The organism is Streptomyces sp. NPDC002793, from assembly GCF_040295485.1.
Taxonomy (GTDB): Bacteria; Actinomycetota; Actinomycetes; order Streptomycetales; family Streptomycetaceae; genus Streptomyces.
Genome location: NZ_JBEOVL010000004.1, coordinates 56577 through 276073, shown reverse-complemented (window position 1 = coordinate 276073; position 219497 = coordinate 56577). Strand labels below are relative to the sequence as shown.

General features: G+C 71.3%; 218 protein-coding genes, 1 tRNA gene, 3 pseudogenes and 1 riboswitch (1 of these 223 only partly in view). Of the genes and pseudogenes, 114 read left to right on the top strand and 108 right to left on the bottom strand.

The window, feature by feature from the left end; translation table 11 throughout:
* Positions 1-160 precede the first annotated feature (160 nt).
* A complete protein-coding gene (locus ABT001_RS06195; RefSeq protein ID WP_351273046.1) occupies positions 161-1000 on the bottom strand; it encodes an SDR family oxidoreductase in 840 nt (279 codons plus the stop codon).
* A gap of 93 nt (positions 1001-1093) precedes the next feature.
* Here ABT001_RS06195 and ABT001_RS06190 point away from each other — a divergent pair, with 93 nt between their 5' ends.
* Complete coding sequence (locus tag ABT001_RS06190; protein ID WP_351273043.1) at positions 1094-1465, top strand: winged helix-turn-helix transcriptional regulator; 372 nt, start codon at positions 1094-1096, stop codon at positions 1463-1465.
* A gap of 33 nt (positions 1466-1498) precedes the next feature.
* Here ABT001_RS06190 and ABT001_RS06185 read toward each other — a convergent pair whose 3' ends face one another.
* From ABT001_RS06185 to ABT001_RS06160, 6 genes are all read right to left on the bottom strand, one after another.
* The gene (locus tag ABT001_RS06185; protein WP_351273041.1) at positions 1499-2374 is read right to left on the bottom strand and encodes an alpha/beta fold hydrolase; all 876 of its coding nucleotides are present in this window, start codon (positions 2372-2374) and stop codon (positions 1499-1501) included.
* A gap of 70 nt (positions 2375-2444) precedes the next feature.
* Positions 2445-3857: a sensor histidine kinase gene (locus tag ABT001_RS06180; RefSeq protein ID WP_351273038.1), complete on the bottom strand. Its 1413-nt coding sequence runs from the start codon at positions 3855-3857 to the stop codon at positions 2445-2447.
* Entirely contained in the window at positions 3854-4585 is a 732-nt protein-coding gene (locus ABT001_RS06175; protein ID WP_351273036.1) for a response regulator transcription factor, read from the bottom strand. Before ABT001_RS06175 ends, ABT001_RS06180 begins: the two co-directional genes overlap by 4 nt.
* A gap of 135 nt (positions 4586-4720) precedes the next feature.
* Positions 4721-5836 (bottom strand): S1C family serine protease, encoded by a 1116-nt coding sequence (locus ABT001_RS06170; protein ID WP_351273033.1) that lies wholly within the window; start codon positions 5834-5836, stop codon positions 4721-4723.
* Positions 5837-5931: 95 nt separating this feature from the next.
* Positions 5932-6975 (bottom strand): LacI family DNA-binding transcriptional regulator, encoded by a 1044-nt coding sequence (locus ABT001_RS06165; protein WP_351273030.1) that lies wholly within the window; start codon positions 6973-6975, stop codon positions 5932-5934.
* Between the two features lie 24 nt (positions 6976-6999).
* The gene (locus ABT001_RS06160) at positions 7000-7803 is read right to left on the bottom strand and encodes a response regulator transcription factor (protein ID WP_351273027.1); all 804 of its coding nucleotides are present in this window, start codon (positions 7801-7803) and stop codon (positions 7000-7002) included.
* Between the two features lie 298 nt (positions 7804-8101).
* Here ABT001_RS06160 and ABT001_RS06155 point away from each other — a divergent pair, with 298 nt between their 5' ends.
* The 8 genes from ABT001_RS06155 to ABT001_RS06120 all read left to right on the top strand — a co-directional run bounded on the left by ABT001_RS06155 (position 8102) and on the right by ABT001_RS06120 (position 13550).
* Positions 8102-9076: an alpha/beta hydrolase gene (locus ABT001_RS06155; RefSeq protein WP_351273025.1), complete on the top strand. Its 975-nt coding sequence runs from the start codon at positions 8102-8104 to the stop codon at positions 9074-9076.
* A 23-nt stretch (positions 9077-9099) separates the two neighbouring features.
* Positions 9100-9354, top strand: coding sequence for a MoaD/ThiS family protein (locus tag ABT001_RS06150; RefSeq protein ID WP_099174183.1), 255 nt, complete (start codon positions 9100-9102; stop codon positions 9352-9354).
* Positions 9355-9364: 10 nt separating this feature from the next.
* On the top strand, positions 9365-10588 hold the full coding sequence (locus tag ABT001_RS06145) for a hypothetical protein (RefSeq protein ID WP_351273023.1): 1224 nt from the start codon (positions 9365-9367) through the stop codon (positions 10586-10588).
* Between the two features lie 151 nt (positions 10589-10739).
* On the top strand, positions 10740-11435 hold the full coding sequence (locus tag ABT001_RS06140) for an LmeA family phospholipid-binding protein (RefSeq protein WP_351273021.1): 696 nt from the start codon (positions 10740-10742) through the stop codon (positions 11433-11435).
* A gap of 251 nt (positions 11436-11686) precedes the next feature.
* Positions 11687-11767 (top strand): putative leader peptide, encoded by an 81-nt coding sequence (locus ABT001_RS06135; RefSeq protein ID WP_350310325.1) that lies wholly within the window; start codon positions 11687-11689, stop codon positions 11765-11767.
* Between the two features lie 151 nt (positions 11768-11918).
* Positions 11919-12764: a sulfurtransferase gene (locus ABT001_RS06130; RefSeq protein WP_351273018.1), complete on the top strand. Its 846-nt coding sequence runs from the start codon at positions 11919-11921 to the stop codon at positions 12762-12764.
* Positions 12765-12811: 47 nt separating this feature from the next.
* Entirely contained in the window at positions 12812-13099 is a 288-nt protein-coding gene (locus ABT001_RS06125) for a DUF1416 domain-containing protein (RefSeq protein ID WP_014154938.1), read from the top strand.
* Between the two features lie 133 nt (positions 13100-13232).
* Positions 13233-13550, top strand: coding sequence for a DUF3099 domain-containing protein (locus ABT001_RS06120; protein ID WP_351273014.1), 318 nt, complete (start codon positions 13233-13235; stop codon positions 13548-13550).
* Positions 13551-13566: 16 nt separating this feature from the next.
* Here ABT001_RS06120 and ABT001_RS06115 read toward each other — a convergent pair whose 3' ends face one another.
* Entirely contained in the window at positions 13567-13929 is a 363-nt protein-coding gene (locus ABT001_RS06115; protein ID WP_351273011.1) for a DsrE family protein, read from the bottom strand.
* Positions 13930-14236: 307 nt separating this feature from the next.
* Between ABT001_RS06115 and ABT001_RS06110 the strand changes: the two genes are divergently transcribed.
* The 3 genes from ABT001_RS06110 to ygfZ are packed head-to-tail and all read left to right on the top strand — an operon-like array spanning position 14237 to position 16318.
* Entirely contained in the window at positions 14237-14809 is a 573-nt protein-coding gene (locus ABT001_RS06110; protein ID WP_150488558.1) for a heme-binding beta-barrel domain-containing protein, read from the top strand.
* A gap of 50 nt (positions 14810-14859) precedes the next feature.
* The gene (locus ABT001_RS06105) at positions 14860-15303 is read left to right on the top strand and encodes a Fur family transcriptional regulator (RefSeq protein WP_351273008.1); all 444 of its coding nucleotides are present in this window, start codon (positions 14860-14862) and stop codon (positions 15301-15303) included.
* 49 nt (positions 15304-15352) lie between these two features.
* Entirely contained in the window at positions 15353-16318 is a 966-nt protein-coding gene (ygfZ, locus tag ABT001_RS06100) for a CAF17-like 4Fe-4S cluster assembly/insertion protein YgfZ (protein ID WP_351273007.1), read from the top strand.
* 31 nt (positions 16319-16349) lie between these two features.
* On the opposite strand, the gene dtd is transcribed toward ygfZ, so the two are convergent.
* Positions 16350-16799, bottom strand: a complete 450-nt coding sequence (gene dtd, locus ABT001_RS06095; RefSeq protein ID WP_351273004.1) for a D-aminoacyl-tRNA deacylase — start codon at positions 16797-16799, stop codon at positions 16350-16352.
* A gap of 115 nt (positions 16800-16914) precedes the next feature.
* Here dtd and ABT001_RS06090 point away from each other — a divergent pair, with 115 nt between their 5' ends.
* From ABT001_RS06090 to ABT001_RS06080, 3 genes are read left to right on the top strand one after another with little or no spacing between them, the layout of a single operon-like run.
* Positions 16915-17592 carry an RsiG family protein gene (locus ABT001_RS06090; protein ID WP_351273001.1) on the top strand — a complete coding sequence of 226 codons (678 nt, stop codon included), beginning with the start codon at positions 16915-16917 and terminating at the stop codon, positions 17590-17592.
* 47 nt (positions 17593-17639) lie between these two features.
* Positions 17640-18608: an asparaginase gene (locus tag ABT001_RS06085; protein ID WP_351272998.1), complete on the top strand. Its 969-nt coding sequence runs from the start codon at positions 17640-17642 to the stop codon at positions 18606-18608.
* A gap of 60 nt (positions 18609-18668) precedes the next feature.
* On the top strand, positions 18669-19925 hold the full coding sequence (locus ABT001_RS06080) for a GNAT family N-acetyltransferase (protein ID WP_351272995.1): 1257 nt from the start codon (positions 18669-18671) through the stop codon (positions 19923-19925).
* Positions 19926-19960: 35 nt separating this feature from the next.
* Here ABT001_RS06080 and ABT001_RS06075 read toward each other — a convergent pair whose 3' ends face one another.
* Together ABT001_RS06075 and ABT001_RS06070 are read right to left on the bottom strand one after the other, a co-directional pair.
* Positions 19961-20734, bottom strand: a complete 774-nt coding sequence (locus ABT001_RS06075) for an ABC transporter permease (protein ID WP_351272992.1) — start codon at positions 20732-20734, stop codon at positions 19961-19963.
* Positions 20727-21719 (bottom strand): ATP-binding cassette domain-containing protein, encoded by a 993-nt coding sequence (locus tag ABT001_RS06070; protein ID WP_351272989.1) that lies wholly within the window; start codon positions 21717-21719, stop codon positions 20727-20729. The genes ABT001_RS06075 and ABT001_RS06070 overlap by 8 nt, the downstream gene beginning before the upstream one ends.
* A 96-nt stretch (positions 21720-21815) precedes the next feature.
* On the opposite strand from ABT001_RS06070, the gene ABT001_RS06065 reads away from it, so the two are divergent.
* Complete coding sequence (locus ABT001_RS06065; RefSeq protein ID WP_351272986.1) at positions 21816-22592, top strand: TetR/AcrR family transcriptional regulator; 777 nt, start codon at positions 21816-21818, stop codon at positions 22590-22592.
* Positions 22589-23236 (top strand): TetR/AcrR family transcriptional regulator, encoded by a 648-nt coding sequence (locus ABT001_RS06060; protein WP_351272983.1) that lies wholly within the window; start codon positions 22589-22591, stop codon positions 23234-23236. The genes ABT001_RS06065 and ABT001_RS06060 overlap by 4 nt, the downstream gene beginning before the upstream one ends.
* Before the next feature lie 30 nt (positions 23237-23266).
* Here the strand turns inward: ABT001_RS06060 and ABT001_RS06055 are convergent, their stop codons facing one another.
* The 3 genes from ABT001_RS06055 to ABT001_RS06045 form a co-directional block, all read right to left on the bottom strand.
* Positions 23267-23611 carry a deoxyxylulose-5-phosphate synthase gene (locus ABT001_RS06055; protein ID WP_351272980.1) on the bottom strand — a complete coding sequence of 115 codons (345 nt, stop codon included), beginning with the start codon at positions 23609-23611 and terminating at the stop codon, positions 23267-23269.
* Between the two features lie 84 nt (positions 23612-23695).
* A complete protein-coding gene (locus tag ABT001_RS06050; protein WP_351272977.1) occupies positions 23696-24289 on the bottom strand; it encodes a DinB family protein in 594 nt (197 codons plus the stop codon).
* Positions 24290-24397: 108 nt separating this feature from the next.
* Positions 24398-24919: a DEAD/DEAH box helicase family protein gene (locus ABT001_RS06045; protein WP_351272974.1), complete on the bottom strand. Its 522-nt coding sequence runs from the start codon at positions 24917-24919 to the stop codon at positions 24398-24400.
* A gap of 141 nt (positions 24920-25060) precedes the next feature.
* Here ABT001_RS06045 and ABT001_RS06040 point away from each other — a divergent pair.
* The 4 genes and pseudogenes from ABT001_RS06040 to ABT001_RS06025 all read left to right on the top strand — a co-directional run.
* A pseudogene (locus ABT001_RS06040) lies at positions 25061-25449 on the top strand (MFS transporter); the annotation flags it as partial.
* A gap of 269 nt (positions 25450-25718) precedes the next feature.
* Positions 25719-26222: a helix-turn-helix domain-containing protein gene (locus tag ABT001_RS06035; protein ID WP_351272972.1), complete on the top strand. Its 504-nt coding sequence runs from the start codon at positions 25719-25721 to the stop codon at positions 26220-26222.
* Between the two features lie 28 nt (positions 26223-26250).
* Complete coding sequence (locus ABT001_RS06030) at positions 26251-26907, top strand: hypothetical protein (protein ID WP_351272969.1); 657 nt, start codon at positions 26251-26253, stop codon at positions 26905-26907.
* Positions 26908-27022: 115 nt separating this feature from the next.
* A complete protein-coding gene (locus ABT001_RS06025; protein WP_351272966.1) occupies positions 27023-27355 on the top strand; it encodes a DUF2516 family protein in 333 nt (110 codons plus the stop codon).
* Here ABT001_RS06025 and ABT001_RS06020 read toward each other — a convergent pair.
* From ABT001_RS06020 to ABT001_RS06010, 3 genes are all read right to left on the bottom strand, one after another.
* Entirely contained in the window at positions 27337-28686 is a 1350-nt protein-coding gene (locus ABT001_RS06020) for a PP2C family protein-serine/threonine phosphatase (protein ID WP_351272963.1), read from the bottom strand. The two genes, ABT001_RS06025 and ABT001_RS06020, sit on opposite strands and share 19 nt — an antisense overlap.
* A 278-nt stretch (positions 28687-28964) precedes the next feature.
* On the bottom strand, positions 28965-30026 hold the full coding sequence (locus ABT001_RS06015; RefSeq protein WP_351272961.1) for a C40 family peptidase: 1062 nt from the start codon (positions 30024-30026) through the stop codon (positions 28965-28967).
* 217 nt (positions 30027-30243) lie between these two features.
* Entirely contained in the window at positions 30244-31029 is a 786-nt protein-coding gene (locus ABT001_RS06010) for a class I SAM-dependent methyltransferase (protein WP_351272958.1), read from the bottom strand.
* Between the two features lie 191 nt (positions 31030-31220).
* Here ABT001_RS06010 and mshA point away from each other — a divergent pair, with 191 nt between their 5' ends.
* Together mshA and ABT001_RS06000 are read left to right on the top strand one after the other, a co-directional pair.
* Positions 31221-32570, top strand: a complete 1350-nt coding sequence (gene mshA / locus ABT001_RS06005) for a D-inositol-3-phosphate glycosyltransferase (RefSeq protein ID WP_351272956.1) — start codon at positions 31221-31223, stop codon at positions 32568-32570.
* Positions 32571-32675: 105 nt separating this feature from the next.
* Positions 32676-33182: a type III secretion system chaperone family protein gene (locus tag ABT001_RS06000; RefSeq protein ID WP_351272953.1), complete on the top strand. Its 507-nt coding sequence runs from the start codon at positions 32676-32678 to the stop codon at positions 33180-33182.
* Positions 33183-33185: 3 nt separating this feature from the next.
* Here the strand turns inward: ABT001_RS06000 and ABT001_RS05995 are convergent, their stop codons facing one another.
* Positions 33186-34172, bottom strand: a complete 987-nt coding sequence (locus ABT001_RS05995) for a phosphotransferase family protein (RefSeq protein ID WP_351272950.1) — start codon at positions 34170-34172, stop codon at positions 33186-33188.
* A gap of 244 nt (positions 34173-34416) precedes the next feature.
* Between ABT001_RS05995 and ABT001_RS05990 the strand changes: the two genes are divergently transcribed.
* Positions 34417-35196 (top strand): hypothetical protein, encoded by a 780-nt coding sequence (locus tag ABT001_RS05990; RefSeq protein ID WP_351272948.1) that lies wholly within the window; start codon positions 34417-34419, stop codon positions 35194-35196.
* Between the two features lie 21 nt (positions 35197-35217).
* Here ABT001_RS05990 and ABT001_RS05985 read toward each other — a convergent pair whose 3' ends face one another.
* Both ABT001_RS05985 and ABT001_RS05980 read right to left on the bottom strand, forming a co-directional pair.
* Positions 35218-35460, bottom strand: coding sequence for a hypothetical protein (locus ABT001_RS05985; RefSeq protein ID WP_351272946.1), 243 nt, complete (start codon positions 35458-35460; stop codon positions 35218-35220).
* The gene (locus tag ABT001_RS05980) at positions 35457-35705 is read right to left on the bottom strand and encodes a hypothetical protein (RefSeq protein ID WP_031093484.1); all 249 of its coding nucleotides are present in this window, start codon (positions 35703-35705) and stop codon (positions 35457-35459) included. Before ABT001_RS05980 ends, ABT001_RS05985 begins: the two co-directional genes overlap by 4 nt.
* A 247-nt stretch (positions 35706-35952) precedes the next feature.
* Between ABT001_RS05980 and ABT001_RS05975 the strand changes: the two genes are divergently transcribed.
* Positions 35953-36360 (top strand): hypothetical protein, encoded by a 408-nt coding sequence (locus ABT001_RS05975; protein ID WP_351272944.1) that lies wholly within the window; start codon positions 35953-35955, stop codon positions 36358-36360.
* A gap of 225 nt (positions 36361-36585) precedes the next feature.
* Here the strand turns inward: ABT001_RS05975 and ABT001_RS05970 are convergent, their stop codons facing one another.
* The 3 genes from ABT001_RS05970 to ABT001_RS05960 all read right to left on the bottom strand — a co-directional run bounded on the left by ABT001_RS05970 (position 36586) and on the right by ABT001_RS05960 (position 39384).
* On the bottom strand, positions 36586-37350 hold the full coding sequence (locus tag ABT001_RS05970; protein WP_351272941.1) for a hypothetical protein: 765 nt from the start codon (positions 37348-37350) through the stop codon (positions 36586-36588).
* A 309-nt stretch (positions 37351-37659) separates the two neighbouring features.
* A complete protein-coding gene (locus ABT001_RS05965; protein WP_351272939.1) occupies positions 37660-38058 on the bottom strand; it encodes a PPOX class F420-dependent oxidoreductase in 399 nt (132 codons plus the stop codon).
* A 171-nt stretch (positions 38059-38229) separates the two neighbouring features.
* Positions 38230-39384, bottom strand: coding sequence for an epoxide hydrolase family protein (locus ABT001_RS05960; RefSeq protein ID WP_351272937.1), 1155 nt, complete (start codon positions 39382-39384; stop codon positions 38230-38232).
* A gap of 99 nt (positions 39385-39483) precedes the next feature.
* On the opposite strand from ABT001_RS05960, the gene ABT001_RS05955 reads away from it, so the two are divergent.
* Positions 39484-40083 carry a TetR/AcrR family transcriptional regulator gene (locus tag ABT001_RS05955; RefSeq protein WP_351272935.1) on the top strand — a complete coding sequence of 200 codons (600 nt, stop codon included), beginning with the start codon at positions 39484-39486 and terminating at the stop codon, positions 40081-40083.
* Positions 40084-40663: 580 nt separating this feature from the next.
* On the opposite strand, the gene ABT001_RS05950 is transcribed toward ABT001_RS05955, so the two are convergent.
* Together ABT001_RS05950 and ABT001_RS05945 are read right to left on the bottom strand one after the other, a co-directional pair.
* On the bottom strand, positions 40664-41992 hold the full coding sequence (locus ABT001_RS05950) for an HNH endonuclease (protein WP_351272933.1): 1329 nt from the start codon (positions 41990-41992) through the stop codon (positions 40664-40666).
* Positions 41993-42439: 447 nt separating this feature from the next.
* Entirely contained in the window at positions 42440-43195 is a 756-nt protein-coding gene (locus ABT001_RS05945; RefSeq protein ID WP_351272931.1) for a GntR family transcriptional regulator, read from the bottom strand.
* Positions 43196-43273: 78 nt separating this feature from the next.
* Between ABT001_RS05945 and ABT001_RS05940 the strand changes: the two genes are divergently transcribed.
* The 5 genes from ABT001_RS05940 to ABT001_RS05925 all read left to right on the top strand — a co-directional run bounded on the left by ABT001_RS05940 (position 43274) and on the right by ABT001_RS05925 (position 45342).
* Entirely contained in the window at positions 43274-43552 is a 279-nt protein-coding gene (locus tag ABT001_RS05940; RefSeq protein ID WP_351272929.1) for a hypothetical protein, read from the top strand.
* A gap of 12 nt (positions 43553-43564) precedes the next feature.
* Positions 43565-43876, top strand: coding sequence for a hypothetical protein (locus ABT001_RS36045; RefSeq protein ID WP_386254770.1), 312 nt, complete (start codon positions 43565-43567; stop codon positions 43874-43876).
* A 199-nt stretch (positions 43877-44075) separates the two neighbouring features.
* Positions 44076-44300 (top strand): hypothetical protein, encoded by a 225-nt coding sequence (locus ABT001_RS05935; RefSeq protein ID WP_328866047.1) that lies wholly within the window; start codon positions 44076-44078, stop codon positions 44298-44300.
* Positions 44297-45037: a GntR family transcriptional regulator gene (locus ABT001_RS05930; RefSeq protein ID WP_351272927.1), complete on the top strand. Its 741-nt coding sequence runs from the start codon at positions 44297-44299 to the stop codon at positions 45035-45037. Before ABT001_RS05935 ends, ABT001_RS05930 begins: the two co-directional genes overlap by 4 nt.
* The gene (locus tag ABT001_RS05925; RefSeq protein WP_351272925.1) at positions 45034-45342 is read left to right on the top strand and encodes a hypothetical protein; all 309 of its coding nucleotides are present in this window, start codon (positions 45034-45036) and stop codon (positions 45340-45342) included. The genes ABT001_RS05930 and ABT001_RS05925 overlap by 4 nt, the downstream gene beginning before the upstream one ends.
* 208 nt (positions 45343-45550) lie before the next feature.
* Here the strand turns inward: ABT001_RS05925 and ABT001_RS05920 are convergent, their stop codons facing one another.
* The 3 genes from ABT001_RS05920 to ABT001_RS05910 all read right to left on the bottom strand — a co-directional run bounded on the left by ABT001_RS05920 (position 45551) and on the right by ABT001_RS05910 (position 50586).
* Positions 45551-48886: a DEAD/DEAH box helicase gene (locus ABT001_RS05920; RefSeq protein WP_351272924.1), complete on the bottom strand. Its 3336-nt coding sequence runs from the start codon at positions 48884-48886 to the stop codon at positions 45551-45553.
* A complete protein-coding gene (locus ABT001_RS05915) occupies positions 48887-49774 on the bottom strand; it encodes a hypothetical protein (RefSeq protein ID WP_328866043.1) in 888 nt (295 codons plus the stop codon).
* Positions 49775-50175: 401 nt separating this feature from the next.
* Positions 50176-50586 carry an NUDIX hydrolase gene (locus ABT001_RS05910; protein ID WP_351272922.1) on the bottom strand — a complete coding sequence of 137 codons (411 nt, stop codon included), beginning with the start codon at positions 50584-50586 and terminating at the stop codon, positions 50176-50178.
* A 40-nt stretch (positions 50587-50626) separates the two neighbouring features.
* On the opposite strand from ABT001_RS05910, the pseudogene ABT001_RS05905 reads away from it, so the two are divergent.
* A pseudogene (locus ABT001_RS05905) lies at positions 50627-50806 on the top strand (site-specific integrase); the annotation flags it as partial.
* A gap of 592 nt (positions 50807-51398) precedes the next feature.
* Here ABT001_RS05905 and ABT001_RS05900 read toward each other — a convergent pair.
* Positions 51399-52160: a phosphoglyceromutase gene (locus ABT001_RS05900; RefSeq protein WP_014154899.1), complete on the bottom strand. Its 762-nt coding sequence runs from the start codon at positions 52158-52160 to the stop codon at positions 51399-51401.
* Positions 52161-52375: 215 nt separating this feature from the next.
* Between ABT001_RS05900 and ABT001_RS05895 the strand changes: the two genes are divergently transcribed.
* Positions 52376-53695 (top strand): MDR family MFS transporter, encoded by a 1320-nt coding sequence (locus tag ABT001_RS05895; RefSeq protein WP_351272920.1) that lies wholly within the window; start codon positions 52376-52378, stop codon positions 53693-53695.
* A gap of 105 nt (positions 53696-53800) precedes the next feature.
* Here ABT001_RS05895 and ABT001_RS05890 read toward each other — a convergent pair whose 3' ends face one another.
* Both ABT001_RS05890 and phoU read right to left on the bottom strand, forming a co-directional pair.
* On the bottom strand, positions 53801-53941 hold the full coding sequence (locus ABT001_RS05890) for a hypothetical protein (RefSeq protein WP_351272918.1): 141 nt from the start codon (positions 53939-53941) through the stop codon (positions 53801-53803).
* A 117-nt stretch (positions 53942-54058) separates the two neighbouring features.
* A complete protein-coding gene (gene phoU, locus ABT001_RS05885) occupies positions 54059-54736 on the bottom strand; it encodes a phosphate signaling complex protein PhoU (RefSeq protein WP_033297130.1) in 678 nt (225 codons plus the stop codon).
* A 199-nt stretch (positions 54737-54935) separates the two neighbouring features.
* Here phoU and phoR point away from each other — a divergent pair, with 199 nt between their 5' ends.
* Both phoR and phoP read left to right on the top strand, forming a co-directional pair.
* Positions 54936-56204, top strand: a complete 1269-nt coding sequence (gene phoR, locus ABT001_RS05880; RefSeq protein ID WP_351272914.1) for a two-component system sensor histidine kinase PhoR — start codon at positions 54936-54938, stop codon at positions 56202-56204.
* A gap of 5 nt (positions 56205-56209) precedes the next feature.
* Complete coding sequence (gene phoP / locus ABT001_RS05875; protein ID WP_465269737.1) at positions 56210-56881, top strand: two-component system response regulator PhoP; 672 nt, start codon at positions 56210-56212, stop codon at positions 56879-56881.
* 88 nt (positions 56882-56969) lie between these two features.
* On the opposite strand, the gene ABT001_RS05870 is transcribed toward phoP, so the two are convergent.
* Positions 56970-57638, bottom strand: coding sequence for a DUF461 domain-containing protein (locus tag ABT001_RS05870; protein ID WP_351272912.1), 669 nt, complete (start codon positions 57636-57638; stop codon positions 56970-56972).
* Positions 57639-58299: 661 nt separating this feature from the next.
* On the opposite strand from ABT001_RS05870, the gene ABT001_RS05865 reads away from it, so the two are divergent.
* From ABT001_RS05865 to ABT001_RS05820, 10 genes are all read left to right on the top strand, one after another.
* Positions 58300-58782, top strand: coding sequence for a CarD family transcriptional regulator (locus ABT001_RS05865; protein WP_006380568.1), 483 nt, complete (start codon positions 58300-58302; stop codon positions 58780-58782).
* A gap of 440 nt (positions 58783-59222) precedes the next feature.
* Entirely contained in the window at positions 59223-59984 is a 762-nt protein-coding gene (gene ispD / locus ABT001_RS05860) for a 2-C-methyl-D-erythritol 4-phosphate cytidylyltransferase (RefSeq protein WP_502967426.1), read from the top strand.
* The gene (ispF, locus tag ABT001_RS05855; protein ID WP_351272908.1) at positions 59974-60501 is read left to right on the top strand and encodes a 2-C-methyl-D-erythritol 2,4-cyclodiphosphate synthase; all 528 of its coding nucleotides are present in this window, start codon (positions 59974-59976) and stop codon (positions 60499-60501) included. The genes ispD and ispF overlap by 11 nt, the downstream gene beginning before the upstream one ends.
* Before the next feature lie 122 nt (positions 60502-60623).
* Complete coding sequence (locus ABT001_RS05850) at positions 60624-61202, top strand: GNAT family N-acetyltransferase (protein WP_351272906.1); 579 nt, start codon at positions 60624-60626, stop codon at positions 61200-61202.
* A gap of 36 nt (positions 61203-61238) precedes the next feature.
* The gene (locus ABT001_RS05845; protein WP_351273095.1) at positions 61239-62750 is read left to right on the top strand and encodes an ABC transporter substrate-binding protein; all 1512 of its coding nucleotides are present in this window, start codon (positions 61239-61241) and stop codon (positions 62748-62750) included.
* A 4-nt stretch (positions 62751-62754) separates the two neighbouring features.
* Entirely contained in the window at positions 62755-64464 is a 1710-nt protein-coding gene (locus ABT001_RS05840) for an ABC transporter permease subunit (protein ID WP_351272903.1), read from the top strand.
* Entirely contained in the window at positions 64461-65720 is a 1260-nt protein-coding gene (locus ABT001_RS05835) for an MFS transporter (RefSeq protein ID WP_351272900.1), read from the top strand. The genes ABT001_RS05840 and ABT001_RS05835 overlap by 4 nt, the downstream gene beginning before the upstream one ends.
* A gap of 54 nt (positions 65721-65774) precedes the next feature.
* On the top strand, positions 65775-67175 hold the full coding sequence (cysS, locus tag ABT001_RS05830) for a cysteine--tRNA ligase (RefSeq protein WP_351272898.1): 1401 nt from the start codon (positions 65775-65777) through the stop codon (positions 67173-67175).
* Positions 67176-67281: 106 nt separating this feature from the next.
* Entirely contained in the window at positions 67282-68238 is a 957-nt protein-coding gene (gene rlmB / locus ABT001_RS05825; protein ID WP_351272895.1) for a 23S rRNA (guanosine(2251)-2'-O)-methyltransferase RlmB, read from the top strand.
* A gap of 223 nt (positions 68239-68461) precedes the next feature.
* Positions 68462-70099 (top strand): DoxX family membrane protein, encoded by a 1638-nt coding sequence (locus ABT001_RS05820; RefSeq protein WP_351272892.1) that lies wholly within the window; start codon positions 68462-68464, stop codon positions 70097-70099.
* Between the two features lie 70 nt (positions 70100-70169).
* Here ABT001_RS05820 and ABT001_RS05815 read toward each other — a convergent pair whose 3' ends face one another.
* The 3 genes from ABT001_RS05815 to ABT001_RS05805 all read right to left on the bottom strand — a co-directional run bounded on the left by ABT001_RS05815 (position 70170) and on the right by ABT001_RS05805 (position 72711).
* Positions 70170-70889 carry a nucleotidyltransferase family protein gene (locus ABT001_RS05815; RefSeq protein ID WP_351272890.1) on the bottom strand — a complete coding sequence of 240 codons (720 nt, stop codon included), beginning with the start codon at positions 70887-70889 and terminating at the stop codon, positions 70170-70172.
* 36 nt (positions 70890-70925) lie between these two features.
* Complete coding sequence (locus tag ABT001_RS05810) at positions 70926-71339, bottom strand: hypothetical protein (RefSeq protein WP_351272887.1); 414 nt, start codon at positions 71337-71339, stop codon at positions 70926-70928.
* A 235-nt stretch (positions 71340-71574) separates the two neighbouring features.
* Positions 71575-72711 (bottom strand): ABC transporter ATP-binding protein, encoded by a 1137-nt coding sequence (locus ABT001_RS05805; RefSeq protein WP_351272885.1) that lies wholly within the window; start codon positions 72709-72711, stop codon positions 71575-71577.
* Between the two features lie 176 nt (positions 72712-72887).
* Here ABT001_RS05805 and ABT001_RS05800 point away from each other — a divergent pair.
* Positions 72888-72965 (top strand) — tRNA-Thr (locus ABT001_RS05800).
* Between the two features lie 36 nt (positions 72966-73001).
* Here ABT001_RS05800 and ABT001_RS05795 read toward each other — a convergent pair.
* Positions 73002-73586 (bottom strand): TetR/AcrR family transcriptional regulator, encoded by a 585-nt coding sequence (locus tag ABT001_RS05795; RefSeq protein ID WP_351272882.1) that lies wholly within the window; start codon positions 73584-73586, stop codon positions 73002-73004.
* 242 nt (positions 73587-73828) lie between these two features.
* On the opposite strand from ABT001_RS05795, the gene ABT001_RS05790 reads away from it, so the two are divergent.
* From ABT001_RS05790 to ABT001_RS05775, 4 genes are read left to right on the top strand one after another with little or no spacing between them, the layout of a single operon-like run.
* Positions 73829-74428, top strand: coding sequence for a (2Fe-2S)-binding protein (locus ABT001_RS05790; protein WP_351272879.1), 600 nt, complete (start codon positions 73829-73831; stop codon positions 74426-74428).
* Positions 74425-75417, top strand: coding sequence for an FAD binding domain-containing protein (locus ABT001_RS05785; RefSeq protein ID WP_351272876.1), 993 nt, complete (start codon positions 74425-74427; stop codon positions 75415-75417). The genes ABT001_RS05790 and ABT001_RS05785 overlap by 4 nt, the downstream gene beginning before the upstream one ends.
* Positions 75414-77543 carry a xanthine dehydrogenase family protein molybdopterin-binding subunit gene (locus ABT001_RS05780; RefSeq protein WP_351272873.1) on the top strand — a complete coding sequence of 710 codons (2130 nt, stop codon included), beginning with the start codon at positions 75414-75416 and terminating at the stop codon, positions 77541-77543. Before ABT001_RS05785 ends, ABT001_RS05780 begins: the two co-directional genes overlap by 4 nt.
* A complete protein-coding gene (locus tag ABT001_RS05775; protein WP_351272871.1) occupies positions 77536-78675 on the top strand; it encodes an XdhC family protein in 1140 nt (379 codons plus the stop codon). The genes ABT001_RS05780 and ABT001_RS05775 overlap by 8 nt, the downstream gene beginning before the upstream one ends.
* Positions 78676-78709: 34 nt before the next feature.
* Here the strand turns inward: ABT001_RS05775 and ABT001_RS05770 are convergent, their stop codons facing one another.
* Positions 78710-80110, bottom strand: a complete 1401-nt coding sequence (locus tag ABT001_RS05770; RefSeq protein ID WP_351272869.1) for an NAD(P)/FAD-dependent oxidoreductase — start codon at positions 80108-80110, stop codon at positions 78710-78712.
* An 87-nt stretch (positions 80111-80197) separates the two neighbouring features.
* Between ABT001_RS05770 and ABT001_RS05765 the strand changes: the two genes are divergently transcribed.
* The 3 genes from ABT001_RS05765 to ABT001_RS05755 all read left to right on the top strand — a co-directional run bounded on the left by ABT001_RS05765 (position 80198) and on the right by ABT001_RS05755 (position 82365).
* Positions 80198-81085: an aminoglycoside phosphotransferase family protein gene (locus tag ABT001_RS05765; protein ID WP_502967428.1), complete on the top strand. Its 888-nt coding sequence runs from the start codon at positions 80198-80200 to the stop codon at positions 81083-81085.
* A gap of 30 nt (positions 81086-81115) precedes the next feature.
* A complete protein-coding gene (locus ABT001_RS05760; RefSeq protein ID WP_351272864.1) occupies positions 81116-81592 on the top strand; it encodes a GNAT family N-acetyltransferase in 477 nt (158 codons plus the stop codon).
* Positions 81593-81666: 74 nt separating this feature from the next.
* Entirely contained in the window at positions 81667-82365 is a 699-nt protein-coding gene (locus ABT001_RS05755) for a pentapeptide repeat-containing protein (RefSeq protein WP_351272861.1), read from the top strand.
* Between the two features lie 19 nt (positions 82366-82384).
* On the opposite strand, the gene ABT001_RS05750 is transcribed toward ABT001_RS05755, so the two are convergent.
* From ABT001_RS05750 to ABT001_RS05740, 3 genes are read right to left on the bottom strand one after another with little or no spacing between them, the layout of a single operon-like run.
* Positions 82385-82882 (bottom strand): hypothetical protein, encoded by a 498-nt coding sequence (locus ABT001_RS05750; RefSeq protein ID WP_307125666.1) that lies wholly within the window; start codon positions 82880-82882, stop codon positions 82385-82387.
* 53 nt (positions 82883-82935) lie between these two features.
* Complete coding sequence (locus ABT001_RS05745; protein WP_351272857.1) at positions 82936-83568, bottom strand: response regulator; 633 nt, start codon at positions 83566-83568, stop codon at positions 82936-82938.
* Complete coding sequence (locus ABT001_RS05740) at positions 83565-84854, bottom strand: sensor histidine kinase (RefSeq protein WP_351272854.1); 1290 nt, start codon at positions 84852-84854, stop codon at positions 83565-83567. Before ABT001_RS05740 ends, ABT001_RS05745 begins: the two co-directional genes overlap by 4 nt.
* A 253-nt stretch (positions 84855-85107) precedes the next feature.
* On the opposite strand from ABT001_RS05740, the gene ABT001_RS05735 reads away from it, so the two are divergent.
* Positions 85108-85665, top strand: coding sequence for a GlcG/HbpS family heme-binding protein (locus ABT001_RS05735; protein WP_351272852.1), 558 nt, complete (start codon positions 85108-85110; stop codon positions 85663-85665).
* A 66-nt stretch (positions 85666-85731) separates the two neighbouring features.
* Here the strand turns inward: ABT001_RS05735 and ABT001_RS05730 are convergent, their stop codons facing one another.
* The 4 genes from ABT001_RS05730 to ABT001_RS05715 all read right to left on the bottom strand — a co-directional run bounded on the left by ABT001_RS05730 (position 85732) and on the right by ABT001_RS05715 (position 90286).
* A complete protein-coding gene (locus ABT001_RS05730; RefSeq protein WP_351272850.1) occupies positions 85732-86745 on the bottom strand; it encodes a hypothetical protein in 1014 nt (337 codons plus the stop codon).
* Between the two features lie 6 nt (positions 86746-86751).
* On the bottom strand, positions 86752-88944 hold the full coding sequence (locus ABT001_RS05725; protein WP_351272847.1) for a hypothetical protein: 2193 nt from the start codon (positions 88942-88944) through the stop codon (positions 86752-86754).
* Between the two features lie 37 nt (positions 88945-88981).
* The gene (locus tag ABT001_RS05720) at positions 88982-89188 is read right to left on the bottom strand and encodes a hypothetical protein (protein ID WP_351272844.1); all 207 of its coding nucleotides are present in this window, start codon (positions 89186-89188) and stop codon (positions 88982-88984) included.
* 522 nt (positions 89189-89710) lie between these two features.
* Entirely contained in the window at positions 89711-90286 is a 576-nt protein-coding gene (locus ABT001_RS05715) for a TerD family protein (protein ID WP_351272842.1), read from the bottom strand.
* 172 nt (positions 90287-90458) lie between these two features.
* On the opposite strand from ABT001_RS05715, the gene arfB reads away from it, so the two are divergent.
* Positions 90459-90893 carry an alternative ribosome rescue aminoacyl-tRNA hydrolase ArfB gene (gene arfB / locus ABT001_RS05710; RefSeq protein WP_351272840.1) on the top strand — a complete coding sequence of 145 codons (435 nt, stop codon included), beginning with the start codon at positions 90459-90461 and terminating at the stop codon, positions 90891-90893.
* A gap of 44 nt (positions 90894-90937) precedes the next feature.
* Here arfB and ABT001_RS05705 read toward each other — a convergent pair whose 3' ends face one another.
* Positions 90938-91444: a flavin reductase family protein gene (locus ABT001_RS05705; protein WP_351272838.1), complete on the bottom strand. Its 507-nt coding sequence runs from the start codon at positions 91442-91444 to the stop codon at positions 90938-90940.
* Positions 91445-91803: 359 nt separating this feature from the next.
* On the opposite strand from ABT001_RS05705, the gene cdgB reads away from it, so the two are divergent.
* Both cdgB and ABT001_RS05695 read left to right on the top strand, forming a co-directional pair.
* Positions 91804-93459: a diguanylate cyclase CdgB gene (cdgB, locus tag ABT001_RS05700; protein WP_351272835.1), complete on the top strand. Its 1656-nt coding sequence runs from the start codon at positions 91804-91806 to the stop codon at positions 93457-93459.
* Between the two features lie 132 nt (positions 93460-93591).
* The gene (locus tag ABT001_RS05695; protein WP_351272832.1) at positions 93592-94563 is read left to right on the top strand and encodes a carbohydrate-binding protein; all 972 of its coding nucleotides are present in this window, start codon (positions 93592-93594) and stop codon (positions 94561-94563) included.
* Positions 94564-94650: 87 nt separating this feature from the next.
* Here ABT001_RS05695 and ABT001_RS05690 read toward each other — a convergent pair whose 3' ends face one another.
* From ABT001_RS05690 to ABT001_RS05680, 3 genes are all read right to left on the bottom strand, one after another.
* Positions 94651-95583, bottom strand: a complete 933-nt coding sequence (locus ABT001_RS05690) for a 1-phosphofructokinase family hexose kinase (RefSeq protein ID WP_351273092.1) — start codon at positions 95581-95583, stop codon at positions 94651-94653.
* A gap of 133 nt (positions 95584-95716) precedes the next feature.
* Positions 95717-96889: an N-acetylglucosamine-6-phosphate deacetylase gene (nagA, locus tag ABT001_RS05685; RefSeq protein ID WP_351272830.1), complete on the bottom strand. Its 1173-nt coding sequence runs from the start codon at positions 96887-96889 to the stop codon at positions 95717-95719.
* On the bottom strand, positions 96889-97782 hold the full coding sequence (locus ABT001_RS05680; RefSeq protein ID WP_502967427.1) for an ROK family protein: 894 nt from the start codon (positions 97780-97782) through the stop codon (positions 96889-96891). The genes nagA and ABT001_RS05680 overlap by 1 nt, the downstream gene beginning before the upstream one ends.
* A 182-nt stretch (positions 97783-97964) precedes the next feature.
* Between ABT001_RS05680 and ABT001_RS05675 the strand changes: the two genes are divergently transcribed.
* The 3 genes from ABT001_RS05675 to otsB all read left to right on the top strand — a co-directional run bounded on the left by ABT001_RS05675 (position 97965) and on the right by otsB (position 100457).
* Positions 97965-99242: an ABC transporter substrate-binding protein gene (locus ABT001_RS05675; protein ID WP_351272824.1), complete on the top strand. Its 1278-nt coding sequence runs from the start codon at positions 97965-97967 to the stop codon at positions 99240-99242.
* Between the two features lie 14 nt (positions 99243-99256).
* Positions 99257-99538 carry a DUF3263 domain-containing protein gene (locus ABT001_RS05670; RefSeq protein WP_351272821.1) on the top strand — a complete coding sequence of 94 codons (282 nt, stop codon included), beginning with the start codon at positions 99257-99259 and terminating at the stop codon, positions 99536-99538.
* A gap of 73 nt (positions 99539-99611) precedes the next feature.
* Positions 99612-100457: a trehalose-phosphatase gene (gene otsB / locus ABT001_RS05665; protein ID WP_351272819.1), complete on the top strand. Its 846-nt coding sequence runs from the start codon at positions 99612-99614 to the stop codon at positions 100455-100457.
* Here otsB and ABT001_RS05660 read toward each other — a convergent pair.
* Entirely contained in the window at positions 100444-101838 is a 1395-nt protein-coding gene (locus ABT001_RS05660) for an alpha,alpha-trehalose-phosphate synthase (UDP-forming) (RefSeq protein WP_351272816.1), read from the bottom strand. The genes otsB and ABT001_RS05660 overlap by 14 nt on opposite strands.
* Before the next feature lie 70 nt (positions 101839-101908).
* On the bottom strand, positions 101909-102859 hold the full coding sequence (locus ABT001_RS05655) for a glucosyl-3-phosphoglycerate synthase (protein ID WP_351273089.1): 951 nt from the start codon (positions 102857-102859) through the stop codon (positions 101909-101911).
* A gap of 153 nt (positions 102860-103012) precedes the next feature.
* Positions 103013-103140, top strand: a riboswitch (SAM riboswitch).
* 18 nt (positions 103141-103158) lie between these two features.
* On the opposite strand from ABT001_RS05655, the gene thrC reads away from it, so the two are divergent.
* The 4 genes from thrC to groL all read left to right on the top strand — a co-directional run bounded on the left by thrC (position 103159) and on the right by groL (position 107359).
* Positions 103159-104460, top strand: coding sequence for a threonine synthase (thrC, locus tag ABT001_RS05650; protein WP_351272813.1), 1302 nt, complete (start codon positions 103159-103161; stop codon positions 104458-104460).
* A 29-nt stretch (positions 104461-104489) separates the two neighbouring features.
* Positions 104490-104765 carry a MoaD/ThiS family protein gene (locus tag ABT001_RS05645; protein WP_099174090.1) on the top strand — a complete coding sequence of 92 codons (276 nt, stop codon included), beginning with the start codon at positions 104490-104492 and terminating at the stop codon, positions 104763-104765.
* Positions 104766-105197: 432 nt separating this feature from the next.
* Positions 105198-105404 carry a cold-shock protein gene (locus ABT001_RS05640; RefSeq protein ID WP_003967346.1) on the top strand — a complete coding sequence of 69 codons (207 nt, stop codon included), beginning with the start codon at positions 105198-105200 and terminating at the stop codon, positions 105402-105404.
* 332 nt (positions 105405-105736) lie between these two features.
* The gene (gene groL, locus ABT001_RS05635) at positions 105737-107359 is read left to right on the top strand and encodes a chaperonin GroEL (RefSeq protein WP_351272810.1); all 1623 of its coding nucleotides are present in this window, start codon (positions 105737-105739) and stop codon (positions 107357-107359) included.
* 109 nt (positions 107360-107468) lie between these two features.
* On the opposite strand, the gene ABT001_RS05630 is transcribed toward groL, so the two are convergent.
* The 8 genes from ABT001_RS05630 to ABT001_RS05595 form a co-directional block, all read right to left on the bottom strand.
* A complete protein-coding gene (locus ABT001_RS05630; RefSeq protein ID WP_351272807.1) occupies positions 107469-108887 on the bottom strand; it encodes an NADase-type glycan-binding domain-containing protein in 1419 nt (472 codons plus the stop codon).
* Positions 108884-109441 carry a phage tail protein gene (locus ABT001_RS05625; protein WP_351272805.1) on the bottom strand — a complete coding sequence of 186 codons (558 nt, stop codon included), beginning with the start codon at positions 109439-109441 and terminating at the stop codon, positions 108884-108886. Before ABT001_RS05625 ends, ABT001_RS05630 begins: the two co-directional genes overlap by 4 nt.
* A gap of 36 nt (positions 109442-109477) precedes the next feature.
* Positions 109478-111436, bottom strand: coding sequence for a putative baseplate assembly protein (locus ABT001_RS05620; RefSeq protein ID WP_351272802.1), 1959 nt, complete (start codon positions 111434-111436; stop codon positions 109478-109480).
* The gene (locus ABT001_RS05615; protein WP_351272800.1) at positions 111436-111888 is read right to left on the bottom strand and encodes a GPW/gp25 family protein; all 453 of its coding nucleotides are present in this window, start codon (positions 111886-111888) and stop codon (positions 111436-111438) included. The genes ABT001_RS05620 and ABT001_RS05615 overlap by 1 nt, the downstream gene beginning before the upstream one ends.
* A 58-nt stretch (positions 111889-111946) precedes the next feature.
* On the bottom strand, positions 111947-113857 hold the full coding sequence (locus tag ABT001_RS05610) for a VgrG-related protein (protein WP_351272797.1): 1911 nt from the start codon (positions 113855-113857) through the stop codon (positions 111947-111949).
* On the bottom strand, positions 113857-114579 hold the full coding sequence (locus ABT001_RS05605) for a CIS tube protein (protein WP_351272795.1): 723 nt from the start codon (positions 114577-114579) through the stop codon (positions 113857-113859). Before ABT001_RS05605 ends, ABT001_RS05610 begins: the two co-directional genes overlap by 1 nt.
* A 37-nt stretch (positions 114580-114616) precedes the next feature.
* The gene (locus ABT001_RS05600; protein ID WP_351272792.1) at positions 114617-115039 is read right to left on the bottom strand and encodes a phage tail protein; all 423 of its coding nucleotides are present in this window, start codon (positions 115037-115039) and stop codon (positions 114617-114619) included.
* 69 nt (positions 115040-115108) lie between these two features.
* A complete protein-coding gene (locus tag ABT001_RS05595) occupies positions 115109-115936 on the bottom strand; it encodes a hypothetical protein (protein WP_351272789.1) in 828 nt (275 codons plus the stop codon).
* 217 nt (positions 115937-116153) lie between these two features.
* On the opposite strand from ABT001_RS05595, the gene ABT001_RS05590 reads away from it, so the two are divergent.
* On the top strand, positions 116154-117095 hold the full coding sequence (locus ABT001_RS05590) for a hypothetical protein (protein WP_351272786.1): 942 nt from the start codon (positions 116154-116156) through the stop codon (positions 117093-117095).
* 1211 nt (positions 117096-118306) lie between these two features.
* Here the strand turns inward: ABT001_RS05590 and ABT001_RS05585 are convergent.
* From ABT001_RS05585 to ABT001_RS05565, 5 genes are all read right to left on the bottom strand, one after another.
* A complete protein-coding gene (locus ABT001_RS05585; protein WP_351272783.1) occupies positions 118307-118465 on the bottom strand; it encodes a DUF6760 family protein in 159 nt (52 codons plus the stop codon).
* On the bottom strand, positions 118462-118953 hold the full coding sequence (locus tag ABT001_RS05580) for a hypothetical protein (RefSeq protein ID WP_351272780.1): 492 nt from the start codon (positions 118951-118953) through the stop codon (positions 118462-118464). The genes ABT001_RS05585 and ABT001_RS05580 overlap by 4 nt, the downstream gene beginning before the upstream one ends.
* Positions 118953-119396 (bottom strand): phage tail protein, encoded by a 444-nt coding sequence (locus ABT001_RS05575; RefSeq protein ID WP_351272778.1) that lies wholly within the window; start codon positions 119394-119396, stop codon positions 118953-118955. Before ABT001_RS05575 ends, ABT001_RS05580 begins: the two co-directional genes overlap by 1 nt.
* Positions 119397-119462: 66 nt before the next feature.
* A complete protein-coding gene (locus ABT001_RS05570; protein WP_351272775.1) occupies positions 119463-121046 on the bottom strand; it encodes a phage tail sheath subtilisin-like domain-containing protein in 1584 nt (527 codons plus the stop codon).
* Positions 121047-121200: 154 nt separating this feature from the next.
* Positions 121201-121578: a hypothetical protein gene (locus tag ABT001_RS05565; protein ID WP_351272772.1), complete on the bottom strand. Its 378-nt coding sequence runs from the start codon at positions 121576-121578 to the stop codon at positions 121201-121203.
* 160 nt (positions 121579-121738) lie between these two features.
* On the opposite strand from ABT001_RS05565, the gene ABT001_RS05560 reads away from it, so the two are divergent.
* Positions 121739-123151: a hydrolase gene (locus ABT001_RS05560; RefSeq protein ID WP_351272769.1), complete on the top strand. Its 1413-nt coding sequence runs from the start codon at positions 121739-121741 to the stop codon at positions 123149-123151.
* Positions 123152-123190: 39 nt separating this feature from the next.
* Here ABT001_RS05560 and ABT001_RS05555 read toward each other — a convergent pair whose 3' ends face one another.
* From ABT001_RS05555 to ABT001_RS05545, 3 genes are all read right to left on the bottom strand, one after another.
* Positions 123191-125350, bottom strand: coding sequence for an ATP-binding protein (locus ABT001_RS05555; protein WP_351272766.1), 2160 nt, complete (start codon positions 125348-125350; stop codon positions 123191-123193).
* Positions 125347-126027 carry a Pvc16 family protein gene (locus tag ABT001_RS05550; protein WP_351272763.1) on the bottom strand — a complete coding sequence of 227 codons (681 nt, stop codon included), beginning with the start codon at positions 126025-126027 and terminating at the stop codon, positions 125347-125349. Before ABT001_RS05550 ends, ABT001_RS05555 begins: the two co-directional genes overlap by 4 nt.
* 162 nt (positions 126028-126189) lie before the next feature.
* The gene (locus tag ABT001_RS05545) at positions 126190-126849 is read right to left on the bottom strand and encodes a helix-turn-helix transcriptional regulator (protein ID WP_351272760.1); all 660 of its coding nucleotides are present in this window, start codon (positions 126847-126849) and stop codon (positions 126190-126192) included.
* 349 nt (positions 126850-127198) lie between these two features.
* On the opposite strand from ABT001_RS05545, the gene ABT001_RS05540 reads away from it, so the two are divergent.
* The 5 genes from ABT001_RS05540 (at position 127199) to ABT001_RS05520 (ending at position 137437) form a co-directional block, all read left to right on the top strand.
* Complete coding sequence (locus ABT001_RS05540) at positions 127199-129940, top strand: LuxR C-terminal-related transcriptional regulator (protein WP_351272758.1); 2742 nt, start codon at positions 127199-127201, stop codon at positions 129938-129940.
* Positions 129941-130655: 715 nt separating this feature from the next.
* On the top strand, positions 130656-131084 hold the full coding sequence (locus ABT001_RS05535; protein ID WP_351272755.1) for a hypothetical protein: 429 nt from the start codon (positions 130656-130658) through the stop codon (positions 131082-131084).
* A gap of 126 nt (positions 131085-131210) precedes the next feature.
* A complete protein-coding gene (locus tag ABT001_RS05530) occupies positions 131211-131597 on the top strand; it encodes a hypothetical protein (RefSeq protein WP_351272752.1) in 387 nt (128 codons plus the stop codon).
* A gap of 236 nt (positions 131598-131833) precedes the next feature.
* Positions 131834-134614 carry a glycosyl hydrolase gene (locus ABT001_RS05525; RefSeq protein WP_351272749.1) on the top strand — a complete coding sequence of 927 codons (2781 nt, stop codon included), beginning with the start codon at positions 131834-131836 and terminating at the stop codon, positions 134612-134614.
* A gap of 225 nt (positions 134615-134839) precedes the next feature.
* The gene (locus ABT001_RS05520; protein WP_351273086.1) at positions 134840-137437 is read left to right on the top strand and encodes a glycoside hydrolase family 9 protein; all 2598 of its coding nucleotides are present in this window, start codon (positions 134840-134842) and stop codon (positions 137435-137437) included.
* A gap of 36 nt (positions 137438-137473) precedes the next feature.
* On the opposite strand, the gene ABT001_RS05515 is transcribed toward ABT001_RS05520, so the two are convergent.
* Both ABT001_RS05515 and ABT001_RS05510 read right to left on the bottom strand, forming a co-directional pair.
* Positions 137474-138313, bottom strand: coding sequence for a hypothetical protein (locus tag ABT001_RS05515; protein ID WP_351272747.1), 840 nt, complete (start codon positions 138311-138313; stop codon positions 137474-137476).
* A gap of 297 nt (positions 138314-138610) precedes the next feature.
* On the bottom strand, positions 138611-139282 hold the full coding sequence (locus ABT001_RS05510) for a TetR/AcrR family transcriptional regulator (RefSeq protein ID WP_351272744.1): 672 nt from the start codon (positions 139280-139282) through the stop codon (positions 138611-138613).
* A 59-nt stretch (positions 139283-139341) separates the two neighbouring features.
* Here ABT001_RS05510 and ABT001_RS05505 point away from each other — a divergent pair, with 59 nt between their 5' ends.
* Positions 139342-140295 (top strand): NAD(P)-dependent alcohol dehydrogenase, encoded by a 954-nt coding sequence (locus ABT001_RS05505; RefSeq protein ID WP_351272741.1) that lies wholly within the window; start codon positions 139342-139344, stop codon positions 140293-140295.
* A 12-nt stretch (positions 140296-140307) separates the two neighbouring features.
* Here ABT001_RS05505 and ABT001_RS05500 read toward each other — a convergent pair whose 3' ends face one another.
* Positions 140308-140967, bottom strand: coding sequence for a response regulator (locus ABT001_RS05500; RefSeq protein ID WP_351272738.1), 660 nt, complete (start codon positions 140965-140967; stop codon positions 140308-140310).
* Positions 140968-141058: 91 nt separating this feature from the next.
* Positions 141059-142723, bottom strand: a complete 1665-nt coding sequence (locus ABT001_RS05495) for a sensor histidine kinase (protein WP_351273083.1) — start codon at positions 142721-142723, stop codon at positions 141059-141061.
* A gap of 321 nt (positions 142724-143044) precedes the next feature.
* On the opposite strand from ABT001_RS05495, the gene ABT001_RS05490 reads away from it, so the two are divergent.
* Both ABT001_RS05490 and ABT001_RS05485 read left to right on the top strand, forming a co-directional pair.
* Complete coding sequence (locus ABT001_RS05490) at positions 143045-143299, top strand: hypothetical protein (RefSeq protein WP_351272735.1); 255 nt, start codon at positions 143045-143047, stop codon at positions 143297-143299.
* Positions 143289-143522 carry a hypothetical protein gene (locus tag ABT001_RS05485; RefSeq protein ID WP_351272732.1) on the top strand — a complete coding sequence of 78 codons (234 nt, stop codon included), beginning with the start codon at positions 143289-143291 and terminating at the stop codon, positions 143520-143522. Before ABT001_RS05490 ends, ABT001_RS05485 begins: the two co-directional genes overlap by 11 nt.
* On the opposite strand, the gene ABT001_RS05480 is transcribed toward ABT001_RS05485, so the two are convergent.
* The gene (locus ABT001_RS05480; RefSeq protein ID WP_351272729.1) at positions 143497-144492 is read right to left on the bottom strand and encodes a hypothetical protein; all 996 of its coding nucleotides are present in this window, start codon (positions 144490-144492) and stop codon (positions 143497-143499) included. The two genes, ABT001_RS05485 and ABT001_RS05480, sit on opposite strands and share 26 nt — an antisense overlap.
* A gap of 188 nt (positions 144493-144680) precedes the next feature.
* Between ABT001_RS05480 and ABT001_RS05475 the strand changes: the two are divergent.
* Positions 144681-144983 (top strand): annotated as a pseudogene (locus ABT001_RS05475) (PDDEXK family nuclease); the annotation flags it as partial.
* Positions 144984-145039: 56 nt separating this feature from the next.
* On the opposite strand, the gene ABT001_RS05470 reads toward ABT001_RS05475, so the two are convergent.
* The 5 genes from ABT001_RS05470 to ABT001_RS05450 all read right to left on the bottom strand — a co-directional run bounded on the left by ABT001_RS05470 (position 145040) and on the right by ABT001_RS05450 (position 149758).
* Positions 145040-145735 carry a hypothetical protein gene (locus ABT001_RS05470; RefSeq protein WP_351272726.1) on the bottom strand — a complete coding sequence of 232 codons (696 nt, stop codon included), beginning with the start codon at positions 145733-145735 and terminating at the stop codon, positions 145040-145042.
* 234 nt (positions 145736-145969) lie between these two features.
* Positions 145970-146140 (bottom strand): DUF5670 family protein, encoded by a 171-nt coding sequence (locus tag ABT001_RS05465; protein WP_147964004.1) that lies wholly within the window; start codon positions 146138-146140, stop codon positions 145970-145972.
* Positions 146141-146254: 114 nt separating this feature from the next.
* On the bottom strand, positions 146255-147778 hold the full coding sequence (locus ABT001_RS05460) for a PTS transporter subunit EIIC (protein ID WP_351272722.1): 1524 nt from the start codon (positions 147776-147778) through the stop codon (positions 146255-146257).
* A gap of 35 nt (positions 147779-147813) precedes the next feature.
* A complete protein-coding gene (gene murQ, locus ABT001_RS05455; protein WP_351272720.1) occupies positions 147814-148782 on the bottom strand; it encodes an N-acetylmuramic acid 6-phosphate etherase in 969 nt (322 codons plus the stop codon).
* A gap of 58 nt (positions 148783-148840) precedes the next feature.
* Positions 148841-149758, bottom strand: a complete 918-nt coding sequence (locus tag ABT001_RS05450; protein WP_351272717.1) for a MurR/RpiR family transcriptional regulator — start codon at positions 149756-149758, stop codon at positions 148841-148843.
* A 134-nt stretch (positions 149759-149892) separates the two neighbouring features.
* Between ABT001_RS05450 and ABT001_RS05445 the strand changes: the two genes are divergently transcribed.
* A complete protein-coding gene (locus ABT001_RS05445; RefSeq protein ID WP_351272714.1) occupies positions 149893-150261 on the top strand; it encodes a DUF8819 family protein in 369 nt (122 codons plus the stop codon).
* Positions 150258-150530 (top strand): DUF4031 domain-containing protein, encoded by a 273-nt coding sequence (locus ABT001_RS05440; protein WP_351272711.1) that lies wholly within the window; start codon positions 150258-150260, stop codon positions 150528-150530. The genes ABT001_RS05445 and ABT001_RS05440 overlap by 4 nt, the downstream gene beginning before the upstream one ends.
* Here the strand turns inward: ABT001_RS05440 and ABT001_RS05435 are convergent.
* Positions 150481-151722 carry a Cmx/CmrA family chloramphenicol efflux MFS transporter gene (locus ABT001_RS05435; protein WP_351273080.1) on the bottom strand — a complete coding sequence of 414 codons (1242 nt, stop codon included), beginning with the start codon at positions 151720-151722 and terminating at the stop codon, positions 150481-150483. The two genes, ABT001_RS05440 and ABT001_RS05435, sit on opposite strands and share 50 nt — an antisense overlap.
* A gap of 83 nt (positions 151723-151805) precedes the next feature.
* A complete protein-coding gene (locus ABT001_RS05430) occupies positions 151806-152471 on the bottom strand; it encodes an HD domain-containing protein (RefSeq protein WP_351272709.1) in 666 nt (221 codons plus the stop codon).
* A gap of 91 nt (positions 152472-152562) precedes the next feature.
* Between ABT001_RS05430 and ABT001_RS05425 the strand changes: the two genes are divergently transcribed.
* From ABT001_RS05425 to ABT001_RS05405, 5 genes are all read left to right on the top strand, one after another.
* Positions 152563-153312 (top strand): LamB/YcsF family protein, encoded by a 750-nt coding sequence (locus ABT001_RS05425; protein ID WP_351273078.1) that lies wholly within the window; start codon positions 152563-152565, stop codon positions 153310-153312.
* Entirely contained in the window at positions 153309-153956 is a 648-nt protein-coding gene (locus ABT001_RS05420; protein ID WP_351273076.1) for a 5-oxoprolinase subunit B family protein, read from the top strand. The genes ABT001_RS05425 and ABT001_RS05420 overlap by 4 nt, the downstream gene beginning before the upstream one ends.
* Complete coding sequence (locus ABT001_RS05415; protein ID WP_351272706.1) at positions 153953-154816, top strand: 5-oxoprolinase subunit C family protein; 864 nt, start codon at positions 153953-153955, stop codon at positions 154814-154816. The genes ABT001_RS05420 and ABT001_RS05415 overlap by 4 nt, the downstream gene beginning before the upstream one ends.
* A gap of 109 nt (positions 154817-154925) precedes the next feature.
* A complete protein-coding gene (locus ABT001_RS05410; protein WP_351272703.1) occupies positions 154926-156332 on the top strand; it encodes a lipase family protein in 1407 nt (468 codons plus the stop codon).
* Positions 156333-156516: 184 nt separating this feature from the next.
* A complete protein-coding gene (locus tag ABT001_RS05405; protein WP_351272700.1) occupies positions 156517-157206 on the top strand; it encodes a copper homeostasis protein CutC in 690 nt (229 codons plus the stop codon).
* 10 nt (positions 157207-157216) lie between these two features.
* On the opposite strand, the gene ABT001_RS05400 is transcribed toward ABT001_RS05405, so the two are convergent.
* Positions 157217-158203, bottom strand: a complete 987-nt coding sequence (locus tag ABT001_RS05400; protein ID WP_502967425.1) for a lytic polysaccharide monooxygenase auxiliary activity family 9 protein — start codon at positions 158201-158203, stop codon at positions 157217-157219.
* A 262-nt stretch (positions 158204-158465) separates the two neighbouring features.
* Here ABT001_RS05400 and ABT001_RS05395 point away from each other — a divergent pair, with 262 nt between their 5' ends.
* Positions 158466-158669 carry a GPP34 family phosphoprotein gene (locus ABT001_RS05395; protein ID WP_351273070.1) on the top strand — a complete coding sequence of 68 codons (204 nt, stop codon included), beginning with the start codon at positions 158466-158468 and terminating at the stop codon, positions 158667-158669.
* Between the two features lie 61 nt (positions 158670-158730).
* On the opposite strand, the gene ABT001_RS05390 is transcribed toward ABT001_RS05395, so the two are convergent.
* Both ABT001_RS05390 and ABT001_RS05385 read right to left on the bottom strand, forming a co-directional pair.
* Complete coding sequence (locus tag ABT001_RS05390) at positions 158731-159636, bottom strand: MerR family transcriptional regulator (protein WP_351273067.1); 906 nt, start codon at positions 159634-159636, stop codon at positions 158731-158733.
* A 77-nt stretch (positions 159637-159713) separates the two neighbouring features.
* On the bottom strand, positions 159714-161789 hold the full coding sequence (locus ABT001_RS05385) for a HelD family protein (RefSeq protein ID WP_351272698.1): 2076 nt from the start codon (positions 161787-161789) through the stop codon (positions 159714-159716).
* 475 nt (positions 161790-162264) lie between these two features.
* On the opposite strand from ABT001_RS05385, the gene ABT001_RS05380 reads away from it, so the two are divergent.
* Complete coding sequence (locus ABT001_RS05380; protein ID WP_351272695.1) at positions 162265-162456, top strand: hypothetical protein; 192 nt, start codon at positions 162265-162267, stop codon at positions 162454-162456.
* Between the two features lie 15 nt (positions 162457-162471).
* On the opposite strand, the gene ABT001_RS05375 is transcribed toward ABT001_RS05380, so the two are convergent.
* Complete coding sequence (locus ABT001_RS05375) at positions 162472-164115, bottom strand: DNA repair helicase XPB (RefSeq protein WP_351272693.1); 1644 nt, start codon at positions 164113-164115, stop codon at positions 162472-162474.
* A gap of 201 nt (positions 164116-164316) precedes the next feature.
* On the opposite strand from ABT001_RS05375, the gene ABT001_RS05370 reads away from it, so the two are divergent.
* From ABT001_RS05370 to ABT001_RS05345, 6 genes are all read left to right on the top strand, one after another.
* A complete protein-coding gene (locus ABT001_RS05370) occupies positions 164317-164664 on the top strand; it encodes a small hydrophilic protein (RefSeq protein ID WP_351272691.1) in 348 nt (115 codons plus the stop codon).
* The gene (locus ABT001_RS05365) at positions 164615-166135 is read left to right on the top strand and encodes a sensor histidine kinase (protein WP_502967424.1); all 1521 of its coding nucleotides are present in this window, start codon (positions 164615-164617) and stop codon (positions 166133-166135) included. The genes ABT001_RS05370 and ABT001_RS05365 overlap by 50 nt, the downstream gene beginning before the upstream one ends.
* A complete protein-coding gene (locus tag ABT001_RS05360) occupies positions 166132-166791 on the top strand; it encodes a response regulator transcription factor (protein ID WP_351272689.1) in 660 nt (219 codons plus the stop codon). Before ABT001_RS05365 ends, ABT001_RS05360 begins: the two co-directional genes overlap by 4 nt.
* Positions 166792-166912: 121 nt before the next feature.
* Entirely contained in the window at positions 166913-168328 is a 1416-nt protein-coding gene (locus ABT001_RS05355) for an SLC13 family permease (RefSeq protein WP_351272686.1), read from the top strand.
* 54 nt (positions 168329-168382) lie between these two features.
* Positions 168383-169657 carry a glycerate kinase family protein gene (locus ABT001_RS05350; RefSeq protein WP_351272684.1) on the top strand — a complete coding sequence of 425 codons (1275 nt, stop codon included), beginning with the start codon at positions 168383-168385 and terminating at the stop codon, positions 169655-169657.
* 9 nt (positions 169658-169666) lie between these two features.
* Positions 169667-170452 (top strand): uracil-DNA glycosylase, encoded by a 786-nt coding sequence (locus ABT001_RS05345; protein WP_351272681.1) that lies wholly within the window; start codon positions 169667-169669, stop codon positions 170450-170452.
* A 12-nt stretch (positions 170453-170464) separates the two neighbouring features.
* On the opposite strand, the gene ABT001_RS05340 is transcribed toward ABT001_RS05345, so the two are convergent.
* Positions 170465-172927, bottom strand: coding sequence for a helicase-associated domain-containing protein (locus ABT001_RS05340; RefSeq protein WP_351272679.1), 2463 nt, complete (start codon positions 172925-172927; stop codon positions 170465-170467).
* A 63-nt stretch (positions 172928-172990) separates the two neighbouring features.
* On the opposite strand from ABT001_RS05340, the gene ABT001_RS05335 reads away from it, so the two are divergent.
* The 3 genes from ABT001_RS05335 (at position 172991) to ABT001_RS05325 (ending at position 175465) form a co-directional block, all read left to right on the top strand.
* Complete coding sequence (locus ABT001_RS05335) at positions 172991-174196, top strand: hypothetical protein (RefSeq protein WP_351272676.1); 1206 nt, start codon at positions 172991-172993, stop codon at positions 174194-174196.
* A 127-nt stretch (positions 174197-174323) separates the two neighbouring features.
* A complete protein-coding gene (locus tag ABT001_RS05330) occupies positions 174324-174905 on the top strand; it encodes a sugar O-acetyltransferase (RefSeq protein WP_351272673.1) in 582 nt (193 codons plus the stop codon).
* A gap of 14 nt (positions 174906-174919) precedes the next feature.
* Positions 174920-175465: a TetR/AcrR family transcriptional regulator gene (locus ABT001_RS05325; RefSeq protein WP_351272670.1), complete on the top strand. Its 546-nt coding sequence runs from the start codon at positions 174920-174922 to the stop codon at positions 175463-175465.
* Positions 175466-175536: 71 nt separating this feature from the next.
* On the opposite strand, the gene ABT001_RS05320 is transcribed toward ABT001_RS05325, so the two are convergent.
* Positions 175537-175764 (bottom strand): hypothetical protein, encoded by a 228-nt coding sequence (locus ABT001_RS05320; protein ID WP_351273098.1) that lies wholly within the window; start codon positions 175762-175764, stop codon positions 175537-175539.
* Between the two features lie 171 nt (positions 175765-175935).
* On the opposite strand from ABT001_RS05320, the gene ABT001_RS05315 reads away from it, so the two are divergent.
* Positions 175936-176562, top strand: coding sequence for an HAD family hydrolase (locus ABT001_RS05315; protein WP_502967423.1), 627 nt, complete (start codon positions 175936-175938; stop codon positions 176560-176562).
* A gap of 7 nt (positions 176563-176569) precedes the next feature.
* Here the strand turns inward: ABT001_RS05315 and ABT001_RS05310 are convergent, their stop codons facing one another.
* Positions 176570-176806, bottom strand: a complete 237-nt coding sequence (locus tag ABT001_RS05310; RefSeq protein WP_351272665.1) for a hypothetical protein — start codon at positions 176804-176806, stop codon at positions 176570-176572.
* Between the two features lie 166 nt (positions 176807-176972).
* Between ABT001_RS05310 and ABT001_RS05305 the strand changes: the two genes are divergently transcribed.
* Positions 176973-177356, top strand: a complete 384-nt coding sequence (locus tag ABT001_RS05305) for a cold-shock protein (RefSeq protein ID WP_351272662.1) — start codon at positions 176973-176975, stop codon at positions 177354-177356.
* Positions 177357-177428: 72 nt separating this feature from the next.
* On the opposite strand, the gene ABT001_RS05300 is transcribed toward ABT001_RS05305, so the two are convergent.
* The 4 genes from ABT001_RS05300 to ABT001_RS05285 are packed head-to-tail and all read right to left on the bottom strand — an operon-like array spanning position 177429 to position 181026.
* Complete coding sequence (locus tag ABT001_RS05300) at positions 177429-178346, bottom strand: 1,4-dihydroxy-6-naphtoate synthase (protein WP_351272659.1); 918 nt, start codon at positions 178344-178346, stop codon at positions 177429-177431.
* Positions 178318-179037 carry a futalosine hydrolase gene (locus tag ABT001_RS05295; RefSeq protein ID WP_351272657.1) on the bottom strand — a complete coding sequence of 240 codons (720 nt, stop codon included), beginning with the start codon at positions 179035-179037 and terminating at the stop codon, positions 178318-178320. Before ABT001_RS05295 ends, ABT001_RS05300 begins: the two co-directional genes overlap by 29 nt.
* A gap of 45 nt (positions 179038-179082) precedes the next feature.
* Complete coding sequence (locus ABT001_RS05290; protein ID WP_351272654.1) at positions 179083-179565, bottom strand: DUF2771 domain-containing protein; 483 nt, start codon at positions 179563-179565, stop codon at positions 179083-179085.
* Between the two features lie 27 nt (positions 179566-179592).
* Positions 179593-181026: an MFS transporter gene (locus tag ABT001_RS05285; protein WP_351272652.1), complete on the bottom strand. Its 1434-nt coding sequence runs from the start codon at positions 181024-181026 to the stop codon at positions 179593-179595.
* 428 nt (positions 181027-181454) lie between these two features.
* On the opposite strand from ABT001_RS05285, the gene ABT001_RS05280 reads away from it, so the two are divergent.
* The 3 genes from ABT001_RS05280 (at position 181455) to ABT001_RS05270 (ending at position 186777) form a co-directional block, all read left to right on the top strand.
* A complete protein-coding gene (locus ABT001_RS05280; RefSeq protein ID WP_351272649.1) occupies positions 181455-182384 on the top strand; it encodes a DUF3027 domain-containing protein in 930 nt (309 codons plus the stop codon).
* Positions 182385-182491: 107 nt separating this feature from the next.
* Complete coding sequence (locus ABT001_RS05275) at positions 182492-185668, top strand: sacsin N-terminal ATP-binding-like domain-containing protein (RefSeq protein WP_351272646.1); 3177 nt, start codon at positions 182492-182494, stop codon at positions 185666-185668.
* A gap of 257 nt (positions 185669-185925) precedes the next feature.
* Positions 185926-186777: a DUF5707 domain-containing protein gene (locus ABT001_RS05270; RefSeq protein WP_351272643.1), complete on the top strand. Its 852-nt coding sequence runs from the start codon at positions 185926-185928 to the stop codon at positions 186775-186777.
* A 33-nt stretch (positions 186778-186810) separates the two neighbouring features.
* Here the strand turns inward: ABT001_RS05270 and ABT001_RS05265 are convergent, their stop codons facing one another.
* Both ABT001_RS05265 and ABT001_RS05260 read right to left on the bottom strand, forming a co-directional pair.
* Positions 186811-189219 carry an HAD-IC family P-type ATPase gene (locus ABT001_RS05265; RefSeq protein ID WP_351272640.1) on the bottom strand — a complete coding sequence of 803 codons (2409 nt, stop codon included), beginning with the start codon at positions 189217-189219 and terminating at the stop codon, positions 186811-186813.
* 92 nt (positions 189220-189311) lie between these two features.
* Positions 189312-189617 carry a DUF2530 domain-containing protein gene (locus ABT001_RS05260; RefSeq protein ID WP_351272637.1) on the bottom strand — a complete coding sequence of 102 codons (306 nt, stop codon included), beginning with the start codon at positions 189615-189617 and terminating at the stop codon, positions 189312-189314.
* A gap of 186 nt (positions 189618-189803) precedes the next feature.
* Between ABT001_RS05260 and ABT001_RS05255 the strand changes: the two genes are divergently transcribed.
* Positions 189804-191255 carry an NCS2 family permease gene (locus ABT001_RS05255; RefSeq protein ID WP_351272635.1) on the top strand — a complete coding sequence of 484 codons (1452 nt, stop codon included), beginning with the start codon at positions 189804-189806 and terminating at the stop codon, positions 191253-191255.
* A gap of 45 nt (positions 191256-191300) precedes the next feature.
* Here ABT001_RS05255 and ABT001_RS05250 read toward each other — a convergent pair whose 3' ends face one another.
* Positions 191301-191516 (bottom strand): hypothetical protein, encoded by a 216-nt coding sequence (locus ABT001_RS05250; protein ID WP_351272632.1) that lies wholly within the window; start codon positions 191514-191516, stop codon positions 191301-191303.
* A gap of 134 nt (positions 191517-191650) precedes the next feature.
* Here ABT001_RS05250 and ABT001_RS05245 point away from each other — a divergent pair, with 134 nt between their 5' ends.
* On the top strand, positions 191651-192091 hold the full coding sequence (locus tag ABT001_RS05245; RefSeq protein ID WP_351272629.1) for a MarR family winged helix-turn-helix transcriptional regulator: 441 nt from the start codon (positions 191651-191653) through the stop codon (positions 192089-192091).
* Between the two features lie 96 nt (positions 192092-192187).
* Positions 192188-193522, top strand: coding sequence for an MFS transporter (locus ABT001_RS05240; RefSeq protein WP_351272626.1), 1335 nt, complete (start codon positions 192188-192190; stop codon positions 193520-193522).
* Positions 193523-193833: 311 nt separating this feature from the next.
* Here ABT001_RS05240 and ABT001_RS05235 read toward each other — a convergent pair whose 3' ends face one another.
* The 3 genes from ABT001_RS05235 to ABT001_RS05225 all read right to left on the bottom strand — a co-directional run bounded on the left by ABT001_RS05235 (position 193834) and on the right by ABT001_RS05225 (position 196392).
* On the bottom strand, positions 193834-194829 hold the full coding sequence (locus ABT001_RS05235; RefSeq protein WP_351272623.1) for an aldo/keto reductase: 996 nt from the start codon (positions 194827-194829) through the stop codon (positions 193834-193836).
* A gap of 82 nt (positions 194830-194911) precedes the next feature.
* Entirely contained in the window at positions 194912-195742 is an 831-nt protein-coding gene (gene nadE, locus ABT001_RS05230) for an NAD(+) synthase (RefSeq protein ID WP_351272621.1), read from the bottom strand.
* Positions 195743-195819: 77 nt separating this feature from the next.
* On the bottom strand, positions 195820-196392 hold the full coding sequence (locus ABT001_RS05225) for a hypothetical protein (RefSeq protein ID WP_351272618.1): 573 nt from the start codon (positions 196390-196392) through the stop codon (positions 195820-195822).
* Positions 196393-196726: 334 nt separating this feature from the next.
* Here ABT001_RS05225 and ABT001_RS05220 point away from each other — a divergent pair, with 334 nt between their 5' ends.
* The gene (locus ABT001_RS05220; RefSeq protein ID WP_351272615.1) at positions 196727-196849 is read left to right on the top strand and encodes a hypothetical protein; all 123 of its coding nucleotides are present in this window, start codon (positions 196727-196729) and stop codon (positions 196847-196849) included.
* Positions 196846-197340, top strand: coding sequence for a hypothetical protein (locus ABT001_RS05215; protein WP_351272612.1), 495 nt, complete (start codon positions 196846-196848; stop codon positions 197338-197340). Before ABT001_RS05220 ends, ABT001_RS05215 begins: the two co-directional genes overlap by 4 nt.
* Positions 197341-197400: 60 nt before the next feature.
* Here the strand turns inward: ABT001_RS05215 and ABT001_RS05210 are convergent, their stop codons facing one another.
* A complete protein-coding gene (locus ABT001_RS05210; protein ID WP_351272609.1) occupies positions 197401-197679 on the bottom strand; it encodes a metal-sensitive transcriptional regulator in 279 nt (92 codons plus the stop codon).
* A gap of 208 nt (positions 197680-197887) precedes the next feature.
* On the opposite strand from ABT001_RS05210, the gene ABT001_RS05205 reads away from it, so the two are divergent.
* Both ABT001_RS05205 and ABT001_RS05200 read left to right on the top strand, forming a co-directional pair.
* Positions 197888-198682 (top strand): ABC transporter ATP-binding protein, encoded by a 795-nt coding sequence (locus ABT001_RS05205; RefSeq protein ID WP_351273062.1) that lies wholly within the window; start codon positions 197888-197890, stop codon positions 198680-198682.
* A gap of 5 nt (positions 198683-198687) precedes the next feature.
* Entirely contained in the window at positions 198688-200028 is a 1341-nt protein-coding gene (locus ABT001_RS05200) for an FtsX-like permease family protein (RefSeq protein ID WP_351273060.1), read from the top strand.
* A 17-nt stretch (positions 200029-200045) separates the two neighbouring features.
* Here ABT001_RS05200 and ABT001_RS05195 read toward each other — a convergent pair whose 3' ends face one another.
* Entirely contained in the window at positions 200046-200693 is a 648-nt protein-coding gene (locus ABT001_RS05195; protein ID WP_351272607.1) for a class I SAM-dependent methyltransferase, read from the bottom strand.
* Positions 200694-200774: 81 nt separating this feature from the next.
* On the opposite strand from ABT001_RS05195, the gene ABT001_RS05190 reads away from it, so the two are divergent.
* The 3 genes from ABT001_RS05190 to ABT001_RS05180 all read left to right on the top strand — a co-directional run bounded on the left by ABT001_RS05190 (position 200775) and on the right by ABT001_RS05180 (position 203402).
* Positions 200775-201392 carry a DUF1707 SHOCT-like domain-containing protein gene (locus ABT001_RS05190; protein WP_351272604.1) on the top strand — a complete coding sequence of 206 codons (618 nt, stop codon included), beginning with the start codon at positions 200775-200777 and terminating at the stop codon, positions 201390-201392.
* 165 nt (positions 201393-201557) lie between these two features.
* Positions 201558-202457, top strand: coding sequence for a DUF4429 domain-containing protein (locus ABT001_RS05185; RefSeq protein ID WP_351272601.1), 900 nt, complete (start codon positions 201558-201560; stop codon positions 202455-202457).
* Between the two features lie 348 nt (positions 202458-202805).
* On the top strand, positions 202806-203402 hold the full coding sequence (locus ABT001_RS05180; RefSeq protein WP_351273058.1) for a TetR/AcrR family transcriptional regulator: 597 nt from the start codon (positions 202806-202808) through the stop codon (positions 203400-203402).
* 21 nt (positions 203403-203423) lie between these two features.
* Here ABT001_RS05180 and ABT001_RS05175 read toward each other — a convergent pair whose 3' ends face one another.
* Both ABT001_RS05175 and ABT001_RS05170 read right to left on the bottom strand, forming a co-directional pair.
* The gene (locus ABT001_RS05175) at positions 203424-204365 is read right to left on the bottom strand and encodes an endonuclease/exonuclease/phosphatase family protein (protein WP_351272598.1); all 942 of its coding nucleotides are present in this window, start codon (positions 204363-204365) and stop codon (positions 203424-203426) included.
* Complete coding sequence (locus ABT001_RS05170; RefSeq protein WP_351272595.1) at positions 204362-205126, bottom strand: GDSL-type esterase/lipase family protein; 765 nt, start codon at positions 205124-205126, stop codon at positions 204362-204364. Before ABT001_RS05170 ends, ABT001_RS05175 begins: the two co-directional genes overlap by 4 nt.
* Between ABT001_RS05170 and ABT001_RS05165 the strand changes: the two genes are divergently transcribed.
* Positions 205125-206105: a WD40 repeat domain-containing protein gene (locus tag ABT001_RS05165; protein ID WP_351272593.1), complete on the top strand. Its 981-nt coding sequence runs from the start codon at positions 205125-205127 to the stop codon at positions 206103-206105. The genes ABT001_RS05170 and ABT001_RS05165 overlap by 2 nt on opposite strands.
* A 22-nt stretch (positions 206106-206127) precedes the next feature.
* Here the strand turns inward: ABT001_RS05165 and ABT001_RS05160 are convergent, their stop codons facing one another.
* Together ABT001_RS05160 and ABT001_RS05155 are read right to left on the bottom strand one after the other, a co-directional pair.
* Positions 206128-206529, bottom strand: coding sequence for a PPOX class F420-dependent oxidoreductase (locus ABT001_RS05160; RefSeq protein WP_351272590.1), 402 nt, complete (start codon positions 206527-206529; stop codon positions 206128-206130).
* A gap of 44 nt (positions 206530-206573) precedes the next feature.
* Complete coding sequence (locus ABT001_RS05155; RefSeq protein ID WP_351272587.1) at positions 206574-207347, bottom strand: TetR/AcrR family transcriptional regulator; 774 nt, start codon at positions 207345-207347, stop codon at positions 206574-206576.
* Positions 207348-207449: 102 nt separating this feature from the next.
* Between ABT001_RS05155 and ABT001_RS05150 the strand changes: the two genes are divergently transcribed.
* From ABT001_RS05150 to ABT001_RS05140, 3 genes are read left to right on the top strand one after another with little or no spacing between them, the layout of a single operon-like run.
* Positions 207450-208445, top strand: coding sequence for an ATP-binding cassette domain-containing protein (locus ABT001_RS05150; protein ID WP_351272584.1), 996 nt, complete (start codon positions 207450-207452; stop codon positions 208443-208445).
* Positions 208442-209272, top strand: coding sequence for an ABC transporter permease (locus ABT001_RS05145; protein ID WP_351272581.1), 831 nt, complete (start codon positions 208442-208444; stop codon positions 209270-209272). Before ABT001_RS05150 ends, ABT001_RS05145 begins: the two co-directional genes overlap by 4 nt.
* A gap of 20 nt (positions 209273-209292) precedes the next feature.
* Positions 209293-209880, top strand: a complete 588-nt coding sequence (locus ABT001_RS05140) for a GNAT family N-acetyltransferase (protein WP_351272579.1) — start codon at positions 209293-209295, stop codon at positions 209878-209880.
* A 55-nt stretch (positions 209881-209935) separates the two neighbouring features.
* Here ABT001_RS05140 and serC read toward each other — a convergent pair whose 3' ends face one another.
* From serC to ABT001_RS05105, 7 genes are all read right to left on the bottom strand, one after another.
* Positions 209936-211054: a phosphoserine transaminase gene (gene serC, locus ABT001_RS05135; protein ID WP_351272577.1), complete on the bottom strand. Its 1119-nt coding sequence runs from the start codon at positions 211052-211054 to the stop codon at positions 209936-209938.
* 94 nt (positions 211055-211148) lie between these two features.
* Complete coding sequence (locus ABT001_RS05130) at positions 211149-212357, bottom strand: cytochrome P450 family protein (protein ID WP_351272575.1); 1209 nt, start codon at positions 212355-212357, stop codon at positions 211149-211151.
* Entirely contained in the window at positions 212354-213574 is a 1221-nt protein-coding gene (locus ABT001_RS05125) for a cytochrome P450 (RefSeq protein ID WP_351272572.1), read from the bottom strand. Before ABT001_RS05125 ends, ABT001_RS05130 begins: the two co-directional genes overlap by 4 nt.
* Before the next feature lie 11 nt (positions 213575-213585).
* The gene (locus tag ABT001_RS05120) at positions 213586-214242 is read right to left on the bottom strand and encodes a GTP-binding protein (protein WP_351272569.1); all 657 of its coding nucleotides are present in this window, start codon (positions 214240-214242) and stop codon (positions 213586-213588) included.
* Positions 214223-214594, bottom strand: a complete 372-nt coding sequence (locus ABT001_RS05115) for a DUF742 domain-containing protein (protein ID WP_351272566.1) — start codon at positions 214592-214594, stop codon at positions 214223-214225. Before ABT001_RS05115 ends, ABT001_RS05120 begins: the two co-directional genes overlap by 20 nt.
* Positions 214591-215040, bottom strand: a complete 450-nt coding sequence (locus ABT001_RS05110; RefSeq protein WP_351272564.1) for a roadblock/LC7 domain-containing protein — start codon at positions 215038-215040, stop codon at positions 214591-214593. The genes ABT001_RS05115 and ABT001_RS05110 overlap by 4 nt, the downstream gene beginning before the upstream one ends.
* Positions 215037-216563 carry an ATP-binding protein gene (locus ABT001_RS05105; RefSeq protein ID WP_351272561.1) on the bottom strand — a complete coding sequence of 509 codons (1527 nt, stop codon included), beginning with the start codon at positions 216561-216563 and terminating at the stop codon, positions 215037-215039. The genes ABT001_RS05110 and ABT001_RS05105 overlap by 4 nt, the downstream gene beginning before the upstream one ends.
* A 448-nt stretch (positions 216564-217011) precedes the next feature.
* Here ABT001_RS05105 and ABT001_RS05100 point away from each other — a divergent pair, with 448 nt between their 5' ends.
* Both ABT001_RS05100 and ABT001_RS05095 read left to right on the top strand, forming a co-directional pair.
* On the top strand, positions 217012-218778 hold the full coding sequence (locus ABT001_RS05100) for an LCP family protein (RefSeq protein ID WP_351272559.1): 1767 nt from the start codon (positions 217012-217014) through the stop codon (positions 218776-218778).
* Positions 218779-218935: 157 nt separating this feature from the next.
* Positions 218936-219497 carry the 5' portion of an FAD-binding and (Fe-S)-binding domain-containing protein gene (locus ABT001_RS05095; protein ID WP_351272557.1) on the top strand. 2252 nt of this gene lie beyond the right edge of the window, so 562 of the gene's 2814 nt are visible here — the first part of the coding sequence; it begins with the start codon at positions 218936-218938; its stop codon lies off the right edge, out of view.

Genomic DNA, 219497 nt, shown 5'->3' with positions numbered 1-219497 from the left:
GGCGGCTGGCTGGTCTCTCTGCGGTGCGGGCGCTGGGCGTGGTCCGCCCCCCCGCCCCCCCCCCCCCCCACGACGGTGTCCTCGTGGCTGCGGTGTCGGGATCGGCCCGTTGGTGGGTCAGGTCGGCGTCGACTTCAGGCCGGGTTCCGGTCGGCCGGCCTCAGCGGAACGCGTCGACATTGCGGGCGGCCCAGTCGGCGAAGGGGCGCGGGGCGCGGCCGAGGACCTGCTGGACGTCCGGGCTGACGCGCAGCTCGGCCGGGCTCGGGGAACCGAGGATGTCCAGGGTGTCGTCGGCGAGTTCCGCCGGCATGCTCCGGGACATGCCTGCCTTTGCCTCGGCGCGGGTGAGCTCGTCGAACTTCACCGGCGTCCCCAGCGCGGCGGCGATGGCATCCGCCTGCTGGCGCGGAGTGATCACCTCAGGGCCGGTCAGCTCGTACACGCCGCCGGTGTGACGGTCGTCCAGCAGGCAGGCCGCCGCGACCGCGGCGATGTCCGCCGGGTCGATGATCGGCACCCCGGTGTCGCCGAAGGGCGCGGCGACGACCTGTTGCGTGCGTACGGACTCGGCCCACCACAGGGCGTTGGAGTCGAAGCCGCCCGGCCGCAGGATGGTCCACTCCAGGCCCGACTCCCGCAGCGTGTCCTCCAGCTCGCGCATGGCGATCCGTGTGCGGCCGAAGGGCCTGGTGGCCACGCCCAGTGTGGAGAGCAGGACGACCCGGCGGACTCCGGCGGCCACGGCCTCGCCGATGATGTCGGCCGGGCTGGCTCCGGTGGCGTGCAGGTCGCCGGAGAGCAGCAGGAACAGTGCCTCCGCCCCGGCGAGCGCGGGCTTGAGGCTGCCAGGCTCGGTCAGGTCGGCCGCCACGTGGCGGACACCGTCCGGTACTTCCGTCGTGTGCCGTGACACGGCGATCACCTGTCGGCCCGCCTCGGCGAGCGTCTGCGTCAACGGCCGGCCGATGTTTCCGGTGGCTCCGGTTACTACGATCATGAATAGCTCCTGGTCAGAAGTCCTTGTGTGGACGTGACGCTAGGGGCGCGGGCTAACTTTTGGTAAGGGCATACCTTGAGGTAAGTTCATGACGTGATAGAAGGCGTGCAGCGTAGGCAGGTCGAGGCGGGGCGGCGGTATGACGTGTTTCACACGGACTGCCCCGCGCGTGAGATGGTCGACCATGTGACCAGCAGGTGGGGCATCTGGGTGCTGATCTCCTTGCGGAGTGACAACCTCCGGTTCTACGAACTGCGCGAGAGCATCCAGGGCATCAGCGAGAAGATGCTCTCCCAGACCCTGCGTGCGCTGGTCCAGGACGGCCTGATCTGGCGGGAGGTCGAGCCGACGACGCCGCCCCAGGTCACCTACGGGCTGACCGAGTTCGGCCAGGACGTCGGCGAGCCGCTGACGGAGCTGTTCGACCGGATCACGCGGCGGATGTCCCAGCGCAGCACGGCGTAGCGAACGGACCGGAGCCGTTCGATCCCACCGTCGTCACCGGTCGTGGGCCAGCAAGGTGCGCAGGACGGCCTCGGCGTGTGTCCAGAGCAAGGATCCCCCGGCGGCGGGGAGCAGGTGCCGGGTCGACGTCGGGATCATCCGGGCGAGCGATTCACCTAGATCCGGGGAGTGGACCGGGCTGGTGTCCTGCTGTCCGTACCAGAGGTCGACCGGGACGGCCACGTCGGTGAGGTCGAACGGCCAACGGCCCATCGCCAGAACGGTGTCGCGGGCGTAGCCCGCCGGGCCCTGGCTGAAGGCCTCGTTCATCGCGCGCCGGAAGGCGTGCTGGAAGGCCGGGTCGGTGTAGACCGCGCGATCTGCCTCGGGGCTCGTCGTGATGATCAGATCCCACAGTGTGCCGGCGCTGCCGAAGCCGGCGAAGGAGGCCTCAGCGGCGTCGGAGTCGGCCGCGACGGCGTCCACCATGCCCCTCACCTGCGGGTTCAGCGAGTGAGCGAAGCGCGGATGCGCGAGTTCGTCGCTGCCGGACACCACGGCCACCGCGTTCACCGAACCGTTTGCCGCCAGGGCGAGGGCGAACGGTGCCCCCTGCGAGAACCCCACCGCCGACGGCGCGCCCAGGGCCCGTTCTTGGACGAGGTGCCGTATGTCGATGGCCCAGTCGGTCAGGGTCCGGCCGGGGGCCGGGTCGGAGGCCCCGAGGCCGGGCCTGTCCACGCTGACGAGCCGGACACCTGCTGCGTCGATGACGCCGCCGCCGAAAGCGAGCCACCTGCTGGTGGCCGCCCCCGGGCACAGCAGCACCGGGGTGCCATCGGCCGGTCCCCACTCCGCCCAGCCCAGGAGCCGACCGTCCGGCAGCTGGATCTGCCCGAGCCGCGCCGGCTCCCACACGCCGTAGTCCATGATCCGCATTCTCCCGTGCCCCGCAGCTCGCCGCGCGGAATTCCGCCGCCGGCTCCGAGCTGCCCCGCCCTCACACCCCCGGCGGCGGCGTAGGCGCCCCCGGCAGCCTGATCGACGCCAGGGTGCCGGTTCCCTCGGCCGCCGGGCGCAGGGCGATCTCTCCGCCCGCGTGCTGGACCGTGCGGGCCACGATGGACAGGCCGAGGCCCGAGCCGGGGAGCTGGCGGGCCGAGGGGGAGCGCCAGAAGCGGTCGAAGACGTGCGGGAGGTCCTCGGCCGGGATGCCGGGGCCGTGGTCCCGTACGGTCAGCTCGCCGCGGTGGAGCACGACGTCGATCGTCCCGCCCGCCGGGCTGAACTTCACCGCGTTGTCCAGCACGTTGACGACCGCCCGTTCCAGGGAGGCGGGCTCGGCCCGTACGTACCAGGGGGCCAGCTCGGCGGTGATGGTCAGCTCGGGGCCGCGCAGCCGGGCGCGTTGCAGGGCGTTACGGGTGATCTCGTGCAGCGCGACCACCTGGAGGGGGCCCGGCTGGGCGGCGTCGGGGCGGGAGAGCTCCTGGAGGTCGCCGATGAGCGCGGCCAGCTCGGTCATCTGGGCCTTGACCGACACCATCAGGGCCTTGCGGTCGTCGGGCGGGATGGCCCGGCCCGTCTCGTCGCTGCGGGCGAGCAGCTCGATGTTCGTACGGAGCGAGGTGAGCGGGGTGCGCAGCTCGTGCCCGGCGTCCGCGATGAGCTGCGCCTGACGGTCGCGGGAGGTGGCCAGGGAGCTGGTCATGGCGTTGAAGGAACGGGAGAGACGCGCGATCTCGTCCTCTCCCTCGGCCGGGATCCGGATGGTCAGGTCCTCGGTCTCGGCCACGTGCTCGACGGCGTGGGCGAGGTCGTCGACCGGGCGCAGGCCCGTGCGGGCGATCCACAGGCCGGCCGCGCCGGCTCCGACGACGCCGATGCCGGCGACGAGGACCAGCACCCAGGCGAGGGTGGAGAGCGGGTCGGTGACCTCCTTCTCCGGGCGCGCCACCGACACGGCGTAGATCTCACCGGAAGGGCGTAGTTCCAGACCGTAGGTGTAGACCCGCATCTTCTGGTCGTCGGCGCCGGTCGCCGAGTACAGCACGTCCCCGCGTTTGCCGCCGGCGACGGCCAGGTCCTCGTCCGTCGGGGTGATGCGGGTCGAGCCGGGGCTCTCGCAGACCGTGCCCGCCGCGTCGATGATCTGCAGGGAGTAGGAGCCCGGGGAACGCAGGGGGCCACGCCCCGCCCCCCGGCAGCTGGCCAGGAGCTCCTCCACGTAGGACTTGTCGACGGTCGGGGAGTTGCGCAGGGAGTTGTCCAGCTGCTGCTCCAACTGCTCCCGCGTCACGAACCAGCAGGCGGCGGCCACCGCCGCCACCGCCACCGCCACCGCCATGGCGACCAGCAGGGCGAGCCGGGAGCGGAGGGGCAGGGCGCGGAGCCGTCGGGGCAGGCCGGTCACCCGTCACCGCCGCCGGAGCGCAGGGCGTACCCGACGCCCCGCACGGTGTGGACGAGGCGCGGTTCACCGCCCGCCTCCGTCTTGCGGCGCAGATACATCACGTACACGTCCAGGGAGTTGGAGCTGGGCTCGAAGTCGAAGCCCCAGACCGCCTTGAGGATCTGCTCGCGGGTGAGCACCTGCCGGGGGTGGGCCAGGAACATCTCCAGAAGGGTGAACTCGGTGCGGGTCAGCTCCACCCGGCGCGTGCCCCGGGTGACCTCGCGGGTGTTCAGGTCCATGCGGAGGTCCGCGAAGGACAGCACGTCGTCGTCGGGGAGCGGCCCGCCCGCCGCGACGGCGTAGGAGCTGCGGCGGAGCAGGGCGCGGATGCGGGCGAAGAGCTCGTCCAGCTCGAAGGGCTTGACGAGGTAGTCGTCGGCTCCCGCGTCGAGGCCGGTGACCCGGTCGCCGACGGTGTCGCGGGCGGTGAGCATCAGGATGGGCGTGGTCGACCCGGTGGACCGGATGCGCCGGGCGGCGGTGAGGCCGTCCATGCGGGGCATCTGGATGTCCAGGACGATCAGGTCGGGGGCGTACGCCTCGGCCTTGGCCAGGGCGTCGTAGCCGTCCACGGCCACCTCGGTTCCGTACCCCTCGAACGCGAGGCTGCGCTGCAGCGCCTCCCGCACGGCGGGCTCGTCGTCGACGATCAGGACACGCTGCGGATCGTCTTCGGCGGGGCTCATCGCTTCTTCGTCCTCTTCCGTGATGCCGGGGGCGGGTGCTGGGTGCTGGGTTCTCAGCCTCGCACGGCAGCCCTGCGGCGTCGCGCGCCGCTCGCGGGCTGCGGGGCGGTGTCGGGGTCCACGGGGACGGCCTCGTCAGGAGCCGGCGCCGGCGCGCAGGGAGTCCAGATCGGCCTTGACGGTGTCGATCGGGATGGCGAATCCGAGCCCCACGCTGCCCGCTGCCGAGCTGCCGGATGCGCCGGCCGAACTGGGCGAGTACATGGCGGAGTTGATACCGATGATCTCGCCGTTCATGTTGATCAGCGCGCCGCCGGAGTTACCGGGGTTGAGTGAGGCGTCGGTCTGCAGGGCCTTGTACGTCGTCTTGGACGAGCCGGTGTCGCCGTTGAACTGCTGCCCGCCGAATTCGAACGGCCAGTTCTGCCCGCCCTGTTGTTGCTGCTCCTGCCCCTGCTCCTCGTCCTTGGCGACCGTGACATCGCGGTCGAGTGCCGAGACGATGCCGCTGGTGACCGTGCCGGTGAGGCCCTCGGGCGAGCCGATCGCCACGACCTGGTCGCCGACCTTCACCGAGGAGGAGTCACCGAGCGAGGCGGTCTTCAGCCCGCTCGCGCCCTGGAGCTTGATCAGCGCCAGGTCCTTGTCGGCGTCCGTGCCGACGACATCGGCGGTGTACGTCCTGCCGGTGCTGAGCGTCACCTCGATCTCGGAGGCGCCGGAGATGACGTGGTTGTTGGTGACGATCTCGCCGTCCGCCGTGATGACGACACCGGAACCGGTGGCGTCGCCCGCCGAGGACGTCGCGCCGATCTCGACGATGGCCGGGGACACGGCCGCCGCCACACCGGAGACCGTGCCGGCGCTGCTCTGCGAGACGGTGGTGCCGTTGACGACGCCGGATCCGGAGCCGTTGGTGCCGCCGTCCGCGAGCTCTCCTATGAGGGTGGCGGTGCCGCCACCGATCGCCGCCGCGGCGATCGCCACGGCGGCGAGCAGGGCGAACGGCCGCTTGACCCGGCGCACCGGCTCGGCGGCGTCAGCGGCCGGGAAGGGCTGGGGTGCCGGGGCGGGCCAGGCGTGGGCGGGGACCTCGGGCTGATGGGCGGGCGGCGGCGGATAGCCCGCCTCGCCACCGACGTACGGAGCGGTCCCGTACGAGCCGTCGTCGTGCGAACCGTGGTCGTACGAGCCGTCGTCGTGGGAGGGGGCCATCGGGTACGCGCCGCTCGGGCGGTGGCTGTCGGTCATGTCTACGAGAGTGGTCAGCGAACATGAGAGCAGCCTGAGTACGTCCTGAGAAGCCCGGCAGAACCTCGTATGCCCGATGTAAAGAGAGCGCCCCGCTACCGAGCGGTGACCGGCGGTTCGCCGCAGCCGCACGACCGGCGTACCACCAGCGCGGACGGGAACTGCTTCAGCCGCTCACGCCGCGAGCCCGAGACCCTCAGCGAGTCGTCGAGGACCAGGTCCACGGCCGCCCGTGCCATCGCCGGACGGTCCGAGAAGACCGTCGTGAGCGGCGGGTCGGTCAGCCCGGCTTCCTTCACGTCGTCGAAGCCCGCTACGGCGAGCTCGCCCGGTACGTCGATCCGCAGCTCACGCGCGGCCCGCAGCACCCCGATGGCCTGGTCGTCCGTCGAGCAGAAGATCGCCGGGGGTCTGTCAGGACCGGCGAGGAGCTCCAGGGCGACCTGGTAGGCGTCGTAGCGGTTGTACGGGGCGTGGAAGAGCCGGCCCTCCGTCGACCGGCCGGCCTCCTGCATCGCCCGGCGCCAGCCCTCGATGTGGTCGGCGACCGGGTCGCCGACCACCGGGGTCGACTCCATGCCGCCGAGGCACGCCACATAGGCGTTGCCGTGCTCCAGGAGGTGGCGGGTGGCGAGCTGGGCGCCGCCCACGTCGTCGGTGACGACCGCGACGTCGTCGATCGCCTCGGGGCGCTCGTGCAGCAGGACGACGCGGGCGTCCCAGGCCTCTATCTCCGCAGCCGCGCGCTCGCTGGGTCCCTGGCTGACCAGGATCAGCCCGGAGACCCGCATGCCGAGGAAGGCCCGCAGATAGTGGACCTCGCGTTCGTCGCGGTAGTCGGAATTGCCGACGAGCACCATCTTGCCGCGCTCGGCCGCCGCCTGTTCGACCGCGTGTGCCATCTCCGCGAAGAACGGCTGCCGGGCGTCCGGCACGATCATCCCTATGAGGTCGGTCCGCCGTGAGGCCATGGCCTGGGCGACCCGGTCGGGCCGGTAGCCCAGCTCCTTGATCGCTGCGAGCACCCGCTCGCGCGTGGCCGGGGCGACCGGCCTCGGTCCGTTGTTGATGACGTAGCTGACGACCGCTGTCGAGGTCCCCGCCAGTCTCGCCACATCGTCCCGCGTCACCTTGGCCACGCGCGGCAGTCTACGCGGATCGACCTACCCCTTGGCAGGCCGGACCGGGGCTTCTTCCGCGATCTCGGCCTCCGAGGACTGCTCCGAACGGGTGAGGCCCTCGGTCGCGGGCTTCGCCGCCGCCCTGGCCTTGGCCTCCTCGGCGGCCCGGTCCACCTTCTCGGGGGTGACGAAGCGGTAGCCGACGTTGCGGACGGTGCCGATCAGGGACTCGTGCTCGGGGCCGAGCTTGGCCCGCAGGCGCCGTACGTGGACGTCTACCGTGCGGGTGCCGCCGAAGTAGTCGTAGCCCCAGACCTCCTGGAGCAGCTGGGCGCGGGTGAAGACCCGGCCAGGGTGCTGGGCGAGGTACTTGAGCAGTTCGAACTCCTTGAACGTCAGGTCGAGGACCCGGCCCTTCAGCTTGGCGCTGTAGGTGGCCTCGTCGACGGAGAGATCGCCGTTGCGGATCTCCATGGGGGAGTCGTCGGTGGTGATCTGCTGGCGGCCGGTGGCGAGCCGCAGCCGGGCCTCGACCTCGGCGGGGCCCGCGGTGTCCAGCAGGACGTCGTCGATGCCCCAGTCGGCGGTGACGGCCGCGAGGCCGCCCTCCGTCACGACGAGGATCAGCGGACAGCCGGGCCCGGTGGACCGCAGCAGCTGGCAGAGCGACCGCACCTGGGGGAGGTCGCGGCGGCCGTCGATGAGAATGACGTCGGCACCCGGGGTGTCGACGAGCGCGGGCCCCTCGGCGGGGGCGACCCGCACGCTGTGCAGCAGAAGGCCGAGGGCGGGGAGCACCTCCGTCGACGGTTGAAGGGCATTCGTCAGAAGCAGCAGTGAACTCATCGCCGCCCACCTGCCTGGGTCGTCGGTCGATCGTGCACGTTCAGCTCGCCCATTACGTCGGTCCTCCTCGTTCCCTGCGAGAGGGGCACTCCCGGGTCGGACCCGGGGGAGTAGTGCGGCACTGCTTCGTACTCCCGTACGGCCATCACCCGCGACGACCGTCATACGGTTTTTACTGTGCGGTCCCGCGCCCGGGGACCGCTGAGCTTGTGGAAACGTTGCCGTAACAACACTCGGAAAGCACAAAAGGATCCGGGGGCTGCTTTGCCCGGATCCTCTTCGCAGCAGAATAGCCCACATGAGTTCAGCGTCCGAGGGTTGTTTCCCGAGTTCTTCTGTTCCCTCGATCACGCGCGTGCCCCGGCGCACCACGTTGCTGACCGGTGACGGCGTCCGTATCGAGGCGGTGTACACCCCGTGTACGGCGGGTTCCGAAGGCCCCGGGAGCCGTGCGCCCGAAGGGGTGGCCGTGGTCCTCGCACACGGCTTCACCGGCGCGGTCGACCGGCCGGCGCTGCTGCGGGCCGCCGCGGTGTTCGCCCAGCGTGCGGCGGTGGTCACGTTCTCCTTCCGGGGGCACGGACGGTCCGGCGGACGGTCCACGGTGGGTGATCGCGAGGTGCTGGACCTGGCGGCGGCGGTCGCCTGGGCGCGGTCACTGGGACACCGCCGCGTCGTTACGGTCGGCTTCTCGATGGGCGGTTCCGTGGTGCTCAGGCACGCCGCGCTGTATACGGCGGGGAAAGCCGCTGAATCGGTGAATGAGGATTCGGCAACAGTGAGGTCCGAACGGGTGGCGCGGCGCGCCGAGGCGCAGAGGGCGCACGAGGGGCGCGCGGCGGCGCATTCATCCGGGCATTCGGGCACCACCGCGCACACGGACGCCGTCGTCGCCGTGAGCGCCCCCGCCCGCTGGTACTACCGGGGCACGGCCCCCATGCGCCGCCTGCACTGGGTCGTCACGCGCCCCACGGGCCGCCTCGTCGGCCGCTACGGCTTCCGCACCCGCATCCACCGCGAGGACTGGGACCCGGTGCCGCTCTCGCCGGTGGAGGCGGTCCCGCTGATCACCGCGCCCCTGCTGATCGTCCACGGCGACAGGGACCCGTACTTCCCCGTCGACCATCCGCGGATGCTGGCCGGAGCGGCGGCGGACGGGGCGGAACTCTGGCTGGAACACGGCATGGGCCACGCGGAGAACGCGGCGGACGCGGAGCTGCTGGCCCGAATCGCGGACTGGGCGGGGTCGGCGTGCTCCATGATGGACAGCTGACGTACGAGGAAAGGGGTGCAGCCATGGCAGCGGGGACGATCCGCTACTGGGCCGCGGCCAAGGCCGCAGCGGGGACCGCGGAGGAGCCGTACACGGCGGAGACACTCGCCGAGGCGCTCGACGGGGTGCGCGAGCGGCACCCCGGTGAGCTGACGCGCGTACTGCTCAGATGCTCGTTCCTGATCGACGGGAATCCTGTGGGGACCCGCGGTCATGAGACCGTACGGCTTGCCGAGGGCGGCACGGTCGAGGTGCTCCCGCCGTTCGCAGGAGGGTGAACCGCAGACCATGAGCAACAGCGATCAGCAGTATCCGTACGACCCGGGACACGGTCAGCAGCAGTACGACCCGGGACACGCGCAGCGGTACCAGGACCCGGGTCAGCAGTACGACGCGGTGTACGGGCAGCAGCAACAGCCGTACGCGCACCAGCAGCACGCCTTCCCTCCCGGGCAGGGCGATCCCCAGGGTGCCGTCGACCAGGGCTTGGCGCAGACGTGGCAGGGCCAGACCTGGGACACCCAGTACCAGCCGGCGATCCAGCCCCAGCAGCCGCAGCAGCCCCAGCAGCAGCCGCAGCCGCAGCAGCCCCAGCAGCAGGCCGCTCCCCTGTACGGCACGTCGGGCGCGTACCCGCTTCCGCCCGAGGTCCCGGTGGCCCCGGCATCACCCGCGGCCCCACCCGCCCCGGCAGCCGTGCCCGACGACACGGGCTACAGCGCGCCCACCACCCTGGGCAACAGCCGGATCACCGACGCGCAGCGGGCCCGCGCCGAGGGGCGTTCGCCGATCATCGCGCCGGGGATGCAGCCCGCCGCGATCACCGCGGGCCTCGGCCTGCTGCTCGCGCTCGGCGCCGCGATCGGGGCGTACGCCCTGCTCGTGCCCCTCGTGCTGCTCCAGGCCGTGACGGCCGCGGGATGGTTCAGGCTCAACGGGATGTGGCCGGCCAGGCAGGGCATCGTGCTGGCCTTCGCCGGTGGTGTCGTGGCCGATGCCGTGCTGCTCGCTGCGGGCCGGGGCAACGCCCCCGCGGCCCTCCTCGGCACGCTCGGGGTCTGGGTGCTGCTCACCCTCGTGCTCCAGCTGCGCAGCCGAGCCGGTGCCGATGAACGGATGTACAGCCTGACGGCCACCGTCGTGTCGGCGGCGCTCGCCGTGCTGGCCGCCGGACATCTCGCGGCCGTCCCGGACGCGGTGACGGTGGGCTGCGTCGCGGTCGCCGTGGCCGTGCTCGTCAGGGCCCTGCCGCTGCCCGGACCGGTCTCCGTCGTCGTGGCGCTGCTCGCCTCGGCGGGTGCGGGCTGGGCCGTCGGAGGGTTCATGGACTTCGGCAACCTCGAGATCCAGGGCCCGTTCCTCGGATTCGCGGCCGGCGGCTGTGCGCTGATCGGCCTGCGGGTCGCGAGTTACGACTACCCGTCCCGCTTCGTGCACATGACCGCAGGGGTGGCGCTGCCGCTCACCGCCGCGGCTCCCGCGGTCTATCTGATCGGGCGCGTGATCGCCTGACGCGCGGAGTTTCCTGACGTTCCCTCACTCCTCTCCCCGCTCCGGGGAACCGGCGGGGCCTGCCGCTCGTCGATCACTCCGGGCGCACCGCAGAAGCGGCAGTAGGCTCACGTACCAGGGTCAGGCCGGTCCGAGTGGGGGAACAACAGGCATGCGAGCACTGCGAATACTGCTGATCATCGCCGTGGTGCTGGGCGGCGTCTTCGTCGCCCTGGACCGCGCCGCCGTGTATTTCGCGGAGTCGGAGGCCGAGGGGCGGATCGCCTTCGGCGGCGCCGAGACGGGCTCGACGGACGTCTCGATCAAGGGCTTCCCGTTCCTGACCCAGGTGGCCGGGTCGGAGTTCGACCGTGTCGACGTCACGGTCAAGGACATCCGGGCCAGCGCGGCCGGGCGGGAGATACGGATCAGCGAGATACAGGCCCAGCTGCGGCAGGTGACGCTGGGTGCCGGTTACACCAGCGCGACGGCAGCCCGGGCCACCGGGTCGGCCGTCATCCCGTACGCCGCCCTCACCGAGGCGGCCGACGAGGACGTCACGGTCGCCTACGGCGGTGACGGCAAGGTCAAGGTCACCGGCACGGTCCGGATCCCGGTGCTGGAGCAGACGGTCACGCGCAGCGTGCTGTCCACGGTCACCCTCGTCGACGGCGACACGGTCAGGGTGCGCGCCGACGAGGTCCCGGGCGAGGGCGTTCCCGGCCTGGAGGGCATGGTCAGGAAGAAGACCGACTTCGAGCGTGCGATCGGCGGACTGCCCGACGGTCTGAAGCTGGAGAAGATCGAGGCGACCCCGGGCGGGCTGGAGATTTCGATGACCGGCGCCGACATCCGGCTGGCGGGCTGACGGGCGCCTCGGAGCACCTGCGGATAAGCCGCGGCCGGGCGGGGTAGGGGCACCGCCGAGGCGGACGCGTGGTCGTGGATCCGGATAGTGAGACGGGTCCGTCCGCTCCGCAGATGCCTGTGGGACCCAGGCACCCGACGGGCGCCGACCCGGGCTTCGCGGGATGATCGCGTCTCGCATGGCGGACGATCGAGTCTCATCATGCGACACGACGGTGACATTCCCGCCCGTACCTCCCTACGATCGGACGCATGAAGCGACAGGCGGACCTCACGAAGCGGCGGGCAGTGGACCTGTGCCGTGTCGCCGCCATGCTCTGTCGCACCTTCTGAGCGGGACCCTCTCCCGTTTCCCCCCGGCCCTTCGACGATGTCAGGGCCGGACCCGTGCCTCCCGTACGCGCTCCGTCCCCAGCGCCTGCGCGTACGTCTCGCACTCCAGCACCGCACCACCCCGCCGCAGACTGCCCCGGAGGAGAAACACATGAGCCGCGCAGACGTACTGGTCGACGCCGACTGGGTCGAGGCCCGCATCGACGACCCGCAGGTCGCCATCGTCGAGGTCGACGAGGACACCTCGGCCTACGAGAAGAACCACATCAAGAACGCGATCCGGATCGACTGGACCAAGGACCTCCAGGACCCGGTCCGCCGCGACTTCATCGACCAGGCCGGCTTCGAGAAGCTCCTGTCCGAGAAGGGCATCGGGAACGACACCACGGTCGTCCTCTACGGCGGCAACAACAACTGGTTCGCGTCCTACGCCTTCTGGTACTTCAAGCTCTACGGTCACCAGGACGTCCGCCTGCTCGACGGCGGCCGCAAGAAGTGGGAGCTCGACTCCCGCGACCTGGTGGACGGCGACCAGATCCCGTCCCGCCCGGCCACCCAGTACAAGGCGAAGGCCCAGGACGAGTCGATCCGCGCCTACCGCGACGACGTCGTCGCCGCCATCGGCAGCCAGAACATCGTCGACGTGCGGTCGCCCGACGAGTTCAGCGGCAAGCTGCTCGCCCCGGCCCACCTCCCGCAGGAGCAGTCGCAGCGCCCCGGCCACGTGCCGAGCTCGCGCAACATCCCGTGGTCGAAGAACGCCAACGACGACGGCACCTTCAAGTCGGACGACGAGCTCAAGGCCCTCTACGAGGACGAGCAGGTCGACCTGTCGAAGGACACCATCGCGCTCTGCCGCATCGGTGAGCGTTCGGCCCTGACCTGGTTCGTGCTGCACGAGCTGCTCGGCGTCGACAACGTCAAGAACTACGACGGTTCGTGGACCGAGTACGGCTCGCTCGTGGGCGTGCCGATCGAGCTCGGCGCCAACAAGTAATTCCGCAGACCCGCTCAGCAGGACCCCGACCAGAAGGACAGAACACCATGTGTGGAGCACAGGCCGGCGGCCCCGACGCTTCGACGATCAAGCCGGGCGAGACGACCATCCAGGGCAGCGTGACCCGTGACGGCGAGCCCGTCACCGGCTACGTCCGTCTGCTGGACTCGACCGGTGAGTTCACCGCCGAGGTCCCGACCTCGGCGACCGGACAGTTCCGCTTCTACGCGGCCGAGGGCACCTGGACGCTCCGCGCCCTGGTCCCGGGCGGCACCGCCGACCGCACGGTCGTGGCGCAGACCGGTGGCCTCGCCGAGGTCGCCATCGCCGTGTAGTTCACGCACCGCATACGGCCGGAGGGCCGCACCCCAGGGGGTTGGACGCCACCTGCACAGGGGTGCGGCCCTCCGTGCCGTCCGTGCGCGTTTCCGCGTGCACGTCCGCGCCGGAGAGCTCTACGCTGGAGACATGTACGCCCGGCGCAGGCGCGCCTACTTCCTTCTGATGGGCGGATGCCTCCTCCTCTTCGTCTCCGCCTGGGCCTTCGTGCGCCTGTGGTCCGTACCGGCGGCCGTGGCGATGTGCGTGCTCGCCATGGTCATCCCGCCCGTCGCGGCGATCGTCGCCAACCGACGTGGTCCCGAGGACCGTTGGTGGGACGACTCCCCGCCCGACAGCCGGCGGCCCCGGGACTCCCGGCCCCGCCCGCCCGGGGAGGAGCCGACGGGCGATCCGACGTCGGATGCCTGGTGGGACGAGCTGGACGGCAGGAACCGCCGCCGGTGACCTGCAGGTCTCCCGGTCAGTAGACGAGGGCCTGGGCGCCGTCCGCCATGGCCTCCTGCACGAATACCTGGGCACCGGCGATCCGCACGCCCTCCAGAACGTCCTTCTCGGAGATGTCGCGCCGCGCCGCACACTGGGTGCAGAGCGTGATCCCGCCGCCGGCGAGGATCGAGTCGACCAGATCGGGCAACGGCGCGGAGTGCGGCAGTTCGAACTCGGCGGCGCGCCCCGGCAGGGCGAACCAGGCGGACTCACCGGTCAGCCACAGCGAGACCTCGACCCCGCTGGCGACGGCCACGGCCGCCACGGTGAAGGCCTGCGAGCAGCGCTCGGGGGCGTCGGCTCCGGCGGTCACCTTGATCACGAGCTTCTTCGGCATGTACCGAACTGTAACGACCTCCCCCGCGACGGCCCGGGTCCCGGGCCGAGCCGACCGCGCCCGGGAAACCCCGGGCCGCCGTGCCGGGCCCCCACCCATTAGGCTGGGGGCCCGGCCGTCCGCTGCCGTCATGTCGTTCGTTCCGAGGAGCTCCCGTGCTTGAGGCTTTCTTCTCCGCCCTGCTGGTCCTGGTCTGCGTCGGCGTGCTCGCCTTCGCGGCCGTGACCGTGAAGAAGCTGTACCAGGGCCAGCGCTGACCCTCGCCTGATCACCTTCCGTACACCCTCACAGATCGTCTGAGCCGCTCATGATCGAGATTCCGTCCGACCTCCACCCGGACCTCGTGCCGCTGGCCTTCCTCCTCGGCAACTGGGCGGGTGCGGGCGTCTCCGACTTCCCCGGCGCCGAGAAGTGCAACTTCGGCCAGGAAGTCACCTTCAGCCACGACGGCCGCGACTTCCTCGAGTACGTCTCGCACTCCTGGGTGCTGGACGCCGAGGGCAACCAGGTCAAGCCGCTGGAGTCCGAGTCCGGATACTGGCGGATCGACAAGGACCGCAAGGTCGAGATCGTCATGGTCCGTGACCAGGGCATCGTCGAGGTCTGGTACGGCGAGCTGGCCAAGCAGAAGCCGCAGATCGACGTCGTCACCGACGCCGTGGCCCGCACGGCGGCCTCCGGCCCGTACAGCGGCGGCAAGCGCCTCTACGGCTATGTGAACAGCGACCTGATGTGGGTCGGCGAGAAGGCCACCCCCGACGTGGAGCTGCGGCCGTACATGTCGGCGCACCTGAAGAAGGTCGTCACCCCCGAGGAGGTCGCCGCGATGGCGAAGAGCCTCGGGGACATGCCGGACGACGGAATCGCGTTCTTCAAGTAGGCCCGCGCAGCCCCGGCGGGCCGGTGCTCGCCCCGCCCTACACTGGGCGTGTGGTGAGCACCGACTGGAAGACCGATCTTCGGCAGCGTGGCTACCGGCTGACGCCTCAGCGTCAGCTCGTCCTGGAGGCCGTCGACACCCTGGAGCACGCGACACCCGACGACATCCTCTGCGAGGTGCGCAGGACGGCGTCGGGGGTGAACATCTCCACCGTCTACCGGACCCTGGAGCTCCTGGAGGAGCTCGGGCTGGTCAGCCATGCCCACCTCGGGCACGGCGCGCCGACGTATCACCTGGCCGACCGCCACCACCACATCCACCTCGTCTGCCGGGACTGCACGAGCGTCATCGAGGCAGATGTCGACGTGGTCGCCGACTTCACGGCGAAGCTGCGGAGCACCTTCGGCTTCGAGACCGACATGAAGCACTTCGCGATTTTCGGGCGCTGCGCCGACTGCTCGGCGAAGGCGGCACAGGGCGGTCCGGCGGACTGACACGGAAGCGCGCGGTGGAGCGGGCCGCCCGGGTCGTACGCTTGGTCGCATGAAGAGCCCCTTGCTGTCCCTGCCCGGCGCCGTCCCCGCCGAGGGGCGCGACGAAGGCGTCGCCGCGCACTACGGCGACCTGTTCCGTGAGCAACGCGCACTCGCCGACGGCGGCGGCCTCGTCGACCTCTCGCACCGTGGGGTCGTCACGGTCACCGGCGACGACCGGCTGGCCTGGCTGCACCTGCTGCTCACCCAGCACGTCAGTGATCTCGCGCCGCACCAGGCGACCGAGGCGCTGATCCTCTCCGCCAACGGCCACATCGAGCACGCCCTCTACCTTGTCGACGACGGCACGACGGTGTGGATGCACACCGAGCCGGAGACCCAGGGCGAGCTGATCGCCTACCTGGAGTCGATGAAGTTCTTCTACCGGGTCGAGGTCGCCGACCGCACCGCCGACATCGCCGTCGTGCATCTGCCCGCCGGTTCCATCGCCGAGGTCCCGGACGGCGTCGCCGTACGGGAGACGGCGCACGGCCGCGACCTCTTCCTGCCCCGGGCCGACCTGGAGACGTACGCCGCCGCGCACGGCCCCGCGGTGGGGATCCTGGCGTACGAGGCGCTCCGCGTCGAGACGCACCGCCCGCGCCTGGGCTTCGAGACCGACCACCGCACCATCCCGCACGAGCTGGGCTGGATCGGCAGCGCCGTGCACCTCCAGAAGGGGTGCTACCGGGGTCAGGAGACGGTCGCCCGCGTCCACAACCTGGGGAAGCCGCCGCGCCGCCTCGTCTTCCTGCACCTCGACGGCAGCGAGGTCCATCTGCCCGGCCACGGGACGCCGGTCCGGCTCGCCGCCGACGGTGCGGAGGGCAGGCAGCTCGGCTTCATCACCACCTCGGCCCGCCACCACGAGCTGGGACCGATCGCCCTGGCGCTGGTGAAGCGGAACGTCGCGGTGGACGCGGAACTGATCGCGGGTGACACCGCGGCGGCCCAGGAAACGGTCGTCGAGCCGTAGAGGGGCTACGCGCGGCCGTCCAGCCGCACTGCTACACCTCGACCAGCACGGTGAACGGGCCGTGGTTCGTGAGCGAGACCCGCATGTCCGCCCCGAACCGGCCCGTCTCCACCCGCGCCCCGAGCGACCGCAGTTGGGCGACCACCTCGTCGACCAGCGGCTCCGCGACCTCGCCCGGTGCGGCGGCGTTCCAGGTGGGCCTGCGGCCCTTCCTGGCGTCCCCGTAGAGAGTGAACTGCGAAATAACCAAAAGCGGTGCATTCACGTCCGAGCAGGACTTCTCACCTTCCAGGATCCGTAGGGTCCACAGCTTGCGGGCGAGCTGCGCCGCCTTCTCCGCGGTGTCCCCGTGAGTGACCCCCACCAGCACACACAGGCCCTCGCCGATGATCTCGCCGACCGTCCCGGTCCCCGACGCGTCGTCCGCGGCGCCGGCCACGGTGACGGTCGCGCCGTCCACTCTCTGTATCACTGCACGCATACAGACCAACCTATCTTGGGCCGAACGGGTACAGAGCACCTGCGTGAACACCGTGCGTAGTGGCACCATGCACGATGTCGGTGTGCCGACGCACCGGTCGAGGGGACGGAACATCATGACGACACGTGGAACCAGGCCATCACCCGGCGCCGTACCAGTGACACGTACAGCGGCCGGCCTGCGGCCGCCGGTGCAGCGGACCGGTGACACGCCGGGCCAGCCGCCCGTGCGGGTGCCCGCGGTGGTGAACGGAGCGGTGTCCGTGCCCGGCCAGACGGGCGGCGCCGCGTTCGAAGGGCTGGCCGCCGTGCGTCCGCAGCCCGAATTCGGCGGGCTGCGACTGCCGGAGCTGCGCACCCGGCGCCGTGACGCCCAGCGTGACGAGGCGGACCTCAGCTACGTGCGCCGCCTCGTCCAGGGCCGGATCGACATCCTGCGCGCCGAGCTCGCCCGCCGGGTGGACCCCGAGTCGCCCGTGGTGGACCGGCTCTCGGAGATCCTCGCCGACGCCCCGTCCGTCCACCGTTCCTCGGTGCGGCACGTCACCCTGACCACGCCGCGCAGCGACGAGTACCGGCAGCTGGCGGCGGACACGCTCGCGGAGGTCGAGCTCTCCGACCTCGACGCCCGGACGGACGACGAGCTCCTCACGGCCATGGGGCGGCTCGTCCGCTACGAGCGACAGGTGTCCCGGCGCCGGCACCGGCTCCAGCGGACCGTCGACGATTGCAGCGCGGAGATCGCCCGCAGGTACCGTGACGGGGAAGCACAAGTAGAGGACCTGCTCGCCTGAAGCGACCCTTCCGGGGGCGGGTCACGCCCGTCCCCGGAAGGCCCCCCATGACCCCCATATTCCCCTCCGCGTCGCCCGTGCCCCCGGTCCTGGCCGAGGTCGTGCGGTCCGGTTTCACCGAGGGCCACCACCGGGGGTCGCTGGTCGTCCTGGCGGCCGACGGCAGCGTGGAGTTCGCGCTCGGCGACCCGGCAGCGCCGGTCTTCCCCCGCTCGTCCAACAAGCCGATGCAGGCAGCGGCGATCCTGCGGGCCGGTCTGGACCTCTCCGGGGAGCGGCTGGCCCTGGCCGCGGCGAGCCACTCAGGGGAGGCCTTCCACCTGGACCTGGTGCGCACGATGCTCGCCGAACACGGTCTGGCGCCGGACGATCTGCAGACCCCGCCCGATCTGCCGCTGGACCCGGTCGAGGCGGAGGCGTACCTCGCCGCCGGGGGTGTCCGGGAGCCGCTCACCATGAACTGCTCCGGCAAGCACGCGGCGATGCTCGCCGTCTGCGTGCGCAACGGATGGGACACGGCGACGTATCTCGACCCGGCCCACCCGTTGCAGCGGCTGGTCGGCGAGGTGGTCGCGGAGGCGGCGGGCGAGCCCGTCGCGGCGGTCGGCACGGACGGTTGCGGTGCCCCGCTGATGGCGATCGGGCTGGTGGGCCTGGCCCGGGCGTTCCGTACGTTCGTGCTGGCGGAACCGGGCACGGCGGAGCGGCGGGTCGCGGACGCGATGCGGGCGCACCCGGAGTACGTCGCAGGCACGCGGCGGCCGGACACCTGGCTGATGCGCGAGGTTCCGGGCGCACTCTCCAAGATGGGCGCGGAGGCGGTGCAGGCGCTGGCGCTCCCGGACGGCAGGGCCCTGGCCTTCAAGATCGACGACGGTTCCACCCGTGCCCTGGGCCCGGTGCTGGCCCGGTCCCTCGAACTGCTGGGTGTCGACGCCCCGGTGGTGTCCCGCATCGGGCGGGCGCCGCTGCTCGGCGGTGCCGCGGAGGTGGGCGGCGTCCGGGCCGCGTTCTGAGCAGCGCCCCGGCCGGAAAACCATGCGACATCCCCCGCGCCCCGTGACTAGCGTGGTCGGATGAGCCTTGACCGACGCACCGTCTCCGAAGCCGATTACCCCGAGTGGCTGCGTGCCGCGGAGACCGGGTTCCTCCGGGTGTCGGCCTCGGGACCGACGGAGGAGGAGGTCGCGGTGCGCCTGGCCCATACGGATCTCGCCCGCGTCCAGGGGGTCTTCGACGACGGTCGCTGTGTGGCTACCTTCCGGTCGTTCGCGCAGGAGGTGACCGTCGTCGGCGGCGCCAGGGTGCAGGCCGACGCGATCACCGCCGTGTCGGTGACGCCCACGCACCGCCGCCGCGGGCTGCTCAGCCGGATGATGGCCACCGACCTGGCGGCGGCGAAGGAGCGCGGCGACGTGGTCGCCTCGCTGATCGCCGCGGAGTACCCGATCTACGGGCGGTACGGCTTCGGCCCGGCCGCCTGGGCCACCGACTGGGAGATCGACGTCACCCGGTCGGGCCTGGACCCGCGCAGCCGGGTGCCCTCCGAGGCGGACGGCGGCCGGATCGACCTGGTGGACGGAGCGGACGTACGGAAGCTGGGCCCGGAGCTCCACAGCCGTCTCGCCGCACGGCAGCACGGCATGGTCTCCCGGGGCGAGCGCTGGTGGACGCGCAACACCGGCGTGGACGTCCCGGCGGCCGAGACGTGGACGGAGCCGTTCCACGCCGTGTACCGGTCGGCCGACGGGGAGACGGACGGGCTGATCACCTACCGTGCCGACGACCACTGGGGTGACCGGAAGCAGCCGCTCCAGACGGCGACGGTGAGCGGCTTGATCGCGACGACCCCGGTGGCGGAGCGCGCCCTGTGGCACTTCGTCTGCTCCATCGACTGGATCACGACGGTCCGCTCGGGCCGCCGCGCGCCCGACGACCTGCTCCCGCTCCTCCTCCCGGACCCGCGCGCCGCCCGCGTCGTGTCCCAGACGGACTGGCTGTGGCTGCGTGTCCTGGACGTCTCCCGGGCCCTGGAGGCACGCACGTACGCGACCGGGGGCACCCTCGTCCTGGACGTCCGGGATACCACGGGCCTGTCGGGCGGCCGTTTCCTGCTGGAGGCGTCGCCGTCCGGAGCCTCCTGCGCCCCGACGACGCGGACGGCCGATCTGACGCTGGACGTGGCGGAGTTGGGTGCACTCTGCCTGGGTGACGAGTCACCGGTACGGCTGGCCGCGCTGGGACGCGTCGACGAACACCGGGCGGGCGCGGCGGCGACGGCGGACGTGTTGTTCCGGGCGCCGCGCCGGGCGTGGTGCCCGGACGTGTTCTGACGCCTTGCCGCGACGTCCCGGCCAGGCCTCCCGCGTCACCGCGTCCGGGCTCTGAAGAGCACCCCGGACAGGGCCACGGACACCAGCAGGATCCCGGTGGCCCAGCCGAGCGCGGTCCAGGGGGCGTTGCCCACCGGCTGGTCCAGGAGGAGGCCGCGGAGGGACTCGATGGCCGGGGTGACCGGCTGGTGGTCGGCGAAGCCGCGTAGCCAGCCCGGCATGCTGTCGACGGGGACGAACGCGCTGCTCGGGTAGGGCAGGAACGACATGAAGAAGGTGAATCCGCCGGCGGCCTCCGGGGTGCGGGCGAGCAGGCCCATCGCCGCCGAGATCCAGGACAGGGCCACGATGTAGGCGAGCAGTACGGCGGCGACGGCGAGCCAGCCGGCGGGGGTGGCGGCGGGGCGGAAGCCGATGAGCAGGGCGACGGCGAACACCAGTGTGGTGGAGACCAGGTTGCGCACCGTGCTTGCCACGACATGACCGGCGAGGATCGGCATCGCACCGATGTCCAGGGAGCGGAAGCGGTCGATGATGCCGCCCTTCATGTCCTCGCTCACCGCCACCGCCGTGGTGGCCGAGCCGAAGCCGGCGCACAGGAACAGGACGCCGGGGACGACGTACATGACGTACGAGTCGTAGGCGGTGCCCGTGTCGATCGCGCCGCCGAAGAAGTAGACGAAGATCAGCATCAGCATGATCGGCAGCATCAGCGAGACGATGACGGCGTCGACGTTGCGGCGGCTGAGGAGCAGGCTGCGGCCGGTCATGACTGTGGCGTGGGTCAGGGCTCCGGGTGCGTCAGACATGGGACGGTGCCTCCGTCGTTCCGGTCTCGGTCGCGGTGCCGGTTCCGGTCTCGGCGGTGAGGGCGAGGAACACGTCGTCGAGGGTCGCGCTGTGCACGGAGAAGCGGTCGACGTCGGTCCGGTGCGGGTCGGTCTCGTCGAGCAGGGCCCGGACGTGGGCGGCGGTGCCGTCCGTGGGGATGCCGAGGGTCAGGGTCTCGGGGGAGTGGTGGACCGCGCGGGTGGCGAGCCGGAGGTAGGCCTCGCGGTTGCTGAGGACGAGGTCCAGACGGTGACCCGAGACGCGTGACTTCAGGGTCTCCGGGGTGCCCTCGGCGACGATCCGGCCCTGGTTCAGGACGGCGATGCGGTCGGCGAGCTGGTCGGCCTCCTCCAGGTACTGCGTGGTGAGCAGGACCGCGGCGCCCCGTTCCGCCAGGTCGCGGACCACCTGCCAGAGTTCGCGGCGGCTGCGCGGGTCGAGGCCGGTGGTGGGCTCGTCGAGGAAGAAGACGCCGGGCTCGGGCGAGCCGACCAGCCCCGCCGCCAGGTCCAGGCGGCGCCGCATCCCCCCGGAGTACGTACGGGCCTGGCGGCGGGCCGCGTCGGTGAGGCCGAAGCGCTCGAGGAGTTCCCCGGCGCGGGCCCGGGCCTGGGCGAGGGGCAGGCCGGACAGCCGCGCCATCATCCGCAGGTTCTCCTCGCCGGTCAACGTCTCGTCGAGGGCGGCGAACTGCCCGGTCAGGCTGATGGCGCGGCGTACTTGGCGCCGGTCGGTGACGACGTCGTACCCGGCGACACGCGCCGTGCCGGAGTCGGCGGTGGTGAGGGTGGCGAGGATCCGCACGGTCGTGGTCTTGCCGGCGCCGTTGGGGCCGAGCAGTGCGTGGATCCCGGCACGGGCGACTTGGAGGCCGACGCCTTCCAGGACCCGGACGCCCGGTTTTCCGTAGGACTTGGTCAGGCCGTGCGCCTCGATCATGACGTCTCTCATGGCGGTACTCATGACGGTCCCCCTTCTGCGTATGCCATACGCGTTACTGCGTAAGCATTACGCAAACCTAGGATGGGGGCAAGCCAGTACCGGGAAAGGCGGCTTCGGATGACGAAGAACAGCAATGCGTCTTCGGGCGGTACGGGCCTGCCGGCCAGCATCGAGGCCGCGTGGGGACTGCGCGAGCGTCCGGTCAAGGGCCCCAAGCCCGGCCTGACGCTGGACCGCATCGTCGCCGCGGCCGTGACGGTCGCCGCGTCGGAGGGCCTCCCGGCCGTCTCGATGGGCCGGGTCGCCAAGGAACTGGGCGCCTCCACGATGTCCCTCTACCGCTACGTCTCCGCCAAGGAGGAGCTGTACGTCCTCATGCAGGAGGCGGCGATGGGCGCGCCCGAGCCCCTGCCGGCGCTGGAGGAAGGGGCGGGCTGGCGCGAGGCGATGCGCCAGTGGGCGTGGGCCCAGCGGCGGATGTTCCAGCGCAACCTGTGGTCCCTGCGCATCCCGATCGCGGGGCCACCGGCCAGCCCGCATTCGGTCGCCTGGTGGGAACAGGGCCTCCAGGCGCTGGAGGGCAGCGGCCTGGACGAGGGCGACAAGCTCTCCGTCATCCTCCTCGTCTCGGGCTTCGTGCGGAACGAGGCCCTGCTGATGAGCGACATCGCCGCCGCCGTCGAGGCGAAGGGCGCCTCGGCCGAGGAGGTCATGGCGCAGTGGGAGCGGACCGTGCAACGGCTCGTCGACCCCGTCCGCCATCCGGCACTGTCCAGGCTGCTCTCCTCCGACGCCATGAGCGGACCGGACGACATCGACTACGACTTCGTGTTCGGACTCGACCGGACCCTCGACGGGATCGAGGCGCTCATCCGGAAGGGCGCGCCGTCATGAGCACCGGCAGGACCGGCCTGCGCGAACGCAAGAAGCAGCAGACCTACCAGGCCGTCTCCGAAGCCGCGATCTCGATGTTCCTCGAACGGGGCTTCGACAAGGTCTCGGTGGCGGAAGTGGCGGCGGCGGCCGACATCTCGAAGCCGACACTGTTCCGGTACTTCCCCGCCAAGGAGGACCTGGTCCTGCACCGGTTCGCCGACCACGAGGACGAGGCGGCCCGCGTCGTATCCGGCCGGCCGGACGGCACCACCCCCCTGCAGGCGCTGCGCCGGCACTTCCTGGACGGCCTGGACCGCCACGACCCGGTGACCGGACTCTGCGACGACCCTCAGGTGCTGGCCTTCCACCGGCTGCTCTACGGCACCCCGTCGCTCGTCGCCCGCCTGTACGCCTACCAGCGCCGCTCCGAAGCGGCCCTCGCCCACGCCCTGGACCCCGGCGCCCCGGTGGCGGCACGGCTCGCGGCGGGCCAGATCATCGCCGTACTCCGGATCCTGGCGGAGGAGAACTGGCGCCGGGTGGACGCGGGGGAGAGCGCCGGCCGGCTACGGGCGGACGCGGTCGCGGCGGCCGGACTCGCCTTCGTGCAACTGTCGGAGGGGCTGGTCATGCCCCTTCCGGTCATGCCCCTCCCGGAATGAGGCCGGCCCAGGATGAACGGGAGGCCGATCTCACGGTGTCGTCCACGGCAGTTCGGGGCGGAGCAGGGACTTCGCGAAGGGCTCGCCGGTCCTCTCGGCGTACGCCAGGCGTTCCTTCACCTCGCGCAGCGTGCGCGGACGGTAGCCCGGCCCGTCGCAGCAGCTCTTGTGGAAGCGGACGCCCGCGTTGAGCAGCACCGAGAGCGCGCGCCACGCCGCGGTGTCCCGCCGCCGCGGCGCCGCGAAGGCGGAGCCGACGTGGATCAGCGCCTCCGCGCAGCGGGGGCAGGCACGGTCCGCCCGCTCCCTGTCGTAGGGCTGCTTGTACGAGGCGCGGCACGGCAGGCAGACGTACGAGGTCCTGGAGGCAGACATACGGCCAGCGTAGGGGCGCGTGCCCCCGTCGTACGACCGGTTTACGCGCTCCCGCACCGGACGCCGCGCTCGGTTCCGCCGGTGTCACGCACCTTCGTGGGCCGCGCGGGCCGCGCCTTCCAGCCGGCCCCGGTGCATCTCCCACCAGGCCGTGTCGCCCGGCGGGATGCTGTCGTTGCCCCTGCTCATGCCCACGGCGCCGTCGATGAGTTCACGGAGGATGTCGGCGTGCCCGGCGTGCCGGTGGGTGTCGGCGATCACGCGTACCACCGCATGGTTCAGCGTCACCTCGGCCCGATGGGCGGGCCACCACGGCACCGTGCCGACGGTGTCCAGCGGCAGCGCGTCGAGCGTCGCGTCCGCGTGCGCCCAGGCCCGGTGGTACAGCCCCACGATCTGCTCGCGTGACTCGTCGGCGGTCGCCCACATGTCCGCGTTGGGATCGGCCCCTTCCTCGACCCACGGCAGCGGCTCGCCGGACGGCCGTCCGAAGGTGTCGCCGAGGTAGCCCAGCTCCACACCGGCCACGTGTTTGACCAGACCCAGGAGATTGGTGCCGGTCGGTGTCAGGGGGCGCCGGGCGTCGTACTCGGAGAGCCCTTCGAGCTTCCACAGCAGGGCCTCGCGGGCCGACTGCAGGTAGAAGCGGAGGTCGGCCTTGGTGTCAGGTGCGGTCATGGCGCCAAGCCTGCCCCACCGGAGCCTTCGCGTGGCCGGCGGAGAAGCCGTGGCGGGGTCACGGACAGGGCGGTGACCTCGCTGACGAGGATGCTCCGTAGAGCTGGGTCAGGGGGTGGCGGCCTTCGCGATGTGGCGCGCGGCCTGAGCGGGGGTGAGGTGCGTGGTGTCGACGACCTCGGCCTCGTCGTGCAGCCAGGTGCGGGCGGCCTCGGCGTAGGGCTCGAGGTGGTCGAGGCGGAACCTGGAGGGGCCGAGGACGGTGTCGCCCTCGATGCGCCCGCGAAGGGTGTCCTGGTCGGCGTGGAGTACGAAGTGCCGTACCGGGATCGCATGTCGGGCAAGACCAGCGCTGATCTCGCGCCAGTACCGCTCGACCAGCACGGTCATCGGCATCACCAGGATGCCGCCGGTGTAGTCGAGCACGTGACGGGCGGTCTCGACCACGAGAGGCCGCCACGGCGGCCAGTCCTGGAAGTTGCCTGTCCACGGCAGCCCCGGCGTGATGTCCATCAACGTCTCGCCGACCTTCTCGGCATCGAACACCCGTGATTCCGGAAGGAGTTGTTGTACGAGTGCGCTGGTCGTCGTCTTGCCCGCACCGTGGGTGCCGTTGAGCCATACGATCATGGCTCGACGCTAGCGCGCGCTCCTCCGGCTTGTCCGGGACTCCGGAAGGCGGTGCCGATCTGCCACAAGCGCGTCCGTACGACCTTTCGCGTGTCGCCGGAACAGTACACACGGCCACGGAACGCTCGGAGGCTACGGATCATGCGCAGCTACAGATCCCTGTTCCCCACGGCTGAGTTCACCCCGTTCCTTCTTTCCTTCGCAGCTTTCGCCGCAGCTCAGACGATCGGAGGACAGGCCCTCGCCACCCTGGTCTTCCGGGCCACCGGCTCCCCCGTTCCTGCTCTCGGCCGCCGACCCTGGCACTCTCCTTCGCGGCCACCTCGGCGGTCCTCGCGCTCCCCGGCCTGCCGGTCGGGGCGGTCTTCGGCATCGTGCTCCTGCAGGGCCTGATCGCCTCGCTGGGCGGTGGAGTGCGCGGGGGCATGCTGAACGAGATCCTGACCAAGGACGGCTATGTCCTTGGCCGTTCGGTGTGCAACATGCTCTGGGGCCTGACGCAGATGGCCGATGCGGGTCGACCTGGCAGCCATGAATGGAGGACGTACGCGACGCGCCCGACAGGCCGGGTGACGAGTTCGTCTTCGTGGCGCAACGTTCGTAGCTCAGCCCACGAGGGACCTCGCCGGGCAGATTGATCGGGACTCGATCACTTCGCCGAGCAGATCCAACGGGAAACCGCACAAGCACTGGGAACGGACACCGGCGTGCCCAGTCACATCCGTGCCGCGGCATGACACGGAACACTTTTGCAAGCATCCGCTTGCAATAGTTAGCGCGGTGGGTGCAGTATCGAGGCATGGCATCACTCAACGTCGGCAACCTCGGCGAGTACCTGCGTGAGCAGCGGCGTACCGCGCAGCTCTCCCTGCGGCAGCTCGCCGACGCCGCCGGGGTGTCCAATCCGTATCTCAGCCAGATCGAACGCGGTCTGCGCAAGCCGAGCGCCGAGGTGCTGCAGCAGGTCGCCAAGGCCCTGCGGATCTCGGCCGAGACGCTCTATGTGCGGGCCGGGATCCTCGATGAGCGGGAGCGGGAGGAGCTCGAGACGCGGGCGGTCGTACTGGCCGATCCGTCGATCAACGAGCGGCAGAAGAACGTGCTGCTGCAGATCTACGACTCCTTCCGCCGGGAGAACGGTTTCGATGTCGCGCCCGACACCGGCTCCGGGTTCCACGGTGCTGGTGAGGCGGAGAGCAGAATCGATGCGGAGAGCGGTGCCGGTGACGCGGACGGTGCCGGTCCGGATGCCCGCGGCCCCCGCACGGCCGGCGGCAGTGATGCAGACCCACCAGTGAACTGACTTCTGATGATCCGGGAGGACCACAGTCATGGCCATCACCGATGACCTGCGTAAGACCCTCACCGACCCCACCCCCCTCTACTTCGCCGCCGGTACGGCCGACCTCGCCGTGGAGAAGGCGCGCAAGGTCCCGGCTCTGATCGAGCAGCTGCGTGCCGAGGCGCCCGAGCGGATCGAGGCGGTGCGCAACACCGACCCGAAGGCCGTGCAGGAGCGGGTCGCCACGCAGGCCAAGGAGGCTCAGGCCACCGTGCAGGCGAAGGTGACCGAGGTCTTCGGGGCGCTGGACACCGACCTCAAGAAGTGGGGCGAGACCGCCCAGGACCTGGCCCTGCGCAGCGTGGGCGTGGCCGCCGAGTACGCGGTCCGCGCCCGGGAGACGTACGAGAAGGTCGCCGAGCGCGGAGAGCACAGCGTGCGGACCTGGCGCGGCGAGACGGCCGAGGAGATCGTCGAGATCGCCGCGGTGGTCGAGGCGGAGCCGAAGTCCGTGCCGAAGCAGAAGTCCGAGGCGGCGGCCGAGCCGGTGTCTCCCAAGGTGTCTCCCGCGAAGCCGGCGGCCCCCGCCGCGAAGAAGCCCGCGCCGCAGGCCGCCGAGTCCAAGGCCGCGCCCGCGACGGCGAAGAAGCCGGCGTCGGTGCGCAAGCCCGCGGCGAAGAAGACGACCCCGCCCTCCGCGAAGTAGGCGGAGCGGTCCGAGAGGTACAGGCAGAACGGGCCGGGCACCTTTGGGGTGCCCGGGTCGTTGTCCCGGTACCTTGGCCGCGAGGCGCTCATCCACTGACTAGGCGGTGCTCACCGTGTTGCTCGAAGCATTCGGCTCCTTCATGCAGCTGCTGTACCTGGCCATGCTCGTCCTGGCCGTGGTCGCGCTGGTCTTCGCCGTGACGGCGCGCGAGGACGCCTACCGGGCCGCGGACAAGCAGAAGAAGTCCTTCTGGCTGATCATCCTCGGGGTCACCGTGTTCGTGAACCTCGTCATTCCGATCCTGTTCCTGCAGATCGCGGGCGTGATCGCGTCCATCGTCTTCATGGTGGACGTGCGGCCGGCGATCAAGGCCGTGTCCGGCGGTGGCCGTCGCGGGGGCTCCAGCAGCGACGGACCGTACGGCCCCTACAACGGCGGGCGCTGAACACCCGCCGAAGAGACGGCACCGGGGTGGGGGCGCGACGCGCTTCCACCCCTCCGGTGTATCCGGGCCTCGTCACGTTCCAGCAGCAGGACCGCGACGTCGTCGGTCAGCTCGCCGCCGTTCAGCTCCTGCACCTGTGTGACGGCGGCCTCCAGCAGGGCTTCTCCACCGAGCCCCTGGTCCAGCCGGCCGTTGATCATCGCGACCATGCCGTCCTGGCCCAGCCGCTGGGTCCCCTCCGGCCCGACGCGGCCCTCGATCAGCCCGTCGGTGTACATCATCAGGCTCCAGGAGCCTCCCAGCTCGACCTGCCGGCGCGGCCACCGGGCCCTCGGCAGCAGGCCGAGGGCCGGGCCGCCGTCCTCGTACGGGAGCAGGTGGGCCGCCCGGCCGCGGCGGGCGATCAGCGGTGCGGGATGGCCCGCGATGCACAGGCCTGCGCGGCGGCCGTCGGGGGCGATGTCGAGGGTGCAGAGCGTTGCGAAGATCTCCTCGCTCTGCCGTTCGTGCTCCAGGACCTGCTGCAGCGTGGACAGCAGGGCGTCGCCGCAGAGTCCGGCCAGGGTGAGCGCCCGCCAGGCGATACGCAGCTCGACGCCGAGCGCGGCCTCGTCCGGGCCGTGTCCGCAGACGTCGCCGATCATCGCGTGGACCGTGCCGTCGGGCGTGCGGACCGTGTCGTAGAAGTCCCCGCCGAGCAGAGCGCGGCTGCGGCCCGGCCGGTAGTGGGCGGCGAAGGCCAGGTCGGAGCCGTCGAGCAGCGGGGTGGGCAGGAGCCCCCGCTCCAGCCGGGCGTTCTCCTGGGCTCGCAACCGGGACTCGGTCAGCTGGTGCTGCGCGATGTCCGCGCGCTTGCGCTCCACCGCGTACCGGATGGCGCGGCTGAGGAGGCGCCCGTCGAGCTCGCCGCGGAAGAGGTAGTCCTGGGCCCCCACCCGCACGGCCTCGGCGGCCCGGTCGGCGTCGTCCTCCGCGGTGAGGGCGAGGACGGCGTGGCGCGGCGCGATGCGCAGGATGTGCTTGAGGGCGGCGAGCTCGTCCGGGTGGCCGGTCTCGACGTCGGGGCCGTCCGCGCGTGCGCCGGAAGGCAGGGCCGCGGCCTCCAGGTCGAGGTCGAGCAGGATGCAGTCGACGTCGTCGGTGAGCAGCCGGCCGGCCTCGGTGAGGTTGCGGGCGGTGCGCACGCGGACCCGTGCCCCGGTGGTGGACGACGGCTCAGGGACTGCGAAGGTGCCCGCAGGGTCGTCCTCGATCACCAGAAGTGTGAGGTCGGCGCCGTGAGTGGTCTCCGCAGCGGGTACGGCGCGTTGCTGCGGTACGGGTACGGGCATCGGTTCGGGTTTCCTTCCCTCCCCCCGAGGGCGCGGCGGGACGACGATCGACGACCCGCCGACGGGGACGATAGCGGTCCGCGGCAGGGGAACGGAATGGTGCCCGGTGATCAAGGCCTCTCGCATGCGCGGCCATAAGCCGCGTCCCACCACGGATCCGGCGTGATGGGCGTGCGGGAAGCGGACATGAGGTCATGACGAACATCACGCGCCCGGCACGCTCGCACACGTGCGCCGAGCCGTCCGTCGGCGCGCGGTGCGGCGCGGGCGCGCGGTGCCTACTTGTCCGGCCGGACGACGCCCAGGATCCGCATCGAGCCGACGCCCGCCGGCGTGACGTGCCGGCCGGGTCGGGGGGCGTGCACGATCGAGCCGCCGCCGACGTACATCCCGACGTGGCTGGCGTCGCTGTGGTAGATGATCAGGTCGCCGGGGCGCATGTCCTCGACGGCTATGCGGGGCAGCTGCCGCCACTGCTCCTGGGAGGTCCGGGGGATCGGCCGCTTCGCCGCCGCCCAGGCCTGCGAGGTGAGCCCCGAGCAGTCGTACGAACCGGGGCCCTCGGCTCCCCATACGTACGGCTTGCCGATCTGGGCGGTCGCGAAGGCCACCGCCTGCTTGCCGGCGGGGCTCGCCGCGCGGTCGATGTCCCGGAGCGCGCCGGAGGAGAGCCAGCTGGCCTGTGCCGTGGACGCGGCGTCCTTCTCCATCTGGAGGAGCCTGGCCTGCTCCTCCGTCGCCAGCTGCGATTCGAGCTTCTCGGCCGCCGCGATCCGCGCGTCGATGCTCTTCTTCGCCTTGGCCTGCTTGACGCGGCCGGCCTCGATCTTCTCCCAGTTGAGACCGGCGTCCTTCGTGTAGGTCTCCAAGTCCTCCTGGGCCTGCTCCAGTTCGGTCAGCACTCCCTTGGCGGCCTGCTGGCCCTGCCTGGCCTGGTTGATGCCGTCCATGAAGAGGTCCGGGTCGCCGCTCAGCATCAGCTGGGCGCCCGGAGGGAGTCCGCCGCTGCGGTACTGCTCGCGGGCCTGGGCGCCCACCCTGTCCTTCAGTTCGGCGATCTTCGCCTGGCCGTCGGCGATCGCCTCGGTGAGCCGGACGATCTCGCCGGACTGCTTCTTGGACTGCTCCTCCGCGAGGTTGTACGCGTCCGTCGCGGCCCCGGCCTGGCGGTACAGGGTGTCGATCTCCTCGCGCACCTCTTCGAGGCTCTTCTTCGGGGCGGCGGGAGCGGAGGGGGCGGGCTCGGGCACCGGGGCGGCCATGGCCTGGACCGGCGCGGTGAGCAGGGCCAGTGCGCAGACCAGAGTGATCGCGGCAGTGGCGCAGTGGCGTCGGTTCACGAGCTCCCCCTCCGGGCGAAAGGCAACGAAAGCCATATCGCGCACATGTGACTTACCGTCAGTAACGTTCAGGTGACGACGCGATCGTGCCATGGCGTCCCGAAAAGTAACAGAGGTCCGCCACCATCCGCCCCGTCTCACAGGGGACGAACGGTGACCCGTGGGCGTTCCCGGATCCGACCACGTCCCCGACCGACATGTTTCCGTCGGCCCTCGTTCATCCCGCGGTGGGCCGCAGTGCGGACCAGCGCACCGTGATCTCGCCCTGCCGCCATCGCCGTACGCCGTCCGTCAGTGGCCAGTCGGCGGAGACCGCGCGCGCGGCCGCGATCCAGCGCTGACGCGCCCCCAGTGACGCGTACGGAGAGGCCGTGGCCCAGGCCCTGTCGAAGTCCCGCAGGAAGGCGTGCACCGGTTCCCCCGGCACGTTGCGGTGGATCAGGGCCTTCGGGAGGCGTTCGGCGAGGTCCGAGGGGCGCTCCAGCGAGCCGAGCCGGGTCGCGAAGGTGACCGTGCGCGGCCCCTCCGGGCCGAGGGCGACCCAGACGTGCCTGCGGCCGATCTCGTCGCAGGTGCCCTCGACGAGCAGCCCGCCGGGTGCCAGGCGGGCGCACAGCCGCTGCCAGACCGCGGCGACCTCGCCCTCGTCGTACTGGCGCAGCACGTTCGCGGCCCGGATGAGGGTGGGCCTGTCGGCCGTGGGGATCTCGAAGCCGCCGTGCGCGAAGGTGAGGCCCTCGCGCTCGTACGGCCGCGCCGCCGCGACCCGCTCCGGGTCGATCTCGACGCCCACGACGGCGGTGCGCGGCTCCGTGGTGCGCAGCCGGTCCAGGAGTTCGACGGCGGTCCAGGGCGCGGCGCCGTAACCGAGGTCGACCGCCAGGGGCGAGTCGCTGCGGCGCAGGGTGGGGCCGTGGGTGGCGGCGATCCAGCGGTCCATGCGGCGCAGTCGGTTGGGGTTGGTGGTCCCGCGGGTCGCGGTGCCGATGGGGCGCTGGTGCATGGGGAGGAGCGTATGCGAAGCGCCGGGAGGGCCCGTGGAACAGCGGGGGACCGCGGGTTTCCGCGGGCGCGCCGGGAGGAGCGTAATGATTTGGCAAAGCGGAAATGAATGGCTCGGTTCCGCTGTTCAGCACCTTCGAGGGCGCGCTGTGCCCGGTACGTGTCATGCCCTGAGCGAGGAGGAGCGGACCCGTGAGCCAGTACGTCTCCCGGCTCGGCAGCAGCCGTGCGGCACCCCGTATCCGCTTTCCGGGCGGTTTCGCCGGAAACCGTAAGCCGCGCCGTGTCGCGATGCTCTCCGTGCACACCTCTCCGCTGCACCAGCCCGGCACCGGCGACGCGGGCGGCATGAACGTCTACATCGTGGAGCTGGCCGAGCGCCTCGCCGCGATCGGCATCGAGGTCGAGATCTTCACCCGGGCCAGCACCGGCGGACTGCCCCCGATGGTCGAACTCGCGCCGGGCGTCCTGGTCCGCCACGTCGACGCCGGGCCGTACGAAGGCCTCGCGAAGGAGGAGCTGCCCGCTCAGCTCTGCGCCTTCACCCACGGTGTGATGCAGGCCTGGGCAGGACAGCGCCCCGGCTACTACGACCTGGTCCACTCCCACTACTGGCTCTCCGGCCAGGTCGGCTGGCTCGCAGCCCAGCGCTGGGGCGTCCCGCTCGTCCACGCCATGCACACCATGGCGAAGGTCAAGAACGCCGCGCTCGCCGAGGGCGACACCCCCGAGCCCGCCGCCCGTGTCATCGGCGAGACCCAGATCGTGCACGCCTCCGACCGGCTCATCGCCAACACCGCCGGGGAGGCCGACGAGCTCATCCACTTCTACGACGCGGACCCGGCATCGGTCGCCGTCGTGCACCCCGGGGTCAATCTGGAGCGCTTCCGCCCCGGCGACGGCCGTGCCGCGGCCCGCGCCCGCCTCGGACTCCCGCAGGACGCCCTGATCCCGCTCTTCGCCGGCCGCATCCAGCCGCTGAAGGCCCCGGACGTGCTGCTGCGCGCCGTCGCCGTGCTCCTGGACCGGGACCCCGCACTGCGCTCACGCATCGTCGTACCCGTCGTCGGAGGCCCCAGCGGCAGTGGGCTCGCCAAACCGGAGGGCCTGCAGAAGCTGGCCGCGCGCCTGGGCATATCCGACGTCGTGCGCTTCCACCCGCCGGTCGGCCAGGAACAGCTCGCCGACTGGTTCCGGGCGGCGTCCGTGCTGGTCATGCCCTCGTACAACGAGTCCTTCGGGCTGGTCGCCATAGAGGCCCAGGCGGCCGGCACCCCCGTCGTGGCGGCAGCGGTGGGCGGTCTCCCGGTCGCCGTGCGGGACGGGGTCAGCGGCTTCCTGATCCCGGGCCACGACCCGGAGGCGTACGCACAGGCGCTGGCCCGGTTCGCGGACAGCGCCGACCTCGGTGCCCGGATGGGCGAGGCCGCGGCCGCGCACGCGCAGTCGTTCGGCTGGGACACGGCGGCGTCGGCCACCGCCGATGTGTACACGGCGGCGATGCAGGACCACCGGCGTCGCGCCCGCTCGCACCACGGCTGAGGGACGGCGACCCGGCCGGAGGACGGCGCCCGGCCGACGGCCCGCGGCGCTCGCGACCGCCGGGGAGGCCGTGAGCGTCCGGGCACCCTGTCGTACGCTCGCACCATGGCTGACGTATCCGACGAAGCAGCAGCGGCGCAGGTCATCGAGACGACGCTGAACGAAGCGGAGCTCGAATGGGAGAGCCCCGAGCCCGGCACCTACGTCGTCAAGCTGCCCGGTACACGCAAGCTGTCCACGACCTGTTCCCTGCGCGTCGGGCAGCACTCCCTGTCCCTCAACGCCTTCGTCATCCGCCACCCGGACGAGAACGACGCGGCCGTGCACCGCTGGCTCCTGGAGCACAACCTCCGCCTCTTCGGGGTCAGTTACGCCATCGACTCGCTCGGCGACATCTACCTCGTGGGCAGGCTCCCGCTCTCCGTGATCACGCCCGAGGAGCTCGACCGGCTGCTCGGCGCGGTGCTGGAGGCGGCGGACAGCGCGTTCAACCCGCTGCTCGAACTGGGCTTCGCGAGCGCGATCCGCAAGGAGTACGCCTGGCGGGTGGAGCGCGGCGAACCGACCCGCAACCTCGACGCCTTCACGCACCTGACGCGGCGCCCGTCCTGAGGGCTACGAAGACCCCTGGGCGAGCTGCTCCAGCGCCGTGACCAGCCGCGGTGCCACCTCCTGCCAGGTCCGGGCCACCGCCTCGGGCCCCGCACCCCGGGGCACGGTCTCGGTGAGCATGATCAGGTAGAGGTAGCCGCGGTAGAGATCGACACGGCGTCGCACGGACGGGGTGAACACGAGCGGTGCGCCCGTGGCGGCCGCGTACCCGGCGAGGAAGTCCAGGTCCGTCTCCGGGTCGCCGAAGAGTGACGTGGAGACAAGGTCGGCCAGCGGATCGCCCCAGAACATCCGCTCGCCGTCGATGACCCCGCCGATGCGCCGGGCGCCCGGCTCCCCGGTGACCAGGAGATTGCCCTGCCACAGATCGAAGTGGACCAGGGCGGGCCGGGTCACCTCGTCCAGCACCTCCGACGCGCCGGCCAGCACCGCACGGATCCGCTCGACGGGGAAGGGCAGTCGCGCCCCGTACCTCTCGGCGTCCGTCAGTACGGCGTCGGTCATCGCGGTGAACGCCTCGCGCCAGGTGGGGGAGAGCGGCCCCAGGCACCCGGCCGGATACCCGAAGCCGGAGGGGCCCGTGACCGCGTGCAGCCGGCCGACGATGCTCCCGAACTCCCGACGCAGGGCCGCGGTCTCACCGACCGTCAGTTCGTCGGCTACGGCGTTCCACGGCTGCCCCTGGCACGTGGTCATGACGACGTACGCCCCGGCCGGGGCCCCGGGGTCGAGCTCGCTGTGTACGACCCGGGGGATCGTGGAACCGACCTCGGCGGCTGCGCCGTAGAAGGTGACCTCGTTGACGAGCAGGCCCTGTTCGTAGCTCATCCCGGTGGGGTGCGGCGGAGGTATCTTCACCACCCAGTCCCGGCCGTCCTCGAAGGTCACCCGGCTGACGGTGTTGTACGTGCCCCCGGTGAGCGGCTCGACCGACGCGGGCTCGTGGGCCCCCACGGCTTCCAGTACGGCTGCTGTCGCGTCGACGGACACGGGCGGGACCTCCCACGGGTCTGCTCTGCTGCGGAGTCGACCGCCCCGGGCCACCCGGGCACACACAGGGGCTTCACAGGGTGATCACAACGGAGTCACGATCACATCCCGTGACCGCTCGGGACGATCATCGGACAGGTGTCCGATCGTAAAGTGTGTCGCATCGCGACAGCCCCCTGCGGCAGCCCTTGATTCGACTGCGGGGAAGGCATGTTGCTCCTTCATACGGAGAGATGAACGAACCATGCGCGCCACCGCCGTACGCCGTAACGTCCTCGCCACCGCCGTGGCATCCCTGACCCTGTTCGCCACCGCCTGCGGCGGCTCGGACTCCGACGCCAAGGGCGACGGCGGCGCGTCGGGCAGCAAGGACGAGGCGTCCGCCAAGCCCGCCGCTGTCAAGGCGCTGACCTCGGCAGAGCTGGAGAAGGCGTCGCTGGAGCAGGGCGACGTCGCCGGTCACAAGGTCACGAAGACCGGACCCGAGGACATCGCCAAGCCCGGGGAAGTCACCGTCGACAAGAAGGAGTGCGAGCCCATCGGCTTCGCCTTCTACGGCGTGAAGCGGGGCACCCCGGTCGGGAACGCCGGGCGCAAGGTCGTCGAGGAGCCGAAGAAGGACGAGTCCGCCGACCCCGAGGACGCGCTCGCCGGCATGCTCGACATCACGTCGTCCCTGGTCACCCTGGCCTCGTACGACGACGACGGCGCCACGAAGAGCCTCGCCGAGCTCCGCGACTCCGCCGCGAAGTGCGCGACCGGCGGCTTCACCCTGACGATGAAGGGCTCGAAGCAGAAGGTCACCAAGCTGACCGAGGAGAAGGTGACGGGCGGCGAGGAGGCGCTCGCCTGGCGCGTGCAGATGGGCGAGGGCGACGAAGCGGTCCCCTTCAAGCTGGTGAGCCTGCGTCAGGGCGGGACGGTGGCCACGGTCTTCTCGTTCAACCTCGGCAAGATGGGCACGGACGCCGACTTCGAGACGCCCACCGCGGTGATCGACGCGCAGGTCAAGAAGCTCGGCTGACCGGCAGGCCATCTCTCCGGGTCACGGCAGCGGTACGAGCCTGACCACGGTGACCGTCAGCACGGACCCGGAGACGTAGTAGAGGACGATGGCGCCGGACACCGTCGCCTCGCGGCGGTCACGCTCACGCTTCACGGCGGACGAGGCGTGACCGTACGGATCCAGACCCAGAGTGCGCGCCATCTCGTCACGGAACGAGTCGCCGTCGCGCATCTTGGCCAGGGTGTCGTCGGCGGGCGGTGCGTAGGAGATGCGGAAACTCAAGCGACGTTCCGCCTCTCGGCCTCGTCCTGCGCCAGCCGGTCGAGGATCTGTTCGGCCTCGGGATCGGGCACGGACTCGAGCATCCAGTGCCGCATCACGGCCTGGATCTCGTGCACCCCGGCCTCGTTGATCGCGTGGTCGAACTCCTCGCGTCTCTCCTCGGGCAGGGCGGCACGGATCGCCGGAATGCTGTTGGGCACCTCGACCTCGGTGCCGCCGACGAAGGTCTTCAGAGACTCGCCCATGATCGCTCTCCCCGATCTCCTTGCTCTCCGCACCCCGCCCACCCGCACCGCCGGGGTGTGTACCTGGGCAACGGGCAGGTGTGGAGCACACGTTAGCGGGTGCCCGACGGGCGAGCCATGACGCCCGGCTCCCCGATGCCCGACGGGTGTCCCTCGCCGTCAGGGAAGAGATCGGCGCGTTCGGGGCCGGGCATCCGGTGGGAGCGCCCGCAGTGGTTGGATACCGGTCCGACACGGAGGTGTACCCATGCACGACGCGCCGTACATTCGCTTCCAGGGAACGGTGCGCCACCCGCGCGGCCACTTCCCTGGGGTCTTCGTACTGACCAACGAGCTGGCCCGTCAGGGCAGACTGACCGAGGAGCAGTACAGGTTCTGGCGAGCCAACAACGACTGGTACGACGCCCATTACGTCAATCCCACCCACGTCGACCCCCGGATCTACGACCGTGAGATCCACCCCGGCGCCGTGGCCTGGTTCAAGTCCACGGCGCACGACCTCATCGAGCGGGTGGACGGCTACCTGAAGATCCTCGCCGCCCACGGCGTCGACTGCCGTCGCCTGGAGTCGACGAGTCCCGGCAGGATCATCTACGAGGACGCGTGCCAGGTGGTCGTCATGCCGCACGAGGAGACGAACGGCCCGACACCCTGAGAGCGGTCGGCCGACGGGCCGCGCGGATGGCGGGCCGGACGGATGACGGGCCAGGCGGATGGCGGGCCGGGCGGATGGCGGAGAGCGCCGAACTCCCGCTCACCGAAGAGGAGCCGAAGGGGTCAGGGACGGCGCCGGATCGGTGAACGGGAGGGAGTTCATGGAAGGTGGCGTCGCGGGGCGTCGTGCAGGGCGCGTCGTCCCGTTGCCCGTTCGGGTCCGCGATCAGTTGTGCTCTTCGTCGATGGTGACGGCGACACCGTCCTCGACCTTGACGACGACAGCGATGCCGCCCTTCTTGGCCGCGGCTTCGAGCTCCTCCTCGGTGCAGGGCGTGATGGTCTCCGCGTCACCGCAGATCCAGCCGGCGCCGTTGATGACGGTGTCGGTGGCGGTGAAGAACGCGCGCTCGTTACCGTCGCGGCTGAGGGAGTACTTGCCCGGCGCCATGTAACCGAGCGTGCCGGAGAAGAGCCCCGACTTCTCGCCCTCACCCATGCCGTCGCCGGTACCGGCGCCGCTGTCGGCGTGGTCCTCGATGATGCTGACAGCGACTCCGTTCTTGAGGTCGACCGTCGCTCCGAACCCCTTCTTGGCCGCGGCCTCGAGCTCCTCCTCGGTGCACGGCGTGGCGGCCTGGCCGTCCGCGTCACCGCAGATCTTGCCCGCGCCCTCGATGTCGGTGTCCTCGGAGGTGAAGAACGCCTGCTCCGCGCCGTTCGCGTCCGTGACGGTGTACTTGCCGGGGGCGAGGTAGGAAACGGTGCCGACCCACTTGCCCGTCACCGTGCCGCTCTTCGACTCGATGCCGGCACCGGTGGCGCTCCCGCCTTCGGCGGACGCCCCCTTGGCGGCCATGTGCGAGGTCGTGGCCCCGGTCGACTTGCCGCTGTCCTCCGTGTTCGCCCCCTGACAGGCGGTCAGCAGCATGGTCGTGGCCACCAGGGCCGCTGCGGCGAGGACGGACTTGCGGCGGTGCGTGCGAAGCATGATGGGACTCCCCCTGCTGATGGTGATGTGGCCGGGCCGGTTGGTCATTCCGGCTGGCCTCTGCCTTGTCGGTCACCATCCTGTACGGCGCGGCGACCCCATGGGAAGCGCGGTTACGGTGTCATGACACTCCTGTCGTGTGCACGGGACGCGGCAACTGCCGTGGCCCACGCCCGCGCTGCACGAGGGCGTCCCCGTACTCGCTGATCTCGCCCGGCGGATCTGCCGCAGGTCCCGATTGCGGCCCCGACCGGATGACGTCAAACCACCGAAGCCGCACTCACCCAGGAGAGGCAACGCTTGAGACGCTCACCGAGGAGGGACGGTGTGCAACGTGTCAACGGTGATGGTCAGAACGATGCGCTGCTGCGTGCCGCCGTCGAACCCCGGATAGGGGCGGCCCAGGTATTTGTGGGCGAGCTTGTCGATGTGCTCCCGAGCCCCCTCCGTCTCGGCTGCCGTGACACGGCCGCGGGCCGCCCAGTAACGCGACGGATCGGTTCGGTCGGCCACGGCCACGGCGACCCGGGGATCTCGCTCGATGTTGCGCGTCTTCTGATGGGTGGTCACCGTGTTGATCACTATGTGGGTCCCGTCCGTGTCCACCCAGGTCTGCGTGATCTGGGGAGAACCGTCCGGCATGAGAGTGGTCAGGAAACACGGGGCCGGAGACTGCAGCACTTCGATCAGGTGATTCGGCAGGAGCATGGTGGAGACGCCTCTTCGGTAAAGGGTGCTTGGTTACGGGTGCTCGGGGAAGTGCGTAGCCGACCGTGTTCGGCTGATCGGCAGGTCGGCAGGTCGGTAAGACGTGTCGAACTCGGCGGACCGACCGGGCGGGGCTGTCGGTCCTGCGGTGAATGACAGGTCAGGCAGGGTTCATCCGCGGCGCAGTGAGCGGAAGGTGGTGCGGATCTCCTCGGTCAGGACGACGGGCTGTTCGAGAGCCGCGAAGTGTCCTCCGCGATCGAGCCGGCGGTAGTGCAGGACATGGGAGTACCGCTTCTCGATCCAGCGGCGCGATGCCTGCACGGCCTCACCGGGGAAGATGCTGAACCCGGCCGGCACGGGGTTCTGCTCGGGGGCACCTGTCTGTTCATGGCGTGCCTCCCAGTACAACCGCGCGGAGGAGGGGCCCGCGTTGGGCAGCCAATACATCATGACGTCGTCCAGGATCTCGTCGCGCGGGACGACGGCCTCGGGGTCGCCGTCGCTGTCGGTGACGTCCTGGAAGAGGGTATAGATCCAGGCGGCCAGTCCGACGGGCGAGTCCGCCAGGGAATAGCCGATGGACTGCGGCCGGGTGGCCTGCTCCCGGGAGTAGCCGTCGAGCACGCTCCGGTAGTGCTGGGCCTTGGACAGCATGCGCTGCTCGTCGGGGGTCGCCTCCTCGATCTCCTGGGCGGTGGGGAACACGAGCGGCAGGTTGACGTGCATGCCGAGGAGTCGCTCGGGCGCCTTTCGGCTGATCGCCTCGACGACGGCCGATCCCCAGTCGCCGCCCTGCGCGCCCCACTCGCGGTAGCCGAGGCGGTCCATCAGCTCGATCCACGCGTCGGCGATACGGGAGACCCCCCACCCGGTGGAGGTCGGCTTGTCGGAAAAACCGAAGCCGGGCATGGAGGGGATCACGACGTGGAAGGCGTCCTCGGCCCGGCCCCCGTGCGCGACGGGATCGGTCAGCGGCCCGACCAGGTGCCGGAACTCCAGGACGGACCCGGGCCAGCCGTGGCACAGCAGGAGTGGCATCGCCCCCGGCTCGGGCGAGCGGGCGTGCAGGAAGTGCACGCCGACGCCGTCCAGGACGGTGCGGAACGACCCGATGTCGTTGATCTCCTTCTCGCAGCGTCGCCAGTCGTAGGCGGTGGCCCAGTGCTCGCACAGCGCGCGGATGCGCTCCAGTTCCGGGCCTTGGTCGGGGTCGGTCTCCGGGTCCGGCCAGCGGGTGACGGCCAGTCGGTGGGCGAGCCGCTCGAGTTCCTGCTCGTCGACCGCGATCGGGAACGCCTCGACGTCTGAGGGCAGTGAGGGCATGGCAGCCTCCTCGTAGGGGTGCGGGCGGTGCAACCAAACCATGAAGTGGAATAACTATTCAACTTAGAAGGATTGCCTCCACTTGATAAGGTCGACCACATGACCGAACGCCCCCTGCGCCGCGATGCCGAGCGCAACCGGCAGCGCCTGCTGGAGACGGCACGGGAACTCATGGCCCGCGACGGGCTGCGGGTGCCGTACGAGGAGATCGCCCGCACGGCTGGAAGCGGCATGGGCACCCTGTACCGCCGCTTCCCCGACCGCCAGGACCTCGTGGACGCCCTGTTCGCCGAACACGTCGACGCCGTGGTCGATCTCGCCCGGGAGGCGTGCCGGGCCGACGACCCCTGGGCGGGCCTCACCTGGTTCATGGAGCGCCAGTTCGAACTCGAAGCCGACAGCCGAGCTCTGGGCGAACTGCTGCGCGGTGGACAGCAGGAAAGCTCACGCCTGGCGCAGGGCTGCGCCCGCATCGCGGAGCTGGCCGCACAACTCATCGAACGCGCTGTCCAGGGCCGTCAGTTGTCAGCCGGTGTGACCCCGGGTGACCTCGAAGCGGTCCACCTCATGGTAGGCGCGGTGATGGACGCCTCACGGCAGCACGACCCCGACCGATGGCGCCGCGCCCTGACCGTGGCACTCGCCGGCCTTCGTCACGCGGATCTGCCACCGGACGGGGAATCCGTGCGCCGGGCGTGACGTCTTTCTCGCTCGTCCACGGGGCGGGCATGGCTGCATGCGTGTCCTCGTCAACGGCTTCCACGTGGGGATTGCATCAGGACGACGCCTGGCGGGGCGGGTTCGCCCGACCTGCCCCACCGAAGGAGCCCACAGCTGGACCTGGCGCGTTGAGGTCCCACAGCGTGCCCAGGACGTGAAAACGCCCCCGATCTGCGCCGTATGCGCAGGTCGGGGGCACGATCGCTGTTGCTACTTCTTCTTGCCCTGGGTCTTTCGGTAGATCGCGGCGACCAGGGTTTTCGCAGGTGGAGACGCTGATCGGCTGCGGGTGAGTAGTCGTCATTAGTCGTCATCGGGTGCCGTTGAGCAACCTCGGACGGCCCAGAGACGGCCCAGACAGCCCCCTCAGCCTAGAGGCACGGGCGGGATGGGCACGGGTCTAAGGGCTTGCCGGGAAGCAACACCTTGATTCCCGGCAAGCCCTTAGTCGCCGTCCGGGCCCCGGCGATTCAGGCCGCGTTACTCGAACGACTTCAGGTCGCTTCCTTCCGATCATCTTGCAGACCAGATGAAGATGCGCACCAGCGGATTCGCAGCATCAGCCATTACTCCAAACTGGTAGCGCAGCGGCCTCGAACACGGACAGGTGCTGCGTGAGGCAAGGAATCAGATCCGGATCCTGGTAGCAGCCGGCGGCGGATGCCGCCTGGTAGATGTCGGCCCGATAGAACTCGCCGAGCGACACAATGCGGTGGAGACCTTTGAAGAAGCTGGCGGTTTCCTCCTCCGTCGGCTCGACCATGCCCGACGCTGTATACGCGACGCGCCAGAGCTCACCAGCCTTCGACTGCCATTCACTGACCCCCGTCACCTCCAGTTCGGTGTCGGACAGCCCGTGGTATATCCGAGCCGACTTGTGCAATCCGGCGTGACTGGCAGCGCGCACGAGGCGACGCACATGGATCTTGGCGTCGAGAAGTTTGTCGACCTGCTCTCCGACCCACTTACTCTGGTGGTCCGTGGGGCCGCCGACGAGTTTCCCGCCCCAGGGTTCATCGCCCGGAACCCAAGTAGTTGGCCATGCTGAGTTCCATGCGCTGACGACCGCGTCGTAGTCCATGTGCCGCCGCGCTTCGGCAAAGCTCGTCAGACCGAAGTAGGTGGCGTGCTGAGCGGCCTGGACGACCAGTTCGGGCTCCGTCAGGTCCTCTTCGGCAAGGGCTGCCAGGCTTTCGCGGAACTCATCGGCCTGCTGAGGTGTCGGTGCGTCCTCGTTGGTGGTCAAGCCGCAGTGCCAGACCGCAAACGCTGCCTCAAGCACCGCTTGACGCATGTCGAGATTGGCGGGCGGTCGGCTGGCGTCAACTGTCCGCCTGGCGGCCTCCTGAAGGCCGCCGACCTTGTTCCACGCAATGCCGCAGCAGTACTTGAACTTGTTGGCGTCGAGTACCTTGTCGTTGCCCATCGCTACGTCGACGATCTCGCGCCAGACCCAGGCGGGCAGTCCCGCGATTCGGAAGCGTTCGACGCTGGCCTTCCAGTCGTCAGGCAGACCGATGGCCTTACGATCCTCGCCCTTTCCGTACCCCCAACGGTTCCACTCCTTGAGGAATCCGGCACGGTATTCAAGCTTGGGCTTCTCCTGCTCAAGCAGGTCGTCAGCGGCCTGCTGCATGGCGGCGGCCCAACGGAGCGCGTCATCAGCGATGTTCTCGACCAAGGCGTTGTCGACGGTGGCGGAGCTCTTCCCGCTGTTGCAGGGCTCGCAGCTCGTGACGAGGTTGTTAGGGGTGTCGGTGCCGCCGAGCGCGACGGGGGTGACATGGTCGACACGCAGCGGGACATCGGGCGCGGTGGCGCCACAGTAGCGGCAAGTGTGGTTGTCCCGGCGTAGGACTTCGTAGCGGAGGCGCTTGGAGACGGCCATGACGCATTCTCTCTGGCTGCGGCGGGCGAGGTCTAGGAAGTGTCAGATCGCCGGAGGGCAACACCATGACCGGCAACAACAAGCCCGAGTGGCGGCGCGATCTGGCTCCCGTCGCGACAGATCGCTGTCAGTGGGTGGGGTCTTGCGCCAACGTCTCCCGTGAACACGGTGGGCCATGTGTGGGCCACTGCGAGTCGTTCAGCCGCCGGATGGCGCTGTAGCGCAGGCCAGCGGGCTACGTTGCCCTGAAGCGATCCGGTCTTGAAGACCGTCTTGGCGCGAGTCACCGTGGGTTCAAATCCCACACCCACTGCACTACGCGAAGGCCCCTGACCAGGTATTACGGTCGGGTGCCTTCGCCGTGTCAGCTCCCCGCCAGGCACCGCTGTTCCTCCTGGTCTCTCTCTGTCGGGCACGGACTACCTTGTAGCTGCCAGGGACCGTCCGTCAGCGGCTGATCGGGATCTCGTAGACGATCTCGCAGTGCGCTGCGGGCACCACGATGTCCGCCGTCTCCACGGGTTGGCCCTCGTCGCTGTAGTACGTCCGCCGGATGTGCGTCACGAGTGCGGCCTTCTGGATGCCGAGTAGCGACGCCTCCTCGGCGGTCGCGTGCCGCGGTTCGGGCTGCTCCACTGCATGGCTGACGGTGACTCCGATCGCGGCCATACGGTTCACGACTCCCGCCCCGGCGTGCGGCCCTCCCTCGGGGAGGACGACGAGTGTGCCGGCAGTGAGGTCGTACGGCTCCCAGCTCGTCGAAAGCTGGACCGGCCTGCCGTCCGCCAAAAACTCGTACGTCGTCCGCACGCACAGCGCGCCCTCGGCCACCCCGAGCCGCGTCGCGATCTCCGCCGGGGCCGGCACCTTCGCGTCGGTCCGGCTCTCCCAGTCGCCCTGTCTGCCGAGCGCCTTCATGTCCTGGCGGAACGGAGCTCCGCCGGGCTGCTCACGCGCCGTTGACCGGACGACCCTTACTCGCTGCCGGGTCTCGGCGACGTACGTACCCGATCCGGCACGGCCTTCCAGCACTCCCTGGGAGATCAGCAGCTCCTGTGCCCGGCGCACCACGTTCTCGCCCACGCCGCACTCCTGGCCGATCTGGGCGCGGGAGGGGAGGCGGTCGCCCGGTTCCCAGACGTGCTCCGCGATGCGCCGCCGGAGTTCGTCGGCGATGCGGAGATACGGCGGTTGCTCAGACATATGGAAAATCTAGTCCACTAGCTCTAATCTGGTTAACTAGCTTCACTGAAAGTGATCGCTGGTGACGGAGGCTGCCCTGTGCCCGCTTCGGGAGTAACCGCGGCGGCCATCGCCGCCCGACTGTCCGCCATCGGGCTCCCCACCCGCGTGGAGGAGCACACGCGGTTCACGACGGTCGAGGCGGAAGTACCGGAAACGCTCTCCGCTGAGTCATGGCGGGAGGTCCTGGACGTGGTGGCCGAGGCCGATCGATTCGGACTCCTGGCCACCAGTTTGAACGGCCGCACCTTATGGGCGGCTGTACGCAAAACGGTCCCCACGACGGGCGATGTCGGGGGACCGGGCTATCAGCGATAGGAGCTGAACAGCATGCTCAATCGTATCCGCCGTGCCGCCTCGCTCACCAGAGAGCGGTACTTCTCGAAGGGCCGGCACCGTCGCCCCTTAACGCCCTCCCGGCCGCTGGCCGCTCGCACCGTCATCGCACCCACTGACGCTTCGACCGTCGCCCTGGGTCGGGCTTCGGCGGCCGCGGTCCACCGTTACCCGCTGAGGGGAGAGGACGTCGCGCTCGTCCGTCCGTACCTGCTGGCGTGGGAAGAGCGAGTTCGGACGCGCACGGTACTCGTCGCCCCCCAACTCCCCGCCGATGCCTGGTCGGCCCTCGCAGGGGCCCACTAATGCCTCATCGCCGACAACCGCACCCCACGGGCACAGCTCCCGTCCCGTACCGCTCGATCGCGTGCTCGATCGGCACGCACCACTCCTGCATCGAGCCTTCCCCGACTCCGGCGACGGACGACGTGCCGGTGATCTACGAGGTGTGCATCTGCCCGTGCCACTCGACTCCAGACCCGTCTGCGCCCGTGAAGGTGACGGCGTGAGGGACCGAGCCCCCGTCGGTGTCCTGGTTTCCCCCGTCGAGGTCACCGCGGCAACCGTGCAGCGCGGCGACATCATCCAACTCGGTGGTCAAGCCTGCCGAGTGAGAGACCTCTTCCAGCTCCCCCACGGAGCCAAGCAACTGGTCTTCGAGTCGGGCGAACTGCTGGCAATACACACGCGTACCCGGCTCATCGCACTGCGACTGCTGAGAAGGCGGTGACCGGCTCCGTGCCCCGTCGCCACCACGACATCGCCGACGACCTACGCCACCAGATCACGACGGGCAGTATCAAGCCTGGCGAACGCCTCCCGTCCGAAGCCGGCCTGGCCGCCCGGTACAGAGTCAGCACGGTGACCCTGCGACGCGCTCTCGCCGTGCTCCAGGGCGAAGGACTTGTCGAGAAGATTCACGGCAAGGGCAATTACGTTCGTCACCCCCGCCGCAAGATCATGTACGTCGGAGGCTGGGGGACGCTAGACCCCTGGACCGCGGCTGAGCCAACGTTGCGCATCACGGTTCGCAGCACCACGGTTCCGGCCTCCGTGCACCTGACGATGTTGCTGAAGGTGCCAACGGGCAGCCCTCTCGCGGAGTACTCCTGTCTCAGCCTTGAACAAGGGGCGCCGCACGGCCTGGCCCGCATCTACATCCCACGCGACCTGGCCCCGGCCGGCGTGCTCGACGACTCTCTGCGCCAGGAAGCGATCACGAGATTCGCCGTCCTCGGCCCGTCGCCGGCCACCGTCCGAGAGACGGTCTGCGCCCGAATTCCCACCCCTGATGAAGCCTCGGCCCTCCGGATCGGATCTACCGCGCCAGTCCTCGCGATCACCCGTATCGCTACTGATTCCACCGGCCGCGCTATTGAAGCCGCACTCCTGACTTTCCCAGGAGACCGTGTCGATGCCGTCTTCACCGCTCACCACGTACTCGACGAGAGGCAGACCCCAGGATGACAACGTCGAACGAATTGCGGCTTCTCCCTTGGTCGGGCCCGGAGGGCAAGCCCTGCTACCTCAGCACCGACGATCCCAGCGGCTACATGTCTCGCCTGGCTGACAACATCGAAGCGGTTCAACTCGACGAGGCGGCCGAACTGATGGCGGCGGCCTTGGAAGCCCTCGACGAGCAGGAAGCGGACCCGAATGACCTGCGCCGCCTGGGCCACGACCTTGCCTGCGCCCTGAGGGACGTGCTCCGTGTCGCGTCCAGCCGCGGTCATCTTCTGACGGCGAGTGGGTTTCACGTAATCGAACTCTGACGGCGCGGCGGTCCAACGAGGCGCCAGCCGAACACAGTGCCCTACTACGCGGGGAGGAGAGCCCGAGAGAAGCCCGGGTTGTCCTCCCCGTTGTGCTGTGCCGGCCCGGATACGCGCTCCGAACTGGTGCAGGGCGCGAACCTCTTGCGACCGTGCAAGGTGGTGGGTGAGCTGATCGACCATTCTTCGGAAGCGGCAGTGCGTCGCGTTAGAGAAGTCGTGTTTGAACTAGTGCCCGCAGGAGGTCATGTTCGTTCGGTGTTCTTGCGGATCCGAGAACAAACTCAGGGTGTCGATTGAGCTGTCGACTGCAGTACCGTCGCATTTCTTCGTCGTCTGAACTGGGCGGAGGAGGAAGAATCTCAGCTAGAAGATGCCCTACTCGACGTGGACGCGCTCCTGCTCTGACCCAGGCTGTCACTTCGGGGCTGTTCGTTCCCAATCGGACTGCGAGGGGAAGCAAGTTTAGCTGACGCAGACTGGTATCCGAAATACCCTCCCATGGGCCATCGGAATCATTTTCACGTCCGGCAGCAACAACAGCACCCAAGGCACCGGCAACCACAGAGAGCTGGAAAGAGAATCCGTTTTCTACTACCCGAAGCACCTTTGGGATGGAGTCTGACTGTCCTCTCCCCTCAGGCTTTGCTGGTGGATTAGCCAGTAGCCGTACTGCCAGCTGAGTCATCGCTTCCCCGGCCATCCAAGCATGAAGACCATCTCGGAAGTCATCCCAGGCGACAGTTCGCTCAGCTTCATCTTCTGACCATACGTTAAGGAGTTTGGTTGCTCCGAACGGATTCTTTGAGAGAATCCCGGAAAGGTCTTCGAGGGAAAGTGACTCCAGCACGTTGACGAGTAGGTCAGTCCAATCGGCCAGCGATTCAGGCGCTCCCCCTGTCAGCAAGTACCATCTGAGAAACAACTCCACTTCCGCCGTCTGGGGAAGAGGGAGTCCGGCTTTATGTGACGCCAAGGAAATCCAGTTTGGTGCAGACTTCTCAAGTAGAAATCTTGCCCCCAAACTACCGATGGCATGAGTCACTTGATCGACATCATTGGCGGCGTTCGCACGATGCACAGCCCAAGTGTTTCTGATGACTCCCTCAGCTTCACTGCCATCAGCAGAGAAAGATAGGAACGAGAAAGCAACTTCCTCGAATCTGCTCATCGATTGAATATTCAGCGAACCGTCACGTGCGCGCTGAATCAGTCCATCGAGCTGACTTGCCACCTCACTCGAAGCATCTTCGTGCTGAAGAAATTCAGCACGTTTAAGGGCTGGCTGGAGTTTGAACTTGGATTGAAAATAGAGAGCCTTGTTAGGAATCACTATAGCCATTGATCGTGCCGCTACAGTTGCCCGCCCGGCTCTTCCGATCGCGTTTAGTAGCTGAGATCTTGCTCTTCGTTCAGCCTCTGCGAAGTCTTGATTTGGATCATACCCAATACTGGTGCCGCCTATTATGACTGCGGTAGCGGGAAGATTGAGTCCTTGTGCGAGAGCGCCAGTTGCGAAGAAAATTCGCGCGCGGCCACTATCAAACGCAATTTCGCTGGCCCTTTGCTCCTCACGAAGCATGGCGCTGGTGTGCACCGCCACACCCTTGAGGATTGCCTCCCCCAATAGTGAGGTGGCACCCAACTCCTCATTTGCTAGTCGTATTAGACCAGACACTCCGTCGGGAAGATCTGTTGCCGCGAGATCCTCAAATCCTTCCGCTTCCAGTGCGTACTTGAAACTGTCATGCTTGCTGCGAGGCAGGAAAACAAGAACTCGGTGGCCTTCCGTGCCTAGATTTTGGGCGAACGCCGAGGCGGCGCGACCGTAATAGCCTTCTGTATTGAGTCCGTCATCCCGATGAAAATTGAGATCAATTGTTACGTTGGTGCGCGTAAGAGCGTAATCTTCAAGGTCAGATCCCTTCCAGGCTCCCTGCAGACTTGCTAGGAGTGAGATCGGGATTGACGTTGGGTGATTCTTTCTCCGTGCCGGCTTATTCTGCAGCGCCTCTCGCGCCTCTGTAGCGACCGTTCGGTGGTCGTTAGCGAAGAAACCTGCCATTGCGCGAAGCGTTCGCGTAGGCCTCCACGGGTTATCAATTACGATTGACGTCTTTTCTGAGACTGTACCGATCCAGGATGCTAGATCCTCGGGGTTGGCCAGCAAGGCTGACAGCATCAAGAACCTTACGTCCGGCGCTCGATAAATGATCTCTGAGACTACAAGTTCGGACAGCACAGCGCGGGTGCCGCCGTCTCCGATCAAATGAGCCTCATCGAACACGCAGAGAGAGAGGTTACCGAATTCCTCTGGGTTCTGACGCAGGGCGAGTGAACATTTTTCTGGTGTCATTACAAGAACTTGCGTGCCACCAGTTACTTGGCCCAGGGTTTCACCCGCGAGCTCGGTGTACTCAAGGCCTCCCAAAAAGTCTCTGACTTTTACACCTTCCAACCTCCCCACAGTTTCAGCCAAGTGTCTCCTTACCTGACCGGACAAGGCATTTGTAGGAGTCAGATAGAGAACCCAGCCACTTTTCAAGGCCTGGCACACGGCGAGCTCAGCCACGGACGACTTGCCAGCACCAGTAGGAACAGAAACTACTGCGTGAGCACTAGGGCCAGGCAGAGCCTTCTCTGCGTACTCTGCCGCAGCCGGCCACAGCAATGGACGACTTGCCGCCTTGTTGCGTTGATAGGTTGCGAACCGACCACCGTCATCGCTTGGCGGTGAAACTGAGCGAAGCGCTCGCCCAGTAGTTTCTTGAATTGCTGCGGCGATGAGCAGAGCCAAGTGGTGCAAGTCTGCGTACCTTGCCTGCACCGGTCGATCAGAAGCGTCGTGTTCCAAGCTATAAATGATGAAATTAATAGCTTCCAGGGCTTGCTGATCTCCGCCAGGCGAGAAGGTTAGCCACAGGAGATGATTTTGAATCGCGTCGCCGATACCGCTGATTACGGCGTGTCTAGCTACCGTTGAGATATCCGCGTTTTCATCCGGAATATTTGGAGGTGGTACACCCAGATCGGCAACCCTTAGGTTGAGAAAATTCTGCAGATTCTTTAGGAGCCAAAACTCTGCGGAGTTGCTTATCCGATCTTGCAGTTCGTTTGAGTCTAGTGAGCGGGCCGCGACTGCGGCATTGGCATCGTAGCCGGCAATCAGATACAGAAGTCCAGCTTCAATGTGCTCGAAAGTGGTCGGAGAGCCAAACGTCCACCGCTTGAATTCAGTAGATGCGGAAAATTCTTCCGACTGCGGTCGCGAACTGATCTCCAGCGCTTCAGCGGCAACGAAGGCACAAGCGCGTTGCACGGAGGGATCAAGTGTGGTTGGCAGAATCGCGTAGACCTCTAGCGCGTTCGCAAGACGGCGAATGTCATCTCTACGATCACGCGTGGGGCTAATATTTGTGTCGAACTGCTCAAAATCTTCAGCGGTTATCCACGATTGTGTGAGCATTCGTTTTATGGCAGCGGCATCAAGGTCGCCAATCCGTGGGAGTTGCTGCAGGAGTTCATCAATTCCACGGTTGTACACCTAGATCACCACTTGGTATACGGCAGATCTCATTGAATCCGCCACTGCATTGAAGAATTCATGAAAGTTTTCGATACGCAGCGCGATCAATCTTTTCCGTTCCACGGGTGGGGAGAGACGATCGAGGACCGTTCTCTTCGCGTGCAGGTCAAATTCTGTCTCATGCGTTATGAATGGCAGGTAGCACCTATGGTTCCGCCACAGCGCTTCCGACACCTGCGGCTTTAGATCTGCCGATATTACAGCCCTAAAGGTCATGAGCTCAGACCTAAGTTGCACTCCATACTCGTCCTGATCAATGTCTGCAAATATCTCAGCTGCCTTTGTAAGCTCAGAGGTTCCGTGGTCTTTAGTGGCTTTGCTTTCGCCTATTGCTACAACAAGCTGCTCGCCGTCGAGATATAGAGCGACGGAGTCGAGCCCTTGCTGTGTGGGTATGGGGTGAATGCTCGCCACTGCGTGTACATCACCAGCCACGCAGTCTGAGGGGTAAGTGGCACGGAGCACCATAATTCCGTGTACCATTCCCTCTGCTATCCAGGCGTTTCTCTTAGTATCCCTGAAGAGAATTCCCTTTTCGCTTGTAAAGTTGTTCGTTGCGCCGACAAGTGAGACGACTTTCTTCTTCAGTTCGTTCTGCGCATCGACACCTTGAGCCAAGAGGTCTGCCGATATCTGTGCATCATGTCCGACAGCGCCAGCCAAGACGCCTACAAGGTATCTTCCGAACGCGACTGCCACCGGGCGAGCGTCCAGTCCTTTCACGACCACGACTGTGTGAGTTGTGGCTCCCACCTCTTCCTCGATGTCTAGGCACGATCCAAGGTGGTTCAGCGAGCCCTGGATGAGTTCGAGAGGCGTTCTGGCAGCGGAGTGTATGTCCTGCACGTTGGGACCATAACTCAGCAAGTAGGTCCCTGTAGTTGAATCTGGACACCAGGGCATGAGGCGAAGGTCGGTGGAGCGGCTTTGGCCGGTGTCCTGCCTGGTTTGGGGTCGAGCATGATCAGGGGGCCGTACGCTGGCTGGCAACTCGGGCAGGCTGTGATCCTGCCCGGAATTTGAACGAGTGGCCCCCTGGTCTTGCTCGACGCGGGACCCGAACCAGGGAGGTGGCTAAAGCCGCGGAGCCGACCGCCCCAGCTACAGAGGGTGTCTCCTACCTCATACCCGCAGCCGCCTAGCGTGCCGCCTGGCGCGGCCAGCCGGGGCGAAGACAGAGTCAGGCCGCGCCGCAGAGGCGGCGCGCGCCCGCGCCGTGCGCGGGCCTTGATGAAGTAGGGAAAGTTCTATCGCGCTGGCGTCAGGCGCTTGCCGTCATGGCTTCGCACATGGGGCCCGTTCCCGTCGAGGGCATCCAGTAGCCGGACCGCGTAGACCTCGGACATCCACTCGGTGACCTCGTCCGGCGTGAGCCAGCCGACCGCGGTCGATTCGCTGGACGTGCGCTCGCTTCCGCCGGCGGGCTTGCATCGGAAGACCAGGGCAACGATGCCCCGGGTGGTGTTCTTGTAGACCCTTGTGAGCTCGTCCACCTCGACGTGGATGCCCGTCTCCTCCAGGACCTCGCGCCGGACGCCCGCCTCCGGGGTCTCGTTGAGTTCCAGTACACCGCCGGGGAGCTCCCAAGTGCCGTTGTCGGCACGGCGGATCGCCAGGAGTCGCCCGTCCTCGCGCACGACCACTCCGGCCACGGACACGGAGTGGAGCGGCGTTGACGTGCCTTCCTGCGCACTGAAACTATGGCCGCCGACCGTGGACACGAAGCGGGTAACGCCCTGGACGACCGAACGGCTCTTCGCTGTGCGCGCGGGTACGCTGGAGCGATATCAGGCAATGGTCGACCTCGGCGGCGGCTGCGGCCTGTGGCAAGGCGAGATCCTGGGTGTCGTGGTGGACGCGATCGATTTCCGGTCGGAGCGGACCGTTGGTGACCAAGCGGCTCATCTTCAGGTACCGCGTGAGGACGCTGGTCCGCACTCTCCCTCCTTTGCATCATGACTCGCCTGGTCGGTCACGCCTGACCGCAACAGTTGGACCACGAACTCGGCAAGGATGTTGGGTGCGACCACAGGATCGAGGGGCAAGGGTCGGGCGGCGTCCCGCTCGGCGTCTCCTCGTGCATTCAGAGGTGCGCAGTGCCAGCCGTCAGTCATTCGCCAGAACATGACTGTCCCGTGTGTCCACGGTCCGCCGGCGAGGGCAGATTCGCCTTCAACCCAGTAAAGGGCGCAGGCTCGTGCCTCATCCCACCGCTCACTCGGGGGAGCCCCGGCGCTCCGGAGAGCGTCGACAACGGTTGTGACGTACCGACGCATCTCGGCGTGCTTCAGAAGCTCTTCGCCATCTGTAGCCATAGGTGGTTGCCATCCTCTGCGTGTCGGTTCTCAGGGGCGGACCACTGTGCGCCCGGGAGCCGATCCAGCATCTGACGGCCCACACACGGCCCAGCGCACCGGAAAGCCCCCCACCACGCGGAGAACCCGCAGGTGGGGGGCCAGTTCAGCTCTGCTTACTTCTTCTTGCCCTGGTTCTTCACGGCCTCGATCGCAGCCTTGGCCGCGTCCGGGTCCAGGTAGGTGCCGCCCGGCTTCAGCGGGCGGAAGTCGGCGTCCAGCTCGTAGGCGAGCGGGATGCCGGTCGGGATGTTGAGGCCCGAGATGGCGTCGTCGGAGATGCCGTCCAGGTGCTTCACCAGGCCGCGCAGGCTGTTGCCGTGGGCGGCGACCAGGACGGTCTTGCCGTCGAGGAGGTCCGGGACGATGCCGTCGTACCAGTACGGCAGCATGCGGATGACGACGTCCTTGAGGCACTCCGTACGCGGACGCAGCTCCGGCGGGATCGTCGCGTAGCGCGGGTCGGCGCTCTGCGAGAACTCGGTGCCGTCCTCGAGCGCGGGCGGCGGGGTGTCGTACGAGCGGCGCCAGAGCATGAACTGCTCCTCGCCGAACTCGGCGAGGGTCTGGGCCTTGTCCTTGCCCTGGAGGGCGCCGTAGTGGCGCTCGTTCAGACGCCAGGAGCGGTGCACGGGGATCCAGTGGCGGTCCGCGGCCTCCAGCCCGAGCTGGGCGGTGCGGATCGCGCGCTTCTGGAGGGAGGTGTGTACGACGTCGGGGAGCAGGCCGGCGTCCTTGAGCAGCTCACCGCCGCGGACCGCCTCCTTCTCGCCCTTGTCGGTGAGGTCTACGTCCACCCAACCGGTGAACAGGTTCTTCGCGTTCCATTCGCTCTCGCCGTGGCGGAGGAGGATCAGCTTGTACGGTGCGTCGGCCATGGGTCCGAGCGTAATCGAAGCCCTGTGCCCTCCGCGCGCCCGGCCGAGGGGCGGACTGGGGCGTGAGGGCGCGGGCGTCGGGGGACGACGATTGACGGGCGGCGTCAATTGAGTGGCGGCCGGGGAATCCCCCTTCGTAATGTTCGGACAGCTGTCGGGCCACTTACACAGGTCCGCGCCCCATCCATACGCGCACGTCCCCGGGGGGAAGCCCTATGTCTGTCGCCGGTCTCAGAAAGGCGGCACACGAGACGGTCGCCGGTCTGCCCAGAGAGTTCTGGTGGCTGTGGACCAGCACGCTGGTCAACCGCCTCGGGGCGTTCGTCGCCACGTTCATGGCGCTCTACCTGACCCTGGACCGGGGCTACTCGGCCACGTACGCCGGTCTCGTGGCGGCTCTCCACGGGCTCGGCGGTGTCGTGTCGTCGCTGGGGGCCGGGGTCATGACGGACCGGCTGGGGCGCCGGCCGACGATGCTGATCGCGCAGCTCTCGACTGCCGTGTCCGTGGCCGTGCTCGGCTTCATGGTGCATCCGGTGGCGATCGCGGGCGTGGCCTTCGTCGTGGGTATGGCCAGCAACGCGTCCCGCCCGGCCGTGCAGGCGATGATGGCCGACATCGTGCGGCCCGAGGACCGGGTGCGGGCCTTCTCGCTCAACTACTGGGCGATCAACCTGGGGTTCGCCGTGTCGTCGGCCGGCGCGGGGTTCATCGCCGAGTACAGCTATCTGGCCGGTTTCCTGGGCGAGGCCGCCCTGACCCTGGCCTGCGCCGTCGTCGTCTTCCTCAAGGTGCCGGAGTCCCGTCCGAAGGAGGAGCCCCGGGCCGCCGGAGCCACGGCGCCGGACGACGTGCGGCTGAGCACCGTCCTGCGCGACGGGCGCTACATGGGCGTCGTCGGGCTGTCGTTCCTGGTCGCGCTGATCTTCCAGCAGGGTTACGTGGGCCTGCCGGTGGCCATGGGCACGGACGGGCTGTCCAGCTCCGACTTCGGCACGGCCATCGCGGTCAACGGTGTGCTGATCGTCGCCCTGCAGATCCCCGTCACCCGGTTCATCCAGCACCGTGACCCGCGCCGGCTGCTGATCCTCTCGTCCCTGCTCGCGGGCTACGGCTTCGGGCTGACCGCCTTCGCCGGATCGGTCGGGGTGTACGCGCTGACGGTGTGCGTGTGGACGCTGGCCGAGATCGTCAACGCGCCGACGCAGACGGGCATCGTCGTGCAGCTGTCCCCGGCTCACGGCCGCGGCCGCTACCAGGGCATGTACACGATGTCCTGGTCGGTGGCGGCGCTCGTCGCCCCACTGATGTCCGGCTTCGTGATCGACCGCTACGGCGCGGTCTGGCTGTGGGGCACCTGCGCGGTGCTGGGCACGGTGGCCGCGTTCGGGTACTGGCTGCTGATGCGCGGCCTGGACCTCCCGGACCCGACCGTCACCGCGTCGGCCACCCCCGCGGCGTCCCCCGCCCCTGCTTCCGTTCCCGCTCCCGTCCCCGTCCCCGCAGAGCGGGCCGGGGCCGAGCCGGTGGTCTGACGCGGCGCGGCGGTGGCGTCCCGCGACGGACACGCGTACGCCGCGGGACGCAACCCGGTGGGCATCCGGCCTTACGCCGCCCTAATCAGCCACACTCGGCCACGCTCAGCCACCACACTGGCACGGTGCGCCGGACTGGCAGCCGCACCCGCAGCCCGAGCCGCAGCCGCAGGCCCCCAGCAGGGGCAGATGCACCACTTCGGTCGGGGTCTCCTGCTGGGGTTCGGTCACGGGGGAGTCGGCCATGGTCCCTCCTCAGGGCATAGGACAGGGTCACCCCCATTGCATGCCCGGCCCCGAGGGCGCATCAACGGCGCATGAGTGCGGGAACGGAAGTGCGTCCGCCGCGACCGCCGCGCCCCTCTACGCCCCCTCCACCGGGGCCGCCGCCTGGATCTCGTCCGCGTGCTCGCCCGTGACCAGGTAGACGACACGCTTGGCGACCGACACGGCGTGGTCGGCGAAGCGCTCGTAGTAACGGCCGAGCAGCGTCACGTCCACGGCCGTCTCGATGCCGTGCTTCCAGCGGTCGTCCATCAGGTGCTGGAACAGCGTGCGGTGCAGCAGGTCCATCTCGTCGTCGTCCTGCTCCAGCTGGAGCGCGAGGTCGACGTCCTTCGTGATGATCACCTCGGCGGCCTTCGCCATCAGCCGCTGGGCGAGCTGCCCCATCTCCAGGATGGTGGCGTGCAGGTCGTGCGGCACCGCCGACTGCGGGAAGCGCAGCCGCGCGAGCTTGGCGACGTGCTGGGCGAGGTCGCCCGAGCGCTCCAGGTCGGCGCTCATCCGCAGCGAGGTGACCACGATCCGAAGATCGGTGGCCACGGGCTGCTGGCGGGCCAGCAGTGCGATGGCACGGGCCTCCAGGTCGTGCTGCAGGTCGTCGACCTTCTGGTCCCCGGCGATCACGCTCTCGGCGAGCTTGAGATCGGCGTCGAGCATGGAGGTCGTCGCCCGACCGATCGCCGAGCCGACGAGCCGGGCCATCTCGACCAGGCCCTCGCCGATCGAATCGAGTTCCTCGTGGTAAGCGTCGCGCATGGAAGTCCCTCTCCAGATCCTTGCTGAGGCCGGGGTCTTGGGGCCGACCCCCACGTTGCCACGGTGCGGGGCCAACGCGTCGGGTTCCGGCCGCCTAAGTGAACCGTCACTATCCCCTCAGTGAACTCTGGGCGACGAGTGTTCGAGATGGCACCCGGATGGCTGTGAGAGTGTCGGCGCACCCGCATAACCTTGAGGCATGGACGTGAACGCGGCAGTCGCCGCAGCTGCTGCGATCGCCGGGCTGTGTACCGGTGTGATCGCCATGCTGGCGTTCCGCTGGAGCGAACGCGAGCAGAGGCGGCCCACACGTACGTCCCTGCGCCCCGACAGCAACGCGGCGCTGCCTCCGGGAGTGGACACGGTCCTCTCCGTGCTCAGCTCCTCCGCCGTCGTGCTCGACGAGAGCGACGGTGTCGTCAAGGCCAGCTCCGCCGCCTATGCGCTGGGCCTGGTCAGGGGCGGGCGCCTGTCGGTCGAGCCGATGCTCCACATGGCCAGGGACACCCGGCGGGACGGTGAGATACGGCAGGTGGAGCTGGACCTTCCGCGTCGCGGTACGGGCCGGGGCGACGCGCTCGCCGTCTCTGCCAGGGTCGCCCCGCTGGGCTCACGTTTGGTGCTGCTGCTGGTCGAGGACCTCACGGAGGCCCGCCGCATAGAAGCGGTACGACGCGACTTCGTCGCCAACGTCAGCCATGAGCTCAAGACGCCCACGGGCGCACTGTCCCTGCTCTCCGAGGCCGTCATGGACGCCGCCGACGACCCGGAGGCGGTGCAGCGGTTCGCCGGACGCATGGAGATCGAGGCGACCCGGCTGACCAACCTCGTGCAGGAGCTCATCGATCTCTCCCGGGTACAGAACGACGACCCGCTCGAGGACGCCGAGCCCGTGCGGGTGGAGGACCTGGTCGCCGAGGCCATCGACCGCTGCCGCCAGCAGGCGGGCACGAAGCAGATCACCATGGCCTCGGGCGGCGCCGAGGGCCTCTTCGTCTGGGGGAACCGGAGCCAGCTCGCGGCAGCTCTCGGCAATCTCGTGGAGAATGCCGTCAACTACAGCCCCGCCCGCACCCGCGTCGGTATCGCCGCACGGAAGATGGCCGCGCCCGGCGGGGATCTGATCGAGATAGCCGTGACCGACCAGGGCATCGGCATCTCCGAGAAGGACCGCGAGCGTGTCTTCGAGCGGTTCTACCGCGTCGATCCGGCCCGCTCACGGGCCACCGGTGGCACCGGTCTCGGCCTCGCCATCGTCAAGCATGTGGCCGCCTCGCACGGCGGGGAGGTCACCGTATGGAGCTCGGAGGGACAGGGCTCCACGTTCACCCTGCGACTGCCCGAGTCGGGCGTCGTACGGGGTCGTACCACCGGCGGACCCCTCCTCGTCAACGGAGCTGTTGACGACGACGGACCGTACGAGACCGATTCCTATGAACCATTTCCTGCCCCGGAGGCTCTTCCGTGACCCGAGTGCTTGTCGTCGAGGATGAGGAATCCTTCAGCGACGCCCTGTCCTACATGCTCCGCAAGGAAGGCTTCGAGGTGGCCATCGCGGCCACCGGCCCGGACGGCCTTGACGAGTTCGAGCGCAACGGCGCCGACCTCGTGCTGCTCGACCTGATGCTGCCGGGTCTGCCCGGCACCGAGGTCTGCCGGCAGCTGCGTGTCCGGTCCAACGTCCCGGTGATCATGGTCACCGCCAAGGACAGCGAGATCGACAAGGTCGTCGGCCTGGAAATAGGAGCCGACGACTATGTGACCAAGCCCTTCTCCTCGCGGGAGCTGGTGGCCCGCATCCGCGCGGTCCTGCGCCGCCGCGGGGAGCCGGAGGAGGTCACCCCGGCCGCGCTGGAGGCGGGCCCGGTCCGGATGGACGTGGACCGTCACGTCGTCACGGTCTCCGGTGGCAAGGTCGACCTGCCGCTGAAGGAGTTCGACCTGCTCGAGATGCTCCTGCGCAACGCGGGACGCGTGCTGACGCGCATGCAGCTGATCGACCGGGTCTGGGGTGCGGACTACGTCGGCGACACCAAGACCCTGGACGTCCACGTCAAGCGGCTCCGCGCCAAGATCGAGCCCGATCCGGGGGCGCCGCGTTACCTCGTGACGGTGCGGGGCCTCGGCTACAAGTTCGAGCCGTAAACCGGACCGTAGGGACGGTAGGGACCGCTGAGCGAGGGCTGCGGGCTACGTGGGGGTGTCTCCGTCGGAGACACCCCCACGCGCGCCGTCAGTGGGCTGCGCCGTCGCCTTCCGGGGCGGCCGCGTCCTCGGTCGTACCCGAGGGGCTTTCGGACTGCTCGCCGGGCGCCTCGGACTGTTCACCGGCACCGGGCGTCTCGGACGCGGAGTCCGAGGGGGTGTCCGTGGGCTCGGCCGAGGGCAGCACGCTCGGGCCGAAGTCCTTGAAGTAGCCCTTCGCCGGGACGACGGCCGCGCCGAGCTCGACGTCGCCCGTCTCGCTGAACGCGAAGGCGACGGTCTGTACGTCGCCGCCGGCCCCGGCCGCGCGGCCGTTCTCGATCACGGCAGAGGCGTTGTTCTTCCCGCCGATGACGACGCTTCCGCCGGCCGGGACCACGAGCGGTCCCTTGCCCTTGGCGGGCTGCAGCTCCACCGTGGCGTCGGTGCCCGGCAGGGTGATCCGTTCCACGACCTCGCGCTTGGTGCCGTCGTTGAACAGGGTGGCGGCGATGACCGCCGGCCCCTCGGCGTCCGGCTCGGGCTGGGTGATGATGTTCAGGTTCTGGATCTTGATGGAATCGACAGCGGTGGCCGCGTTGTCCGGCCTGACCTGAAGCGTCTGCGCGTTGTTGCCGGCGCCGCACGCGGACAGCGCGCCGATCGAGAACACGAGGGCAGTGGCGGCGAAGGCGCCGTGTCGAAGGCTGCGGCTCACGGCGGCGGCAACTCCTTGAACGTTCGGACTGCGGACTTCGGACTCTGCGGACAGGAAGGCCCGAGCGGCCGTAAAGCCGCCCTAAGTGTGTGTCAGCGGGCCCAGGTTACCGAGCCGCCGTCCCGGGCCCGCACCCGACCCGCCTCATGAGCCGCCCGACCTGGGAACCGGTACCGCCGGCCTTGCCGAGGACATCTTCCGGCCGGGGTGCGGCAGTCTCCCCGGCCATGACGATTCGCGCGGTGTTCACAAAACGCGATGACCGGTGCGCCGGCCGGCCGATGATCGATTTCCGGGCGGTGGCGCATTTCCCCCGCATAATGCGCCCGGCTCGACGCCGTTGATCAATTTCAATGGCCACCGACGCTAAGAGCCGTACGGGTGATCGAGGCCCGAACGGAGTACGGGAAGTTCACCACGCGGAACCCGGCAAAACGGGACGTTCGGCCCCTTCTGGAGGCCTTCCGGCATCTGTGGCGCGTGTGTTTCGGTGCGCCCGCACGCCTGCTCCGACCTGCGAATATCGCCCTCCGGAAGCCTCTCGCAGCACGTTCCTGTTGCAGTTGTCAAGCCCCGAGATATGCCCTGACCTGCGAAAACGCCATTCAGGAGAAGCCGTTCTCGTGTTACTCTGGATAGCCACGGAAGGGGTACCTGTCACATGACGTTCAAGGTTGGCGACACCGTGGTCTATCCCCATCACGGGGCCGCGCTGATCGAGGCTATCGAAACTCGCCAGATCAAAGGCGTGGACAAGACCTACTTGGTGCTCAAGGTCGCCCAGGGCGACTTGACGGTTCGTGTACCGGCGGACAATGCGGAGTTCGTCGGTGTGCGTGACGTAGTCGGGCAGGAAGGGCTGGACCGGGTCTTCGAGGTGCTGCGCGCGCCGTACGCCGAAGAGCCGACGAACTGGTCCCGACGCTACAAGGCAAATCTCGAGAAGCTCGCCTCCGGCGATGTCATCAAGGTCGCCGAAGTGGTGCGTGACCTGTGGCGTCGCGAGCGCGAGCGCGGACTCTCCGCAGGTGAGAAGCGCATGCTCGCCAAGGCCCGCCAGATCCTGGTGAGCGAGCTCGCTCTCGCGGAGAACACGAACGAGGACAAGGCCGAGGCCCTGCTCGACGAGGTCCTCGCGTCCTGAACGGGACGACACCGGTGACCGGCAGCGATGCCGGTGCCCGGACGGCGCCGGTGATCACACGGCGACGTGATCGCACGGCGCCGGTGAACTGAATCCGGTGTCGGGTATATATGCCGCGGTGCCCGCTGACCAGCCGTCTTCACGGTGGGTCGTCGGGCGCTGCGGCATGTTCGGATCCGAAGGGATCCGTCCGGAAGCCGACCGGAAAGCCGGAGAGCGGCCGGAAAGCGGAAAGCCGACCGGTGCGGTCTCCGGTGCCGTTCCCTCAGCAACCTCCACCGAGCCGTGCCGCGGCTTGGCCGACCAGGGGTCACGGAAGGGGTCCCGGTCAGGTCAAGGCGTAGAGCCCGGCTCGCCCCCCACCTACGGTCGGGGGCACGTCCAGGCCATACCCACGTCCGCCGTGGAAACAAACCTGCCGAAGCTTCGGAGTGCAACCGATGTCACCGATGTCACCGATGCCTGATGGACCGAGCCCCCGCACCGCGGCGGTGATCCCCGCGGCGGGCCGCGGCGTCCGGCTCGGCCCCGGTACCCCGAAGGCGCTGCGCGCGCTCGGTGGTACGCCCATGCTCATCCACGCCGTGCGCGCCATGGCGGCCTCCCGCGCCGTCACCCTCGTCGTCGTGGTCGCGCCCCCGGACGGCGCGCCCGAGGTCAAGAACCTCATCGACGGGCACGCGCTGCCCGAGCACACCGACTACGTCGTCGTCCCCGGTGGCGCGACACGTCAGGAGTCCGTGAAGCTCGGCCTCGACGCCCTGCCCGACGACGTCTCCGTCGTGCTCGTCCACGACGCGGCCCGGCCCCTCGTGCCGGTCGACACCGTGGACGCCGTCATCGAAGCGGTACGCGCCGGGGCTCCCGCCGTCGTTCCCGCGGTTCCCCTCGCCGACACCGTCAAGGAGGTCGAGCCGGGCGAGCCGGGCATACCGGAGCCGGTCCTCTCGACCCCCGCACGAGCACGGCTGAGGGCCGTGCAGACGCCCCAGGGCTTCGACCGGGGCACGCTCGCCCGGGCGCACGGGAGCGTGGCCGTCGAAGGTGAGGGCGCGACCGACGACGCGGGCATGGTCGAACGGCTGGGCTCGCCGGTCGTCGTCGTACCCGGCCACGAAGAAGCGTTCAAGGTGACCCGGCCCCTGGACCTGGTCCTCGCGGAGGCCGTTCTCGCACGCCGGAGGGCGAACGATGGATTCTGAAGCAGCGAAGCGGCAGCGGCCGGCTCCCGTGATCCCGCTCGTCGGCATCGGGACCGACATCCACGCCTTCGAGGAGGGCCGCGAGCTCTGGTGCGCCGGGCTGCTGTGGGAGGGCGAGGGCCCCGGTCTCGCCGGGCACTCCGACGCCGATGTCGTGGCACACGCCGCCTGCAACGCCCTGTTCTCGGCCGCCGGACTCGGTGACCTGGGGCAGCACTTCGGTACCGGCCGCCCGGAGTGGTCGGGCGCGTCGGGTGTCACGCTCCTCACCGAAGCGGCCCGCATCGTGCGCGCCGAAGGCTTCGGGATCGGCAACGTCGCCGTGCAGGTCGTCGGTCTCCGGCCGAAGATCGGCAAGCGGCGCGACGAGGCCCAGAAGGTGCTGTCCGACGCCGTCGGCGCCCCCGTCTCGCTCTCCGCCGCCACCTCCGACGGCCTTGGGTTCACCGGCCGGGGCGAAGGCATCGCGGGCATCGCGACCGCTCTGGTCTACCGCGCCGAGGACGCCGAGGGCTGAGGCCCGACCCGCCCGCCTTATTGCACATCGCTTGCACGTACGCTGGTACGGCAAGTGATGTGCCGTACGGCCGAGAGCGAGGGTGAGCGTCAGTGGTGAGTGCGACGGCCGGGGCGACGAGGATGCCGGACGCGCCGGCCCGTACGGACGGGTACGTCCTGCGGACCGCCACCGTGCGGGACGTCGGCGGCGCCAGGGCCGTGATGCTGGACACCGTCTATCACGACCTGCGCTCGGGCTACGTACCCCGCTGGCACGCCGACATCATCGACCTCGAGGGCTCCTACCTGCGCCCCGAGCGCTGCACCCTCCTGGTCGTCGTGCGCGGGGACGAGGTCGTGGCGACGGGCGCCGTACGGGACCGGGGCCCCCAGGCGCCGCCCAATCCGCAGTGGGTCGCGGACCGCTTCCCCTCCGGTTCGACGGCCCAGCTGTGCCGGATCTACGTACGGCCCGAGCACCGCAGGCACGGCCTGGCCCGCGCGCTCGTGCGGGAGCTCGGGAACTTCGCGGCGCGGGCGGGCGGCTACACCTCGCTCTACCTGCACACCGATCCGGCCGTGCCGGGCGCCGAACCGTTCTGGCGGTCGCTCGCCCATGAGGTGTGCGACGAGCGCGCGTTGCCGGGCGGCGGCCAGAGCGTCATCCACTTCGAGCTGCCCATGCCGGCCCCCGACGGCCTGACCGTCCCGCACATCTGATGATAATCGTTTCCATATAGGGTCTCCGTCATGCCTATGCCCCGAAGCCGCCGCACCCCGCTGCCGGTCATCGCCGCCACCGCGGCCCTGCTGCTCCCGCTCGCAGCCTGCTCCTCGTCGAGCGGCTCCGGGACATCCGGTGACGCGCAACGGCTCCGGGTCGTCATGGCCTTCCCGCCCGCCCAGGCCATGTCCCCCTACGGGGACGACGCGGTCACCCTCAGCCGGCTCGCCGTCATCGAGGGCCTCACCACCCTGGACAGGAACGGCGCCGCCCAGCCGGCCCTCGCCGCGTCCTGGAAGCAGGACAACCCCACCACCTGGACGTTCACCCTCCGCGACGCCGTCTTCCAGGACGGCGCGAAGGTCGACGCCGACGCCGTCGTCCGGTCCCTCACCGCCGCGAGCAAGGCGTCCCCGCTGCCCAGGGTCCTGTCCGACACCACCCTGAAGGCGACCGCCACGGACGCCGGCACCGTACGGATCGTCACCGAGGAGGCCGACCCGCTGCTTCCGCAACGGCTCGCCAACCCGTCCCTCACGATCCTCTCCGCCGCCGCCTACGAGAACGGCAAGGCGAACCCCGCCGGGCACGCCACCGGCCCCTTCACCCTGACCGACGTCAAGGGCGCGGTCGCCGCCACCCTGGAGCGCAACGCCGACTACTGGGGCGACAAGGCGAAGGCCCCGGGCGTCGACGTCACCTTCGCCGCGGACGGCACGGCCCGCGCCAACGCGCTGCGCACCAAGGCCGTCGACGTCGCCGAATACGTACCGATCTCCCAGGCGTCCCTGCTCGGCGACTCGTACGTCCACGAGTTCCCGTCCGCCCGTACCAACGGCCTCTCGCTCAACACCGGAAGCGGAGTCTTCGCCGACCCTGCCATGCGCGCCGCCGCCCGCGAGGCCATCGACTCCGAGGCCCTGGTCGACGGCGTGTACGAGGGCCGCGCCGACACCGCGCAGGGGCTCCTCGGCCCCGGCATCCCCTGGGCGGCAGACGAGCGCACCGCGCCCACCGGCCGCACCCCGGCGGCGAGCCGCGGCGAGGTGGCGAAGACGAAGAAGATCGTCCTCGCCACCTACACCAACCGGCCCGAACTCCCCGAGGTCGCGACACTCGTGCAGCAGCAGCTGGAGAAGCGCGGCTTCACCGTCGAACAGGTCGTCCGCGACTACGCGCAGATGGAGGCCGACGCGCTCGCCGGGAAGTACGACGCGTTCATCCAGGCGCGTAACACCCTGCTCGACACAGCCGACCCCGTCTCCTACCTCGCCTCCGACTTCACCTGCGACGGCAGTTTCAACATCTCCCAGCTCTGCGACAGGAGCGTCGACGCCGCAGTGGACAAGGCCGCCTCACTGACCGCCACCGACGCCCGCCACAGCGCCGAGATGACCGCCGAGGCCGCCGTCCTCGGCGCCGACGCGCTCGTACCGCTCGTCCACGAACGCTTCGTCCAGGGCTACGACGACACCCGCGTCGAAGGCGTCGCCCTCGACCCGATGGAACGCACCCTCATCACCGCCGACACCCGCCTCGGGTGACCGCGTGAAGTACCTGGCCGGGCGGCTCGGCACGCTGCTGGCCGTCGTCGCCGTCATCGGACTGCTGCCCTGGCTGACCCGCACCGACCCGGCGCTGACCATCCTCCACGCCCGCTACGCCGACCGCCCGCCCACACCGGACGTGCTCGCCGCGATCCGCGCCGAGACCGGACTGGACGGCGGCCCGCTGCACGTCCTCGGCGGCTGGGCGTCCGGCCTGCTCCGCGGCGACCTGGGCGAGTCCTGGGTCTCCGGACAGCCGGCCGGCCCCGACGTGACCTCCGCACTCGGGGTCTCCCTCACCCTCATGGGCGCCTCGCTCGCCGTCGCCGCCCTCCTGGCGCTCGCCCTCGCCGCCGGAACGCTCCGCAAGGGCGCCCGCCGCCGGCTCGTCACCACCCGGGCGGGCGTCGGCGCCGCCGTGCTCGCCGCACTGCCGGAATTCCTCCTCGCCGCCGTGCTGTGCACCGTCCTCGCCGTACAGCTGGGCTGGTTCCCCGCCCTCGGCTGGGGCGGCGCCGACCAGCTCGTCCTGCCCGCCCTCGCCATGGGGGTCCCCGCCGGTGCGCTGCTCGGGCGACTGCTCGACGACGCGCTGCCCGCCGCGTTCGCCGAACCCTGGGCGCGCGCCGCCACCGCCCACGGCATGCCCGCCCGCCGCATCGCCGCCCACGCCCTGCGCCGCATCCTGCCCGCGCTGCTGCCCCAGCTCGGCCTCGTCGTCGTAGGCCTCACCGGTGGCGCCGTCGCCGTCGAGACGCTGTACGCCATACCCGGGCTCGGCGGCACGGCCCTGTCCGCCGCCCTCGCCCAGGACCTGCCCGTCCTCCAGGCCTGCGTGCTGCTCCTGCTCCTCCTGGGCGTCGCCGCCGGACTCGCGGCCCGGCTCGCCTCCAGGACCCTGCTCGGCCCCGCCCGCACCGACGGCGCCCTCCCTCCGCTCGTCACGCCCACCCTCCCCACCCGACGGGCCGTGACCCTCGGCGCGGCGTTCCTCGGGGCCCTCCTCGTCGCCGTCGTCCTCACCGGCCTGCTGCGCGACCCCCTGTACGCCGACACCGCGGCCCGCCTCGCGTCCCCCTCGGCGGCCCACCCCCTCGGCACCGACCCCCTGGGCCGCGACGTCCTGGCCCGCCTCGGCCACGGCGCCGCCACGACCGTGCTCACCGCCATCGCCGTCGGCGCCGTCACCCTGCTCCTGGGCCTGCTCGCCGGGGCGGCCCGCGCCGGTGCCCTCACCGAGACGGCCAACGCGCTCCCCGCGGTCCTGGCCGGCCTCGTCGTCGCGGGGATCGCCGGTCCCGGCGCCCTGGGCGCGGCCGCCGCCGTCACCGCCGTCGCCTGGGCGCCGCTCGCCGCCCACACCTCCGCCCTGTACGCCCAGGAACGCGCCGCCCCGCACGTCACCGTCGCCCGCGCCCTCGGCGCCGGACCCTGGCACCGGATGCGCCGCCACATCCTGCCGGGCGTCCTGCCACCCGTCGTACGCCACGCCGTCCTGCGCGTCCCGGCCATCGCCCTGGCACTCGCCTCCCTCGGCTTCCTCGGCCTCGGCACCCCGGCCCCAGCACCCGAATGGGGCCGCATGCTCTCCGAGAACATGGCCTACGCCGAACGCGCCCCCTGGGCCGTCCTCGCCCCCGCCGCCGCCCTCGCCGCCCTCGGCGCGCTCGCGGTGCTGACCTCGGCGGCCGTACGGGGCAGGGGACGGTGACGACTCCGGCCGCGGTGAGCGCCCCGCCGGACCGGACGCCGGAACCCAAGCCGTACCTCCGGCTCCTGACCGCCACCCAGTTCGCCTTCAACACCGGCTTCTACGCGGTCCTGCCCTACCTCGCCACCCACCTCGGCGACGGGCTCGGCATGGCGGGCTGGCTCGTCGGACTCGTGCTCGGCCTGCGCACCTTCAGCCAGCAGGGCCTCTTCGTCGTCGGCGGGGCCCTCACCGACCGTTACGGCCCCAGGCCGGTCGTCCTCACCGGCTGCGTCCTGCGCATCGCCGGATTCTGCTGGCTCGCCCAGGCGGGCTCCACCCCCACCGTCATCGGCGCCGTCCTCCTCATCGGATTCGCCGCCGCCCTCTTCTCACCCGCCGTCGAATCGGAGACCGCCAGGGCCGCCGTCGCCCACGAGGCCGAGACCGGGAGGCCGCGCGCGCAGGTGCTGGCCGTGTTCTCCGCCGCCGGTCAGGCCGGAGCCTTCCTCGGCCCGCTGCTCGGCAGCCTGCTGCTGCTCCTGGGCGGCGGATTCCGGACGGCGTGCCTCGCCGGGGCCGTGGTCTTCGTCGGCGTACTCGCCGGACACGCCCGCCTCATGCCCCGCAGGCCGCGCCGCGTCCGTACCACGCGGGTGGGCGCCGTCCTGCCCCGCGAGGTCTTCGCCAACCGGCCCTTCCTGGTGCTCTGCCTCGTGTACAGCAGCTATCTCGTCTCCTACAACCAGCTCTACCTCGCCCTGCCCGCCGAGGTGGAGCGGGCCACCGGCTCCCAGAGCGCGCTCGGCGGACTCTTCGCGCTCTCCTCCCTGCTCGTCGTCGCCGCCCAGCTCCCGCTGACCCGCTGGTCCGCCCGCCGGGTCGCGCCACGGACCGCCCTCGTCGCGGGGCTCGCCGTCGTCGCCGCCGGATTCGCCGCGGTGCCCCTCACCCCGGACGGGCCCGCCGGGCTGCTCCCCGGGGCGGTACTCGTCGGCCTGCTCACGCTCGGCCAGATGCTGCTGGTCCCGGCCGCCCGGGGGCTCGTACCCGACCTGGTCGACGACGACCGGCTCGGGCTCGCCACCGGAGCCCTGTCCTCCGTGTCGGGCCTGGCCGTCCTCGTGGGCAGCGCCGCCACCGGAACGCTGCTCGGCACAGCGGGCCCCGTCCTGTGGACGGTGCTCGCCGCTGTCCCGCTGGCCGGCGCCCTGCTCGCCCTGACCCTGACCGCCGGGCGGCGGGAGCCCGACACCGCTGTCACCGATCGGTTGTGACACGTTTTCCACAGGGGGCGCGGGGCACTGGTGCGGGCCCACTACCCTTGAGGGGTGACTATTCGCCTGCATGACACCAACGCCCGGCAGATTCGTGACTTCGTCCCGCTCACAGCGGGCTGTGTCTCGATCTACCTCTGTGGCGCCACGGTGCAGGCCGCCCCGCACATCGGGCACATCAGGTCCGGGCTGAACTTCGACATCATGCGCCGCTGGTTCGAATACCGCGGCTACGACGTCACGTTCATCCGGAACGTCACCGACATCGACGACAAGATCATCAAGAAGTCCGCCGAGCAAGGCCGCCCCTGGTGGGCCATCGGCTACGAGAACGAGCGCGCGTTCAACGCCGGCTACGACGCCCTGGGCTGCCTCCCGCCCACGTACGAACCGCGGGCCACCGGCCACATCACCGAGATGGTCGAGATGATGCGCGGCCTCATCGAGCGCGGACACGCCTACGAGGCCGACGGCAACGTCTACTTCGACGTCCGCTCGTACGAGGGATATCTCGAGCTCTCCAACCAGGACCTCGACGACCTGCGCCAGCCGTCCGGCGACGGTGAGACCGGCAAGCGGGACCAGCGCGACTTCGCCATGTGGAAGGCCGCCAAGCCCGGCGAGCCCAGCTGGGAGACCCCGTGGGGCCGCGGCCGTCCCGGCTGGCACCTGGAGTGCTCCGCGATGGCGCACAAGTACCTCGGTACCGCCTTCGACATCCACGGCGGCGGCCTCGACCTGGTCTTCCCGCACCACGAGAACGAGATCGCCCAGGCCAAGGCCTTCGGCGACGCCTTCGCGGCGTACTGGGTGCACAACGGCTGGGTCACCATGGCCGGCGAGAAGATGTCGAAGTCCCTCGGCAACTCCGTGCTGGTCAGCGAGATGGTGAAGGCCTGGCGCCCGATCGTCCTCCGCTACTACCTCGGCACCCCGCACTACCGCTCCATGATCGAGTACAGCGAGGACGCGCTGCGCGAGGCCGAGTCCGCTTTCGCGCGCATCGAGGGCTTCGTCCAGCGCGTCATGGAGAAGACCGGGGGACCGGTCGAGCCGGCGGCGGAGGTGCCGCCCGCCTTCGCCGAGGCCATGGACGACGACCTCGGTGTCCCGCAGGCGCTCGCGATCGTCCACACCGCCGTCCGGCAGGGCAATTCCGCCCTCGCCGCCGACGACAAGGAAGCCGCAGTCGCCCGCCTTGCCGAGGTGCGTGCGATGCTCGGCGTCCTCGGCCTGGACCCGCTCGACCCCCACTGGGCGGGCGAGAGCGACCGCGGCGAGGATCTGCACGGCGTCGTCGACACCCTCGTACGGCTCGTCCTCGACCAGCGCCAGTCCGCACGCGAGCGCAAGGACTGGCCCGCGGCCGACGCGATCCGCGACCAGCTCAACCAGTCCGGCCTCGTCATCGAGGACAGCCCCAGCGGACCCCGGTGGTCTCTCGGACCGCGCTGAGCGGACCTTCGCACCATGCGTGAGCAGCGCAAATGTGCCGCCCGGCCGTCCGGGCGGCACACTTTCACTTGACGACGTCTTTCTGAAGCAACGAAACAGGTAGGTCATGGCCGGGAACAGCCAGCGCAGGAACCGCCGCACGTCCAACAAGAAGGGCATGCAGGTCGGCAGCGGCGGTAACCGACGCCGTGCTCTCGAAGGCAAGGGACCGACGCCGCCCGCGTCCGCCCGTAAGGGACACAAGAAGAACCGGGTGGCGAACGCCCAGGCCAAGCAGGCCGCCGCCCGCCGCCCCGCACCGCGCCGTGGCGGCGCCAAGGGCACGTCGGAGATGGTCGTCGGCCGTAACCCGGTCTTCGAGGCGCTGCGTGACGGCGTCCCCGCGACCACCCTCTACGTCCAGCAGTACATCGACAACGACGAGCGGGTCCGCGAGGCACTCCAGCTCGCCGGTGAGCGCGGCAACATCCACCTCATGGAGGCCCCGCGTCCCGAGCTCGACCGGATGACGAACGGCCTGAACCACCAGGGCCTCGTCCTCCAGGTCCCGCCGTACGAGTACGCACACCCGGAGGACCTCACCGCCGCCGCGTACGACAACAACGAGGACCCGCTGATCGTCGCGCTCGACGGCGTCACCGACCCCCGTAACCTCGGCGCGATCGTCCGGTCCGTCTCCGCCTTCGGCGGCCACGGCGTCGTCGTTCCCGAGCGCCGGGCGGCCGGTATGACCGCCGGAGCCTGGAAGTCCTCGGCCGGCACCGCGGCCCGGACCCCCGTCTCCCGAGTCACCAACCTGACGCGCGCCCTGGAGGGCTACCAGAAGGCGGGCCTCACCGTCGTCGGCCTCGCCGCCGACGGCGAGCACACCGTCGAGGACCTGGAAGCCCTCGCGGGCCCCGTCGTCATCGTCATCGGCAGCGAGGGCAAGGGCCTCGGCCGGCTCGTCGGCGAGACCTGCGACTACCGGGTCAGGATCTCCATGCCGGGTGGCGCCGAGTCGCTGAACGCCGGCGTCGCCGCGGGCATCGTGCTCTACGAGGTGGCACGCCGCAGGGCGTGACGCCGCCGAAGGACGGCCCGGGTAGCGCTCCCGAGGCCGTCCACGCTCGGTCCGTCGGGCCGGTCGGCCGTTCTCATGGCGGCGCCGGGTCCGTGGGCCTACGCGGGTGGACGAGCGGATATCGAACAGGAGCTCCCGTTCGGTAGGAGTTGGCTGGAATTGACGGGTCGCGGACACTCCCGACGCGTCAAGGCAGTGTCCTAATCACACATCACTCGGTTAGATGAGTGTGGACACCAGAACGCCTCGGTTCGACGATCAACCCGCCCTGAGCATGACAAAGGTGGACAGCGACCCCGCGCAGGTCATCGTCAGCCACGCCAGCTTCAGGGTGCAGCTCGCCCCGGGTCAGCGCACCCGTCTGCGCCCCGTGGGCTCCGCCGGACCGGTCAGGATCCCCGCCATGGGGGGCGCGGGCGGACGCAGGCGGGCCCCCGTCGTCTGGAGCGGCAGGTCCGAACCGGGCGACCCCGGAGCGACCGGACTCCTGCAGGCCGTACGGAACTCCACCGCCGGCCACCTCGACACCCGCCCCGGCGGAGACTTCGCCCCGGGACACGACGACGCGGCCATCGGCACCCAGGTCATCCCGCGCCTCGACGAGACCCAACCCAACCCCGTACTCGGGCCCCACCAGCCCGGAGGCGCCCGCACCGGGCCGCTGCTCCCCCCGATGCGGCAGGCCGTCGGCGCCTACGACACTGTCGGCACGCCGTCCCACGACGCGTACGACCTCACCTACGACGCCGGGCCCGACGCCGAGGACCAGGACAACACCTCGGCCACGGAGCGGCGTCACGCCACCGACGACGTCCGGCACGCCTACTACCCCGGCCGAAGGATGAACCTCGGGGTCGTTCTCCTGCCCCTGCGCGTCATCCTCGGCTTCCTCGCCATCTACACCGGCATGGGCAAGCTCTGCGATCCCGCCTACTTCGACGGCGGCGACCGCGGCTCCATGGTCAAGTGGCTGACCTCGCTGCACCCCTGGAGCGCCGCCGAACCCCTGCGCGACTTCGCGCTCTCCCACCCCGTCGCCGCCGGGCTCTCCGTCGCCTTCCTCCAGGTCGTCGTCGGAGTCCTCACCGTCCTCGGGCTCTGGCAGCGCGTCGCAGCGGCCTTCGGCGTCCTGCTCTCCGCCGCCATCCTGGTGACGGTCAGCTGGCGCAGCGCCGCCGCCTACGACACCCCCGACATCATCCTGCTGGCCGCCTGGAGCCCGCTCGTCATCGCCGGCGCCCCCGTCTACTCACTCGACGGACGCCTCGCGGGGGAGGCCTGGCGCACGCTCGGCCCGCGCTCCGCGATCTGGGACCTCCGCCGCCGCGTGCTGCGCCGCGGCACCGTGGTCGCCACCGTCGTCGTCGGTCTGACCCTGCTGGTCGGCTCCATGCTCGGCGGGGCCGTCCGCTCCACCGAGGTCGTCACCGTGCCGGGTCCCGACAGCTATCCGACCAACCAGCTGCCGGGCTCCCCCCTCCCCGACACGTCTGAGGACAAGCAAGGCAAGCCCTCACGGACCCCGGACGGCGGGACCCCCGAGGCGACCCCCTCCAGCGCACCCGGCGGCACCCCGTCGGCCGAGGAGCCCACCCAGGGCTCCGACTCCACCGGTGACTCCACCCCGACGGCCGGGGCGAGCACGGGTCAGCCCAGCCAGACCCAGGGCACCGGCCAGGCACCCCCGCAGGAACCGGCCCCGCAGGAACCCCCCGTCGGCGACGCGGGCCCCACCTCGTCCGGCTCCGCCGACTCCGGTGGCACGACCGGCGGCGCGGACGAGGGCGGCTCCACCGGCGGATCCGACGACGGCTCGACCGGCGGCGCCGGCCGGAACCCCATCGGCGGTCTGCTCGGCTGACACCGACACCGCACGCCCCGAGGGCGGTCACCGGCTTCCGGTGACCGCCCTCGCATACGTACGGCGGGTCTCAGGCGCCCGTGTGGGAGCCCAGCTCCTTCGCCGCCTCCGTGAGGTCCTTCGCGGTGTCGATGGCCCGCCAGTACGCCCCGTGCGGCAGCGGAAAACCTGCCAGCCGACGCTCACGGGCCAGCCGGGGGAACGTCGTCCGCTCGTGGTCGCCCCGGTCCGGCAGCATCGCGGTGAACGCCGGCGAGAAGACATACACGCCGGCGTTGATCAGATATGGCGACGGGGGCGACTCGATGAAGTCGGTGATGTGCCCGAACGCGTCGGTCTCCACGGCGCCCCACGGGATGCGCGGACGGGCGAGCGCGAGCGTCGCCGTGGCGTCCCGCTCCGCGTGGAACGCGGCCATCTCCCGCAGCGAGAAGCGGGTCCAGATGTCGCCGTTCGTCGCGTACCAGGGCTCCGACGGATCAGGGAGCCGGGTCGCGGCATGCTTCAGACCGCCGCCCCGGCCCAGCGGCTCGGTCTCGACGACGGTGGCGACGCGCAACGGAAGGTCGGCCGAGTCCAGCCATTCCTGCAGGACATCGGCGAGATGGCCGCACGAGATCACGGCGTCGGTGACGCCCTCGGCAGCCAGCCAGGACAGCTGATGGCCGATGATCGGGGTCCCGGTCCCCGGGATCTCGACCATCGGCTTGGGGCGGTCATCGGTGTAGGGGCGCAGCCGTGAGCCCTGACCACCCGCCAGGATCACGGCCTGCGACGGAAACGTATGCATGCCAGGCACGATATGCCGTGCCCGGACATGCCCGGCTCAGCTGAACTGCGCGACGCCCGAGGCGAACGAGGTGTCGCAGACCGGACGGGAGAAGCGGTGGGCACGCGTCGGACCGTACTGGTCGACGGCGGCCTTGCCGAGCGCCTTGGCGATCGACATGCAGTGCTTCGCGAGGGAGGGCCGTCCCTCGACGGTCCGCTGGAGGCTCGTCAGAGCGGCCCCAGGGTCCTTCTCACGGAGCTCCAGCAGGAGCTTGTCCCGCAGAACGTCCTGAGGGGCCCGGGCCTTCGCCCGCTTGGACACGGTCTCCGAGGCGGCGGTCAGCAACTGGGTTTCGGTGTCCTGCCCCGACCACTGCACACGGGTGACCGCGAGGGTCCCGGACAGAACCATGACGACGGGCAGTACGAGAGCTAGGGTTCGGCCGATTCGGCGCGCGGTGTGGGTCACGCAGGCGAGCGTAGCGGTCAGTGATGACCTGGCGACATTTCGTCACCCCTGAGAGGGATGGTTCGAGTGGCCTTTTCGAATTCGGCGTTGACGGGCTGGGGTGAATCGGCCGGTGCGCCGGGGAATTCCGCGTATGCCGGATCCGAAACCCGATTCCGCCCCAGGACACGCGAACGGCCCCGCCCACCCTCGGAGCGAGGGCGGACGGGGCCGTAGCGGCTCGGAGCAGGAGGGCTCAGGCGGTCAGGCGCTCACCGGTCGACGTGGCGAAGACGTGCAGCTCCTCCGGGCGCGGCACGACGTGCAGCTCCGTGCCCTTCTCCGGAACGGCACGGCCGCCGACGCGGACGACCAGGTCCTTGTGCTCGCCACCGACCTGCGCGCCACCGTAGACGAATCCGTCGGCGCCGAGCTCCTCGACGACGTTGACGGAGACGGCGAGGCCGGCCGGCGCGTCGGACGAGGCCTTGGAGAGGCCGGTCGCGGCGGCGCCGCCGTGCTCGACGATGTCGAAGTGCTCGGGGCGGATGCCGACCGTGACGGTGCGGTCACCGCGGTCCGCGGCGGCGGAGAGCGCCGCACGGGAGACCGGGACGACGCTGTTGCCGAACTTCACGCCACCGTCGGTGATCGGGACCTCGACGAGGTTCATCGCCGGGGAGCCGATGAAGCCGGCCACGAAGAGGTTCGCCGGGCGGTCGTACATGTTGCGCGGCGAGTCGACCTGCTGGAGCAGACCGTCCTTGAGGACCGCGACGCGGTCACCCATGGTGAGGGCCTCGACCTGGTCGTGGGTGACGTACACGGTGGTGATGCCGAGGCGGCGCTGCAGCGAGGCGATCTGCGTACGCGTCGACACGCGAAGCTTGGCGTCGAGGTTCGACAGCGGCTCGTCCATGAGGAAGACCTGCGGCTCACGCACGATGGCACGGCCCATCGCCACACGCTGACGCTGACCACCCGAGAGCGCCTTCGGCTTCCGGTCCAGGTAGTCGGTGAGGTCCAGCATCTTGGCGGCCTCTTCGACCTTCGCCCGGATCTCCGTCTTGTTGATCCCGGCGATCTTCAGCGCGAAGCCCATGTTGTCCGCGACGGACATGTGCGGGTAGAGCGCGTAGTTCTGGAACACCATGGCGATGTCCCGGTCCTTCGGCGGCAGGTGCGTGACGTCGCGGTCACCGATGCGGATCGCACCGCCGTTGACGTCCTCGAGACCCGCGAGCATGCGCAGGGAGGTCGACTTGCCGCAACCGGAAGGACCGACGAGGACGAGGAACTCGCCGTCCTCGATGTCGATCTCGAGCTGGTCCACAGCCGGCTTGGTGGAGCCGGGGTAGACGCGGGACGCCTTGTCGAACGTGACACTGGCCATGACGATGCTTCTCCTCAACCGGCAGGAACGTGCCGGACGGTCCGAGTAGGGAGTGGTGTGGTCCACTGGAGTGAACCTGAGGTGAACCTACCTGGCGTTTTCGGATCTGTCAGCAGTCCGAGGTCCCGAATATCGAGCAGGTTCCGGTCCTGAGGTTGGTTACACTGCTTCCGCGCGCCTCCTTAGCTCAGTCCGGCCAGAGCAACGCACTTGTAATGCGTAGGTCGTCGGTTCGAATCCGACAGGGGGCTCCACGAAGGCCCAGGTCAGGCACCCCTGACCTGGGCCTTTCAGTTGTTGCCGCCCGAAGCCCCCGCCCGCAGCCCGCCCATGACCAGGTCCAGGAGGCGGGTGGCACGGGGTTGCCAGTCGCCGTGGGGGTCGAGTTGCCAGAGGCCGGCGATGGCGAGGACGAAGTCGTCCGCGGTCACTCCCGGGCGGATGGTGCCCGCCTCTTCGGCGGTGCGGAGAAGGAGTTCCGCCGCTGACGTGATGGGGGTGGGGTCCGGCTTGGCGGGGCTGCCCGGGGCGCTGGTGGCCTGGCGTATCGCGACTGCGAGGCCGGCCTTGGTCATGGCGAAACGGGCGAGGTGGTCCATCCACTCGCGTAGGGCGTGGTCGGGCTCGTGGGTCCTGAGGAGCTCGGTCGCGGCGTCGGCGACCTGCCGCATCTCGTGGCGGTAGATCTCCAGGACGAGGGCCTCGCGGCTGGGGAAGTTGCGGTAGAGGGTGCCCTGGCCGACGCCCGCCTTCTTGGCGATCACGCTGAGCGGGGCGTCCGCGCAGAGTGTCAGCTCCGTCAGGGCCACTTCCAGGATGCGTTCGCGATTTCGCTGCGCGTCCGAGCGCAGGGGGGCGTCCTTCTTCTGCCGCACTCGTCCTCCTCGCGGATCCGTGGCCGAATCCCGTCCTTGCGTAAGCGGACAACTGTCCATTACGTTTTCCGGTGAGCGGACAGCTGTCCGGTTAGGTTCACCTTAGCGGTGCGCGGCCGGGACGGACAGCTGGCGGTCGACACCGGCTCTCATTCTCCTTCCCTGCGACTTCGCGTCTTCCGTTTCCTTTTCTGCCGGACCCTCCTCGCGATGTGGTCCGGACATGCGAAAGAAGGCTGATCATGGCCCCCACGCCCCCGACGACGCACAGTGCCATCACCCTGAACATCAACGGCGAGAAGCGCGCGCTGACCGTCGACCACCGCACCACCCTGCTCGACGCCCTGCGTGAGCGCCTCGATCTGACCGGTACCAAGAAGGGCTGTGACCAGGGGCAGTGCGGTGCGTGCACCGTCCTGGTCGACCAGCGCCGGACCGTCGCCTGCCTGCAGCTGGCCGTGGCGGCCGAGGGCCGGGAGATCTCCACCGTCGAAGGACTCGCCGAAGGCGAGCAACTGCACCCCGTGCAGCAGGCGTTCCTCGATCTCGACGGCTATCAGTGCGGCTACTGCACGCCGGGACAGATCTGTTCGGCCATCGCGATGATCGAGGAGCACGCCGCCGGCTGGCCGAGCGCCGTCACCGACGACGTACGCCCCGAAGCCGGGCCACCACCACTGACGCCGGAGGAGATCCGGGAGCGGATGAGCGGCAATCTGTGCCGCTGCGGCGCCTATGTGGCGATCGTGCAGGCGGTCGAACGCGCGGCTGGAATTCGTGCGGAGGCTGTCCGCGCCGAAGAGGGTACGCAGGACCAGGAGCGCGAGGGGGCTGCGGCATGAAGGAGTTCGGATACGAACGCGCGGTCGACGTCTCCGGTGCGCTCGCGCTGCTCGACGCCGACCCGGACGCCAGGATCCTCGGGGGCGGCACCAATCTCGTCGACCTGATGAAGACCGGCGTCGAGCGGCCCGGCAGGCTCGTCGACGTACGCGAACTCCCGTTGGACCGGATCGAGGTGGCCGAGGACGGCGGTCTGCGCATCGGTGCGACCGTCACCAACAGCGATCTCGCGGCGCATCCCGACGTGCGCCGTGACTACCCCGCGCTGTCCCAGGCGGTGCTGGCGGGCGCCTCCGGGCAGTTGCGCAACATGGCCACCGTCGGCGGGAATCTGCTGCAACGGACCCGCTGCGGCTACTTCGGCGACGTGACCAAGCCGTGCAACAAGCGTGTTCCGGGCAGTGGCTGCCCCGCGATCGAGGGCGAGCACCACAACCACGCGGTGCTGGGCGCCTCCGACCACTGCGTGGCCACCCACCCGTCCGACATGGGGGTGGCGCTGGCGGCCTTCGGGGCGCTCGTCTCCTACGAGACGGCCGACGGGCCGGGCCGGTTGCCCCTCGCCGAGTTCTACCTGCCGGTGGGCGACACCCCGCACCGTGAGACGGCCCTCCCGCCGGGGGCGCTGATCACCGGCGTCGTCCTGCCGCCCGCCCCGGTGGCCGCCAACTCCCGTTACCGCAAGGTGCGCGAGCGCGCCTCGTACGCCTTCGCGATCGGTTCGATCGCCGCCGCGCTCGACGTCCGTGACGGCGTCGTGCACGAGGTGCGCCTGGCCTTCGGAGCGGTCGCGTCCCGGCCGTGGCGGGCGCACACGGCCGAACAGGCACTGACCGGTGGACCGGCGGACGCCGCGGCCTTCGCCGCAGCGGCCGACGCCGAACTGGCGGCCGCCCGGCCGCTGCCGCACAACGCGTACAAGGTGACACTGATGCGCAACCTCGTCGTCGCCGTGCTGAGCGAACTCGCCGAGGAGGCCGCCCGATGACCACCACCACGACCGGTACCAGGACGACGAAGGCCGTCGGCACCGCCCACACCCGTGTGGAGGGCCGCGACAAGGTCACCGGGGCGGCCCGTTACGCGGGCGAGATCCCGTTCGCCGGTCTCGCGCACGGATGGCTGGTGTTGTCGACGATCACCCGCGGCCGTATCCGCTCGGTGGAGACCGGACCGGTCCTGGAGATGCCGGGCGTCCTCACCGTCCTGCACCACGGGAACGCTCCCCAGGTCGACACCGACTACATCGGCATGCTCGGCATGCCGCCGGACCCGACCGTCGCCGTGTTCCAGCACGACCGGGTGCCGCACGCGGGCTGGCCGGTGGCGCTGGTCGTCGCCGAGACGTCCGAGCAGGCCAGGGAAGCCGCCGAAGCGCTGGTGGTGCAGTACGAGGAGGAGCCGCACGACGTCACCTTCTCCGGCGCACTCCCCGACGCGGAGACGACGCCCGGCATCAGCGGGCCGGGGGTGACGGAGAAGGGGGACCTGGAGGCCGAGCTGGCCGGGTCCGCCGTCGTCCTGGACGCCGAGTACTCCACGCCCGAGGAGCACCACAACTCGATGGAGCCGCATGCGGTGACCGCGCTGTGGGACGGTGGCCGGCTCGAGGTCGTGGACTCCAACCAGGGCACTGTGTGGGTCGCGAACGAACTCGCGAGTCTCTTCTCGCTCGATCCGGCGTCGGTGCGCGTGCGGTCCGAGCACGTCGGCGGGGGCTTCGGGAGCAAGGGTGTCCGTGCGCACCAGGTGGCCGCGGTGATGGCGGCCACCTCCCTGTCCCGCCCGGTCCGCGTCGTCATGACGCGCCGTCAGCTGTTCTCGCTCGCCGGCTACCGGAGCCCGACGATCCAGCGGGTCCGGCTCGGTGCCGACGCCGAGGGCCGGCTGCGGGCGCTGGATCACAGCTGCGTGAGCGCCACCTCGACCGTGTACGAGTTCACCGAGCCGGGCGCCGGAGTGGCCCGGGTGATGTACGACGCGCCCGCCCACCGCACGGCGAACAGCGTCGTGCGGCTCGATGTGCCGAGTCCGACCTTCATGCGTGCTCCCGGTGAGGCGCCCGGATCGTTCGCGCTGGAGTCGGCGTTCGACGAGCTCGCGGAGAAGTGCGGCATCGACCCGGTCGAGCTGCGTCTGCGCAACGAGCCGGAGGTGGGTCCGGTCTCCGGGCTGCCGTTCAGTACCCGCAGGCTGCCCGAGTGTTTCCGCGTGGGGGCCCGGAGGTTCGGCTGGGCCGGCCGGGACCCGCGTCCCGGGCTGCGCCGGGACGGGCGCTGGCTGCTCGGTACCGGGACGGCGGGCGCCTCCTTCGGCGCCGGAGCGATGCCGTCCACGGCGGCCGCGACCGCGGAGGCCGACGGCACCTTCACCGTGCGGATCAACGCCGCGGACATCGGTACCGGGGCGCGTACGGCGCTCACGCTGGTGGCCGCCGACGCCCTCGACGTCCCGACCGAACGTGTACGCGTACGGATCGGCGACAGCGACTTCGGGCCGGCGATGATCGCCGGCGGGTCGATGGGCACCCGGTCGTGGGCCTGGGCGGTCACGGCGGCGGCCGAGGAGCTGCGGGGGCGTCTCGCCATGGGCGACGCCGTCCCGCCGGAGGGCATCACGGTGCGGTCGGACACGACCGAGGCCATCGGGGCCCTCGCGCAGAAGGAGCGGCACTCCTACGGGGCGCAGTTCGCCGAGGTCGCCGTGGACGTGACCACGGGAGAGGTGCGGGTGCGCCGCATGCTCGGCATCTTCGCGGCCGGGCGGATCGTCAACCCGCTCACGGCGCGCAACCAGCTCACCGGCGGGATGATCTGGGGCATTTCCATGGCCCTGCACGAGGAGGCGGTCAGGGACCGGAACACCGGCGCTCTGTACGGTGCCGACCTGGCGGGCTATCACATCTCCACGAACGCGGATGTGCCGGTCGTCGAGGCGGACTGGGTGGACGACCCGGACCCGGACGACCCGGTGGGGATCAAGGGCATCGGCGAGATCGGCATCGTGGGGGCGGCGGCGGCGATCGCCAACGCCGTCTGGCATGCGACCGGGGTGCGCCACCGCACCCTGCCCATCAGGCCCGATCGTGTCCTCACGGCGGGTTCTCGTGCTTGACATAGCCGACGAGCTGGCCCGTTGGGCTGAGGAGGGCCGGGAGTTCGCCGTGGCCACTGTCGTGGCTGTCGGCGGCAGCGCGCCGCGCGGTCCGGGCGCGGCGCTTGCCGTCGACAGTGGGGGCACGGTCATCGGTTCGGTCTCCGGCGGCTGTGTGGAGGGGGCGGTGTACGACCTGTGCGTCCAGGCGCTGGAGGACGGCGGGACCGTCGTCGAGCGGTTCGGCTACAGCGACGAGGACGCCTTCGCGGTCGGGCTTACCTGCGGCGGGGTCCTCGACGTCATGGTCACCCCGGTCGACGCGCGGTCGCCTGCCCGGGAGGCGGTCCGGTCGGCGTTGTCGGGCGCCGCCTCGGGCGGGCCGACGGCCCTGGCCCGGGTGGTCCGGGGCCCTGCCGGGCTCCTGGGCAGGGCGTTGTCGGTGCGTGTCGACGGGTCGTACGAGGGGTCGTGCGGCACCGGTTCCCCGGAGCTGGACAGGGCGGTGGCGGCCGAGGCGAGGGCGATGCTGGACGCGGGTCGTACCGGCACGTTCGACCTCGCGGAGGACGGGACCCACTGTCCGGGTGGCCTCACCTTCCTGGTGGAGTCGAGCCTGCCGCCGCCTCGGATGATCGTGTTCGGTGCGATCGACTTCGCGGCGGCGCTCGTCCGGGCGGGAAAGTTCCTCGGCTACCACGTCACGGTGTGCGACGCCCGTCCTGTGTTCGCCACCCGGGCCCGTTTCCCGGAGGCCGACGACGTGGTCGTGGACTGGCCGCACCGCTATCTGCGGCGCACCGAGACCGACGGGCGCACGGTCCTGTGCGTGCTCACCCACGATGCCAAGTTCGACGTTCCGCTGCTGACACAGGCCTTGAGGTTGCCGGTGGCGTTCGTCGGGGCGATGGGTTCGCGCCGTACCCATGCGGACCGTGACCGGAAGCTGCGGGAAGCGGGGTTGCGTGAAGCCGAGTTGGCCCGGCTCCGCTCGCCGATCGGCCTCGACCTGGGAGCTCGTACGCCGGAGGAGACCGCCCTGTCCATCGCGGCGGAGATCGTCGCGGCCCGGCGCGGTGGGACGGGCGTCCCCCTCACGGGTTCGGCGACGCCCATTCACCGCGACGGCGGACGGCGGGCGGAGGCCGCCTGAGGGGTGGTTCGGGGAGCCGGGACGCCGTCTGGTCTCAGCGTCGGCCCGCGATGCGGTCCGCCGCTTTCGCCAGGCGGTCCGTGCCGAGGTTCGGTGAGGCCGTCTCGCGGCGGTCTGCCGCGCGGTAGGCGGCGTAGAGGCTGTGGACGCCGAGCCAGCGGAAGGGTTCGGGCTCCCAGCGGCGGACCCTGTGGTTGACCCAGGGGAGGGCGGTCAGGTCGGTGGGGCCGGCCTGGCCGGAGTCCTGCTGGATCAGGTCGCGCAGGGTGCGGGCCGCGAGGTTGGCGGTGGCCACGCCGGAGCCGACGTAGCCGCCGGCCCAGCCGAGGCCGGTGGAGCGGTCCAGGGTGACGGTGGCGCACCAGTCGCGGGGGACGCCGAGTACGCCGGACCAGGCGTGGTCGATGCGGGTGCCGGCGGTGGTGGGGAAGAAGCGGACGAGCAGGTCGCGCAGGGCCTCGATGGTGGCCGGCTGGGTGCGCCCGTCGTGGTCGGTGGCCGAGGCGTAGCGGTAGGGGACGCCTCGGCCGCCGAGTGCGATGCGGTCGTCGGCGGTGCGCTGGGCGTACATGTAGGCGTGGGCCATGTCGCCGAGGGTCTCGCGGCCGTCCCAGCCGATGGTGTCCCAGAGGGACCTGGGGAGGGGCTCGGTGACGATCATGGAGGAGTTCATGGGGAGCCAGGTGCGCTTCTGGCCCTTGAGGCCCGCGGTGAAGCCCTCGGTGCAGCGCAGTACGTAGGGTGCGCGGACCGTGCCGTACGGGGTGACGGCGTGCTTGGGCTTGATCTCGGTGACGGGTGTCGACTCGTGGATCGTGACACCGAGGGCTTCGACGGCGTCGGCGAGGCCCTTGACGAGCTTGGCGGGGTGGAGGCGTGCGCCGTGCGGGGTCCAGCTGGAGCCGACGGCTCCGGACACGCGGATGCGCTCGGCGGTCTCGCGGGCGCCGCGCAGTACGCGGTCGGTCTCGCCGAAGGCGATCTCGACGGAGTAAAAGTCCTTGAGCCGGGCGAGCTGGGAGGGGGTGTGGGCGACTTCGAGGACGCCGCCGTGGTGGATGTCGGCGTCGATGTTCTCTTCGCCGGCGATGCGGATGACTTCGCCGACGGTGTTGTTCATGGCCTGCTGGAGGCGGACCGCGGCGTCGTGGCCGTGCAGTCTGGCGTAGCGGTCGCGGCCGGCGATGCCGTTGTAGAGCCAGCCGCCGTTGCGGCCGGAGGCGCCGTATCCGCAGAACTTGGCTTCCAGGACGGTGATGTTGAGGAAGGGGACGGCCTTCTTCAGGTAGTACGCCGTCCAGAGTCCGGTGTATCCGCCGCCGACGATGCAGACGTCGGCGGAGGTGTCGCCGGGCAGGGGTTCGCGTGGGGCGGGGGTTCCCTCGCCCGCGTACCAGAAGGATATGCCGCCGTTGACGGTACTGACGGTGCTCATGTGTCCCCTGCTTGTCCGTGTGCAGCCCAGTCGCTGGAGGGACGTTACCTCTACGCTCACGGTGTGATCGACGTACCGGATGACCTGATGGCGAATCTGAGTGAGCACAAGGGTGCGGCGGGACGGGCGTTCGCCGGTGCGCTGCCCCGGCTGGCGGGGAGGTTCCTGGAGGAGTGGGGGCTGCGGCCGGACGGCGCCGTGATGTGCGGGATGTGCGCGCTGGTGGTTCCGGTGGTGCGCGAGGCGGACGGGCGCGGGGCGGCGCTGAAGTTGCAGATGGTGGACGAGGAGACGGTGGGGGAGCCGGTCGCGCTGCGGGTGTGGGGCGAGGCGGGCGCTGGGGTGGTGGGTCTGCTGGAGCATGACGCGGCGACGGGCACGATGTTGCTGGAACGGCTGGACGAGCGGCGTTCGTTGACCGATGTGGCGGATGCCCGGGAGGCGGTGCGGGTGCTCGCGGAGTCGTTGGCCCGGCTGGTGCTCGTCCCGGCCCCGCCGGGGATGCGGCGGCTGGAGGACGCGGCCGCGCGGATGCTGGAGGAGACGCCGGGGGCGGTGGCCGGTCTGACGGACGAGGGCGAGCGGCGGCTGCTGCTGGACTGCGCCGCGGCGGTGCGGGAGGTGGCGGGGGAGCCGGGGGACCGGCTGCTGCACTGGGACCTGCACTACGCCAACGTCCTGGCCGGGCGTGCGGAGGAGGACCGGGCGGGGGAGTGGGTCGCCCTGGACCCGAAGCCCCTCGCCGGCGATCCCGGGTTCGAGCTGTTCCCGGCGCTGGACCAGAGGTTCGAGGCGTCCGAGGTGCTGTGGCGGTTCGATCTGCTGTCCGGGGTGCTGGGGCTGGACCGGGAGCGTGCGCGGGCGTGGACGCTGGGGCGGGTGCTGCAGAACGCGCTGTGGGGGATCCGGCGCGGGAAGCCGCGGTTGTATCCGGACCATGCGGAGATCGCCCGGCGGCTGCTGGGACGGGACTGAGGGGTGCGGGGCGGTCGTTAGGCTGCGCCCATGATCCGTACCGCCACGTCCGAGGACGTCCCCGAGATCCATGCCATGGTCCGTGAGCTCGCCGACTACGAGAAGGCGCTCCACGAGGCGAACGCCACGGAGGAGCAGCTGCGCGAGGCCCTGTTCGGTGAGCGGCCCGCCGCGTACGCGCATGTCGCGGTGTCGGACGACGACGGGGCCGTGGTCGGGTTCGCGCTGTGGTTCCTCAACTTCTCGACGTGGCGCGGGGTGCACGGTGTGTACCTGGAGGACCTGTACGTCCGCCCCGAGCGGCGCGGTGGGGGTTACGGGAAGGCGCTGCTGAGGGAGTTGGCGCGGATCTGCGTGGAGCGCGGGTACGGGCGCCTGGAGTGGTCGGTGCTGGACTGGAACGCCCCGTCCATCGCCTTCTACGAGTCGCTGGGTGCGCGGCCCCAGGACGAGTGGACGGTGTACCGGCTGACGGACGGGGCGCTGGCGGAGCTCGGGGCGGCCTGAGCCGCGGATGGCTGTCGCCCCCGCTGCGACACCCACTCCGGGGCGGTGTCGGTGGTGTGCGTCACGATGGGGGCATGGCACGCACAGGCAACAGGAGCAGCAGGGGCGCGGGCGCGAAGGACGGGGTGGCGGTGGTTCGGCGGCCGGAGGTCCGGCTGCCGTCCCTCGTGGAGTTCGACGGGGAGGGTCTGGAGCCGGACGGGGATTACGACGGTGTGCGGTTCGGGGAGACGGACCTGGCCGACGCGTCGGGTCCCGGGGCGCGGTTCATGGACTGTGAGCTGCGCGGCTGCGCCCTGGACCGGGCGGAGCTGGTGCGGGCCCGGTTCGTCGACTCGGTGCTGACGGGGGTGCGGGGTGTGGGCACCGATCTCGCGGGGGCGTCGCTGCGGGATGTGGAGATCCTGGACGCGCGGCTGGGCGGGGTGCAGCTGCACGGTGCGGTGCTGGAGCGGGTCCTCGTGCGGGGCGGGAAGATCGATTACCTGAATCTGCGCAAGGCACGGCTGAAGGACGTCGTGTTCGAGGGGTGTGTGCTGTCGGAGCCGGATTTCGGTGACGCGCAGCTGGTGCGGGTCGAGTTCCGGGACTGTGTGCTGAAGCGGGCGGATTTCAGTGCGGTGCGTATGGAGTCCGTCGATCTGCGGACGGTCGCCGAGCTCGACATCGCGCGGGGTGTGGAGCGGCTGGCGGGAGCGGTGATCAGCCCGTCCCAGCTGATGGAGCTGGCTCCGGCGTTCGCGGCGCAGATCGGGGTGCGGGTGGAGGCGTAGGCGTCGGCTCCGGGTGCTGTCAGAGGCGGGGGAAGCGGGCCTGGAGGTCCCAGATGACGGGGTTGTCGGCGAGGCCTTCGTGCATGTCGGCGAGGTCGGCGATCAGGTCGTGCAGGAAATCGCGGGCCTCGCGGCGCAGCAGGGAGTGGCTGAAGGTGAGCGGCGGCTCGTCGCCGGGCATCCAGTCGGCTTCGACGTCCACCCAGCCGAAGCGGCGCTCGAAGAGCATGCGGTCGGAGGATTCGGTGAAGTCGAGTTCGGCGTACTGCTGGCGGTGCGAGCGGTTGCCGCGGGGGTCGCGGTCGATCTGCTCGACGATGTCGCAGAGGGCCCAGGCGAAGTCGAGTACGGGGACCCATCCCCAGGCTGTGGACACCTCGCGGTCGGCCTTGGTGTCGGCGAGGTAGACGTCCCCGGAGAACAGGTCGTGCCGCAGGGCGTGGACGTCCGCGCGGCGGTAGTCGGTCTGCGGGGGGTCCGGGAAGCGCCGGGAGAGGGAGTAGCCGATGTCGAGCACGGTTCGATGGTGTCATGCCGTGCGGGCGCCTCGCGCCGCCCGGCGCCGGGGACCTACGGGAGCAGCCGTTGTTCCTTCGCGACGGCGACCGCCCCCGACCGGGTGTCCACGCCGAGCTTCTCGTAGATCCGGCCCAGGTGGGTCTTGACGGTGGCTTCGCTGATGAAGAGGGCGCGTGCGATGTCACGGTTCCCGAGGCCCTGGGACAGCTGGCCGAGGATGTCGCGTTCGCGGTCGGTGAGGGTGGGCCGGGGGCTGCGCATCCGGGCCATGACCCGGCTGGCGACCGGCGGGGAGAGCGTGGTGCGGCCCTGGGCGGCGGCGCGGATCGCGGCGAAGAGTTCCTCGGGGCGTTCGGCCTTCAGCAGGTAGCCGGTGGCGCCCGCCTCGATGGCGCGGGTGATGTCGGCGTCGGTGTCGTACGTGGTGAGGACGAGCACGTTGACGGTGCCTGCTCCGGCGGCCGAGATGCGGCGGGTGGCTTCGACCCCGTCGATCCCGGGGCCCAGCTGGAGGTCCATCAGGACGACGTCGGGTCCGAGCCGGGTGGCGAGGGCGACGGCCTCCTCGCCGCTGCCCGCCTCGCCCACGACCTCGATGTCGGGTTCGCCGCCGAGGAGGGCGAGCAGCCCGGCCCGTACGACGGCGTGGTCGTCGCAGAGCAGGATCCGTACGGGCGGGGTCATGCGCGTTCCTCCGGGGTGGGTGGGGCGGCCGGGTCGGGCAGGGGCACGGCGGCGGACAGGACGGTGCCCTCGCCGGGGGCGGATTCGACGGTCAGTGTGCCGCCGAGCTGCTGGACCCGGGCACGCATCGCCGGCAGCCCGTGGCCGCGTACGCCGTCGGGCGGGCGGGGCACCGGCAGGTCGGGGTCGAAGCCCCGGCCGTTGTCGGCGATGTCGAGGACGACCCGGTCGTCGAGGTGGGTCAGGGTCAGTGCGGCGGCGGTGGCCTCCGCGTGCTCGGTGGTGTTCGCGAGGGCGCCCTGCGCGATCCGCAGCAGCGCCGACTGCACCCGGTCGGGGAGCGCGGCGGCCGGGGCGCCTTCCACGTGGCAGCGGACGGTGAGGCCGCCGCGCGCCTGGGCGGTCTCCCGGGCGGCGAGCGTCCGCAGCACCGCGTCGAGCCCGCCGCCCTCCGCCAGGTCGGCCGGTGCGAGGTCGTGCACGAAGCGGCGCGCCTCGGCGAGGTTGTGTTCCGCGATGCCGGTCGCCGTCAGGACGTGCCGGCGGGCGGTGGCCGGGTCGGTGTCCCAGGAGCGGTCGGCGGCCTGGAGCAGCATCTGCTGGCTGGAGAGTCCTTGGGCCAGGGTGTCGTGGATCTCCATCGACAGTCGCTGGCGTTCCGCGAGGGTCCCCTCCCGGCGTTCGGTGGCGGCCAGTTCCCGCCGGGTGTGCAGCAGATCGTCGATCAGCTCGCGCTGACGCGCGGCCAGTTCCCGCTGGCGTACGGCCTGGCGCTGCATGTGGACGAAGACGGCGGTGGCGACGGCGGCGACGGCGGGCGGGGCGAGGACGAGATTCGGGTCGAAGCCCGTGGCGAGCCTCAGCTGTGCGGCGACGACGAACACGGTGAGCAGGGCGACGAGCGCCAGGGCGGCGCGCGGCGGAAGGATCCGCAGGCCCGTGTAGAAGAGCGGTACGGCGCACCACGCGAAGCTCGGCGCGAGGACGACCAGGACCATCCACACCGCGACGAGGACGCCGAGCCAGGCCAGCCGGCGCGGGGTGGGGCGGGAGCCGAGCACCGGGCCGAGGAGGTACAGCACGGCGAGCGACGCGGACAGCGCGATGATCCAGGGGGTGCGGGTCTCACCGGGGTGACGCATCAGGAAGCGTGCGAGGGAGGCGCCGAGCAGCAGGAAGAACGCGGCGTGCATGAGCAGGGCCATCCACCGGGCGTCCGGGTCGTTCGCCGAGCCCGGCAGGTCAGTCGGGCCCTCCGCGCCCCGCTCGGTTCCGTTCCGCCGCACCTCGTACCCCGCGCTCCGTCGACCGTGCCCTGTGCTGCCGTGCGTCCCGCGCGGCTGCTGACCTGCGCGGACACCCCATGGTCGCCCGCCCGGGCCACCTCCGCATCAACCGATCGGCCGACGGGGCGGTCAGCCGACCAGGGCGCGGCTCGCAGCCGGTACGCCGACGGTACGGGCCCGGATCCGGCCGGAGGATCGATGGCAGGAAGCAGGACGGTCCGAGGCCGGGCCGCAATTCACTGAGGAGACCATCATGAAGAAGATGTCGCTGCGCACCCGTGTCCTGACCGGTGCCGTCGCCGCCGCGGCCCTGGGCGCCGGAACCTTCGGCGCGATGTCCGCGAACGCGTCCACCCCGGCCGCCGCACCCGCCGCCGCCGTGAAGGCCGATGCGGCCGACCGGAATCTCCAGCAGTCCACCCACCTGACCGTGGCCGCCGCGACCAAGGCAGCGCAGGCCGCGCTGGACGCCGCGAAGAAGGAGAACCAGCGCATCTCGGTGGCGGTCGTCGACCGTAACGGCAACACCCTCGTCACCCTGCGCGGCGACGGTGCGGGCCCGCAGTCCCCCGAGTCGGCCGAGCGGAAGGCGTACACCGCCGTCTCCTGGAACGCGCCCACGTCCGAGCTGGTCAAGCGCCTGGAGCAGGCCCCGAATCTGAAGGACATCCCCGGCACGCTGTTCCTGGCGGGCGGCGCGCCCGTGCAGGTCAAGGGCGCCCCGGTCGCGGGGATCGGTGTCGCGGGGGCCCCCAGCGGGGACCTCGACGAGAAGTTCGCGGCGGCGGGCGTCGCTGCCCTGGGCCGGTAGGGGCGGGAGCCGCCCGGTAGGAACCGGGCGAGGCCGCCTCCGGATCACCTCCGAGCCGGTTCCGGATCAGCCGCAGCCGAGTGAGGCGCGCGCGGCCGCGGTGAAGCGGTTCTCCACGTCGGACTCACGGAAGAACGAGGACGCGGCCTTCTCCTCCGGGGTGCGCGGAGACCGCACGGAGAGGAGTTCGGCCGCGAAGTAGGTCTCCTTGCCGTCACAGACGGCGTGCTGGAAGCCTCGCTCCTCGGCTGCGGGCAGCAGCGTGGCGTTCCGGATGATCGCGAGACGGGCCGAGGCTCCCTCCTCCTCGTCCCGGGGCAGACCGGTGGTCGGCGGTTCGAAGGAGAGGTCGCAGAACCAGGCGTCGTCGCGGGAGCCCGAGGTCTGCTCCCGCAAGGGGCTGCCGGCGGGAACCTCGGCGTCGACAGTGAAGCCGGTCAGGCCGCACAGCTCGGCCGGGTCGCTCCTGGCCGGGGCGGACGCTTCAATGAGGTCCGTTCCGGCCTTCTTCGGTGGTGAGGTGGGAGGCGCGCAGTCGTGGTCGGCGGCGAGCTCGCGGGCGGCTGCCCGGGTCAGTCGGGCGAGTTCTGCCGGGTCGGCGCTGCCCTGCTCGACGACGGCGCTCAGGACCGTGTGGTCGCCCTCGGCCCCTGCGGCGCCCAGCGGGCCGCAGTCGGACGGCAGGGCCACCCAGCCGTTGCCGTACTCGTCGAAGGCGCCGGGCAGTTCGCCCGGCAGGATGTTCTGCGCGCCCGAGGCCTTCCACTCGGACTGGCCGAAGGGGTGCTCGGGGGTGACAGCCCTGGCTCCCAGGCGCACCTTCGCGTCCTCGGTGCCCGGCAGCCAGCCCGACTGCTCCACCACGCAGTCGCCGAGGTTGTCGATTCTGCCGGTCACCCGGCCGGCGCCGTCGAGGCTGTTCCCGGCGTCCTCGCTGCTCACCCTGCCGTCACACAGGTCGTCCGGCGCCAGGGCGTCGGTGTTGGTCGCCACCGTCCCACCCGCCAACACGGCCGACGCGCAGACGGCAGCCGCGATCAGCCATGCCCTGCGGCGTTTGCGGGGTGTTTCCGTGCTCACTCGTGCTCAGTCCCGTCCGAGGTAGACAGCGGCGTCGCCGCGCGATCCCGAGTAGGACTGCTTGGCTTCGTCGCGCATGGCTTGCCAAGCGTCCCAGTTCGGGTCGTTCTTGCTGTTGGTGCGGTCGTCGACGTCCACGCCTCGCTCCACGGCCCAGGCGTCGATGAGACTGTACGTACCGCCCACGCCCGAGCTGTAGTGCTCGGAATTCTTCTCCTGGGCCGCTGAGTTCGCCGAGTCGATGACGTCCTTGGACCACTCGTACGTCGCCGCGTCGACGAGACGCTGGGCCGTGTCGCCGAAGACCGGCAGACCTGTGATCGGGGCGCCGATGCTGTGGTAGGCGTACCGGGCCTGGTCGTTGGTCTCGGCGATCTTGCCGTCGCGCTGGTCGAGGATCACGTCGGACCCGATGGAGTTCATCGCTCCCATGACCTGGCCGAGGTCGCTGGCGGGGTTGATCCAGCGCAGTTGGCCCTCGCCGCCCTGAGTGGGCGCGGCCCCCAACTGTTCCATCGCGTAGTCGCGCTGGGTGGAGTAGAGGAGGTCGGCGGTGTCGGCCTCCTCGGTGACACCGCGCATGACCCGCATGAGCGAGTCCTTGCCCACGGTGATGCCCGCATCGGAACCGTCCCGCCAGATGCCGTCCAGCCCCTCCGGGCTGCCGTACCGCCGGCTGTCGTTCTCGGCGAGGATGTTGTGGTTGTCGGCTGCGTAGTCCGCGAGAGCGTTCGCCAGGTTCTGGTGCATGTTCTTCGGGACGTCGGTGCCCGCGGCCCCGGAGTCGAGGAACTCGATTGTGTTCTGCATGATTCGGGCCTGAGCGGGGCTGTGCGGGCCGGGCCGGCCGTTGGACTCGCCCTCGGCCAACGGAGGGTGGCCAGTGGTGGCGGCTTCCAGGGCGGCGCCGATTCCGACGTGTCCGTACGGGTCGTCGACCTCGACCTCGGGATACATGGAGAGCAGAAGCTTGGGCCATTCGCGGGCGCCGTCTCCGTGACGGGTGAGGTATTCCAGCCTGCCGTTGCCGTTCTCCGGGTCCTGGCCGGGATCGAGGAAGGCGGTCGCCGTGTCGGGGTCGCGGCTCATGATGCCGAGGAGGTTGTCGATGGCATCGGCCCGAATGCCGTCGTGGCCAGCGCCGATCTGGACGAAGAGACCCTTGTCCTTCTTCTCGGCGGCGATCATGTCGTCGCCGAGCGAGGTCATGAAGTCCGGGTCGAACTTCGCGTCTGCCATGTTCATCACGGCGACGAACCCCGAGTAGCCCTTGATCGGGTTGTTCGACTCACCGAAGTTCTTGGTGCCGTTCTCCTTGAGATCCTGGGTGAATTCCTCGTAGAAGGCACGCTCCTTGTCATTCGCCGGGTTCGTGGTGGCGTTCGCGATGGAGTTGGCGAGCTCGCGCTGCATTCCGAGCAGTTGGCTGCGGCTCTGCTTGTCGTTCTCAGCCATGTCGAACAGCTTGTTGCCGAGCTTGATGGTGCCGTCCGCGCCGATCTTCGAGAGGAAGGGCTGGCTGAACTCCTTGTTTCCGCTGTTGTCGCGCAGCGAGCGTTCGAGTTCCGCCAGTTCCCCGGCGGACACCTTCTCGCCCGCGTTGATCTTCATCGAGGTCTCGGCGGCTGCCGCCGCCTCGTAGCCCTCGATGTCGCCGGTGGCCTTGTGGTTGAAGCCGCCCTCGGTGCCGTCCCGGCCGTCGCTGTCCTTGGTCACTGCCTTCATGGCCAGGGCGAACCCGGCATCGGCGTCGGTGACCGCCTGCACGGCCCTGGCTATGTGGTCGGTCCAGGACTGCTCGGTGGAGCGCAGATCGGGGTCGTGGTGGGCGGTGAAGCGCTCGCTCTCCGTGAGCTTGCTGAAGTCCAGGCGGCACTGGCCCTGGTCGGAGACGATCATCTTGGCGGCGACGGCCTCAGCGACTGCAGCTTTCACCTTGCCCCGCAGCTCGACGAACTGGGTGTGGGCGTCCTTGATCAGTGAAGCGATGGCCTTCGCCTCGGTCTGGGCCCCCGCGTACTCCTTGAGGGTGATGTCGAATCTGCGGTTGGCGGCCTCGGCACTCTGACCGACCCAGGCCGGGCCGAGACTGACTCCGTGCACATCACGCTTGTAAGCGCTTTCGACCTTGGCCAGTTCTGCCGCCATCGACTCCCATTTACCGGCGGTGGTGCTCAGCGCGGAAAGGTCCGTCGTCATGACTTCGTGGTAACTCGGCATGCGTCTCCCCATCCCCTCAGTACCCGGCGAGGCTCGACGTGCTGCTGAGCTGGGTGCCGATGCCGAGGTCGTTGGACCGGAACAGTGTGCTGGTGTCGCGCAGAGCGGCGCTCTCGGAGGAGAGCCGTTTGCAGAGCACCTGGACCGAGTCGTCCCAGGCCTTGTCGGCCTTCTTCAGGGCCTCCGCCGTGTCCCAGCCGTCGCCGTCCCTGGGACCGAACACCTTGGCCGCCGCGCTGTTGGCCTCGTCCGCCCACTTACCGCTTTACGCGTGTCGGTGAGCAGGTGCTCGTCGATCGCCTCGGCCGCGGCCTTCTTCTCGGCGGGAGATGACGCGAAGGAGGGAGCGAAGGGCCCGTACACAGGGGGGGCCGCCTTGGTCGGCCGGCAGCTGATTCAACCGCATACCCGTCGAAGAGTCCTCACGCTGAGTGGATTTGATCTGTTCCCACTCGTCCCATGCCATCGAATCCCAGCCCCCGCCCACGTGGGCATCCCCGATGCCCTTTGCTGTTCGTGATCACATACCAACATACAAGTGTGACCGGCACGGTGTGGCCCCTCCCGGTCCGTCGGCGGCGGTGCGGGTGCCGAGGTCGCCGCCGAGGGCTGGTTCCCGGTACGGGGACCAGCCGTTGCCGTACCCGTCCGGAGGCCGCCGGCTGTGTCCGTCCGGTGGAGCAGACGCGCGGGAGCCCCCGGCCGACCTGAGTCGGGCGGGGGCTCCTGCGGGAAGGCGTCCGCGTCAGAGGTTGACGCCGAAGTCCTGGGCGATGCCGCGGAGGCCCGCGGCGTAACCCTGGCCGACCGCGCGGAACTTCCACTCGGCGCCGTTGCGGTAGAGCTCGCCGAAGACCATGGCGGTCTCGGTGGCGGCGTCCTCGCTGAGGTCGTAGCGGGCGATCTCGGTGCCGCCGGCCTGGTTGATGATGCGGATGAAGGCGTTCCGCACCTGGCCGAAGTTCTGGCTGCGGGCCTCGGCGTCGTAGATGGAGACCGGGAAGACGATCTTGTCGATGTCCGCCGGGAGGCCCGCGAGGTTGACGTTGATCTGCTCGTCGTCGCCCTCGCCCTGGCCCGTGACGTTGTCACCGGTGTGGACGATGGTCTGGTCCGGCGTCGCCTTGTTGTTGAAGAAGACGAAGTGGCCGTCCGAGTAGACCTTGCCGGCCGTGTTGACCGCGATCGCCGAGGCGTCGAGGTCGAAGTCGGTGCCGGTGGTGGTGCGGACGTCCCAGCCGAGGCCGACCGTGACGGCGGTCAGGCCCGGGGCCTCCTTGGTGAGCGAGACGTTGCCGCCCTTGGACAGGCTTACAGCCATGGGAAGTGCCTTTCCTCGTCATGTGCGGGCTTCGTGCCATCACGAAAGCTACCGTCACCCGTCCTAACGCAGACAAGAGACCACGAGGTTCCTGCTCGCTTTACTTTCTTTGCCGAACTTCTGGCCGAACGCCCGCAAAACAAGGTGACGCGGGGGTGGTGAGCCGGGGAACATGGGTGTCATGTCCGGGCCCTATGTCATCCGCGGTGCGGTCTCCCTGCCGGAGGCCGAGCTCATGTGGCGTTTCTCGCGGTCCTCCGGACCCGGCGGGCAGCACGTCAACACGAGCGACTCCCAGGTGGAGCTCCGCTTCGACCTCGCGGCGACCGAATCGCTTCCCGAGGTGTGGAAGGCGCGGGCACTGGAACGGCTGGCGGGGCGGCTGGTCGGTGGTGTCGTGTCCGTGCGCGCCTCGGAGCACCGCTCCCAGTGGCGCAACCGTGAGACGGCCGCCGTGCGGCTCGCCGCGCTCCTGGCGGAGGCCACCGCGCCGCCGCCCAAGCCGCGCCTCAAGAAGAAGATCCCGCGTGGCATCAACGAGCGCCGGCTGAGGGAGAAGAAGCAGCGGGGCGACACGAAGCGCGGACGCTCCGGCCGCGACTGGTAGGGACCGCCGGGCCGGGGCCCGGCGGCAGGGTGCGAACGGACCGGTCAGCGCAGCTGCCGGTAGCGGCCCTTGAAGTACGTGAGGGGTTCCCCGTCCCCGCTCGGCAGCGACGCCGTCAGCACCCGCCCGATGACCAGCGTGTGATCGCCGGCCGGGACGCGCTGCTCCGTGCGGCACTCCAGGGTGGCCAGGGCGCCGTCGATCAGTTGCGCGCCCGTGACGTCGCCCCGTGTGCAGGGGAGGTCCTCGAACAGCAGGCGGTCGCTGATCCGGCCCTTCATGGCGAACCGCCCGGCGATCTGCCGCTGGCCCTCGGTCAGCACCGACACCGCCCACAGGGGCTGCTCGGCGAGCAGGTCGTCCATCCGGGAGTCGTTGCGCAGGCTCACCATGACGAGCGGCGGGTCGAGGGAGACCGACATGAAGGCGGTCGCCGTCATCCCGACGTCCTCACCCCGGCCGTCCTCGTCGAGCGGCGGTTCCTGGGCCGTGATCAGCACCACGCCCGCGGCCAGGCGGGACAGGGCGGCACGGAATTCGTCGTTGCTCACCCCTTCAGCATGCGGGACGGCATCGGCGGCGGTTTCCGGGCGCGGGGTGGGAGGCGTCGTCTGCAGCACACCGGGCACGCTAGTGCCGCGGGATGTGGCTTCGCATCGGGCCGGAGGACCAGCCAGGTCCTAGGACTCCGGAACCAGGAGCGTCGGTTTGCGTTCGTTAAACAACAGCGGCCCCTTGAAAGTCCATGAACAACTCTCACCTTCTGTTGTGACTTGAGTCACAGAGAGCAATATTTGTTGACCCTGTGTACCGAGTGCGCAGCGCACTGTGATTCAGTGACCGTGACACTGCAACAAGTACGTCGATATGAAACCTGGAGTTGCTGTCGAGGTCTCAGGGAGTGCGAGCAATGGAGGCCGAGTCGGAGCCGTACGTCCGTCTTGCGACCATGCGGCAGTTGCACCAGGCCGTCGCTGATCTCAACACGGCGCGGAGCCTGGCGGACACACTGCAGTCCGTGGCCGACGGCATCGTCAGTGGCCTCGGTTACGAGCTGGGCTGCGTCAACCTCGTGCGACCTGACGGCGATCTCGTGGTCGCCGCCTTCGCCGGCAACAGCGCGGCGGAAGCCCTGATCACCGGCCGCGTCGGCTCCCGGGAGGCCTGGGAGCGCAGGCTGTCCATGGGTGAGGCCTGGGACGGGCTCCGGTTCATACCGCACACCGAGGGCTGGGTGCTCCTCGACGACGACGTGCCGCAGTGGCACACCGAGGGGCCGGAGCCCCGCTTCGAGGACGAGTGGCACCCCCTGGACCGTCTCTACGCCCCGATGTACGCCTCCGGCGGAGGCCGCCTGGACCTCCTGGGAGTCCTCTCGGTCGACGGGCCGCGCAACGGCCGCCGACCCGGCGCCTGGGGCCGTGAGGCCCTCCAGATGTACGCCTCCCAGGCCGCGATTGCGATCAGTAACGCCCGCCTCCGAGCAAACATGCAGCGCGCCCTGGTCAGGCTGGAGCGCGAACAGCAGGCGCTGCGGGCCAGTGAGGAATCCTTCCGCCAGGCCTTCGAGTACGCCCCCAGCGGCATGGCCATCGCCGAGATGGGCGGTGACCAGCACGGCAGGCTGCTGCGCACCAATGACGCGCTCTGCCGGCTCCTTGCACGTCCCGCCTCCGTCCTGCGCCGCTACTCCTTCGCCGACCTGGTCCACCCCGAGGACATAGGGACCCTGTTCCGCACGTCCGCCGAGGGCGGGCGGGCCGAGCTGAGGCTCGGGCGCAGGGACGGCACGTACCTCTGGGTCTCGCTGCGCAACTCCGTGGTCGCCGACACCACCGACGGCCCGCGTTTCCTGCTCACCCATGTCGAGGACATCGAGGAGCGCAAGCGCAACGAGCTGCATCTCGCGCACCGCGCCTCGCACGACGCGCTCACCGGTCTCCCCAACAGTGCCGAACTGCGCTCCCGGCTCGGCGCCCGGCTGTGTGAGAGGCCTCACTCGGTCGCCTCCACCCCCGTCGAGGCGCTGGACGCGGCGTACGGCGACGTCGAGAGCCCGGCGCACGCCTACCGGGCGGACGGGTACGAGGGGGAGGTCGCGCCGGGCGTCGGCCCCTACGACCACCACGTGCACGTCGTGGCGCCCGACCCCGAGCGCGACGACGGGGCCAAGGGGCTCGCGGTGCTCTTCTGCGACCTGGACGGCTTCAAGTCCATCAACGACCGCTTCGGGCACCACGCGGGTGACGCGGTTCTCATCGAGGTCGCCCGCCGGCTCACCACCTGCGTACGGGACGGTGACACGGTCGCGCGGCTCGGAGGTGACGAATTCGTCGTCCTCGCGGACGGTCTCGGGGCGGCAGATGCCGCAGATCTGGCCGTACGCTTGCGTAACGCCATCATTCCGCCCATCCGGGTGGACGGCCGGGCAGTCAGGGTCGGGGCGAGTTTCGGTATCGGCTGGGCCGAGTGCGGCATGACCGAGGAAGAGGTCCTGCACTCCGCCGACCAGCGGATGTACGTGGAGAAGCGGTCCCGATCGAAGGTTCACCGTAGAGCCGGCTGACGTTCACGCCCTGGCTGTTCCCGTACACCGCCCGGTTTTCCGGGGGACCGAGGGCAATTCGACGCGTGCTCCGTTCGGGGTAGGCTCGGCCGGTCGGCGACGGCTGGCGACATGGTGAGGAGTGACCCAGGGATGACGGCCGGAAACAACGGCGCGAGCAAGCCCGAGGACGACGATCCGTTCGGCTATCTGTACGAGGACGGCCGGGCGGCAGGCGCACAGCCGCCCGGACAGAGTGGTTACGGCTACCCCGGCCCGGCCGCACAGCCCGGTGTGCCCAGAACGTCGTACAACCAGGTGCGCACGGTCGGCGAGCGCCAGTACGGGCAGGTCCCGCAGCAGCAGGCCTACGGCCAGCAGCCCCCGCCGCAGTACGGCCAGCCCAACCCGCAGTACGCGGCGCCGGAGACCTACCCGGGCGGTGCGCCCACGGCGCAGAGCCAGTCCGGTGGATACGGCGGCAGGAACGGCGGCTCCGGCCGTGGCGGCCCCAACACCAAGGCGCTGCTGATCGCGGCCGTCGCCGTGGTCGCGGTGGTGCTCATCGGCATCGGTGTCGCGCTGATGTCGGGCGACGACGAGGGCAAGACGGCGGAGGCCGGTTCCTCGGCGGGCCCGGCCGAAGAGGTCGAGGAGTCCCCGGAGCCGGAGAAGTCCTCGACGAAGTCCCAGGAGCCCGTGGACCTGCCCGAGCAGGACGCGGCGACGCTGACGCTCGGCGGTACGGCCTCCCTGGACAACACCGTGAAGGGCGCCAAGAGCGCCAACGGCCAGTACATCAGCCTGAACGAGGTCGGCCGTTCGGCGACCTGGACGGTCGACGTGCCGGAGAGCGGCGCGTACACGCTGTTCGTGACGTACGGCGTGCCGGGCAAGGACGCCAAGACGTCCCTCACGGTCAACGACGAGGACCCCCGTTCGATCAACATGACGAACTTCGCGAACGCCGCGGAGGGCGACCTGGAGAAGGGCTGGACGACGACGTACGCCTTCGTCCAGCTCGAGAAGGGGTCGAACAAGCTCATGCTGTCGTGCAACGAGGGCGACTCCTGTGACGCCAACCTCGATCAGCTGTCGCTGAAGTCCGGACACGTCAAGGACTGACGCCGTCAGTGATCCAGCACCACCGTCGTCCCGGCATCGCCCAGCGAGCCGGGACGCGGTGTTTTCCGTGCGCCCCGGCGGGCCCGCTCAGTCGGCGGGTGGGTGCGGTTCGACGGTGACGCGGGCCGACAGGTCCTCGTAGGCCGCGCGGTCGAACTCGCCGGCCGCAGGGGCCAGTACGGTCGCCGTCGACAGGGCCACCGCGCGGCGCAGCCGGTCCTCCCAGCCCAGCCCTTCGGCGAGGGCGGACAGCAGCCCGGCCACCACGGAGTCGCCCGCGCCCGTGGGGTTGCCCCGCACTGCGGCGGGCGGCGCCGCCCGCCAGGCGCCGTCGGGGGTGACCGCGATGAGCCCTTCCGCGCCGAGCGACGCGACGACGCTGTGCGCGCCCCGGCGGCGGGCGTCGTGTGCGGCGCGCAGGGGTTCGAGGGCGCCGGTGAGCTGGGCGAGCTCGTCGGTGTTCGGCTTGACGAGGTCGGGGCGGGCGGCGATGCCGCGGCGCAGCGGTTCCCCCGCCGTGTCCAGGAGGACGGGTACGCCGGCGGCGCGGGCGAGCCGGATCAGCTCCGTGTACGCGCCGACGTGGATGCCTGGCGGCAGGCTGCCGCACAGGGCGACGGCCTCGGCTCCCGGGAGGAGTTCCCGGTACGTCAGCAGGAGGTCCGCCCATTCGCCGGCGGTTATGTGCGGGCCGGGTTCGTTGAGCTGGGTGGTGTCGCCGGTGCCGCGGTCGACGACGGCGACGGTGCGGCGGGTGTTCCCCGCGACCGTGACCAGCGCGTCGGTGGGACGGTGGGGGAGCGTGCCGAGCAGCTCGCGCAGGACGGTCCCGGTGGGGCCGCCGGCGAAGCCGGTGACCACCGTGTCGTGGCCCAGCGCGGTCAGCACCCGGGCCACGTTGACGCCCTTGCCGCCGGGGCGTTCGGTCACTTCGCCGACGCGGTGGCTGGTGTGCGGGACCAGGGCGGGGACGGCGTACGACAGGTCGAGCGCGGTGTTCAGCGTGACGGTCAGTATCACCCGCACCGGCCCCCGGTTCCCTGGTAGTCCGTTCCTGAGCGCCGTCTCCCTGCGGCGCCGCCCGGACGATCATGCCAAAACGGCGGCGGTCGCCCCAGGTTTCCGGGACAACCGCCGTCTCTTCGTTACGTGTTCAACGGGCCGTGGCCCGCCGGCCGAGGTGGGGCCCTACGATCCACTCGCCGCGGCGCATGACGCCCTTGAGTGCGAAGTCCGCGTCCAGGACCACCAGATCGGCGTCCTTGCCCGGTTCCAGCGAGCCGACCCGGTCGTAGAGGCCGAGGAGCCTGGCGGGGTTGGCGGAGATGGACCGTACGACGTCCCCGACGGGGATCCGGTCGACCGTCACGGCCCGCCGGAACGCGGTGTCCAGGGTGAGGGTGGAGCCGGCGATGGAGCCGCCCTCGACGAGGCGTGCGACACCGTCCTTGACCTCGACGGCGAGCGGGCCGAGTTCGTAGAAGCCGTCGTCCGAGCCGGCCGCGTCCATGGCGTCGGTGATCAGTGCGACCCGGTCGGCGCCCGCGTGGTGATAGGCGAGTTCCAGGGCGGCGGGGTGCAGGTGCGTACCGTCGTTGATCAGCTCGACGGTGACCCGCTCGTCCTCCAGGAGGGCCGCGATCGGTCCCGGTGCGCGGTGGCCGAGGGCGGGCATCGCGTTGAAGAGGTGCGTGGCGACGGTGGCGCCCGCGTCGATCGCCTCGACGGTCTGCTCGTACGTCGCGTCCGTGTGGCCGACGGCGGCGATCACCCCGTGCTCGACGAGCAGCCGTACCGAGTCGATGCCGCCGGGGAGTTCGGTGGCGAGGGTGACCATCTTCGCGGTGCCGCGCGCCGCGTCGATCAGCTTGCGGACCTCGGCCGGTTCGGGGTCGCGGAGCAGTGCCTCGCTGTGGGCGCCCTTGCGGCAGGGGGAGATGAAGGGGCCCTCGAAGTGGATCCCGGCGAGCTCGCCCTGCTCGACCAGCTCGGAGAGCAGGCCGGCCTGGCGGGCCAGGAAGTCGGTCTCGCCGGTGACGGTGGAGGCGACGAGGGTCGTCGTGCCGTGCTCGCGGTGCGTCCGTGCTCCGGTCAGGACGTCTTCGGCGGTGCCGGTGGCGAAGGAGGCGCCGCCGCCGCCGTGGTTGTGGATGTCCACGAACCCGGGGACCAGCCAGTGGCCCGAGAGGTCGACGGTCCGGGCGCCGTCCGGCGTGCTGCCGGCGATCCGGGTGCCCTCGACGATCACCCGGCCGTCCTCGACGGTCCCGGTGGGAAGCACCACCCGGGCACCTGTGAGAACCGTGCTGTCTGCGCGTCCGGCCATCAGGCGGATACCTCCGTGGAGAGTAGATCCCAGGCGAGCAGCCCTGCGCCCAGGCATCCGGCGGTGTCCCCGAGGGCCGCCGGGACGATGTGAGGCAGCTTCTGGAACGTGACCCGTTCCTCGACAGCCGCACGCAGTGGTGTGAACAAGGTTTCCCCCGCCTCGGCGAGACCGCCACCGATGATGAGCGTGCGGGGGTCCAGCAGAGTGAGCGCGGTGACCAGTCCGGCGGCGAGGGCGTCGACGGCGTCCTGCCACACGAGCAGGGCCGCCGGGTCGCCCGAGGCGACGGCCTTCGCGCAGTCGGCGGCGTCCGCGTCGGGGTCGCCGGACGCGGCGGCCCAGGCCCTGGACACCGCGGCGGCCGAGGCGAGGGTCTCCAGGCAGCCGCGCTGCCCGCAGCCGCAGACCGGGCCGTCCGGCCGGACCACGACGTGGCCGATCTCGCCCGCGTACCCGTGGGCTCCTGCCTCGATGGAGCCCGCGATGCCGATGGCGCCCGCGATCCCGGTACCGAGCGGCACGAACAGGAACCGGTCCGCGCCCCTGCCCGCGCCGATCCGGCCCTCGGCGAGGCCGCCGGTGCGGACGTCGTGGCCGAGCGCGACCGGTATGCCGCCGAGGCGTTCGCCGAGCAGCTTCCGCAGGGGGACGTCGCGCCAGCCCAGATTGGCGGCGTAGACGGCGATCCCGCGGTCCGCGTCCACGATGCCGGGAACGGCGACCCCCGCGGCGACGGCCCCCTCGCCGAGGTGTTCCTCACCGTGCGCGTACAGATCGGCCGCGAAGCCCAGGATGGTCTCCACGACGGCGTCGGCACCACGGTCCCTGCCGGTGGCCCGGCGCGCCTCGTGGAGCAGGGTGCCGTCGGCCCCGACCAGAGCGGCCTTCATTCCTGTGCCGCCCACATCGAGGGCGATGACGTGTCTCACGGGAGACAGTTTCGCCCGACGAACCCTAAAAGGTCTAGTCCACTATCGCGGTTTGTTGCGCACCCATACAAAAAGGCCCTGCTAGATTGCCTGGTCGGTACAGGTGGTTTAGACCTCCTTGTGAGGTGAAGCAGGATCTAGGGATGGACAGGGCTGTGCAGCGGCGCTTTGTGGGAATGACCGCGGTGGTCGCCGTACTCGGTATGACGGCGACGTTGTCGGGGTGCGGTGCGGACTCCGGAGGTGGCGACGTCACGCTGCGGCTGGTCGCGGCCGAATACGGCACCGGCGCGGGGAACAGCTCCGAGAAGTACTGGGACGACGTCGCCGGGAAGTTCGAGAAGCAGAACCCCGGCATCGACGTCGAGGTCAGCGTCCACTCCTGGAAGGACGTCGACCGCGAGGTCGCCGAGATGGTGAAGGCCGGCGAGGCCCCCGACATCGCGCAGATCGGGGCGTACGCCGACTACGCCCAGGCGGACGAGCTCTACACCGCCGACGAGATGATCTCCATCCGCACCGAGTCCAACTTCATGCCCTCGCTCACCGACGCGGGCGAACTCGACGGCAATCTGTACGGTCTGCCCTTCGTGGCCAGCACCCGGCTCCTCTTCTACAACAAGGGCCTGTTCGCCGAGGCCGGCCTCGGGGCCCCGCAGACCTGGGACGACATCGAGAGCGACGCCGCCGCGCTGAAGCGGCGCGGCGTGACCTACCCCTTCGCCCTGCCGCTCGGCCAGGAGGAGTCCCAGGCCGAGACCCTGATGTGGATGCTCAGCGGCGGAGGCGGCTACACGGACGAGGTCGGCAACTACGACATCGACTCCCAGGCCAACATCGCCGCCTTCAAATGGCTGCGGGACGACCTCGTCGGCAAGGGCCTCACCGGCCCCGTAGCACCCGGGAAGCTCGACCGGGCGAAGGCGTTCGACGCGTTCACCAAGGGCGAGGTGGGCATGCTCAACGGCCACCCGACGCTCATGCAGGAGGCCGAGAAGAAGGGCGTCGACGTCGGTATGGTGCCGCTGCCCGGCATCGACGGACCGACCGAGAGTTCGATGGGCGTGGCCGACTGGATGATGGGCTTCAAGCAGAACGGCCACCGGGTCGAGATCGGCGAGTTCCTCGACTTCGCCTACCAGGACGCCAACGTGCTGGCCTTCGCCGACCGGTACGACCTGCTGCCCGTGACCATGAGCGCGTCCGAGTCCATGGCGGCGGACGACGGGCACAAGGAGCTGCACCCGTTCCTGTCGGCGCTGCCGAACTCGCAGCTGTATCCCTTCGGCAAGACCTCGTGGGCGCGGGTCAGCGAGATGATCAAGGAGAAGATCGGCTCCACGGTCGGGCCCGGCGGCAGCCCGGAGAACGTGCTCGTGGGCATCGCGGCCGACGCCCGGCAGGCGGAGAGCGCGGAGTAGGTAGGTTGGCCGATATGACCGCCAGTCCCCCCGACGACGCCGACGCCCCAGGCCCGGACGCCCCCGGCCCCGCCCCGCTCTCCGACCGGGAGCGCGCGGTGCTGGCCCTGGAGCGGCGCTCCTGGACGGGCCCCGGCGCGAAGGAGCGGGCGATCAGGGAGGAGCTGGGCGTCGCACCGGTCCGCTACTACCAGCTGCTCAACGCACTCCTGGACGACCGCCGCGCCCTGGAGGCGGACCCGGTCACGGTGAACCGGCTGCGCCGGGTCCGCGAGGCGAGGCGCGGCCGCCGCTGAGGCGTGCGCGGGCCGCGCGGGACGGCGCGTTCCGCACCGTCCACGGACCCCCGGTCACCGATACGCTCGGGCCATGGGCAACTCGGCACACCCCCTCCCGACCCCGTCCACCCAGGCCGGCCGCGAAGGCCTCGCCGCACTCCTCGGCCGCCCGGACCGCGCGGTCGTCGCGCTGGACTTCGACGGCACGCTCGCCGACATCGTCCCGGACCCGGAACGGTCCCGCGCGCACCCCACCGTCGTCCCGGCCCTCTCCGCGCTCGCGCCGCGGGTCGCCGCCGTCGCCGTCATCACCGGCCGCCCCGCCGACACCGCCGTGCGGTACGGCGGCTTCGCGGGGGCGCCGGGCCTGGACCACCTCGTCGTCCTCGGGCACTACGGCGTCGAACGCTGGGACGCCGCCACCGCCACGGTGCACGCCCCCGCTCCCGACCCCGGTGTGGAGGCCGTGCGCGCCGCGCTCCCCGCCGTGATGGAAGGCATGGACAGCGGCATCTGGGTCGAGGAGAAGGGCGGCCGCGCGGTCGCCGTGCACACCCGCCGCGCCACCGACCCGCAGGCCGCCTTCGAGGCCCTGCGCGCCCCGCTGGAAGACCTGGCGGCCCGCCACGGCCTGATCGTCGAACCCGGCCGTCTGGTCCTGGAGCTGCGCCCGCCGGGCATGGACAAGGGCGTGGCGCTGGAGGAGTACGTGCGGGAGACCGGCGCCGAGACGGTGCTGTACGCCGGCGACGACCTCGGCGACCTCGCCGCGTACGCCGCCGTGGAGAGGCTCCGCACCCGGGGCACCGCCGGCCTGCTGGTGTGCAGCGGCACGGGGGTCCCCGAACTCGCCGAGCGCGCCGACCTGCTGCTGCCGGGCCCGGAGGCGGTGGCGGAGCTGCTCGGGGACCTGGCCCGGCAGATCAACCGGGGCTGACGCCGTCACCCCGCAGTGCGTCCAGCTGGTCGAGGAACCACCGCTGCGGCGGCAGCGCCGTCGCGGCGGCGGCCAGGCGCTTCGAGCGGGCGCCGCGTTCGTCGGGGTCCATCGTCAGCGCCTCGTGCAGGGCCGCGGCCGTGGCCGACACGTCGTACGGGTTGACGACGATCGCGTCGTCGCCCAGTTCCTCGTACGCCCCCGCCTCGCGGGAGAGGACCAGCGCGCAGCCGTGGTCCGAGACGACCGGGACCTCCTTGGCGACCAGGTTCATGCCGTCGCGGATCGGGTTGACCAGGGCCACGTCCGCCAGCCGGTACGCCGCCAGGGAGCGGGCGAAGTCGTCGTCGACGTGGAGCAGGACCGGGGTCCAGCCCTCCGTGCCGTGGTCCGCGTTGATCGCGTCGGCGACCCGCTGGACCTCCGCCGTGTAGTCGCGGTAGACCGCGAGGTCCTGCCGCGAGGGGTAGGCGAAGGCGACGTGCACCACGCGTTCGCGCCATTCGGGGCGCTCCTCCAGCAGGGCGCGGTAGGCGTGCAGCCCGCGGACGATGTTCTTGGACAGCTCCGTGCGGTCGACGCGCACGATCGTGCGCCGGCCGGCGCCCACCTGCTCGCGCAGCAGTTCCATGCGCTCGTCCACGTCCGCCTCACGGGAGCGGCGGCGCAGGAAGTCCGCGTCGGCGCCCAGCCCGTGCACCCCGATCCTGGTGCGGCCGGTGCCGCCGAGGATCTCCGTGCAGCAGCCGATGAAGGCGTCCGCCCAGCGGCGGGTCAGGAAGGCGGCGCGGTCGGCGCCCAGGATGCCGTTGAGCAGCTGCTCGCCGATGTCGTCGGGCAGCAGCCGGAAGTAGTCGACGGGCGCCCAGGGGGTGTGCGAGAAGTGTCCGATCCGCAGGTCGGGGCGGAGTTCGCGGAGGAGGCCCGGGACCAGCGAGAGGTGGTAGTCCTGAACCAGGACCGCGGCACCCTCGCCCGCCTCCTCGGCGAGAGCCTGCGCGAAGGCCCGGTTGTACGTTTCGTAGGACGCCCACAGGCGGCGGAACTCCGCGTCGAACACGGGCTCCAGCGGCGTCTGGTAGATCATGTGGTGGACGAACCAGAGCACCGAGTTCGCGATGCCGTTGTACGCGTCGGCGTGGACCCCCGCGTCGATGTCGAGCATCCGGACGCCGGGCTCGGACACCCCGCGCCGGACCGCCTCGCGGTCGCCGTCGCCGAGGGCGGCGCACACCCACAGCTTGTCGTCGACGGCGCTGAGGCCGGAGACGAGCCCGCCGCCGCCCCGCTTCGAGTCGAGCGTGCCGTCCTCCCGCAGTGCGTACGACACGGGGCCGCGATTGGACGCGACGAGGACCTGGGCGGAGTGCTCGGAGACCATGTACCCGAACCTAGCCCGTTCGGGAAGCCTCCAAACGTGAAGCGAGTGCGGAGCCGGGCGGGAAGAACCGTTACGCCGCTTTCCGGGACGCGTACTCCGCGATCTCCCGCATCGGCGGCCGTTCCTCCGTGTCCACCGCGTGGGTGCGGGGGACGAAGCCGTCGGGGCCCCGCTCGAACTGGGTGATCTCGGGCCGTACGAGCGGCCCCCGGGAGAGCCGCAGCTGCGCCGTCCGGTAGATCGCGGCCGCCATCCGGCCGAGGGCCTGGCCGTCCTGGTGACGGTGTTTGCGCACGCCGACGTCGACCTGCGCGAGGGCGTCCAGGCCGACCGTGTGCAGCGCGTCGACGAGGAGGCCCAGCTCCACTCCGTAACCGACCGGGAAGGGGAGCCGCTCCAGCAGGGAGCGCCGCACCGCGTATTCGCCGCCCAGCGGCTGGACGAAGCCGGCCAGTCGCGGCCAGTGCAGATTGAGCAGCGGGCGGGCCACCAGCTCGGTCACCCGGCCGCCCTGGCCTGCTGTCTCGCCCAACGGTCGGTCGTACATGGCTTTGACGAGCTGCACCGAGGGGTCGGTCAGCAGCGGGCCGACGATCCCGGAGACGAAGTCCGCGGAGAAGTCCTTGAGGTCCGCGTCGACGAAGCAGACGATCTCTCCACTGGTCACCAGGAGTGAGCGCCACAGGACCTCGCCCTTGCCGGGGAGGGCGGGGATCCGGGGCAGGATCGCGTCCCGGTGCACCACGCGGGCGCCGGCCCGCCGGGCCTCCTCCGCCGTGGCGTCGGTGGATCCGGAGTCGATCACCAGCAGTTCGTCGACGAGCCGGCACTTCTCCATCAGCTCGCGGCGGATCTCCGCGACGATGGCGCCGACCGTCGCCTCCTCGTTCAGCGCCGGCAGCACCACGCTGACCCGCGAGCGGTGCGGATCCCTGGCCCGCGCGGCCGTGAGCCGGTCGAGCGGGCGGTCGGCGGCTGACCAGGAACGCCTGGTCAGCCAGCGTTCCACCTCTTCCAGCACGGTCGGTACTCCCTGTATGTGATCCATCTCGCGGTGCGGACGGCTATCTCAACCGTCCTGTGCTTCGGTTACAGTCTTGAACAACGCGGATGACCCTCGCATGCCGGGGTCGGTCCGCGAATAAACGCCCGGATCCATGGTCCGGTGCCATAGCGCTCATCCAGAGGGACTGAGGGAACGGCCCGTTGAAGTCCCGGCAACCCTCCTGCCGACCGCGAGGTCACGGTGGGGAAGGTGCCAATTCCGTCTTGTGGCGAAATACGTCGCAAGGAAGATGAGGAGAAAGGGCCTCCGCCATCATGGCCGTGCAGACAGTTGCAGCCGACACCAATTCTTCCACCGTGGACCTCGGTCCCGCCGCGGCGCTTTCCTGCCGCGAGTGCGGCGAGCGTTTCGAGCTCGGCCCGATCTTCGCCTGTGCGTCCTGTTTCGGGCCGCTCGAAGTGGCCTACGACCTGCCGAGCGGCTCCCCCGAAGAGCTGAAGAAGCGCATCGCCGAGGGCCCGAACAACATCTGGCGCTACGCGCCGCTGCTGCCCGTCCCCGCCGACGTCGCGGACAAGCCCAACATCAACCCCGGCTTCACGAAGCTGGTCAAGGCCGACAACCTCGCCCGTGAGCTGGGCGTGACCGGCGGCCTGTACGTCAAGGACGACTCCGGCAACCCGACGCACTCCTTCAAGGACCGTGTCGTCGCCATCGCCGTCGAGGCCGCCCGCGCCTTCGGGTTCACCACCCTCTCCTGCTCCTCCACCGGCAACCTCGCCGGCGCGGTGGGCGCCGCCGCGGCCCGCGCCGGCTTCCGCTCCTGCGTGTTCATCCCGCACGACCTGGAGCAGGGCAAGGTCGTCATGGCCGCGGTGTACGGCGGCGAACTGGTCGGCATCGAGGGCAATTACGACGACGTCAACCGCTTCTGCTCGGAGCTCATCGGCGACCCGCTCGGCGAGGGCTGGGGCTTCGTCAACGTCAACCTGCGGCCGTACTACGGCGAGGGCTCGAAGACCCTGGCGTACGAGATCTGTGAGCAGCTCGGCTGGCAGCTGCCCGACCAGCTCGTCATCCCGATCGCGTCCGGCTCGCAGCTGACGAAGATCGACAAGGGCCTGCAGGAGCTGATCAAGCTCGGTCTCGTCGAGGACAAGCCGTACAAGATCTTCGGGGCCCAGGCCGAGGGCTGCTCCCCGGTCTCGACCGCCTTCAAGGCCGGTCACGACGTCGTGCGCCCGCAGAAGCCGAACACCATCGCCAAGTCCCTGGCGATCGGCAACCCGGCCGACGGTCCGTACGTCCTGGACATCGCCCGCCGCACCGGTGGTGCCGTGGAGGACGTCGACGACGAGCAGGTCGTCGACGCGATCAAGCTGCTGGCCCGCACCGAGGGCATCTTCGCCGAGACGGCGGGCGGGGTCACGGTCGGTGTGACGAAGAAGCTGATCGACGCCGGTCTGCTCGACCCGACGCTGACCACCGTCGTGCTGAACACCGGCGACGGACTGAAGACGCTCGACGCGGTCGCCCCGACGACCGGCCTGTCGGCGACGATCCGGCCCAGCCTGGACGCGTTCCGCGACGCGGGCCTCGCTGCCGCCGCCAACTGACCACCCGAGAGACCGAGGAAGGCACCCACATGAGCGTCAAGGTCCGTATCCCCACCATCCTCCGCACCTACACGGGCGGTCAGGCCGAGGTCCCGGCCGAGGGCGCCACCCTCTCCGAGGTCATCGCGTCCCTGGAGCAGAACCACCCGGGCATCGGCGCCCGCGTCCTGGACGACCAGGGCAAGCTGCGCCGCTTCGTCAACGTGTACGTCAACGACGACGACGTGCGCTTCGAGGGCGGCCTCGACGCGGTGACCCCGGACGGCGCCGGCGTCTCAATCATCCCGGCCGTCGCCGGAGGCTGACGGCCCGTCGGGCCGCCCGACCGCACAGCGTGAGTACGGTGGCCCCCTCCGCGAGAGAAGCGGAGGGGGCCATTCTGTATGGTTGAGCACGGTACAGTTGGGGAAGGCCCCGCCGCTGCCCGCGCCGCCCGCATATGAGAATGCGCCCGGACGCGACAAGAAGCAGCCAAAGTACGTGAACTCTTAGTGGCATAAGTCGCCTTTGTCAGGCCCGACTTGCCCTGGAATCCCCTGAATTCCCCTCATGCGGGCAGTCACGCGTGCCCAGAATTCTCGTCCGATTGACCTGTTGCAGAGGGCAGTTGGGCAGATACATTCGGCCGCGGTCGACGCGTTCCGGCGCACGCCACCCTCTCCTGTCGGAGGGTGAGTTCTGACCCGGGCCCGCGAAGTGCGGTGCTCGTGCAAGGGCCAGTAATAGGGGAGTTAGGCATGGCTCAGGGCACCGTCAAGTGGTTCAACGCGGAGAAGGGGTACGGCTTCATCGCGGTCGACGGTGGTGCGGATGTTTTCGTCCACTACAGCGCGATCCAGATGGACGGGTACCGCACCCTCGAAGAGGGTCAGCGAGTTGAGTTCGAGATCTCGCAGGGCCAGAAGGGGCCGCAGGCGGACATGGTCAAGCTCGCCGTCGGCTGAGCTCGGCGCGGTCGGCCAACGACACTACTCACGCACGTGAGGCCCGTACCTCCACCAGGGGTACGGGCCTCACGTGCGTCTGCGCGCCCCCGGTCGTCCACGGCCGAAGGGCCACGAGGTTGTCCACAACCGAAGGGTGACGCTTGCACTCGAAGGGGTCGAGTGCTAATCATTGGCGTTAGCACTCTCCAGGTGAGAGTGACAGAAACTTGGACCGGGCCGGTGAGGCCCGCAGGCTCGGTGGGGCAAGGAACCGCTGAGCACGCTGGCCGTCCGTCGCGGGCGCCACTCGGTCCGGAGAAATCCACCCCTGTCCGGGAGGACCACTTCACATGGCCAAGATCATCGCGTTCGACGAGGAGGCACGGCGCGGTCTCGAGCGCGGGATGAACCAGCTCGCCGACGCCGTCAAGGTCACCCTCGGCCCCAAGGGCCGTAACGTCGTCCTCGAGAAGAAGTGGGGCGCGCCCACGATCACCAACGATGGTGTTTCCATCGCCAAGGAGATCGAGCTCGAGGACCCGTACGAGAAGATCGGTGCGGAGCTGGTCAAGGAGGTCGCCAAGAAGACGGACGACGTCGCCGGCGACGGTACGACCACCGCCACCGTTCTCGCCCAGGCTCTCGTCCGCGAGGGTCTGCGCAACGTCGCCGCGGGTGCCAACCCGATGGCTCTGAAGCGTGGCATCGAGAAGGCCGTCGAGGCCGTCTCCGCCGCTCTGCTGGAGCAGGCGAAGGACGTGGAGACCAAGGAGCAGATCGCTTCGACCGCCTCCATCTCCGCTGCTGACACCGAGATCGGCGCCAAGATCGCCGAGGCTATGGACAAGGTCGGCAAGGAAGGCGTCATCACCGTCGAGGAGTCCCAGACCTTCGGTCTGGAGCTCGAGCTCACCGAGGGTATGCGCTTCGACAAGGGCTACATCTCGGCGTACTTCGCCACCGACATGGAGCGCATGGAGTCGTCGTTCGACGACCCGTACATCCTGATCGTCAACTCCAAGATCAGCAACGTGAAGGACCTCCTTCCGCTGCTCGAGAAGGTCATGCAGTCGGGCAAGCCCCTGCTGATCATCGCGGAGGACGTCGAGGGCGAGGCTCTGTCGACGCTGGTCGTCAACAAGATCCGTGGCACCTTCAAGTCCGTCGCCGTCAAGGCTCCGGGCTTCGGTGACCGCCGCAAGGCCATGCTCGGCGACATCGCCATCCTCACCGGTGGCACCGTCATCTCCGAGGAGGTCGGTCTCAAGCTGGAGAACGCCGGCCTGGACCTGCTCGGCACCGCCCGCAAGGTCGTCATCACCAAGGACGAGACGACGATCGTCGACGGTGGCGGCGAGAGCGACCAGGTTCAGGGTCGCGTCAAGCAGATCCGTGCCGAGATCGAGAACTCCGACTCGGACTACGACCGCGAGAAGCTCCAGGAGCGCCTCGCGAAGCTGGCCGGCGGCGTGGCCGTCATCAAGGCCGGCGCCGCCACCGAGGTGGAGCTCAAGGAGCGCAAGCACCGCATCGAGGACGCGGTGCGCAACGCCAAGGCCGCCGTCGAGGAGGGCATCGTCGCCGGTGGTGGCGTGGCTCTGCTCCAGGCCTCGGCCGTCTTCGAGAAGCTCGACCTGACCGGTGACGAGGCCACGGGCGCCAACGCCGTGAAGCTCGCGCTGGAGGCCCCGCTCAAGCAGATCGCCGTCAACGGTGGTCTCGAGGGTGGCGTCATCGTCGAGAAGGTGCGCAACCTGCCGATCGGTCACGGCCTCAACGCCGCGACCGGCGAGTACGTCGACATGATCGCCGAGGGCATCATCGACCCGGCGAAGGTCACGCGCTCCGCCCTGCAGAACGCCGCGTCCATCGCCGCGCTCTTCCTCACCACCGAGGCCGTCATCGCCGACAAGCCGGAGAAGGCCTCCGCGGCCGCTCCGGGCGGCATGCCGGGCGGTGACATGGACTTCTGATCCTCGGATCAGAAGCTCCACGCGGCACCCGCCGCACCGCGGTACCCGTACGACGCCGGCCCCCGGGATTCGTTCCCGGGGGCCGGCGTCGTACTGCTGTGCGTCCGGTTCAGGACCCGTCGCCGCTCGACCGGCCGAAGAACTCGACCTCGGCGATGGCCACCTGCTTCTCCGCGGACGCGCCGTGAGCCGACTCGATGGTGAAGCGCACCGTGACGGCCTCACCGACGCGGAAGGCGCGGCGCTGTGCGCCCGGGCCCTGATCCAGGGTGAGCACGCGGGTGGTCTCCGTCCCGTCCTTCGCGGTGATCGTCGCCTTGACCCGGTGCGGAAGGGCGGACTTGCCGAGCTGGTCCTGTTTGGTGGACACGCCCGGAGTGATGACCACGTCCAGCAGACGGGTCGGCTGGTCGAAGGCGGCCTCGATCCACTCCCCCTGCCCGGACCCCCTCACTCCGGGGCCCCACCAGGTGTTGCTCAGCTTGTCGAAGGTGAGCTGCGGCTTGTGGCCGGTCCAGGAGCGGGACGCCTTGTACGCGGTGGGGTAGACCGGGGCGCGCTTGGCGAAGTGGTCCCGGGTGGTCTGGATGCCGTCGGGGAGGTACATCACGCCGAGGACGACCAGGGTGACGACGACGGCGGCGGTGATCCAGGTGCCGACGCGGTCGAAGGCGCGGCGGATGCGGGGCCGGTCGCCCGCCCACGGGTTCTCGTTCCTGCGGGAGCCCGTGATGCGGCGCCACCAGGGGAGGGGGGCCGGCGGGCGTTCGGGGTTGTCGGCCAGCGGCATCGCGCAGCGGGCGCAGAAGTGGCGGTCGGGGCGGTTGGGTGTGGCGCACCAGGAGCAGGGCGGGCCGTTCCCGGTGTCCTGCTGGGGCCCCGGGACCCGCACCTGCGGGCGGTCGGTGTCGGGGCGGCCCGGGAGGACCGGGGCGACTGCCTGCGGTGCGGGGTGCGCGGCCTCGGGCTCGTCGACCGGGACGAGGAGGGAGCGGGCGCGGTCGGCCGCACTGCCGCCGCCCGGGGTGGGCAGCGGGACGGTGGGGTCGTTCTCGCCCGGGCGCGGGGCGTCGTAGGACGAGGCGGTACCGGCTCCTCCGTCGCCGGCGCGGCCCGCGAGGGTGTCGCGGTGGTGCTGGGGCAGGCGCGAGGCGTCGGACGTCGCGGCCGAAGCGGCGTCGCCCGGCATCGTCGCCGCGCCGCCGGGGCCGGTGTGGTGGCCCCCGAAGCCGGCCGGGGGCGTCGGGTCCGGGTCGCTGTCCCGCGGCGGGCGCGCGGGGCGGGCGTCGCCGCTTCCGTCGCGGGCGAAGCCGTCCCAGCCGCCTCCGGCGGACCGGTCGGAGGCGGCGCTCTCCGGGGCGGACCCGGCGGGCGGGCCGGCCGCCGGGGAGGCGGAGGAACCGGTTGTCCGGGCCTGCCCGGAGCGGGGGCGGGCCGAATCCCAGCCGAGCACGGCGCCGCAGGCGTCGCAGAACGACTGACCCGGTTCCGCGCGGGTGCCGCACTCGGCGCAGTTCTGCGTGGTCATCTCTCCGGTGTCCTTTCGGCGGCCGTCACGGTGACGGTGTAGGGCATGTGCGCGGGGCGGGCGGCGGCCACCAGGCTGTCCAGGCGGTGCGTGTCCGCGGGGGTGGGGTCGGGGAGCCGAAGCGTGACGTGGAGGTGGGGGCGCGGGGTACCGGGGACGGGGCCCAGGGGGCGGGCGTTCCAGGTGGCGCCGCCGCTCTCGGAGATCTCCGGTTCGGTCCCGAAGGCGAGCCGTACCGCTTCGGAGAGGCCGCGCCGGGTGCCCCGTACGCGGTGCAGCCGTGCGGCGGCGGCCACGGCGGCGCGCAGCCGTGCCTCCGGTTCGGTGCCGTCGGTCTCCGCGCCGACCCAGGTGCTGAGCCACTGGGCGAAGTCGACGGGGGTCAGGGCGGGGTCGAAGTAGGCGTCCAGGCAGTCGAGCACGTTCAGGACGGGCGCCAGGACGTCGTCGAGTCCGGCGACGAAGCGCTGGGCGAGATCGTCGTCGGCGAAGACGGCGGGGAGCATCGTGCCGATGGGTGTGGACGAGCCGAGGCCGTCGACGGATCCTCTCATCGGTGGCCTCCCGGGCAGGTCGTGGTCGTCATGGCGTCACGCCCCGTCCCCGATCACTCGTACGCGGTGGTCGAACGAGAAGACCAGGGCCGGTGGTTGGAGGTCGATGCGGTTGGTCGGGTCGCCGCGCTTGCCGGTCAGGGGGTCGGCGGGGTGCAGGATGACCTCGTCGACCAGCTCCACGCCGGGGACCCGCTGGAGGACGGCGAAGACCTCGCCCGCCTGCACCGGGCGGCCGAAGGGCCAGCCCCGCCCGTCGGCGCCGCCGGTGAGCGGGTCGAGGTGGCGGTAGAGGGTGTCGTGGGCCTGGCGGCGTACGCGGTCGGTGTCCACGCCGCGGAACGCGTGGACCGTCGCCACCACGGTGACGCCCTGGTAGTAGGGCGGGCCCACGGCCACCCGGGTGCCGATGAGGCGGCGTTCGTCGAGGTGGCGGGTGATGCGGTCGAGCAGGGTGTCGCCCGGCACGAGCTGTTCGAAGCGGAGCCGGCCGCCGGGGTCGGGGACGGCCTGCGGCACCACGAGGACCCGTATCGCGTAGGCCCCGTACTCGTTCTCCTCGCCCTCCAGGCAGGTGATGCGGGCGGTCTCGGGGGCGGCCCTGCGGGCGAGTTCCTCGTAGTCGCGCAGGGTGACGGCGCGTTCCTGGGCCCGGAGGGTGATCGGGGCCCGGAGCTTGGCCTCCTCGATCGTCTCCCCGTCGACGCCGCCCCGTGCGGCTTCGCGGTTGTCGACCTCGGAGACGTACGGGATCGAGGTGCGAAGCACCTGGACGGCACCACGGGCCACGTTGCCGGCCCGGCCGCCGCCGGTGCGGTAGCGGCGGGCGCGGATGACGGACCCCTTGGGGGCGACGGTGCCGTACTGGCGGAGGGTGCCGTCGGGTTCGCGGACGGCGGGGCCGAAGGCGATCTCGCCGGTCGCGGCGTCGAGCGTGATGTGCCGGTCGTCCGGCCGGGAGGCGGCGAAGTGCGGGACCACCTGCCAGTCCTCCCAGCCGTCGTGCGCGGCGGTCTGGAGCAGCAGGGGCGGGTCGTCGCCGACCACGGGGGTGTGGGCGAGCCGCAGCCGCTGGCCGGGCAGCCCGATGGATTCGCCGAGCATCTCGTCGTAGACGGTCTCCGCGTGCACGACACGGGTGGTGCCGCCGATGGTGTAGGCCTCGGCGGAACGGATGCTGGGTGACGTGGCGTAGAAGGGCTGGCCGGACCGGGGTTCGGTGACCCGGCAGCGCAGCCATCCGGCTTCGTGGCCGCCGTTACGGGAGAGGACGTGGCCGCCGGGGACGTGCAGGACGACGTCGCCGGGCCGGTTGAGGCCGCCGGTGCCGTCGCGGTCGACCTCGCAGGGCCGCCAGCCGTCCTCGGTCCACGCCTCCCACACGAGCGGGGGCTGCCGGGGGTCGACGCCGACGCCGTCGACGCGGCTGTCGAGTTCGAGGGCGAGTGCGCAGTGCGGGACGGCGGCGGTGAGGCCGAAGAGCATGCAGTCGCCCGGGGCGGGGGACTCCGCGAAGCAGAGCAGGTCCTTGCCCTCGGCGAGGTCGGTGGTCCGGTCGGTGACGGGCTTGCCGTGGTGCTGCACCACGAGGTGCCGGAGCGTGCTGGGCACGACGGCGAGTTCGCGTTCGGTGGCGAAGACGACGGCCGACTCACGTTCCGTGCGTACGGTCGCCACCTCGGTGCCGACCGGTACCTGTATCGCTTCCTCCTGCGGGGCGGACAGCCAGAACGTCACGTCGGTGCGGGCTGCGGACGGGGGGAAGAGGGTGATGCCGACGAGGTCGAGGAAGGCCAGGTGGTTCTTCTCCGGCACCCGGTTGAGACGGTAGACGATCTGGTCGGCCATGTGGGCGACCGTCTCGACGAGGGTGACACCGGGGTCGGAGACGTTGTGGTCGGTCCACTCCGGTGCGCGCTGCTGGATGTAGCGCTTGGCGTCGTCGACGAACTGCTGGAAGCGACGGTCGTCGAGGTTGGGGGAGGGCAGGGACATCAGCCGTCGCTTTCGGAGGGGATACCGGGGCTGCCGGAGGGGCCCGGCTCCCCCGGTTCCTCGTGGGAGGGGATGACGTAGAAGGGGAAGACGAGGCTGCGCGGGTTGTTGGTGCCGCGGATCGAGTAACGGACGTCGATGAACAGGACGTTCTGCTCCCCGCCGGCGGTGACCTCGACCTCGTGGACCTCGATGCGGGGCTCCCAGCGGTCCAGGCTGATGTGGACCTCGTGCTGGATGCGGCCGGCGGTCTGCTCGTTGACCGGCGCGAAGACGAGGTCGTGGATGGCGCAGCCGAAGTCGGGCCGCATCGGCCGCTCGCCCGGGGCGGTGGCCAGGACGAGCCTGATGGCCTCCTCGACCTCCCGCTCCCCACTGACGAGGGCGATGCCGCCGGTGGGCCCGATGCGCAGCGGGAACGCCCAGCCGGAGCCGACGAACTGTTCGGCCATCAGGGGGCCACCTGCCTTCTTCTCGGTACGGACCCGGCACGCGGGTACGGTCGTTCGGTCATCCGAACGGGTACTTGATGGTGTTGACGAAGAAGCCGCCCATGAGGTCGAGCTTGATGGCCTTGATGTTCACGTTGGCCACGGACTGGACCGACACGATCCCCGTCGCGGAGAGCGACGCCGCGCCGGTCGCCGACAGGTTCAGGGCGCCCATCGCGTTCACGCTGACCACGCCGCCCATCGACCTGAGGTTGACCATGCCCTGCCCCTGAAGGGTGAGAGGCCCGCCGCTCTTGATCGTCACCGCCCGGCGTCCGCTCAGCGAGAGGTCCGTGCCCGCTTCCACCGACACCGACCGGCTGCCCGTGATGGAGACGGAGCCCGCGCTGTCGACGGTGATCTCGGTCTGGGTGCGGTCGAGGTTGATGGTCAGTCTGTCGTCACCACTGGCGATCCGGACGCCTTGCTTCCGCCCGCCGGTCCGCTGGCTGAGCAGGTCGACGCGGTTGCCCTGCCGGTCGGACAGGGTGTGCCGGGTGGCCTTCTTCTTCAGCCCGTCGTGCAGGGGGACATCGGGGACCTTGGTGGGCAGGTCCCGGCCGTTGTAGAGCCCGCCGATCACGAACGGGTGGTCCAGCGCGCCCCGGTCGAAGGCGACCAGCACCTCGTCGCCGACGTCCATGGGGAAGACTCCGCCGCCTCCCACACCACCGAGCTGCACGCTGCGCGCCCAGTCGCTGACGTAGGTGTTGTCCAGCCACGGGAACTGGAGCTTGACCCGGCCCTGCTTGAGCGGGTCCTGTACGTCGGTGACGATGGCGTTGGCGACGCTGGGCAGCCGGGCGCTCCCGCTGTCCGCGTTGCCGCCGCCCGAGGCCAGCCCGTACAGCGAACGCCACTGCCGTCCGCTGACGGTGACCCAGGACTCGTAGTGCTTGCCGTCGCCGAAGACGTGGCGCACCGAGGTGACGGTGTACTTCCCCTCGAAGGGCTTGCCGACGTCGGCGAGGGCCACGGGCACGCCGGGCCGCAGGTCCGGGTTGCCGCGCACCACGGCCTCCAGCTCGGCGAAGGAGGAGGTGACGTCGGCGGCGAGGGCCTTCGAGGCGTGCCTGACCTCGTCCTGCTTGTCGTAGGGGTTGCTGGTCTCGACGAGCTTGGCGGCCTTGAACTTCCCGGCGGCCTCGCCGGGGGTGAGCCCGATGCTGATGCCCGGGTCGGTCTTCGCGGGCGAGACCTCGGTGATCTTCTTCTTGGTGGTGACGTTCCAGCCGCGCGACTCGACCTCGCCGACCTGGTCGGCCGCGGTCACCGCCGCCCGCAGCCGCAGGATGTCGTGACCGGCCTGGAGGACGAAGGCGCTCTTGTCGCCGTCGGTGCCGGGAGAGGGCGCGCCGTCCGAGGGGTTCGGCTTGACGAACCGGAACTTCCCCTTGGCGTCCAGGGACATCACCATGTTGTTCTCGTCGGCGAGCCGGGCGAGGAAGTCCCAGTCGGTGACGTTGGACTGGCTGATGAAGCCGTACGCGCCCTTCGTCGCCTGGATCCGGCCGACCGGCACCCCGTCCATACGGACGAGATCGCGGGCGATGTCGGAGGCCGACTGGTTGCGGTACGCGGCCACCCGGCGCTGACGCATCAGCCGGTGCCCGAAGTCGTAGCCGCGGATCACGGTGAAGCTGCCGGTGCCGTCGTAGTCGGCCTCCATGCCGGTGACCTCGCCGGTCATCAGCGGCTTCCCGACGCCCTGGCCGTCCGCCACCGGGGTGAGGACCACCCTGGAGCCGAACTTCACCTTCAGTTCGCCGAGGACCAGGTGGTAGGGGTCACGGAAGGTGAGCCGGAACGCCGCGGGCACACCGGCCCCCTGGTCGACCCAGCCCTCGACGAGCATCGGGGCGATGACGGCGGGCAACTTCGCCCCGTCGACGGTGACCTGCATGATGCTGGAGAACGCGGTCTGCACCATCAGTGACCCACCTCCTCCGCCGAGGGCAGCAGGAGTTCGGTGCCGGAGGGCAGCTGCGACGGGTCGTCGATGCCGTTGGCCTCGGCGATCGCGCGCCAGGCGGTGGCGTTGCCGTACTCACGCCAGGCCAGCGACTGCAGCGAGTCACCCGCGACGACCCGGTGCACGCGCTGGGCGGTGAGCGCGCCCGAGGTCGGGTTCTGGCCCTTGGTCTTGCCCGGGATCTCGTGCAACTGCACCTGGCAGGTGGCGCGGATGGGGACGCCGGTGGTGCCGAAGAGGCTGTACGACGCCTCGATGGAGCTGACGTACGCGGTGAAGCGGGCCGTGGAGAAGGAACCCCACTGGAAGACCACCCACGGCGGCGACGGCTGGTTGGCGGCGATGCTCTGGGCGGTCACCTCGCAGCAGCCCAGCAGCGACTCCACCTTCTTCAGCACCGAGTTGCCCGTCGGTTTGGTGGAGGAGTCCAGGAAGATCTCCAGGGTCATCTCGCGTGGTTCGGCGCCCATGAACTCCGGCTTCGAACCGTCGCGTACGGCCGCCGTCGGGGTGGCCTTCCACTGGGCGCGCTGGCTGAGGGACAGCTGCGCCGGGTTGAACTCGAAGCTGAACGTCCGCATGAGCGCGCCGGGCGTGGTGCTCGTTCCCACCGGGGGCTCGTGGATGGCGAGGCCGGCGCGTACGAGGCTCTTGCCCGCGCCTTTGCTGCTCTTTGCCATGGGTCTTCCTCGTCTTCCTCTCTGCTCCGTGGGGCCGTCAGTCCGTGAAGCCGTGGTGGGCGATCTCCAGGACCTCGTTCGCCACGGCCGGGTTGTTCGGGTCGAGGCTGGGGCCCTGCCAGCTGACCGGCAGTACGTCGATGAGTCCCCAACGGGCGACCAGGGACCCGTCCGCGCGCAGGGCGGAGATCTGCGCCGTGGGCCGGTTGATCCCCGTCTGCACGGAGGAGATCCACTTGGCGACCTTGGTGGTGTCCGGGGTGAGGGGGCGGGTCAGCCGGATGTTGGGGAAGGTGACCCGGGTGGGCAGCTGCCACACGAACCCGTTGTTGCCGCCCTCCTGGCGCTGCTCGATCTCCACCTGGGACGACAGGCCCTCGCACCCGTTGAAGTACCCGAGGCTCTCGCCGTCGATGGTGAGGGTGAACCAGATGGTGGAGCCCGGGTCCTGGCGGGGCATCGCGGGTCGGCCTTTCGTCGGATACGTCGTGGGTGGGGTGGGTGGCCGGCGCCCGGTGGAGGCGACCGGTCAGTGCCGGGGGTCGCGGAGTCTGCCGATCCGTTCACGGTCCAGCCGCAACTCGGTGCGGATGAGACGGGTGATGCGGCCGATGATCCGGTGCACCAGCTCGTCGAGCTGGAAGTCGGTGAGCTCCCGCGGGTCGAATCCGCCGGGCGGTACGGCCGTGTACCCGGGCGGTGAATCGTCCGACGGGGGCTGGGAGTTCGGCGTCGACGCGCTGCCGCCCGGGTGCGGGGAGTACGGCGGTGGCGAGCCCGGGGGCGGGCCGCCGGAGGGCGGTTCGTAGGGCGGCGGAGGGGTGGTGTGGTCACTCCGCTGGGACCGGAGACGGCCCAGGGTGGAGGACACCGTGCCGGCCGCCGCCGCGGCGAGTGCGCCGATGGCCGAACCGTTGCCGAGGCGCTGGACGGTGGGAGCCGACGCGCTGCTGGACTGGACGGGGCGGACCGGTTCCGGTGCCGAGGCCGGGGGCGGGGTGAGGGACGCGACGGGGAGGGGGGACGCGGCGGTGGCGGCCCGGGGCGGCGTGAGGGTGCGCAGCGGTACGGCCGTGGAAGGGACGGCTCGGCGCTGGATGTGATGGGTGGGGGGTGCGGGCGGGACGGCGGCGGCCGTGGGCGGGGCCGTGGGCGCGGGCAGCTGAGGGGGCGCGGCGGCCGTGGGCAGCGGGGGACGGGGGGCCGCGGCGGGGGGCATGCCGCTCGGCGCGAGGGCGCCGGAGGCCGAGGTGGCGGCCCGCTGGACGGTCGGCGCACCCGGTGCTGTCGGCGCGGGGGCGGTGTTGGGCCGGCCGGTTCCTGGCACGGGCGAGGCGATGAGCGGGACCGCGTCCACGGGGGCGGAGCGGAGGGGTGCACCGAGCGAGGGCCGGCGCCGCACGGGGGCGCTCGGAGAAGACGAGGCGGCGACCGAGGCGCGCTGGACCTGAGGCTCTCCGGCGGGAGGGGGAGCCGCCGAGCGGCGGACCTCCTGTGCCCCGGGGGCCGGTGCGGAGGGCTGTGCGGGCGCCGGGGTCCGGGGAACCGCCTGTACGTGTGCGGGTGCTGCGGGCGTGCGGGACGCCGTAGGCGCGGAGACCGGGGAGGAGGACACCGGGGCGCCGAGACCCGTGCGGGAGCGCGTCGGCTTCGGCGCCGTGTTCACACCCGGCGCCACCGGGAGGTGGGTTGCCGGCCGGGGAGCAGGGGAGGCAGGGCCGTGGGCAGCGGAGGCGGCGCGCTGCACCGGGGCCGGGGCACCCGGAGGGACGGCGGGGGTGGCGCCGGGGGCCGGGCGCGCGGCGGGAGCGGATGTGGCCGGGCCGGGGGTGGTCGATGCGGAGCTCCGGACCGGTGCCGGTGCGCCGGAATGGGCTCCGGGGGCAGGGGTGACCGGGCTGCGGGGTGCCGATACGGCGCGCTGCACCGGGTACGGCGCGGCCGGAGAGCCGACGGGGGGCGCGGTCGGCGAAGCGGACCGCCCGGTGCCGGTGCCGGTGTCGCCGATCGGTGGGGCGGGCAGGGCGGCAGCCGGGTTCGCGCCGGGGGTGGACGGCCTCGCCTCGGAGCGCTGCACCGGGCGCTGTCCGTCGGCGCGTACGGCTTCCGTGCTGCGGTCGCCGGAGACAGGGGCAGCCGGCGACGCCGGCCTGACCGGAGCAGGGGCCGGGGTCGGAAGCGGAGCCGGAAGCGGAGGGGGAACCGGAGCCGTTGCGGGTGTCGGGCCGGGGCGACCGGTGTCGGGCGTACGCCGCTGGACGACGGCCTTCGAGGCGGGCGGGCCACCTCCGGTGACGGGGCTGCTCGGCACGCCCGGGGCGCGGCTCGCGCGCGGGGGCTTCTCCGGCTGGGCGGACGCGGCCCGGGACGCGTCCACGGGGCGTCCGAGGCCGCGCGGAGCGTCCTGCCGCACCGGCCTGGGGCCGGGCGGGGTCGGCCCTGCGGGTGGGGGAGTTGCCCCGGACCGGGGGCTGTCGGGCGAGGAGGGCCTCGCACTCTCGGCCACGGCACGCTGAACCGGAACCGGAACTGGAGCTGGAGCAGTAGCCGGAGCCGGGCTCGGATCCTGGGTGGCTGGGGCACGGGAGGGGCCCGGAGCGACGGGCGCGGGGGAGGCGACGGCCGGAGCGACGGGGAGCGTGCCCGGATTGCCGCGTGCCGCTCCCTCCTCGGGCGCGGTCCGGCCCGGCCGGACCCCCGGAACCCCACCGGCACCGGGCGTCCTGGTGTCCGCTGCCGCAGCAGGGCGGGCCGGTGCGGTGTCGCGCCGGGCCACCGCACGCTGCACGGGGGCGGCGCCGGTCGCCGCAGGCCGGTGCGCGCTCTGCGGGGGGAGCGCGGAGCGGGGGGAGACGGGCGCTCCGTCTCCCCCTCGGTCGGCCTCGGCCGGTGCCGCTGCTCCGGAGGCACGCGCCGTGCTCCCGGCCGTCACCCCTGGCGCCGTCGCCTGCCGCCGTGTCGCCGGGAGCGTCCGCCGCTGCACGGCCGGGGCCTTGGTCAGGCGTTGGGCCCGGGGAGAGGCGGGCGGTACGGGCGCGACCCGGACACCGTGGGCCGGTGCCGGGGCGCTCCTGGGGCCAGGGCCCCGGACCGCCCGCACGGGCACGGCCGACGACCCCGACGGTGCCGTCGCCGACGGCTCGACGGGGGCGACCGGAGGCGTCACCGCCGAGGGCACCGTCGAAGACACCGGCAGGGAGGCGGCGGCCGACGGGACAGCCGCAGCGGACGCATCAGGCGCAGCAGGAGCGGGGCGGGCGCCCCCAGCTGCCACAGGCGCCGCCGCCGACCCCGCCGTGGACGACCGGCGTGCCGTGGGCAGCGCGCGCAGCGGCACCGCAGGGGCCCGCTGCACCACGGGTTCTCCCGCGCCTGACGCCAACGGAAGGGCTCCCGTGGGCCCTTCGAGACCGGCGGCCGGGCGGCCCGAACCGGTCAGCGCCCCCGAGAGGAGGTTGTCCGGCGCGGTGTTCATGACGCCGATGGACGGCGTCCCGGTGAAGGAGGGGTTCTGCCACGTGGGCAGCCGTCCGCCGAACCCCGGGTCCGCGACCGCCGACCGTCCGGAACCCATGGCCCGCTGGATCGGCGGCAGCCCCGTCCACGCCGCGACGGCGGTGGGCGCCGCGCCGGGGCCCGAGCCCGTCCCGGTGTCCTGCGCGGGTACGGGTACGGGCGCGGGCGCGTTGTCCTCACGCCCGCGCAGCCGGTCGAGGAATCCCACGGCTCAGCCCTCCGCCCCGGCGCGCGTCACGAAGGACGCGATCCGGTCCGCGTACAAGCGGCGGTCATGGTGTTCGAGGTCCAGGATGGCGTCCAGATCCCAGTGGAAGTGATAGGCGACGTACGCGATCTCCTCGTGCAGCCGGTCGGTCGCGTACGTCACGATTCCCCCAGGCGGCTCCCGCCGAGTTCCACCTCGAAGGGCTCGGAGCAGTGCGGGCACTCGACCGCCGCCCGTGTGTGGCCCTCGGCGTTGATCTGCCGGTAGAAGTCCTGCAGGAACGCGAGGTCGGAGGCGAACATGTTCTCCACCGTCCCGTCGTGCACCATCGACAGCGTGCCGAGCCGGGTGATGACCCGGCCGAGCAGCACCACCGAGAGGTACGCCGGGTTCTCCTGGACGCGGACGTCCCGGAGCGGGATCAGTTCGTCGCGGGCCGTGGACAGCCGCATCACGCCGTCCCGGTGCACGGTGCCCGCCTCGTCGACGTAGCCACGCGGCAGCTCGAAGGGGAACTCCGTCTGCAGCCGCTGCGGCACCGGGGCCGCAGCCGGGGCCTGAGCAGGCGTCTGCTCAGGCACCGCCACGGCCTCGGGCGCCGGTACGTCCGCGAGCGGGCTCGCGGACGCCCTGGCCGAAGTGCGCCGCATTACTCGATGACCAGTTCTTCGAAGACGATGGTCACGGTCTCCGTCAGCGCCGAGGCCTCACCGGCCTTCAGGGCGCTGGCGTCGATCTTGCTGCACCAGGCGTTGCGCATGTTGTAGCGCTTCACCGGGTTGTTCTGGTAGTCCATCACGATGATGGAGGCGTTCTTGCGGGCCGTGGACATCTGACCGGCGATCGAGTCGTTGATCCACGTCGTGAACGACGGCGACGGCGTCATACCGCGCACCACCGTGCACTGCCCGTCCTTCTGGGTGCCCGGCATGAGGCTCACCTCGGGCTTGCCCTGAGCGGAGTTCTGCAGGTGCTTGATGACGTCCTGCTCGATGCTGAGGCCGTTGACCTCCGCGAGGTACTCGACCATCACGCCGTCGATCTGGAGGCCGAAGTTATGTGAGGTGAACGAGTCACCCTGGCCGATGCTCATCTGCTGTCCGTCCTACCGAAATGTTTGTGTCGAGTGCGTACGGGGGCTGTGGCGCAGGCCGGTGACCTACTCCTCCAGCTCCCCGCTGCCGCCGGAGAACTGGGCGAGCCGGAAGATGACGAACTCGGCGGGCTTGACCGGTGAGATGCCGATCTCGCAGATCACCCGGCCGACGTCGACGGACTCCGGGGGGTTGGTCTCCTCGTCGCACTTGACGTAGAAGGCCTCCTCGGGCCGGGAGCCGAACAGGGCGCCGCTGCGCCACTCGTTGACCAGGAACGCCGAGACGTTGCGCCGGATGCGGGCCCACAGGTTCTGGTCGTTCGGCTCGAACACCACCCACTGGGTGCCGATCAGGATCGACTCCTCCAGGTAGTTGAAGTACCGGCGTACGTTCAGGTAGCGCCAGGCCGGGTCGGAGGACATGGTGCGGGCGCCCCAGACGCGGACACCGCGGCCGGGGAAGGCGCGGATGCAGTTGACGCCGATGGGGTTGAGCAGGTCCTGCTCGCCCCGGGTGATCTGGATCTCCAGGTCAACGGCGCCGCGTACGACCTCGTTGGCCGGCGCCTTGTGCACGCCGCGCTCGAAGTCGTTGCGGGCCCAGATGCCGGAGACGTGACCGCTCGGCGGGACCAGACGTGACTGGCCGGACGCCGGGTCGAAGACCTTGATCCAGGGGTAGTACAGGGCGGCGAACTTGGAGTCGTAGCCGGCGGTCTCCTGGCGCCAGACCCTGATCTGCCGGGCGTTCAGGCCCGGCGGCGGGTCGATGACCGCGACGCGGTCGCCCATCAGCTCGCAGTGCGCGATGAGGCCGAGCTGGACCGCCTTGACGGCCTCCAGGTCGATCGCGCCGCGCTGGTAGGCGGCCATCAGGTCGGGGACGGCGACCATCGAGATCTCGTCCACGGCTTCCAGGCCGCCGAAGCCGGTGCGGTCCGCGGAGTCGCCGAGGTACTGGGCGGGCCCGGGGTGGGCGGAGTTCTCAGCGGCCGGGACGGCCGGGGCCGCGGGGGCCGGGGCGGCGAGCGCCACGGTCTGGTTGTCTGGCCGGACGAGCTGCGCGGCGGGCGCGGCCTCCTGTACGGCGATGAGCTTGGAGCGCTCCTTGACCTGGGTGACGACGTAGTTGCGGCCGCTCTTCTTGGCGGTCACGTCGAAGGTCTCGGCGGTCTTCTCGCCGTCCTTGACGACCAGCTTGAACCGCTCGGCCGGGCCCTCGCCCTCGGGGTCGGCGACCTCGACGGTCAGCGGGCCGCTCTGCCCGGGTGCGAGCGCCGTCACCGTGAAGGTGCCCAGCTGCTGCGGCTCACCGGTCGGCAGCGCGGCCGGGGTCCGGGAGCCGGTCACCGCGGCGGGGGCTTCGCCGGTCGCGTCCTCGGCGGAGCCGCCGACCCGCACGACGTAGGCGGCACTGCCGCCGTTGTTGAAGAAGCCGTAGACGGAGTGCGCCAGGTAGTACCCGTCGGTGAAGTCACCGAACGAGGCGACGAACTGTGTCCAGTTGGTCACCAGGGTGGGTTCGTTGAGGGGACCGGTGGACGCGAGCCCGACGAAGGCAGCGACCGACGTGCCCACACCCTCGATCGGGCGCGAGCCGCTGGCCACCTCCTCGACGTATACGCCGGGTGACAGGTAGGACGGCATGCTCTGCTCTCCTCGGGGTACGAGACAGGACGGCTCTCACCTTCACGCGCGAAGCGCGTCTCCCGAAACGTCCTGCGGGGCCTGGCCGAGGGCACTCCCGCTGCCCACAAGGGCACGCCCGTGCGACAGGGCGCGCCGTTGGAGGCCCGCTGTCTCAGTCCGGCGGGCCGGAGCGGAAACGGCGCAGCAGTTCAAGGGCGGCGGGGCTCTCCGCGTCGAAGCTCTGGCGTCGTCGTGCGACGGGAAGGTCCGGTGCCCAGGCGCGGGCACCGTGACAGCGGAAGCAGAAGGCGATCTCGAAGAGCTGGTGGGTGGTGTCGTGCGCCCGGATTCCCCAGCCGGGGAGGAAGCAGCGGCTCTGTTCACCGCTGGGCAGGCCGGCGATCAGGGACAGGGCCTGCTGGGCTCGGTCGCGCTCCCAGAGGGCGACGGTGACGCCTGCCAGATCCTCCGAATCGAGGTGCCTGAGGGGGTCGTTGATGCGGACGACCTCCATGAGCTCGGTCTTCCCGTACGTCGGTGGCAGCAGCATGCTCCCAGACTCCCCGACCTCGGCGTCACCGGCCAGGAACGGCCGGAGGACAGGGGAGCGGAGCGTCGGGCGGACCGGGGTGTCAGGGCTGCCCGTTGGGGCATCGGATCCTGCCCCGAGTCCTGCGACGACGGTGAGCCGTTCTCCCTATCTTTGATCCGTGAGCCTCTGGACCTCTCTCGAACCCATCTCCACCACCGTCGACCCCGGCAGCAGCACGACCGTGCGGCTGCGGCTGCGCAACACGGGCGACGTGGTGGACGAGTACCGATTCGAACCGATCGGCGCTCTCGCCCCCTGGACCACCGTCGAGCCGCAGACGCTCCGCCTCTACCCCGGGACCACCGGCTCGGTGGACCTGACGTTCGCCCCGCCGCGCACGCCGGACGCCACCGCCGGGCCCAATCCGTACGCCGTGCGGATCACGCCGACCGAGCATCCGGACGCGGTGACCGTCCCGGAGGGCAACCTGAGCATCACGCCCTTCACGGAGGTGAGGGCCGAGCTGGTGCCGCCGGTCGTCAAGGGCCGTTTCCGTGGCCGGCCCCGGCTCGCGATCGACAACGTCGGCAACACCAAGGTCACCGCCTCGCTCAGTGGCAGTGACGCCGGTGACCGGTTGTCGTACGACATCCGGCCGAGCAACGTCCAGATCGAGCCGGGCCGGGCCGCGTTCGTCACGACGACGCTGAAACCACGGCAGATCATCTGGTTCGGCTCGAAGGAGGAGCAGCCCTACGCGCTGGCGCTCAAGCGTTCCGGTGTCGCGAGCGTGGACGTGGACGGCACGTACGTCCAGCGTGGGTTCCTGCCCGGCTGGCTGGCCACCGTGCTCGGCCTGCTTCTGACGCTGGCCATCGTGTTCGTCGTGCTCTGGCTGTCGTACAAGCCCGAGGTGGGGAGCCGGGCGACGGAGAAGGCCGAGAACTCCGTCAGCACCCTGCCGCCGCCCGAGGCCGACGCACCGCCGGCGCCCTCGCTCGCCGCTCCGGCGCCGAAGGAGGAGCCCGCCGCGGAAGAGGCGGAGAAGCCCGGAGACGGCGGCGGTGAAGGCGCTGGAGGGGGCGGGGACGAGGAGGAGCCGAAGGCTCCGGAGCGGACGGCGGCCGTCGCGGCGCGCGAGGTGGCCGAGCGCATTCCCGGCCCTCACATCTGTTACCGCGCCTATGTCGCGGACCACGGCTGGCAGGACCCGGTGTGCGACGGCAACGAGGCCGGCACGGTCGGCAAGACGCTGCCGATCAAGTCCCTCAACATCGCGGTGTTCGGCGTGGAGGGCGGCCTGCGGGGCGGCTCCGCCTACGTGGTCGAGGGCTGGAAGGATGGCGACCCCTGGAAGGCCGTGGACGCCGGGAAGGACCTGTACCTCGGCAGCACCAAGGAATCGGACTCCCCCTTGCAGGGGTTCGGCATCGAGGTTGCCGGAGGCTCGGTGTCGGTCTGCCAGACCGCCCACGTGAGGGACCAGGGCTGGCTGGCCCGCAGCTGCAGTCAGCCCGACCCGGGCTGGGTCTACTCCGGCAGCGACTTGAAGCTGAAGCGCCAGCTGGAGGCCTTCAAGCTCACCGTGTGACGCGTGGCTCCTGTGACGGCCGGTGCGGTGCACCGGCCGTCACCAGTTCGCCTCGCCCGGTACCAGCCGGCCCGCCTTGCGGTATTCGCGGCGGGCGCCCTCCAGGAGGTCGCCCGCGCCGACCGGCTCGTCCCGGCCGGCGGCGAGGTAGGCGGCGGTGACCACCGCGCTGCGGATCGATCCGCCGGCCAGCTCGAAGTCCCGGGCCAGCGGCGCGGCGTCGATGTCCTCGGCGGACGGGACGTGGGCCAGGCCGTGCCGCCACAGGGCCAGCCGCTGGCCGGCGTCCGGGAACGGGAAGTCGACCACCAGGTCCAGGCGGCGGGTGAACGCCTCGTCGATGTTGGCGCGCAGGTTGGTGGTGAGCAGTGCGATGCCGTCGAAGGACTCCAGGCGTTGCAGGAGGTAGGAGCTCTCCATGTTGGCGTAGCGGTCGTGGGAGTCCTTGACCTCGGACCGCTTGCCGAAGACGGCGTCGGCCTCGTCGAAGAGGAGTACGGCGTCGGTGCTGTCGGCCTCCGTGAAGATCCGTTCGAGGTTCTTCTCGGTCTCGCCGATGTACTTGTCCACGATCGAGGACAGCTGCACCACGTAGAGGTCGAGGCCCAGGTCGGCCGCGACCACCTCCGCCGCCAGTGTCTTTCCGGTGCCGGACTCGCCCGCGAACAGGCCGACGACACCCCGGCCGCGGCCACCGCCCGCGCTGAGCCGCCAGTCACCCAGGACGCGGTCGCGGTGGCGGGCGCGCAGGGCGAGTTCCCGTAGCTCGGCGAGGGGCCCGGCAGGGAGGACCAGGTCCTGCCAGCCCACGGCGGGGTGGATCCGGCGGGCGTGCTGTTCGAGCCCCGACGCGGACTGCTGGCGGGCGCCGAGCCGGATGTGGGCGGCGCTGAGGGGCGTCCGGTCGAAGGCGGCCAGTGCCAGGGCGGCTCGGGCCGCGCGGCCGATGCGCTCGCCGCCGAGGTGGTACGGCGCCACGGTGGCGGTCAGGTCGAGAGGGTCGGCGTCCGGCCCCAGGGCGGCCTGCCAGGCGGCGGTTCCGCCGGCCGGGCGCCGCGGCGCCCGGAGCACGAGCGGGTCGTGCGGGGACCAGTGCGGGTCGTACGGGCGTGGGTCGGCCAGCAGCACCGTCACGTCCGTCGCGCGGGTGAGCGTCTCGACCAGCGGGCCCGGGCGGTCGCTGAGACCGGACACCACGATCGCCCGGCCGCCGAGGCGCGCTTCCCGCAGCAGTGCGCGCACGGAGCTCTCCGAGACGGACCCGTCCGAGGCGTCCGGGGCGTCCGACGGGCCGGGGGGATCCGCACGGTCCGAGGGCCTCGCGGGGGCGGAGGGGGCCGAGAAGCGCAGCGCTTCGACGCCCGCCGTGCGCAGAGCGGTCGCGAGGGCGGCCAGGCCGTCGCCCTCGCGGTGTTCCCGCAGGTAGACGGTGAGCGGGCCGTCGTGCAGCCGGGCCGCCAGCTGCTGCCCGAAGGCCGCGTCGGGATCGTCGGGACCGGTGGCGGGGAGCGGGTCCGGCATCGGGTGCAGCAGCCCCAGGAGCGCGGCATCCGGGGTGTCGTCACCGAGCAGATGTGCGGTCACCCGGTCCGGCACACGCAACGAGCGTGCGAGGAAGGGGAGTTCGGGCTCCTGGACCTCCAGCAGGCCCAGGGCACGCAGCGGGGCCGCGGGGTGGAGGATCGCGCGGGCCTCGGGCAGGTGCCCGGGCAGCCCGCACAGGTCGAGTGCGAGGCCCGTGGTGGCTCGGCGGCGGCTCACGTCGTCGTTGAGGTAGCCGTAGAGCGGTTCGAAGGTGCGGTCGAGGTCGGGGGCGAGGGCGATGAGCAGGACGGCCGTGTCCGTCTCGGACAGCCGCAGCCGTGCGGCGGTCCGGGCCAGCCGGTCGTCGGAGCCGTCGGGCCACCCTGCCGGTGTCCGCGGCGGTACGTCGCTGTCGCGGCCACGGGCCGGCCAGTTGCGCAGCAGATGGCCCACGGCCTCGTCGGACAGGAAGAGGCCGCGCAGTGGATCGTCCGCCGTCGGGTCGCCGGCGGAGCGGTGCTCGACCAGCGCGGTGACCGTGCGCCGCAGCCCGTCCAGCCGGGCGAGCAGCGGGTGGGAGGGGCGGTGGTCAGGACCGTCGGCCACCCCGGCGGGAGCGGCTTCGGCGGGGGCTTCGGCGGGGGTGGCTTCCGCGGCCGGGTGCGGGGAGGTCATCGCTTCTCCGCGCCGCGCGTGGCCGCGGCCTCCTCGTGGGCGGCGCGGGCCGCCGCGATCTGGTGGGGCCGGTGGGAGCGCCCTCCGGGCTCCGGACCGGCGCCGTCCAGTTCGCGTACCCGGATCGTGGCACCCTCGGTGACCGGGGGCCCGGCGTCGTACTCGGGGAAGGCGGGGAAGGGCGCGGTCACCACCAGGTCCAGCGAGGGCTTGAGTTCGCCGCCCAGCGCGGACCAGATCTCGGCGAAGGACCGCGACTCCGACTGGATGCCCGCCACCGTCAGCGGCACCGACAGGCCCAGCCGGCCGAGCGAGCCCGGGAGTTCCTCGGCGGCCAGCAGCTCCCGGGGCAGCAGCGTCGCCAGCACGGCGGACAGCAGCCGGTGTTCGTCCTGCGGGGTCTTCGTCCACGCCGTCACGAGGTACGACAGCCGGAACCAGCGCGGCGGCTGGCTGCGGCGCACCACGATGTTCCGTTCGTCGCGCACCGACGTGTGGCCGCGCTGCCGGCGGGACACGTCCTCGCGGATGTCGTACAGGTAGGTGTTGATCACGGGGGCGTTGCGCCGTGACGCCCAGTCACGGGTGGGTGCCTCGAAGGACACGTCGATGCCCGCTCCCGCCAGGGCCCCGCTGCCGAGGAGGCTCTTGATGACCTCGTCCACCTCGTGGATCACGCTCGTGCTCCCGCCCTGCCGTGGTGCCTGCCGTACGTCCGGCGCCGCTCGGAGCCGTCCTCGGCCGATCGTGCCCGGTCCGGCGCCCGGATCACAGGCACGCCGGGGACGGCCTGCGGACAGCGGTGCTGCCCGCAGGCACGCCGCCGGTTGCCCCGGCGGTCAGATGTAGCCCTCCCGGAGGGCATGTGCCACGGCGTGCGCCCGGTTGCGCAGGTGCAGACGGGTCGTCAGCCCGTGCATGACGTTCTTGACGGTACGTTCCGAATAGGACAACTTCCCGGCGATCTCACCGGTGTCGAGGCCCTCGGCGACCAGCCGCAGCACGTCCACCTCGCGGGACGTGAGCCCCAGGGAGGGTCCACCCTGCCGTCCGGCGCCGCCCCGGTGCAGGGTGCCCACCTGACTGATGAGCCTGCCGAGCAGGTCCGCGGGCAGGTCACCTTCGCCACGGGCGGCGGCCAGCACCGCCTGCACCAGCCGATGGGCGGTGGCCTCACGCCGCCACACGATCGCGCCGACACCGACCTCGATGACGTCCAGCAGCTCGTTCTCGCGGATCGAGTCCACGACGAGCACGGCGCGTGCTCCCTCGCTGCGCACGACCCGGCGGACCCGGGAGAGCGCCGCCTCGTCGAGGGCGTCCTCGATCAGCAGGGCCACCGTGCCGGGGCGGGACTCCTCGCGCAGTTCGACCTCCGGGTGGCGGCGCAGCTGGCTGGACGCGCCCTCGCGGCTGATCGGGTCGGGGGCGGACACGGAGACGGGCACCCGGGCCCCTGGGGCCGAGGTGTCCGGGCTGGTCCGGGGCGAGCTGAGCAACGGCTGTCCTCTGTTCACGGATCGCCACGGACGAGGCCGTGGGCGGGAAAGCGGTGATCCAAACATCGGTGACCGCCGCGGCGCCCGCAATCGTGGAGGACCACGAGGGACACCACGAGACAAGCGCGGAGACCCCCGCGCATGTCCGACGGGGCAGACTGATCACCGCAGGTCAGGGCGGCAGGGCCGGGGAGGGGTGGTCCGAGGGGGCAGAGAACGTGACCCTGGACACACCAGCGCCCGATCCGGGGGGCTTTGTCGGGGCGTGTGGGCCATATCACGCCACCTGCACTCGCGCCGGTTCCTCTCTCATGCAGACGGCGCGCACCATCTTCTCAGGAGGCCCTGGATGACCCGAGCGCTGCGCGAACGTGACCACGCCCACATGCTGCTGGCGGAAGAGACGGAGCGGGCCCTCGGCGGCGCGGGAGGTCTCGTCCTGTTCCAGGGCGCCACTGGGACGGGCCGTACGTCCGTGCTGGAGGCCGCCGCCGAACACGCCGAGCGCCGCGGCCTGCGGGTGCGGCGCGCGCGTTGCTCCCCGGAGGACGTCGATGTGCCCCTCTCCGCGGTGGGCCGCCTCCTGGGCCACGTACCGGAGTACGCGGGCATGCCGTCCGCCGACTACCACCGCAGGGCCGACCGTCTGTGGGAGCTGCTGCGCTCACTCGCCGCGGAGTCACCGATATTGCTGGCGGTGGACGACGTCCACCTGGCCGACCCCTCCTCCCGCCGGTGGCTCGCCGAGGTGGCGGGCCGTCTCGACGGCCTGCCGGTGCTGCTGGTGGCCACCGAACGCCGTCAGTACGACATCGACCCGCAGCCCGCCGGTCTCGCCCGCGCGCTCTCCACCTCCTTCGTCCGTACGCACACCCTCGCCCCGCTCACCGACGCGGCGTCGGCCGAGATGCTGGGAGCGCTCCTACCCGCGGCCGACCCCCAGTGGACGGCGGCGTGTGTGCGGGCCGGCGCGGGCCATCCGATGCTGCTGTCCGCCCTGCTGGACGATCTGTGCGGCACCCCGCCGCTCCCGTTGCCCGACACCTGCGCGGCCCTCTACCCGGGGGCGTACCCGGCGGCCGTCTCCTGGTGGCTGGACAGCGCGGGCAAGGCGACCGCCGAGGTGGCCCGGACCCTCGCCGCGCTGGAGGAGGTGGGGACATCCGACATGCCGGACGCCGCCGTCGATCCGCTCGACCTCCTCGCCGAGGCGTCCGGGGCCGATCCGGCCCGGGTCGCCGGCTGGCTCACCGCGATGACCCGGCTCGGGCTGCTGCGCCTCGACGCCTCCGGCCGGCGCCGCTACGCCCATCCGCTGCTGCGGGACGCGGTGCTCTCCGGCTGGCCGACCCCGCGACGGCAGGCCGTGCACCGGGCCGCCGCCGAAGCGCTGCTGGCCCGGGGAGGGCGGGGCGAGGCGGTCGCTCGGCATCTGCTGCGCGCCCCGGCCGTCGGCGAGCCGTGGGCACTGCGCGTCCTGCGGGACGCGGTGACCGTCGCCCTCGACGCCGCACGGACCGGCGACGCCGTCGGCTATCTGCGCCGGGCGCTCGGCGAGCCGCTGACCGACGCCGTCAGGCAGCGGCTGCTGACCGAACTGGGTTCCCTGGAATACCACTCGGGCGACCCCGGAGCGGCGATCTCGCGGCTGGCCGAGGCCCTGCACCTGGAGGGCGAGCCCCGCAACCGGGTGCACACCGCCCTCGCCCTCGGCACCGCCCTCGCCGGTCAGGGCGAGGTCCGTACGGCCATGGGGATGCTGCGTCGCACCGAGGCCGGACTGTCCGGGGACCCGGGGCTGGCCCGCAGCGTGCAGACGGCCTCGACGATGCTCTCCGACCACGACCAGTTCCTGCGGCAGGAGGCGTACCGGTGGCTGGGCGAAGCGGCCGGGCGCTCCCCCGACCTGGTCGGCACCGCCGGACAGGCCCTGCTCGTCCGGCACGCGGCGGCAGCCGGGCGGATCTCGGCACAGGACGCGATGAAGCAGCTGCACGCCCTGCTGGCCGAGCCCGCCGACCCGTTCGGCGAGCCCTTCCTGGTGGGCACGGCCGCGGCGGTCGCCCAGTGGGCCGACGAACTGGACGAGGCGGAACAGCTCGTGGAGCGCGGCCTGGCCCTGCAGCGCTGTTCCCTGCTGCACCCGATCCACCGCGCCCTGGTCAACACCCGCGACGACATCGCGGCGGCGCGGGGTGACTACGCCGGGCTGCTCGACGGTGGAGCGGAGCCGGTGCGGGCGGGTGCGGGCCCGGCCGACAAGGACGCACACGTGCTGATGGCGCTCGTGCACGCCGACCGCACCGACGAGGCGCGGCGGTTCGCGGCGCGGTTCGAGCTGAGCTGGGCACCGGACACGTGGGAGCTGAATCGTTTCCTTTACGCCCGGGGGGTGTCGAGGGCGGCCATGGGTGATTCGGCGGGAGCGCTCCACGACTTATTGGAGTGCGGGCGGCGGCAGTTGGCGCGCGAGGTGGTCAGCCCCGTCATCACGCCGTGGCGGACCGCGGTCGCCGAGTGCCGGTCCGCGCCGGGGAGGACCCGCGAGGCACTGGACATGGCGGAGGAGGAACTGCGGTTGGCCCGGGTGTGGAACACCCCGCGCACGGTGGGCCGGGCCCTGCGCGTGCTGGGCACCGTGACCGGTGGGCGGCGCGGTCTGGAACTGGCCGATGAGGCGGTACGGATCCTGCGGACGGCCTCGGTCGACGTCGACATGGAGCTGATCCCGGCGCTGCTCGCGCAGGGCCGCCAGCTCATCGGTGCCGGGGAGCGGTCGCGCGCCCGCGACTCCCTGCGCGAGGCGGCGGAGCGGGCGGAACGCAAGGGCGCCGTACGGCTGTACGCCCTGGCCGGTCAGGCCCTGCGCGAGGGTGGCGCCCGCCACCGCACCCTGGCCCGCACCGGATCGGCCGCTCTGACGGGGAGCGAGCGCCGCATCGCCGAGCTCGCCGCCGAGGGGCGTACGAACGCGGAGATCGCCGAGCTGCTGCACCTGGCCCGGCGCACGGTGGAGACCCATCTGACGCACGCCTACCGCAAGCTGCGGATACGGCGGCGGAGCGAGCTGACGGACGTACTGGGGGCATGATCCGGACGGGCCGTGAAGGGCGGCCGGAACAACGGACTTGAGTGGGCTGACGCGCCCTGGGCGGGGCCCGTCCCCTTCCGTACGACTCCGGCGGTTCCGGGCAGTTCCGGCGTCTCCGGGTCTCCGGCGGCTCCGGCGCGCGAGGAATCACTGTCAGGGAAATGCCTGCGGGCCGCACGCCCGTACATGATGCGGGCGCCGTCCGTTCCTCCCCGTTGTTCTGTTTGGTGTCGTGGCGTCGAGCGCACACAGAAGGAAGAGGACCTTCCTCTTCCGATTGGCGCAGGCCGAGCATCAGTGGATCCCCCCCCCGAAAAGGGAATCCGATTCCACGGCCGTTCGCATGTGAACGGGCGGCGGACCCCCCGAAACCGTCTGTGCCGACCATCGCCCGCATGCCCCGGTCCCGGGGAAAGAAAGGACGTCCCATGCCGGTCAGCACCCCGTACGAGATCACGATCACGATGAGTGACCGCACCGCCAACAAGCTGGTGGACGAGGGTTTCTACCTCTACGGCTTCAAGGCGGTCAACTCCTCGGTGGCGGCAAGCCGCTGGTCTGGTTCGTCACCGACGACTACGCGACGACGACGGACATCACGTGGCACGAGGAGTACCAGGCCTACACCTCACGGAGGGAGATCATCCCCGAAGGCCTGATCAGCGGCATCAACAGCTACGACATCGCCCTCGGACAGACCCTGACGGTCGACAACATGTCCGGCACCGGCACGGTGGGGGGCACTCCGGGCGCCACGCGCCGCATCACGGTCGACAACGACACGACCCGGCCCTTCACCACGGGCATCGCCCAGCTGAACCACGTGGAGGCCGGGCCCGCCGCGAAGGCGACTCCGCTGGCCGCGTTCCCGCTGCACGGAATGAACCTGGACTTCTTCACGCCGGTGGAGAAGGTCCTCCTGATGTTCGCCACGGCGGTCATCGAGACCTCGACGATCGTCGAGCAGGCCTTCGGCCCCGGCCTCCTGGTCGATCTGACAGGCGCGGCCCAGCGTGAGGTCACCTACGACGTGGACCACGGCTGGGGCCCGGACGAACCCAACTGGACGACGACGGTCGATTCCCTGAGCCTGCTCACGCCCCTGCTGATCCAGCAGGACAGATCGCTCCCGACGGCCGGCTGATCCGGTACGTCACGACCGGTCACTCCAGGCCGCGCTCCCGCCCCGGAGAGCGCGGCCTGGCTCTCACGGAAAGCCGCGACCACACGGCTCGATATCCCCGCGTTCGGCGACCGGAAGGAATGCGCGATGCAGATGGTCATCCTCAGGAGGAACAACGGTGGAGAGACCGTACCCCTGACTCAGACAAGAGCGGAGGGGTATCTGACAGAACTCCTCACCAGGCAGCGGAAGAGAAACAGACTCGGCCCTCTCATGCGGTCACTCTCCAAGGCGTTCGACGGCCGAGGGCTCCCGACCGGCAGATATCGCTACAACGGATTTCCGGTCCGGCACGCCAGTGCCGGACGCGATGGCGCAGGTGTCACGCTTTTCTACTATGTGCAGAACGACACCCTGAAGCTGTTCGCCATGGGTGAGCACATGGAGGGCAGGGCGAATGTGACGAAATACCGGATCACCATCTACGGGCAGTCGGGATCCGACTTCGACATGGACAGCATCATCGCCATCTGACCGTCTTCCGTGCGGCGCGGCCATTCACGCCGCCGTTCCGTGCTCTCAGAACCTGTGCGCGGAGCGGCCTTCGGGACCCTTCCCCCGGTCAAGACTCGAACGCACGGCAACCCTGCGTCACGCCCGACTCCCGCCCGTGTCAGCTCTATTGACACTCCCCTTCACAGGTTTTACGTTCCTGGGCACTGAGAGCGCTCTCAAGCATGCTCCCTCCCCCCATGACGAGGTGCTGCCCCATGCAAGCCTCCCTCTCCAGACCAGCGGCGGCGACGGTCCTGGCCATCGCCCTGGCCGCCGTGGGCCTGGGCCCTGCCGCGTCCCCGGCGGCAGCGGCCACCGTCCCCGCCGGTTCCGGCAGCTACACGGACAGCCGTCCCGCCGGTACGTCCGGTCCCACCACCGACACCGGCGCTCCCGTCACGCCCAAGCTCACGGCGGCGGCCAAGGACAAGCCGGTCCCGACGAACGACTGGTGGTCCTCGCTCGCCTACCAGCGTTACGGCGGCAATCCGTACTCCACCCCGATGTACGGGCACCCGCTGACCTACCAGGCGACCTCCGGCGGACTGGAGGTCGGCTACCCGACCACGCCCGCGGTCGTGGGGGAGGGCCGGCAGTACGAGTACGCGCACAAGGCCGACCTCACCGTCGGCCTCAGCGGTCTGAACTCACCGGACACCAAGGCCGATGCCTGGTCCGACTGGACGGTCACCCCCTACTGGTCGGACGGTGCCCGCACGCTGCGCACGACCATCGGGCACGGCATGCCCTTCGTGTACGCCAAGGGCTCCGGCGGTGACGCCCGCATCACCGCGGCCGGCACCCCCACCGTCTTCGCGGACAACGGCAACGTCCTCGGCATCACGGTCGCCGGTCACCACTACGCCCTGTTCGCCCCGACCGGCAGCGACTGGAACGTCTCCGGCACGGCGATCACCGCCGGGCTCGGCGGCAAGGACTACTTCTCGCTCGCCGTGCTGCCGTCCACGGACGCGCTCGCGACCTACCGGAAGTACGCCTTCAGCTTCGTCACCGGGTCCCAGGTGGCCTGGGAGTCCGCAGGCGGCACGGTCAAGGCGACCTACAGCCTGACCACGGAGGCGAAGGAGGGCACCGAGCGCGGCACGCTCCAGGCGCTGTACCGCCACCAGTGGCTGCACACCACCGACGCGCTCACGCCGTACACGTACGTCTCCCCGCGCGGCACCATGAAGGTGCGGGAGTCCGCGTCCTTCACCACCAGTCAGAAGAACCAGGGCGTGCTCCCCGCCCTGCCGGCGTCCACCGGGGTGGACAAGGCCCGGCTGACCGGATACCTCAACGAGGTGGCGAACGCCTCCGACCCGTTCTCCGGGGCCGCTGACACGTACTGGACCGGGAAGGCGCTCGGCCGCCTCGCCCAACTGGTGCCCGTGGCCGACCAGATCGGCCAGACCGGCATCCGGGACAAGCTCCTCGGCCTGATGAAGGGCCGCCTCCAGGAGTGGTTCACGGCGGGCGGCGCGGCTGAGTTCAGCTACGACAAGGACTGGAAGACGCTCACCGGCTACCCGGCCTCGTACGGCAGTGACACCGAGCTCAACGACCACCACTTCCACTACAGCTACTACGTGTACGCGGCGGCGATCGTCGCCCAGTACGACCAGGCGTGGGCCGCGGACTCCGCCTGGGGGACCATGGTCAAGACCCTGGTGCGGGACACCGCCAATCCCAGCCGCACGGATTCCGCGTACCCGTTCCTGCGCGGCTTCGACGTGTACGCGGGCCACAGCTGGGCCTCCGGTCACCAGGGGTTCGCGGCGGGCAACAACCAGGAGTCCTCGTCGGAGTCCGTCAACCTCAGCGCGGGACTCGTCCTGTGGGGCGCCGCGACGGGTGACACCGGGCTGCGTGACCTCGGCAGCTTCCTGCTGACGACCGAGTCGGAAGCGATCACGCAGTACTGGTTCGACGCCGACCAGCAGGTCTTCCCCGGTTCCTTCGGCCACGACACGGTCGGCATGGTCTGGGGCAGCGGCGGCGCGTACTCCACCTGGTGGACCGCGAACCCGGAGGAGATCCACGGCATCAACGTCCTGCCGGTCACCGGCGGTTCGCTGCACCTGGCCCGCGAGAAGGAGGCCATCAGGCGGAACATCGCGGAGATGCAGCGGGAGAACGGCGGACCGGCCGTCGAGTGGCGTGACCTCCTGTGGGAGTTCGAGTCACTGGCCGATCCGGCGGCGGCGAAGTCCAAGTGGGATGCGGGCAACGCGGGGTACACCCCGGAGCAGGGTGAGTCCAAGGCGCACACCTACCACTGGATCAGCACGCTCGACAGCCTGGGCGCCCCTGACATGACCGTCAGCGGGAACATCCCGACCTCCGCCGTCTTCACGAAGAACGGCGTCCGGACGTACAGCGCCCACAACCACGGTTCCACCGCCCGCACCGTCACCTTCTCCGACGGCGCGACCCTCTCGGTGCCGGCCCGTTCCACGGCCACCGGCACGGGTACCGGCGGCGGCGACCCGGATCCGGAGGAGCCGGGCCCGTCCACCGGCAACACCTTCCGGCTGAAGTCCGGCGGCACCCTCACCACCGCCACGGACGGCGCGGCGGGGGCCGACACGCTGGCCTCGGCCGACGGCGTCAACCGGGACGGCACGCCGTACCGGCAGACGGTCTACGAGATCAAGAAGGTCGACGGGACGCTCGCAGCGGGCGCGTCCACGGCCTTCCGTCTGCGGGTCGACGCGGGCACGAAGGTGGGGCTCGCCCCGCAGGTCAGGGTGAGTTACGACCTCACCGGCGACGGCACCTTCGACCGGACGGAGACCTTCCGCTACTTCGCGACCGACCCGGTCGCGGGGTGGGAGGAGTACACCCAGGCCGTGGGCACCTCGACGGTGACCGGAAGCCTGGGCAGCCTCAAGGGCGGCACCGTACGCCTGGAGATCTGGAACGCGCTGGGCAACGGCACCTCCCAGGTGCAGACCGGCACGGACGCGGCGGTCGTGAGGATCCCGTACGTCTAGACGCTCCTTGCGCGGCGGGCCCCGGCCGTTCAGGCCGGGGCCCGCTGTGTCTGTCATGACCCTGGCGGATCTCGCGACCGGCCTCCACAATGCATATGGGAGCGCTCCCATATGCGTTCCCGCCCCACCCGCACCTGTCGACGAAAGGCCTCCCCGGTGAATGCCTCACCACTCTCCGCACGGCCCGCACGCGTCCGTCCCCGGCACGGGAGACGCGTCTTCGGGATATCGACCGCGGCCTTACTGTTCGCGGCCGCGCTCGCGGTACCCGGCACGGCCGGTGCCCAGGAGGCCGAGCCCGGCCCCGAGCAGATCACCAACGGCGACTTCTCCGCCGGTACCGCCCCTTGGTGGTGGACGGCGAACGCCCCGGCGGCCGTGTCGGACGGCCGGCTGTGCGCCGAGGTGCCCGCCGGCACGTCCAACGCCTGGGACGTCATCGTGGGCCAGAACGACGTCCCGATCGTCGCCGGGGAGAGCTACGAGCTCTCCTACACGGCCAGTTCGACCGTCCCCCTGACGGCCCAGACGCGCGTCCAGGAGGCGGCCGAACCGTATACGACGGTGCTCGCCACCGCGGACCCGGTGGGCACGGAGGCCACCCAGGTGTCGCGTACGTTCACGGCATCCGTGGACCTGCCGGCCGCATCCGTGCAACTGCAGATCGGCGGCGGTGAGCGGGCGTCGACCTTCTGCCTGGACGACGTGTCGCTGCGGGGCGGGGCCGAACCGCCCGTGTACGTGCCGGACACCGGGTCGCCCGTCCGCGTCAACCAGGTCGGGTACCTGCCCCACGGCCCCAAGAACGGCACCGTGGTCACCGACGCCGACGCCCCGCTGACCTGGACGGTGAAGACCGGGGACGGCTCGACGGCCGCCACCGGTACGACCGTCCCGCAGGGCGAGGACCCCAGCTCGCGCCAGCGGGTCCACACCTTCGACTTCGGGGGCCTCACCACGGCGGGCGACGGCTACACCGTGGAGGTCGACGGCGAGGTCAGCGAGCCCTTCTCGATCCGCGGCGACCTGTACGACGGGCTGCGCTCCGACGCGCTGGCGTACTTCTACCACAACCGCAGCGGCACCCCGATCGAGGCGGACCTCGTCGGCGAGGAGTACGCGCGTCCGGCCGGGCACATCGGTGTCGCGCCCAACAAGGGCGACACGGACGTCCCCTGCCAGCCGGGTGTCTGCGACTACCGCCTGGACGTGTCGGGCGGCTGGTACGACGCGGGCGACCACGGCAAGTACGTCGTCAACGGCGGCATCTCGGTGGCCCAGCTGATGTCCACCTACGAGCGCACCCTGACCGCCCCGGACGCCGAGTCGGCCGAGCTCGCCGACGGCCAGCTGCGGGTGCCCGAGCGCGACAACGGGGTGCCGGACATCCTGGACGAGGCGCGCTGGGAGATGGACTTCCTCATCAAGATGCAGGTGCCGGCGGGCGAGGAGCTGGCGGGCATGGCGCATCACAAGATGCACGACGCCGCCTGGACCGGGCTCCCCATGAAGCCGCATCTCGACCCGCAGCAGCGTGAGCTGCACCCCCCGTCGACGGCAGCGACGCTGAACCTCGCCGCCTCGGCCGCCCAGTGCGCCCGGCTCTACGCCCCCTTCGACGAGGACTTCGCGGAGCGCTGCCTGACGGCCGCCGAGACCGCGTGGACCGCCGCGAAGCAGCACCCGGACGTGCTCGCCGACCCGAACGACGGCACCGGCGGCGGCGCGTACAGCGACAACGACGTCTCGGACGAGTTCTACTGGGCGGCCGCCGAGCTGTTCACCACGACCGGCGAGGACACCTACCGCCAGGCGGTGCTCTCCTCCGGCCTCCACGGTGACACGGACAAGGTCTTCCCGGCGGGCGGCGGCATCTCCTGGGGCTCCACCGGCGGGCTGGGCGTGCTGACGCTGGCCACCGTGCCGAACGGCCTCACCTCGGCGCAGCTCGGTGATGTCCGCTCCGTCGTCACCACGGCCGCCGACCGCTACGCCACACAGTCCCGCGAGCAGGCCTACGGTCTCCCCTACGCCCCCAACGGCGAGGACTACGTCTGGGGTTCCAACAGCCAGGTCCTGAACAACATGATCGTGCTGGCCACGGCCCATGACCTGACCGGCGAAGGCGCCTACCAGGACGCCGTGCTGAGGGGCGCCGACTACCTGCTCGGCCGCAACGCCCTCAACCAGTCGTACGTCACCGGCTACGGCGAGCGGGACTCCCGGAACCAGCACCACCGCTTCTGGGCGCACCAGAACGACGCCTCCCTGCCGCACCCGGCGCCCGGCTCGGTCGCGGGCGGCCCCAACCTCACCGCGATCGCCTCCGGCGACCCGGCGGCGGCGGAGAAGCTCACCGGCTGCGCGCCCGCCATGTGCTACATCGACGACATCGGCTCCTGGGCGACCAACGAGATCACCATCAACTGGAACGCGCCGCTGGCCTTCATCGCCTCCTACCTGGACGACGCGGGCGACGGCGGGCAGGCCGGCGCGGCCCGCGCGTGCGAGGTCACGTACTCCTCGCACCCGTGGAACAGCGGCTCGACGGTGACGGTCCGCGTCGAGAACACCGGCTCGGAGCCTGTCTCGCCGTGGTCGCTGACCTGGCTGCTGCCCGGCTCCGGTGAGCAGCGGCTGAGCCACACCTGGAGCGCGGAGTTCACCCAGTCCGGTCGTACGGTCAGCGCGAAGCCGCTGTCGTGGAACCGGTCCCTGGCGCCCGGCGGGGCGGTCGACTTCGGCTTCAACACCTCGGCCTCGGCCCCGGCTCCGGACCCGGGGGCGTTCAAGCACAACGGCCGGGCCTGCACCTCGGGCTGATTCCGGCGTACCGGTCGTACGGGCCCGGCGTGTGCCTCAGCGCCGGGCCCGTACGCCCCGGGCGTGGCCGGTCCGCTCCGTCCGGGGGACGAGTCCGGCCCGGACCGCCGCGACCCGCCGCCGCACGTCGTCGGTGGGTACGGCGCCGGGAGGGCCCGCCGGTCCCTGGGTGCTCTCGCCACGGCACGGTGCGCAGAGCCCGCCCGCCAGGGCCTCGGGGCTCCCCGGCGCACGGCACTCGCCGCACTCCAGGGTGAGCAGCGCCGTCCGCCGCTCCGGGGCGGGCCGGTACGGCGGCAGCTTGTCGGCCAGCCGCCTGCGGATCAGCGAGGCCGCGTGGTGGACCGGCACGGGCAGCCCGTCGGTCAGGGCGTGCAGCAGCTCCGCCTCTGTCGCGCCCCGCTCGAACCACTCGCCGACCTGGGGTTCCAGGGACGCGCACTCCGCCGCCGAGAGGCTCAGCGAGGGTGCCGTGCGTCCGAGGGCGGCCAGCAGGACGAACGCCCGGGAACGCGTGGGCCGTCGGGTCTCCTGAGGTACGTCGCCCCGGACGAACGCCGCCCACCAGTCGTCGTCGCGCGCGGTGCGGGAGAAGAACGTCCGGGTCACCCAGAGCATGACCTCGTCGGTGGCGAGGCACTCGCTGCCCCGGCGCAGATGCCCGGTCGCCTGGAGCCTGTTGAGCGCGGTCCGCAGGGCGCACTGTCCGTACGGGAGCCACTTGGCCAGCGTCTTCACGGAGATGTCGGAGCCGTCCGGCAGTCGGTCGATGTACGCGGCCACGGCGGCCTCACGGGGCGGCAGATGCGCGAAGTCCCGCTCGCCGCGCGGGCGCTGGTCCGGGGCGGAACGCTTGCCGTAACCGGGGTTCGCCATGGGGTGCGGGGGAGCGTACGAGGTGCGGGGGGCGGCACTAAACTGGTCGACAGCCATCAGATCGTGTTTCTTTCGCTAGGCGATCTTGCTGGTGAGACCCCTGTCAGGTGTTCCCGCACCGGCGGGGGTCGTTTGCTGTTCGGCACGCTAGAACGCCGCGACGGTCCGTGGCAAGTCGGTCACAAACGGTCAACTGCGCAGGCGGGGAGGGTGGGTGGGTGGGAAAGAGACCCACCTTCCCATCCTTGTAAAGAGCGCTCGGAGTCCAAGGCTTGAGCCCCGGGCGGACCGGCGGCCTCATCCGGTGGCGCCGACGATCCGCCGGAGGTCCAGCCGCGCGGGCGGCGGCAGCGGGGCGGCCGCCTCGGCGCGGAAGGACTGGAGGAGGAAGCCGGCCAGTCGCCGCGACGCCCTGGCCGCCTCCTCGCCCGAGCCGACCGCCACCCCGCAGTTGGCGAGCAGCAGCAGGGTGACGTCGCTCGGTTCGAAGTCCTGGCGCAACGCGCCGGCGTCCTTGGCCCGTCGGACGAGCAGGGCGAGACCTTCCTCGGCCCGGGAGCGCGCGAGCGCGAAGTCGGCCTGGTCGGGGAACTCCGTGAGGAACGCCTCCGTGAACCCCCGGTCCGCCGCCTGCATCAGGCAGACCTTCTCGATCACCGTGCAGAAGCCGCGCCAGGGATCCGGATCCGCCAGCCCGTCGTCCAGTACGGACACGCAGTGGCTGAGCTCCTCCGCGAACGCCTCCGTCACGAGCGAGGCGCGGGTGGGGAACCGCCGGTACAGCGTGGCGACCCCGACCCCGGCGCGCCGGGCGATCGCCGCGATGGGCACATCGGTGCCCTGCGCGGCGAACGCCTCGCGTGCGGCCCTCAGGATGCGGTCGCGGTTCTCCCGGGCATCGGCGCGCAGGCCACCGTCACCGGGCGGCCTCCGTTTCGGCTTCTGCTTCTGAGAGGTCTGATCAGGCATGTTTCTCACTTCAGGCTAAATGGAGAGGGGCATCCGTTTACGCGCATAGCCTGGCAGACATGAACGACATGCGCGCGGCGCTCTACGACAGCTACGGCCCTCCCGACGTGCTCCACATCGGCAGGGTCCCCGTACCGACGCTCGAACAGGGTCAGGTGCTGGTCCGCGTCCACGCGGTGAGCGTCAACGGCGGTGAGCTGCACGGACGCGCAGGACGCGTCCGACTGGTGACCGGCCGCACCTTCCCGCAGCGCACGGGGCTCGACTTCGCCGGAGAGGTCGCCGAGGTGGACCCCGCCGTCACCGGGCTGCGCCCCGGGGACCGGGTCTGGGGCGTGCTGCCCCGCACCTTCGGCAGCGCGGCCGAGTACGTCGCGGTGCGCCCCCGGAACCTCGCGTACGTCCCCGAGAACATCGGCCTCGTCGAAGCCGCGTCGCTCCCCGTAGGCACGACCGCCATCACGGCCCTCCGGTCCAAGGCGCGACTGAAGGCGGGCGAACGCCTGCTCGTACGCGGTGGCGCAGGGGGAGTGGGGACCATCGCCGTCCAGCTCGGCAAGGCCCTCGGCGCCCATGTCACCGCGCTCGCGGGCACGAAGAACCTCGACTTCGTCCGCGAGCTGGGCGCCGACGAGGCCCACAGCTACGCGACGACCGGACCGGACGACCTGGGCCGCTTCGACGTCGTCATGGACACCGTGGGCACCGAACTCCGGGCCTTCCGCGGGCTGCTGGCACCCGGCGGACGCATGGTCACCATCGCCTTCGACCTCGACCACGCGGTCACGAGCCTCGGATACATGCTCGCCTCCACGGTCCACGGCCGAGGACGCGTCCGCTTCTTCAGCGGCAACCCGACCCACGATCTGCTCGCCGAGCTGGCCCGCTACGCGGAGAGCGGAGCGATCCGCCCGGTCGTGGACACCGTTCACCCGCTCGCCGAGATCGCAGCCGCCCACCGGGCGCTGGAGGCGGGCGGCGTACGCGGCAAGCACGTGATCCGGGTGGTCTGACGACTCCCGCGCTCAGACGCCGAGTCCGGCGTCCCGCGCCAGCAGAGCCGCCTGCACCCTGTTCTCGCACTCCAGCTTCGCGAGGATGCGGCTCACGTACGCCTTCACCGTCGCCTCGCTCATGTGGATCCGCTGACCCGCGTCCGCGTTGGACAGACCCTCGCCCAGGAGGGCCAGGACGTCGCGTTCGCGGGCGGTCAGCTTCTCCAGCCGACGACGGGCGTCCTCCGCGCGCCGCGTGGTGCCGCCACCGCCGGACGCCAGCGAGTCCACGACGTGCCGGGTCGCACCCGGCGACAGATACGCCTCCCCGCCCGCAGCCGCCCGCACCGCCCGTATGAGCTCCGCCGGCGCCGAGTCCTTCAGCAGGAAGCCCGCGCCGCCCCCGGACAGGGCACGCAGCACGTTGTGCCGCTCCCCGAACGTCGTCAGGATCAGCACGCGCACCTGGGGAGCGGTCCGGCGCAGCTCGGCCAGGGCCGTCAGTCCGTCCATGACCGGCATCTGGATGTCCAGCAGGGCGACGTCGATCCGCTGGGACCGGGCGAGTTCGACCGCCTCGCGGCCGTTCGCCGCCTCCGCCACGACGTCGATGTCCTCGGCCGAGGAGAGGATCATCCGGATGCCCGCACGGATCAGCGGCTCGTCATCCGTCACAAGAACCCTGATCACGACTCTCCTGCACGGTCCTGGGCGGTCATCTCTGCGGGCATCCGGCCATCATCCCCGATCGCCGTGCCGAACGCCCCGAACTCCCGTTCCCTCAGCTGGTCTCGAAGGACTTCTTCTCGATCAGCTTGCCGTCCTTGAAGCAGAACCGGAAGACCGGTTCGGCGTCCCAGCTGCTCCCGATCTCCGTGGAGAGGAGGGTGAAGCACCGTGCGCCGTCGGGCACCGGCGGTGCGCCGGCGTCCGACGCGGTGTTCATGAACGAGTCGCCGTCCGGGAGTTCCGCACGGACGGACGTCTCGGACTGGCCGATATTCACGGCGTCGTACTGCGCGGGCTCGATCATCACCTTGTCCACCTCCCGTACGAGGAAGACCCCTCCGACGACCACCGCGACGACGAGCAGGACGCCGAGCAGCGCCACCACTCCGCACCCGATGGCTATGCCGTTGCTCCTCTTGGTCCTGTTCACTGCCTTGGCCAACTCCTTAGGGAGAACGTTCCAGTCGATGACCGGACCACTGTCGCCCGAGGGAACCGCCGGGTTCTGCGCCCGAAAGTCGTCGGGCGGAGCGACGAACGTCTTCCTCGCGTCACCGGGCGACGTGTACGGCAGGACACCGGCCAGCCGGAAGCCGCCGTCCGCCGTGGGGCCCGCGTGCACCATGCCGCCGACGAGCCGGGCCCGCTCCTCGAGGCCGGTCAGCCCCTGCCCCCCGCTCGCCACTCCGCCGCGCACCGGCTCCGTCACCGGCCCGTTGGCGACCTCCACGACAAGCGAGTCGGGCTCGTACCGCAGACCGATGGTGATCGAGGCCCCCGGGGCGTGCTTGTGGGCGTTGGTCAGACCCTCCTGGACCAGGCGGTACGCCGCGTGGTCGGCGGTCGGGGCGAGCGGACGCACCTCGCCCGAGCGCCGGATCTCCACGGCGGTGCCCGCGTTCCGGGAGGTCTCGGCAAGGTTCTCCACGCCCGCCACCCCGCGTGACGGAGCCCCGACGTCCTCGCCGCGCTGCGGGCTTCCCCCGGTGCGGGGGGCCTCACCCCCGTCCCGCAGGACACCCACCACGTCGCGCAGTTCGTGCATCGCGGCCACCGACGCCTCCCGCAGCACACCGACGGCCTCGCGCTGCCGGCCGGTCACCTCGCGGTCCACCTCCAGCGCACCGGTGTGCACCGCGATCAGCGCGAGCTGGTGACCGAGGCTGTCGTGCATGTCCTGCGCGATGCGCTGACGCTCCAGCATCCTGGCCTGCCCGGCGATCATCTCCCGCTCGCGCAGGAGTTGGGCGTTGTACTCGTGGAGGGTGTCGGTCAGCGTCCGGCGCTGCGACCAGTAACGGCCCGCCAGACCGGGCACGACGAACGCGACCAGCTGGAACATGCCGGCCATGGCCAGGATCGGCAGCGTCACGTGCGCCTGTTCCCATTCCCATACGGCGGTCAGGGCGAGGCAGAGGACGTAGGCGAGAGCGAAGACGCCGCACGCTCTGCCGAGGCCCTCGATCCGCCGCCCGGCCGACCAGGCGACGACGAGGACGAGCGGCGCGAAACCGGCGAACGGCGCGGAGCCGACGGCCACCGTCAACAGCACGGTCGCGGGCAGCCCCCGGCGCAGGACCGACAACAGCCCGGCCACCAGGGCGATGACGACGGTCTCCGCCGTGCCCCTGTCATCCGTGAAACCGGCGGCGACCGCCAGCAGCATGAGCGCCAGGCTCAGGAACGACTCGCCCACGATGCGCCCGGCCGGCCACATCCCGGGAGCGAGGAGAGCTCGCCCCGGCACGGCCGACCAGGACGCCAGGCGCGTCCTCACCGCCGATGCCTCGTGCGAGGGAGTTGCGAGGGCTGTCGAATCCACAGGAGTCACGCGCCCACGCTAGGCGCACCCGGCAGGGCACCGCTGTAGCCATTGGTCGCGACGCGGGGACGACGAAAGTCGTTGCCCGGGTCGGCGTCAAGCCGATGACGGAGCGCACCCGCCGGGGTCACACGTGCGGGTGTGGGAACTGTGCATCTTCGCCGATAGCGATGAATTGGCCACGCTGTGTAGGCATAGTCGCTACGCAGCGTGGAAATGGGGAAGATCATGATGACGGCTACGGAACGGCGCAAAGAGGCAGCGGGCAGAGTGCGGGCCGCGGAGGACGCGGTGGCGCGGCTGCGGGCAGGGCTCGCGGGGATCGGCGTGAAACTGCCGTCCCTGCGGATCGACCCGGTGTCGTGCGCGGGGGACGAGCCGGCGCCGCTCGTCGACCTCGGCCGGTGTTCGATCGAGATGGTGCTGCGGCTGACCGCCCAGCTCGAAGCGAAGGCCGCACATGACAGTTGAAGGACTTGAGCCGTGCAGGCCGGAACCCGGAACGTTCGCGATGGACGGACGGGACGGCAGGGTGGGCCGCGTGATGGGCCGCGTCGGTCCGAACGTGCAGCTGCGACCGCCGGGCGGCGGCGCCGAGTGGGAGTGTCCGCCGGAGGCCGTCCGTCCGGCTCCGCCGGGGCTCGTGCTGCGGGCCCGGGTGCGGGAGATCAACCGGGAGGGGCGGCTGCCGTGACGCGGTCACGGGAGGTCAGCCGCCGGTGGAGCGCGGTGAGTACGGCGTGCGCGGGCGGGAGGGCCAGGGCGCCGGTCAGCAGCAGGGCGACGGCGATCGGGACGAGCAGCCCGGCGACGTACGCGGCGTAGGTGTTGTCCGGGCCCCACTCCAGGAAGAGGGAGACCGTGCCGGAGCGCAGGGGCCGGGCGGCGAGGTGCAGCAGTGCGTACAGGCCGACGGTGAGCGCGCCCAGGGGGAGCGCGGCGGCCACGGTCCGGAACCAGGCGGAGGTGCGGCCCCACACCAGCGCCCGGGAACGGCGCATCGAGGCCCGGGGCGCGAGGCCTTCCGTCGCGGCGACCGCGGGGGCCGGCGTCCAGGTGAGCCGGAGCAGTAGCGCCGTCACCAGGCCCAGGAGGGGCGGGCCGTAGCGCAGCACCTCGAACAGGGTGGGGTACTCCCACTTCGGGACGATCACCGTGTGCTCCCTGAACAGGGTGGTCGTGAAGGTCTCCTCCACCAGGATGCCGAGCACCACCGGCGCCCACACGTACACCCCGCGCAGCACGTACACGCCCAGGACCGCGCGGAAGCGGCCGTGTCCCGCGCCGGCCGCACGGGCGGTCGCGGTCTGTAGGGCGGCGCATCCCAGGTGCAGCAGGAGGATCAGGAAGGGCAGGCAGGCGAGGAGGGTGAGCCACAGGTCGTTCACCCGGCTGCCGTCGGGTGCGTAGGAGTCCTCGTCGAGGTGGGCCCGGATCGCGCCCAGACGTATCTCGGTGAACGTCGGCCAGACGGCCAGGAACGCGACGACCGTCACCAGCAGCCCGCCCAGCGCGGCGAGCCCGGTCACGCGTGCCGTGAGTCCGAACAGGGGGAGCCCGCCTCGGCGGAGAGTGGCGGACGCCGTGCGGACGACGCCGTGTCGCGGACCGTGCGGGTGCTCCGTCGGGCCCGCCCCACCGTCGCTCGCCGTCCCGCCCGTCATGTTCGACCGCCTCAACTCTCCCTGTGCACTGCCCGGTGACCAGGACCGGCCTCCGGAGAGAGGGATGCCGGTGAGCGGCCGTCCGGTTCTACGGCCGAGGTGGAGACCCTGTGCCGACGGGGCCGTCCCGCCCGGCATCGGTGTGTGCTCACACGATCGTGGGAGGCTGAGAGGAACGGCGCGCCGCGCACGTCGCACCGCTCGACAAGCTCTATGTTCCCGACCTGGTCGTGATGCCTGCGGAACTGATCGCAGCCGCCGGCCCCGAGGTCAGCGACCCCGCTGGACGCGGCGGAGGCCCTGCTGATCGTCGAGATCACCTCCAGGGAAACGCCCGGGAGGACAGGACGAAGAAATACCGTGCGGAGCCGAACGAGGACGGGACGTACAAGCACTCCGACGCCGTCCCCTTCGGGAAGCCGCTCACGCTGCCCGACCCCTTCGACGTCACCCTGCTCACCGCCGACTTCCCGGCCCCGCACCCTTCCTGAGGGCGAGTCCGCCCCGTCGCGCGCCGGTCGGAACCAGGGGGGAGCCGGGGACGGTGTCAGAGGTGGGCCGTGTCGCGTTCCGGCAGCCCGTACCGCGCGGCGATCGGTGTCCAGAGCGCGACGAAGTCCTCTTTGGCGCCGGTGGCGAGCTCACTGCTGCGCACGCCTCGGTGGTACGCGGAGGTGCGGGGGACTGCGCCGGGCGAACAGCCCCGCGCGTCGTCGGCCCAGTCCGCGAACGCCCGGTCCGCGTCGGCCGAATGCTGCCAGCCCGCGCGGAGACTGTCCGCCGCCTGCGAACCGGAGGCGAGCTCACCCAGATCGAGCTCGGCGAGGCCGGTGATCAGGCCCTGCCTGCGTACGGCGGCGGCGTTCAGGACCTGCCCCGCGTCGTCCACGGACGCGTCCGAGGCGCAGGCCTCGACGGCGTTGACGGCGTCGATGACCCGCTGACGGTCCGAGGTGCTGCGCTCCAGGAGCTGGTCCACCGCCGTGGCCTGTTCCTCGGCGGTGGAGGCGGAGGTGGAGGCGGAAGCGGACGGTTCGGCGGGCCGGGGGTCCGCTGCCGTGGAGCCGGAGAGGGACCGCGAGGGTGAGCTGGAGGCGGCGGAGGAGGCCGCTGTCTGTCCCGCCCAGGGAGCGGACGGGCTGACGGCATAGGCCATGACCAAGGACACGACGACGACGGCCACCCCACCGCCGACCGCGAGGAGGACGTACTTCCTCGGTCTGCTGCTGTTGTTCTCGCTCATCAGCGCCCCCCAGCCACTGCAAGAGGAACAACTGTCTCACGTACGGCTGGTGGAGCCAATGGGATTGCTGCGATGTGGCTGAAGACGCTTCCGCCGGGAACGAGTGACACCCGGAATTCGGCTGCCCGCGCCATTCCGCGCCACCCCGGTGAATTCGGTGCGCGGAAAAGGAAACGCGGGTGGCTCAGGACCCGAAGGTCCTGAGCCACCCGCGTCAATGCTGGTCGAGGTCGGCTACCAGCGGTACCACCGACCGCGCTTGCCGCCGCCGGCTGCCGGACGTACGAAGAATCCGACGAGCCACACCACGAGCACGATCACCGCGATCCACCACAGTGCCTTGAGTGCGAAACCGGCACCGAAAAGGATCAGGGCGAGCAGAAGAACGAGTAGCAGGGGAACCATTGTTATCAACCTCCGTGACATCTGGTGCCCGGCAATCGATTTCCTACACACACGTGTTCGTGCGAAGAATCCTGCGTGCTTCTCGTGACCGCTCGCAGCAGGGCGGGCGGCCGGTCAGACTCCCGCCGGCTCCTTCGCCGGGGAGTCGCCCGAGGCGGCGGCGGACGGGCGGTCGGCCGGTCCCGCCGGAGCCGATGACGGGACCGGTTCCTGGGAGACGTTGAACTCCGTCAGCAGCGCCTTGCTGAAGCCGAAGAAATACGTGGCCACGAAGCCCGCGACGTAACCGACGAGCAGGCCGCCCGCGTAGATCGCGATCGTCGAACCGAGGCCGTGGTTGCCGTCCAGGAGCGGGAACAGGGCCCAGCCGGACGGACCGATGGCCGTCGAGCCGACCGAGTCGCCGAGCTGGTTGAACAGCCCCACGAAGCCGCCGCCGAACGCCCCGCCCACACAGGCCGTGATGAAGGGACGGCCCAACGGGAGCGAGACGCCGTAGATCAGGGGTTCGCCGACGCCCAGCAGGCCCGCGGGCATGGCGGACTTGATGGTCCTGCGGATCGACTCGTTCCGCGGGAGGCGGAGGTAGACCGCGGCCGCCGCACCGACCTGGCCGGCCCCGGCCATCGCGAGGATCGGGAGCAGGACCGTGAAGCCCTGCTGCTCGATCAGCGTCGTGTGGATCGGGATCAGGGCCTGGTGCAGGCCCAGCATCACCAGGGGCAGGAAGAAGCCGCCGAGCAGGAAGCCCGCGCCCGCGCCGCCCGTGGAGAGCAGCCAGTCGGCGAACGTACCGATGGCGGAGGAGACCTCACCGGCCACGTACATCAGACCGAAGATCGTGACCAGTCCGGAGATCAGAACCGTGAGCGTCGGGGTGACCAGGACGTCCAGCGCCTCCGGCACCCAACGGCGGCACCACTTCTCCACGTACACCGCGAGGACCGCCGCACCGAGGGCGCCGAGGACACCGCCCTGGCCGGGGGAGAGGGTCTGGCCGAAGGCCTCGATGTTCGCCACGCCCGGGAAGACGATGATCGCCGCGACCGCTCCGCCGAGGATCGGTGTACCGCCGAACTCCTTCGCCGTGTTGTAGCCGACGAAGACCGCGATCAGCGCCATGAAGCCGGAGGCCATCGCCGCCAGGGCGGGGGTGACCGAGGGCAGCCAGCCGAGGTTCACCAGCAGGCCGTTGAGGCCGGCGATGATGCCGCAGCCGATGAGGGCGGGGATCAGCGGGACGAAGATGTTCGCGATCCTGCGCAGGAACAGCTTGAACGGGGTGGCGTTCTTGGCCTTCTGCTGTGCCTTCAGGGAGGCGCCCTTGTCGGCCAGCTCCTCGGCCGTGTGGACGGGTGCGGGGGCCTCGGCCGCCCGGCCCTCCTCGACCAGCCGCTCGAACTCGGGGGTGACCCGGGCGACGGTGCCCGGGCCGAGGACGATCTGGTAGGTGTCGTCCTCGACCACGCCCATCACGGCGGGGACCGCCTTGAGGGCCTCGTCGTCGACGAGGGAACGGTCGTGCAGGCCCAGCCGGAGCCGGGTCATGCAGTGGGCGATCGAGTCGACGTTCGCGGCGCCACCGACGAGCGGCAGGATCGCGGCGGCAGTGGCGCGGTTCTTGTCTTCAGTAGCCATGGTGCGTGGTGCCTTGCTGTGCGGGGAGTGGTGCGTCAGGTGGTTCGAGCGGCCGCGAGGGCGGCGCGGAGGTGGCCGTGGGAGTCGGCCAGGAGCGTGGCGGCGGTGGGGCCGTCGACCCCGCCGAGGATCGTGAGGATGGCGTTCTTGACCTCGCCGTCGGTGGCGGCGAGTGCCGCCTCGATCTCCTGGTCGGAAGCACCGGTGGCGAGGGAGACGATCCGGCGGGAGCGGGCGCGCAGCTTCTCGTTGGAGGCGCGCACGTCGACCATGAGGTTTCCGTACGTCTTGCCGAGCCGGATCATCGTGATCGTCGACAGCATGTTCAGGACGAGCTTCTGCGCCGTGCCCGCCTTGAGACGGGTGGAGCCGGTGAGCAGCTCGGGCCCGACGACGATCTCCAGGCCGTGTTCGGCCGCCGCGGCGAGCGCGGATTCCGCGTTGCAGGAGAGACCGATGGTGAGCGCGCCCTGCGCGCGGGCGTGCTCGACGGCGCCGATGGCGTACGGAGTGCGGCCGGAGGCGGAGATGCCGACCACCGTGTCGTCGGCGGTGAGCCCCATCCCGTCGAGGTCCGCGGCGGCCAGCTCCTTGCTGTCCTCGGCGCCCTCCACGGACTTGACCATGGCGGACGGGCCGCCCGCGATCAGGCCGACGACCTCGGACGGGTCGGTGTTGAAGGTGGGCGGGCACTCGCTGGCGTCGAGCACACCGAGGCGGCCGGCGGTGCCGGCGCCCGCGTAGATCAGCCGGCCGCCGCGCGCCATGCGCTCGGCGGTGGCGTCGATCGCGGCGGCGATCTGTGGCAGCTTCTCGGCCACGGCGGCGGGGACGGTGGTGTCCTCGCCGTTCATGATCCGGGCTATCTCGCCCGTCGGCAGCTGGTCGATCTCGGCGAGCTCCGGCCGGAACGCCTCGGTGGTGAGGGTGGCGAGCTGGGCGCGCAGCTCCCCGTAGCCGCCGGGGGTGTCGGCGTCGGTGCTGGGGTCGGTGGTGGAGGTCATGGACAGCGGCTCTGCTTTCTCGTTCTCGTACGGTGCGCGGGTGCGGGTGCTGCCGTGGTCAGCGGCTGCGGGGGGTGTGGCGGTGGGCGAGCGCCTCGTACGAGGCGGACAGTGCGGGTGCGGCCGTCTCGTACGTCCGCTGAGCGACCCCTATGAAGAGGCAGTCGACGACGAGGAGCTGGCTCGTGCGGCTCGACATGGCGGCGGGCCGCAGCTCGCTCTCCCGGGCGGTGGACGTGGTCAGCACGTGGTCGGCGTACTGCGAGACGGGGCCGTCCGGCCGGCCGGTGATCGCGATCGTCGTCGCGCCGCGGTCGAAGGCGACCCGGAGCGGCTCTATGACGTCGCCCGTGGACCCGGAATGCGTGATCGCGATGGCCACATCGCCCGAGCGGAGCTGCACCGCGTTGGTCACCGCGAGGTGGGGGTCCATGTGGGCGTGGGCTATCAGGCCGATCCGGAGCAGCTTCTGCGCCAGGTCCTGGCCGACGAGGGAGGACGCGCCGACCCCGTAGACGTCGATGCGGCGCGCGGTCGCGGCGGCGGCCACGGCGGCGCCGAGCTGCACCGTGTCCAGGCCCGCCGCCGTGTCGGCGAGGGTCTGCTGCTCGTCGTGGGCGAGCTTCATGACGACGTCCGCGATGGGGTCGTCGACCGCGATGTCGGCCGTGACGGCGGGCGCCCGGCCGGACAGCTGGTGGGCCGCGAGCCCCGCGAGCGCGAGGCGCAGGTCCCGGTAGCCCGGGTAGCCGAGGAGGCGGGCGGTGCGGACGACGGTCGCCTCACTGGTGCCGGTGAGCTCGGCGAGACCGGTGACGGTGAGGGCGGCGCACCCGGCGGGGTCACCCGCGACCGCTTCGGCGACCCGCTGCATGGAACGGGTCATGGTCGGAGCGAGGGTCCGCACCTTGGCGGCGAGGGCGGCGGGGGCGGGTGGCGACTCCGCCATGAAACTTTCCTTCACGTCATTGGTCACCCTTGAAAGTTATTTCCAACCCCCCCTCCAGTCAATCCCTCCAGGGTCGATGGGAGGTTACGGACGGAAAAGTGGGCAATATGCCCCTTTCTGCTGTCCGTGGCTTCCCAACGACCCGGGGGAGAATGGGGGGCATGGAGTTGAACGTTGTTGAGCGGGAGCTGCATAGTGCGCGGGCGCTGGTGATGGCCGACCTCGTCGCGGGCGATGTGGCCGAGGCCGGGATCGTCTCGATGGTCGAGGACGCGGTCGCCCACCGGCGGTGGTGGGTCGAGCAGTGGCCCGAGGGCGTGTCCTTCGTCACGGGGCTCGTGGCACAGGACGTCCAGGACGCGCTCCTGGAGCAGTACGGGCGCTGGCCGCTCTGCCCGGTGTGCACGGAGGAAGGGCCGCACGCCCTGGACGTCGAGCCGGAGCTCGGCCCCGATCCCCACTGGGTCTGCACCAAGGCCACGGTGTCCGTCGCCCGGGTGGGTTCGCTCTCCGAGGTGCTCGGACGGTGACCGTCTACATCGACCCGCCGACCTGGCCGGGGCACGGCCTCATGTGGTCGCACCTGGTCAGCGACGTTTCGTTCGACGAGCTGCACGCCTTCGCCGCCGCGATCGGCTGCCCGCCCCGCGCCTTCGAGCGCGACCACTACGACGTGCCCGAGGCGCGTTACGCGGACGCGGTGCGCGCCGGGGCGCGGGAGGTCGGGTCGAAGGAGATAGTGCGCCGGCTCACCGGCGCGGGGCTGCGGCGGCCGAAGGGGCGGCCTGCCCCTCGCTAGCGGGAGCCGGGACGGCTGCGCTCGCCGCGATCCGGCGGGACGGTCTGCCGTCGCCGCCCAGCCGCAGCGAGAGCGTCACGGCCACCAGGCCCAGCACCAGCATCGCGGCACCCGCCCAGGCCGTCGCCCGGAAGCCGAAGTCGGCGTCGATCACCGCACCACCCAGCCACGGGCCGCTCGTGTTGCCCAGATTGAACGCGGCCGTCGTCGTCGCACCGGCCAGCGTCGGGGCGACGCCCGCGACGTTGAACATGCGGGCGTTCAGCGCCGGGGCCGTGTAGAACGCGGACAGCCCGAGGAGGAAGGCCAGGACGATCACCGCGGTCGGGTTCGACGCGAACAGGGCCAGCGCCACCAGGAAGACGGTCGAGGCGCTGATGCCGCTCAGCAGCACACCGAAGAGGTGCGCGTCCGCGACCCGGCCGCCGATCGTCGTACCGATCACCGCACCGGCGCCGAACAGCGCGAGCACCCAGGGCACCCAGCCCGAGCTCAGCCCCGCCACGTCCGTCAGCAGCGGAGCGAGATAGCTGAACGCGCAGAACACGCCGCCGGCCGCGAGGGCCGTGATCACGATGGACAGCCACACCTGCCGGTCCCTGTAGATCGCCATCTCCCGCTTGAGCTGCGGCTTCTCGTCCGGCAGCGGAATGCGGGGGATACGGGTGACGACACCGACCAGCGCCACGGCGGACGCCGCACCGACCGCCCAGAACGCGGAACGCCAGCCGAAGCTCTCACCGAGGAACGCGCCCAGGGGGACGCCCAGCACATTGGCGATCGACAGCCCGCCGATCATCACGGCCATCGCCTTGGCCCGTGCGTTCACCGGCACCATCGCGATCGCGACCGCCGCGCCGACCGCCCAGAAACCGGCGCACGCCAGCGCGCTCACCACCCGCGAGACGAACAGCACCTCGTACGTCGGTGCCAGCGCGCCCGCCACCTGGCCGAGGCCGAAGACCGAGATCAGCGCGATCAGCGTCGTACGGCGCGGCAGCCGCAGCGTGGCGACGGCGAGCAGCGGGGCGCCGACCACCATGCCGATGGCGAAGGCGGATATGAGGAGTCCGGCCTGCGGGATCGACACGTCCATGTCGTCGGCGATGGGCGGCAGCAGCCCGGACAGCATGAACTCACTGGTGCCGAGGGCGAAGACAGAGAGGCCGAGGATGTAGACCGCCATCGGCATGCGGGGGCGGGCGGGGGCGGGAGTGGGGGCGGGAGTGGGGGTGGAGTCGGGCATGCCAGTGGCCAACAGGGTTCGTGTTCCTGTCATTCCCCTGTCTCAGCGGGTGAGCGGGTGAGCAGGTCCAGCTCGGTGGTGAGGTTCTGTCGGGCCCTGGGCTCCCACTCCGCCGCACCGTGGGGCGTACGGAACAGCCGGGGCAGCCCCAGCAGCTGCCGCAGGACGGCCGACCGGCCCGCGCGGAACGCCTCGTCGGGGACGAAGCCGTACTCCTCCCGCACCTGAGCCGCGTACGCCGCGTACTCCTTGGGGGCCGCCGCCAGGATCGCCAGGTCCGCGTCGCACAGCACCTCGCCGTTGGTGTCGCCGTCCGCGGGGTCGTGGGTGACGGTGAGCCGGACCAGCCGGGCGACCTCGGCGGTCGCCGCGTCGGGGACCCCGGCCTCGGGCAGGGCCCGCTCGGCGAGGGCCGCACTGCGCTCCTCGTTCTCGGAGCGGTCCGGGCGGTAGACCGCGTCATGGAACCAGACGGCCAGGCGCACCAGGTCGGGGTCCGAGGCGTGACCGGCGAGGGTGTCGACGCGGTCCAGGACCTGCGTCAGGTGGGCGGTGCCGTGGTAGCGCCGTTGGGGTTCGGCCCAGCGGCCCAGGAGGTCGTCGGCGTACGGCAGCGGGTCGGGGCCCGCTGCGTCGCCCCGGGCGGCGACGAGGGCGTCCTGCCAGCGGGTGCGGAGCGCGGTGGCGTCGGTCATACCGCGACTGTAGGCGGGGGAGACCTTGTCGGGCGGTGCGGCCGGTCGTTAGCGTGCGGCCGTGACGGAAGCGGCGGAACCCACGTGTCTCATCGATCTCAACGCCGACCTGGGGGAGGGGTTCGGACGCTGGACCCTCACCGAGGACGAGGCACTGCTGACCTGTGTCACCAGCGCCAATGTCGCCTGCGGCTTCCACGCCGGTGACGCCTCCGTGATGCGGCGGGTCTGCGACACGGCGGCGGAGCGGGGTGTACGCATCGGGGCGCAGGTCTCCTACCGCGACCTGGCCGGTTTCGGGCGACGGGCCATGGACGTACCCGCGGCGGAGCTCACCGCCGAGATCGCCTATCAGATCGGCGCCCTGCGGGTCTTCGCGGAGGCGGCCGGTTCCACCGTCTCGTACGTGAAGCCGCACGGCGCCCTCTACAACCGTGTCGTCCACGACGAGGAGCAGGCCGCCGCCGTCGTGGCGGGTGTGCTGCTGGCGGGCGGGCGCCCGGCGGTGCTCGGCCTGCCCGGTTCGCGGCTGCTCGCGCACGCCGGGGCGGCGGGGCTGACCGCCGTGGAGGAGGCGTTCGCGGACCGCGCCTACACCCCGCAGGGCACGCTGGTGCCGCGGAGCGAGGCGGGCGCCGTGGTGCACGACGCCGACGAGGTCGTACGCCGCAGTGTCGGCATGGCCGTCGACGGTGCCGTGACCGGGGTGGACGGCAGCCGGATAGCGGTCGCCGCACGGTCGTTGTGCGTCCACGGGGACACCCCGGGGGCCGCGGCGCTCGCCCTGCGGGTCCGGCGGGCGCTGGAGGAAGCCGGCGTGTGCGTACGGGCCTTCGCATGAGCGGCGTCCGGGTGCTGGCGGCCGGGCCCCGTGCCCTGCTGGTGGAGCTGGAATCCGGTGAGGAGGCCGAGGCCTTCCACGCCGAGCTGCTGCGCCGCCGGGCAGCCGGGGAGCTGACCGGCGTGCGCGAGATCGTCCCCGGTGCGCGGACGGTGCTGCTGGACGGGGTGGCCGGCGGGGTGGCTGACGGCACCCTCGCGGGGCGGCTGCGGTCGTGGACCGTGCCACCGCTGAGCCGGGGCACGGGGAAGGCCGTCGAGATATCCGTCGTCTACGACGGCCCGGACCTCGCCGAGGTGGCCGGGGCGTGGGGCGTCTCCGTGGCGGAGGTGGTGCGCATCCACACGCGTACGGAATTCCGGGTGGCCTTCTGCGGTTTCGCGCCCGGCTTCGGCTATCTGACGGGCCTGCCCGCGCACTTGGGCGTGGAGCGCCGGGCCACACCCCGGACCCGGGTGCCCGCCGGGGCGCTCGCCCTCGCCGGACCGTACACCGGGGTCTATCCGCGCACTTCGCCCGGCGGCTGGCAGCTCATCGGCCGGATGCCGGAACCCGAGGCGCTCTGGGACCCGGGGCGTGAACCGGCGGCGCTGCTCGACCCGGGTGCCCGGGTGCGCTTCGTGGCGGTGGGGGTGAGCAGATGAGCCCGGGGCTGGAAGTGGTCAGGGCTGGTGCCCTGACCACCGTGCAGGACGAGGGCCGTACCGGCTGGGCGCACCTCGGCGTCCCCCGGGCAGGCGCCCTGGACGGCCCGGCGCGGAGGCTGGCCAACCGGCTCGTCGGCAATGCGCCGGACGCGGCGGTGCTGGAGACCACGCTCACGGGGTGCGCGGTCCGGGTGACCGGCACCCGGTCGGTGCTCGCCGTGGTGGGAGGGGCGGGGTGCAGGGTCACGGTGGACGGCCGGCCCGTCGCCTGGGGCGCGCCCGTCCGCGTGCCCGGTGGTGCGGTGCTGGAGGCCGGGCCGGCGGTGCGCGGGGTGCGCGGCTACCTGGCGTTCGCGGGGGGCCTGGTGCCCGAGCCGGTGCTCGGCAGCCGGTCCACCGACCTGCTCTCGGGGCTCGGCCCACCGGTCCTGAGCGAGGGCGACCTGCTCCCGCTGGGCCCCGCGGGCCCCGCACCCCCGGCCGTCGACGCCGTGCCCTGGCCGGGCGTGCCCGCCGAGCTGGTGCTGCCGCTGTATCCGGGCCCGCGCGACAGCTGGTTCACGGAGGCGGCGCTGCGCACGCTCACCACCGCCGTGTACCGGGTCTCGGAGCGCAGCAACCGCATCGGGCTGCGCACGGAGGGCCCCGCCCTGCGGCGTGCCAGGGCCGGTGAACTGCCCAGCGAGGGCATGCTGCTGGGGGCCGTCCAGGTGCCGCCGGACGGGCTCCCCGTGGTGTTCCTGAACGACCATCCCACGACCGGGGGTTACCCGGTCGTCGGCGTGGTCGCGGAAGCGGCGCTGGCGGGGGCGGCGCAGGCGGTCCCGGGTGCGAGCGTGCGCTTCGTACGGGCGTGAGGGCACCGACCGCACGTTACCGAAGCGTAACTTACCGGTGAGTTACCTCCAGTAACGACCCAGTGCTAGCTTGCGCTGACATGCATCGGAGCAGAGCGAGGAGTGAGCCGTGAGTCTGCGCAGGACCACCCGTTCGAGCTCGACCGTGAACACCCCCCACCTGGAACCCCGTCGGCAGGGACGCCGTACGGGGCGCCTGCTGGTCGCCTCCGTGGTCGCCGCCATCTGCCTGGGCGCGGTGGCCGTACCGGCCTCGGCCGCCGGCCCCGCCGGGTCGGAGCCGGTGGTCTCCCGGGGTGTCACCATCCCGGCCTTCTACAACCCGCCGACGCAACTGCCCGCAGCCGACGGATCCCTCGTCCGCACCGAGCCGCTGCCCCTCGGGCTGAGCCTCCCCGGCCTGGACGGCCGTCAGCTGCCCGGCACCGCGACACGGCTGATGTACAAGTCCACCGACGCGGGCGGCGGGCCCGTCGCCGTCACCGGCGCGTACATCGAACCGGCGGCCGCGTGGAGGGGCACCGGACCCCGCCCCCTGGTGGCGCTCGCCTCGGGGACCATGGGCCAGGGCGACCAGTGCGCCCCGTCGCTCTCGCTCCAGCGCCCGCTGACCATCGGCGAGGGCACGGTGTCCATCGGCTACGACAACCTCGCGGTCTACCGCTTCCTCGCCGCCGGTGCCGCCGTCGTCGTCACCGACTACGCCGGCCTCGGCGCGACCGACCGGCTCCACACCTACGTCAACCGCGTCGACGAGGGGCACGCCCTCCTGGACGCGGCCCGCGCGGCGCGCTCCGTCGCGGGCACCTCGCTCACCCCCGAGTCACGGGTCGGCCTCTACGGCTACAGCCAGGGCGGCGGCGCCAGTGCGGCGGCGGCCGAACTGCAGCCCTCGTACGCCCCCGACGTCAACCTGGCGGGCACCTACGCCGGGGCCCCGCCCGCCGACCTCACCGAGGTCATGAAGGGCATCGACGGCAGCGCCCTGGCCGGTGCGCTGGGCTGGTCGATCAACGGCTTCGCCCAGACCGACCCGTCCCTGAAGGCGGTCATCGACGCCCACACGAACGACGCGGGCAAGGCCGCGCTCAAGAACACCTCGACCATGTGCGTGGGTGACGCGATCCTCGGCTACGCCTTCACCGACAGCAGGAAGTGGACCGCCGACGGCTCGTCACTCGCCGACGTCATCGCGGTCGAGCCGAAGCTGCGGACGGTCCTCGCCCAGCAGCGCATCGGCAACCTGAAGCCGGCCGCCCCGGTGCGGCTGGCGACCGGGGTGCACGACGACATCGTCGGACACGAGCAGGCCAGGCAGCTCGCGGTCGACTGGTGCGGCAAGGGCGCGAACGTGACCTACGAAGCCGTCCTGCTGCCCAATCTCGGCGACAAGATCCTCACCAACCACCTCGCTCCCTACCTCACCGACCAGGGCAGTGCCATCTCCTGGATGACCGACCGTCTCTCCGGCAAGAAGGCCACGTCCAACTGCTGGTCCATGCCGGTCCAGCCCTGACGCACCCGCACCTCGTGACCTGTGAGGCCGCGGCGCGCATCCGTTCTCGGCGGATGCCGTCGCGGCCTCACCCATGTTCACGCGCGTGTCCCCCGGGGAGGAGCTGCGCCGAGGGGTAAGGGACCGTAGTCTGGTTATTGGACTAGACCTGTAGTCCGTCGCCGCTCCGAAGGAATGGATCACCATGAGCAACCATGCAGTCCTGGAGGTGATCGCTCTCGACGCGGAGGACGCGGTCGCGGCGCAGGCCGGTGGTGCGGACCGCCTCGAACTCGTCACCGACATGGCGGCCGACGGTCTCACCCCGTCGGTGGAGGTCTTCGCGGAGATCAGAGCGGCCGTGGACATCCCGTTGCGGGTCATGCTCAGGGTCGCGGACGGCTTCGCGGCCGGTGACATCGCCGTTCTCGTGGAGAAGGCGCGGGCGATGCGCGCCGCCGGTGCGGAGGAGTTCGTCCTCGGCTTCCTCGACCAGGACGGCCACGTCGACCTGGTGGCCGTCGAGCGGCTCGTCGCCGAGCTGAACGGCTGCCCGTGGACCTTCCACCGAGCCATCGACCGGGCAGCCGACCGCGACATCCTGCGCAAGCACCTCGCCGACCTGCCGGGGCTGGACACCTACCTCACCGCGGGCTCGGCACGCGGCGTCGACGCGGGCATGGAGACCCTGCTCGCCGAAGCGGCGCGCTCGGACGTGCCCGGCTACGAACCGCGGATCATGGTGGGCGGCGGCCTGCGCCTGGACCACCTGCCGCCCCTCCGCGCGGCGGGCATCGAAGCCTTCCACATCGGAGGGGCGGCACGTCCGGGCGGCTGGTCGGAGCCGGTGGACGAGGCGGCGGTACGGGAGTGGCGCGAAGCCCTGGACGGGTGAGGCGGGGCCGTCAGCCGTTCCGGCCGGCCTCCCGACGACGCCGCCGGCTCTGGGCCACGGCTCCTGCGCCGAACACCAGGGCGGCTCCCGTCAGCGAGAGGGCCGTGGCGGCGGGCAGATAGCCGGCCGAGGAGTCGTCGGTGGAGGCCACCAGGTCGGCCTCACCGGCTGCGGCGGCGTGACCGGCGTGCTCCTCGTGGACCGCTGCGGGCTCGATCCCGGCCTTCTCCTCGGCCGCCGCCAGCTCGGCCGCCGACATGCGGCTGCCGTTCATGCCGGTGACCTCGCCCCTGCCCCCGTCGAAGACGACGTCGGAGCAGGAGTAGAAGTTCTCCTGGCTGTCCGAGCGGATCCAGTGGATGAAGAGCATGTGCTTGCCGGTCTTGCCCTGCGGGAGCTGGAGGTTCCAGTAGTAGTTGCCCCCGTCCGAGCCCGCGCCACCCGCCTGCGGCGGATTGCTCACGGTCTGGGTGAGCGTCAGGTCGTCCCAGGCCAGGGGCTGGTTCGGTGACCAGCCGTCCTTGGTGATGTAGACGTCGAACTTGCCCGGATGGGCAGCCCAGTTGCTGTACTTCACCTGGGTGGTGGAGCCCGCGGTGAGGTGCGTCGTCGGCCAGTCGGTGCGGGCCGCGTTGTACGAGGAGAAGTTGTACGGGCCGTTGTGGCCCCCGCTGCAGAGCTCGCCGTCGGGGATGTACCCCTTGGTCCGTCCGCCGCCGTTGGAGTCCAGGACCCCGAACCAGTTGTACAGCGGTGTGGTGCCGGTCTGCGCGACCGCGGCGGCACAGGCCGGGTTGGACGGGGTCTGGTTCCCGCTCGCGATCATGTCCTTGTAGCAGAGGTAGCTGCGAGAGCCCGGCTCCATGGCGACACCGTGGGCGGACGCGGGGCTGGACAGGCCGGCCAGGGTGAGGGTCAGGAGGCCGGCTCCCAGGAAGCTCAGTGTGCGGGGGGCGCGTAACCGCGCCGTTCGCCGAGCGGTGTTTCGCATGGCCATGAGGTTGATCTCCTTCGGGATTCTCTGATGGGGCAGATGACCCTGGCGACCCCGCCCGCGCGCGTGGAGCGCCGAGCGCCGGAGATGGCGGTGCCGGACCGTCCCGTGTCCGGCGACCGACCTGTCGTCGTGTGGTGCGGGTGGGGGGAGAAGGGCTCGTGGGAGCGCTCCCAAAAACGTAGCGCGCGCCGGATGGTCTGTAAACGCCCCGTGCAGTGACTGCCTCAACTTCTTGCGCGGGTGACCGGGAACTGCTCACGGCCTGGCCGGCCTCGTCGCCCTGATCCACGCCGCCGAGCTGCACCGCCTTGCTTTCCCCGAGGTGCCGGTGCGGGAGGTGAAGCCGCGCATGAAGAAGATCGCGGAGGGCCGGTGGGCGGGCGACGACGTCCGCGCGGCGATCCGCACCATGCAGGCGGCGATGGTGGCGGTCACCACCGTCACGGTGATCACCGCGGTGTCGTGACCTGACCTGACCTGACCTGACCTGACCTGTCTGGTCCTGTCCGTCGTCCGCCTCGGCAGGGTCAGGTAGCCGGTGAGTCTTCGGCGGAGAGTCCTTCGGCCAGTTCCATGCAGCGCAGGCGGGCCGGGGAGAAGTCGTAGGGCATCTTGCCGGTGGCTTCGAACGCGCTCATGGAGCCGGCCTCCCGCCTGCCGGAGCCGCGGCCGGCCTCGTCCTCATCGTCGGAGACGGGGTGCAAGATGTCCCAGGCGTCGAAGAGGGCGTCGTCCTCCTCCTCCAGGCCGGACTCCTCGATGACGGCGTGCAGGGCGCTCTCGAAGGCGCGCCGTTCGGCGGCCACCCGGGCCACCCGTGGATCATCGACGGCGACGCTGTCGTCGAGTGCCTCCTCGGCCTCATCGACGCGGTCGGATGCCTCACGCAGAGTCGGATGTGTGGCCAGGGCGATGAAGCGGGTGGCCTGGACGGCCGCGCCGAGCGGGCCGAAGATCCGCTCGGTGACCAGCAGGATGTCCAGGTCCGCCTGGCGCAGGGAGCCCTCGGGCAGGCTCTTGAGGCGATCGGTGACGAAGTCGGAGAGCAGGCCCATCCGGCTGCCTTCGGTACGCATCCGCTGCACGGCGGTCCGCTGCCGCCGCGATTCCGCCTCCTGCTCGGCGAGGGTTTCCTCCAGCCGTTCCAGGAGGCCCGCGATACCGTCTCCGCCGTCCGCACCGGCGGAAGCCGTGCCGGTGGTCAAGGCGTCACGGATGTCGTCCAGGGCGATCCCGGCGTCGGCCATCTTGCGGATCCACAGCAGGCGGATCATGTCCTCGTACCCGTAGCGGCGGCGGTCATCGCCGCCGCGCTCGGGCTCGGGGAGCAGGCCGATCTCGTGGTAATGGCGGATCGCCCGTGGCGTGGTGCCGGCGAAGGCCGCCGCGTCACCGATCTTGACCTGGCGGGGTGGCATGAAGGACGAATGCATGAGCACGGACCTTTCCTCAAGATCGGGACGTGGGTCCACCGGACCACATGCCGCTACGGAAGGTGCAACCTCCCCACCTATGCCGCGCTCGGCCCTTGGCCGAGCCGCTCCGGCAGCGGGGCCGCGTGGAGGACCGTGAGGCCCGAGACCGCGCGGGTCAGGGCCACGTACAGGCGGCGCAGGCCCGTGCGTTCGTCGGGTTCGCCGTCGACCACGGCCGCCGGTTCGTCCAGGACGACGTAGTCGTACTCCAGGCCCTTGGCCAGCGAGGCCGGGACCAGGGTCAGCCGGGATTCCGCCGTCGTCTCCTCGCCGGGGGAGAGGCAGCTGTGTCCGGCCGCCGCGAGGGCGGCCGACAGGGACGGGACACGGGCGTCGGCGGCGATCAGACCGATCGAGCCCTCGTGACGCAGCGACTCCTCGCACGCCGCGACCACCGCCGCCTCCAGCTCCTCCGCAGCCACCCCACGTACCGAGAGGGAGCCGGGCGTCTCACGCACCGACTCCACCGGGGCCAGGCCCGGAGAGATCGCGGGGAGCAGACGCGAGGCGTACGCGATCACTTCGCGCGGCACTCGGAAGCCGGCCGTCAGTTCCTCCACCACGGCATCCGCCTTGCCCAGGTGGAACAGCGCCTGTTCCCAGCTCTGCGTCGACCACGGCGTCGTCCCCTGCGCCAGGTCGCCGAGCACCGTCGCCGAGCCGGTCGAGCAGCGGCGGCCCACCGCGCGGTACTGCATCGGGGACAGGTCCTGGGCCTCGTCGATGACGACGTGGCCCAGCGAGTGCGTCCGGGCGACCAGGTCGGCGGCCTCGTCGATCAGGACCGCGTCCGCCGCCGTCCACCTCGCCGACTTCACACTGCGGGCGGGCTTCGCCATGAGGATCCGCTTCTGCTCGTCGCCGGTGAGGACGCCCTGCGCGTGCGCGGCCAGGAAATCCGCGTCGGTCAGGAGGCGCAGCACCAGCTTCGACGGGTCCACCGCCGGCCAGATCGCCTTCACGGCCGCCTTCACCGCCGGAGTGCGCGCCACCGCGTTCTGCACCCGGTCGTCCGGCGCCTCGCCGGCCTCCTCCATCCGGACGAGGACGGCGTGCGCGATGCGCTGCGGAAGGGCCTCGTGGGCCGCCCCGTACCGCATGTCGCGGGCCAGCAGCTCGGCTGTCATCTCCTCGACCTCGTACGCCGGGACCCGCCAGCGGCGGGAGCCGCGCACCACGACCACCGGCTCCGTCGGGGGCGTCACGTGCGAGCGGATCGCACGCCGCAGCACCTCGGCCATCCTGGCGTCGCCCTTGATCACCGCGGCGGCGGACTCGTCCGTGCCGCGCACCTCGACGCGTGCCGCCACCAGGTCCTCGACGGTGGCCTGTTGCACCTCCAGCTCGCCCAGGGCCGGCAGCACCTGCTCGATGTAGTGCAGGAACGACCGGTTCGGGCCGACGACGAGGGTGCCGGTGCGGGCGAGGCGCTCACGGTGCGCGTACAGGAGGTAGGCGACACGGTGCAGGCCGACGGCCGTCTTCCCGGTGCCCGGACCCCCCTGGACGCAGACCGTCCCGCCGAGGTCGCTCCGGACGATCTCGTCCTGCTCCGGCTGGATCGTCGCCACGATGTCGCGCATCGGACCCACTCGGGGCCGCTCGATCTCCGCCTGGAGGAGCTTGCTGGTCTGCTCGGTCTCCGTCGGGTCGGTGAGGCGCTCGTCCTCGTACGCGGTGAGCTCGCCCCCGGTGTAGCCGAAGCGGCGGCGGCGGTCGACGTCCAGCGGCTTGTTCCTGGAGGCCTGGTAGAAGGGCTGCGAGACCGGCGCGCGCCAGTCGATGACCATGGGGTCGCCGTGGGCGTCGTGCACATGGCGGCGCCCGATGTAGAACTGCTCCCCCTCGGAGCCCTCCGCCTTCTCGGCGCCGACGACGTGCAGGTAGTCGAGGCGGCCGAAGAACAGCGGGGTGTGGGAGAGGTCCGCGAGTGCCTTGATGCGGTCGTCGATCTGGGCCTGCAGGACCGCGGCGTTGACCCAGTTCGCGGTGACATCACGGATGTCGAGTGCCTGCACGTCCTCTCGCATGGCGCGCAGCGCGGCACGGGACGCGGCCAGGTGCGCCTGCTCCCTGACCAGTGGGTTTCGTGACTCTTCGTGCGCGGGCACGGTGTTGCCTCCGGCTCTTCGACGCGTCTCGACGGCTCTTCGACGCAGGACGGCGGGCAGGGCTCACCGCCCGGCCCGCTCGGGGACGTTCACACACAGAGATCCGCACGCGGGTGGGCGCGTGCGGCTGATGTCGGCCGGTTTCCGTCCGGTCGGCGGCGCTCCCCCGGCTGCCGGCCGCTCAGAGGGGCGGGCCGGTACCACGGTGCGGGAGGCGGGCAGACCGGCGAGTGTACCGAGCGCCGCCCCTGGGAGCGAACGGATAGATCGCGGCCCCCGGCTGTCCGGGGCCGGCTGCCGGCCCGGGGGCCCGTCCTGCTGCTCCGGCTCACCGGAGGCCGACAGCCCCGCCCGGGACAGCCCCCCGGGTCACTCCCGTAGGGGACGGCATGCGACTTCCGGCCTACGGCGCCGCCGGTGAGGTCAGGCCGCGGGCCGATGCCTGGGCGCGGGTGGCCGGAGCACCATGGAATGCATGAGCACCCTTTATCGGAACCCACGCAGGACCGGGCCCGCGCACGGCGCGACCGCGGCGACCGGTCAGCCACACAGCCACCGCATGGGAGACGCGGTGCGCGCCGTCTCCGTCTTCGCACGCACCGCGTTCGGTGTGGCCGTCCTCGGGGAGTACGCGGAGGAGGCGGGCGTCGTCCGCCGCCACCGCTGAACCCCGGACCGGCTCTCAGCTCTCCGTCAGCAACTCGTCCGCGTCGACGATCCGGTAGGCGTACCCCTGCTCGGCCAGGAACCGCTGGCGGTGCGCAGCGAAGTCCTGGTCGATCGTGTCGCGGGCGACCACCGAGTAGAACCGGGCCTCGTGCCCGTCCGCCTTCGGCCGCAGCACCCGGCCGAGCCGCTGCGCCTCCTCCTGGCGCGAACCGAACGTCCCGGACACCTGGATGGCGACCGTCGCCTCCGGCAGGTCGATCGAGAAGTTCGCGACCTTCGACACGACCAGCACGCTGATCTCGCCCTGCCGGAACGCCTCGAACAGCTTCTCGCGCTGCGCGTTGCTCGTCTCGCCCTTGATCACCGGGGCGTCCAGGTGCTCACCGAGCTCGTCGAGCTGGTCGATGTACTGACCGATGACGAGGGTCTGCTCGCCCTGGTGCTTGCGTACGAGCGCCTCGGTGACCTTCCGCTTCGTCGCGGTCGTCGCGCAGAAGCGGTACTTCTCCTCGGCCTCGGCCGTCGCGTACGCCAGGCGCTCCGAGTCCGTGAGGTTCACGCGGACCTCGACGCAGTCGGCGGGCGCGATGTAGCCCTGCGCCTCGATCTCCTTCCACGGTGCGTCGAACCGCTTGGGCCCGATGAGCGAGAAGACGTCCGACTCGCGGCCGTCCTCGCGCACCAGCGTCGCGGTGAGCCCCAGGCGCCGACGGGCCTGGAGATCGGCGGTGAACTTGAAGACGGGCGCGGGCAGCAGGTGCACCTCGTCGTAGATCACCAGGCCCCAGTCACGGGAGTCGAACAGCTCCAGGTGCGGGTAGATCCCCTTACGGCGGGTCGTCAGCACCTGGTACGTGGCGATGGTGACCGGCCGGATCTCCTTGCGCGTACCGCTGTACTCGCCGATCTCCTCCTCGGTCAGCGAGGTCCGCTTCACCAGCTCGTGCTTCCACTGCCGGGCGGACACGGTGTTGGTGACCAGGATCAGCGTGGTCGCCTTGGCCTCGGCCATGGCCCCGGCGCCGACCAGCGTCTTGCCCGCCCCGCAGGGGAGGACGACGACGCCCGAGCCGCCGTGCCAGAAGCCCTCCACGGCCTGCTTCTGGTACGGGCGCAGCGCCCAGCCGTCCTGGTCGAGCTCGATGGGGTGCGCCTCGCCGTCGACGTACCCGGCGAGGTCCTCGGCGGGCCAGCCCAGCTTCAGCAGCGTCTGCTTGATCTGCCCGCGCTCGGAGGGGTGCACCGCCACGGTGTCCGGGTCGAGACGCGCCCCGACCAGCGGCTGGACCTTCTTGGAGCGGAGGATCTCCTCCAGCACCGGCCGGTCGTTGGACGTCAGCACCAGCCCGTGGACCGGGTGCTTGGACAGGGTGAGACGGCCGTACCGCGCCATCGTCTCGGCGATGTCGACGAGGAGCGCGTGCGGCACGGGGTAGCGCGAGTACTCCACGAGCGCGTCGACGACCTGCTCGGCGTCGTGCCCCGCGGCGCGGGCGTTCCACAGACCGAGCGGGGTCACGCGGTAGGTGTGGATGTGCTCGGGGGCACGTTCCAGCTCGGCGAAGGGCGCGATGACCCGACGGCAGGCCTCGGCCAGTTCGTGGTCGACTTCGAGGAGCAGCGTCTTGTCGCTCTGGACGATGAGGGGTCCGGTCACGCGCGTCGGCCCTTTCCTGCGGGGGGTGGCCGCCCGGGTGCGAACGGCCAAACGTCCAGTGTGCCGCATCGGGGCGGCGACCGGGCGGCTACGTTGAGGCCATGGACCAGACGCACCGCCCGGGACCGCCGGAAGCCAAGATGAAGGTTTCCTCATCTTGGCTTCATGCGGGCCGCCGGTCGGGAGCGGCAGGCTCCGCGTATGGCCTTCTCGCACCGTATCGCCACCCTCGCAGCCGTCGTCGCGATCCCGCTGGGCATCGCCGCGACCAGCTACGCGCTGGCAGACAGCCCCGCCCGGCCGGAGGTACCCGCCCGGGTCGACCTGGACCGCGGCTCGCCGTCGGGCAGCCCGGATCCCGGCAGCACCGCCGGTCCGGGGCCGGACGGCAGCACCGACCCGAGCCCGGGCAGCACCGACCCGACGGCGCCGCCGAGCGACGTCGTCGTCCCGCAGCCACCCGCCACCGACACGGACGACGATGACGCCGACGACACCGATGACGACGGAACCGCCGGTGCCGACGACGACGGCAACGACGACGGATGAGCCGTCCGCGGCCCGGCACCGGATATCGGCCCGGGTCCGCATCCTGCTCTGGCTGCTGGTGGTGATGACCGTGGCGCTCGCCGCGGTCGCGACCACCACGCGCTCCATCCTGCTGGGCGACCTGGACCACCGGATCAACACGCTGCTCGCCCAGGAGACCCAGGAGTTCGCGAACTTCGTCGAGCACGGCAAGGACCCCGACACCGGCGCCCCCTTCGACGGGCCCCGGCGGCTGCTGGAGGTGCATCTCCAGCGGCAGTACGCCGACACCGGTGAGGAGCTGCTCGCCGTCGTCACCGAGGGAGCCGGGCCCTCGACGCTCCGGCAGAACCGGGAGATAGCCACCGCTCTGCCCCTCCACAAGGACCGCGGCGCGCTGAGGACGATCACCGGGTCGTCGGAGAGCACGGGAACCCTGCAGCGGCCCGACGGCGACATCCGCTGGGCGAAGGTCGACGTCGGCAGTGGCGGCGGGACCGCGCAGGGGACCTTCGTGGTCGCCTTCCACGCGGACGGCGAACGGGCCGTGGTGAACGGAGTCTTCCGCGTCCTGCTCGCCATCTCGGGTGTGGCCCTGCTGATGACCACCGGCATCGCCTGGGTCGTCGCCGGGCGGATACTCGCGCCCGTCCGGCTCGTACGCACCACCGCCGCGCAGCTCACTGAACAGGACCTCACCCGCCGTATCCCCGTCCACGGGCGGGACGACATCTCGGCGCTCGCCGAGACGTTCAACGCGATGCTGGACCGGCTGGAGCGTGCCTTCGGGACCCAGCGGCAGTTCATCGACGACGCCGGGCACGAGCTGCGCACCCCGATCACCATCGTGCGCGGCCATCTGGAGCTGATGGGCGACGACCCGGCCGAGCGCGAGGAGACCGTGCGGCTGGTCACCGACGAGCTCGACCGGATGAGCCGGATCGTCGAGGACCTGCTGCTGCTCGCCAAGGCCGAACGCTCCGACTTCACCCATCCCGAACCGGTGCAGCTCGCCGAGCTGACCGCGGACGTCTACGTGAAGGTACGGGCGCTGGGGCGCCGCGACTGGAAGCTGGACGGCGGAGCCGACGGCTGGGCGGTGCTCGACCCGCAGCGGATCACCCAGGCGATGGTGCAGCTCGCGCAGAACGCCGTCCAGCACACGGCTCCCGGCGCGGAGATCCGCATCGGTTCGCGGCTGACGGAGACCGGCGAGGTGGAGCTGTACGTCGCGGACAGCGGCTCAGGAGTACGGCCGCAGGACGCCGAGGTGATCTTCCAGCGGTTCCGCCGCGGAGCCGCCCGGCGCGGCTCGCGCGGCAGCGGTGCGGGGCTGGGGCTTTCGATCGTCAAGGCCATCGCGGAAGGCCACCGGGGTCGCGTCGACCTGCGTGCCACCCCCGGCGGCGGGGCGACCTTCGTCCTGCTGCTGCCCTGCTCGCCCGTCGCCGAACCCGACGCGGAACCTGATGTGGAGGCTTTCGGACTGTGAGCAGGATTCTCGTCGTCGAGGACGAGGAGCGGATCGCCGCCTTCGTCGAGAAGGGCCTGCGGGCCAACGGCTTCACCACGACGGTCGCCGGCGACGGGCGTACGGCCGTCGACTACGCGTGCACGGGCGGCTTCGACCTGATCGTCCTGGACATCGGCCTGCCGGACCTCGACGGCTTCTCGGTGCTGCGGGAGGTACGCGAGGCCCAGGTCACGACCCCGGTGATCGTGCTGACCGCGCGGGACTCGGTGCGGGACACGGTCGCCGGCCTGGAGGGCGGCGCGGACGACTGGATGACCAAGCCGTTCCGCTTCGAGGAGCTGCTGGCGCGCGTACGGCTCCGGCTGCGCACCGCGGCCCGGGTCCCGGAGGTGACCGTACTGCGCAGCGGGGACCTCACCCTCGACCTGCGCACCCGGCGGGCCAGGGCCGACGAACGCACCGTGGACCTGACGGCACGGGAGTTCGTCCTGCTCGAACTCTTCCTGCGCCACACCGACCAGGTGCTGTCACGCGAGCAGATCCTGTCGCACGTGTGGGGCTACGACTTCGACCCCGGCTCCAACATCGTGGACGTCTATGTCCGCGCGCTGCGCAAGAAGCTCGGCGCCGAGCGGCTGGAGACCGTACGGGGCATGGGGTACCGGATGCGGTGAGCGCGGGCCCCGCGCGCATGAACTTTCCTTCATGGACGGCTCATGAGGGGCTCACCGCGGCTTCGCAGACTGGGTGACACAGGCCGGAACCGGCCCTGACACACCCCGTGGAGGAGCCCAGGTGAACCTGACCATCCGGCAGACGGTGACGGCGTGCGCCGCGTCGATCGTGTGCGTGGTGCTGCTCGTGCCCGGAGTCGTGCGGGGCCTCGACGTGGACGGTCGGATCACCCTGGTCGTGTTCGCCGTCGCCACCTGCGCCTGGATCGGGACCGCGGTGGACGACACGTACATCGCGCTCGGCGCGGGTCTCGTGCTCGCCGCCGCGGGAGTGATCAGCAGCGACACCCTGTTCGCGACCCTCGGCGACTCCACCGTCTGGCTGCTGATCTGCGCCTTCGTGATCGCCGCCGCGGTGTCGCGCAGCGGGCTCGCGGGCCGGGCGGCGGCCTTCCTGGTCGGCGGGGCCCGCACCGTGCGGCAGCTGGTGCACCTGACGACCACGGCCCTGGTGCTGACCGCGTTCGCCGTGCCGGCGACCTCGGGGCGGGCGGCGCTCGCCCTGCCCGTCTTCCTGGCCCTGGCCAAGGCGCTGTCCGACCGTAAGCGGCTGGTCGTCATGCTGGCGCTGCTCTTCCCCACCGTCATCCTCCTGTCGGCGGTGGCCACGCTCATCGGGGCCGGCGCGCACCTGATCACGGTGTCCGTGCTCTGGGAGGTCACCGGAGAGCGCATCGGCTTCACCCAGTGGCTCCTGCTGGGGCTGCCGCTGGCCGTGGTCGCCTCCCACCTCGCGGCGGAGCTCGTGCTGCTCACCACGACACGGCGGGAGGACCGGCAAGGACCTGTCCGCATCACCGTGGAGGAGATCCAGGAGCACAGCGACAAGCCGGTGACCGGTCCGCTGGAGGCGGGCGAGGCGCGGTGCGCGATGCTGCTGGGCACGGTGGTGCTGCTGTGGTGCAGCGAGCCCCTGCACGGGGTGCCCCCGGCCCTGGTGGCGCTGATCGGCGCGGTCGTCGCCGCGTCACCGGCCCTGGGCACGGTCCGGCTGAAGGACGCCCTGTCGACGGTGCCCTGGTCGCTGCTGCTGTTCATGGCGGCCACGATGGCGATGGGTGCCGCGCTCTCGCAGTCGGGGGCCGCGGAGTGGCTCGTCTCGGGGCTGCCCACCGGCACCGGGGTGCCCACCTGGGCCTTCCTGGCGGTGGTCGTCGTCCTCAGCACCGCCGCTCATCTGGTGCTCCAGTCGCGCTCCGCCCGCTCCAGCGTGCTCGTGCCGCTGGTCGTGGCGGCGGCAGCGGGGCTCGGGATCAACCCGGTGGCCGCCGCCCTGGCCTCCACCGCCGCCGCGGGGTTCTGTCACACCCTGCCCGCCTCCGCCAAGCCGGTGGCCCTCTTCGCCGACATCCCGGACGTCCCGACGTACACCCCACGGGACCTGCTGCGCCTGTCCGCGGTGCTGGCACCGCTGAGCGCGGCGGTCGTCCTGCTCTTCGCGCTCGGCGTCTGGCCGCTGCTCGGCGTCGCGCCCTGACGGAGCGACCGCCCCCCTCCACTTCATCCTTCACCTGCCATCTCAGGAGCAGTCATGCCCGCTACCTACCGTTTCGCCGTCGCACCCAGCGGTTTCAAGGAGTCCCTGTCCGCGCAGGAGGCCGCGCAGGCCATCGCGGAGGGGCTGCTGCGTGTGGTCCCCGACGCCGAGATCGACCTCATCCCGCTCGTCGACGGGGGCGAGGGCACCGCACAGGCGCTGGCCGCCGCCACCGGGGGCCGGCTGGTGCACCGTACGGCGACGGGACCGGTCGGCGAGCCGGTCGCCACGCACTTCGCCCTGCTCGGCGGCTCCACCCACGGGCCCCGCACCGCCGTGGTGGAGATGGCCGCGGTGGCGGGGCTCGGTCTGGTGCCCACGGACCGCCGTGACCCGGTCGCCACGACGACGTACGGAGTCGGCGAGCTCATCCGTGGAGCCCTGGACGCCGGGGCGCACCGCATCCTCGTCGGCTGCGGGGACTCGGGGACGTCCGACGGCGGCGCGGGCGCGCTCCAGGCGCTGGGGGCCCGGCTTCTCGACGCCGACGGACGTGAACTCCCCCCGGGCGGAGGATCCTTGCGCCGTCTCTCCCGCATCGACGCCTCGGGCCTCGACCCCCGGCTCTCCGAGGCGGAGATGCTCGTCGCCTGCAATCCGTACAACGTGCTGTGCGGGCCGCAGGGAGTGGCCCGGGTCTTCGGCCCGCAGAAGGGGGCGACCGCGCGCCAGGTCGAGGAGCTGTCCGAGGCCCTCGACCACTGGGCGGGCGTGCTCGCCCGTGACGTACGCCCCCGCCTGTGCGGCGCGCCGGACACGGCCCCGACGGACTCCCTGCGCCACGGGCCCGGCACCGGTGCCTCGGGCGGGCTCGGCGCGGGTCTCGCCGCGCTCGGCGCGCGGCTGCTCCCGCGCTTCGAGGTGCTGCTCGACCACCTCGACCTGGACGCGCGGCTGGCCCGCGCCGACCTCGTGATCACCGCCGAGGGCGCCCTGGACCTGCAGACCCCGCGCGGCAAGGTGCCCGCCGAGGTGGCGCGCCGGGCCAAGCTCTTCGGCCGCCCGGTGCTCGCCCTGGCCGGGACGATCGGCGAAGGGGCCCAGCAGGTGCGGGAGTCGGGCGTCGACGCGTACAGCGGCATCCTGCCCGCGCCGGTGGGCCTGGCGGAGGCGCTCGACCGGGGCGCTGAGTTCCTCGCCGACGCCTCGGAGCGTGCGCTGCGCATGGTGCTGATCGGGATCGGCCTGACGTCGACCGGCACGCCCGGCCACGGCACACCGGGCCCCCGCGCGGTGGCGCCCGGCGTGCTGGCCCAGGCCGGGCCGTAGCGTGGCGGCATGGATGCGACGGATGCGGCAGGTCCCGCGCCGGGAGCCGAGGACCCGGGATACCCGGCGCACCACGCGCCGCGGTGCGCCGGGCTCGCCGAGCTGGACGCGCTCGTCACGGAGTGCCGGGCCTGTCCCCGGCTGGTGGCCTGGCGGGAGGAGGTCGCCGAGGTCAAGCGCGCGGCCTTCAGGGGCTGGGAGTACTGGGGGCGGCCGGTTGCCGGCTTCGGGCCGCCGGACGCGACGGTGGCGGTGGTCGGACTCGCTCCGGCCGCGCACGGCGGGAACAGGACCGGCCGGATGTTCACCGGCGACGCGGCGGGCGACTTCCTCTTCAGCGCCCTGCACACGGTGGGCCTGGCCTCTCGGCCCACCTCGGCACACGCCGGGGACGGGCTCACCCTGCACGGCGTACGGCTCACCTCGCCCGTGCACTGCGCACCCCCGGCCAACAGGCCCACCCCCGCGGAACGGGACGCATGCCGCCCCTGGCTGGCCTCCGAACTCGACCTGCTGAGCCCCGGGTTGCGTGCGGTGGTGGTACTCGGCGGCTTCGGCTGGCAGGCGCTGCTGCCGGTGCTCGTCGAGGCGGGCTGGCGGCTGCCGCGCCCGCGCCCCGCGTTCGGCCACGGCGCCCACGTCGTGCTGCCGGCCACGGAACACCGGCAGGAGCTGCGTCTGCTGGGCAGTTACCACCCGAGCCAACGCAACACGTTCACCGGGAGGCTCACCATGCCCATGCTGGTCGACGTGCTCCGCGAGGCCGGGAGGGCCGGCGGGCTGCCGGTCTCCTGAGTGCCCGGCGGGTCAGGTCGACTGCTCGTCGGCGAGCTCCGCGACGCCCGTGATCCGGTGCAGCGGATACGTCCTGATCTCGTCGGCCGTGTGGTCGAACGCCGTCACGAAGCCGCCCTCGACCTTGACCGGGGCGATGACCCGCTGGCTGGCCGCGCCGTCCGCGTTGACGTAGCCGATCCAGACCGCCGAGCCGGTCATCGCGGCGGCCTGCACCGTCGCCAGGGTCTCGGCGGACGTCGTGCGGGGGAGGGAACCCGCCGCAGCCGTCTCCGCGGCGTCCTTGTGGACGGCGCGCGCTGCCGTGTCACCGGCCCGGACGGCCCGGACCGCCGCGGTCAGCAGCGTGGAGTCCGGGACCGGCGGCCCCTCCGGGACGGGCACGGGCGGGGTACGCGGCGGAGTGCGGCGGGCGCCCGCGCGGGTGATCAGGACGTCGCCCTCGGCGGATTCGGCGGCCGGCGCGTACCCCATCTCGCGCAGCTCGTCGAGCAGTGACCCCGGGTCGGCCTGTGCGGCCAGGACGGTCGGCGCCAGCCGGCGCAGCCGCAGGGGGGCGGAACGCTTGTCCGCCAGGATCTCGTTGAGCACGGCCTCGTCGTCGCAGCGTACGTACGCCGACGCGGCGCCGATCCGCAGATGGCCGTGGCGGCGCGCCACGTCGTCGATGAGGTAGCTCAGCGGCTGCGGCACCGGCGTACGGCTGTGGGTGGCCAGGAAGGCGTGCAGGTCGGTCGCCGCCTGCCCGGCGTCGAGCGCGCGGCGTACGGAACCGGGGGTGAAGCGGTAGACCGTCGCGCCGCCCTTGGACTCGACGTCGGCGAGCACCGACAGCATCTCGGCGAGCGGGCGTTCCAGCGGGCCGGGGGCGACCGCAGTCAGGTCGGCCTGGAGCAGCACGTGGTCCAGGGCCTCGGGGATCAGCGGGGCGAGGCGGTCGGCGGCCTCGTCGGGGCCCTCGTCGAGCAGCGCCCGGGCCTGCGAGGAGAGGGCCCCGCGTCCGGTGATCCCGAGCAGCTCCGCCTCGTTGACCGTCCACAGGGCGATACGGGAGCGGAGGTCGGAGGCGTCGCCCGGCGCGGGTCCACCCGGCCCCGTGGTGCGCAGCGGGCGTTCCCAGCGGAGCCGGGCGAGCAGGGACTGCGGATCGGGTGCGGTGCCCGGCGGGAGCGAGGCGAACAGGGTCAGGACCCGGTGGCGTACCTCGGGCGCCGCCGAGCGGTCCAGGTCGGGGCCGAGCGCGGACAGGGCCCGGCCCTTGGAGTCCTGGCCGCCGATGAGGCCGGCGGTGCGGGTGGCGGCGAGCCAGGCGGTGGCGAGGTGCGTCCAGCGGTCCTGGGCGGGCAGGTCCAGCCATTCGTCGGAGGCCGGTGTCGGGGCGTACCGCTCGTCGGTCTCGCCGTCGGAGGCCAGCAGGCCGGCCGCGTAGGCGAGCTCGATCCAGAAGGCGGCCACGGGCTCCGTGACGTCGAGCGCCCCGGCGGCACGCTTCAGCTCGCGCACGCTCAGCCCGCCCGCACGGAGGATGGCCGGGCCGCCGTTGTTCCACCGCTTCATCAGCTCCTCGACGGTGGACAGGGCCATGAAGCCCTGGCCCGCCGCGGCTCTGTCCACAGCCTGGGGATCGCGCTCGGCGGCCGTCACCAGCGCCGGCGGCAGGGGCTCGGGCACACGGTGGGCGCGGCCGGCCCGCAGGTGCAGCGCGGCCTCGCGCGGCAGGACGACGGTGCGCGTCGACACGGGCAGCAGCAGCCCGCGGTCACGCAGCCACTGCACGGGTGGGGCGGGATTCGGGGTGACCTCCCCGTACGGCGGCCCCCAGACCAGCCGGTCGAGCACGGACAGCGCCTCGACCGGGGCGGTGTCCAGCAGCTCCGCCATCCTGGTGCGGTCCGTGAACAGTCCGGCCAGCGCGGCCACGGCGGACACCGGGTCGTGGGTGGCCGGAAGTCCGGCGGCGGCCAGGATCTCCTGCAGCCGGCCCGGTGACATCCCGGCGGTGGCCTCGGCGACGGTCGGGCCCAGGCCCGTGGGGGAGGGGTGCTGCGGCGACGGCGCGAGCAGCTCGCGCGCGGTGCGCACGAGGTGCAGCCGGGTGTCCTCGCCCCAGACCAGGGCCTGTTCGCGCAGGGTCGCGAGCGCGGCGGGCAGCGCGGCGGTGATCGCCGCGCCCGCGTCGTCGCGGCCGTGGCCGTCGTCCTGGCCGTCACCGGTGAGGAGTGCGAGCAGCGTGTCGTACGGGGCCGGGTCCGGCGCCACCGCCAGCGCCTCCGCGGTCTGCAGGGCGAAACGGTCGAGGTGCTCCAGCGCTCGGACGACGGAGGCCCGCGTGCCGGCCCGCGTCGCCAGCTGGGTGATGTCGTTCGGCACGGGGCTGAGCAGGTCGGGGCGGGCACGCAGCAGCCCTGCCAGCGATTCGTCGCCCCGGGCGCGCAGGGCTTCGGCGAGCGTGCGCGGTGGTGTGGTCGTCCCCATCCGTCCCACGGTAGCCCCTGGAACGCTACCGTCGGGGCAGGGCGGGTGGAGGGAGAACGTCGCGTGGGCATCGAGAGCGACAAGCTGGTCTACGACTATCTCAGCCGGGTCGGTGACCTGGCGCAGCAACAACAGCTGTCCTCGGGCGACCGGATGAGACTCGTCGCGACGGTGCGGGGCGAGATCGACCGGCAGCGCGGCACGGACGACTCGGACTCTCCGGCGGTGGTCCGGCGCATCCTCGGCAGGCTCGGCGCACCGGGTGAACTGGTGGCCGCTGCGGCGGAGTCGGGCGACGGCGCGGTGCCGCTGCCCTCGCCCCGGGCGGACACGCCCACGGGGGACGTGGGCGCGCGCGGGGTGCCCCGGGCGCGGCGGGGGCTGCTCCGCAAAGACGTTTCGCGCAAGGGCGCGTCGCAGGGGGCCGAGGAGCCGAAGCGGGCCGAGGAGCCGGGCGACGCCGAGTCGAAGGAGGCCCGCCCGGCGAAGACCGTGCTGCGGAAGGCCGAGCCGAGGAAGGCCGAGGTGCCGGAGCCGGCCCCGGACTGGCCGGCGGCCTCCGCACCGCACATGGCGGGCCTGGGGCAGGCCGCCCCGTCCGGGGACGAGACCGAGTGGTGGCGTGTCGAGCCGGGGCCCTTCGGCGAAGACGTACAGGGCGGGCAAGGCGGCCCGGGCGGGCCCGGCGCGATGGGCGTCGGCACGTCCGTGCCGGGCTTCACGGGTGGGCTGCTGAGCCCGGAGCTGTTCGGGATGGAGCCGAAGGCCCCGGCGCCGCGCCCCGCGGTGGAGGCGGAGGAGCCGGAGGAGCCCGGCACGGGAGAGGGCGAGGCGGACGCCGTACCGCCCGCGACCCGTCCCCGGTGGAAGCCGCGGCTGCCCCGCCGTCCCGGGCGGGCCGCCGGGGGCGACGGGGCGGCCGCGCGGCCCCGGCTCTCGAACCCGCTGCTGCTGCTGGCGGCCGCGCTGCTCGTGGCCGGTGCGGTGTCCGGCCAGTGGCTGGCGCTCGCGGGCGGCTGGCTGCTGGCGTACAGCTCGCGCAAGTTCTCGCGCGCGGAGGCCAAGTGGGTCGCGATGGGCCTGCCGGGCGTGGTCGTCGCGGGGGCCTTCGTCTGGCTGTGGGGGCGCATGGACGGGCGCTGGGGCGCACCCCTCGCGGCGGATGCGATGGGCGACGCGATGACCGACGTCTGGCCCGTGGTGGTGCGGGTGGCGGCGGTGGCGTCGGCGCTGTATCTCGTGTGGCGGGCCCGCAGGCTGACGGGCTGACAGGCGGCGCGAGGACGGGGCGACGACGGTCCGGGGCAGGGGCGACGGACGGACCGGGACCGGGGTGACGGAAGACTCGGGACCCAGAGTGTACGTTCGTACATCCCGAGGGGGTAGGCTCGTACGCATGCCGACGGACTACTTCGCCAACGATCCGCGCACCAACCTCGAACGCATGCTCGCGGGCGACCTCTACGTCGCCGACGATCCGGAGATTGCGGCCCGACAGCAGCGCGCGATGCGCCTCGCGGCCCGTTTCCAGGCCGCCTGCACCGAGGACGCCGACGCGGCCCGGGCGCTCCTGGCCGAGCTGTTGGGCTCCGTGGGCGAGGGCGTCGACCTGAGGCCGCCGCTGTACGTCGACTACGGCAGCAACATCAGCATCGGCGCCCGCACCTTCGTCAACTACCACCTCACCGCGCTGGACGTCGCGCGCATCACCATCGGTGAGGACTGCCAGATCGGCCCCAACGTCCAGCTGCTCACCCCGACCCACCCCGTGGAGCCGGGTCCCCGTCGGAACAAGCTGGAAGCCGCGCTGCCCATCACCATCGGTGACAACGTCTGGCTCGGCGGCGGAGTCATCGTGTGCCCCGGGGTGACCATCGGCGACAACTCGGTGATCGGCGCGGGGGCCGTGGTGACCAAGGACATCCCCGCCGACGTCGTCGCCGTGGGCAACCCCGCCCGCGTCATCCGAAGCGTCTGACAGGACCCGTCCCCATGGCCACCGGACGCACCGATCCCCAGCGGCGCGAGCGCATCCTCGCCGCCACGCTCGACCACATCGCGGAGGAGGGTGTCGCCGGCGTGTCCCACCGCAAGATCGCCGGCCGCGCCGACGTCCCGCTGGGATCGATGACGTATCACTTCGGTGGCATCGACGACCTGTTGCGCGAGGCCTTCACCCGCTTCGCCGACCACATCGTGGCCGTCTTCGAGCTGTACCTGGGCCGGGCCGAGACCCCGGACCAGGCTCGGGACGCCGTCATCGACCTCATCCACGTGCTCTCCGAGGGACCACGCCGTGATCTCGTCCTCACCCAGGAGCTCTACACGCTGGCGGCCCGGCGTGACGAGTACCGCGAGCTCACGCACGCGTGGATGAACCGCAGCCGCCGCCTGCTGGAGCAGCACTTCGACCCTGACACGGCACGGCAGCTGGACGCGCTGATCGAAGGACTGGCCCTGCACCGGGCCCTCGACACGGAACCGCAGGGCCGCGAGCTGACGCGGCTGGCGGTGCTGCGCATGACCTCCGGCACCTGAGCCCGGAGGCCCCGAACCGCCTGTGGGGCGCGGACCTGACTCCGCGCCCCACAGGCCTCAGCCCTTATCCCTCACGCCGCCCGGTGCGTGCGCTCCGCGAGCCAGCCGGCCATCGCGCGCACACCGACTCCGATGGCGCGCTCGTCCGGGGAGAAGTCCGGGTAGTGCGGATAGCTAGGTGGATGTCCCGCCGCAGCTCGATGAGGCCGCGCTCCAGGCGTGCCGGCGACGGCCTTGCCCCCTCCCACCAGCCCCGCGCCTGCTGCCGCCGCGCCGGCCACCAACGTGCGGCGTGTCATGCCCTGTTTCCTGGGTCGGTTCACTGCTGCCCCCTCGATCGATGTGGTCGCCGGGACACACCATCGCGCGCACCGGTGCCGCAGCCCATCCGGTGACCCACCGGCCGACGGTGGGGGCAGCACCAGGGGCCGGAGAGACGGGCCGGTCACCCGCGCCGGACGGTCGGCACAATGGGATCCATGCCTTCACACACCTTGACGGTCGGTTTCGACCTCGACATGACGCTCATCGACTCCCGGCCCGGCATCAAGGCCGCCTACGAGAAGCTGGCCGCCGAGACGGGCGCGTACATCGACACCGACCTCGTCGTCAGCCGGCTCGGCCCGCCGCTGGAGGACGAGATGCGGAACTGGTTCCCGGCCGACGCGGTCGACGGGGCGTGCGACCGGTACCGCGCGCTCTACCCGGACACGGCGATCACGCCGACGACCGCGCTGCCCGGCGCCAGGGAGGCCGTCGAGGCCGTCCAGGCGCTCGGCGGCCGGGCGATGGTCGTCACCGCGAAGTACGAGCCGAACGCCAAGCTGCACCTCGCGTACCTCGGCATCGACGCGGACGTGCTGATCGGCGGGCTCTGGGCCGAGGGCAAGGCGGAGGCACTCCTGGAGCACGGCGCGCGGATCTACGTCGGCGACCACACGGGGGACGTCCGGGGAGCGCGCGCGGCGGACGCCCTGTCGGTCGGTGTCACCACCGGCCCGTGCGACGAGGCGGAGCTGCGCGCGGCCGGCGCGGACGTGATCCTGCCGGACCTCACGGCGTTCCCCGCCTGGCTGCGGGCCTTCGCCGCCGCGTGAGCGCGCGCTACTGGGTCGCGGCGCGCTTCGGGGAGTTCTTCCACACCGACCGCACCACCCCCGCGCCCGCGATGAGGAAGCCCAGGCCCATCAGCATGCACACCGCGTAGGCGATGGGCGGGAACGGTTCGGTGCCCAGGAAGAGGGGGGCCACGGTGACCAGAGTGGCCAGTGCGCCGATGAAGAAGACGATCGCGCCGGCCTGTACGAGCCGGTCGCCCGCGCCGGAAGGAGTAGTACTCACCCGGTCAGGGTAGTTCCCAGCTCGGCGGAACCATTCGGCGACGTCTTGTGTCCGGCCCCTGGGCCATTAGCCTGGGGCATGGCGGGTCGGAGGACCCGCTGTACCGCTATCAGGAGCCGTTTCGCGGCTCTCCCGCGCATCGACGAGTACGAGGACGAGGACAGACGTGCCCACGGGTAAGGTCAAATGGTTCAATTCGGAAAAAGGCTTCGGCTTTCTTTCGCGCGACGACGGCGCCGACGTCTTCGTCCATTCCTCCGTACTCCCGGCCGGCGTCGACGCGCTCAAGCCCGGCCAGCGCGTCGAATTCGGTGTGGTCGCGGGCCAGCGCGGTGACCAGGCCCTTTCCGTGGTGGTGCTCGACCCCACGCCCTCCGTCGCCGCCGCGCAGCGGCGCAAGCCGGACGAGCTGGCCTCGATCGTGCAGGACCTGACGACGGTGCTGGAGAACATCACGCCGATGCTGGAGCGGGGCCGCTACCCCGACAAGGCCGCAGGAGCCAAGGTCGCCGGCCTGCTGAGGGCGGTCGCCGACCAGCTCGACGTCTGAGGCGTCCGAGGCGTCCAGAGCGTCCAGGGCGTCCGACGGGAGGCCGGGCCCGCGGGCCCGGCCTCCCGCACGTCAGCGCGCGGCGACGGAGAACGCGTCCGGGGCCAGCGCGGGGACGAGGCCCTCGGCCGCCGCCCGGGTCAGCAGGCCACGGATCGCCGCGTAGCCGTTCTCACCGAGATCGGCCGTGAACTCGTTCACGTAGAGCCCGATGTGCTGGTCCGCCACGGCCGGGTCCATCTCCTGGGCGTGCTCCAGGACGTAGGGCCGCGAGCGCTCCGGGTCGTCCCAGGCCATCCGCACCGACGTACGGATCGCGTCCGACAGCCGGTTCAGCGTCTCCTCGCCCAGCGAGCGCTTGGCGATGATCGCGCCGAGCGGGATCGGCAGGCCGGTGGTCGACTCCCAGTGCTCACCCATGTCGGCGAGGCTGTGCAGGCCGTAGTTCCGGTAGGTGAAACGGGCCTCGTGGATCACCAGTCCGGCGTCCACCCGGCCGTCGCGCACCGCGGGCATGATCTCGTCGAACGGCATGACGACGATCTCGCCCACGCCGTCCGGGACGACCTCGGCCGCCCACAGCCGGAACAGCAGATAGGCGGTCGAGCGCTCGCTCGGCACGGCGACGGTCTTCCCCGTCAGGTCCGCGCCGGGCTCCCGGGTGAGGACGAGCGGCCCGCAGCCGCGTCCGAGGGCGCCGCCGCACGGCAGCAGCGCGTACTCGTCGAGCACGTACGGCAGGACGGCGTACGACACCTTCAGCACGTCGAACTCGCCGCGTTCCGCCATGCCGTTGGTGAGGTCGATGTCGGCGAAGGTGACATCGAGGGCGGGCGCGCCGGGGACCCTTCCGTGCGCCCAGGCGTCGAAGACGAAGGTGTCGTTCGGGCACGGCGAGAAGGCGATCCGCAGCGCGGGGAGCGGTGCGTCCGCGGTGCCGGTCGCGGAGTCGGTCACGGTGTCAGTCACGGTGTCGGTCGAGTCGGTCATGTCGGGTCCAACTTTCCACTACGGGTGCGGTCTTCCCGAACGCCTCGGAGAGGGCCGCCAGGGCGTCGCCGATGCGCCAGGCATCACGGTCGCGCGGCCCCACGGTGTTCGAGACGGCCCGGAGTTCCAGCGCCGGCACGCCGAACCGTTCGGCGGCCTCCGCGACGCCGAAGCCCTCCATGGCCTCGGCGACGGCTCCGGGGTGCGCGGCCAGCAGAGCGGCGGTGCGGGCTGCGCTGCCGGTCACCGTGGACACGGTGAGGACGGGGCCCGGCACGGCGCCGGTGGCCCGGGCCAGGTCGCGCACGAGGGATTCGGGCGGCAGGAAGGTGTCCCTGCCGAAGCCGAGACCGGTGACCGGCACGAAGCCGTCCGGGGTCTCGGCGCCCAGGTCCGCGGCGACGATGCCGGTCGCCACGACGAGGGAGCCGACGGGCGCGGCGGGTGCGAAGCCGCCGCCGATACCGGCCGAGACGACCGCCGCGTACGGCTGCGAGGCGGGCGACGCGGCCAGGGCGAAGGCCGTGGCCGCCGCCGCGGCGGCCGGCCCCGCGCCGCCCGCGAGGACGTCGAAGGGGCCCGCCCGGTGCAGCTCGGCGCCCGGTACCCGTCGGACCTCGGGGCCACCCCCGAAAGCACGCGTGACCGCGTCCCTTTCGGCAGGGACAGCGGTCACGACAAGCACCCGCACAGCGGTGGTCCTCGGGGTCGGAGGGTGGGTCAGGGGCAGGAGGGGTCAGGACGTCTTGGTGAGCTGGAAGTGCCAGATGCCCGTGAGCTTCTGCCCCTGGGTCTCGACGATGCTGACCTGTGTCTTGTCCGCCGTGGTCTCGCCGGTCTGGCTGGCGAAGAAGGCGCTGCCGGGGATCGTCCGGTAGGTCTTCTTGTACGGCTCCTGCTCGGCCTGCTGGCCGTTGATGAAGAGGGTCCAGCCCTTCTCGGCGACCTCGGGGTCGACACCGAAGCGGACCTTGTCGTCCATCGCGACCTCGACGGACTTCTCCGCCTTCTTGTTGAGGCAGCCCTGGATCTCGGACTCCTTCAGGGCCTTGCCGTCGTTGTAGCAGGACGCCTCGGTGTGCACCGAGTTGTCGCCGACCGTCACGGTGGCGAGCGGCGTCGGCTTGTCGCAGGCGGACAGGACAAGGAGTCCCGCGGACACGGCACCAAGAGCGACGCCGATTCGACGGCCCTTACCGGAGAAGAACGCAACGGTCATGTGGCGAAGGCTATCGGTCGGTGCCGCTCACGCCACGCGGGGGTGCGGCGAGCCGCGCCGCGCGGCTCCCAGGAGGCCCCGTACGGAGGCAGCGGCACCGAGGGCGAGCAGCCCGGCGGCGACGGACATGCCGAGCGCTCCGCTGAGGGGGAGGGCGATACCGATCGCACCGCCGACGACCCACGCCATCTGCAGCAGCGTCTCCGAGCGGGCGAAGGCCGACGTACGCACCTCCTCCGGGACGTCGCGCTGGATCATCGCGTCCAGCGACAGCTTCGACAGGGCCTGGGTGAAACCGGCCACCGCTGCCAGGGCCGCGACCACGACGGTGCTGAAGAACACCGCGGCGAGCACCGCGACCCCCAGGGCGAGCCCCAGCACCGTCGCGACGATCACCTCGGGGCCGCGCGCCCTGAGCCACGAGCCCACCGCCGTGCCGCAGGCGTTCCCGGTACCGGCCGCGACGCCGACGATGCCGAGGGAGACGGCGGCGCTCTGACCCGCCAGCGGGTGCTCGCGCAGCAGGAACGCCAGGAAGAAGATGAGGAAGCCGGAGAGCGCGCGGTGCGAGGCGTTCGCCTGGAGGCCGTGCAGGACGGACGGCCCCACCGACCGCAGCCCGGGCGGCTTCCCCCGCCCGTTCCTGCGCCCGGCCCTCGTGCTGCCGCTCCTGCCGCCCCCGGCCTCGTCGCGGGGGACGGCGGGGCGGGCCCCCTCCTCGTGCGGGACGACGAGGCGGGCCTTCCGCTCGCCCTTCGCGGAGTCGACCTTCGGGGGCAGCGTGAAGGCGAGGACGGTGCCGCCGAGGAAGATCGCGCACGCCCCGTAGAGCGGCCAGGGGGACCCGATGGTCTGCAGCCCCGCCCCGATCGGCGCCGCGACACCGGTGGCCAGCAGCCCGGCCAGGGTCACCCGCGCGTTGGCCTTCACCAGGGAGAAGCGGGGTGGCAGGAGCCGGGGCACCACGGCGCTGCGCACGACCCCGTACGCCTTCGAACTGACCAGGACGCCCAGGGCCGCCGGATAGAGCTCCAGGCCGCCCGTGGCGACCGCGCCCGACATCGTGATCGCGAGGACGACCCGGGCGAACATCGCCCCGGCCATCGCGGCCCGGCGGCCGTGCGGCAGCCGGTCGAGAAGCGGGCCGATCACCGGGGCGAGCAGGGTGAAGGGCGCCATCGTGACGGCGAGGTAGAGGGCGACGCGCCCGCGCGCCTCGTCGGTCGGCACGGAGAAGAACACCGTGGAGGCCAGCGCCACGGTGATCATGACGTCCCCGGCGCCGTTGACCGCGTGCAGCTCGATCAGCTTGCCGAGGCCGGACTCGCCCGCCCCATGGGCGTGGGTCGCCTTCCGGATCCCGCGTGCGGTGCCCGAGAACGGGGCCCGCAGGGCACGGCCCATCGCCCGGACCGCCCTGCGGAGCGGACCGGACCCGTCGGACGACCTGGCGGCAGCCACGTGGTCATAGTGCCCCACCCCCTGCCCGGACGAACCCATGATCGGGCCGGGGCGTGGCGGCGGCCGCTCCGTCGGGTGATCCGGCCCGGCCCCGGAACGGGTGGACGGCACCACGGCGGCGGGCGGATCGGCCCCGACACCGAGAGGGCTCCGGCCGGGCAACCTGTCCAGTTCGGGACGGCAGGTGGGCGTGGAGCGGCGGAGAGGGTAGCGTGCACTCACGCGCCACCGGCGGTTGTACTTGGCCGCGCGCCTCTCCGCGATCCCGCAGAATGGGTGGCAGAAGGCGCGCCCGAGGCAGGCACAACGGGTGTGGACGTCGACGCGGCCCCCTGGTCCGCTCCGCCCACAACTGTCATGGCCGAAATCGGACATCGATGGAGCTGCTGGCGCGCTCGTGAGACGGCGTATGGAGAGAAGCGAGACCTGTGAGTGCTGCGACGACGCGAAGCCGTACGGCCCGTACCCCCGCCCCTGACCGTCTGTGCGCCGAGGCGGTAGACCTCGCACGCGCGGCGGCGGAAGAGGCCGCCGCGCCAGGAGTGGTGGGTGAGCACGTGGCCCTGGTCTCCGAAGGTGACCGGGTCGTCACGCACTACTTCGAGTCCAAGGAGCCCGGCTACCGGGGCTGGCGCTGGGCGGTGACGGTCGCCAGGGCCTCCCGCGCCAAGAACGTCACCCTTGACGAAACGGTGCTGCTGCCCGGGTCCGACGCGCTCCTCGCCCCTGAGTGGGTGCCCTGGAGCGAGCGGCTGCGGCCCGGTGACATGGGCCCCGGCGACCTCCTGCCCACCGAGGCGGAGGACCCACGCCTGGAGCCCGGCTGGACGGGCGAGGACGAGCCCCTGCCGAACAGCGCCGTCTCCGAGGTGTCGCAGGAGCTGGCCGCCCTCGCCGACGTCGAGGACGCGGAGCTGACGGCGCGGCCCGCGACGAGCCGCGGTTCGATCGCCGCGGTCGCCGACGAGCTCGGCACGCGGCGCGCACGGGTGCTGTCCCGGTACGGGCTGCGGCTGGCGGCGGACCGCTGGGACGAGGAGTTCGGTGCGAAGACGCCCATGGCGCAGGCGGCACCGGCGTCCTGCGTCACCTGTGCCTTCCTGGTGCCCATGGCGGGCTCTCTGAAGCAGGCCTTCGGGGTCTGCGCGAACGAGTTCGCCCCGGCGGACGGCCGCGTGGTCTCCCTGTCGTACGGCTGCGGGGGGCACTCCGAGGCGGCGGTCATGCCGAAGACGCCGAAGCCCGCGCACGCGCTGGACACGATGCGGGTCGACGACTACGCCCTGCGCCCCGCCGACGGCTCCGGCTCGGTCCCTGACCGGCCTGACGGCTCGACGGAGGACCTCGGCCACTCCTGACTCCGCAGACCGGGGAGGGCGGCGGCCACCGGCTTCCCGGTCGCGGTACCTTCGGGCGCACACTGGGCGTCACGGGGTCACCGGAAGAGCGGAGTACGAGCGTGGGCATGAATGCGACCGAGGGGGCCGATCCGTTCGGGACGGCGCGACTGCGGCGCGGCGTGCTCGACGCCTGGGGCGCCGGCCCCGCGCGCTTCCGTGAGGACGCCAACGCCGAGGAGGACCTCGCCCTGGGCGGCTACCGCGACCGTCTGGTCGTCGAGCTGGCCCAGAACGCCGCGGACGCCGCCGCCCGCGCCGGTGTCCCCGGCCGACTGCGCCTCACCCTGCACGACGCGGGCGAGGACACCCCCGCCGTCCTCGCCGCCGCCAACACCGGCGCGCCCCTGGACGCGACCGGCGTCGAGTCGCTGAGCACCCTGCGGGCCTCCGCCAAGCGCGAGGGCCACGAGTCGGCCGTCGGCCGCTTCGGCGTCGGATTCGCCGCCGTGCTGGCGGTCAGTGACGAGCCCGCCGTCGTCGGGCGCCACGGCGGCGTCCGCTGGTCCCTCGCGGAGGCACGCGACCTCGCGCGGCAGGCGGCCGTCGGCAGCCCCGGCCTCGGGGACGAGCTGCGCCGCCGCGACGGACACGTACCGCTGCTGCGGCTGCCGCTGCCCGCCGAGGGCACCGCACCCGACGGTTACGACACCGTCGTCGTCCTGCCGCTCCGCGACGGCGTCGCCGAGGACCTCGTCGGCAGGCTGCTCGACGGGGTGGACGACGCGCTGCTCCTGACGCTGTCCGGCCTCGACGAGGTCGTGATCGAGACCTCCGCCGGCGTACGGACGCTGAGCCGCTCGCAGCACGGCCCGTACACGCACGTCGACGACTCCGCGCACGGGCTCCACCGCTGGCGCACCACCACCGCCCAGGGCGCCCTGGAGCCCACGCTGCTGGCCGACCGGCCCGTCGAGGAACGGCTGCGGCCCTACTGGTCCGTGACGTGGGCCGTGCCCGTGGACGAGGACGGGGCGCCCCAGCACCCCCGTACGGCACCCGTCGTGCACGCGCCGACCCCCACCGACGAACCCCTCGGCGTCCCCGCGCTGCTCATCGCCTCGCTGCCGCTCGACACCACCCGCCGGCACCCCGCGCAGGGCCCTCTGACCGACTTCCTGGTGGAACGCGCGGCAGACGCCTACGCCGAACTGCTGGCCGGCTGGGAGCCCGTCTCCGTGGCCACGATCGCGCTGGTGCCCGGCGTCCTCGGCAAGGGACAGCTCGACGGTGCGCTGCGGGCCGCGATCCTGGAGCGGCTGCCCCGGGTCGCGTTCCTGGAGCCCGCCGCGCCCCGGGACCCGGCCGAGGCGGCGGACCGGTGGGACGACTGGGACGGCGGCGCGGCCCCGCGCCCCGGGACGACCGCGCTGCGTCCGGTCGAGGCCGAGGTGGTCGAGGGCGTGGGCGACGCGACCGTACGCGTCCTCGCCGAGGTGCTGCCCTGCCTGCTGCCCGCCGGCCTGGAGCGCCGCCCCGAGCTGCGCGCGCTCGGCGTCGCCCGGGTCCCGCTGACCGAGGCCATCGACCGGCTGGCCGGTCTGGAGCGCGCCCCGGACTGGTGGCGGCGGCTGTACGACAGCCTGGCCGGCGTCGACCCCGACCGGCTCTCCGGGCTGCCCGTGCCCCTCGCGGGCTCCGAGGGCACCCCGCGCACCACCATCGGCCCCCGGCAGGTCCTCCTGCCGCTGCCGGACGCGCCGTCCTCCCCCGTCCTCGGCCGGCTGGCCCGGCTCGGGCTGAAGATGGCCCACCCGGACGCCGCGCACCCCCTGCTGGAGAAGCTGGGCGCCCTGCCCGCCACCCCCCGCGCCGTCCTGACGACCCCGCAGGTCCGGGCCGCCGTCGCCGGTTCGCTGGAGGCGGGCGAGGTGTGGGACGAGGACGCCCTGGACGGCGACGAGCTCGCCGAGACCGTCCTCACGCTCGTGCGCGACGCCGACCTCGAACCCGGGGACGAGCCCTGGCTGGGCGCGCTCGCCCTGCCTGACGAGGACGGCGAACCCGCGCCCGCCGGTGAACTCGTGCTGCCGGACAGCCCGTTCGCCCAGGTGATGCGCGAGGGCGAACTCGCCCTGTGCGACGCGGAACTGGCCGAGCGCTGGGGCGAACAGCCCCTGACCGCCTGCGGGGTGCTGGCCACCTTCGCCCTCGTACGGGCCACCGACGTCGTCCTGGACCCGGACGAACTGGAGCCCCGCGACACCGACTTCGCCGAGCCGGACGACGCCGGACTGCTCGACGCCGTCGACGTGTGGTGCGAGGACCTCCTGGACCAGCTCCCGGACACCCCGGTGCCGCCGGTCGCCACCGAGATCGTCGCCGTACGCGACCTGGACCTCGTCGACGACGACGCCTGGCCGCAGGCCCTGGCGATGCTGGCCCGCCCGCCGCTGCGCGACGCGCTGACCCAGCCGGTACGGGTGTTGCTCCCGGACGGCACGACGCAGTCCGTACGGCCCTACACGGCGTGGTGGCTGCGTGATCACCCCGTGCTCGACGGACGGCGTCCGGCCGGGCTGCGCGCGGCGGGCGGCGACCCGCGCCTGGCCGGCCTGTACGACTCCGCCGACGCGACGGGCTTCGACGACGCGCAGGTGCTGCGCGCCCTCGGCGTACGGACCTCGGTGGCCGGGCTCCTGGACGAGCCGGGCGGGGCGGCCGAGCTGCTGGGCCGGCTCGCCGACGAGGAGCGCCCGGTCGGCCCCGTGCAGCTGCACTCGCTGTACACGGCGCTCGCCGAGCTGGATCCCGAACAGGTCACGCTCCCCGACGAGTTGCGGGCCGTGGTGGACGACGAGGTGCGGGTCGTCGACGCGGCGGACGTCGTGATCGCCGACGCCCCCGACCTGCTGCCGCTGACCGGCGGACTCCCGCTGCTGCCGGTGGCCCCGGCGCGGGCGGCCGAGCTCGCGGACCTTCTCCAGGTGCGGCGGCTCGGCGAGAGCGTCGAGGCCCTGGTGACGTCGGAGGGCGAGGAGCACCGGGTTCCCGAGTCCGTACGCATCCTGCTCGGAGCCGGGACCCCCGAGACCTATGTCGAGCACGGCGAACTGCGCGCCGGCGGCGTCGAGCTGGACTGGCGCCGCACCCCTGACGGGGTGGTCCACGCGTCCACGGTGGAGGGCGTGGCCGCGGGCCTCGCCTGGGCGGCCGGCCAGTGGCCACGCCGCTTCGAGGTGGCAGCGCTGCTGGAGGACCCGTCCCGCACCGAGGAGTTGGCCAGGGACCGCTGGTTCGACTGAACGGCCGGCCGGCCTGGTGGTCGGTCCGGACGACCCTGACCGCCGCGATGTCCCTCGGGGGCGTGGGTGTTGATACCGCGCCCCCGGATACCCCGATTCGGCCCAGGTATGCGATCTTCACGAAAAAGTCGCGCCAAGGGCACAACCTTTCATGCTTGTTCACTGTCTGTTCGTTCGAGTCACCAGACTCATCGACCCATCGGGACCCGCCGGAGGACACCATCCCCGGGAGGTCCCCTTGCCCCACAGGGGAACACATGCGTATTCGTGCCACCGTCGCCGCTGTTTCCGGCGCCCTGGCTCTGTCCGCTCTCGCCGTTCCGGCGGCACAGGCCGACGACGGCCGCACCTGGACGCCCGATTTCGAGCTGTCCGCGCCTCAGCAGTCCCACGGGCGGATGGCCGCCCGTGCGGTCACCGCCACCGACGACCTCAAGATCACCAAGGCCGTCGTGAACGGTGGCAAGGCCATCGTGGTGGGCACCACCGCTCCGAAGAAGGTCACCGTCGCCATCACCGCCACGGACGACTCGGGTATCGCCGACGCCAGCACGATCCTGTGGATCGGCAGCGACCTGGAGTCCGAGGACAGCTTCGGTTTCGGGCAGAACGAGGAATCCGCCAAGTGCAAGGCGGCCAACGCCACGACCTCCACCTGCACGCTGACGGTCACCGTCGATCCGGCCTGGTTGATCAACTCCGACGCCACCAGCTGGAAGGTCGGCGCGATGGTGCTCAGCAAGGACGGCCAGATCGTGCAGAAGGACGCCTTCGCCAAGGTGCGGCTCCAGCGCCTCTCCAAGCTGACCGTCAACGCCGCGCCGGAGCCCGTCAAGAAGGGCAAGACCATCACGGTCACCGGCAAGCTCTCGCGCGCCAACTGGGAGACCGGCACCTACAAGGGCTACACCGCGCAGCCCGTCAAGCTGCAGTTCCGCAAGAAGAACAGCAGCACCTACACCACCGTCAAGACCATCAAGACGAACAGCACCGGTGCGCTGAAGACCACGGCCAAGGCCTCGGTGGACGGCTACTGGCGCTACAGCTTCGCCGGCACGTCGACCACCCCGGCCGTCACGACCGCGGGTGACTTCGTCGACGTGAAGTAGGTCGCGAACCACGACGTGAAGTAACCAGCTCCCTCAGGGGCGGAAGTGGCGGCCGACCACACGCCAGGCGAATTCCAGGGCGGCCGCCGCTGCCGCCGCGACCCCCACCGCGGCCCACGGCATCGTCGTGCCCACCAGCTTCAGCGCGAAGAAGTCCTGCAGCCACGGCACCGCGAGCACGATGAGGAAGCACAGGCCCATCGTCGCCACGAGGGCGACCCGCCACCAGGTGTACGGGCGGGCGATGATCGCCAGGACCCACATGGAGACCAGGAACAGCGTGAGTGTCGCCGCGCTCGTCTCCGCGTCCAGCGCCCCCGTGCCGGCGTAGTGGTGGCGGGCGATCAGATACGTGGTGAAGGTGGCCGCCGCCGCGATGACCCCGGACGGGATCGCGTACCGCATGACCCGGCGCACGAAGTGCGGCTGGGCCCGTTCCTTGTTGGGGGCGAGCGCCAGGAAGAACGCCGGTACGCCGATCGTCAGCGTGGACAGCAGCGTGAGATGGCGTGGCAGGAACGGGTACTCGACCTGGAAGCAGACCACCAGGATCGCCAGCAGCACCGAGTAGACCGTCTTGGTCAGGAACAGGGTGGCGACCCGGGTGATGTTGCCGATGACCCGGCGGCCCTCGGCCACGACCGACGGCAGGGTCGCGAAGCTGTTGTCCATCAGCACGATCTGGGCCACCGCACGGGTCGCCTCGGAGCCCGATCCCATCGAGACCCCGATGTCGGCGTCCTTCAGCGCGAGTACGTCGTTGACCCCGTCGCCGGTCATCGCGACCGTGTGACCGCGGGACTGGAGCGCTCCGACCATGTCCCGCTTCTGCTGCGGGGTGACCCGGCCGAAGACGGCGTTGCGCTCGATCTCGGTCGCCATGTCGTCACGGTCCTCGGGAAGCCGCCGGGCGTCCACGGCGTGCTCGGCTCCCGGCATCCCCAGCTTCTGGGCCACCGCGCCGACCGAGACGGCGTTGTCGCCCGAGATCACCTTCGCGGCGACGTTCTGGTCGTCGAAGTAGGCCAGGGTCTCCCCGGCGTCGGGCCGCAGCCGCTGTTCCAGGACGACGAGCGCGGTGGGTACGGCGCCCGAGGCGGCGTCCGGCGCGTCCAGCTCGCCGCCCACCCGGGCGAGCAGCAGGACCCGCAGCCCCTGTTCGTTGAGGTGGCCGGTCTCGGTGAGGGCGGGGTCGTCGGCGGAGAGCAGCACGTCGGGGGCGCCGAGCAGCCAGGCGGACGCGGCGCCGTCGCCCTCGGTGAAGGCGGCGCCGCTGTACTTGCGGGCCGAGGAGAAGGGCATGGCCCGGGTGACGCCCCAGCCCGCGCCGTCGGGGAAGGCGTCGACGATGGCCTGGAGGCTGGGGTTGGGCCGGGGGTCGGAGGCACCGAGGGCCCCCAGGACCCGCCGCACGTAGTCCTCGTCGGAGCCGTTCAGCGCGCGTAGCTGGGTGACGTCCATGCCACCCTCGGTGAGGGTGCCGGTCTTGTCCAGGCAGACGACGTCGACCCGGGCCAGACCCTCGATGGCGGGCAGTTCCTGCACGAGGCACTGCTTGCGGCCGAGCCGGATGACCCCGATGGCGAACGCGACCGAGGTGAGCAGGACCAGGCCCTCGGGGATCATCGGGACGATGCCGCCGACCGTGCGGGCGACCGAGTCCTTGAAGTTGTTGTCCTTGACGACCAACTGGCTGATGATGAGCCCGATCGCCGTCGGCACCATCATCCACGTCACGTACGTGAGGATCGTGCTGATGCCGCTGCGGAGCTCGGACCGGACGAGGGTGAAGCGCGACGCCTCCTCGGCGAGCTGAGCGGCGTACGCCTCGCGGCCGACCTTGGTGGCGGTGAACGCGCCGCCGCCCGCGACGACGAAGCTGCCGGACATCACCGGGTCGCCGGGGTGCTTGAGCACGGGGTCGGCCTCACCGGTCAGCAGCGACTCGTCGATCTCCAGGCCCTCGGCCTCGACGACCGTGCCGTCGACGACGGCCTTGTCCCCGGGGCCCAGCTCGACCAGGTCGCCGAGGACGATCTCGGAGACGGAGACCTCGGCGGAGGCCCCGTCGCGTCGGACGGTCGGCTTCGCCTCGCCGATCACCGCGAGGTTGTCCAGCGTCTTCTTCGCGCGCCATTCCTGGATGATGCCGATGCCGGTGTTCGCGACGATCACGAAGCCGAAGAGGCTGTCCTGGATCGGCGCGACGGCCAGCATGATCACCCAGAGCACGCCGATGAGCAGGTTGAACCGGGTGAGGACGTTCGCGCGGACGATCTCGGTGACCGAGCGGGACGAGCGGACCGGTACGTCGTTGACCTCACCCCGCGCGACCCGTTCGGCGACCTCGGCAGTGGTCAGCCCGCCGGGCGGCGCGGTCGCGGGAGGGGTCCGTACGGTGTCCGGCTGCTCACCGGAGGAGTCGAGTGCCCGCTGCGTCATGAGTCCGACCGTAAGGGCGGACGGCACGGTTCACCCGCCGGGTGGCGGAGGATCAGACCGTGGGAGGACCGGAACGGTACCGGGGTCGTACGTCAGGAACGCGCGGTGCCGGACGCCGTCGGTCCGGCATCGGTGACGGCCGCCTCGGCCTGCGCCGCCGCGGCCCGCGCGATCGCGGCCTCCCGCCCCCGGACGTACCAGATGCCGATCAGGCCCAGTCCGGCTCCGGCGAGGCAGACCCAGATCCACCAGGTGTAGCCGCGGTCGTCGAACCAGCCGTAGAAGGGCACCTGCACGAGGAAGAGGACGAACCAGAGGATCGTGCCGCCGGTGATGGTGGCGACGACGGGACCCTCCAGGGGCTCGGGTGCCTCGTGCTTGGGTGTCCACTTCTGCATGCGGCCGAGTCTAGTGCCGCGGCCGGAGCGGGGTGGCGCAGGCCGGTCGGCCCATGGGTCTACGCGCGGAGATAGCGATCTTTCCCTTATGTATTCATACTGAATCTGCTTATGGGTGGCTCGATTCATTCGTGTGAACATCCAAAGATGACCATTTTCATCCCCCCGCACGACTGAAGGTCACACATGTCCTCCTCGGCCACCGCTCCGGTCGATCAGCCTCCGTCGCCCCGGCAGCCGCACGGCGTACTCGATCGCTACTTCAAGATCTCCGAGCGGGGGTCGACGGTCGCCCGCGAGGTCCGTGGCGGTTTCGCCACGTTCTTCGCCATGGCGTACATCATCGTGCTCAACCCGATCATCCTCGGCAGCGCGAAGGACATGTACGGGCACCAGCTGGACGGGGGCCAGCTCGTCACGGCCACCGTGCTGGCGGCCGCGTTCTCCACGCTGCTGATGGGCGTCATCGGCAACGTGCCGATCGCGCTCGCCGCCGGTCTCGGCGTCAACACCGTCGTCGCCCTCCAGCTCGCCCCCCGGATGAGCTGGCCGGACGCGATGGGCATGGTCGTCCTCGCGGGCATCGTCGTGATGCTGCTGGTCGCGACCGGACTGCGTGAGCGCGTGATGAACGCCGTGCCGCGCTCGCTCCGCAAGGGCATCGCGATGGGCATCGGCCTCTTCGTGCTGCTGGTCGGCCTGGTCGACTCGGGCTTCGTCTCCCGCATCCCGGACGCCGCGCACACCACGGTTCCGCTGCAGCTCGGCAGCGACGGTCACCTCAACGGCTGGCCGGTCCTGGTCTTCGTCCTCGGTGTGCTGCTGACCCTCGCGCTGATCGTCCGCAAGGTGCCGGGCGCCATCCTGCTCTCCATCGTCGTCATGACGGTCGTCGCGCTGGTCATCGAGGCGGTCGCCGAGCTGCCGGCCGGCGCCTGGGGGCTGACGGTCCCGGAGTGGCCGGGCAATCCCGTCTCCTCCCCGGACTTCGGCCTGATCGGCGAGGTGAGCCTGTTCGGCGGCTTCGAGAAGGTCGGTCTCCTGACCGGTGTGCTCTTCGTCTTCACCGTGCTGCTGTCCTGCTTCTTCGACGCGATGGGCACCATCCTCGGAGTCGGCGACGAGGCGAAGCTGATGGACAGGAACGGCAACTTCCCGGGGATCAACAAGGTCCTGCTCGTCGACGGCGTCGCCGTCGCCGCGGGTGGGGTCAGCTCCTCCTCCGCCTCGACCTGCTTCGTGGAGTCCACGGCGGGCGTGGGCGAGGGCGCCCGTACCGGGCTCGCGAGCGTCGTGAGCGGCCTGCTCTTCTCGGTGGCGCTGCTCCTGACGCCCCTGGCGACCATGGTCCCCTCGCAGGCGGCCACTCCCGCGCTGATCGCGGTCGGGTTCATGATCCTCGCGGGCAACGTGCGCGACGTGGACTGGAGCGACTACACGCTGGCCATCCCGGCGTTCCTGGCCATGCTGATGATGCCGCTCACGTACTCGATCACCAACGGCATCGGCATCGGCTGCATCGCCTTCAGCGCGATGCGCCTGGCGGCGGGCCGCGGCCGGGAGGTCCCGGCAGCCATGTACGTGGTGTCAGCGGTCTTCGTCTTCTACTACGCGATGCCGGCGCTCGGCCTCACGTAAGCGCGCCCGTCTCCGTCGGCTCCACCCCTGCGGGGCGGATCTCCCTCATGTGACCCGGTCGGCCGGGTCCCCGTGACGGGGCTCCGCCCCGTAGAACTTCTCCGTCTCGTCGACGGACGCGTGGAAGCGCTCGTCGAAATCGTCGCGGACGAGCGTCCGGACCACGTAGTCCTGGACGCTCATGCCGCGTCTGGCGGCGTGCCGGCGGAGCCGGTCGAGCAGCTCACCGTCTATGCGCAGGCTGAGCACTGTCGATCCCATGCCAAGCAGGTTCGCTCCACGCGCGGTCTTTTCGCGGCTCTTTCCGCCCCGCACTCACTCATTCGGGTGATCAGTTTCTCGCGCGTGTACCACCCGCTGGTATTTAGCATAGCTAATGAGTTACGCTAAGGAACATGCCTGACCTGATCCACGACGGCGACAGTGCCGCCGCCGTGAGCTCCCTTCGCTCCGCCGTGATGCTGCTGGGCCGGCGCCTGAAGCACCAGCGCGTCGACGAGTCGCTGAGCCCCACCGAGATGTCGGTGCTCGGCACACTCGCCCGCTGCGGTTCCGCCACCCCCGGTGAGCTGGCCCGCAAGGAGCACGTGCAGCCGCCGTCGATGACCCGCATCGTCGCGCTGCTGGAAGCCAAGGGCCTGGTCAGACTGGAACCGCACCCCGATGACCGTCGACAGAAGATGGTCAGCCGGACCGAGCAGGCGGAAGCCATGCTCGCCGAGAGCCGCGACAAGCGGAACGCCTGGCTGGCCGACCTCGCCGAGGGCCTGGACGAGGACGAGTGGGAGAAGCTGCGGGCCGCCGCGCCCGTGCTGGAGAAGCTCGCCCACCTGTGACCCGACGGGGCGCGCACGGGCTCACCGCCCGTGGCGCCCCGCAGTCACGTCCCCGTCATGTGAGAACGCCGTATACGCCCGAGGAGGCGAACTCTTTTGAGTACGGGATCCGGAGCAGACTCCGCCCCCGCACCGACTTCCACCCACGAGAGCAAGACCGGCGGGACCTTCTCGTCGCTGAAGATCCGTAACTACCGCCTGTTCGCCACGGGCGCCGTGATCTCCAACACCGGTACCTGGATGTCCCGCATCACGCAGGACTGGCTCGTCCTGAGCCTCACCGGGTCCGCCGCCGCCGTCGGTATCACCACGGCCCTCCAGTTCCTCCCGATGCTGCTCTTCGGCCTGTACGGCGGCGTCATCGCCGACCGGCTCCCGAAGCGGCGTCTGCTCATGATCAGCCAGGCGGCGCTCGGCCTGTGCGGCATCGCGCTCGCCGTCCTGACCCTCTCCGGGGTCGTGGAGGTCTGGCACGTCTACCTGATCGCCTTCCTCCTCGGCATGGTGACCGTCGTCGACAACCCGGCGCGCCAGTCCTTCGTCTCCGAGATGGTCGGCCCCGCGCAACTGCGCAACGCGGTCAGCCTGAACTCGGCGAACTTCCAGTCCGCCCGGCTCATCGGCCCCGCCGTCGCGGGTGTCCTGATCACGACGGTCGGCAGCGGCTGGGCGTTCATGCTCAACGGGCTGTCCTTCATCGCCCCGCTCATCGGCCTGGCGATGATGCGTACGAGCGAGCTCCACGCGTCCGTGACCGTCAAGCGCGCCAAGGGCCAGCTGCGCGAGGGCCTGCGCTACGTGTCCGGCAGGCCGGACCTGATCTGGCCGATCGTCCTGGTCGGCTTCGTCGGCACGTTCGGATTCAACTTCCCGATCTTCCTGACGGCCTTCGCGGACGAGATCTTCCACGGCGACGCCGGGATGTACTCCTTCTTCAACATCCTGATGGCGGCCGGCTCCCTCGTGGGTGCCCTGCTCGCCGCCCGCCGCCGCTCCTCGCGGCTGCGGATGCTGGTGGCCGCGGGCACGCTGTTCGGCCTGCTGGAGATCGCCGCCGCCCTGTCCCCGTCCGTCTGGCTGTTCTCACTGCTGCTGGTCCCGATCGGCATGATCGGTCTGACGACCAACATCAGCGCCAACACGAGCGTCCAGATGGCCTCGGACCCGGAGATGCGGGGCCGTGTGATGAGCCTCTACATGATGGTCTTCGCCGGGGGTACGCCGGTGGGCGCCCCGATCGTCGGCTGGATCAGCGACGCCTACGGCGCGCGCGTCGGCATGGCGGCCGGCGGGGCGATCTCGATGGTGGCGGCACTGGGCGTCGGCTTCATGCTGACGCGCGTCGGCGGCCTGCGCCTCAAGGTGGACCTGCGTCCGGGCCACCCGCACGTGCGCATAGTCCCGCGCGAGCAGCTGGCCACGGCGGCCTGAACCCCGTCCCGCCCGAAGCCGCCCTCTCCGTCTCCACGGAGAGGGCGGCTTCCGCGATGGACAGGCCAGGCCCGCAGGGCACGCCGGGACACCCGCCGCACGATCGGCGCCGGTACGGGGCGGTACGAGGTGGTGCGGGCCTGGGCCTGGCCGCCGGTCCGGTGAGCGGGGCGGTTACGCTCGTCGGGTGGACCCGAAGACCAGAAACCGCATCATGGCGGCCGTACTCGTGCTGATGTTCGTCGTCGTGGCGGCGGCCTCCGCCCTCGGGGGCTGAACCCGGGAGCGAAGGCCGCACGCGCGCCGCGTGGCTACCAGGCGAAGTTCTCCGGCGACGGGCCCGGCCCCGGGAAGATCTCGTCCAGGGCCGACAGCACCTCGTCCGACAGCTCCAGCTCCACCGCGCGCAGCGCCGAGTCGAGCTGCTCGCGCGTGCGCGGTCCGGAGATCGGCCCGGTGACGCCCGGCCGGGTCAGCAGCCAGGCCAGACCGGCCTCGCCGGGTTCCAGGCCGTGCTTCTCCAGCAGGTCCTCGTACGCCTGGATCTGCGCCCGCACCTTCGGGTCGGCCAGCGCCTCGCCCGAGCGGCCGGACGTGGACCGGGCGCCCCCGCCGTCGCGCTCCTTGCGGATCGCGCCGCCGAGCAGCCCGCCGTGCAGCGGCGACCAGGGGATGACCCCGAGGCCGTACTCCTGGGCGGCCGGGATGACCTCCATCTCGGCGCCGCGTTCCATCAGGTTGTAGATGCACTGCTCGCTGACCAGGCCGTAGCTGCCCCGCTGCCGGGCCCGCTCGTTGGCCTGGGCGATCTTGTAGCCCGAGAAGTTGGACGAGCCCGCGTACAGGATCTTGCCCTGCTGGATCAGTACGTCGATGGCCTGCCAGATCTCGTCGATCGGGGTGTCCCGGTCGACGTGGTGGAACTGGTAGAGGTCGATGTGGTCCGTCTGCAGCCGCTTGAGGCTGGCGTCGACGGCGCGGCGGATGTTCAGGGCGGACAGCTTGTCGTGGTTGGGCCACGCCTCGCCGTCGGCGCCCATGTTGCCGTAGACCTTGGTGGCGAGGACGACCTTGTCACGGCGGTCGCCGCCCTGCGCGAACCACGTGCCGAGGATCTCCTCGGTGCGGCCCTTGTTCTCGCCCCAGCCGTAGACGTTCGCCGTGTCGAAGAAGTTGACGCCCGCCTCCAGGGCGGCGTCCATGAGTGCGTGGCTGTCGCTCTCGTTGGTCTGGGGGCCGAAGTTCATCGTCCCCAGCACGAGGCGGCTGACCTTGAGTCCGGTGCGTCCGAGCTGCGTGTACTTCATGGAGCCCAAGCCAATCCCTTCGAGCGCGCTCGAAGCAAGGGTGCTCCCTGGCGCGCCGTCCGGACGATCCGCCGAGGGCTGCTTACGGGCCGACGGGCAGGCGGCGCTTGTGATCGGTGAGACGGTAGCGGCTGACGATCGTGTCGAAGGTCTGCTCGTCCACCGGCTTGCCCTCCAGGAAGTCGTCGATGGCGTCGTACGTGACCCCGAGCGCCTGCTCGTCCGCCTTGCCCGGGTCCAGCGTCTCCAGGTCGGCCGTCGGCACCTTGCCGACCAGTTCGGCGGGGGCGCCCAGCGCCGCCGCGACGGCGCGCACCCGGCGCTTGGTCAGGCCGGTCAGCGGGACCAGGTCGGCGGCGCCGTCCCCGAACTTGGTGAAGAAGCCGGAGACCGCCTCGGCCGCGTGATCCGTGCCGACGACGAGTCCGTCGTGCGCACCCGCCACCGCGTACTGCGCGATCATGCGCTGCCGGGCCTTGACGTTGCCGAGCACGAAGTCCTGGTGGTGCTGGTCGCGGAAGGCCACGTCGCCGGCGAGCAGGGACTCCCGCGTCGCGTCCGTCGCGGGCTTGATGTCCACGGTCAGCACCTGGTCGGCCTGGATGAAGGACAGGGCGAGCTGGGCGTCGTGCTCGTCGGCCTGGACCCCGTAGGGGAGCCGCATCGCGTGGAACCGGGCCTCGTGGCCCGCCGCCCTGGCGCGCTCGACCGCGAGCTGGCACAGCCGGCCCGCGGTGGTGGAGTCCACGCCTCCGCTGATGCCGAGCACCAGGGAACGCAGACCCGTCGAGGTCAGCCGCTCGGCGAGGAAGGCCACCCGGCGCTCGATCTCCTGGTGGGCGTCGAAGGTCTCCGCGACCTCCAGCTCCCGGGCGATCTCCTGCTGCACGACGATGTTCGCCGGCTCGCTCACGTCTGCTCCTCGGTCCGGTCCACGATGCGCTGTCGCGCCCACCCTACCCAGGGCCGATACGAGTGCCGCCGGGGCCGTCAGCCCTTGACGGCCACGTGGTACGCGGTCGCCCACAGCGTCACCGCTGAGGCCAGACCCACCACGGCGCGCACGCTCCCGTCGGACAGGCCGACCGCGATCAGTGCGAACCCGAGGACCGCGACGGCGGTCATCAGCGCGGCCGTCCCCTTGTACTGCCACTGGTCGTAGAGGCGGGCGAGCGGGACGAAGTGCAGGCCGACCACCAGCGCGATGGCGGGCGGGACGAACGCCGGGTGGCCCGAGGCGTTGGACACGGCGATCACGGCGAAGATCGCCGCGACTTCGGCGATGTTGACCACGCCGACCGAACGCTCCCAGCGCTCCGGCAGGTCGACCGTGCGTGGCGAGGGGGCGGCGCCTGCGCGGTAGGCGAGGAGGACCGCCGCCGCCGAGACCGGTACGGCGACGATGCCGACGGCCAGGGCCGCGCCGGAGGACGCCAGTCCGGACGCCCCGGCGAAGGCCCAGACGAGGGCGAACACCGACAGCACGACGGTGCCCCGGCGGCGCAGAGTCCGGGTGAGTGCGACGCAGGTGGCGTCCTGGGCCGGGGGCGACGGCTGGATCATGCGGCGAGAGTACTGCCGGAACCAGGCCCTCCCGGCGGGTTCGGACCGCCGGAAGGAGGTCTCCACTTGCGGAGGCATTCCGTCCGCCCGGCCCCGACCCGACCCGACCCGCCCGTTTCGGTGCACGGGCACGAGACGGACGCCGCCAACTCGATCCGGCCTGACCCGGTTCGGGATCAGGCACTGCGGTCTCCACGGGCTCCACCGACTCGTGGCCGCCGAACGCCGTGACCACCACAGCACGCATATCGATCACGCCTCCGGAGCGGTGCGGGTTCCTCCCGCCCGCAAACCCAGGAAGAGTTACTCTCTCCTGGTAAGTACGGACTTCGAGATGCGTAGGCCACCCACGGGCAGGACCGGAGGCACACCGCTCATGGCAACCGTGACCCCGTCCGTTCCCGTGCGCGTGGACTACGGGTCGGCCGAGCGACACGACGAGGAGGCCGAGGCGTGAACGCGGTCCCGCGGGTACTGACGGTGCTGGACGGGCTCCTCGCCTCCGCCGCTCCAGGTGAGCGCGGCGCGCTCTGGCATCTCGCCGAGCAGGAAAGGGAGTTGGACGCCAACCTCGTCCGACTGCCGCCGGGCGCCGGGGTGGGCGAGCACCAGGAGGACGTCCTCGACGTCCTCCTCGTCGTCCTCGCGGGCTCCGGCAGCCTGCGTACGGGCGCCGGGGGCACCCTGGATCTCGTCCCGACGACCGTCACCTGGCTGCCCCGGACCTCGCGCCGGGCCCTGGAGGCGGGGCCGGAGGGGCTGACGTACTTCACGGTGCACCGCCGCCGCCCCGGGCTGACGATCGGGCCCGCCGTCCGGGCTCCCGCGCACGAGGGCGGTGAGGCCCCCTGCATGCTGGATCTGGTGTGCCCGGCCTGCGGTCGGTTGTCCGCCGACCGGGTGCCCGCCTACTGCAGCGCGTGCGGGGAGCCGTTCCCGGAGCGCTGACGGGCGGGGCCGGCCGCCGGTGCCCCGCCCGGCTCGTGTCGGCCGCCCGTGTCGGCCCGCTCAGGCCAGGGAGAGGAACAGCTTCTCCAGACGGGCGCGCATCCGGTCCTTGTCGGCGGGCGTCCGCCCCTCGTCGGCCAGGCACTGCTCCAGCCCGGTGGCGATGATGGAGAACCCCGCACGGTCCAGGGCCCGCGAGGCGGCGGCGAGCTGGGTCACCGCGTCCTCGCAGTCCCTGCCCTCCTCGATCATCTTGATGACCCCGGCGATCTGCCCCTGGGCCCGGCGCAGCCGGTTGAGGACGGACTGCAACTCGTCCGGCGCCATGTCGAGTTGCATGGTTCCTCCCGTGTCGGACGCATACCGGTCGTGCGTACCCACTTGTCCGCGGTGTATACCCCGTGGGGTATGTGGACAGGGTGCTTCCCCCTGCGCCAGGTGCACTCAGCGCCACCCTGAACTCCGGGGCATACGCCCCATGTGCTGACCCGCTCCCGTCCGTAGCGTCGTCCACGTGGCGCAGAGTGCGCCCGACGAGCAGAGGGTGATGACGATGTTCGATCGCGAACGGCAGCCCACGACCCGGGCGGCCGAGGCCCTGCGGCTGGTCTCGGTGAGCAAGGTGTACGGAACCGGGGACAGCGCCGTGACCGCCCTGGACGGGGTGACCCTGAGCCTGCCGAAGGGGAGCTTCACCGCGGTCATGGGACCCTCCGGTTCCGGGAAGTCCACGCTGCTCCAGTGCGCAGCCGGCCTGGACCGCCCCGACCGGGGACAGATCCTCGTGGACGGCGAGGAGATGAGCGCCGGCGGCGAGGCCGCGCGCACGAAGTTCCGGCGGGACCGGATCGGCTTCGTCTTCCAGCAGTACAACCTGCTGCCCACCCTGACCGTCGAGGAGAACACCGCGCTGCCGCTCCGGCTGGCCGGCCGCAAGGCCGACCCGAGGAGCATCCGCGCGGTCCTCACCCAGGTGGGACTCGGCGAGCGTCTCGGCCACTTCCCCGACGAACTCTCCGGTGGCCAGCGCCAGCGCGTCGCGATCGCCCGCGCCCTGGTCACCCGGCCGGGGGTGGTCTTCGCCGACGAACCGACCGGCGCCCTGGACACGCGCAGCGCACGCGATGTGCTGACGCTGCTGAAGGAGAGCGTCGCTCTGCACGGCAGCACCGTCGTGCTCGTCACCCACGACCCCGTCGCCGCCTCGTACGCCGACTCGGTGCTCTTCCTCGCTGACGGACGGCTGGCAGGCAACCTCTCCGCTCCCACCGCCGAGGCCGTCGCGGAACGCATGACGCACCTCGGGGACCGTGTGTCCCACAGCCCGTTGACGGAGGTGTGACAGCCGTGCTGTTCCTGGCCATGCGCTCGGTCCGTAAGCGCCCCGGGCGCTTCCTCGCCACCCTGCTCTCGGCGTTCCTCGGCGCCGCGATCGTCATGACGTTCAGCTCCCTGCACGACACGGCGGCGGCTCCCGGGGTCGACGACGTCAGCTCGGAGTCCATGACCGTCTCCGCGAGCGTCGTCGGCGGATACGGCTCCCTCCTCGTCTTCTTCGCCATCGCCTCCACGCTCACCGTCAGCGTCCGCCAACGTGCCGAGGAGATCCGTCTGCTGCGCTGCACCGGGGCCACCCCCGGCCAGATCACTCGCATGGTCGTCGGCGAGTCCGCCGTGGTCGCCCTCGCCGGCGCGGTACTCGCCACCGGTCCCGCCGTGCTCGGCGGACGCCTCCTGCTCGACCTGTTCAAGGACAGCGGCCAGGTCGCCCCGCACGTCGATCCGGCCTTCGGCGTGATGGCGCTGGGCTCGGGCTTCGGCATCGCGGTCCTCGCCTCCGTCGGCGCCGCGTTCCTCGCCGTACGCCGCGCCACCGTGACCGCCGCCGGAAAGCGCGGCCCGTCCGTGGGCCGGGGCCGCACCCTGGCGGGCTGCGCCGCGCTGGTGGCCGGGGCCGGGGGGATCCTGACCACGTACGCCGTCGACGGCACGAACGAGATGCTGATGGCGTTTCCCGCGTACGGGGCCGTCCTGCTCTCCGTAGGCTTCGCGGTCCTCGCCCCGTCCCTGCTGGGCCGGCTCCTGGAGGTGCTGCGAGGCCCGCTCGCGGCGGTCGGCGGTGCGAGCGGTTACCTGAGCGCCCACAACCTGCGGCGCCGCGGAGCGGAACTGGCCGGCGTACTGATGCCGATGATCATCTTCACCGGCATGGCCACCGCCACCCTCTACATCCAGGCGGTGGAGAGCGACTGGGTCGCGGCGTCCGGCCTCGCCAAGACCGTCGACGACAAGAACGTGGAGACCCTCAACCTCGTCGTCGTCGGCATCATCGTCGTCTTCTCCTGCATCATGCTCGTCAACAGCCTGTACGCCGCCACCTCCTACCGCAGCGGCGAGTTCGGCCGGCAGCGCCTCGCCGGGGCGACACCGGGCCAGGTCCTGGGCGTCGTCGGCTGGGAAGCGGTGATCCTCACGCTGACCGGTCTGGTCCTGGGCACCGTCGCGGGGATCGCGGGCATCATCCCCTTCACGATGGTCCGCACCGACCAGGTCCTGCCCGACGAGGGGCCCGTGACCTGGCTGGCCGTCATGGCCATCGCCACCGTGGCCACCCTCTCCACGAGCATCGGGACGGCACGCAGGACACTCCGCACACCGGCCATCGACGCCGTCACCGTGGGCGCGTGACCGCGTTCCCGGCCGTCCTACGCCTTGCGGACGAGCAGGTGAACCTCCTGGAACTGCCGCAGGTCCGTGGGCTGAGGCGCACGCACGGTCCGGGCCACCTCGGTCAGCCCCGATGAGCGGAGCAGCGCGGCGAGGTGATCGGGCGACCACCGATAGGCCAGGGCGACCGCGTGATCGAAGGACTGCGTCGGCCAGGAAGGGCCGTCGGTCGCCGAGAAGCCGATCAGGAGGTGTCCGCCCGGTGCCAGCACCCGATGGAACTCCCGCAGGATGTCGGGCAGTTCGGGCGGCGGCGTGTGGATGACGGACCAGCGGGCGAGCACGCCGCCCAGCACGCCGTCGGCGATGTCCAACGAGGCCATCGAGCCCACGTCGAACCGCAGACCCGGGTAGGCGTGCCGAGCCAGCTCGACCATCTCGGTCGAGGTGTCGACACCGAACGCCGCCAGCCCCAGCTCGTCCAGGTGGGCGGTGACATGGCCGGGCCCGCACCCCAGGTCCGCGACCCGGCCTTCCCCACCCGCCCGTACGGCCTCGGCGAAGACGCCCAGGATCGCGCGGTCCAGGGGGCTGTCGCGCAGCGAGTCGCGGAAGAGCTGCGCGTAGGTGGCGGCAGCGGCGTCGTACGCGTCACGGGTGGTGCTGAGGGCATCGTGGTCGACCATGCGCGCGAGGGTAGTTCCTGGTCGAGGGTGAGAGCCGGGCGGGACCTGCCCAACATCGCGCCGATTGCCTATTCTTGACGTATGACTGCCCACCCTCGGAAGCCCTCCGTGCCCTCTGTCCCCTCAGCGAAGCTCCGCGCCTCTCATGACGACCGGGACGCGGTGGTCGAGCAACTGCGGGACGCGGCGGCCGATGGGCTGATCGACTTCGAGGAGCTGGACACGCGCGTGGGTCAGGCGCTGACGTCCAAGACCCGCGCCGAGCTGGCCGTCCTGACGGCCGACCTGCCGCAGGCGGCACCCCCGGTGGAACAGCCGCCGCTGCTCCTCAAGGGCGGCGTGCACGGCGCGGCCCGGGGCCCCGGCCGCTGGGAGGTCCCCGCGCACGTGGTCGTGTACGGAGGCATGGGCGGTGTGAAGCTCGATTTCACCCGGGCTCAGTGCCACCACACGGAGGTCGCCCTGGAGGCGCACGGGGAGATGGCCGGTGTCACGATCATCGTTCCCGACTCGTGGGCCGTGGACACCGGCGGCATGGACCCCGGCGTCGGCGGCCTGAAGGACAGGACCACCCCCGACCGGCTCCCGGGAACGCCGCTGATCCGGCTCACCGGGGCCGGCGGCGTAGCAGGGGTGACCGTCCGCCACCCCAACCGCTGGGAACGGCGCAAACTGCGCGGCAACCCGGTCCAGGAGTAGGCCCTCCCGTCTGGATCATGCCGGGCTCGCGGGGCCTGAGCCGGGCCCCGTGGACGTACCGGACGCCGTTACCGAGACCGTCGACGAAGATCTTCGTGTCGCCGGCCCACGGCCGGGGCGGCGGAGACCGACCTCGAACGGCGGTGCGCCTGGCAGAATCCGGGTATGGCGGACATCATCTCGCGCGACGGAACGTGGAGCTTCGACGGAGACGCGGTGCGCATCGTCCCCGGCGGCAAGGTGCACCCGGTGCGGCAGGACCTCGGTGAGTTCGCCGTCCCGCTGCACGCGGTGGCGGGTGTCTCCTTCGAACCCGACCGCAAGGGCGGCCGGCTCCGGCTGAGGCTGCGCACCGGCGCCTGCCCGGTCCTGCGGGCCGCGGACGGGCGGCTGAAGGGCGCCTCCGACCCGTATCAACTGGTGGTGGAGAAGGACCGTGCGGGCGTGGCGGAGTATCTCGTGGACGAGATACGCAACGCGCTGCTGATCGAGCAGGTGCCCGACGGCCCGGTGGACCGCTTCCTGTTGCCGGGCCCCTCGGTGCCGGTGTCGGGCGGCGGCGGGGACGGTACGGCGTCCTTCGACGGGGAGTCGGTCCGCCTCACCTGGAACTGGAAGGCGGAGGAGTCGAAGGCCGCGGGAGGCGTGGTCACCCTCCCGCTGTCGGAGGTGACCGGGGTGCGCTGGATACCCTGCATCGGACTGGAGAACGGCTCCCTGCGCTTCGACCGGGGCGGCGCCGTCTCGGCCGCCCCCGCCAAGTACGACCCGTACTCCCTGGACCTGTGGGGGCTGTCGAAGCGGGAGTACACCGCGGTCCTGGTCGCCGCCGCCGTGCTCGTGCGGATGCCCTCAGCGGTGCCCGCCCAACCCGCCGCGCTCGAAGCCGACCCCGCGCACGCCCCCGCCCCCGCCCCGGCGCTCGCGCCGGTCCACGCCCCGCCCGCCGACGACCATGACGTGCTGCTGCGGCGGCTGCGCGAGCTCGGGGAGCTGCACGGGGCCGGGGTGCTCACCGACGAGGAGTTCGCCACGGCCAAACGAGCTGTGCTGAAGCGTCTCTAAGGGCTGTCGGGACAGCCCTCAGGTCCGGGCGCCCCGCCGGACGGCTTGTCGTCCGTGAACTCCCTCCGGCCACCGCTCGGTGGGAAGCCGGCCGCTGATCAGGTCGATTGTGCACACTCGTGCGAGCGCTCCCCGTTCCTGGGGGACTTACGCGTAACGGCGCGGCGCGGGATGCGCACGGCGTCACGTACCAGGACAATGGCGCACGCGCCATCCAGGGGCGCCCGAGCCCTCTCCTGCGCGCACGACCCGCACGATCCGTGGGCGTGCGTACCGGAACGAGGGGCAGACCAAGGAGGACCCGTGGTGGATGTCCCGGTGGACCAACTGACCGGTGCTGTCGACGGCATGCGTACGCGGGCCCGTGAACAGCTGCTGGAAGCGGGCCTGGAGCTGTTCGGGGTGTACGGGTACGCGCATACGTCGGAACAGGCCCTGTGCGAGACGGCCGGGGTGCCGGAGGAGGTGCTGTGGGAGGAGTTCGGCTCCCGCGAGGACCTGCTGATGGCCCTGCACAACCAGATCACGACCGAAGGACTGCGGGCGGCCGAAGTGGCCCTGCTCTCCGAGGGGATGGACGACTGTCCGTTGCGGCAGCGCTTCCGGCGGCTCTTCGACGCGTACGTGTCGGCGGTGACCCGGGACCTGCGTGCCGCGCGGGTGACGTTCGTCGAGGTGCTGGGCGTGAGCCCGGCGGTCGACGCCCACTGCAAGCGGTGGCGTGACCTGTGGACCGACTTCCTGACGGGTGAGGCCGAACGCGCGGCGGTGCGCGGGGAGGTGGAGGAGCGGGACCACCGGGTGGTGGTGATGGTGATGGTCGGCACGGTCCACGAACTCATGGCCCACCACGCCCGCCGCCCCCGGAGGGCGCGGCCCGACGAGGTCTCGGAGGAGCTGACCCAGCTGGGTCTCGCGATGCTCGGGGTGGAGCCGGCGGGCTGAGCCGGGGCCGCCACCCGCCGCTCAGAGTCTGATGTCCGCCGCCAGCGGCAGGTGGTCGCTGCCGGTGGCCGGCAACGACCTGAGGCGGGTGACCGTCGCCGACCGGGTGAGTATCTGGTCGATCCTGGCCACGGGGAGCTTCGCGGGCCAGCTGAACGCGAAGCCGGGCCCCGGCGTGGTCAGCAACGAGGTGACCGGCTCCAGACCGCGGTCGTCCAGCGTGCTGTTGAGGTCCCCGAGGAGGATCACCCGGTCCAGTGGCTCGGCGGCGATCACCTCGCCCAGGAGGGCCGCGCTCTCGTCCCGCCGTCCGGAGGCGAGCCCGGTCGCGCCGATCCGTACCGAGGGCAGGTGCGCGACGTACACGGCGACCTCGCCTCCCGGGGTACGGGCCGTCGCCCGCAGGCCCCGGTTCCAGCCCTCGCCGACGCCCTCCGGCCTGATGTCCACCAGCCGTACGCCGGTGAGGGGGTACTTCGACCAGAGGCCGACCGTGCCCCTCGTCGCGTGGTGGGGGTAGTCGGCGGCCAGTGCCGCCTCGAAGGCGGGCAGAGCCGGGGCCGTCACCTCCTCCAGGGCGATGAGGCCGGCACCGGTCCCGGCCAACGCCCGTGCGGTGGCGGCGGGGTCGGGGTTCACGTCGCTGACGTTGTGCTGGACCACCGTGAACGCGTCGGCCGGTGCCTGTCCCCCGGAGGACAGCAGGCCGCCGAAGAGGGTGAACCAGGCGGCCACGGGCACCAGCAGGGAGGCCGACGCCAGGAACGAGCGGCGCAGGAGCGCGAGGACCAGGAGAACGGGGACGGCCAGGCCGAGCCAGGGGAGGAAGGTCTCCAGCAGACTGCCCACACGGCCGGGGGTGTTGGGGACCAGACCGGGGAAGACGAGCAGGACCGCCACCAGGAGGCCGAGCAGGGCGACCGCTCGGCCGCGCTTCCAGGTCCGGCCCCGTTCGTCCGTCACGCGCTCACCGCTGCCGGTGCTCCCGCGTACGGGCCACCCACGCCCCAGGCCCGGTACATCGTGTCGGCGAAGGTTTCGGCCAGTTTGTGCTCACCGGTGGGGCCGGGGTGGGTGCCGTCGTAGGTGTCCGTGTGGATGTCGTAGCCCGTGGGGTGCGGGGCCAGCAGGACCGGCGACGAGGGGGCGTGCAGGTCGGCGACCGCCTTCGCCAGCAGCGTGTTGAAGCGTTCGCACTCGGCGGCGAAGGGGGCGTCGGACTCCGCCCTGATGTTCGGTATGACGGGGAGCAGGACCAGCTTGATCCGGGGGTTCGCGGTGCGGGCGGCGGTGATGAACGCCCGTACGTTCGCGGCGGTCTGGGTGCTGTCCGTGTAGAAGCCGAGGTCTATCAGGCCGAGCGAGACCAGCAGGACGTCGGCGCGGGCCGCCGTGACGGTGTCCGCGATGACGGGCGCCATGTGGAGCCAGCCCTCGCCCCAGCCGGCCAGGTGGCGGCGCGCGGGCGTGGGGAAGTCGGCGTCGCCGTAGGCGTGGGAACAGGGGGCGTTCGCCTCGGTGTCGTACAGCGTGGTGCGCGGGCCGGTGATCGCGTAGCCGCCTTCACCGAGAGTGGCTTCGAGGTGCTGCCACATGCGGTAGCGCCAGGTGTAGTCGCCGGCCCTGCCCACGGTCATGCTGTCGCCGACGAAGAGAAAACGCATGGCGACATCATGGCCGATCACCACTCCGGCCTGCGACGTGACGGTGGACACTTGTGCCATGAGATCGCTGCTGACCGTCTCCGCCGCCGCCACCCTCCTGTTCCTCGCGGGGGCGGTGCCCGCCGTCGCGGACGACGAGGGCGGGGCGGACCGGAGCTTCACGATCGAGGACCCCCGGATCACCGAGTCCAGCGGCCTCGCCGCCAGCCGGATCCACCCGGGGGTCTACTGGACGCACAACGACAGCGAGGACGGCCCGTACGTCTACGCCGTCGACTCCCGGACCGGGAGGACCGTGGCGACGATCACCATGGAGGGTGTGGGGGAGCCCCGTGACGTGGAGGCGATCTCGACCGGGCCGGACGGGAATCTGTACGTCGGTGACATCGGCGACAACCTCGACGGCTCCTGGGACCACGTCTGGATCTACCGCTTCCCCGAGCCGAAGCGGCTCGCGGACGCCACGGTGCGGGCGACGCAGTTCGACGTGACGTACGCGGACGGGGCGCGCGACGCCGAGGCGATGATGGTCCATCCCCGGACCGGGCGGGTGTACATCGCCTCGAAGAACGAGGACGGCGGCGGTCTCTACGAGGGCCCGGAGAAGCTGACGGCCGGAGGGGCCAACGTCTTCCGACGCGTGGGCGAGGTGCCGTGGGTGACGGACGGGGCGTTCTCGCCGGACGGCGAGGACCTGGTGCTGCGCTCCTACTTCAGCGCCAGGGGCTACGCGTTCGAGGACAGCAGGCTCGGTGACGACCGGGCCGTGAGCGTGCCGCTCCAGGGGCAGTCCGAGTCGGTGACGTACACGGCGGACGGTGCGGCGATGATGTTCGGCTCCGAGGGGGAGCGGAGCGAAGTGGTGCGCGTGGAGGTGGAGGGCGGCGGCAAGGAGTCCTCGCCGAACGGCGGGGGCGGCGGGACGTCACCGGGGGACGGTGAGGACGGGGGAGCGACGAAGGGCACGGCCACCGGGGGCGCCGTGGCGGTCGTCGTGATCGTGCTGGCCGTGCTCGCGGCCAAGCGCCGCCGCGGGTGAGGACCTCGTCCGTCCCGCTCGCTCAGATGTCGTCGGTGACCGGTCGCAGCTCGTAGTGGAGCGTGCGGTCACGCTTCAGCCGGTGGGTGAGCGGGACGGCCACGCCGTGGAGCGCCGGGTACTTCCGGGAGAGCGTCCGGGCGGCGTGGGTGTTCTCCTTCGATCCCTGCGGCAGGAGCCGCGCCCACGCCTTGACGGGCGGACCGGTCGGCGCGCCGCGCACGGTGCAGGGGGCGATCTCCACCACCGGGTGGTTGCGCATCCGGTCGACCTTCCAGGCCGAGGAGAACGTACGGATGTAGGCGTGGTCACCCTCCACGGCGATGCTGACGGGGGTGTGGGCAGCTGATCCGTCCGGCCTGCGGCTGCTGAGCAGGACGGTGTACTGCTTCACGAAAGGCTCTAGTTCACGGATCGTCTCCATGTACTCCATGGTGCATTAAACAGGGGCGATCCGGGCTTTTCGTATCACTGTCCCGCACGTCGGCGGACCAGGGTCTCGAGGCCGTCGACGATGCGGGCGAGGCCGAACGCGAAGTGGTCGAAGTCGGATCCGAACGCGTCCTCCGAGAGGGCGGCCATGCGCGGATAGTCGCCGCTCAGCATGGCCCGCTCCAGGTAGGGGCGCTGGCCGTCCCAGAAGGCGCCGTCGCTCAGACCCGTCTCCCGGACGGCCTCCACGGCGTGGTTCTCGGTGCGGGCCAGGCCCTCGACGTAGCTGTTCACCGTGATGATGACGCTGATCAGCTCGGGGTCGCTGAGGCCCATGCCCCGGAGGCCGGTGAGGGACAGTTCGAGGCCGCGCAGGGCACTCGGGCCGAGAACCGTGCGCGCCTGATTGATCTTGAGGAGCCAGGGGTGGGCGTGGAGGGTGGCCCGGTAGGTGTGGGCCATGGCGTCGACGGCGGTCCGCCAGTCCCCGGGCACCTCCGACGCGTCCGTGGCGAGCTGTTCGCCCTGGACGCGGTCGAGCATCAGGTCGAGCAGTTCCGCCTTGCCGGGGACGTAGCGGTAGAGCGTCATCGTGCCGGTGCCGAGCTCGGTGGAGAGCCGGCGCATCGACAGGGCGTCGAGGCCCTCCGCGTCCGCGATCCCGACGGCCGTGGCGACGATTCGGTCGAGCGTGAGCCCCGGCTTCGGGCCGCGGCTGGGGCGTTCGCCGGTGTCCCAGAGGAGCTCCAGGCTGCGGGCGAGGTCGCCGCTCCCCGTGGTGGTGCCGCTTGCCGGTTCGCTCTTCTTCATGGCCTCAGGGTAAGCCTCCACCGCAAAACTGGGTACGGTGTACTCGCATTCGGGTACGGTGTACCCAGTTACAGGGAGAAGCGGGAAGGGGAGTGAACCGACATGTCCGCATCCGGATATGCCGTGCTGGCCGAGAGGGTCGTGAAGCGCTACGGCGCGAAGCGGGGGGCCACGGAGAAGCGCGCGCTCGACGGGCTCGACCTGGCCGTCCGTCCCGGGACCGTGCACGGGCTGCTCGGGCCCAACGGCGCCGGGAAGACCACCGCCGTGCGGGTCCTCGCGACCCTGCTGCGGTTCGACGGAGGCCGGGCCGAGGTCGCCGGCCTGGACGTGGCGCGCGAGCCGCGGCGGGTCAGGAGCCGAATCGGGCTCGCGGGGCAGTACGCCGCCGTGGACGAGGTCCTCACGGGCCGGCAGAACCTGGAGATGTTCGGCCGCCTCTTCCACCTGGGCGGCGGGGCGCGGCGGCGGGCCGGCGAACTGCTGGAGCAGTTCGACCTGGAGGACGCCGCGGACAAGGGGGTGGGGGAGTACAGCGGAGGGATGCGGCGGCGGCTCGACCTGGCCGCCTCGATGATCCTCGCGCCCACCGTGCTCTTCCTCGACGAGCCGACGACCGGGCTCGACCCCCGCGGCCGCGGAGAGGTCTGGGACGCCGTACGCGCACTCGTGGCCGGTGGTACGACGGTGCTGCTGACCACGCAGTACCTCGACGAGGCGGACAGGCTCGCCTCGCACATCACCGTCATCGACCGGGGGATGGCCATCGCGGACGACAGCCCGGACGGGCTCAAGGACCGGGTCGGGGGTGACCGGATCGAGGTCGTCGCCGCCGAGCCGGCCGACCTCCCGGTGGTGGCGAAGGCCGTGGACCGGGTGGCGGGCGGCGGGCAGGTGGTGACGGACGCGCCGGACCGCCGGGTGCACGCCCAGGTCACCGACCGGGTGGCCGCGCTGACCGAGGTCGCACGGGTGCTCCAGGACGAGGGGATCGCGGTGGAGGACATCGGGCTGCGCAGGCCGAGCCTGGACGACGTGTTCCTGCGTCTCACGGGACACGCCGCGCAGGCCCACGCCGGAGCGGAGGCCGCGGCATGACCGCCCTGGAACTGCGTGCCGCCACCGGCCGCGAGCGCAGCCGCGCCTACTGGACGCTCGCCGACTGCTGGAACGTCACCCGCCGCAGCCTCACCCACTACCAGCGGCAGCCCCTCGCGATCGTCTGGCAGCTCGGCTTCCCGATCATCTCCGTACTGCTCTACGGCTACGTCTTCGGCAGTGCGATGAAGGTGCCCGGAGGCGGCGACTACCGGGAGTTCCTGATGCCCGGCATGTTCGCCACGACCATGACGCTGGGCTTCATGAACACCGCCATGGCCGTGGTCACCGACGCCGGCAAGGGGGTCATCGACCGCTTCCGGTCGATGCCGATGGCCCCGTCCGCCGTCACCGCCGGCCGTGGGGCTGCCGACCTCGTGGTGGCCGGCGCCGAACTGGCCATCCTGGCGGCCACGGCGCTCGCGATCGGCTGGCGGGCGGACGGCGGCGCGCTTGCAGCCGCGGGGGCGTTCGGGCTGCTCCTGCTGCTGCGGTTCAGCCTGATCTGGGTGGGCGTCTGGCTGGGGCTGCTCGTCCCGAACGCGGAATCGGCGGGCGGTCTGTACGCGATCGCCTTCCCCGTCACGATGATCTCCAGCGCGATGGTCGCCCCCTCTCTCATGCCCGGCTGGCTGGGCGCGGTCGCCGCCTGGAACCCGGTCTCCTCCACGGTCACCGCCGCCCGGCAGCTGTTCGGGAACCCGGTGGCGGGCGGGGGCACCTGGATCGAGGAACACGCGCTGCTGATGGCACTGGTGTGGCCGCTGGTGATCACCCTGGTGTTCCTGCCGCTCGCGGTGCGCAGATTCCAGCGGCTCAGCCGCTGACGCCGCGTAGGCTCCGCCGTATGCAGGTCAACGGGGCCCCCGAGCCCTTCTCCACCTCCCGCCTGGACGCGCTCCCGCTCGACGCCGCACACGCGGAGGAAATGGCCGAGGTCCTCTCCGACCCCGCCCTCCACACCTACACGGGAGGCGCCCCGGAGGACGCCGACGCCCTGCGTGCCCGCTACGAGCGCCAGGCTGCCGGCTCGCCCGACCCCGCCGAACTCTGGTGGAACTGGGTGCTCCGGGTACGCGGCGACGGGAGCCTGGCCGGTTACGTCCAGGCCACCGTGCGCGGGGAGCGGGCGGAGGTGGCCTGGGTGGTCGGGACCCGGTGGCAGGGGAGCGGATACGCGAAGGAGGGGGCGGGGGGCCTGGTCCGGCACCTGCTGGACCGGGGCTCCGTCCGGACCGTCGTCGCCCACGTCCACCCGGACCATGGGGCCTCCGCCGCCGTGGCCGCGGCTGCGGGACTGCGGCCGACCGGCGAGCAGGTGGACGGCGAGGTGCGGTGGCGCCTGGACGCGGTCCGGGAGGGTGTGCCGGGCCATCACCGTCAGGGCGGGGCACCCCGCTTCCCTCCGCGGGCGAATCGTCACCCTGCCGGATGAAGCAGGGACGGCCCCTCACACCGAGGTGTGAGGGGCCGTCCCGTACGTGTGACCGTCAGAGCTTGTCGATCACGTAGTCGATGCACGCGGTGAGCGCCTGGACGTCCGCCGGGTCGATCGCCGGGAACATCGCGACGCGCAGCTGGTTGCGGCCCAGCTTGCGGTACGGCTCCGTGTCGACGATGCCGTTGGCGCGGAGCACCTTGGCGACGGCCGCGGCGTCGATGCCGTCCTCGAAGTCGATCGTGCCGATGACCTGCGAGCGCTTCGCAGGGTCGGTGACGAACGGGGTGGCGTACTTGGACTCCTCGGCCCAGCCGTACAGGGCCTGCGAGGACGCGGCCGTGCGGCCGGTCGTGAAGTCCAGACCGCCCTGGGTGTTCATCCACTTCAGCTGCTCGTTCAGCAGGAAGAGGGTGGCCAGCGCCGGGGTGTTGTACGTCTGGTTCTTCAGGGAGTTGTCGATCGCCGTGGGCAGCGAGAAGAACTCAGGGACGTGCCGGCCCGAGGCGTGGACGCGCGCCGCGCGGTCCAGGGCGGCGGGGGAGAACACGCCGATCCACAGGCCGCCGTCGGAGGCGAAGGACTTCTGCGGCGCGAAGTAGTAGACGTCCGTCTCGGTGATGTCGACCGGCAGGCCGCCCGCGCCCGAGGTGGCGTCCACCAGGACGAGGGAGCCCTCGTCGGCGCCTGAGACCCGCTCGACCGGCGCGGCGACACCCGTCGAGGTCTCGTTGTGGGTGAGGGCGTAGACGTCGACGCCTGCCTCGGCCCGCGGGTCCGGGTGGGTGCCCGGGTCGGAGGCGATCACGGTCGGGTCGGCCAGCCACGGGGCGAGCTTGGCGGCCTTCGCGAACTTCGAGGAGAACTCGCCGAAGTTCAGGTGCTGGGACTTGTTCTCGATCAGACCGTGCGTCGCGACGTCCCAGAAGGCGGTGGAGCCGCCGTTGCCCAGGACGACCTCGTATCCCTCGGGGAGGGAGAAGAGGGCGCGCACGCCGTCGCGCACCTCGCCGACCAGGTTCTTGACCGGGGCCTGGCGGTGGGATGTGCCGAGGAGGGAGGTGCCGGTCGCGGCCAGCGCGTCGACCGCCTCCGTCCGCACCTTGGAGGGCCCGGCGCCGAAACGTCCGTCGGCGGGCTTGAGGTCAGCGGGAATCTGGATGTCAGCCACGACCCGGAGCGTAGTCCCTCCCGGTACCGGTCGAGGACCGTGTCCGTCGGATGAGACACCCGCTCCGGATCGTGGATGACCGGCGCGGCCCGGGTCAGCCCAGGTCGACCGGAAGTTCGTGCAGGTCGTTCTGGGTCACGATCGGCTTGTTCCGCAGCTCGGAGGCCGGTACCGCCAGGTCGAGATCGGGGAAGCGCTCGTACAGCGCGGGCAGGGCGACCCCCGCCTCCATCCGGGAGAGCGCGGCGCCCGGGCAGACGTGCGGGCCGTGGCCGAAGGCGATGTGCCGGTTCGGGGTGCGGGTGACGTCGAACTCACCCGCCGTCGGCCCGTACTGCGCCTCGTCGCGGCCCAGCGCGCCGAAGGAGACGATCAGGGCCTCGCCCTTCGGCAGGACCTTGTCGCCGACCTCGATGTCCTCGGTCGCGAAACGGATCAGGACGTGCGTGGTCGGGGTGTTCCAGCGCAGGGTCTCCTCGATGACGTTCTCCCACGGCACCTCACCGCTCAGCACACGCGCGCGCTGCTCGGGGTGGGTCTGGAGAGCCTCGACGACGTTGACGACCAGGCTGATCGTGGTCTCGTGGCCGGCCGCGATGATCAGCGACAGCGTGTTGACGATCTCCTCGTCGCTGAGGTGGTCGCCGTCCTCGGAGGCCGCGATCAGGGCGCTGGTCAGGTCGTCGCCCGGGTTCGCCCGCTTGCCTTCGACGATCTTCGTGAAGTGGGCGTCGAGGTCCGCCATCAGCTGCGGGACCTCCTCCGGCGGGGTCTGCGTCGAGAAGAACTTCTCGAACAGTGCCTTGAGCAGGGGGTGGTCGGACGCGTCCACGCCCATCAGCTCGCTGATGACGTTCATGGGCAGCGGGTAGGCGAACTCCGCCTTCAGATCGACGGTCTCGCCCTTGGGCAGCGCCGCCAGCCGGTCCAGGGAGGCGTTCGTCAGGGCCTCGATGCCGGACCGCAGCCGCTCCACCCGCTTCACCGTCAGCGCCTGCGCGACCAGGCTGCGCAGCCTGCGGTGCTCGGCGCCGTCCACGGTCAGCATCGAGCGGCCCGGGTTGACGAGACCGATCAGCGGCCAGTCCATCGGGATCTCGCCGCGCCGCCAGGCGTTCCAGACGTCGATGTCCTTGACCACACGGCTGTCGGTGAGCAGTCGGCGGGCCTCGGCGTGGTGCGTCACCGCGTAGCAGTGCACCCCGCCGGGGAGCTCCACCTCGGCCAGCGGGCCCGCGGCGCGCAGTGCCGCGCTCTCGGCGTCGAGGTCGGCTACGAGAGGATCGAGGGCGATCCGGGTCATTTCTGGCCTCCAAGTGCGGGGGTGGGCGTGAAGCGCACCGGTAGTTCCGTCAGACCGCGCAGCCACGGGGACGGGCGTGGGGTCAGCTGGTCCGCGGGGACGGCGAGGTCCATGTCCGGAAGCCGGTCCAGGAGCACCTCGATCCCCGTACGGGCGATGACCTCGGCGGTCTCCTGGGCGGGGAACGGACAGCGGTGCTCGCCGTGGCCGAAGGAGAGGAAGGCGTTGTTGCCACCGGTCAGGGTGAAGCCGTCGGTGCGGACCTGGGGGTCGCTGTTGGCGGCGGCGATGCCGAGGACCAGCAGGTCACCGGCGCGGATGTGCCGTCCGCCGAGGTGGGTGTCGCGGGAAGCCCAGCGGCCGGCCACGTTCTGGGTGGGGGTGTCCTCCCAGAGCACCTCGTTCATGGCCTCGGCGACGCTGTGCCGGCCGCCGGAGAGGGAGGCGGCGAAGCGGTCGTCGGTGAGCATCAGCCGCAGCGAGTTGCCCATCCAGTCCGCGGTCGGCTGGTGACCGGCGGTCATCATGACCATGAGGTCCTCGATGATCTCCTCGTCGGTGAAGCCGCTCGGTTCCTGGAGCATCCGGGTCACGACGTCGTCGCCGGACTCGGCGTGCTTGTCGGTGAGGAGCTGGTGCATGGACGAGCCGAGGAACTGGACGCCGTCGAAGGCCCTCTCGTTGCCGTTGACCAGGTCGTTGATCGCGCCGACGAGGGGGGCGATGACCTCGTCGCCGAATCCGAAGATCTTCGCGAGCACCCGGGCGGGCAGCAGCGCCGAGTAGTCGGCGATGATGTCGGTCCGGCCGGAGGCGCAGAAGCGGTCGATCAGCTCGTCGGCGAACTCCTCGGCGTACCGCTTGAGGGCGAACGGGTCGACGGCTTCCAGGGCGTTGCTGATCATCGCCGCGCGGACGGTGTGCCGCTCACCGACCGTGTAGAGGATCGACGGCTGGCCGCGTCCGATCATCGGCCTCATCGGCCAGTCGTCCGGAATGTTCTCCCACTGGTTCCACAGCTCGGAGTCCCGGCTGAAGAGCACCGGGTCGGTGGCGACCTGGTGCACCTCCCGGTAACCGATGATCAGCCACGCGGGTATGCCGCCTTCGAGCACGACGGGGGCGACCGGGCCGTGGTCGCGGCGCATGTCCCGGTAGGCCCGCATGGGGTCCGCCTGGAAGAGCGGCCCGGACAGCGGGATGGCGTTCTCGGACATGGGGCACTTGGTCACAGGGTGCGCTCCGGGGTCATCGCCGCAGGTTCCTGGCCGCCCGCGAGGGGCGCGTCGGCGGCCTTCGCACGGGCGACGGAGAGCGCGTGGAGGTGCTCGACCAACGTGATCAGGACGTATTTGCTGGAGGAACGGTCCCGGGCGTCGCACTCGACGAGCGGGACGTCGGGGGAGAGGTCGAGGGCCTCGCGGATCTGCTGTTCGCTGTGGAGCGGTCCGCCGAAGTCGTTGCACGCCACGATGAACGGCGTGCCGTGGTGCTCCAGCCGGTCGATCGCGTACCAGGAGTCGGCGAGCCGACGGGTGTCGGCGAGGACGACGGCGCCCAGGGTTCCGGAGAAGAGGCGGTCCCACAGGAACCAGAAGCGTTCCTGTCCGGGCGCGCCGAAGAGATAGAGGACCGACCGCGCGTCGAGCGTGATCCGGCCGAAGTCGAAGGCGACCGTGGTGGACGTCTTGGACTGCACCCCGGCGAGGTCGTCCACGGCCTCACCCGCGCTGGTCATGGTCTCTTCCGTGTTGAGCGGACGGATCTCGCTCACGGAGCGGACCATGGTGGTCTTGCCGACCCCGAAGCCGCCGACGACAACGATCTTCAGTCCGTTGTCGGCCGTCGCCTGCAGGGCGGCACGGTCAGAGGTTGCGGAGTCCAACGAGCACCTGTTCCAGGGTGTCGGTGTCGGGGAGCCGGTCCTCGACACGGGCATTACGGGGGTGGCGGGCGCTGATCCGGCCGGTGTCGAGCATGTCGCACAGCATGATGCGGACGATGCTGACGGGCAGGTTCAGGGTGGCGGAGATCTCGACGACCGCGGTGGGGCTGTGGCACATCCGCAGGATCGCGACGTGTTCCGACTGCATCCCCGGGGCGGGCTCGCACTCGGTGACGATGAGTGTGACGAGGTCGAACGCGGCCGAGTCGGACCGGCTGCGGCCACCCGTCAGGGTGTACAGCCGGTCCGGGTCGTCGTCGCGTCCGGGGCGGGGTCGCGGGACGGACGTCATACGCCCGCGGTTCCCGCGGCCGGGGCCGCCGTGTCTCCGGGCCCGGAGGGGTCACGCGGCGGCGCGACGAGGTATTCGCCGAGCTGCTCGACGAGTTCGCTCATGTTGTGGCCGACGAGGCCGACGTCGGAGTCCTCCGCCGCGACGACCGCCAGGTGGGCGCCCGCACCCGCCTCGACGATGAACAGCACGCCGCCGTAGAACTCCGTCATCGCGGACCGTACGCCGCCGGTGCCGTCACCGAACTCGATGGACGCGCCGTGCGACAGGCTCTGGATGCCCGCTGAGATCGCGGCGAGCTGGTCCGCCTGGTCGACGGAGAGTTCGGGGGTCCGGCACAGTTTCAGGCCGTCCCGGGACAGGACCAGGGCGTGCCGGGCGCCGGGCGTGCGGTCGAGCAGCCCCTCCAGCAGCCAGTTGAGCTTCTCGTCGGTGGTCGCGGTCATCGGGTGTTGCCTTCCGGGTGCGGGGAATTGGCTCGTACCGCCCGGCTGAAGGTGCTGAAGCGGGCAGCCTGCACCTTCGGGTCGGTGGTACGGGGCCGGGGGGTCTCGGCACCGCCGGGGGTGGCGTTGCCGGTACGTGCTTCGGCGGCGGCCAGGGTGCGGCCGCGGCGGCGTTTGGGCAGACCGCTCTCGCCGAACTGGGGTACGGAACCGGTCGATTCGGAAGTGGAGTCCTGGCTGCCGGGTGCCGGCTCCCGGTCCCCCGGGGCGTCGTCCGGGCGCGACACGGACCTGGGGGCGTCCGTCGTGGCGGCCGGGGTCCGGTCCTCCGCGGCCGGCGTCGCGTGGTCCGGCTCGGGTTCGGGGTGCCGGGTGGGCTCCGGCTGGGGAGCGGGCACGGGCGTACGGGAGATGAGCTCCTGCGGGAGCATCATCAGCGCCCCCGTGCCGCCGCGCGCCGACGGCCGGAAGGAGACGGTGAGTCCGTGCTTCCTGGCCAGCCGGCCGACGACGGCGAGGCCGAGCCGGGTGCCGGAGATCCCGGTGAGGTCCTGGTCGGTGGCGGACACGGCCCGCTCGGCGCGGCGCAGCTGCACATCGCTCATCACCAGGCCGCTGTCCTCGACGGTGATGACGATGCCCGCCGGGACCTCCTCCACGTACACGTGCACCTCGGCCGTGGGCGGGGAGAAGTTGGCGGCGTTGTCGAGGAGCTCGGCCAGGGCGTGCATGATGCCCTCGGCGGCGTGGCCGGCGATCGCCACGTCACTCGTCGAGTGGAGGCGGACGCGCTGGTAGCCGCCGATACGGCCCATCGCGCCACGCAGGATCGACTCCATCACGATCGGCTTGGCCCAGCGGCGACCGGAGCGCGCCCCGGTCAGCACGGCGATGGAGTCGGCGAGACGGCCCGCCTGGGCCGTGCGGTGGTCCAGGTGCAGCAGGTCGCCGAGTACGTCCTCGGCGGTGTGCCGGTGCTCCATCTCGCGCAGGTCGGCCAGCATGCTCGTGGCCAGGGCCTGCATCCGGCCGGCGGCGTTGGCGGAAGCGGCGATCGCCGCGGAGCGTTCGTTCTCGGCGCGCCGGGCGCGGGCGGTGAGCCGAGCGGCCTCGGCGGTGAGCCGCTCGTGCTGCTCGGCGGCCTCGACGGTGACCCGGGCGACCCGGTCGTCCGCGTCGGCGGTGACCCGGGCTGCCTCGGCGGAGGCGGCGGCCTTGACGCGGGCGGTCTCCGCGGTGAAGCGCTGGGCCTCGGCGGCGGAGGTCGAGACGAGGCGGGAGGTCTCGGCGGTGAAGCGCTCGGAGTCGGCGGCCCGGAGGGCGCGCAGGTTCCGGGCGGTGGCGAGCGTGTGGACGGCGACGGTCACCGCGACGCACAGCAGCACGGCTGCGGCACCCGCCCCCCAGGCGAGCGGGGTTCGTACCGAGGCAGGTGCCACGGCGACGGCCCACAGGCACAGAGCACCGGTGGCGGCTGCCGAGATCAGCAGGGCGAGCGCGGTCGGCCGGAGTGAAGGGCGCAATCGGAGTCCTCGGGGCGGACGGTGCGGAGGGAGGGCAGGTGCGATGAGAGGGGCAATCGGGATATTCCGGCGTGGTGAGGGTGAAAGAACCACAACTGGAGCTGATTGTTCCTGATCAAGGCACGCCAACTATAGGAGAATTGGCGACTTGTTTGGGGATTCCTCGTGGCTACTTCTTTATGAAATTCGGCTTGAACTGAATCTGGCCGACGCCTGTAGCGGGCGTTCCATGTAGCAAACCGTGCGTTCGGTGGGCGAGTAGTAGGAAATGTGGCGGTATGTCCCCTGTGTGAAGCTTGATTTATTACGATCGTCGCCCCTGGGCCGGTGGCCAGCTAGTGTGAGCGCTCCGGTGCAGTCGGCCTGCCAGGTCGGCACTGCCGTAAGACACACCGCGCGCCTTGAAGGGGGAGGCGCCGCGTGGCCCCGACGGAGGACGCAGGCAACCGTGGACGCGCAAGGCCGTGGGCGGGACGAGGGTATGGACCCCGCAGACCAGTGGGTACTCAACCCCGACACCGGTGATTACGAACTGCGACTGACCGCCTCCCCAGGGCGATCATCCGTGCCGACCGGCACGTCCGGTGCCAGAACACCCGGGCCGCGCCGCAGGTCGAAGCCGGAGGCGGCGCCGCCCGGAGACCGGGCCACCGTGCCCGGTCAGCGCGGTGGACGCCGGGGCGCCGGGGGCGGACGCGGGGAGCGGGACGAGTCCCGGAAGCAGGGCAGCCGCGCCGCCGCGCCGGCGGCCACCGGACGCCGCAAGGCGAAGCCCCAGAAGTCCCGTAAGAAGAAGGCCCTGGTGTGGACCGGCGGCGCGCTCGCCTTCCTGATGGTGGGCGTCGGCACCGCCGGCTACTTCGTGTACCAGCACTTCAACGGCAACATCACCGCCGTCTCCACCGACGGGGCCGGCACCGGTGGCTTCAGCAAGGACCGGCCGATCAACGTCCTCGTCATCGGGACGGACAAGCGGACCGGCGAGGGCAACGAGGGCTACGGGGACGCGGGGAGCGTCGGCCACGCCGACACCAACATCCTCTTCCACGTCTCCAAGGACCGCACGAACGCGACCGCGCTCAGCATCCCGCGTGACCTGATAGCCGACATCCCCGTCTGCCCGACGACCTTGGAGAGCGGGGAGGAGAAGGACATCCCCGCGACCCCCGGCGGACGCTTCAACACCAGCCTCGGCCAGTCCGAGCGCACCCCCAGCTGCACCATGCGCACCGTCACCGAGCTCACCGGCATCGAGGTCGACCACTTCATGGTGGCCGACTTCAACGCGGTCAAGTCCCTGACGTCCGCCGTCGGTGGCGTGGACGTCTGCCTCGCCAAGGACATCGACGACAAGGACTCCCACCTCAAGCTGTCCCAGGGGGAGCACACCCTCCAGGGCGAGCAGGCCCTGGCCTTCCTGCGCACCCGGCACTCCGTGGGATTCGGCAGCGACCTGAGCCGCATCGAGATCCAGCAGCAGTTCCTGGGCTCGCTGATGCGCAAGCTGAAGTCCAACGACACCCTGACGAGCCCCACCAAGATGTGGTCGCTCGCGGAGGCCGCCACCAAGGCGCTCACCGTCGACGAGAAGATCGGCGACATAAACCAGCTGCGCAAGCTGGGTATGGAGCTGGCGTCGGTCGACCCCAAGAACATCACGTTCACCACGGTCCCGGTGCTGGACAACCCGAACGACAAGGCCACCGTCATCCTCGACGAGGCCAAGGCGCAGCAGGTCTTCTCGATGGTGCGCGAGGACGTCTCCTTCACCGCGGTGGAGAAGCAGGAGAAGGCCGAGGCGAAGGCCAAGGAACAGGCCAAGCTGAAGGGCGAGATGGCCGCGGCGGCGGACGTGCGGGTCGACGTCTTCAACGGTGGCGCCCCCTCCGGCTCCGCGCAGAACGCCCTGGACTGGCTGCAGAACGAACAGGGCGTGCTGAAGTCCACGAACCAGGCGAACGCTCCTGAGGACGTGAAGAAGACCCAGCTCGTCTACGCCCCCAACCAGGCGGACCAGGCCCGCCGGCTCGCCGACATGATGGGCCTGTCGGCCTCGGCCCTCAAGCCGACGACGACGGACGCCGGCGAGATGGAACCGATGACACTGACCCTGGGCCCGGACTTCACGAAGGCGGGCAGCCCGCTCTCGGCCCCGGCGAAGGCACCGGACGACATCCAGCGCGTGGAAGCGGACAAGGCGGTCTGCGCGAAGTAGGGCGTGGTTCCGGCCGGCCCGGCGTATCCCGCAGCCGGCCGGTCGGCGCCTCCCGGCCCGTCCGGCCTGTGACGACGGCACCTCGCGCCGGGCCCGGCCCATGGGTCCACGCCCCGGCGCACCCGAGCCCCGGCCCCGGAACGGGCATGCTGGCCCCATGCCCGCCCCGCACGCGCATCCACACCCCGACCTCACCCGAGCCCTCGCCCGGGCCGTCCGCGGCGAGGTGGACCCCGGCGCGACCGCCCGCGCCCTGACGACCATGGACGCGTCGAACTACCGCCGCGTCCCCCACGCCGTCGTGGCCCCACGCGACGCGGCGGACGTCGCGGAGGCCCTCCGCGTCTGCCGGGAGCACGCCGCCCCCGTCGTGCCCCGCGGCGGTGGCACCTCCATCGCCGGTCAGGCCACCGGCACCGGCGTCGTCCTGGACTTCACCCGCCACATGCGGCAGATCATCGCCCTGGACCCCGCCTCCCGTACCGCCGTCGTCCAGCCCGGTGTCGTCCTGGACGACCTGCGGGCCGCCGCCGCCCCGCACGGGCTGACCTTCGGCCCCGACCCGTCGACCCACAGCCGCTGCACGCTCGGCGGAATGATCGGCAACAACTCCTGCGGCTCCCACTCCGTGGCCTGGGGCACCACCGCCGACAACGTCCGGAGCCTGCGCGCCCTCCGGTACGGCGGGGGCGAGAGCCTCCACCTCGGCCGGGGCCTGT

Excerpts from the sequence above, each read along its gene's own strand:
- ABT001_RS05400 (WP_502967425.1), bottom strand. The coding sequence starts at position 158,203 with ATGGCCATGCGAAACACCGCTCGGCGAACGGCGCGGTTACGCGCCCCC.
- ABT001_RS06160 (WP_351273027.1), bottom strand. The coding sequence starts at position 7,803 with ATGAGTTCACTGCTGCTTCTGACGAATGCCCTTCAACCGTCGACGGAG.
- ABT001_RS06120 (WP_351273014.1), top strand. The coding sequence starts at position 13,233 with ATGTACGCCCGGCGCAGGCGCGCCTACTTCCTTCTGATGGGCGGATGC.
- ABT001_RS05850 (WP_351272906.1), top strand. The coding sequence starts at position 60,624 with ATGCCGGACGCGCCGGCCCGTACGGACGGGTACGTCCTGCGGACCGCC.
- ABT001_RS05790 (WP_351272879.1), top strand. The coding sequence starts at position 73,829 with ATGGCCCCCACGCCCCCGACGACGCACAGTGCCATCACCCTGAACATC.
- ABT001_RS05660 (WP_351272816.1), bottom strand. The coding sequence starts at position 101,838 with ATGGTCTCCGAGCACTCCGCCCAGGTCCTCGTCGCGTCCAATCGCGGC.
- ABT001_RS05325 (WP_351272670.1), top strand. The coding sequence starts at position 174,920 with ATGGCCACCGGACGCACCGATCCCCAGCGGCGCGAGCGCATCCTCGCC.
- ABT001_RS05320 (WP_351273098.1), bottom strand. The coding sequence starts at position 175,764 with ATGACACGCCGCACGTTGGTGGCCGGCGCGGCGGCAGCAGGCGCGGGG.
- ABT001_RS06035 (WP_351272972.1), top strand. The coding sequence starts at position 25,719 with ATGGCATCACTCAACGTCGGCAACCTCGGCGAGTACCTGCGTGAGCAG.
- ABT001_RS05525 (WP_351272749.1), top strand. The coding sequence starts at position 131,834 with ATGCAAGCCTCCCTCTCCAGACCAGCGGCGGCGACGGTCCTGGCCATC.
- ABT001_RS05815 (WP_351272890.1), bottom strand. The coding sequence starts at position 70,889 with ATGCATACGTTTCCGTCGCAGGCCGTGATCCTGGCGGGTGGTCAGGGC.
- ABT001_RS05725 (WP_351272847.1), bottom strand. The coding sequence starts at position 88,944 with ATGACGACGGACCTTTCCGCGCTGAGCACCACCGCCGGTAAATGGGAG.
- ABT001_RS05990 (WP_351272948.1), top strand. The coding sequence starts at position 34,417 with ATGCGCGCCACCGCCGTACGCCGTAACGTCCTCGCCACCGCCGTGGCA.
- ABT001_RS05600 (WP_351272792.1), bottom strand. The coding sequence starts at position 115,039 with ATGCCCCGCCAGGACCCGGGCTCCACCATCTGGTTCACCCTCACCATC.
- thrC (WP_351272813.1), top strand. The coding sequence starts at position 103,159 with ATGGCCGTGCAGACAGTTGCAGCCGACACCAATTCTTCCACCGTGGAC.
- ABT001_RS05290 (WP_351272654.1), bottom strand. The coding sequence starts at position 179,565 with ATGACCGTTGCGTTCTTCTCCGGTAAGGGCCGTCGAATCGGCGTCGCT.
- ABT001_RS05270 (WP_351272643.1), top strand. The coding sequence starts at position 185,926 with ATGCGTATTCGTGCCACCGTCGCCGCTGTTTCCGGCGCCCTGGCTCTG.
- ABT001_RS05670 (WP_351272821.1), top strand. The coding sequence starts at position 99,257 with ATGACCGCCAGTCCCCCCGACGACGCCGACGCCCCAGGCCCGGACGCC.
- ABT001_RS05845 (WP_351273095.1), top strand. The coding sequence starts at position 61,239 with ATGCCCCGAAGCCGCCGCACCCCGCTGCCGGTCATCGCCGCCACCGCG.
- ABT001_RS05250 (WP_351272632.1), bottom strand. The coding sequence starts at position 191,516 with ATGGGATCGACAGTGCTCAGCCTGCGCATAGACGGTGAGCTGCTCGAC.
- ABT001_RS05245 (WP_351272629.1), top strand. The coding sequence starts at position 191,651 with ATGCCTGACCTGATCCACGACGGCGACAGTGCCGCCGCCGTGAGCTCC.
- ABT001_RS05620 (WP_351272802.1), bottom strand. The coding sequence starts at position 111,436 with ATGTCCCTGCCCTCCCCCAACCTCGACGACCGTCGCTTCCAGCAGTTC.
- ABT001_RS06145 (WP_351273023.1), top strand. The coding sequence starts at position 9,365 with ATGAGCAACAGCGATCAGCAGTATCCGTACGACCCGGGACACGGTCAG.
- ABT001_RS06170 (WP_351273033.1), bottom strand. The coding sequence starts at position 5,836 with ATGACCGACAGCCACCGCCCGAGCGGCGCGTACCCGATGGCCCCCTCC.
- ABT001_RS05955 (WP_351272935.1), top strand. The coding sequence starts at position 39,484 with ATGACCGAACGCCCCCTGCGCCGCGATGCCGAGCGCAACCGGCAGCGC.
- ABT001_RS05535 (WP_351272755.1), top strand. The coding sequence starts at position 130,656 with ATGTCCGGCACCGGCACGGTGGGGGGCACTCCGGGCGCCACGCGCCGC.
- ABT001_RS06125 (WP_014154938.1), top strand. The coding sequence starts at position 12,812 with ATGTGTGGAGCACAGGCCGGCGGCCCCGACGCTTCGACGATCAAGCCG.
- ABT001_RS06175 (WP_351273036.1), bottom strand. The coding sequence starts at position 4,585 with ATGAGCCCCGCCGAAGACGATCCGCAGCGTGTCCTGATCGTCGACGAC.
- ABT001_RS05975 (WP_351272944.1), top strand. The coding sequence starts at position 35,953 with ATGCACGACGCGCCGTACATTCGCTTCCAGGGAACGGTGCGCCACCCG.
- ABT001_RS05340 (WP_351272679.1), bottom strand. The coding sequence starts at position 172,927 with ATGGGGACGACCACACCACCGCGCACGCTCGCCGAAGCCCTGCGCGCC.
- ABT001_RS05415 (WP_351272706.1), top strand. The coding sequence starts at position 153,953 with ATGAGCCCGGGGCTGGAAGTGGTCAGGGCTGGTGCCCTGACCACCGTG.
- dtd (WP_351273004.1), bottom strand. The coding sequence starts at position 16,799 with ATGCGTGCAGTGATACAGAGAGTGGACGGCGCGACCGTCACCGTGGCC.
- ABT001_RS05365 (WP_502967424.1), top strand. The coding sequence starts at position 164,615 with ATGACGACGGAACCGCCGGTGCCGACGACGACGGCAACGACGACGGAT.
- ABT001_RS05900 (WP_014154899.1), bottom strand. The coding sequence starts at position 52,160 with ATGGCCGACGCACCGTACAAGCTGATCCTCCTCCGCCACGGCGAGAGC.
- ABT001_RS05625 (WP_351272805.1), bottom strand. The coding sequence starts at position 109,441 with ATGAGAGGATCCGTCGACGGCCTCGGCTCGTCCACACCCATCGGCACG.
- ABT001_RS06045 (WP_351272974.1), bottom strand. The coding sequence starts at position 24,919 with ATGATCGTATGGCTCAACGGCACCCACGGTGCGGGCAAGACGACGACC.
- ABT001_RS05675 (WP_351272824.1), top strand. The coding sequence starts at position 97,965 with ATGGACAGGGCTGTGCAGCGGCGCTTTGTGGGAATGACCGCGGTGGTC.
- ygfZ (WP_351273007.1), top strand. The coding sequence starts at position 15,353 with ATGAAGAGCCCCTTGCTGTCCCTGCCCGGCGCCGTCCCCGCCGAGGGG.
- ABT001_RS05315 (WP_502967423.1), top strand. The coding sequence starts at position 175,936 with ATGGGATCCATGCCTTCACACACCTTGACGGTCGGTTTCGACCTCGAC.
- ABT001_RS05485 (WP_351272732.1), top strand. The coding sequence starts at position 143,289 with ATGACAGTTGAAGGACTTGAGCCGTGCAGGCCGGAACCCGGAACGTTC.
- ABT001_RS05805 (WP_351272885.1), bottom strand. The coding sequence starts at position 72,711 with ATGGCCAGTGTCACGTTCGACAAGGCGTCCCGCGTCTACCCCGGCTCC.
- ABT001_RS05960 (WP_351272937.1), bottom strand. The coding sequence starts at position 39,384 with ATGCCCTCACTGCCCTCAGACGTCGAGGCGTTCCCGATCGCGGTCGAC.
- groL (WP_351272810.1), top strand. The coding sequence starts at position 105,737 with ATGGCCAAGATCATCGCGTTCGACGAGGAGGCACGGCGCGGTCTCGAG.
- arfB (WP_351272840.1), top strand. The coding sequence starts at position 90,459 with ATGGGTGTCATGTCCGGGCCCTATGTCATCCGCGGTGCGGTCTCCCTG.
- ABT001_RS05155 (WP_351272587.1), bottom strand. The coding sequence starts at position 207,347 with ATGAAGAAGAGCGAACCGGCAAGCGGCACCACCACGGGGAGCGGCGAC.
- ABT001_RS06030 (WP_351272969.1), top strand. The coding sequence starts at position 26,251 with ATGGCCATCACCGATGACCTGCGTAAGACCCTCACCGACCCCACCCCC.
- ABT001_RS06140 (WP_351273021.1), top strand. The coding sequence starts at position 10,740 with ATGCGAGCACTGCGAATACTGCTGATCATCGCCGTGGTGCTGGGCGGC.
- ABT001_RS05715 (WP_351272842.1), bottom strand. The coding sequence starts at position 90,286 with ATGGCTGTAAGCCTGTCCAAGGGCGGCAACGTCTCGCTCACCAAGGAG.
- ABT001_RS06090 (WP_351273001.1), top strand. The coding sequence starts at position 16,915 with ATGACGACACGTGGAACCAGGCCATCACCCGGCGCCGTACCAGTGACA.
- ABT001_RS05735 (WP_351272852.1), top strand. The coding sequence starts at position 85,108 with ATGAAGAAGATGTCGCTGCGCACCCGTGTCCTGACCGGTGCCGTCGCC.
- ABT001_RS05695 (WP_351272832.1), top strand. The coding sequence starts at position 93,592 with ATGACGGCCGGAAACAACGGCGCGAGCAAGCCCGAGGACGACGATCCG.
- ABT001_RS05225 (WP_351272618.1), bottom strand. The coding sequence starts at position 196,392 with ATGATCCAGCCGTCGCCCCCGGCCCAGGACGCCACCTGCGTCGCACTC.
- ABT001_RS05405 (WP_351272700.1), top strand. The coding sequence starts at position 156,517 with ATGAGCAACCATGCAGTCCTGGAGGTGATCGCTCTCGACGCGGAGGAC.
- ABT001_RS05275 (WP_351272646.1), top strand. The coding sequence starts at position 182,492 with ATGAATGCGACCGAGGGGGCCGATCCGTTCGGGACGGCGCGACTGCGG.
- ABT001_RS05195 (WP_351272607.1), bottom strand. The coding sequence starts at position 200,693 with ATGGTCGACCACGATGCCCTCAGCACCACCCGTGACGCGTACGACGCC.
- ABT001_RS06110 (WP_150488558.1), top strand. The coding sequence starts at position 14,237 with ATGATCGAGATTCCGTCCGACCTCCACCCGGACCTCGTGCCGCTGGCC.
- ABT001_RS05570 (WP_351272775.1), bottom strand. The coding sequence starts at position 121,046 with ATGCCGTCCTACCTGTCACCCGGCGTATACGTCGAGGAGGTGGCCAGC.
- ABT001_RS05345 (WP_351272681.1), top strand. The coding sequence starts at position 169,667 with ATGGATGCGACGGATGCGGCAGGTCCCGCGCCGGGAGCCGAGGACCCG.
- ABT001_RS05205 (WP_351273062.1), top strand. The coding sequence starts at position 197,888 with ATGACGATGTTCGATCGCGAACGGCAGCCCACGACCCGGGCGGCCGAG.
- ABT001_RS05640 (WP_003967346.1), top strand. The coding sequence starts at position 105,198 with ATGGCTCAGGGCACCGTCAAGTGGTTCAACGCGGAGAAGGGGTACGGC.
- ABT001_RS05460 (WP_351272722.1), bottom strand. The coding sequence starts at position 147,778 with ATGGCTACTGAAGACAAGAACCGCGCCACTGCCGCCGCGATCCTGCCG.
- ABT001_RS06115 (WP_351273011.1), bottom strand. The coding sequence starts at position 13,929 with ATGCCGAAGAAGCTCGTGATCAAGGTGACCGCCGGAGCCGACGCCCCC.
- ABT001_RS05390 (WP_351273067.1), bottom strand. The coding sequence starts at position 159,636 with ATGCATTCGTCCTTCATGCCACCCCGCCAGGTCAAGATCGGTGACGCG.
- ABT001_RS05330 (WP_351272673.1), top strand. The coding sequence starts at position 174,324 with ATGCCGACGGACTACTTCGCCAACGATCCGCGCACCAACCTCGAACGC.
- phoU (WP_033297130.1), bottom strand. The coding sequence starts at position 54,736 with ATGCGCGACGCTTACCACGAGGAACTCGATTCGATCGGCGAGGGCCTG.
- ABT001_RS05605 (WP_351272795.1), bottom strand. The coding sequence starts at position 114,579 with ATGGCAAAGAGCAGCAAAGGCGCGGGCAAGAGCCTCGTACGCGCCGGC.
- ABT001_RS06000 (WP_351272953.1), top strand. The coding sequence starts at position 32,676 with ATGGCTGACGTATCCGACGAAGCAGCAGCGGCGCAGGTCATCGAGACG.
- ABT001_RS05430 (WP_351272709.1), bottom strand. The coding sequence starts at position 152,471 with ATGACCGACGCCACCGCGCTCCGCACCCGCTGGCAGGACGCCCTCGTC.
- ABT001_RS06155 (WP_351273025.1), top strand. The coding sequence starts at position 8,102 with ATGAGTTCAGCGTCCGAGGGTTGTTTCCCGAGTTCTTCTGTTCCCTCG.
- ABT001_RS05170 (WP_351272595.1), bottom strand. The coding sequence starts at position 205,126 with ATGGCACAAGTGTCCACCGTCACGTCGCAGGCCGGAGTGGTGATCGGC.
- ABT001_RS05980 (WP_031093484.1), bottom strand. The coding sequence starts at position 35,705 with ATGGGCGAGTCTCTGAAGACCTTCGTCGGCGGCACCGAGGTCGAGGTG.
- ABT001_RS06085 (WP_351272998.1), top strand. The coding sequence starts at position 17,640 with ATGACCCCCATATTCCCCTCCGCGTCGCCCGTGCCCCCGGTCCTGGCC.
- rlmB (WP_351272895.1), top strand. The coding sequence starts at position 67,282 with ATGGCCGGGAACAGCCAGCGCAGGAACCGCCGCACGTCCAACAAGAAG.
- ABT001_RS05755 (WP_351272861.1), top strand. The coding sequence starts at position 81,667 with ATGGCACGCACAGGCAACAGGAGCAGCAGGGGCGCGGGCGCGAAGGAC.
- ABT001_RS06020 (WP_351272963.1), bottom strand. The coding sequence starts at position 28,686 with ATGCCCGTACCCGTACCGCAGCAACGCGCCGTACCCGCTGCGGAGACC.
- ABT001_RS05895 (WP_351272920.1), top strand. The coding sequence starts at position 52,376 with ATGTCTGTCGCCGGTCTCAGAAAGGCGGCACACGAGACGGTCGCCGGT.
- ABT001_RS05565 (WP_351272772.1), bottom strand. The coding sequence starts at position 121,578 with ATGCTGCTGCCACCGACGTACGGGAAGACCGAGCTCATGGAGGTCGTC.
- nagA (WP_351272830.1), bottom strand. The coding sequence starts at position 96,889 with ATGGCCGGACGCGCAGACAGCACGGTTCTCACAGGTGCCCGGGTGGTG.
- ABT001_RS05760 (WP_351272864.1), top strand. The coding sequence starts at position 81,116 with ATGATCCGTACCGCCACGTCCGAGGACGTCCCCGAGATCCATGCCATG.
- ABT001_RS06050 (WP_351272977.1), bottom strand. The coding sequence starts at position 24,289 with ATGACCGCACCTGACACCAAGGCCGACCTCCGCTTCTACCTGCAGTCG.
- ABT001_RS05435 (WP_351273080.1), bottom strand. The coding sequence starts at position 151,722 with ATGCCGATGGCGGTCTACATCCTCGGCCTCTCTGTCTTCGCCCTCGGC.
- ABT001_RS05745 (WP_351272857.1), bottom strand. The coding sequence starts at position 83,568 with ATGACCCCGCCCGTACGGATCCTGCTCTGCGACGACCACGCCGTCGTA.
- ABT001_RS05470 (WP_351272726.1), bottom strand. The coding sequence starts at position 145,735 with ATGAGCGAGAACAACAGCAGCAGACCGAGGAAGTACGTCCTCCTCGCG.
- ABT001_RS05945 (WP_351272931.1), bottom strand. The coding sequence starts at position 43,195 with ATGTCTGAGCAACCGCCGTATCTCCGCATCGCCGACGAACTCCGGCGG.
- ABT001_RS05765 (WP_502967428.1), top strand. The coding sequence starts at position 80,198 with ATGGCGAATCTGAGTGAGCACAAGGGTGCGGCGGGACGGGCGTTCGCC.
- phoR (WP_351272914.1), top strand. The coding sequence starts at position 54,936 with ATGGACGTGAACGCGGCAGTCGCCGCAGCTGCTGCGATCGCCGGGCTG.
- ABT001_RS05770 (WP_351272869.1), bottom strand. The coding sequence starts at position 80,110 with ATGAGCACCGTCAGTACCGTCAACGGCGGCATATCCTTCTGGTACGCG.
- ABT001_RS05680 (WP_502967427.1), bottom strand. The coding sequence starts at position 97,782 with ATGAAGGCCGCTCTGGTCGGGGCCGACGGCACCCTGCTCCACGAGGCG.
- ABT001_RS05125 (WP_351272572.1), bottom strand. The coding sequence starts at position 213,574 with ATGTCCGAGAACGCCATCCCGCTGTCCGGGCCGCTCTTCCAGGCGGAC.
- ABT001_RS06070 (WP_351272989.1), bottom strand. The coding sequence starts at position 21,719 with ATGAGTACCGCCATGAGAGACGTCATGATCGAGGCGCACGGCCTGACC.
- ABT001_RS06010 (WP_351272958.1), bottom strand. The coding sequence starts at position 31,029 with ATGCACCAGCGCCCCATCGGCACCGCGACCCGCGGGACCACCAACCCC.
- ABT001_RS05350 (WP_351272684.1), top strand. The coding sequence starts at position 168,383 with ATGCCCGCTACCTACCGTTTCGCCGTCGCACCCAGCGGTTTCAAGGAG.
- ABT001_RS05630 (WP_351272807.1), bottom strand. The coding sequence starts at position 108,887 with ATGACCACGCAGAACTGCGCCGAGTGCGGCACCCGCGCGGAACCGGGT.
- ABT001_RS06195 (WP_351273046.1), bottom strand. The coding sequence starts at position 1,000 with ATGATCGTAGTAACCGGAGCCACCGGAAACATCGGCCGGCCGTTGACG.
- ABT001_RS05610 (WP_351272797.1), bottom strand. The coding sequence starts at position 113,857 with ATGGTGCAGACCGCGTTCTCCAGCATCATGCAGGTCACCGTCGACGGG.
- ABT001_RS05480 (WP_351272729.1), bottom strand. The coding sequence starts at position 144,492 with ATGACGGGCGGGACGGCGAGCGACGGTGGGGCGGGCCCGACGGAGCAC.
- ABT001_RS05185 (WP_351272601.1), top strand. The coding sequence starts at position 201,558 with ATGGCGGACATCATCTCGCGCGACGGAACGTGGAGCTTCGACGGAGAC.
- ABT001_RS05530 (WP_351272752.1), top strand. The coding sequence starts at position 131,211 with ATGCAGATGGTCATCCTCAGGAGGAACAACGGTGGAGAGACCGTACCC.
- ABT001_RS05260 (WP_351272637.1), bottom strand. The coding sequence starts at position 189,617 with ATGCAGAAGTGGACACCCAAGCACGAGGCACCCGAGCCCCTGGAGGGT.
- ABT001_RS05190 (WP_351272604.1), top strand. The coding sequence starts at position 200,775 with ATGACTGCCCACCCTCGGAAGCCCTCCGTGCCCTCTGTCCCCTCAGCG.
- ispD (WP_502967426.1), top strand. The coding sequence starts at position 59,223 with ATGTCACCGATGTCACCGATGCCTGATGGACCGAGCCCCCGCACCGCG.
- ABT001_RS05495 (WP_351273083.1), bottom strand. The coding sequence starts at position 142,723 with ATGTGGCCGGCCGGGCGCATCGTGGGCGAGTCGTTCCTGAGCCTGGCG.
- cdgB (WP_351272835.1), top strand. The coding sequence starts at position 91,804 with ATGGAGGCCGAGTCGGAGCCGTACGTCCGTCTTGCGACCATGCGGCAG.
- ABT001_RS05130 (WP_351272575.1), bottom strand. The coding sequence starts at position 212,357 with ATGACCCGGATCGCCCTCGATCCTCTCGTAGCCGACCTCGACGCCGAG.
- ABT001_RS05925 (WP_351272925.1), top strand. The coding sequence starts at position 45,034 with ATGACAACGTCGAACGAATTGCGGCTTCTCCCTTGGTCGGGCCCGGAG.
- ABT001_RS05180 (WP_351273058.1), top strand. The coding sequence starts at position 202,806 with ATGCGTACGCGGGCCCGTGAACAGCTGCTGGAAGCGGGCCTGGAGCTG.
- ABT001_RS05555 (WP_351272766.1), bottom strand. The coding sequence starts at position 125,350 with ATGACCTCCCCGCACCCGGCCGCGGAAGCCACCCCCGCCGAAGCCCCC.
- ABT001_RS05110 (WP_351272564.1), bottom strand. The coding sequence starts at position 215,040 with ATGACCGCGACCACCGACGAGAAGCTCAACTGGCTGCTGGAGGGGCTG.
- ABT001_RS06185 (WP_351273041.1), bottom strand. The coding sequence starts at position 2,374 with ATGGACTACGGCGTGTGGGAGCCGGCGCGGCTCGGGCAGATCCAGCTG.
- ABT001_RS05465 (WP_147964004.1), bottom strand. The coding sequence starts at position 146,140 with ATGGTTCCCCTGCTACTCGTTCTTCTGCTCGCCCTGATCCTTTTCGGT.
- ABT001_RS05950 (WP_351272933.1), bottom strand. The coding sequence starts at position 41,992 with ATGGCCGTCTCCAAGCGCCTCCGCTACGAAGTCCTACGCCGGGACAAC.
- ABT001_RS05505 (WP_351272741.1), top strand. The coding sequence starts at position 139,342 with ATGAACGACATGCGCGCGGCGCTCTACGACAGCTACGGCCCTCCCGAC.
- ABT001_RS05420 (WP_351273076.1), top strand. The coding sequence starts at position 153,309 with ATGAGCGGCGTCCGGGTGCTGGCGGCCGGGCCCCGTGCCCTGCTGGTG.
- ABT001_RS05540 (WP_351272758.1), top strand. The coding sequence starts at position 127,199 with ATGACCCGAGCGCTGCGCGAACGTGACCACGCCCACATGCTGCTGGCG.
- ABT001_RS05255 (WP_351272635.1), top strand. The coding sequence starts at position 189,804 with ATGTCCTCCTCGGCCACCGCTCCGGTCGATCAGCCTCCGTCGCCCCGG.
- ABT001_RS05165 (WP_351272593.1), top strand. The coding sequence starts at position 205,125 with ATGAGATCGCTGCTGACCGTCTCCGCCGCCGCCACCCTCCTGTTCCTC.
- murQ (WP_351272720.1), bottom strand. The coding sequence starts at position 148,782 with ATGACCTCCACCACCGACCCCAGCACCGACGCCGACACCCCCGGCGGC.
- ABT001_RS05510 (WP_351272744.1), bottom strand. The coding sequence starts at position 139,282 with ATGCCTGATCAGACCTCTCAGAAGCAGAAGCCGAAACGGAGGCCGCCC.
- ABT001_RS05380 (WP_351272695.1), top strand. The coding sequence starts at position 162,265 with ATGAGCACCCTTTATCGGAACCCACGCAGGACCGGGCCCGCGCACGGC.
- ABT001_RS05785 (WP_351272876.1), top strand. The coding sequence starts at position 74,425 with ATGAAGGAGTTCGGATACGAACGCGCGGTCGACGTCTCCGGTGCGCTC.
- ABT001_RS05780 (WP_351272873.1), top strand. The coding sequence starts at position 75,414 with ATGACCACCACCACGACCGGTACCAGGACGACGAAGGCCGTCGGCACC.
- ABT001_RS05820 (WP_351272892.1), top strand. The coding sequence starts at position 68,462 with ATGAGTGTGGACACCAGAACGCCTCGGTTCGACGATCAACCCGCCCTG.
- ABT001_RS06060 (WP_351272983.1), top strand. The coding sequence starts at position 22,589 with ATGAGCACCGGCAGGACCGGCCTGCGCGAACGCAAGAAGCAGCAGACC.
- ABT001_RS05115 (WP_351272566.1), bottom strand. The coding sequence starts at position 214,594 with ATGACGTCCGTCCCGCGACCCCGCCCCGGACGCGACGACGACCCGGAC.
- ABT001_RS05160 (WP_351272590.1), bottom strand. The coding sequence starts at position 206,529 with ATGGAGACGATCCGTGAACTAGAGCCTTTCGTGAAGCAGTACACCGTC.
- ABT001_RS06150 (WP_099174183.1), top strand. The coding sequence starts at position 9,100 with ATGGCAGCGGGGACGATCCGCTACTGGGCCGCGGCCAAGGCCGCAGCG.
- ABT001_RS05645 (WP_099174090.1), top strand. The coding sequence starts at position 104,490 with ATGAGCGTCAAGGTCCGTATCCCCACCATCCTCCGCACCTACACGGGC.
- ABT001_RS05575 (WP_351272778.1), bottom strand. The coding sequence starts at position 119,396 with ATGAGCATCGGCCAGGGTGACTCGTTCACCTCACATAACTTCGGCCTC.
- ABT001_RS06065 (WP_351272986.1), top strand. The coding sequence starts at position 21,816 with ATGACGAAGAACAGCAATGCGTCTTCGGGCGGTACGGGCCTGCCGGCC.
- ABT001_RS06080 (WP_351272995.1), top strand. The coding sequence starts at position 18,669 with ATGAGCCTTGACCGACGCACCGTCTCCGAAGCCGATTACCCCGAGTGG.
- ABT001_RS05265 (WP_351272640.1), bottom strand. The coding sequence starts at position 189,219 with ATGACGCAGCGGGCACTCGACTCCTCCGGTGAGCAGCCGGACACCGTA.
- ABT001_RS05300 (WP_351272659.1), bottom strand. The coding sequence starts at position 178,346 with ATGACCGACTCGACCGACACCGTGACTGACACCGTGACCGACTCCGCG.
- ABT001_RS06055 (WP_351272980.1), bottom strand. The coding sequence starts at position 23,611 with ATGTCTGCCTCCAGGACCTCGTACGTCTGCCTGCCGTGCCGCGCCTCG.
- ABT001_RS05370 (WP_351272691.1), top strand. The coding sequence starts at position 164,317 with ATGGCCTTCTCGCACCGTATCGCCACCCTCGCAGCCGTCGTCGCGATC.
- ABT001_RS05515 (WP_351272747.1), bottom strand. The coding sequence starts at position 138,313 with ATGGCGAACCCCGGTTACGGCAAGCGTTCCGCCCCGGACCAGCGCCCG.
- ABT001_RS05445 (WP_351272714.1), top strand. The coding sequence starts at position 149,893 with ATGGAGTTGAACGTTGTTGAGCGGGAGCTGCATAGTGCGCGGGCGCTG.
- ABT001_RS05490 (WP_351272735.1), top strand. The coding sequence starts at position 143,045 with ATGGGGAAGATCATGATGACGGCTACGGAACGGCGCAAAGAGGCAGCG.
- ABT001_RS05220 (WP_351272615.1), top strand. The coding sequence starts at position 196,727 with ATGCGTAGGCCACCCACGGGCAGGACCGGAGGCACACCGCTCATGGCA.
- otsB (WP_351272819.1), top strand. The coding sequence starts at position 99,612 with ATGGGCAACTCGGCACACCCCCTCCCGACCCCGTCCACCCAGGCCGGC.
- ispF (WP_351272908.1), top strand. The coding sequence starts at position 59,974 with ATGGATTCTGAAGCAGCGAAGCGGCAGCGGCCGGCTCCCGTGATCCCG.
- ABT001_RS05580 (WP_351272780.1), bottom strand. The coding sequence starts at position 118,953 with ATGCGGCGCACTTCGGCCAGGGCGTCCGCGAGCCCGCTCGCGGACGTA.
- ABT001_RS06075 (WP_351272992.1), bottom strand. The coding sequence starts at position 20,734 with ATGTCTGACGCACCCGGAGCCCTGACCCACGCCACAGTCATGACCGGC.
- ABT001_RS05890 (WP_351272918.1), bottom strand. The coding sequence starts at position 53,941 with ATGGCCGACTCCCCCGTGACCGAACCCCAGCAGGAGACCCCGACCGAA.
- ABT001_RS05970 (WP_351272941.1), bottom strand. The coding sequence starts at position 37,350 with ATGCTTCGCACGCACCGCCGCAAGTCCGTCCTCGCCGCAGCGGCCCTG.
- ABT001_RS36045 (WP_386254770.1), top strand. The coding sequence starts at position 43,565 with ATGCTCAATCGTATCCGCCGTGCCGCCTCGCTCACCAGAGAGCGGTAC.
- ABT001_RS05865 (WP_006380568.1), top strand. The coding sequence starts at position 58,300 with ATGACGTTCAAGGTTGGCGACACCGTGGTCTATCCCCATCACGGGGCC.
- ABT001_RS05145 (WP_351272581.1), top strand. The coding sequence starts at position 208,442 with ATGACCGCCCTGGAACTGCGTGCCGCCACCGGCCGCGAGCGCAGCCGC.
- ABT001_RS05150 (WP_351272584.1), top strand. The coding sequence starts at position 207,450 with ATGTCCGCATCCGGATATGCCGTGCTGGCCGAGAGGGTCGTGAAGCGC.
- ABT001_RS06130 (WP_351273018.1), top strand. The coding sequence starts at position 11,919 with ATGAGCCGCGCAGACGTACTGGTCGACGCCGACTGGGTCGAGGCCCGC.
- ABT001_RS05210 (WP_351272609.1), bottom strand. The coding sequence starts at position 197,679 with ATGCAACTCGACATGGCGCCGGACGAGTTGCAGTCCGTCCTCAACCGG.
- ABT001_RS05235 (WP_351272623.1), bottom strand. The coding sequence starts at position 194,829 with ATGAAGTACACGCAGCTCGGACGCACCGGACTCAAGGTCAGCCGCCTC.
- ABT001_RS06135 (WP_350310325.1), top strand. The coding sequence starts at position 11,687 with ATGAAGCGACAGGCGGACCTCACGAAGCGGCGGGCAGTGGACCTGTGC.
- ABT001_RS05140 (WP_351272579.1), top strand. The coding sequence starts at position 209,293 with ATGCAGGTCAACGGGGCCCCCGAGCCCTTCTCCACCTCCCGCCTGGAC.
- ABT001_RS05615 (WP_351272800.1), bottom strand. The coding sequence starts at position 111,888 with ATGGCCGAACAGTTCGTCGGCTCCGGCTGGGCGTTCCCGCTGCGCATC.
- ABT001_RS05965 (WP_351272939.1), bottom strand. The coding sequence starts at position 38,058 with ATGCTCCTGCCGAATCACCTGATCGAAGTGCTGCAGTCTCCGGCCCCG.